The following is a 225602-nucleotide window of genomic DNA, read 5'->3' as shown; positions in this document are numbered from 1 at the left end:
GGCGAGGTGAAGCAGCGCATCAGCGACGCCATCCTCAATTCGGGCATCCGCGCCGAAAAGGCCGAATGGGACGAGTACCGTTACTATCCCGACCAGTTCTTCGAGCCCTATCTCAGCCGGCGTCGCGCCAACGGTTTCGGCCTCTACGGCGCGATCGGCATCGGCCGGCGCGAAGTCGACAGGATGCGGGCGCAGCACGACCGCAACTTCGTCTTCTTCGACGCGCCCGTCGGCCTGATCTTCACGGTCGACCGGCGGCTCAACAAGGGCTCGTGGATCGACTACGGCATGTTTCTGCAGAACATCATGGTCGCGGCACGGGGCAGGGGCCTGCATACCTGCCCGCAGGCGGCTTTCGCGCCCTATCACCGGCAGATCCGCCCGGTGCTCGACATACCAGACGAGGAGATCGTGGTCTGCGGTATGGCGCTTGGCTATGAGGACACGTCCAAGCCCGAGAACGAATTCCGCACCGACCGCGCGCCGCTCGAAGACTGGGTGACGTTCGCGAAGTAGCTCTCCGGCGCGGATCGCAGCCCGATAGGCTAATCCGTGCTGATATGCCCGCCATGGCCGCTGACATGGGCACCGTCCTGCGGGGTGAGCCTGAAATAGGCGAGCAGCGCGCAAAGCGTGATCAAGCCTTCGACAACGAACAGGAGCCGGTAGTCGTTGACGCTCGCCTGGCCACCGCCGGCGAGCAGCGAGAGCATCGCAGCGGCCAGACCGACGCTGATCGCCACCGCCAGCTGCCAAAGGATGTAGTACAGGGCGCTGAAGCGCGAGAGCTGCTCGGGCGCGATGTCCGAGTAGGCGAGGTTGCCGGTCGAGGCCCACTGCACCGAACGGAAAAGGCCGAAGGCGAAGATGTAGGCAAGCACGATCCAGGTAGGCGTGCTTTCCTGCATCAAGGCAAAACCGGCGACCAGCAGGGCGGCGATCGGCGTGTTGACGATCAGAACCCGCTTGAAGCCGAAGCGGTTCAAGATGCGCGGCATGAAGAAGCGCATCAGCAGCGAGCCGATCGCCGCGACGAAGGTCAGCGATCCGGCCTGCACCGCGCTCATGCCGAAGCCGAGCTGGAACATCAGCGGCAGCAGGAAGCCAACGGAGCTTAGCCCTATCGTGTCGAGCCCGCCGCCGGTCAGAAAGCTGATGCGGAAGGTGCGGATACGCAGCAGATTGAGGTCGAGCAAAGGGTTTCGGGCCCGCAGACAATAGAAGGCGGCGACGGTGAGGATGGCGATTGCCAGGCCAAGCTCGACGCCGATGATGCTGGCGGCGGCGTCCTTCGCGGCAAGCGAATCCATGCCGAAGACGAGCAGCGCCATGCCGCCGCCGACTAGCAGGAAGCCGGGAAAATCGAAGGGCGTGCGGACCGACTTGGTGGTCGTGGGGAACAGCGAGGCCGCGAGCAACGCGGCCGTCAGCGCGATCGGTATGTTGATGTAGAAGATCCACCGCCACGAGACGTAAGTGGTCAGCGCGCCACCGACGAGGGGCCCGACCAGCGGGCCGGACTGGCCGGCGAGCGAAATATACATGTTGATCCTGAGCGTGCGGTCGCGCGGAAAGCTCGACAGGATTACGACCTGGCCGAGGGTGCCCATCAGCGCACCGCCGAAGCCCTGCAGCGCGCGCGAGCCGACCAGCATCCAGATGTTTTCCGACAGGCCGCAGAGGGCCGAGGCGCTGGCGAAGACCAGCAGCGCAAAGCAATAGACGTTGCGCAGGCCGAAGCGGTCGGCCAGCCAGCCGCCGAGCGGCATCGTGACGATGAGGCTCGCGACATAGACGGTGATCAAAAGCCCGAGCTGGCTCGGCGGGCGGCCCAGGCTTTCGCCGATGCCGGGCAGCGCGGTCACAATGACATTCTGGTCGAGGCTGGTCATGAACACGCCGCAGGCGACGGTCGCCGGCAACAGCAGCGACGGGTCACCCGCCGGAGCAAAGCGGGTCGTGGCTGTCGCCGTAGTCTCTGCGGTCATGGAAGGATGTTGTCGAACCGGTTGGCTGAGGGCTCCGAGAGCCGCGTTCCTTATCTATCGTCTTCGCTGGCCCAAGGCTCAAGCGGCAGTTGTGGCAGTCGATAGTGCCACGCGCCGGCTGAACCAATCCCCGAGTGCTGCCTGCTCAGAGGCAAATTCGGCACGGAAAACCGCCGCGCAGTTTCCTGGAATTGCGCTTAGTGCACCTCGTAGCCGACTTCCTCGCTCGCGTGGCACAAGGACTTCCAAAAGGAGCGCGCGAAGGAGCGGAACACATAGATGTCGAATTGGTCGCCACCGGTGCGCTGGATCTGTGCAAAGACATCGTGGTGGTTGGTCGAGCGGCCGGCGCCGAGCGGGAAGGCCGGCAAGGCGAAGTCGATAGCGAAGAATTTCGCCATCACCCACTCCGCTTTCGGCCCGGCGATGCGAATCGCGGTGCGGCCATGCGAGAGATCGGTAATCGTGCCGATGGACGGCGTGATCAGGCCGGTGAACGCGGAAGCCAGGCCCTCGGCCTCGTCAACCACGGTGAATTTGCCCGGCGCGAATCCGAACGCGGCTTTCGCGCCGTTGACGACGCCGCCGCCGGCTCCATCCGGCAGGGCAAGGCCTGTCACCTTGTATATGCCGGACATCAGCCGCTTCTCCTCGCCCGGCCATGCTGCGAGCTGCAGGATCGAGCCCGGCCGCGTTTCGGACAGGATGACGTCAACGCCATGCTCGAAATTGCCGTGCGAGCCTGGATGATAGACCGGTTCAAGCGGCGACAGGCGCTCAGGCAATTGCCGCTCGGGAAGTTGTCGTTCAACCATGCATGCGGCTCCCGTCCGGATCGTAGAAATGGTTGGAGACGATCTCGACCGGCCCGAACCGGTTGCGCAGCGGATCGGAGACGAAGGCGCGCGTGCCGTGGCGCGCCTTGCCGCCTTTGACAAGCGCAAGCGCTATGTATTTGCCGAGCGCCGGCGAATAGCAGCAGGCGGTGATATGGCCGATCGAATCGTGCGGGTTCGCTTCGTCGAGTTCCTCGACGATATGTCCGCCACCGTTGAGCGCGCGGTTGTCGAGAGCGATCAAGCCGACAAGTTCCAGCCGGTCCGGGGCGATCAGGCCTTCGCGATCCATCATGGCGGAACCGATGAAGGGCTTCTTCTTCGACAGCATCCAGTCGAGATGCAGGTCGCGCGCCGTGGTGCGGCCGTCGATCTCCGCGCCGGTGACGTGGCCCTTCTCGATGCGCATGGTGCCAAGCGCCTCGAGCCCGTAGGCGACCAGGCCGAAAGGCTTGCCGGCCTCGATGAGAGCCTCCCAAACGCGCGTTCCATAGCCGGCGCCGGAATAGACCTCGAAAGCCATCTCGCCGGAGAAGGAGAGGCGGCAGATCATCACCGGCACGCCGGCGATCTCACCGTGCACAATGCCCATGAAGGGAAGCGCGGCGTTGTCGACGGCCGTGCCCTTCACGCAGGCAGCGAGGATCGCCCTGGCTTTCGGTCCGCCGATCGCGGCCCCCGCCCACTCGTCGGTGACGGAGGTGACGGTGACCTTCAGTTCCGGCCAGATCACGTCGAGGAAATACTCCAGATGCTGCATCACCTTGCCGGCATTGGCGGTGGTGGTGGTCATCAGGAAATCCTGTTCGCCAAGCCGCCATGTGGTGCCGTCGTCGAAGGCAAGCCCATCCTCGCGCAGCATCAGACCGTAGCGGGCCTTGCCGACCGCGAGGGTGGAAAACATGTTCGTGTAAACGCGGTCGAGGAATTCCGCCGCATCCGGGCCCTGAACGGCGATCTTCCCAAGCGTCGAGACATCGACGATGCCGGCGCTCTCACGCGTTGCCGCGGCCTCGCGGACATAGGCCTGCTCGACCGTCTCGCCGGCGAGACCGTAGATCATCGGGCGGTACCAGAGACCGGCCGCATACATGGTCGCGCCGTTGTCGATGTGCCAGTCGTGCATCGGCGTCAGCCGCTCGGGCTTCAGGTCGCCGAAGCGCTCGGCCGCCAGCGAGCCGATCGACACGGCCGTGTAGGGCGGCCGGAACCGCGTCGTACCGACTTCGGGGATCGGCTTGCCCAGCGCCTCGGCCATGATGGCGAGGCCCGGCACGTTGGAGTTTTTGCCCTGGTCGGTCGCCATGCCGAGCGTGGTGTAGCGCTTCAGATGCTCGACCGAGACGAAGCCCTCGCGGTGCGCGAGCCGCACATCCTCGGCGGTCACGTCGTGCTGGAAATCGACGAAGCTTTTGCCCTTGGCCTTGATCTCGAAGACCGGTGCCGGATCCGGTTCGCCGGGGACGGCCTCCACGACGAGTAGCGGAGCGGAGGACGCGCTTCCGCCGGCGGCCTGAAGGCCAGCCGCGCGGCCTTCGGCAATGGCTTCCGCGGTCGTGAAACTGCCGGTGAAGGCGCCGGCGCCGATCCAGCGCTGCGTCGGCTGCGGCGGCAGGAAGGCCTGCCTGGCAGGGTTCCATATGGCCCTGGCTCCAGCCTGGCTGGCGAGATGGATCGTCGGTGACCAGCCGCCCGACATCAACAGGCAGTCGGCATGGATGCTGCGCTCATCGCCGCTCAGCGCGCCGTTCATCAATTCGAAGCGCCGCACCTTGAGACCGGTGAGCGCCTTGCCGCCTTCGGTCGCAACCACGGCATGGCCGGCAAGCAGCTCTGCTTCGGCCTGGCTCGCCAGCCTGCTCATCTCGTTCGACACGTCGCTGCGGACATCGACGATGGCGACGACGGCGGCCCCGGCCTTCTTCAGTGCAACGGCGGAACGATAGGCGCTGTCATTGTTGGTGAACAGTGCGATGCGTTCACCGGGCAGCACGCCATATTCATTGGCGTAGCGTTCGGCCGCATGCGCCAGCATGACGCCCGGACGATCGTTGCCGGGGAATACCAGCGGACGCTCGAAGGAGCCGGTGGCGAGAACCACCGTTTTGGCGCGGATCGCCCAGTAGCGCTGGCGCGGCTCGCCCTTGGCCGGAACTTCCTTGTGGTCCGTCACCCGTTCGAGCGCGGCCAGCGTGTTGCCGTCGTAATAGCCCCACACCGTCGTGCGCGGCAGAAGGCGGACATTGTCATTGCCTTCGAGCTGGCCGACGATGCGCGCCGCCCAGTCGGCTGCCGACGCCCCGTCGATGGTTTCGCCCGACCAGTTGGCGGAGCCGCCGAACTTTGCTTCGAGCTCGGCCAGGATCACGCGGGCGCCCTGGTCGGCCGCGGCCTTCGCCGCCATCAGCCCGGCCGGGCCGGAACCGACGACCAGCACGTCGCAGAAGGCGTTCATGCGCTCGTAGCGCGAGGTATCGGGCGCGGTGCCGGCTCTGCCGAGGCCGGCGGCGCGGCGGATGAAATGCTCGCAGAACATCCAGAAGCGCGTGCCTTTCAACGGACCGATCACCGGTCCCATGAAGGTCTTGTAATAGAAGCCGGCCGACAGGAGCTTGCCGCCGAGCTGGTTGAGCGCGCCGATATCCCAGGCGAGCGAGGGGGAGCGGTTCTGGCTGACCGCGACCAGCCCGTCATAGATCTCGACCATGGTGACGGGAATGTTGGGCTCGCGCACCTCGCCGCGCAGCACCGTCACCAGAGCGTTCGGTTCCTCGACGCCGGCGGCGAGCAGGCCGCGCGGGCGATGGTATTTGAACGAACGGCCGAACAGCGTCACGCCATTGGCGAGCAGCGCCGAAGCGAGCGTGTCGCCGGCGTGTCCGGTATAGCGCGCGCCGTCGAAGGTGAAGCGGATGGTGCGCAGCCGGTCGATGCGGCCGCCGGTTTCTGTGCGGCGAGGGCTCACTGGTGGCCTCCCGCTTTGTGGCCCGCGGACTTGTGTCCGCCACGGGCAAAGGCAGTGCTCAAGATTTCATGGGTTAAGGTGTTTCGCACCACCCGCAGATGCGCGCGGCAGCCGCCGGAATGCTGCCAGATCTCATTGTGGTCGCCGGCCGGGTTCAGCCGGTCGTAGACATAGGCATTCCAGGCGTCGAGATCCTGCGAGGCAGGCTGCGGCCGCTCGCGGTTGCCGTCGCCCTGGTAGGTGAACTCAATGACATCGCGCGGGCCGCAATAGGGACAAGTGATCAGCATATGATTCGAAACCTAATGCAGCCGCGGCGTCGCGCCCTGGCCTTTGTCGTCGATGATGAGGCCGCGATAGAAACGGTCGAGCGTGAAGGGCGCGTTGAACTCGTGCGGCTCGTCCTTGGCGATGGTCCAGGCAAAGCACCATCCTGAGGCTGGCGTTGCCTTGAAGCCGCCATAACACCAGCCGCAATTGAGATACATGCCGGGCAGCGGGCCGGTGGTGATGATCGGCGAACCGTCCATCGTCATGTCACAAAGCCCGCCCCAGGAGCGCAGCATGCGCACCCGCGCCAGGCCCGGGAAGAGTGCCAGCATCTCGCTCATCACCTCGTCGACGACGGGCAGGCTGCCGCGCTGGGCATAGCTGTTGTAGCCGTCGAGGTCCCCGCCATAGACGAGGCCGCCCTTGTCGGATTGCGAGATGTAGAAGTGGCCCATGCCGAAGGTGAGAACGGTGCCGATGATCGGCTTCAGCGATTCCGAGACGAAGGCCTGCAGAACGTGGCTTTCGATCGGCATATGCGAAATGCCGGCAAGCTGCATGACTTGGCCAGTGCTGCCGGCCACCGCAAGCGCCACCTTCTTGGCGCGGATATCGCCGCGCGTCGTCGTCACACCGGTGATGCGGTCGCCGTCGCGCAGGAAGCCGGTGACCTCGCAATTCTCGATGATGTCGACGCCGCGCCGGTCGGCGCCGCGCGCATAGCCCCAGGCGACGGCGTCGTGGCGCGCGGTTCCGGCACGCGGCTGCATCAGCCCGCCAAGGATTGGAAATCGCGCCGAGCCCGAAACGTCCAGGGCCGGAACAAGGCGCTTGATCTCTTTGACGCTCATCAGTTCGGCGTCGACGCCGAGATGACGCATGGCATTGCCGCGCCTTGCGTAGTCGTCGAGCTGAGCCGGCGTGTGCGCGAGGTTCAGGCAGCCCCGCTGGGAGAACATGACGTTGTAGTTGAGGTCATGCGACAGGTTCTCCCACAGCTTCATCGAATGTTCGTAGAAGCGGGTGTTCTGCGGCAAAAGATAGTTGGAGCGCACCGCCGTGGTGTTGCGCCCGACATTGCCCGAGCCCAGCCAGCCTTTTTCCAGCACCGCGACATTGGTGATGCCGTGCTCCTTGGCGAGGTAATAGGCGGTCGAGAGCCCATGGCCGCCGCCACCGATGACGATCACATCATAGGACGCCTTGGGGTCCGGCTTGCGCCAGGCCGGTTTCCAGTCCTGGTTGCCGTTGAGCGCGTTCTTGAGCAGCGAAAAGGCTGAGTATTCCGCCATTCTTCCTGTCGTCCTTTTGGTGCGAGCCGGCAGACTATAGAGCAGGCGAGAAGCGCAAAGCCAAGATTGCGCCATCGCTTTTCGACAGGCCGACTTCGATCCGCGCCGAGGCCCGCGGATGGAGACGTCTTGCCGCCTGATAGGCCGGTCTTTATCAAGGGCAGGATTTTCGAAGATTTTTCGGCCGTGAGTCGCCCGTCACGTCATGATTTTCCGACTGCTCCGCCTGATCCTGATCGCCATTGTCGCCGTCGCGGCGCAGCCCTCGCCCGGCGCGATGGCGCAGGCGATCGGCCAGGGCTCCACGCAGCTCATCGCCGACCAGACCAAGGCCATCCAGGATCTGACGGCCAAGACCGACGGACTGGAGAAGAAGTTAAGCGCCCCAGACCAGGACGATGCCGGCCTTGTCGATATCCGCTTGCAGCTCGAGGATATTTCACGGGCAGCGCTGAACAGCGCGCTCGCGTTCCGATCGCGCCTCAACGACATCAATGCGCGCATCCAGGTATTGGGGCCGCCGCCGGCCCAGGGGCAGCCGCCGGAGCCGGCGATCGTCGCCAACGAGCGCGCGGCGCTTACGGCCGAGAAGGCCGAGATCAACGCCGTGGTCGCCGGCGCGCAGAACCTGTCCATCCGCATCAGCGGGCTGGTCGACAGGATCGCCACGCTACGCAGTCAGCTTTTCCGCAGCGTTCTGACGAAACGCTACGAGTTGAGCGATGCGCTGAGCCCGCAGGCCTTTTCCGACGCGCACGACCAGTTCACCGGCCTCTACAAGGCGGTGGCGTCCTGGCTCACCTTCGCATTGAAGTTCAAGTTCCAGGCGATGCTTGCGGCGACGCTGATGGCGCTGGCGCTGGCGGCCGTGCTGCTGATCGGGGGCAGGCGTCTCTTCGGCCGCATCTTCGAGGCCGATGCTTCGGTCGAAGAGCCGTCGTACCTGAGCCGGCTTTCGGTGGCGTTCTGGTCGACGCTGCTGCCGACCGTGGCGCTCGGCGCGTTCCTCGCCTCGACCGTGTTCTTCTTCAACTATTACAACGTCCTGCGCGGCGACATCGGCGAATTCCTCAACGCGCTGCTCTCGGTCGTCGCGGTGGCGTTCTGCGTCAACCGGCTGACCAATGCCGCCCTAGAGCCGCGGCTGCCGAACTGGCGGCTTATTCCAGTCGCAACCGGACCGGCGCGTTGGCTGGTGCGGCTGGCCACCGCCATGGCCGTGGTCCTCGGCTTCAACTACTTCCTGTCCGTCGTCAACGAGAAGATGGGCTCGCCGCTGTCGCTGACGATCGCCAGGAGCTTCGTTGCCACCGTCATCGTGGGCGTCATCCTGATCCTGATGGGTGTGCTGAAGCCTTTCAGGGCGAAGGACGGCTCGTGGCGTCCGTGGCCGGCTTGGCTTCGCTTCATTGCCATCGGGCTCGGCGTCTCCACAATCGCCGCGGCACTGCTCGGCTATATCGGTCTTGCGCTTTTCGTCTCTATTCAGGTCGTCGTCACCGGCACCACGCTGATCACCGCCTATATCGGCTTCCTGTCGGCGCGGGCGATCGGCGAGGAGGGCGGCTTCGCCGACACTTCGGTCGGGCGCTGGCTGTCAGCCAATTCCAGCTATGAGGACACCGCGCTCGACCAGCTCGGCCTGGTGGTCAGCATCGCCATCAACCTGATGATCGTGCTGGTGTTCCTGCCGCTGATCCTCTTGATGTGGGGCTTCCAGCCCGGCGATATCGAAACCTGGGCCTTTAAGCTCGCAACGGGCGTGACCATCGGGTCGGTGACCATCTCGGTGCTCGGCATCCTCACCGGCATCGTCGTTTTCGCCATCGGCTATTTTCTCACGCGTTGGTTCCAGGGTTGGCTCGACGGCTCGGTCATGGCGCGCGGCAAGGTCGACACCGGCGTGCGCAATTCGATCCGGCTGGCGGTTGGCTATGCCGGCGTCGCGCTTGCAGCGCTGGTCGGCATATCGGCGGCGGGCATCGATCTTTCCAATCTGGCGCTGGTCGCCGGCGCACTTTCGCTGGGTATCGGCTTCGGCTTGCAGAACGTCGTCTCGAACTTCGTCTCCGGGCTGATCCTGCTTGCCGAGCGACCGTTCAAGGTCGGGGACTGGATCGTCGCCGGCGACATCAGCGGCACGGTCAGAAAGATAAGCGTGCGCGCCACCGAGATCGAGACGTTCCAGCGCCAGTCGGTGATCCTGCCGAACTCGAACCTCATCAACAATGCGGTCGGCAACTGGACGCACCGCAACAAGCTTGGCCGCGTCGACATCAAGGTGGGCGTCGCCTATGGCAGCGACGTCAAGCGCGTCCACGCCGTCCTGCTCGGTATTTGCCGCGCCCATCCGATGGTGCTCAAGAACCCCGAGCCCTTTGTGCTGTTTGCCAATTTCGGCCCGGCTGCACTGGAATTCGAGATCCGCGTGTTCGTCGCCGACGTGTTGAACGGCAGCATCGTCCAGAACGACATCCGTTTCGCGATCTTCGACATCTTCGAAGACGAGCACATCGAGATCCCGTCGGCGCCCCGCGCCGTGGTCGAGAGCAAGAAGCGTGAGTCATGGCCGATCGACGACGACAAGATCGAGGCCGAATTCGCCGAACGCGAGCGGCTGGAAGCGGAGGCCGCGGCCGAGCAGGCGCGTCTGGCTAAAACCAAGAGAAGAGGCCGCAAGCCCGACCCCGACTAGCTTTGGCGGCCGCCGAAGCCGATTGTGGCATGAATGCGGCATTCAGTTGCGGTTCACGTTACATCTCATATAAGCTCTCACGCCAAGGGCGAGAATGCCTTGCGAAATTGAACAGAGGCGGTGTGGAAACACCGGAATTGCAATGTGGAAGTCTGTCGTTGCCGCCGTCGCTTTCCTGGCCCTTAGCGGTTCGGCTTTTGCCGCCAGCGCGGTCAACAAGGACGCCCAGACGCGGACGTTGATCGTGACCGAAGGCGGCGGCAAGACCGAGCTGGCGCTGGCCGCCGGCGAGACGGTGGAGTTCTGCCCGAATGGCTGCTTCGTCACTCTGCCCAATGGTGATCTCGAAGCGCTGACCGGTTCGGAAACGGTCGAGATCTCCGGCGGCGTCGCGCGGATCAAGTAAGAACTCCTTGAATATGATCGGCAAGGCCGGGCGTTTGTCCGGCCTTTTATCGTTCCGGTAGCCGCTGCTTAACGATAACGCCGGAAGTGTTCCCGTCGTGGTTAAGCTCAAGACTGCCAGCTGCCAGGTCGGCTTCCAGGCCGAGGACTTCGGGGTTTTCGCCTGAGCGAAATCGCATGTGGAGCCGAGCCGGCGCGGCGGGTCGCGCGGCATCCGCGATGTGTCGCAAACAGGCGGTAGCTCAATCTGCGTCCTCTGCATATTCTGGCGCAATTCGAACGGGCGCCGGCGCGCCCGCTTTAGCACTTTGGAGTCGCGGGCATGGCAGAGTTTCCGAAAAAGGCGAAGGTCGTCATCGTCGGTCTTGGCGGTATTGTCGGCGCGTCGGTCGCCCATCACCTGATCGAGCGCGGTTGGGACGACATCGTGGGCATCGACAAGTCGGGCATCCCGACCGATGTCGGCTCGACCGCGCATGCCTCGGACTTCTGCTACACGACCAGCCACGATTTTCTCTCCTGCTGGACGACGCTCTATTCCATCGATTTCTACGAGAAGATAGGGCATTACGCGCGCATCGGCGGCCTCGAAGTCGCGCGCGTCGGCGACGATGGCCGCATGGACGAGATCAAGCGCAAGATTGCTTCCGCCAAGGCATTCGGCACCCGCGCGCGCCTGATCGAGCCGGCCGAGATCAAGCAGAAGTTCCCGCTGATCGAGGAGCATCTTGTGCAGGGCGGGTTGTGGGACCCCGACGCCGGTCTCGTCATCCCGCGCTCGCAGACGGTGGCCGGCAAGCTCGTCGACCAGGGTGTCGCTTCCGGCAAACTCCGGGCTTTCGCCAACACCTCGGCCAAGGACCTGATCGTCGAGAACGGCCGCATCAAGGGCGTCGTGACCGAGCGCGGCACGATCGAAGCCGATTATGTGATCGTCTGCACCGGCATTTGGGGCCGGCTGACCGCGGCACTGGTCGGCGAAGACCTGCCGGTCATGCCGATCGACCACCCGCTGACCTTCTTCGGCCCGTATAACGAGTTCGCCGGCACCGGCAAGGAGATCGGCTGGCCGCTGCTGCGCGACCAGGGCAACTCGGCCTATATGCGCGACACCGGGGATCCCAAGACCGCGGAGGGCGGGCAGATCGAATGGGGCTATTACGAGGAGACCAATCCGCGCCTTTGCCATCCGCGCGACCTGCTGGAAAAAGACCAGGCGCGGCTCTCGCCCTCGCAGCGCGACCTCGACATGGAGCAGATCATGGCGCCGCTGGAGCGCGCCATGGAACTGACGCCGATCCTCGGCGAGCTCGGCTACAATGAAGGCCATTCCTTCAACGGGCTGCTGCAGGTGACGACCGATGGCGGGCCTTCGATGGGCGAAAGCCAGAAGGTCAGGGGCCTCTGGTACGCCGTCGCCATCTGGGTCAAGGACGGCCCGGGTATGGGCAAGCTGATCGCCGACTGGATGACCGACGGCCGCACCGCGATCGATCATCACGCCATCGACTATGCGCGCTTCTACCCGCACCAGACGAAAGAAGAGTTCATCTGGGATCGCTGCACCGAGACGGCGATGAAGGTCTACAATCCGGCGGTGCATCCGCGCGAGCCGTTCTCCAAGGGCCGCAACATCCGCCGCTCGCCGTTCTGGGAGCGCGAGAAGGAACTCGGCGGCTACTTCATGGAGCTGGGCGGCTGGGAGCGCGCCCATGGCTATGCCGCCAACGAGCATCTCCTGGAAAAATACGCCAACCGCGTCCCGGTGCGCGAGAATGAGTGGGACAACCGCCATTTCTGGCGCGTCTCCAATGCCGAGCATCTGGCGATGAGCGAGGATTGCGGCATCGTCAACCTCTCGCATTTTTCGATGTACGACGTGGAAGGGCCGGACCATGTCGCGCTGCTGGAATGGCTGTGCGCGGCCAAGATCGGCGGCGACAACAATATTGGCAAGGGCATCTACACCCACTTCCTCGACGAGGAAGGCATGGTGCGCGCCGACTTCACCGTGATCCGCATGGCCGATCGCTGCCGCGTGATCGACGGCGCCGACGCCGGGCCGCGCGACTTCCGCTACATGCAGCGCACCGCGCAGGACAAAGGTTTCGATGTCACTGTCACCGACGTCACCGAAAAATACGTCACCATCGGCATCTGGGGGCCGAATGCGCGCACGACCCTGCAGAAGGTGGTCGAGGACCCGAACGGGCTGACGCCGGAGAATTTCCCGTTCGCGGCGATCAAGCCGATCAGGATCGGCGGCAAGGACGTCACCGCCTTCCGCATCTCCTATGTCGGCGAGCAGGGCTGGGAACTGCATATGCGCTATGAGGACGGGCTCGCCGTCTGGGACGCGCTGCGCTCGACCGGTGTCATGCCGTTCGGCGTCGAGACCTACGCCAACACGCGCCGCATGGAGAAGAGCCTGCGGCTGCAGAACGCCGACCTCTTGACCGAATACAATCTGCTCGAGGCAGATCTTGCCCGCCCGAAGGTCAAGGAGAACGACTTCTGCGGCAAGGCCAAGCACCTGGAATATCGCGCCCGCGAGCATCAGCCGGCTATGCTCTGCACGCTGGTGATGACCGAGAACACCGATTCCAAGGGCGTCGCGCGCTATCCGGTCGGCATCATGCCAGTGCAGGATCCCGCGACCGGCGAGACGCTGGTCGACGAGCTCGGCCGGCGCTCCTTCACCACGTCGGTCGCCTACGGCCCGACCATCGGCAAGAACATCGCGCTCGCCTATCTGCCCTGGGCCTGCTGCCAGGAAGGTCGCAAGCTGCAGGTGGAGTATTTCGGCGAGACCTATCCGGTCGAGGTGGCCGGCGTCGGCTACAAGCCGCTTTACGACCCGGAGAATCTCAAGCCGCGCAGCTAAGCGAGCGCGCGTTCGTCCGGATTGGTGGAAGGCCCGGTCGACGCCGGGCCTTTTTGCTTTGTTCATGCGCGATGATCGCTTACCGTTGCGTCATGTCCGCTTTGGGCCGAACAAGGCATTGGCTTTCCGGCGCCGCCGCGCTGGCGCTGCTCCTCGGCCCGCCCACGCGATCGAGTGCGATAGAGCCGGTAGATGTCGAGCTGGTGCTCGCAGTCGATGTTTCGCTCTCCATGTCGCCGGCCGAACTCGAGATCCAGCGCCGTGGCTATGCGGCGGCACTGACGGATGACAACGTGCTCAAGGCCATCGCCGACGGCGTCCACGGCAAGATCGCGGTCACCTATGTCGAGTGGGCCGGCACCAGATGGCAGCGGGTCGTCGTACCGTGGACAGCGATTGCCAATCGCGCCGACGCCGAACGGATCGTTGCGCAGATGAACGCACGTCCGCCGGACAGCGCGCGACGTACTTCGATCTCCGGCGCGCTGGCCTTCGGCAGCGACCTTTTCGCCGAAAGCGGCTTTCAGGGGACCAAGCGCGTCATCGACGTTTCGGGCGACGGACCCAACAACCAGGGCGCGCCGGTCGACATCACGCGCGACGAGGTGGTGAGGCAGGGCATCACCATCAATGGACTGCCGCTGATGACAAGGGGCGGGTACGGCGGCGCCTTCGACGTCGCCAATCTCGACCGCTACTACAGCGACTGCGTGATCGGCGGGCCGGGCGCCTTCATGATCCCGGTCAACGACTGGACGCAATTCCCTGAAGCGATCCGCCGCAAGCTGGTGCTCGAGCTCGCCGGCCCGGCCTCGCGGCAATGGGCGGCAGAAGAGGCGGCTCACCCGCCGGTCGTGCTTGCCGACGACAGGCCGGCCGCCGATTGCCTGGCCGGTGAGAAGATGTGGCGCAACCGCGGCTGGATGATGGATAGCCGGTGACGGTCGGCAAGCTCCGCCGGAGCGGGGTTCGGACTTGCTTCCTCGTGTAGCACAATGGCAAAATGTGATCGGGCCCGCGCCATCGCGCAACGCGATGAAATGAGGAAATATTGCATGAAACGTTTGGTCATCCTAGCGGCGCTTGCGTCGACAATATTTGCCGGAAGCGCCAGCGCCCAATTTTACGGCGAGGCCGCCTGCGTGCTGTTCGAGAATGCGAACTTCCGCGGGCGCTCGCTTGCAATGGGTCCTGACGACGCCGTCAATTTCCGGGGCGGCTTCTGGAACGACCGCGTTTCCTCGGTGCTGGTGCGGCGGGGCTGCACGCTTGTCGCCTATGAGAATGCAGGAAGGCGCGGCCGCTCGATCGAGCTCAATCGCAGGGTCCGCGATTTCGGAGGTTCCGGCTGGAACGACCGCATCTCGTCCGCGGAGTGCTATTGCGACCGATATTGAGGTCGTCAAACCGGCGAGCGGTCATAACGCCAGGCTGAAAACCAGCCCGGAATTCTCGGCGCTGAAGGCGCAGTTGACCGAAGACATCCGCATTGAGGCGATACGGACCGCGCAGCCGCCGTAGGTTTTCGTAGCCTTGTCGCTTAGGCGGCCAGCAACTGCTTGCGGTCGACGCGCTCCTGCTGCGGCGAGCGGGCATAGAGCTCGCGGTAGCATTTGGAGAAGTGCGAGGCCGAGACGAAACCGCAGGCGACAGCCACTTCCACCACGGGCAGCGACGACTGGATGAGCAAATGCCTGGCGCGGTCGAGCCGGATCTCGAGATAATAGCGGGCAGGCGAGCGGCCCATCTCGGTGCGGAAGAGGCGCTCGATCTGCCGGCGCGACAGATCGACATGGTCGGCGATCTCGATCAGCGACAGCGGCTCGGAGAGGTTCGCCTCCATCAATTCAATGATGGTCAGCACCTTGGAATTCTGCACACCGAGACGGGCGCGCAGCGGCAGGCGCTGGCGATCCGTCGGGCTGCGCACGCGGTCGGTCAGCACCTGCTCGCAGACGCGGTTGACGAGGCTTTCGTCAAAGTCGTCGCCGATCAGCTTCAGCATCATGTCCAGCGCCGCGGTGCCGCCTGCGCAGGTGTAGACATTCTGGTCGATCTCGAAGAGGTCGGCGAAGACATTGGCCTTGGGAAAGGCCTCCGAGAAGCCGGGCAGGTTTTCCCAATGGATGGCGCAGCGCTTGTTGGAGAGCAGGCCCGCGGCCGCCAGGATGTGCGCGCCGGTGCACAGGCCGCCCACGGCGACGCCGCGGTTGTATTCCTCGCGCAGCCAGGCGAAGGCCGACTTGTTATGATAGCGCTCGACATTCATGCCGCTGCAAACGATCGCCATGTTCGGGCGGTCCGGCCCGGCCATCTTCCTGCGCTCTTCCTCGAGCGAGGTATTGACGGCGCATTCGACGCCGTTCGACGCGCGCACGGGCTTGCCGTCGATACTGGCCAGGCGCCAGCTATAGGCCTCGTAGCCGAGCATCCGGTTGGCCGAGCGGAGCGGGTCGAGCGCCGTTGCGAAGGCGATCATGGTGAAGTCGGGGATGAGGAAGAACACAAACGATCTCTTGATCGGGTGCTTGACGGCATTCACGGGAAACCTCACGCGGCCATGACGCGAACAGAATGTCGCTAATAGCATAGCGACATCAGGAAAAATCATTCCTGTCAATCGGCTAGACGGCTAAGCGACGATTAAATTTGCGACACGGGTCGCAAACGGGCAATCGTCGATGGCGCGAGACTGAAGGTTGCTACTTCAGGTTCCAACGAATGCGCCGTCAGAAGAAAAACGCCGCCACGGCGGAGCCGGGCGACGTTGAATTTCACTCAGCGCGACGGCAACCAGGTGCCGTTCGAAACTGCTGTGTCAGGCAACGAAGCCGAGGCGAGCGGCAGCCATGGCGCCGGTCTGGCCGGGCATGGTCTTGGCAAGACGCTGACGCTCAAGAGCGGTCGTCAGGTTCATTTCGCGACGGGGGAACAGGCGGGCAAAGAGCTTCATCATCATCTCCATTTGGTTGCTCAGACGGGTCGCCTTCGCTTGATGGAGTGGGGCAGCTCGTTTTTGCTGGCGGTGATATAGGCCTGCTCCAGCCAAAACTAAATCGCAAAAACGAAGCGCTTGTTATGAAAAGCGACATCCCATGCGACTTTTTTGAGCTCTGCGCTCGAAATTTACTATTAGTTACAGCGCTTTAATTCGAAACGGACGTCGCTATGCGAGTGCTTCATATGCGTCATGCGACGGCCGCATGGCTGGAAAAGTCATTTGAGTACAAACAAAAGGGCCTGCCGGTCTGACACGCGGCAGGCCCTTAGCACGTGATGCACACTTATTTACTTGGCTCCGGCCCAGGTTCCCACGCCGTAGCGCAATCCAGTCTTGGCATCGGCGGCTTCCGGCCAGCCGATATCCTTCTGCAGTTCGATCGGCAGCGCATGGATTGCGCGTTCGGTCTGGTAGCGAGCGCGGGCGGCACTGAATTCGGTCGCGAGCCGACCGATAGACGACAGGATAGACATTTTATTTCTCCTCGATTCGGGCAGGGAGGCGCCCGGCAATTGGTTACGTCAGGTCTGTTTCAGCTTCATTTCATGTCGAGTGCAGGCCTGTATCATGGTCGTTCGATGGCTGCTTTTGGCAGCACCCTGCATCGATCGAGTTGACTATGCGCTCGAAGTGATGTTCAATCAAACGAAATGGAATGATCATTTGCATCAGAAAAATTGAAGGCAAGCTCCGATGAACGCCCCACTCAACCATCCTTTGCCGCTGCTCGATCTCGACGTGCTGCGCACCTTCGTGGCGATCGCCGAGACCGGCAGCTTCACCACCGCCGCCAATGCGGTGTTCCGCACCCCCTCGGCCGTCTCCATGCAGATCAAGAAGCTCGAAGACATTCTCGGCCGTTCCGTCTTCGCGCGCGACGCGCGCTCGGTGACGCTGACCACGGACGGCGAGATGCTTCTCGGCTATGCCCGGCGGCTTTTGTCGATCAACCGCGAAGTGGTGTCGAAGTTCATCATTCCCGACATTGTCGGTGTGGTCAGGCTTGGCTCTCCGGACGACTATGGCGAGCGCGTGCTGCCCCACGTGTTGAAGCGCTTCGCGCAATCGCATCCGTCGATCGCCGTCGACGTCACCATCGACCAGAGCGTCAATCTGCGCCGCCGCATGGACGACCGTGCGCTCGACATCACGTTGCTCACCAATTCCTACAAGACCAGCGCGGTCGGCGCCGAGGTGCTGCTAACCGAACCGATCGTCTGGGCCGGCGCCAAGGGCGGTTGCGCGCACCTGCGCGAACCGCTGCCGGTTTCGCTTTGGGAAGAAGGCTGCGCCTGGCGGGCCGGCGCCCTGGAAGCGCTCGGCCGGGAAGGTCGCAACTACCGCATCGCCTATATGAGCGCTCATACCGCCGGCCAGCGCGCCGCCATCATGGCCGACCTTGCCGTCGCGCCGCTGCCGAAGTCCTTCCTCGGTGACGAGATGGTTTCGCTAGGCGCCAAGGACGGCATGCCCGATATCGGCACCTACAATCTCGCCATGGTGGTGGCACCCGATGCCAGCGCGCCGGTGAAGGCGGTTGCCGACCACATCCGCGCGACCTTCGAACTGTTCCGGGAAACCGGCAAGTTCTGAGCTATTCGGCCGCCGGCGCAGGTCGCGCCGCATAAGTGGTTCGGCGCGATGCATGGGCTCGCTGCGGTACGATCTCGGCTGTGAGGAAGTCGACGATGCTGTCACGTGCGCGCCGCGCTTCAGGCATATCGATCAGCGGCCAGACATGGAACATGCCTTCCTCGTAGACGACATCGACCTCGACGCCTGCGGCGCGCGCCCTTTCGGCGAAGATCAGATTGTCGGGGCTGAGCAGGTCGCGCGAGCCGGTGAGCAGCAGCGTCTTCGGCAGCACCGAGAGATCGCCGTAGAGCGGGCTGATGTGCCAGTCGGAGCGGTCGATGCCGGCGCTGTAGAGCCGGATCGCCTCGAGCCCGCCGGGGATGCCCAGCCAGGGGTCGTTGCGTTCGGCTTCGAACACTTCCGGATTGGACAAGGACATATCGAGGCCGGGCGAGATCAGCACGTGGCGCGCCGGCGAGGGCAGGCCTTCCTCGGCGGCCATCATGGTGAGCACGACTGCCATGTTGCCGCCGGCGGAATCGCCCATGAAGACGATGTTCTCGGCATCGGTCTCTAGCAGCATGCGCCGGTAGACGTCGCCGACCATGCCGAACATGTCATGGAAATTGTACTCCGGCGCGATCGGATAGATCGGCACGGTGATGCCGAAGCCCAGCCGCTCCGCCATCTCGGCAATCAGCACCCAGTGATAGGACGTGATCTGAAAGACGAAGGCGCCGCCATGCAAATAGAGGATACGCCGGCGCTCGCCCGATTTCGGTGCGATCTCATAGACGGGGAAACCATCGACGCTGGTCTCGGCGATATCCAGCCGCGCCTTCAGAAGAGCCGGCGGATGATAGTCTTCGGTCTTGCGGGCGTAGGCGATCCAGCGCTGCAGATTCTCGGGACTGGAAAAGGCCTTCTTGCGGCTGTGCCTGAGAATGAACGAAACGACGTGGCTTTTCAAACTGGGCATACGGAACACGGATCGGTCGAGCCGACTAAGAGAAATTCCCCCTGCTATGCGAAGATTGTAGTTAGGTTGAAAATGTCAAGGTTCGCAGCGGGCACATCGGCGTGATGCGACGGCGGTCGCGTCAACGGCGCCCTGGCAGCAGCGCGGCGCGCAACTTGTTGTCGTCGATCGCCGAGGCCGCTTGCCGGCCTCGGCGCTTGCCGAGCAGCTTACATTTGTCGGCGAAGGTCATCAGCGGGCGGTTCCCAGGAGCAGCGCGTGCAGGGCTGCCTGCGGGTCGCTCGGCGGCGAAGCCGGCCAGCCGATATCCTTCTGCACATGCACGGGCAGGTCGTTGAGCGCGCGGATCGCCTTGCTCCGGGCATGAGCCTGCCTGATGGTCACGCCGAAGCGGCCGAGGTTATCGAACATCGACATAGTGGGTTCCTCCGGAAGGTCGCGCCGGCTCGAAGACATTTCGCGCCAGCCCTTCGCTGGCGGGCTAAATGCGCCCGGCATGTTTCCGGCGGATTTCACGAAAACAGCGTTCCGGTTTCCGGATAGATGGATCCGGAAACATTTGCATGCATACGAACTAAAGAGAGGCGTCGGGCGAAGGGGACCCTATTCGCGCCCACGCCGCGCCGCCCGTTCCTCGCGCGAGCGCCGGCGCGGGGTGGCGTCGCCTGCGGTGCCGTCCTCGCCGACCGTCTTGCGCGGCGGCAGCTTCACTGCGGCCGCGAGCTTCGGGAAAGGGTCGACCTTGTTCGGCAGGGCCATGGCGTAGACGAAGTGCTCCTGGAATTTTGGTTCCAGCGCGGTTTCGATCTTTTCGATCCTGCTCACCGTCTCCTCGATCTCACGGCGGTAGCCGCGATTGAGGAGCGCCATGCGCGCGCCGGCGCCGGCGGCGTTGCCGACGGCCGAGACCTTGTCGAGATCGCAATCGGGAATGAGCCCCAGCACCATGGCGTATTTCGGGTCGATGAAAGAACCGAAGGCACCGGCGAAATGGATGCGGTCGACATGGTCGGTGTGCTGCTTTTCCATCAACAGCTTGGTGCCGGCGTAGAGCGCCGCCTTGGCGAGCTGGATGGCGCGCACGTCGTTCTGGGTGATGGTGATCTTCGGCTCGCCGTCCTTCAGCACATAGGAGAAGGTGCGGCCGTTGGCGACGATGCGCGGCGAGCGCGCGCCAAGCGATCCGTCGACGACGCCGTCCTCGGAGATGATACCGGCGAGATACATCTCGGCCACCACTTCGATGATGCCGGAGCCGCAAATGCCGGTGACGCCGGTCGCCTGCACGCTTTCGGCAAAGCCCGGCTGATCCGACCAGAGCTCCGAACCGATGACCCGGTAGCGCGGCTCAAGCGTGTCGGGATCGATGCGCACGCGCTCGATGGCGCCGGGCGCCGCGCGCTGGCCGCCGGAAATCTCGGCGCCCTCGAAGGCCGGGCCGGTGGGAGAGGAGGCCGCAACGACGCGCGTGCTGTTGCCGAGCACGATCTCGGCATTGGTGCCAACGTCGACGATCAGCATCATCTCGTCCTGGCGGTGCGGACCCTCGGAGAGCGTGACCGCGGCTGCGTCGGCGCCGACATGGCCGGCGATACAAGGGAGCATATAAAGGCGCGCGCCCTGGTTCAGTTTCAAGCCGAGTTCGGAGGCCTTGATGCGCACGGCGCCGGAAATGGCGAGCGCGAACGGCGCGCCGCCGAGCTCGGTCGGATCGATGCCGAGAAACAGATGATGCATGATCGGATTGCCGACGAACACCGCGTCGAGGATGTCGTTGCGCTGGACATTGCCTTCCGCACAGACCTTGTCGACCAGTCCGGAAACGGCCTCGCGCACGGCGACCGTCATGCCCTCGCGGCCGTCCGGGTTCATCATCACGTAGGAGACGCGGCTCATCAGATCCTCGCCGAAGCGGATCTGCGGATTGGAGGTGCCGGAAGACGCGGCGACGCGGCCCGACAGCAGCGACACGAGATGCATGGCGATGGTCGTCGAGCCGATGTCGCAGGCGAGCCCGTAGGCCTCGTTCTTCAGGCCTGGCCACAGCGCGATGACGCGCGCGATGTCGCTGTCCGCATCCTTGTGGATGGCGGCGGTGGCGGTCCAATTGCCCTTGCGCAGAATGCCCTGCACTTGCGGCATGAGATAGAAGTCGAACTCGACGTTCTTGAAACCCCAGTCCTTCATCAAGGCGATCTTGAGTCGGTCGAGGTCGCCGAGCGGCTTGTGCATGTCGGGCTCTTCAATCTCGACATAGCACATGCGGATTGCCGTATCGCGAGCGATAACCCTGGTGTCGGCTGCCTTGCGGATGGTCTGGGCGTTGATGACCGTGTCCTGCGGCACGTCAATGACGAGGTCGCCGAGAATCTGCGCCGAGCAGGAGAGGCGGCGGCGCTCGGGCAGGCCGCGCACGCGCTCGTAGCGCTCTTCCTTGGCGCCCTTGGGCGAGATGTGGTCGTTGGCAGAGACGATCTTGTGCTTGGCGAAATTGCCTTCCTGCACCTCGATCTGGCAGCGCCCGCAAGTGGCGCGGCCGCCGCACACGCTCTCGACATAGACGCCGAGCTGGCGCGCGGCGTCCAGCACCGGCGTGCCAACGGGAAACCGCCCGCGCTTGCCTGACGGCATGAACAGCACAAGCGGATCGGTGATGTTGGGCGGGGGATTCATGCTGGCACGCGTCTCGATGGCAATTGCCGATACCGTTTAACGGATCGTTTTACTGTTGGGTGGAGTGTACGTTGGTCCAGGGGCCAAACATGTCGGATATTCTGCTGCCCGCCATCTTCACCGCTTTCACCATGGTGCGCGTGCTCAAAGGCCCATGGCTGCGCAATCCGCAATATCTGGCCTCCGGAATTCTCGGCGCGATCGTCGGAGCGCTCCTGCTCCACGCATTCTGGCCCGCCTACGACGATGATGTCATCGTCGGCGGCGGCACAGGCATCTTCGGATCCTGGGCTGGAATGGCCTTGTTCGACGCCATATTGGGCGTCGCCTGACCGCAAAGCAGACTTCTCCGACCGCATCGACGATGCGACCGGATCAGGGCTGTTTGCAATGCGGCTCACGATTGCGCGCTTACCCCCTGGCCATGCGGGCTTCACGACCGCCGCGGCGACGCCCGCCGGCAGCGGCGGCGCCATCGCCAGGGGCGGTGACCGCGACCGGAGCCGCGACCGCATGGCCGCCTTCGGCCGGCTTGTAGTCCTTGTAGGTGCGGATCCAGTTGGTGCAGTTCTCGTCGGTGCCGTTGAGCACGTTGGCGCCGCGCACGGCCTCCATCTCCTGCGGGCGGACCGGGTTCATGATGGCGCTCGTCATGCCGGCGCCGATCACCATCGGGATGAAGGCGGCGTTGATGCCGTGGCGATGCGGCAAGCCGAACGAGATGTTGGAAAGGCCGCACGTGGTGTTGACCTTGAGCTCCTCGCGCAGCCGGCGCAGCAATGCGAACACCTGGCGGCCGGCATCGCCCAGCGCGCCGATCGGCATCACCAGCGGATCGACGACGACGTCATGCGCGGGAATGCCGTGATCGGCGCAGCGCTCAACGATCTTCTTGGCGACCGCGAAGCGGACGTCCGGATCCATCGAGATGCCGGTCTCGTCATTTGAGATGGCGACGACCGGAACGTTGTATTTCTTGACCAGCGGCAGGATGGCTTCGAGCTTCTCTTCCTCGCCGGTGACGGAGTTGACCAGCGGGCGGCCCTTGGCGACCTTCAGCGCCGCCTCGATCGCGGCGGTCACCGAAGAGTCGATCGACAGCGGCAGATCGACCAGGTTCTGCACGATCTCCAGCGTCTGCACCAAAAGCGCCGGCTCGGTCGCATTGGGGTCGACGGCGGTGACGCCGGCATTGACGTCGAGCATGGTGGCGCCGCAGGCGGCCTGTTCCAGCGCATCCTTGATGACGGTCTCGAAGTTGCCGGCCACCATCTCGGCGGCCAGCTTCTTGCGGCCGGTCGGGTTGATGCGCTCGCCGATCACGCAGAAGGGCTGATCGAAGCCGATGACGATTTCTCGGGTCGCCGAGGCGACGATGGTGCGGGTCATGCAATCTCTCCGTCGGGATATAAAGAGTTCTTTATATCGTTATCTGGTCTTGTTCAAGCGGACGGGTGCCGGCCGCGCCTTGGACTTTAAGTTCATTTATGTCGTTGCCCCAAACCGGTTCTCACTTTTGGGCGACATACATCAATGCGCGGTCTTCACCATGTCGACCTGGGTTTCGGTAATCTCGTCGTGCAGTATGTGGTCGAGCCGCTCCGCGACGATCTGGTCGTCGCGGCGGATCTCCCGTTTCCAGGGCTGGCGGCCTTTCAGCACGCCGGATTCATCGACGATCTCGGCGACATACTCTTCCTGGCGGTAGGCCATCACATGGACGCCGGCGACGCCCGGAATTTCCTTCACCTCGTTGATGATGTCGATGCAGAGCTGCTTGCCTTCCTTCTTCTGGTCCTGCGCGCCTTCGAGCCGCTTGATCACCGCATCGGGGATATGGATGCCCGGCACGTTGGAGCGGATCCATTTGGCGGTCTTGGCAGAGGCGAGCGGCCCGACGCCGCACAGGATGAAGACTTTTTCGGTGTGGCCGAGGTCGCGCGCCTTTTGCATGAAGTTTCGGAACATCGGCACATCGAAGCAATATTGCGTCTGCACGAATTGCGCGCCGGCGGCAATCTTCTTGCCGAGATGGATGGGACGGAAATCGTAAGGCGGCGCGAAGGGGTTTACGGCAGCACCGAGGAAGACCTGCGGCGGCGTCGTCAGCTTGCGGCCGGACAGGAACTTGCCGTTGTCGCGCATGATGCGGATGGTTTCGAGCAGCGACATGGAATCGAGGTCGAAGACCGGCTTGGCGCCCGGCTGATCGCCGGCCTGCACGCCGTCGCCGGTGAGGCAGAGCATGTTGGCGACGCCCATTGCCGCCCCGCCCAGCACGTCGCCCTGAATGGCGATGCGGTTCTTGTCGCGGCACGCGATCTGCATGATCGGGGCGTAGCCCATGCGGGTCAAAAGCGCGCAGATGCCGACCGAAGACATGTGGCAGTTGGCGCCGGAGGCGTCGACCGCGTTGATGGCGTCGACCCAACCGTCGAAGATCTTGGCGCGGTTGTAGACGTCTTCCGGGTCGGCGCTGTCGGGCGGGTTGAGCTCGGTCGTCACCGCGAACTCGCCGCGGCGCAGCACGCGCTCCAACCGACCGCGCGACGAATGGCCGGGCAGGTGATCGAGCGGCAGGTGAACGCCGGCCGGGTTCTCGTCGCGCTGGTGGCGGATGCTCATGCTGAAGCTCCGGGGTTCTGCGGGTTCTGGGCGGCTTCACGCGCCGCGGCCGCCTGCGCGGTCACCCTGAGCCAGGCCGAGGTTTCGCGCAGCGACTGATCGACCGGCTTCTGCACGGTGAGGATCTTGTCGCCATGCTTCATGTTGCGGGAGCCTTCCCAGGCCTTGACCCAGACGCAGGGCATGTCCGGCTCGACCTCGCAATTGCCGTTGGCGCGCACGCCGCCGCACGGGCCGTTGCGCAGCTGCTTCGGGCAGTTCATCGGGCACGACATGCCAGTGGAGGAGAGCACGCACTGGCCGCACATGCGGCAGTCGAACATGAAGCCCTTGACGCGTTTCTCGACGAATTTCACCGGCGCTTCGACGCGGCCGTAGCCGATGCCCTTCCACAAAGGATGCAAGAGCAGGAAGACATCGGCGAACCTGCCATAAAACCATTCGAGCAGTCGCGAATGGCGGATGGACCACAACCTCACGGCAAAAGTGCGCTGAACGCGGCGTTGCGGCGACACGTCCGCAGGCTTGTAGTCGGACTTCGGCGCCGCCTTCTTGACCAGGGTCGCCTGGGTGACCGCCGGCTGCTTCTCAGACATTTTCTTTCCCGCCAGCCTTGACCAGAGCGACCAGCCGCTCGCGGTCATATTTCGTATCGAGTTCCTGGTAGGCCTTCTCGACCTCGGCTTCGATGTCGTCGCCGACCGGAACCGGATCGGCCTTACGCCATTCGGCGAGGTAATCGTCGGTGCCGCCGGCGCCCGTGCGCATGGCGCACATGTCGATCGCCTCGGTGAAGCGCAGCGGCAACTCGCGCTTGGCGTTCTGCCGGCCTTTCTTGACGATGACCTGCGCAGGGATATCGCGCCAATAGACGACGATCAGATCGGCCATGAATTCTCAACTCCTCGATGTTGGGAGCATTGCCGCATGCGCCCTTGTGCCGCTTGTTATGGGACGACGCGCGCGCCTTCAAAAGCGACGCTGGCGATGACGCAAAGCGAGTGCTGAATTTCCGACGCCGGCAGATTACCAGACGCGCTTCGTCAGGCCGGTCCAGAGGTAGGACCAAATCGTCGGGTGAAACCACTGTTTCGAGGGCAGGCCGGGATCGATCGTCGTAAGTTTTCCCGCCAGCGCCTCGGCCACTGCCTGGACGCAGATGTCGCGGGAAAATGCCGCCTGCCGCAGCGCGTAGCTGGCGATGGTGTCGCCGCGTTTCGACTTGCCGCGCGCCTGCTTCAGCACTCCGCCGGTGTCGACGCCGGCATCGACCAGATGCACAGTGGTGCCGAAATTCCCTCGATCACCGGAGGCCAGCGCCCAGTAGCCGCCATTCATGCCACGATATTTCGGGGCAATGCCGGCGTGATAGTTGAGCACCGGGCAAGGCATCTTCGCGAGCATATTCCTCGACAGCAGCCGGCAGCCGGCGAGGAGCACGACGCCCGGCCCGATCTTCTCAATCGCCTGAAGGCATTCCGGACCGTTGGCGGAAGGCACATGGATGATCGTCTGGGTCGGGCGAGGTTCTGTCTCGAGCTTTTCCTCGGCAATCAGCCGTGCAGCATGGCCGGCCAAGAACCGCTTGCCAAGCCTGGTCAGCACCATCGTGCCGAGCTGGCCGATGGCCGAGATCCAGCCCTGGCGGCGGGCGCGGCCGAGCAGCAAACGCTTTTTTGATTCAGGGGTTTCGAGGATGACACTCACAGGGCCGACGCGATCGGCGATGGCGTTAACGATTGCCCAGATATGCGGACCGCCTTCGGTGACGACAACAGTCCGCCGCGGACCGGATTCCGACGTTGCCATGGCAAGCACCCGCTCTCAAAGTCGGGCGCATGCTAGGGAGAGCGGGTTAACCCTTAGTGAGCCAATGGTCGCGCATGATCCTGGTCCGAAAACTCTGCAACTTTTCGGGCTCAGTCAGCGCTTGAATTCCATGATGTCGAGCTTCGATTCATAATAGGGCGCGGGGAATTCGATGCGCCACTCGGTGGCACTGTTGCGGAAGGCATAGCCCACTTGGTCGCTTTCGGCGCCGCTGCCATAGGGCTTGGCCTTTTCGTCATTGACCGAAAACGAGCCGAGATAGATGGCGCGCTTCTCACCGTCGTCGAAGAAGCGACCGGTGGTGCGCTGCGAGCCGCTGATCTTCTGCAGCCGCCAACCCGAGCCGTCCCCGGTGACCTTACACTTGAACCAGCCATAGATAACTAGCGGGCTCAAGCCGCCGGCCTTGATGGTGCGACATTTCCAGTTGCCGGTCAGATCCTTGTCGGAGAAAGCGACCAGCGGCTTGGCGAGCAGCGCATCGAGTTGCTTGACCTCAGCCGGATCGCCGGCCTTTGCCTCTTCGAGAGCCGCCTTGCGCGTTTCGCCATATTTATCCAGTCGCGCCTTGTCTGCGGCGGTGATCAGCTTCTGCAACTCGCCGTCGGCATAGGCGGGCAGGGCGAAGCCGATAAGGCAAAGGGCGGCAAGCAGCAGGCGAGGGATCATGGGCGTTTCCCGAATCGGTGGCTGGAATAGCTGTTTGGTCTGCTTGGGGCACAACTTACCCGTTCGCAGGCCGCTGTCATCCGGCTTGCCAGCGGAGGCGAGGGGGCTTCGTCTGCAAGCCGATCGTCCGTTCCGCTGGCCGCCGTTGAAGCAGCCCTGCTCGATCCTCAAGCGTTGGCTGCCGCCCGCGCCAGTTCGCTCGTCAGATCGCCATAGCCGGTCGAGCGGCGCTCGTAGGCGAGGCCGAGCATGGCGGCGGCTTTCTCGGCAACCTTGTCGAGATCCGGATCGTCGGTTTGCGCGAGATAGATCAGCTTCTCGTAATTGCCGAAATAGTCCTTGATAAGCTCGGGATGCCTGTCGAGCCCGAGCGGCTTGATGAAGAAGGCGTCGAATTGGCGACAGAGGAAGTCGGTCATGTAGAACGACATCATGTCGCCGTCGGCGACCTTCGCATAGGCGTCCATGCCCTGGTAGAAGGCGAAGCAATGCGGGCCGGCCATGCGCTCCACGCCATGCTTCTCGATCACGTGGTCGAGCATGCCGCCGGTGCCGCAATCGGCATAGCCGACGAAGATGTGGTTGTAGCCTTCCGCTTTGGCCTTTTCGATGGCCTTGTCCATGGCCGGCGCGATGCGGTCCGGATAGAAGTGGAACTCGGCCGGCAGGCAGGTCAACTCAAGGTGATCGAGCTTTAGCTGTTGCTTGACGGCCAAAACTTCGCGCGCAATCATCCCGCAGGCGATGACGAGCAGCCTGTCTGTTTGATTCGGTTTCGTTTTTTGCGTTTTGACCATGAACCAGTCGAGCCGGTTTTCGCTGCGGGGCTAATTATCTGTTGAGGGAGACACCCATGAAACTGCTACGCATCGCGCCGATTGCCATCCTTGCCTGCGCGCTTGCACTCACCGCCTGCGCCAACACCATTCGAGGCGTCGGCAAGGACGTCAAATCGACGGCGAGGGCGGTCAAAGACACTGTCGCCAACTGATCGTTCAGCCTCATCATCATCTGGGAACAAAAAAGCCGCGCTGCAAGGCGCGGCTTTTTTCGATCCATCCTGATGCCCTGGGATCAGGCGGAAGCGCGAACGTTGTGCTTGCGCTTCATGAAGTCCTTGGCGGTCTCGACCGCCACCGCGGCATCGCGGCAATAAGCGTCGGCGCCGACGGCCTTGCCGAATTCCTCGTTGAGCGGCGCACCGCCGACCAGCACGACGTAATCGTCGCGAATGCCCTTTTCCTTCATCGTGTCGATGACGACCTTCATATAGGGCATGGTCGTGGTGAGCAGCGCCGACATGCCGATGATGTCAGGCTGATGCTGCTCGATCGCTTCCAGATATTTCTCGACCGCATTGTTGATGCCGAGGTCGATGACATCGAAGCCGGCGCCTTCCATCATCATGCCGACGAGGTTCTTGCCGATGTCGTGGATGTCGCCCTTGACGGTGCCGATCACCATCTTGCCCTGCTTGGGCGCGCCGGTGGCGGCAAGCAGCGGGCGCAGGATGGCCATGCCGGCCTTCATGGCATTGGCCGAGAGCAGCACTTCCGGCACGAACAGGATGCCGTCGCGGAAATCTTCGCCGACGATGCGCATGCCTTCGACCAGCGCCTCGGTCAGCACCGTGTAGGGCTGCCAGCCGCGCTCAAGAAGGATATGCGTGCCTTCCTCGATCTCTTCCTTCAGCCCGTCATAAAGGTCGTCATGCATCTGCTGCACGAGTTCCTCGTCGGAAAGCTCGGAAAGGATGATCTCGTCGTCGGACATTTTTTCCTCGGGCTCCTTGCTGCTCGGAATGCTTGCTGCAGCTCAAAAATCGATGCGCCAATACCTAACCCGCGAGGGCAAGGTAGCCATAGCTGATTTGCGACTTCCCGCAAAAGGAAAGCGACTGAAAAGTTGGCGGTTTTCTTGTCGATTTTGCGACAGGCGTTGGCGCTGGCGGGCCGTTTCCAATAGGGTGCATGGCTACGATCCGGAAAGAAGCGGCGGCGAACCGGCCGCCAGCCAATTCAGGCCCAAATCTAAAATCTATAGGAAGAACGATCATGAGCGATAACGCGGCAGTCGAGCAGGAAGCGTCGGGCGGACGACGCGGACGCGGCGCCAGCGGCGGCGCGGCGGCCAGGCGCGCGGCGCGCGCAGGCGGCGGTCCGGGCACCCAGCTCACCTATATCAAGCGCAAGATCAACGTCTACGAGGTCCTCGACGAGGAAGGCCTGGCGCTGATCGAGAAGAACACAGACACGGTGCTGGAAGAGATCGGCATCATCTTCCGCGACGACGCCGAGGCGCTCGCGCTGTGGAAAGAGGCCGGCGCCGATGTGAAAGGCGAGCGCGTGCATTTTCCCAAGGGGCTTTGCCGCTCGCTGCTCAAGACCGCGCCTTCGATCTACACCCAGCATGCGCGCAATCCGGAGCGTTCGGTGCAGATCGGGGGCAAGGGAACGGTGTTCGCGCCGGTCTACGGCCCGCCCTTCGTGCGCGACCTCGACGGCAACCGCCGCTACGCAACGCTTGAGGATTTCCAGAATTTCGTGAAGCTCGCCTATATGGCGCCGTCGATCCACCATTCGGGCGGCACGGTATGCGAGCCGGTCGACGTGCCGGTCAATAAGCGCCATCTGGACATGATCTATTCGCATATCCGCTATTCGGACAAACCGTTCATGGGCTCGGTGACGGCGCCGGAGCGGGCCGAGGACACGGTGGCGATGGCCAAGATCGTGTTCGGCGAGGATTTCGTCGAGAACAACACGGTGCTGACCAGCCTGATCAACGCCAACTCGCCGATGGTGTTCGACGAGACCATGCTCGGTGCGCTGAAAGTCTATTCGCGCCACAACCAGGCCTGCATTGTCACGCCGTTCATCCTGGCCGGCGCGATGAGCCCGGTGACGGTTGCCGGAACGCTGACGCAGATCCTGGCCGAGGTGCTTGCCGGCGCCTCGTTCACGCAGCTGATCAGGCCCGGCGCGCCGGTGCTGTTCGGCACTTTCGCTTCGTCGATCTCGATGCAGTCGGGCGCGCCGACTTTCGGCACGCCGGAACCGTCGCTGGTCTCCTATGGCGCAGCGCAGCTCGCTCGCCGGCTAGGCCTGCCGTTCCGCACCGGCGGCTCGCTCTGCGCCTCGAAGGTCCCGGATGCGCAGGCGGCCTATGAGAGCGCCAACACGCTGAACTCGACCATCCTTGCCGGCACCAACTTCGTGCTGCATTCGGCCGGCTGGCTCGAGGGCGGACTGGCGTCCTGCTACGAGAAATTCATGATGGACATCGACCAGCTCGGCATGACTCAGAAATTCGCCGAGGGCGTCGACCTGTCGGAGAACGGCCAGGCGATGGACGCCATCCGCCAGGTCGGTCCGGGCAGCCACTATCTCGGCTGCGACCACACGCAGGCGAATTTCCAGACCGCCTTCTACCGCTCCAACATCGCCGACAACAATTCTTACGAGCAGTGGCTGGCCGAAGGCGAAAAGACAGCGCCGCAGCGCGCCAACGAGCTCGCCCGCCGCTGGCTGGAAAGCTACGAAGCACCGCATCTCGATCCGGCGATCGACGAGGCACTGAAGGATTTCATCGACAGGAAGAAGGCCTCGATGGCCGACGCCTTCACTTGAAAGGAGCCCGAGTCAGGCCGGGCTAAAGTCGCCAACATCATCCATAAGGAAGTCTGGCGGAGCGCGTTCTCCGACCCGGACAAGAAGGGATGATCTTTTCGCGCGGCACGATCGAAGGGACCGCGGCCGCGCTTGCCGCCCACGGCCTGATCCTTCGGGGCGGCTTTCGCTTCGCCAGTGATGAAACGGCGCCTGCGGGGCTTTCAGGCGCGCCTGCCAAGTCCGCCCTCCTGGTCGGGCAGGCCGGCGTCGCACTCTGGCCGCACTTCCAGCGCTGGCTTGGGCAGCGGGCCAGCGGGATCGTCAACCCGCTCGACACCTGGTCGCGGGAGGTGATCGGCGCGGTGGCGCAAGCGTTCGGCGCTCGCGCCGTGTCGCCCTCCGACAGGCCCTATCTGCCGTTCCAGCAATGGGCGATGCGGGCGGAAGGGTTGAAGCCGTCGCCGCTCGGCATCCTCATGCATCCGCAGTATGGGCTCTGGCATGCCTATCGCGGCGCGCTGCTGTTCGAGGAAGAGATTTTCCTCCCCGAACCTCAAGAACCGATTCATCTCTGCGACACATGCGTCGAAAAACCCTGCATGAAATCCTGCCCGATCGATGCCTATTCCGAACAGGGTTTTGCCCATGAAGCCTGTCTTGGGCATGTGCGCGGCCCCGGAGGCGGCCTGTGCCGCACGAGCGGCTGCCTCGACCGAAATGCATGTCCCTACGGGGCGGACTATCGCTATCCGCCAGAGGTGCAGGCCTTTCATATGGCGGCCTTTGTTCGGCTGTAAGATGAAGGCCAACCGCACGAAATCTTGAACGCCAGGCTCCGGGATTGTCTTGCCGGGCCGCTCCAGCCGGATATCTATCGCGCGGACAGACGACGGAGAGCAGCATGGCCAAGCAAGAGATCGAGATTGAAACCCGGGACGGGAAGGCCAAGGCCGGGCTGTTCCGACCGGCGGCGGCGGCCAGGGCCGGCGTCATCCTCTACATGGATATTTTTGGCCCGCGGCCGACGCTCGACCAGATGGCCGAACGCCTCGCAGGGCATGGCTACGCCGTGTTGGTGCCCGATCTGTTCTATCGCAGCGTGCCCTATGGACCGTTCGACCCGAAGACTGCGTTTGCTGAGGATAGGACCAGGGCTCAACTGACGGCGCTGAGCGGTGGCACCACGCAAGAGATGACCATCCGCGACAGCGCGGCCTTCCTCGATGCGCTCACTGCCGAAGGCCTGGACGGGCCGGTCGGCGTCGTCGGCTATTGCATGGGCGGCGCGCGGGCTCTCAATGCCGCCGCGGCCTATCCCGACCGCATTGCTGCCGCCGCCAGCTTCCACGGCGGCAATCTGGCAAGCGACGCGCCCGACAGCCCGCACCGGAAGGCGGCGTCGATCAAGGCACGCATCTACGTCGGGATCGCCGGCGTGGACCGTAGCTTTCCGCCGGAGCAATCAGCCCGGCTGGCAGAGGCGCTCAGGGTCGCCGAAGTCGACCACACGATCGAGAACTATGTCGGCGTCGGTCATGGCTGGTGCGTGAAGGACCACAGCGTCTATGACGAAGCGGGCGGCGAGCGCCATTGGAAGCGGCTGATCACGCTGTTCGCCGAAACCTTGGGGTAGGGTGCGGAGGCTGCCGCAAAAAAATCTTTCCATCGCCCCAAGGAATCGCCATTAGCCTTCGTCCAACAGGCAAATGACGGCGATGATGCTGGACGACAGCGAAGCCTCCGATGCCGAATTGATCGGGCGGGCGAGGGGCGGAGACCGGGGGGCTTTCGGCAAACTGCTCGAAAGGCACTATGGCTTCGTCTATCGCGCCGCCTATCGCTGGTGCGGCCGCAAGGCCGATGCCGAAGACATCGCCCAGGATGTCTGCGTGCGGCTCGGCCGGGCAATCCGCGACTATCAGGGCAATGGCGCGTTCACGACCTGGCTCTACGCCATGACACTGAACGCTTCGCGCGACATGATGCGCAAGCGCGCCCGCGACAGCGCCAAGACCGAGGCCTTCGGCACGTATGCGCTGATCGCGGGGGAGGGCTCGGCGGAAGCCCAGGACCCGGCCGAGGCGCTGTGGGCGGCGGTGCGCATGCTGCCGGACAAGCAGCGCGACGCGGTGCTGCTCGTCTATGGCGAAGGGTTGAGCCACGCGGCTGCGGCCGAGGTGATGGCGATCTCGGAGGCGACGGTTTCCTGGCACATCCATGAAGCGAAGAAACGGCTGAAGCTGCTCATGCGCTCAGCCGGGGAAGTGTGACCATGGTCGACGACAACGAACTCGAAAGGCTGCGCAATCTGGCAGTTCCGGCGCCGGACAGCGAAGCGCAAACGCGTGCGTTGGCCGCCGCGATGCACGCCTTCGACTTGAACGAAAAAATTTCGATCGCCCCCCAAGGATCGCCGGCAGGTCTTCGTCTCACGGAGCGAGCACAAAGGCTCTGGAGAGAGATCATGCAACGGAAACTCATTGCCACCCCGGCCCTGACCGCGCTGGTCGCGCTGCCTATCGCCGGCTATGCCGCTTTTGAGATGCTGAGGGAGCAGCCGCCCGTTATTTCAAACGGGAAGGTCACCGAAACGGTGGCCGACAAGCCGGTTGCGCAGAAGCCGATACCGAACCAGCCCGCGATCAGCGAGCCGCTGGCGGCCGCGCCTGCCAAGGAGAAGAAGACTGGCGCCGACAGCGAGAGGCGTGTCGAAGACGAGGCGCAGGTCGCACCGGCATCGCCGCCGAAAACTGAATTGAGCCGATCCGATAATCGGACCAGGCAGGAATACGGGGCGTTGAAGGACTTTGCCAAGCAAGTACCACAGGCGCTGCCTGCGCCGCCGCCTGCACCTGCGGAGGTTGACCAGCTGGCCGCCGGCGGACGCGCGAATGCCCAGGCGCCGGCAACCGCCATGCAGCCTGCAGAGATGCCGGCTGGCGCCGTCGCTGGTTTCGGGCCGATGGTTCAGCCGGCGCCCATGCCGGCCGATCAAATGCAGCCGCAAGAGCAAAACCGCGACCGCATCGAGACCTTCAAGACCAATCCGGTGCACCAAGCTGCCCAGGATCCGGTGTCGACCTTCTCGATCGATGTCGACACGGCGTCCTATTCCTTCGTCCGCCGCTCGCTGAAGGAAGGTATTCTGCCCGACCCAGGCACGGTCCGGGTCGAAGAGATGATCAACTACTTCCCTTATGACTGGAAGGGGCCAGACTCGGCCGCGACGCCGTTCAATTCGACTGTCACCGTCATGCCGACGCCCTGGAACGAGCGCACCAAGCTGATGCATGTTGCGATCAAGGGTTTTGACGTGAAGCCGGTCGAGGCGCCGAAGGCAAACCTGGTGTTCCTGATCGATGTTTCGGGTTCGATGGACGAGCCGGACAAGCTGCCGCTCTTGAAGTCGGCGTTCCGGTTGCTGGTCAGCAAGCTCAAGGCCGACGACACCGTCTCCATCGTCACCTATGCCGGCAATGCCGGCACGGTGCTGATGCCGACAAAGGCCGCGGAAAGGCAGAAGATTCTTGCAGCGATAGACAATCTGGAGCCAGGCGGTTCGACCGCCGGCGAGGCAGGCATCAAGGAAGCCTACAAACTTGCGCAGCAGTCTTTCGTCAAGGACGGCATCAACCGCGTGATGCTTGCCACCGACGGCGATTTCAACGTCGGCCAGACCGATGACGACGACCTCAAACGGTTGATCGAGAAGGAGCGCAAGACCGGCGTGTTTCTCTCGGTGTTCGGCTTCGGCCGCGGAAATCTCAACGACCAGATGATGCAGACCATCGCCCAGAACGGCAATGGCACGGCCGCCTATATCGACACGCTTGCCGAGGCCGAGAAGGTGCTGGTCGAGGACGCGTCCTCGACGCTGTTCACCATTGCCAAGGATGTGAAAATCCAAGTCGAGTTCAACCCGGCCAAGGTCTCGGAATACCGGCTGGTCGGCTATGAGACGCGGGCGCTCAAGCGCGAGGATTTCAACAATGACCGCGTCGACGCCGGCGATATCGGTTCCGGCCATTCGGTGACGGCGATCTACGAGGTCACGCCCAAGGGAAGCGGCGCCGAGCAGGTCGATCCGTTGCGCTATGGCGAGGCGAAGGTCGACAATGGCGGCGTTGCCAATGCGGGCGAATATGCCTTCGTAAAAATCCGCTACAAGCTGCCGAACGAGAATGTCTCGAAACTGATCACGACACCGGTGACCGCGGCCAACGAGGTGCCGTCCTTCGATGAAGCCGGCGTCGACCAGCGCTTTTCGGTCGCGGTCGCGGCTTTCGGGCAGAAGCTGCGCGACGCGGGTCAGACGGCGAATTTCGGCTACGACCGGATCCTGGAGATCGCCAACGCCGCGCGCGGCGCTGATCCGTTCGGCTACAGGGCGGAATTCCTGTCGCTGGTGCGGCTAGCCTCGTCGCTGGGCACCAACAGATAGGGCGGGTGCCGTCCATGGAACAAAAAGCCGGCGGAGGACCTGCCGGCTTTTGCTGATCGTTAAATTGCGCGGCTTTTCCGGAACTTGATCGCAATGCCCTCCTGTTAGTCAAAGCTGATAGAAGTGAGGGGCTGGAATTGCATATCACCGGGAACGTGACGCCGACTGCGGGCAATCTTCAGACGCGAGCACCGTCCGCTCCGTCGGCGGAATCCGCGCGGATCAGGAATAATGTCGATGCCGCCCGCGACACGGCGCTCTCTGCGCTCAACAACGACCGCTTTCGCGTGATGCTGGAGCAGATCAGCGACCCGCGCGCGTCCGGCGCGTTGATGACGATGGGCGCAGACAGCAAGAACAGCGCCGCCACCGATCTCGGTACGGCGCTGTCGCGCTACGCTGAAAACAGCGAATAGAACAGGCCAACTTCAGGCCCGGCTGCGCCGGCGTTCGCGACGGCCTTCGCCTGCCTCGGCAGCGCTCGCTATCTTGTTGCGCATCGGCCCGATGCGCTCGACGATGCTCTCGACCGTCGGACGCGCCGACTTGGCGTGCGCGTCGAGCGCCTTGCGCATGGCGGCAAGGTGAGCGAACGAGGTGCCGCAGCAGCCGCCGACGATTTTGGCGCCGGCATCGACTGCCAGCCGGACATAGTCGGCCATCAGTTCCGGCGTGCCGGAATAGTGGATTTCGCTGCCGCGGAATTCCGGAATGCCGCAATTGCCCTTGACGATCACGGTGGCTTCCGGCTTCGCGTCGGTCATGTCGAGCAGCGAGGCCAGGATGTCGGCTGCGCCGACGCCGCAATTGGCGCCCACCCCAAGTGGAGCCTGCGATAGTCCATCCGCAACGCCGTGGATATCCTTGGGCAACAGCCCCATCATGGTGCGGCCGGCCGTATCGAAGGAACCGGTATAGGTGTAGGGCAGGCCGACACGGATCGCGGCTTCGGCCGCGGCGCGGATCTCATCCGGCGCCGACATGGTCTCGATCCAGGCGACTTCGGCTCCGCCGGCCTTCAAGCCCTCGATCTGCTCGGCGAAGGCATCCACCGCTTCCTCATAGGACATAGCGCCGAGCGGCACCAAAAGCTCGCCGGTCGGGCCGACGGAGCCGGCAACGATCACCTTGCGGCCTGCCTTGTCGGACACCGAACGGGCAATTTCGGCGGCGCGCTTGTTCAAGTCATGCACGCGGTCCTGAGCGTGATGCAGCTTCAGCCGATGACGGGTGCCGCCGAAGGAATTGGTCAGGATGATGTCGGCGCCGGCATCGACGAAATTCTGATGCAGCGCGGCGATGGTGTCGGGCGCCGTCTCGTTGAGCAGCTCGGGGGCTTCGCCGGCCTCAAGTCCCATCGCGAATAAATTGGTCCCGGTGGCGCCGTCGGCCAGCAGCACGCCTTTTTCGGCAAGCAATGCGTCGATCGGATTGGTGGCGGTCATGGCTCTGGCTTTCGTATCCTGAATTCAAATAACGATATAAAGAAGTCTTTATATCTAGTCAACGAATATGAGGCCCGCTCTTGCGTGAGTTTCCTAAAACGACGGTCGGCCAGGTTGGTCGCCGCATGCCAGCATTGCGATAGCGGCCGCGTTCAGACAGAGCCTGAGGTGAAGGAGATGCCGGCCAGTTTCTGCGTGAAGCTCGCAGCCTCATGCGCGTTGACATCGGCGGCTCGGATCAGATTGTCGAAGTGGCTGGTCAGGGTACGGACCGGCTGGGTGGCGTTCAACACCAGATACATATCGCCGACATAGATTGCGGCGCGGTACGGCCCGAAGATCGTATAAGGGATCGAATAGCGCATGCGGCCGTCATAGAGGAACAGGCGGAAGGTCGGGTAAAGGTCGTCGAGGAGCGTTGCCATGTGCAGCAATTGCCGGCGGCGCTCGGCTTCCGGGAACCGGTCCCAGACGCCGAGCCCGCGTGCGAAAATCTCCAGCGTATGGCGCGGCATGCAGACCTCCATGTCGGTCTCGGGCCGCCTGTTGTAGTCGATGCGGTATTGCGTTTCGCCGGCCTGCGCCTCGCGGCTCTTGTTGGTAATGCCGGCCTCGTATTCGACAAGGGCCTCGGTGCGCAGGAGGTCCGGAATGCCCGCCGGCACGTAGCGGATCTTGGTGCCGACCGCCTCGGCGTGCCATTTGGCAAGTAGCGTGCGGTCAAAGCCGTCCGGCGCCTCCTCGATCTCGAGGCTTTCGCGAATCTCGCCGGTGACGCCTTCGTCCTGGCTAAGGCCCAGCAGCCAGTCGAGCGATACCTTGAACTCGGCGGCAATGTTGAGAAGCGTCTCGGCGCGGGGCAGGCGCGTCGAGGCGCCCGACAGGAGTTGCGACAGCGCCGAACGATCGATGCCGACGGCGCTCGCGAAGGCCGACTGGTTCAAGTCCGAGCGTGTCAAGAGCAATTTCAGGCGCTCTCGGAAGACCGTCGACAGATCACGCTTGTCCATCACGCCGCTCCTTTCCAGTGGAGGAAAAATTGCGCCCAGGCCTGCTGGTTAGGTGCTCAGGCGCAAATGAATCCCCAAATCTGTTTACAATATATAACATCTGCAGCTAAAAATGCGCATTCGCAACAGATTGTTCACTTTGTCGCGTTGCGACAACGACAGGCTCCTGACACAATGCTGTCAGGAATCAAAGTGGTTCCGGCGACTGGAAGGCAGTGGTCGATAGCATGACTGGCATACGCAAGAGACATAGCAGCACACCGGCCGTGGAATGGCCGACAGTATTCCTCACACTGTTCTGTTATGGCGCCTGGCTTGCCACCGGCTTCCTGCTTTGGCCTTCCTATCCGCTGCTGGCCCTTGTCGCCTTGGCCTTGATACTGGCCCTGCAATCCTCGCTGATGCACGAAGTGCTGCATGGCCATCCGACCCGCAACGCCAACATCAACGAGGCCTTCGTCATCCTGCCGATCGGGCTGGTCTGGCCGTTCCGCCGTTTCAAGGCGATCCATCTTCGCCACCACGCCGACGAGCGGCTGACCGACCCGCTCGACGATCCGGAAAGCTATTACCAGGGGCTCTGGATGCATGCGGAAATGCCGCCAGCGATGAAGGTCCTGCTCAAGATCAACAACACAATGGTCGGCCGCTTCGTTCTCGGACCTTGGCTGTCGTCGATCGGCTTCTTCCTCGAAGACGCCAGACAGATGGCCGCCGGCGACAAGGCGATCCGCAAAGCCTGGCTGCTGCATGCGGTCGGACTTGCAGTGGTCGTGCCGATCGTGACCTTCGGCTTCGGCATCCCGCTCTGGCTCTACATACTGGGGCCGGTGTGGCTCGGCCAGTCCCTGATTTCGGTGCGCACCTATGCCGAGCATCAGTGGTCGGAACACCCGGAGGGCCGCACGATCATCGTCGAGCGGTCGCCGCTCTCCTTCCTGTTCCTCAACAACAACCTGCATTTCGTGCACCACAAGAGCCCGACCGTCGCCTGGTACAGACTGCCGAAGATGTTTCGCGATCGCCGCGAAGAATGGCTGCGGATGAACAACGGCTACGTCTATCCGAATTATTTCGCGCTGATCAAATCATTTGCCTTCAAGGCCAAGGAGCCGGTGGTGCATCCGGTGCTGCGCCGCGCGCCCGAACCCGGCCGTGCCTTCAAGCCGCGCATCAGAGCGCGTAATGTGAGTGGACTTGGCACGGCTCCGGTGCCGGCTGAGCCGCCGAAAGAGTAATTTCGAACTTTCGCGACTGCTTTATCGCCGCGGAATTCAGGCGCCGATGACCGCCTGTTTTGAAAGCTGTTCGTCATGAGCAAGTTGATTGCGGCTCTGCCGATGTATGACTGGCCGGAAGTTCGCGGCGAGATCGACGCGCAATGGGCGCAGCTCCGCGACGCTTTTCGACGGAGGGGTATCGACGCGCCGGAAAGAATGGCGCGCAGCAATCGCGACCTGCCGCCGGTGTCCGGCGGCATCCAAGACGGCGCCGGGAAGCTGATAGCGCCCGACCCCGCGACATTGCCCCCGGACGAGTTCGATTTTCACCAGCTCTGGCTGAGCCCGGCGCTGCTTTTCGGACAGACCTGCTGGGGGCCGATGGAGCTCGGCCTTGCCAGGCATGTGCAGGTGGTCGCTCAGCCAGACTATGACGCCTTCGAGGGGGGGCAGGGCGAGCTCTATTCCAGCGCGCTGGTGATGCCGGCTGATGGCGGGACGTCGGTTGGCTCGCCCGAGGATGGCAAGGCCGTCATCCCGCTCGATCTCATCCGCGGCAAGCGCTTCATCTTCAACAATCCGGATTCGATGTCCGGGCTGCTCGGGCTGACGCGCGACCTGGAGGCGATCGGCGAAAGTCTGGGCGTCTTCGCCTCGTGCGGCGAAAGCGGCGGCCACCGGTCGTCGATCGTCGCCATCGCCGAGGGCAGGGCCGATATCGCCGCCATCGACTGCCAGAGCTGGGCATTGGCGCAGCGATTCGAGCCGGCGGCGCGGCGCGTGAAAGTGGTCGGCTGGACGACCAGGCGGAAGGGATTGCCGTTTATCTCGGCCAGGGCCACATCGGCGGACGTCGTTGCGTCCATGCGCGAGGCCATCGCCGAGCTTGGCTTGGACGGGTCAGTTTCCAAGCAGCTTTTCGTCGAGCGGGTAGGCTGAGAGTTTTTCGTTGCCGGTCTCGGTGATGAGGATCTGCTCCTCGATCTTGACGCCCTCGCGGCCGCCGAGCCTGCCGATATAGCTTTCCACGCACAGCACCATACCGGGTTCCAGGACGCCATCCGGCGTGTCGTCCGTCCAGTCGCTGGCATGCGGCAGGGTCGGATATTCGTCCGCCAGACCGACGCCGTGGTAGAGCACGCCGTAGCGCGCCGGAAAGCAGTCTCCCGGCGGCACGGCGGAGCGTTCGACGAGATCGCGAAAGGAAATGCCCGGCCGCATCAATACCGTGTTGTGGGCGATCTGGTCGGCGGCGATGCGGAACAGGTCATGCTGCTCGTCGGACGGCCGGCCATCGCCGCAGAGCCAGGTGCGCGAGAGGTCGGCGCAAAATCCATAGGGACCGATGAGGTCGGTGTCGAAGGCGACGAGATCGCCGTCCTCGACGATGCGCGACGAGCATTCCTGGAACCAGGGGTTGGTGCGCGGCCCGGACGACAGAAGCCGGGTCTCGATCCATTCGCCCCCGCGCGCGATGTTGCCGCGATGCAGTTCCGCCCAGAGCTCGTTCTCGGAAATGCCAGGCTTCAGCGCCCCTTCCATCTCGCCCATCGCCGCCTCGCAGGCGACAATGGCGCGGCGCATGGCGAGGATCTCGTCGGGCGACTTTATGAGGCGCGCATTCTCCATCACCGCCTCGCCATTGCCGACCGTGATGCCGCGGCGGGCAAGCTCTTCGACACCTTCCGGATTAATGTGGTCGACGGCGATCCGCCTACTGCCGCCGCCGTGCTCGGCAAGGAGCTCGGCGATGCCGGCTGCCCAGCGACGGACCTTCTTGTCGGTCAGCTCGCCGCTATAAAGATACATCCACGACACCGCCGGTCGCACCTCGTCGACGACGCCGGCGTGTTCCGACAAATGCTCGCAGGAGAAATAGTCGAACAGCACCACAGGGCCTTCTGTGGCGACGAAACAGTGGCGGGTCGGGTTGTGCGCGACCCAGAGCTGCATGTTGGTCGAATCCGTCGCGTAGCGGATGTTGACCGGGTCGTAGAGCAGGGCGCCGGCATAGTCGCGGCGCCTGAGCTCGGCGCGGATGCGCTCGAGCCGATAGCTTCGCATGGCAGGCAGGTCTGGAGCGGCGATGCCTGCCGCCGCCCATTCGGCTTCGGCTACCGCGCCATAGCCCAGAGCGTGCTGGTTGAGCGCGGCAGCCTTCTCGCGGGAGGCGGCGCGCAGCGCCTCGACGGAGCCGGGTTCGAACGGCATGATCTTGCGGTGGCGGCCGAAACGTTGTGTGTCCATGCGGTCCCCCTGGCTGTCTATTGCGGCGTCATCTTGTGCAGCCTGGTGATCGTGACCTGGCGCGGGGCGTTCCCCAACTGCGGCACCGCGATGCGCCGATGGACGGTGTCCATCACATAGCCGGCCTCGGTGATCCTCTTGAAGATGACGGAAGCCGGCTCCTCGTCATCCGCGAGCACAAGCACCGCGGGCTCGCGGATCGATTTGGCGAAATCGGGTATCTCGTCGTCGAGCACGATGAGATCGGGATCGACGAGGCGGAGATTGCCGATCCAGAACCAGCTTGAGACCACAGTGCCGACCGGTCCGTCGACTGTCAGCTGACGATGGAGCGAAGCGTAGTCCATGCGCACGATGCTGCCGCGGTTGTCGCCGCCGTGGACCTGCATGTACCAGCTTACCGGAAGCACCAGGATGGCCATCACGGCGCCGACGAAGACGATTGTAGCCTGCGTCTTCCTGCCCCTTTCCCCCATCGCGTCCAGCCGCATGGCAATGGCGACCGGCAACAGCACGAATACGGGCAGTATCCAGCGATCGCGAAACTGTGTGATGCCTCCCGCCAGCACCACCACGAGCGTGATCAGCAAGGCGAAGCCTATCGCTCGCCAGACCAGCGTCTCTGGCCACGGTGCGGCCTCGGGCGGTGGTGCGGATTGCTTGCGCGCCAGGAAAAACGCGACAGCAAAGATCGTGGCCGGCAGCCCGGCGAAATTGAGTATCGCATTGCCCAAGCCGCGGATGCCGCGAGACAGGGTCTTTGCCGCGCTGCCCCCCTCGGCGACGCCCAGGCCACCGCTGTGCGCCAGCAGGTCTCCCAGATGCGTGAGGCTCCAGTAGAATGTGGGCAGGCAGGCGAGGATCGCCACAACCACACTGATCAGGAAACGGCGATCGAAGATCGCCTCACGTGTTTCGCGGACGGACAGCGCCGCAAGGAACAGCGCAGCGAGAAAGATCACCTCATTGTATTTCGACAGCATTGCGGCGGCGGTCGCCAAGCCAAGCAGCACATACGCGGTAGTCGAGCGCCGTTTCTGCAACTCGGCGACTGCCAGGAGCAGCAGCGATGAAAAGCAAAAAACCGCGACCGAGTGGGTGAGGGCATGCTGCATCTCCCATACGATCTGTGGAAACAGCAGCAGGCCGAACATGGCGGCGGTCGCCGCGCGGGCTGAGTAGCCCAGGCGGCGCACTGTGGCGAAGGACGCGACCAATCCACCGGCCAGCAGCGTGTATTTGACGATCTTGAGCGCGAGAATGCTGGTTCCAACCAGCGAGGCCGTGAGGATGCCGAACCAGGTGTATAAAGGCGGCTGCGAGCCGCCATAGCCGGCCGCGAGGAAGCGCATCGCCATCAACTGTTCGGCGTCGTCGACGCCGACGCCGGTGCCCACGAAATGGGACGAGAGCGGCATAACCACGATCTGGACCAGGCAATAGGCAAGTGCAAACGCGATTGCGGCACTGAAAGGGCCGACCCGTTCATCGCAGAGCCAGTCGGTCCATTTCTCCAGCTGCCGCAAGGGTCGTCTTCTCATCTGATGCGTTGGTGGCCGGTTGGTATATAGCCGGCCACCAACACGATCCGAAAGCGGTACATTGCGGCTTCCTGGAATCAGGTGCGCATCTTCTCGCCGCTCGGGTCGAAGGGCGGTTCGACGTTGATGCGGGCCGGGCGGCGGTGGCCGAGGATCTCGATCTCGAACAGGCCGGCGCTCTCGTCCTCGGCAAGGGCCGCCGGCACATAGCCCTGCGCCATCGACTTTTGCACGTAGTGCGCATAGCCGCCCGAGGTCACCCAGCCGACAACGCGCCACTCGCCATCGACGATGCCGCGCACGGCCGAAGCGCCTTCGGCGGCTTCGGAGCCGCGCACTTCCTTGCCCGTCTCGTCGAAGCGCGGCGCGCCGTAGCCATGCGGTTTCTCCACCGTGCCATAATCCTTGCTGACCTTGGCCCAGATCGGCTCGTCGCCCATCACGTCGGCGTCCGCAGCATCGACGATGAAGGAGACGCGGCGCAGCTTCGGCCCTTGCGCCTGCTCCCTGGCAGCCGCCTCGCGGCCAATGAAGTCGTTCTTCTCCAGCTTGATGAAGCGGTCCATCGAGCCTTCGAACGGCCCGTAGATCGGACGCAACTCGCGGAACCAGGTTGGGAAGTTCTTTTCGAGACGCATCGACAGCAGCGCGCGCATGCCGAAATCGACGAGGCCGAATTCCTCGCCTGCTTCCTTGATCGCCTTGTAGACGAGGCGCTGATAGGCGGGGGCCATCCAGATCTCGTAGCCGAGGTCGCCGGTATAGGTGATGCGGTTGACCATGCAGGGCGCGCAGCCGACCGCCATCTCGCGGAAGTCCATGAAGCGGAAGGCCTTGGTCGAGACGTCGACGTCCACGAGTTTCTGCAGCAAATCCCGCGAGCTCGGTCCGGCGATGGACAGGCCGACCAGCGTCTGGTCGAAGCGGTGGATGCGCACAGAACCATCCTTGGGCAGGTGCTTCTCGAACCAGCGCATATGGTATTTCTGCGCGGCCGAAGAGCTCCAGATCATGAAACGGTCCTCACCGGTCTTGGCGATGGTGAAGTCGCCGATCAGCCTGCCGAACTCGTTGACCATCGGGGTGAGCACAATGCGGCCGGTCTTCGGCATCCGGTTGGTCATCAGCCGGTTGAGGAAATCCTCGGCGCCCGGCCCGGAAACTTCGTACTTGGCAAAGTTGGCGATCTCGGTGACGCCGACCCGTTCGCGCGTCGCGCGAACTTCCTCGCCGATCGGGCCGAAATCGTTGGAGCGGTGGAAGGAGACGATGTCCTTTGGCTCGGTGCCCTTTGGCGCGAACCAGAGCGGGGTTTCCAGTCCCCACGAGTCGCCCATGACCGCATTGTTGGCGAGCATCGTGTCGTAGAGCGGCGTCGTCTGCGCCGGCCGGGCGGCCGGCAGTTCCTCGTTCGGGAAGCGGATCGAGAAGCGCCGCGAATAATTCTCGCGCACCTTGGCGTTGGTGTAGCGCAGCGTCGCCCATTCGCCGAAGCGGGCGACATCCATGCCCCAGACGTCGAAGCCCGGATCGCCGTGCACCATCCAGTTGGACAGCGCCAGGCCAACGCCGCCGCCCTGGCTGAAGCCGGCCATGACGGCGCAGGCACACCAGAAGTTGGTCAGGCCCTGGACTGGGCCGACCAGCGGGTTGCCGTCGAGCGCGAAGGTGAAGGGGCCGTTGATGATCTGTTTGATGCCGGCCTTCTCGATGCCGGGGAAATGCTTGAAGCCGATCTCCAGCGACGGCGCGATGCGGTCGATGTCGGGTGGCAAGAGTTCATGACCGAAATCCCAGGGCGTGTTGACCGGCGACCATGGCTTGCAGGCTTTTTCATAGGTGCCGAGCAGGATGCCGTTGCGCTCCTGGCGGGTGTAAATCTCGCCCTTGAAGTCGAGCACGCCGATCATCTCGCGGCCGGTCGATCTGTTGAATTCCTCGACCTCCGGCATCGGCTCGGTGAGCAGGTACATGTGCTCCATCGCCAGCACCGGCAGCTCGACGCCGACCATGCGGCCGATCTCGCGCGCCCACAGCCCGCCGCAATTGACGACATGCTCGGCTTTCACCGTGCCTTGCTCGGTGACGACGTTCCAGGTGCCGTCGGCTTCCTGCGTCAGCTCGACGACGCGGTTGCGCAGCACGATCTCAGCGCCGAGTTTTCGCGCGGCCTTGGCGTAGGCGTGGGTCGTGCCGGAGGGGTCGAGATGGCCTTCGACGGGATCCCACATGGCGCCGACGAAATTCTTCTCGTCCATCAGCGGGAACATCGCCTTGGCTTCGGACGGCGTAATCAGCTCGGTATCCATGCCGAGATAGCGGCCCTTGGCGTGGGCGAGCCGCAGGAAATCCATGCGCTCGGGGGTATCGGCCATCATCACGCCGCCGGTCAGATGCAGCGAGCAGGACTGGCCGGAAAGCTCCTCGATCTCCTTGTAGAGCTGGACGGTATAAGCCTGCAGCTTGGCGACGTTCGGGTCGCCGTTCAGGGTGTGGAAGCCGCCCGCCGCGTGCCAGGACGAGCCGGAGGTCAGGTCTGAGCGCTCGATCAGCATGATGTCGGTCCAGCCGGCCTTGGCGAGGTGGTAGAGCACCGAGCAGCCGACGACACCGCCGCCGATGACAACCGCTTTAACATGGGATTTCATGAAGATAGGTCCGTTTTTGCAGAGACTGAATCGAGTGAGCGGGGCGTGAAAGATCAAAAATCGGTCGGCGCGCCGCCTTCGGCGCGGCGCTTCTCGACGAAGTCGTTGAGTTCCTCGCGGATGGCAGGGTCCATATAGGGCTCTTCGTATGCCGCGAGGCGCTCCTTCCACACCTTGTTGGTGCGTTCCAGCGCCGTCGGCGAGCCCGCCTCGGTCCAGGTCTCGAAATTGCGCCAGTCGGAGACGATCGGCGAGTAGAAGGCTGTCTTGTAGCGCTCCTGCGTGTGCTGGGTGCCGAAGAAATGGCCGCCCGGGCCGACCGACTGGATGGCGTCGAAGCCGAGCGCGTCTTCGGAGAGATCGAGCGGGGTGAGAAATTCGGCCACCATCTGCAGGAGGTCGATGTCGAGGATGGTCTTTTCGTAGGAGCAGCGCAGGCCGCCTTCCAGCCAGCCGGCGCCGTGCATCATCAGATTGCCGCCGCCCTGGATGGCGCCCCAGAGCGAAAAGACGCTTTCATAGGCAGCCTGAGCGTCGACCGTGTTGGCGGCGCAGGTGTTGGAGGTCCGGTAGGGGATATTGTAACGGCGGGCAAGCTGGCCGCCGGCGAGCTGCGCCTTCATGTATTCGGGCGTGCCGAAGGCCGGTGCGCCCGACTTCATGTCGACATTGGAGGTGAAGCCGCCATAGCCGACCGGCGCGCCCTTCTTCACCATCTGGGCAAAGGCGATGCCGGAGAGCGCCTCGGCATTCTGCTGCACCAGCGCGCCGGCGATGGTGACGGGCGCCATGGCGCCGGAGAGCGTGAACGGCGTGACGATCACCGCCTGGCCCATGCTGGCCATCTGGATGATGCCTTCCATCATCGGCACGTCGAGCTTGAGCGGCGAATTGGTGTTGATGATGGTGAAGACCGACGGCTCCTCCATCAGCTGCTCGCGGCTGACGCCGCGCGCGATGCGGGCGATCTCGATGCCGTCGACATTGCGTTCCTTGCCGAGCGAATAGATGTGGAAGACCTTGTCGGTCAGCGTGGCGAGGTCGCGGATGCATTCGAGATGCCGGACCGAGGGATGGATGTCGATCGGCTCGACCGGATAGCCGCCGGTGCACTGCAGGATGTTGTGCATCTGCGCCAGGCGCAGGAAATTGCGGTAGTCGACCTGGTTGCCGGGGCGGCGGCCGCGGTCGAGGTCGGAGCAGTTCGGCGCCGAGGCCATCATCGACAGGATGACGTTGTTGCCGCCGAAGCGCAGATTGTGCGCCGGGTTGCGGGCGTGCAGCGTGAACTCCGGCGGACAGTACGCGATGAGCTCGAGGATCATGTCGCTTTCGAAGCGCACGCGCTCGCTGCCTTCGCGAACGTCGGCGCCATGCGCCTTCATGATGCGGCGGGCTTCCTCATGCAGCACGTCGACGCCGATCTCCTTCAAAACGCGCAGTGAGGCGAGGTGGATCGATTCCAGTTCGTCGTCGGACACCAGCCTCGTGGGCACCAGCGGGTTCTTAAGCTGCCGGAACGGCGGCTGCTCGAAGGCTGCCGATCCGCCGGCGCGTTTGCCAGCACGGCCGCCGCGGCGGGCGCGATCTGTTGCCAATGCCGGTTCGGCGGGATGAAGGGCGGCAGTCATGAGAGGCCTCGTGGGGATGCGAAAGTGGTCGGCATAATGGACCGGCGGCAATGCTGCCGGTAAGGAGGCGGCGACCACTAGGGCGAGGGAAGCGACATGACGGAAGGGCAGATTGGCCCGCCGAATTGCCGCCGCCAAAGCATTCCCTGCCGGCGTTCCTGACAAGGATTGGCTGGAACATGCGCCCTTGCCGTCAGTTGGCCCTTACGGCTGTCGCCGGCAGCGGCTAAGCCTCCGTTGAATGGAGCAGGAATGATGGCTCTGGCGAAATCAGAGACCGGCGAGACGGTGCAGTGGGCGGCGATTACCGGCGTGATCGCGACCGTGTCGGTGTTCGCCATCGCGCAGGGGCTTTCCTATCCGCTGTTGAGCTTCATCCTGCAGCGTCAGGGCGTGTCGCCGGCGGTGATCGGCCTGTCGGCCGCGATGACGCCGGTCGGCTTCATCCTGTCCTCGCCACTGATTCCGGGGCTGGCGCGCCGGTTCGGAGCAGGGCGCACTGCGCTCACGTGCGCCGGGCTCTCGGCACTGGTGCTGGCGCTGATCGGCTGGACGCAGGACGTCTATTTGTGGTTCCCACTGCGCTTCCTGGTCGGCGTGGTCACCAACCCGCTTTATGTGCTCAGCGAAATCTGGGTGATCGCGCTGGCGCCGCCGTCGCGGCGCGGGCGCGTCATGGGGGTCTATTCGACCATCATCTCGGCTGGGTTCGCGGCCGGGCCGCTCTGCCTGCTGGCGGTCGGCACGGACGGTTGGCCGCCTTTTCTGGTCGGCATCTTTGCTTTTCTTTTCTGCGGCGCCTGCCTGGCGGTCGTGGTGAAACGTCTGCCCAGGGTCGACGAGGCAGGTGAAAAAGTTTCGGTGCTGGGCTTCATGCCGCTCGCCTGGCTGCTCCTGTCGGCGGTCGTCGCTGCCGCCGGTTCGAGCAGTCGGTGCTGGCGCTGCTTCCCGTCTATGGCACCCACTTCGACATTCCCGAGACGTGCATGTCGGCGCTGCTGTCGACGATGATCGCCGGCAACATCGCCATGCAGGTGCCGCTCGGCCTGCTCGCCGAAAGACTGACAGCGCGCCTCGTGCGCTTCGGCTGTGTCTCGGTGACGGTTCTTGGCTGCGCGCTCTTGCCGGCGCTCATCGAGACGCCGCTGATCTGGCCTTGCGTCTTCATCTGGGGCGCGGTGTCCTACGGGATCTACACGATGTCGATCATCGAGCTCGGCGAGCGTTTTACCGGCTCGGCGCTGGTCGCGGGCAATGCCGCCTTCTCCTTGATGTGGGGCGTCGGTGGCATCCTCGTGCCGCCGCTGACCGGCGGCGTGATGGACCTGATCGGCGCCGCGGGGCTTCCGGTGACGCTCGGCACGATCTGCGCGGCGCTGGCTGTCGCCACCATCATTCGCCGGCAGGTGGTGTAGGGCCGGCTGGCTGAGCGCAGGCAGCGCTGCCCTTGAATGTTGGCGCGGCGAACGCGATGTAGGCAGGACCGCGAGACCCGGAGACCCGCATGACCAGCCCGATGACCCAAACCCAGCCTGAATTGCCGGTCGAGGATCCTTTCCTGTGGCTGGAGGATCGCAACGGCAAGGAAGCGCTCGACTGGGTCCATCGCCAGAATGCGACGACTGTCGCCGAACTGCAGGGCGATTCATCCTATCAGGCGGCATTCGAGACCGCGCTCGACCTGATGACGGCCGAGGACAATATCCCGGTCGGTTCGGCGCTCGCCGGTTACGTCTACAATTTTTGGCAGGACAAGACCAACGCGCTGGGCTTGTGGCGCCGCACGACAGTCGCCTCCTACAAGACCGACAAGCCGGAATGGGAAACGATTCTCGATTTCGATCAGCTCTCGGCCAAGGAAGGCGTGAAATGGGTGTTCGGCGGCGCGAGCCGGCTCTATCCCGATTTCGACCGCTGCCTGCTGTTCATGTCGCCGGACGGCGGCGACGCCAGCGAGATGCGCGAGTTCGACATTGCGACCAAATCCTTCGTCGAGGACGGGTTCCGGGCACCGGCTTCGAAGTCGGGCTTTTCCTGGCTGGACAGGGATACGGTGATCGTCTCGGCGGCTTTCGAGGACGAGGACAAAACTCAGTCAGGCTATCCGCGGGTGATCAAGCTCTGGCGGCGCGGCACGAAGCTGGAGAAGGCAACGTCGATCTTCGAGGGCGAAAAAAATCATCTCGCGGTCGGCGGCGGCGTGGAGTTCGATGGCGACAAGAAACATGTCATGCTCGGCAAGACCATCGACTTCTTCACCTCGCACAGTTTTCTGCGGATGGCTTCGGGCGAGAACCGGCGCATCCCGCTGCCCGACGACGCGACCGACACGGCGATCTTCAAGGGACAGCTCGTCTTTGGCGTCCGCAGTCCGTGGACGGCGCCGGACGGCACGCGCTGCCTGCCGGATGGGCTCTATTCCGTGGATTTCGACCGCTGGATTGAAACCGGTTCGTTCGAACCGGTCGAGACGCTGCTCAAACCGGAGCCCCGCGTTTCAATCGCAGGTCTCGCGAGGACGCAGGACCGGCTGTTCATCAACCTGATGGACAATGTGCGCGGCAAGGTCCTCGTTTGCGACCGCACCGGCAATGGCTGGTCGGTGAAGCCGGTCGACCTGCCCGACAACGGCAATGTCGGCATCAGCCATGCCGAGCATTTCGGCTCCAGCGTCTCCTTCTCCTTCACCGATTTCCTGACGCCGAGCTCGATCATTTGGTCAGACGACAATGGCGACTCGCTTCAAACCGTGAAATCGCAGCCGCCGCGCTTCGATGCGTCGCCCTATGTTTCGGAGCAGTTCGAGGCGCGCTCGAAGGACGGCACGATGATCCCGTATTTCGTCGTCAGGCGGCGCGACCAGACGGGACCGGTGCCGGCTCTGCTCTATGGCTATGGCGGCTTCGAAGTGCCGCTCTTGCCCGGCTATGCCGGGATCCGCGGCAGGCTCTGGCTGGACAAGGGCAATGCCTATGTGCAGGCCAATATCCGCGGCGGCGGCGAGTTCGGCCCGGCGTGGCATCAGGCGGCGCTCAAGGGTAAGCGCCAGAAGGCGTTCGATGATTTTGCCGCGGTCGCCGAGGATGTGGTCAGGCGCGGCATTACCACGGCGGCACAACTCGGCATTCAGGGCGGCTCGAATGGCGGCCTGCTGACCGGCGTCTCGCTGACGCAGCGTCCGGAGCTGTTCGGCGCCGTCCTCATCGACGTGCCGCTGCTCGACATGCTGCGCTACACCGAACTGCCGCCCGGTGCCTCGTGGATGGCGGAATATGGCGATCCGTCAAAGCCGGAGGAGGCGGCATGGCTCGCCGCCTATTCGCCCTATCAGCGTGTGGCGACCGGTGCCGTCTATCCGCCGGTGCTGCTGATGACCTCGACCGCGGACGACCGCGTCCATCCGGGGCATGCGCGCAAGATGGCGGCGCGGCTGCAGGCCGCCGGTCACGGCAAGACGCTGTTCTTCGAAGAGACCGAAGGCGGCCATGGCGGGCGCGGCGATCGCCGGCCCCAGGCCGCGCAGACGGCGATGCGCTACGTCTTTCTGCAGCGCACGCTTGCCGGTCCAGCTTGAATTGGTGGCCGTTGGCGGCTTAATGTGCCGCCATGGTCCGCATCAGCACATCAGGCGCCTTCGGGGTCGCGGTGACGCCGTCACCGCGCACGCTGCGCGCCGAGCTTTTGCGGCTGTGCGCCCGCATCGGCTATTCGCCGCCCCGTTTCCTCTGACGAATCCGCCCCGGCCACCGCCGGATTGATTCAAGAGGAAAGACAAACCCATGACTTATCAGAACTATTCGCTGAAGCAGCTTCAGCAGATCGATGCCGCGCATCACCTCCATCCCTTCACCGACCATAAGGAACTGCGTGAAGCGGGCTCTCGCATCATCACCCACGCCAAAGGGCCGTTCATCTATGATTCCGACGGAACGGAAATCCTCGACGGCATGGCGGGCCTCTGGTGCGTCAATGTCGGCTACGGCCGCGACGAACTGGCGGAGGCCGCCTACGCCCAGATGAAGGAGCTGCCCTACTACAACTCCTTCTTCAAGTGTTCGACGCCTACACCGGTGCTGCTGTCGGAGAAGCTGGCGGAACTGGCGCCGGAGCATGTCGGTCAGGTCTTCTACGGCTCGTCCGGCTCCGAGGCCAACGACACAGCGCTGCGGCTCGTGCGCCACTATTGGGCGCTCGAAGGCAAGCCTGAGAAGAACCGGATCATCTCGCGCAAGATGGCCTATCACGGCTCGACGATCGCCGGCACCTCGCTCGGCGGCATGGAGCCCATGCACAAGCAGCTCGGCGGCGCGGTGCCGAACATCGTCCATGTGATGATGCCCTATGCCTATGAGCTCGCGCTGGCCGGCGAAAGCGACCACGATTTCGGCCTGCGCGCCGCCAAGGCCGTCGAGGACGCCATCCTCCAAGCCGGCGCCGACAAGGTCGCCGCCTTTATCGGCGAGCCGGTGATGGGTGCGGGCGGTGTGAAAATCCCGCCGATCAGCTACTGGCCGGAGGTGCAGCGCATCTGCCGCAAATACGATGTGCTCTTGATGCTCGACGAGGTGATTACCGGCTATGGCCGCACCGGCGAATGGTTCGCGGCGCAGACCTTTGACGTCCAGCCCGACACCATCACCACCGCCAAGGCGCTGACCTCCGGCTACCAGCCGCTGTCGGCGCTCCTGGTCGGCGACCGCATCAGCAGGACGCTCGTCGAAAAGGGCGGCGAGTTCTACCACGGCTACACCTATTCCGGTCACCCGGTCGCGTGCGCGGTGGCCCTGAAGAACCTCGAGATCATTGAACGGGAAGGTCTGGTCGAGCGCGTCAGGACCGACACCGGTCCCTATTTCGCGCAGGCGCTGCAGGAGCGCATCGCCGGCCACAGGCTGGTCGGCGAGGTGCGCTCGATCGGTCTTATGGGTGCGATAGAGATCGTCAAGGACAAGGCGACCAAGGAACGATACCTGCCGTCGGGAAGTGCGGCGGTCGTCGTGCGCGATCACGCGATCTCGCAGGGCATGATGCTGCGCGCCACCGGCGACACGATGATACTGTCGCCGCCGCTGATCTGGACGCGCGACACCATCGACATGGCCTGCGAGCGCATCGCCAAGGCGCTCGACCTTGCCGAGGCGGATTTGCGAAAGCGCTGAGAAAACACAGCCGGGCGCCCTTGCTGGAGGGTGCCCGGCGACCCGAATCTGCAGCGAAGCCTTGCCCAGACGCAAAAACCGCGTCCCAGAAGGGAACGCGGCTTTGCCAGATAAGCATGGCGTTTCGCTACTCGAGACCTGCGAAACTTACGGGCTCCGGTACGCGAGACCTGATCCGGAGCGCCGGGCGGTTGCGATGTCCGCCTCGCAGTCCGTTTTAAAGGCACATCGTTACCGGTGAGTTAGCGAGACCTTAAGCAAATCTAAATTTGCCGGATTTCTGTCGAAAAAATTTGGCTAATAACCCTTTGCAAGCAGCTGCTTAGGTTTGATCGCCGCGCAGGAAATTTATGATGCCGGAAAAGTCGGCGCCTGCGTTGCCCTGCGCATTGAACAGAGCGTAGAGCTGCGTCGCCTCGGCGCCCAGGGGCGTCACGGCGCCGGCGCTATGCGCGGCTTCCTGCGACAATTTCAGGTCCTTGAGCATGAGGGCGGCAGCAAAACCCGGCTTGTAGTCGCGGTTGGCGGGCGACGCCGGAACAGGGCCGGGCACCGGGCAGTAAGTGGTCAGTGACCAGCACTGGCCGGAGGAGGTGGAGGCGACGTCGAACAGCGCCTGGTGCGACAGGCCGAGTTTCTCGGCGAGCACAAAGGCTTCGGCGACGCCGATCATCGAAATGCCGAGAATCATGTTGTTGCAGATCTTGGCGGCCTGGCCGGCGCCGTCACCGCCGCAATGAACGATGCGGCCGGCCATCGGCTTCAGGATCGGCTCGGCAGAGGCGAATGCTGCATCCGACCCGCCGGCCATGAAAGTGAGCGTGCCGGCGGTGGCGCCGCCGGTGCCGCCGGACACAGGCGCGTCGATCGAAGGCAAGCCGTGCCTGGCGGCAATGGCGTGAGCCTTGCGTGCCGATTCGACATCGATGGTCGAGGAATCGATCAGCAAGGCGCCTTTCTTCGCCTTGGGCGCGATGTCCTCGTAGACCGACAACACATGCTTGCCGGCGGGAAGCATGGTGATCACCACGTCGGCGTCCTTCACCGCGGCGACGGCATTGGCCATGACGGTGACGCCATGCTCTTTTGCGATCGTGAGGTTCTCCGGCACGAGGTCGAAGCCTTGCACCGCATACCCCGCCTTTACGAGGTTGGCAGCCATTGGGTTGCCCATATTGCCAAGGCCGATGAAGGCGATCGTTGCCATCGTTGTCTCCCGAAATTTGCTGCTTCAGCGGCCGATCAGCGTTCGCGCGATGATGACGCGCATGATCTCGTTGGTGCCTTCGAGGATCTGGTGGACGCGCAGATCACGCACCAGCTTCTCGATGCCGTAATCGTGCAGATAGCCGTAACCGCCATGCAACTGCAGCGCCTCGTTGGCGATGTCGAAGCCGATGTCGGTGACGAAGCGCTTGGCCATCGCCGACCATTTGCCGGCATCCGGCGCCTTGCGATCGAGCTTCGAGGCGGCGGCATAGAGGAAGATGCGGGCCGCCTGCAGCTCCGTCTCCATGTCGGCCAGCCTGAACTGCAGGGCCTGGAACTGGTTGATCTTCGATCCGAAGGCCTTGCGCTCGCTCGTGTAGGCGAGCGCCTTGTCGAGCGCCGACTGCGCGCCGCCCAGCGAGCAGGCGGCGATGTTGAGCCGGCCGCCGTCGAGCCCGGCCATGGCGATGCCGAAGCCCGCGCCTTCGGTGGCAAGCAGGTTCTCGGCCGGCACCTTGCAATCCTCGAAGATGACCTGGCGGGTCGACTGCATATGCCAACCCATCTTGTGCTCATTGGCGCCGAAGGAGAGGCCGGGCGCATCCTTGGGCACCACCAGGGTCGAAATGCCTTTGGGCCCGTCGCCGCCGGTGCGCGCCATGACGACATAGAGGTCGCTGTCGCCAGCGCCCGAGATGAACTGCTTGGCGCCGTTCAAGACATAGTCGCCGCCGCTCCTCACCGCTCTCGTCTTCAAGGCGGCGGCATCGGAGCCGGAGCCGGGCTCGGTCAGGCAATAGCTCGCCAGCCATTCCATGGAGGTCAGCTTCGGCAGGAAGCGCCGGCGTTGCTCGTCGCTGCCGAAGCGGTCGATCATCGACGCCGCCATGTTGTGGATGGAGATGAAGGAGGAGAAGGCCGGATCGGCATGCGCCAGCGCCTCGAAGATCAGCACCGCATCCAGCCGACCGAGCGCCGAGCCGCCGACATCGTCGCGGACATAGATGCCGCCCAGGCCGAGCGGCCCGGTCTCGCGGATCACGTCGGCCGGAAAGTGCTTTGCCCGGTCCCAGTCGAGCGCGTTCGGCGCGACCCGATCGGCCGCGAAGGCCTCAGCCATCTCCTTCATGGCGCGCTGTTGCTCGGTGAGTTCGAATTGGCCAGTGCCCGCATCGACTGCCGCGTCCATGGCGTGCTCCCTGTCGTTTCAGGCCTTGTGGCCTGTCGTTTTTGGCTTTGCGCAGCGATCAATCTAGACCAATGATGCCGCCGCGCAACCCAGCCCGCCGTGGACCGGCTGTGCATGGATTGATCAACGGAGTCTTGCGTGCCGACAATTTTCGATCAGCTGCTGGACCGGTTCCACTTCTATCTCGCCGGCATCGACAGCGATCTGGTTGCGGACGCCGTCGCGCGCATCGATTGGCACATGCCCTCTCGTTCGCGCGAACCACGTGCGCTTCGTTGCCTTCGCCATCTCGATCGGATTGCGGAGCTTGCGCCGCGGGACGCCGGGCCGCTGACGCGGTTCATCGCGGACCATCGCAATGAGCTGTGCTGGGGCCAGACTTATACCGCTGCCGATTTCGGACAGCTCTTCATCGACAATTACGGCTGGCTGGAGGTGTTCGGCACGCGGGGGCATTTCGCCAATGACGAGGTCGCGGGCGGCCTGCTGATCCTCGGGCCCGACAGTGTCTACCCAGACCACCACCACACCGCCGAGGAGATCTACATTCCGCTGACCGGCGGCACCGAGTGGCGCATGGGCGAGCGCGGCTTTCGCGTTCGCGCAGCGGGCGAGATCATCCACCACGCGTCCAACGTCAATCACGCCATGCGTACCTGCAAGGAGCCATTGATGGCGCTCTATATGTGGCGAGGTGGACCGCTCGCGCAGAAATCTATCGTCGCCTCGGAGGGCAGGGGCTGATGGCGAGGGCGATCATGCTGCAAGGCACCGGCTCGGATGTCGGCAAGACGGTGCTGGTGGCGGGGCTCTGCCGGGCAGCAAAAAAACGCGGACTGAAGGTCAGGCCGTTCAAGCCGCAGAACATGTCCAACAACGCCGCCGTCGCCGACATCCCCGGCAACAACAAGACCGGCAGCGGTGAGATCGGCCGCGGGCAGTGGCTGCAGGCGCTGGCCTGCGGGGTGAGGCCGACCGTGCACATGAACCCGGTGCTGCTCAAGCCGCAAAGCGACATCGGCTCGCAAGTGGTGGTGCAGGGCAAGGTTTTTGGCGAGGCGCGGGCGCGCGACTATCAGGCGATGAAGGCCAGGCTGATGGATGCGGTGCTCGATTCCTGGGCGAAGGTCGGCGAGGACGCCGACCTCGTCATCGTCGAGGGCGCCGGCTCGCCGGCCGAGATCAACCTTAGAAGCCGCGACATCGCCAATATGGGCTTTGCCACGCGTACCAACGTCCCGGTGGTGCTTATCGGCGACATCGACCGCGGCGGCGTCATTGCTTCCGTCGCCGGCACGCATCTGATCCTGCCGGAGGAAGACCGGCGCATGATCGCCGGCTATCTCATTAACAAGTTCCGCGGCGATGTCTCGCTGTTCGACGATGGGGTCAGCGCCATCGGCAAGTTTACCGGCTGGCGCTGTTTCGGCATCGTGCCCTGGCTGAAGTCCGCGGCAAGGCTGCCGTCCGAAGATTCGGTTGTGCTCGAGCGCCTTGCCTCGGGCGAAAGGCGGGCGCTGAAGGTGGCGGTGCCCATGCTGGCGCGGATCGCCAACTTCGACGATCTCGATCCGCTCAAGGCCGAGCCGCAGGTCGAGGTGGTGTTCGTGCCGCCGGGAAAGCCGCTCCCGGAAGATGCCGGGCTGGTGGTCATTCCGGGCTCGAAATCGACCATCGGCGATCTGATAAAATTCCGCGAGAATGGCTGGGATCGCGACCTTGCCGCGCATCGCAAACGCGGCGGCCATGTCGTCGGCATCTGCGGCGGCTATCAGATGCTCGGCCGCAAGGTGCGCGACCCGGAGGGCATCGAAGGCAGGGTCATCGAGACGGATGGCTTTGGCCTGCTCGACATCGAGACGGTGATGGAACCGGAAAAGACGGTGCGCAATTCGAGCGCTCATTCGGTGCAGTTCGGCCTGCCGCTCGAAGGCTACGAGATCCATCTCGGCCGCACCACCGGCCCGGACACGGCGCGGCCTTCGGCGATCATCAACGGCCTCGAGGACGGCGCGGTCTCCGCCGACGGCAAGGTTATCGGCACCTATCTGCATGGGCTGTTTGCAGCGGACGCTTTTCGCGCGGCCTACCTTGCGAGCCTCGGGGTCAAGGATGGGGGCATCGACTATCGCGCCGAGGTCGAGAAGGCGCTGGACGATGTCGCGGCCGAGCTGGAGAAGCATCTCGACTGCGATGCGATTTTCGGGCTGGCGCGGTAGGTCCTCCCGTCGATGCGCATGCGCTTGCCATTAGCGAAAGCTTCCGTCGCATCGTCATCCACGGGCGGAGCAAGGAGCGAAGCGACGCGGCGCAGACCCGAGGATCCATTCCGTGACGGTAAGGCGTTGCTACCGTGCAGAATTCTGCTCCTCTGCGCCCTTCCATCGAGGTCACGGAATGGATCCTCGGGTCTTCGCGTCCGCTTCGCTCCCGCTCCGCCCGTGGATGACGAGGTTCAGGCGTTTTCGCCAGCCGCAAATGCCGGCGCGGATAGCAACGACGCCTTCTCGCCCGCCTTCGGCCAGTAGGTGCCGAAGGACCAGACATTGCCTTCGGGGTCGAGGCAGATGAACTCGCGACTGCCATAGTCGCGGTCGACCAGTTCCTGGGTGATCCTGGCGCCGGCCTTTTTCGCCTTGGCATAGGCGGCATCGGCATCATCGACGGCGATGTAGATGGACTTGCCGCCGCCACCGCCGGGCTCGCCGACCATCTTGCCGTAATCGTCGTCGCGCGCGGTGCCCAGCATGATCATCGAGGACCGAAAGGTCAGTTCCGCGTGGTGAACGATGTCGCCATCGCCATAACGGGCGCGCAGTTCGAAGCCGAAGGCCTCGCTGAGCCAGTCGATCATCCTAGCGGCGTTCCTGTATCGCAGGGCTGGATAGAGACGGGGTGCTTCGTTTGTTGCTGGCATGACAATATCCCTGTGCTGGTTGAATGGATGCCAGTCTGTGCGAAGGCGGTTTCCACGTCTTGAAGAAATGTTACCTCGCCTGAAGCTTAGATCCACGTGGCGAGCCCGGATGGCGTTTCGCCGGCAAGCTGACGGAATTCGCGCACCAGATGCGCCTGGTCGGCGTAGCCGCAATCGGCGGCAATGCCGGCCCAGTTGTCGTCCTGCCGCTTCGACAGCGACAGCGCGCGGTTGAAGCGCACGATGCGTGACAATGTCTTCGGGCCGATGCCGGTCGCGTCGGTGAATTTCGCCGCCAGATGCTTGCGGCTCCAGCCGATCTCGCTGGCGAGCGCCGAAATGCGGGTGCGGCCGCCCGATGCGATGACCGTCCGGTAGGCCCAGGCGATTTCGGGCGAAAGCGCATGCGCGTCCGCGAGTCGGCCTGCGATGAAACCCTCGGCAATGTCGAAGCGCTTGTCCCAATCCGACGCTTCGCCGAGCTGTTCGCGCAGCGCGATGCCATCAAAGCCCATCGCATCGTCCAACCCGACCATGCGGTCGCGCAACTCACTCATCGGCAGGCCGAAGAATTGCCTGGCGCCAAGCGGCGTGAAATTGACCTGGACACAGCAGGCGGCGCCGAAGGATTCGATCATGACCGGGCCGGCATAGAGACCGGCGGCGAAGCTGGCGTAGCGATCGTTGTCGCCCGGGCTGCGGCCGAGCCCGATGGCGAAGGCTTCGGCGAAGCTGATCACCAGGGGTACGGTCAGCGAGGCATATTCGACCATGCGGAAATGGCCGGGCAATATTTCCCGATAGCCGCAGATATCCGTGACGATGCCTGCGAGCGGGGCGGCGGGTTTGCGCCGCACCATCTCGGAATGGAGGGCGGGAGAGCGAGTATCCTCCCGATGGCGCTCCGTCTCGTCGGACATGCCGCGAGCCTAGCAGAACACGCTCGCAAAAATCAAAAGCGCCCGGCAGGGCCGGGCGCTCCGAGTTGCTCCACACTTTTCCTGGATTGCTTTAGGCGCCGCGCATCAGGCAGCCGCCGGCGAGCACGACATAGGCGATGAGCATGATCCACACCGACGCGAGAGGAATGAACGCAAGAAGGCCGAGAGCGGCGAGAAGGCCGATGGCGGCGATGACCAACGAAATAATGAACACGATCTGCGTGGGCGCACTAAGATTCATGTCTGGTCCCTCCAACATGATTCGCAACACCCGAATTCTACCAGCAGGACAGTCACACACCAATGAGTTGGCGTAGGGGATTGGCCGGGGCGGCAAGCAGCTTCACCGCCAGCGCTACACACACGATCACCAGCAGCGGCTTGATCAGTCTTGCGCCGATTTTGATGGCGAGGCCTGCGCCGAGGCGGGCGCCCAGAAACTGGGCGACACCCATCATCAGACCGATCTTCCAGTCGATGACGCCGACGGCGGCGAAGACGACGAAGCCGCCGATGTTGGAGGCGAAATTGAGCAGCTTGGTGTGCGCGGTCGCCTTGAGCAGACCATAGCCGGCAAGGCTGACGAAGGCGAGCATAAGGAACGAGCCCGTGCCTGGGCCGAACAGACCGTCGTACAAGCCGATGGCAGGCACAACCGTTAGGCCGAATAGGAGCGGTGACAGACGCTCTGCGCGGTCAACGTCGTTCATGTTGGGTTTGAACGCGAAGTAGAGGGCGATCGCGATCAAGAGAACCGGCAAAAGGGCACGCAGGAAGTCGCCGGGCACGATCGTCGCCAGCAGGGCGCCGATGGCGCCGCCAACAAGGGCCAGCAGCGCGGAAGGCAATTGTCGGCGCAAATCGACCTGGCCGTTCGCGGCATAGTGGATCGTGGCCGAGCCGGACCCGAACATGCCCTGCAGCTTGTTGGTGCCGAGCGCTGCCACCGGAGAGAAGCCCGCCAGGAGCAGCGCCGGGATGGTGATCAGGCCGCCACCGCCGGCGATCGAATCGACGAAGCCCGCCGCGAAAGCGGCAGCGGTGAGCATGAAGACAGTCTGCAAGGTAAGGTCGATCATCGGGCTGTGGGTCAAGGCGGGGGACGGCTGCTTCCATCATGCTTAGACAGTTTGCGCAAGACCGATTCCACGCTAACAATTTCAACGGAATCGCAAGGGGAGGCTTACGGCGATGGCGCTGCTCGACCAGATACGTTCGATCTTCGACGGCGACCCGGGCGTGCGCAAGGTAGCGGACGATCCGGTGCTGTCGGCCGAGCTTCTGATGCTGTTCCGGATGATCCTGGCCGACGGCGCGGTGTCGGAGAGCGAGATGGTCGCCTTCCGGCACATCTGCAAGGAAGCCTTCGGCATTCCCGAAGCCTCGATCGACAGCGTCGTCGAATATCTCAACGACTACGGCTACGAGACCAACGGCTCACAAGCGATCGCGCTGTTCCGCGACCTCGATGTCGAGCGGCGAAAGCTGCTTGCGCGCCACATGGCCGAGATCGCGAAGGCGGATTCCAAGCTTGCCGAGAGCGAGGTGAAGCTGCTGCGTCGCACGCTCGACCTGCTCGACATCAGCCCGGTGGATTTGGTCAAACCGGAGGGCTGAGCGCGGGCTCGCCGCTTACCCTTGTTCCTGCATGCGTCGCGCGATCGCACGGTGAAGGTCCGGCGCCGCCGCGACCAGCGCCTGCGCGGCTTCCGAGCGCGGGCTGTCGAGCACATCGGCCGTCCTGCCGCGCTCGACTATCTTGCCCTCATGCATGACCAGCACCTCGTCCGACATGGCGCGGGCAACCGTCAGGTCATGGGTGATGAACAGATAGGCGATGCCGAGCTTCTGGTTAAGCTCGGCGAAGAGGTCGAGGATCTGGGCGCGGATCGACACATCCAGCGCCGAGACCGGCTCGTCGGCGACGACCAGTTTCGGGCGGGTGATGATGGCGCGGGCGATCGACAGGCGCTGGCGCTGGCCGCCCGAGAATTCATGCGGGTATTTGTCCATGTCGCGCGGGCCGAGTCCGACCTCATGCAGCGCATGCGCGACCATCTCGCGCCGCTCGGCTTTCAACGGCTGGGTCTCCAGGAGATGCAACGGCTCGGCGACCAGCTTCTCGACCTTCTGGCGTCGATCGAAGGAGCCGTAAGGGTCCTGGAAGACCACCTGCATGTCGCGCCTGGCCGGCTTCAGCTCGGCCTCTGATTTGCCGGTGATGGTCTGGCCGCGAAAGCGGATTGAGCCCGCCGTCGACTTGTCCAATGCCAGGATCATGCGGGCGAGCGTGGATTTGCCGCAGCCGGAACGGCCAACGAGGGCTACCGACTGGGCCGGCTCGATGGTTAGCGATACATCGTCGACGGCGCGGATCGGCTCTGCCGCCCGGAACAGGGATTTGCGCCGACCCGGATAGTCGCGGCTCAGGCCTTCGACTTCGAGCAGCGGCTTTGCCGAACCGGCAAGGTGTTTTTTGGGCCGCGCCGGCACATGCATGGAAGCCAGCGCCAGCTCGCGCGTGTAGGGGTGGTGTTGTGCCGACAGCGTGCGCGCGGTGTCGCCGGCTTCCATCACTTCGCCACCGCGCAGGATGGTCAGGCGGTCGGCCATCTCGGTCACTACCGCAAGGTCGTGCGAGATGAGCAGCAGGCCCATGCGGTTTTCGCTGACCAGATCGCGCAGCAGGTCGAGGATCTGCGCCTGCAGCACCACATCGAGCGCCGTGGTCGGCTCGTCGGCAATCAGCAATTTTGGCTTCAGCGCGCAGGCGATGGCGATGACGACGCGCTGGCGCTGCCCGCCGGAGAGCTCATGCGGGTAGCGCGACAGTGGGAACTTGGCTTCCGGCAGACCGACACGGTCGAGCATTTTTCGCGCGCGATCCTCGGCCTCGGCGCGGCCCGCCCTGGTGTGCCAGCGAATGCCCTCGGCCACCTGCTCGCCGATGGTCTTGACTGGATTGAGCGCCGTCATCGGCTCCTGGAAAACCATGCCGATGTCGTCGCCGCGCAGCGCGCACATCTGGTCCTCGCTCGCTGCAAGGAGGTCGATGCCGTCGAAAGTGACGCGTCCGCTGGTTTGAGCTAGATGCGGCAGCAGGCTCATGATCGTCAGCGCCGTCATCGATTTCCCGGAACCGGATTCGCCGACCAGGCCGACCACCTCGCCAGGCGCAATCGCAAGCTCGACCTGCTTCAGGATCCGCGTTCCGCCGATGACAAGCGACAGGTTCTCGATCTGGAGCAGGCTCATCGCCGCCGCCGCGATTTCGGATCGAGGATGTCGGCGATGCCGTCGCCGAGCAGGTTGAGCCCAAGCACGGTCACGATGATCGCCATGCCGGGAAAGATTGCCATCCACGGCGCCGTCACCATCCGCGTCTGCGCGTCGAACAGCATGCGGCCCCAGCTCGGCATTGGCGGCTGCGCGCCCAGGCCCACATAGGAAAGCCCCGCTTCGGCGAGGATGCCCAGCGCAAACTGGATCGTGCCCTGTACCAGCAGCAGCGTCGCGATGTTGGGCAGGATGTGCTCGACAGAAATCTGCGTCATGCCCTTGCCGGCAGCGCGCGCGGCGAGGATGAATTCGCGCGGCCAGATCGCCAAGGCGCCGGCGCGGGCGACGCGCGCGAAGACCGGGATGTTGAAGATGCCAATGGCGATGATGGCGTTGACGGCGCCCGGCCCGAAGATGGCGGTGATCATGATCGCCGACAGTAGTGCCGGGAAGGCGAAGACGAGATCGTTGATGCGCATCAGCGCCTCGTCGGCAAGGCCGCCCCGCGCCGCCGCGAAGGCGCCGAGCGGCACGCCGATGCCCATGCCGATGCCGACCGCCACCAGCGCTACCGCGATCGAGTTGCGTGCGCCGACCATGATCATCGAAAGGATGTCGCGACCGAAATGGTCGGTGCCGAACCAATGCGTCCACGAGGGCGCCTGCGTCTTGTCTGCGATGACCAGCTTGGTGACGTCGTAGGGCGTCCATACAAAGGAGAGCAGCGCAATCGCGGCCACCAGCAGCGTGATGGCGAAGCCGATCAGAAAAGAGCGGTTGCCGAAGGCTTTGGCCAGAACCCCGGCAAGCGTTTCCTCGGGCAGGTCGACGCGCATTATCATTGCCGGCCCCTGAGCCGCGGATCGACAACGGCGTAGGAGAAGTCGACCAGCAGATTGACGGCGATCACGGCGGCGACCAGCAGCATGACGACGCTCTCGACGACGATCAGGTCGCGCTGGGTGATGGCTTGGAAAACCAGCCGTCCAAGCCCCGGCAGATAGAAGACATTCTCGATGATGATGGTGCCGGCAAGCAGGAACGCGAATTGCAGGCCGAGAATGGTGAGCACCGGGATCATGGCGTTGCGCAGCGCGTGGCGCCAGAGCACGGCGCGGTAGGGCAGGCCTTTGGCGCGGGCGGTGCGGATATAGTCTTCGTTGAGCACCTCGATCAGCGCCGAGCGGGCGACGCGCGCCAGGATCGCCGCCTGCGGCAGCGCCAGCGCGATGGCCGGTAGCAGCAGCGATTTCACGGCCGGCCAGATCCCGGCGTCCCAGCCAGGAAATCCACCCGCCGGCACCAGCCGCAGCCATACGGCGAAGAGATAAATCAGCATCAGCGCGAACCAGAAATTCGGCACGGCAACGCCGAGTTGGGCAGCGCCCATGGCGAATGTGTCGCCGGCCCGGCCCTGGCGGCCGGCGGAAAACACCCCGACCGGAATGGCTATGACGGTCGACAGCGCCAGCGCGATTAGCGCCAGCGGCAGGGAAACGACGACGCGCTCACCCACGAGGTCGATGACGGGAACCGAATAGGTGTAGGAGCGACCGAAATCGAGGCTGAGCAACCCGCCCGCCCAGTGCAGGTAGCGCAGGACAAGCGGCGCGTTCAGGCCCATCTGGTTGCGCAACAGCTCGACCTGGTCGGCGCTGGCGTTGAAGCCCAGCATCAGGCGCGCCGGGTCGCCAGGCAGGATTTCCATCACCGCAAACACCACCATCGAGGCCAGCACCAGCGTGATGGTCGCGATGATGAGGCGCTTGAGGAGATAGGTGGCCATGGGAGGCGATCAGGCGACCGCGCCGGCGTCAATCCGTCCACTTCACCTTGGTAAGGTCATTGGCCTGAATCGGTGCATTCTCCCACAGGCCCTGCAGCTTCGCGTCCCAGACCCCGACCTTCGGCAGCTCGTAAAGGAAGCCGACCACGGCGTCGTCGGCGAGGATCTTCTGCGCCTCTGCCAGCAGCTCCTTCCGCTTCGCCTCGTCCGAGGTCAGGTTGAGCTTGGCGATGATGGCATCGAAGGCCGGGTTGTCGTAGTTGAAGTAATAGTCCTTGCGCGAATAGATATCGATGTCGTTCGGCTCGGTGTGGGAGACGATGGTGAGGTCGTAGTCCTTCTTGGTGAAGACCTGATCCAGCCATTGCGCCCATTCGACGGGGATGATCTCCAGATCGATGCCGACATCGCGCAGCTCGGACGCGATGATCTCGCCGCCAAGCCGCGCATAGGACGGCGGCGGCAGCTTCAGCGTCGCCTTGAAGCCTTTTTCTAGGCCGGCTTCCTTCAGCAGTTCCTTGGCCTTGTCGACATTGTGCGGATAGAGGCCGGTGAGGTCGACATAGTCTTTGTTGGCGGGCGACATATGCGAGCCGATCGGCACTCCCAGGCCCGCCGAGGCGCCGTCGATGATCGCCTTGCGGTCGAGCGCGAAGGAGATGGCCTGGCGCACCTGGAGCTTGTCGAAGGGCGGCTTCTTGTTGTTGATCGAAAGAATCGTCTCGCCTTCGGTGGAGCCGATCACCACTTTGAAACGCGGATCGTCCTTGACCTGAGAGACGCTGTCGGGATCGAAGAAGGGGAAGGCCTGGATGTCGCCCGAAAGCAGCGCCGGCACGGCGGCGGCGGCGTCGGGTACGATGCGGAACTCGACCTTGTCGAGCACAACCGGGGCACCCCAGTAATTATCCGACTTCACAAGCGTGATCGACGAGCCCTTGGCCCAGTTCTGGAACTTGAAGGGGCCGGTGCCGACCGGCTTTTCCTTGTTGGTGTCGGCCGATTTCGGCGACACCATCACCGCGTCGCCCCAGCCCATATTGTACAGGAAGGAGCCTTGCGGGTTTTTCAGCGTGACCTTCACCGTCGCCGGATCGACGACATCGACCTTGTCGATCTGCGCGAACAGCCCCTTTTGGGCGTTGACCGAATTGTCGGCCCGGGCACGGTCGAGAGAGAATTTCACGTCGTCGGCGCTGAAATCGCTGCCGTCGTGGAATTTCACGCCGGTGTGCAGCTTGAAAGTGTAGATCTTGCCGTCATCCGAGATGGTCCAGCTTTCGGCAAGGTCGGGGATCACCTCGCCGTTCGGACCGATGCGGGTGAGACCTTCGAAGACATTGGCGTAGAGCACCTCGTCGATGGCGGCGGCGGCGCCCGCGGTCGGATCGAGATGCGGGGGTTCGAGCGGAATGCCGATGACGAGGTCGGTACGGGCCGAAAATGCCGACGTGGCGGCCGCGAAAGTAAGCACAGCGGCGGCCAAAATGGTCTTCCACAATCTCATTGCCGAACTCCCATGCGGTCAAACGGACAAGCCCAGCGGATAGAAGCGTGATTTGGCCTGTGAGTAAATTGCGTTTCGTGCTGCCGGGTGGCGCCAAGCGAAATGTTTTTCCCGATCAGCCGGTCGTACCGCGCAGCAGCACGTCGAGGCCGATCGCCATCACCTTGGCCGCGTCCACCATGTCGGCGATGCCCACCCATTCGTCCGGCCGATGCGCGAGATCGAGGATGCCGGGGCCATAAGCGATGCAGTCGTAGATCTGGCCAATGCGGGCAACATGCTTCTGGTCGTAGGTACCGGGCGAAATGACGTATTCCGGCTCGCGGTCGAAGATTTCCATGATGCCCTTGGCGACGGCTTTCACCACCGGCGCGTCGCGCTCGGTCATCAGCGGCAGCACCTCCATCAGGTCGCGGATCTCGTAGTCGAACTTTTCTCGCTCGCGCTTCAGCCGGTCGAGGATGCCGGTGACTTCACCCTTGACGGTGGTGAGGTCTTCCTCGAGCAGGAAGCGGCGGTCGATGGTCAGCCGGCAGGAATCCGGCACGTTGGGCGAGGGCAGTCCCGGCCGGAAATCCTCGGTCTGGCCGCCATGGACGGAATTGATGTTCATGGTCGAGCGCCGGGCGCCCTCGGGCACCACCGGCATGCGCGTCACCTTGCGGTCGAGCGCCGGGAAAAGCTCGTCCTCGAAGGCCTGCACGACGGCACCCATATGGCGCACCGCGTTGTCGCCGAGGAACGGCATCGAGCCATGCGCGATCTCGCCCTTGGTCTCGATCTCGGCCCACCAGACCCCGCGATGGCCAAGGCAGATGCGGTCCTTGTTCAGCGGCTCGGGGATGATGACGTGGTCGACCTTCGGCTTCGAGAAATAGCCGAGCTTCGCCAGATGGGCGACGCCGCCGAACCCGCCGGATTCCTCGTCGACCGTGCCGGATATCTCTATGGCGCCGGGAAAGTCGGGATAGACCTCCATGAAGGCTTCGGCGGCAATGACAGAAGCCGCCAGCCCGCCTTTCATGTCGCAGGCGCCGCGGCCGTAGACCCTACCTTCCTTCACCAGGCCGGCGAAAGGATCGACGGTCCAGCCTTCGCCGGCCTCGACCACGTCGATATGCGAGTTGAAATGGACGCAGGCACCGGGCGAGCGGCCGTCGAAGCGGGCGACGACATTGACGCGCGGGTAGCGGTCGGTGTCGCCGGGCGTGCCTTCTGCGCGAATGAATTCGGTTTCGAAGCCGAGCTTCTTGAGGCGTGCGCCAAGATACTCGGCACATGGCCGGTAGGCCTCGCCGGGCGGATTGACGGTCGGAAAGCGGATGAGCTCGGCGGTCAGCGCGATCAGGTCGTCGACCCGGTCATCGACGGCCCGGAGGAGTCGTTCATTCATCCTGCTGATTGAAGAAGCAACGCGGCGCTTTTGCAAGCTGCCTTTCGCGGTTGCCGGACAATGATTGAGGGCAGGCTCGCGCTTAAACCGTTGAGAGTGGGTGGCGGCCCAGCAACTATGACGGGAAATCATTCAAATTCGCGAAATCGAATTGGCGAATTTGTCAAGGAGTGTGTGGTACTTAACGCACCTGCCGGCGAAAATGATGGAAAAGAGACCACGTGATGGCAGGGGGCAATCGAAGGGGTTCATCGCATGAAAAAATCCAGCCTCATGGCGGCCGTGCTGGCAACCACGTTGCTCGGCACGTCGATCGCAAGCCGGGCGGCTTCGCTGGTCGCCAATATCGACGTCTCGACGCAGACAATGACCGTCAGCAGATACGGCCAGGTGCTGTATCGCTGGAATGTATCGACGGCCCGAAGGGGCTACTTCACACCGCGCGGCAGCTACCGGCCGCAATGGACCGCGCGGATGTGGTACTCGCGCAAGTATGACAATTCGCCGATGCCGTATTCGGTGTTCTTCCGCGGCGGCTACGCCATTCACGGCACCGGCGCCGTGAAATATCTCGGGCGTCCGGCCTCGCATGGCTGCGTGCGCCTGCATACGGCCAATGCCGCGACTTTCTATTCGATGGTGAAGGAAGCCGGCTACGGCAACACGCGAATCGTCGTCACCGATTGAAACGGGCCGGAGAGGGCTGCCTAGGCCGCAGGCAGCATTTGATGGCTGCGCCTGCTCGGAGCGTTGCAGCAATGCCGCACATGCTTCAAAAACAAGCAGCTTATACTAGCGTGAGCATCGCCGGAGCTGGTTTGCATGACGGCGCAGTGGTAAGTACGGAGCGTTGTTCTGGCTGCTTGGGGACTTTAATGTATCGATTTCTATTGAGCGCTGCGATCGCGGCAACCGCAACCTCGGCTTTTGCTGCCGATGCACCCGTTCTTCTGGACCAGGAACTCGCGCAGCCGCATATATCAGGTTATGGCGAAATCTATCTCGGAGGTCTCTATTTCGCGACCCCCGGGGACGACACGGATGGCACGACTGCCGGCGGCGCCGTTCGGGTGAATTTCCCGATCGACGCCCGCTGGAACATCCAGACTGACGGGGTGATCGATTCGCTTTGGGTCGAAGGCACGAACATCTACAGCTACGGCGGTGCGATCCACGGTTACTGGCGCGATCCGAGCTCATATGCGCTGGGTGGATTTGCGACGATAAACGGATTTGGCGGCGATAACGGCATCGGTGACTTAGACCTTTATACCTTCACCGTCGGTCCAGAGGCTCAGGCCTATTTCGGCAACGTGACGATCTACGGGCAGGCCTACTACGGGCAGTTGCGGGCCAGCGGCGAGTCCGAACATTTCGACAATTGGGGCGGCCGGGGTGTCGTGCGGTATTTCGCGCAAGACAATCTCCGCTTCGACGGTGAACTCGGCTTCTCGCGGCTGTCCGGTTTTGGCGGACATTTCGATACGGTAACGGCGGCCTTGCAGGCTACTTATCGGTTCTCAGGGACCCCTTGGTCGGTATTTGGCCGCTATCAGCTGGATCACCTGACCTTCTCGGAAGCTTCAGGCACCGTGAACATCCACAAATACGTGGTCGGCCTGCGGGCAAGCTTCGGCTCGGACACACTGCTTTCCGAGGATCGCAACGGTGCCACGATGGATACGTTCCGGCCGAACTTCACCATCCCCGCTCCGCTTTGAGACAGCTGAACCTGGAGCCGCGTGGACTTGGTCCTCGCGGCTTTGCGTTGCGCATTGGACGCAACACGCCTAGCAGCAGGCTATTTCAAAGCGGTTCCGCGTTTGATCCAGACGAAAGCGATCTGAACGTTCTCGGCCGCTTTAGCTGACCTTGGCCTGCTAACGCCGCTTACGTCGGCGGCCGCTCATCTCCCAGCGCTTGTGGAACCACATCCACTGTCCGGGATCCTCGCGCACCCAGCGCTCGACGATGTCGGCAAGCAGCTGCGTGGTGGCGTGAACATCGACGCTGCCGGTTTCGGTGCGCGGCAAACCGAGCTTGTCTTCGATTTCCAATCGGAAACGGTTTCCCGGCAGCCTGACGCAGCGCGCCGGATAGACATCGCAATCATAGTGGCGGGCGAGCATGCCCAGCACCGGATTGCTCTGGCAGGGGCGGCCAAAGAAGGTCGTCTCGACGCCGTTCGTGAATTTCTGATCGACCAGCACGCCGATATTGCCGCCGTTTTCCAGGATGGCGGCGAGGGCAAACGATGCGCCGGTCGAGGACGGCAGCAGGCCTCCCATGCTCGAACGGCGTGTCGAGTGGATGTAGTCGGCAAGGTAGGGATTGTTGGGCGGGCGGAACAGCGCCGTGATGTTCATGCCGAAGGTGGCGGCGGCGACCGGCAAAAGCTCGAAATTGCCGAGATGGCCGGTGAACAGGATATGCGGCTTCTTTTCACCTGCGATTTCGACGAAATGCTCGATGCCGCTGACCTCGACCCGGCCCGGCTTGGCGGCATTCGGGTCGAAATCGAAGAGGGCATCGAGGAAGATGTATTCGGCGGCAAGCCGGGCCATGTTGCCCCACATGTCGGACGCGATGGCCTCGATTTCGGCATCGCTCTTTTGCGGATAGGCAAGGCGCAGATTGTTGACGGCCACCCGGTGCCGTCCGACCATTGGCCCGATGCCGCGGGCGACGCGGTCGGCGAAGTTGAGCGCGCTGTCAGGCGGCAAAAGGCGCAGCAGGCCGATGACCGCCATGGCAAGCCGCGCCACCAGCCAGTGCTCCATTTGGCGTAGCCGCCGGCCATAGCGGAACATGAAGTCCCGGCGGGCTTTCTTGAGCACCTTGCCGACCATCTTGTCTTAGGAAACGCGAAGAATGATCTTGCCGAAGACGTCGCGGCCTTCCATGCGCTTCAGCGCGGCGTCGATGTCGTCGAAGCCGACTTCGGTGTCGATCACGGGCGCGACGAGACCGGCCGCCATTTTCTGCATGGCATCGGCCATGTTCTTCATGCGGCAGCCGAAGGAGCCGAGCAGCTTCAACTGTTGCTGGAAAAGCTGCATCAGGTTGACCTGCGTCGAGACGCCGGAGGTCGAGCCGCAGGTGACGAGGCGGCCGCCGCGCCTCAGGCATAGCATCGAACCTGCAAAAGTGTCGGCGCCGACATGTTCGAACACGACATCGACGCCCTTTTTCTTCGTCAGCTTGCGCACCACGCCTTCGAAGCGATCCTCGCGATAGTTGATGACATGGTCGGCGCCAAGCGCCTTCGCCTTGTCGATCTTGTCGTTCGAGCCGACCGTAGTGATGACCGTGCAGCCCATGCGCTTCGCCAATTGGATGGCTGCGGTGCCGATGCCGGAGCCGCCGGCATGGACGAGGATGGTTTCACCGGGCTCCAGTTTCGCGTTGTCGAACAGCATATGCTCGACCGTGCCGAAGGTGACGGGTGCGACGGCAGCGCCGATCTCTGAGACACCGGGCGGCGCAGGCACCAGGAGACGGGCAGGCAGGTTGATCTTTTCCTGCGCGAAGCCGTCGAGATGAAAACCGTGGACGCCGGAGACGTGCTCGCAAAGATTGTCGCGGCCCTCGCGGCAGGCACGGCAGAGCCCGCAGGTTCGCGCGCCGTAGATCGACACCAGTTGCCCCGGCAGGAGGGTGGAGACGCCTGGCCCGACAGCCTCGACCTCGCCCGAGGCTTCGGCGCCGACGACCAGCGGCAGCTTGCGCTTGGCGAAGGCCATGCCGCGCCAGCCCCAGACGTCGATATGGTTGAGCGCCACCGCCTTGATGCGGAGCGTCACTTCACCTTGCGAAGGCGGCGGGGGAGGCGGAAGGTCCACCGTTTCAAGGCGGCGGTCCTCGATAAGTTGCAATGCGCGCATTTGGCCTGTCGGTACTTTGGAAGCGGGAAAACGTCCGCTTAGACCGGTTCCCGCGCCATGACAAGGCAGGTGTTCTGGCCGCCGAAGCCGAAGGAATTCGACAGAACCGTGCCGACCTCTGCGTTGCGCTTCTTGTTTGGCACCACGTCGAGCACGATTGCCGGATCAGGATTGTCGTAATTGATGGTCGGCGGGATGACGCTTTCGCGCATGGTCATCAGCGAGAACGCGGCCTCGACCGCGCCGGCAGCGGACAGCGTGTGGCCGATCATCGACTTGTTCGACGAGATCGGCATCGAGCCGATCCGCTCGCCGAACACGGTCGACAGCGACAGATGCTCCATCTTGTCGTTTTCCGGCGTCGAGGTGCCGTGCGCGTTGACGTAGTCGATCTCGTCCTCGCTCAAGCCGGCATCCGCAAGGGCGGCGCGTACCGCGGCGATGGCCGGCGAACCGTCAGGCTTGGAGCGGGTGCGGTGGAAGTCGTCGGCGCGCTCGCCGCAGCCGCGCATGATGCCGAGGATGGTGGCTCCCCGGGTAAGTGCCGCCTCCAGCGATTCCAGCACCAGCGCGCCGGAACCTTCGGCAAGGACAAAACCGTCGCGGTCCTTGGAGAAGGGTTTCGAGGCCTTTTCGGGAATGTCGTTGTGGGTGGAAAGCGCCGAGAGCAGCGAGAAGCGGATCAGGGCTTCGGCCGTGGCGGAGCCGTCGGCGCCGATCGACAGCGCCTTGTCGCATTCGCCGCGACGGATCGCCTCGACACCGAGCTGGATGGCGGTGGCGCCTGACGCGCAGGCTGTCGACAGCGTGATCGGCAGGCCGCGCGTGCCAAAACGATCGGCCAGGCGATCGGCGATCGAGCCGAACTGGGTGGTCTCGAAAATGCCGAGCTCCTTCAGTCCGCGCGCCACGCGCAGCAATCTCTCGGAACCGCTTTCCTTCTTGTCGGAATTGTAGAGCGAGAAGCGGTCGGCCCAATCGAGCTCGACCGGCGGCGAGGCGAGAAAGAGCGGGCCGCCGAAATCGCCGGAATCGAGGCCGGCCTCCGACACCGCTTCCTGGGCGGCCGTCTCGGCCAGCTCGTAGGTGAGGGGACTGGCACCCTTGGAGCTCGACGGCAGGAAATCGACCATGCCGGAGATGCGGGTGTTCAGATGATCGACGGGAAAACGGGTGATCGGATGGATGCCGGATTTGCCTGAGGTCAGCGCCGCCCAGTTGTCGGCCTTGCCGACGCCAAGCGAAGTCACCACGCCGATGCCGGTCACGGCGACGATAGGCCTGCCCATGTGATCGCGGAGATTGGCCATCTTCTGTCTGTCTCGCTCTAAGCGGCCTTGATCAGCCCCAGGCCCTCGAATTGGTGATAGCCGATCGCCGTTGCAAGGACGGAGCTGGGGACGCCTACGAATGGCTGCTCCACTGTGGCATCGAAGACAGGGTAGGGGGCCTTGCGGTCGACGGCGAGCGCGGCAAGCGCCACGGCGAAGGGGAACTGGGCTTCCTTCATGTGGCCGGTGAGCGTCGAGAAGGCGCGCACTGCAAGCGCCGGGTCGGCATCGAGTGCCGCCTTTTCGGCCGCCGTGGCGGCATGGGCGCCGGAGGCACCGGAAATCGTCAGCAATTCGCCGGCGGGCAGTGCCGCCTGCTTCAGCAAAGCGGCGATGTCGGCATTCAGCTCGCCGCGCCGGCGCCTCGCCCGGCCGGAAATCACAGGACCGAGCTCAGCATAGATCTTGCGACCCCGGCTCTGCGCATGCTCGCGCTGTTCGAGCACCAAGAAAGCGCCGCCCGAGCCCGTCACCACGCCGCCGCCTTCCGCGCCCTGTCTTTGCCAGACCGGCCTCCACGGGCCGCGATGCAGATAGCCGGCGAGTTCATAGCCGAGCAGCATGTCTGAGTGCTCGGTCTGGAACGCGCCGCCGACCAGCACATGGGTCGACTGGCCCGAGCGGATGCGCGCGGCGGCCGTCTCAACAGCCGAGACGCCGGCGCCTTCCTCGCCCATGAAGGTGCGAGACGAGCCGGTGACCTTGTGCACGATGGAGATGTTGCCGGCGAGCAGATTGGAAAGCTGGGCGAGGAACAGCGTCGGCCGCAATTCCGTGGTCAGCTTCTCGTTGAGCAGCACGTCGCGGTCGTTGCGGCTCTCGGACGCCGCCAGGATCGCGCTGTCCACGGCCTCGTCGCGCTCGCCGCCGCCGGCCGCCACAACCATGTCCATGGTCGCGCAAAGCTCGTCATTGCCCTTGATGCCGGCGTCGTCCAGCGCCAGGCCGGCGACATAGGTGCCGAGCCGCTGCCAGGTCTCCATCTGGCGCTGGTCGCCGCGCTTGGCGATCTGCAGGTTCCAGTCGATCTCGGGCAGGGGATGAATTGTGTAGGGCGCAAAGCGCGTCGCATCGAGCACCGGCTCAACGCCCGGCCGGGTCAGCTTCTGCCAATGCGCGTCCGGTCCTTCTCCCAGCGAAGAGACAAGGCCGATGCCGGTGATGACGACGTCGCGCGGGCTGCTCATGAGCGGCTTTGCTGGTCAGGCTGGAGGCGGGGCAAGGTCGCGCTCTTCAGGCGGCCTTGGCCGCGACCAGCGCGTCGATCTTGGCGCACAGGTTCTGCATGACGAAGTAGTCGTCGGTCGAAGCCTTGCCGTCATTGACCTCTTGCGTCCACTTCTCGAGCGGCACCTTGATGCCGAATTCCTTGTCGATGGCAAAGACGATGTCGAGGAAATCGAGGCTGTCGATGCCGAGATCGTCGATGGTATGGCTTTCGGGCGTGATGGTGTCGATATCGATCTCGCTGGTGTCGGCAATGATCTTGGCGACTTTCTCGAACGTGGTGGACAAGGGCTCTTCCTTCGGTTGCGGGCGGAATCTGTCCGCATCTTGTTTTGGCGCTGTCTAATCGGTTTTTCCGGGCAGGAAAAGGCCTGACACGCCGGGCGCAGATGGGATGCCGGCTTTGTGGACGCAAGAAGGGCCGCCGGGCAACCGGCGACCCTTCCCATTTTACGTGGCGTAAGCTCAGCCTTCGCGGAGCTTGACCAGATCGTTGAGCAGCCCGCCCGTCCCGTTGTGGACAGTCAGGCGCTCGACCTTGCCGGCAATGGCCTCGAGAGCCTCGAGCTCCTTCAGCCGCAGCATCACCGGGTTCTCGGCCATCACCTTGGCCGTGTTGAGCAGCGAACGCGTGGCATTCGTCTCCTCGCGGCGGCGGATGACGTTGGCCTCGGCCTGCTTCTCGGCCGAAACCACCTGGTTGAGGATCTCGCGCATCTCGCCCGGCAGGATCACATCCTTGAGCGCGATATCGCTGACCTCGAGGCCGATCGCGGTCATGTCGGAACGCACCTTGGCGGCTGCCTCCTCATCGACCGTGATCTTCTTGTCGAGGATCTGGTCGAGGGTGAGCGCGCCGAGCGTCTTGCGGAAGGCGTACTGCAGGGCGCGGTAGAGGGCTTCCGAGAAGTCCTTCACCGTGCTCACCGCCGTCACCGGATCGACGACCCGGTATTCGGCGGCGATGTTGACGCGGATCGTCACGCGATCCTTGGTCAGCACTTCCTGCCCGGCGACATCAAGCGACTGCCGCTTGAGGTCGACGACCTTCACCTGGACCGTGCGCCCGACATTCCAGAAGGCGTGCACACCCGCGGCAAGCGTGCGGGTGTAGACGCCGTCCACGAACAGCAGACCGACCTGACCGTCCACGACCGGATGCAGGAACATGTGTTCCGTCTTTCGGGCCTGGCCGATCCAGCGCATCAAGGCCGGATCGACGGCCAGATCGGCCGCCGTGTCGACGGAGGTCACCGCCCACGGGCCGGCATCCGTCCACAGCACGAGCTTGCGATCCGGAGCGAGAACGGCATGAAGGGCGCCGTCGCGCTCGATCACGGCAATGTCGGTGCGCCCGGTGCGAGCCACGGTGAAGTGACGCGCGGCCACATCCGGGAGCTTGTCGAACAATGCCTTCTCGTAGGCCGAAACGAATTCCGGGTTCTTCAGGTCGTGCCTGGAGATTTCCAGGTTTCCGCGCCGGTTGTCGAGCCAATGTTCGCCCGGCATCAGGACAGCCTGGATCTCGCCCTTGTAGAGGGCGACGGCACGTTCATTTTCCTTCACGAGGACGCGCTGGCGTCCCAGAACCTTTTCGAGAATGGTCTTCATTGTCTTTACTCCTGTCGGGCATGGCCCCATGCGAGGCGTCACGTCATGCGTCGATCGTCCTTTCATTTCTCGTTTCGTTTCCCGGCACGAATGATCCGGAGACCGGTGGCATCGCCAGGCGGCGGGCCTTCGGGAGCGGATCGCGGGGCGGCAAGGCGGGCGCCGGCGCCCGAAGGCTCCTTTGCCGGCATTGCCGCGCCTTGATCGTCACCGCGAGCCTGGCCGCGAGCCGATGGCATCGGACCGTTCGATACGGCCTCGGCCCGAAGGCTTAGCCGTCCGCCAGGTCTTCTGCATTCCGGTCCCCGGACCGTTTTGGATAACACCACCCAAAGGTGTCGGCTTAACAGGCCGTTGGAGAAGGAATCGAACCTTCGACAATCAGATTATGAGTCTGACGCTCTAACCAAACTGAGCTATCCGTGGTGCTGATGAAGGGACTCGAACCCCTGACCTCCGGACCCAAATCCGGCGCTCTTCCTCTGAGCTACATCGGCGATCCCAACACTCCGAAACGGCGCCGTACACAGCGCGGCAAAGCTGGCTGCGCGGGCGGAGACGAAAGCTCCAACCGTTGTGCTCGCTTCGGTTTTCGTGACCGGGAGCGCGCCTATAGACCCTGCGACGGCTTGTCGCAAGCGGCATTATCGCGGGGGCTTGCGGCTTCTTGCGGCTGTGGCATTTTGGACACAGTGCTGAGCTGGGCAGACCTATGCCGTCAGAAGGTGACGCGGCCGAGCACTTTGAGGCCGTCTCCATTAGGCGCCACGACCACGGCCTCGCCCTCGCGCGGCGAGACGCCGGTGAGCGCCTGGATGTTTTCCAGATGCGTGACCAGCACCAGATTGTCAGAGCCGGAATAGCCCCGGATCTCCTTCATCACCGCCTCCATCTGAGCGGCCTTCTCAGCCGAATCGGTCTTGAGCAAGTCGAGCGGCGCAAATGGTTTCGGTTCGGCCTCGAAAGCGATGCGGGCGGTATCAAGGCAGCGGCAGTAGCGGCTGGAGAGCACACGCTCGATGGGCGCCGCGCGCGCCGCAAACAGCGCCCCGATGCGGCTTGACTGCTGCTTGCCGCGCTCGGATAGGTTGAGCTGGGTGGCGCAATTGCCGATGTCGAAATTCGCCGGATCGGTGGTCCCGGTGACGAAGGCATGCCTAAGCAGGACGATATGGCCGCCATCGCGCAGCAGCGCCCAGCCGGCGTCGGTTGCGTGGGCGAGGGTGGGAACGGCAAGCAGGAAAAGCGCCAGGGCAAGTCGCAGCATGTGAAGTCCTTATGGCGGCCGGAGAGGCCGGGGCCATCTTCGGCATATAGGGACCGCAAAGCCGGCTGAAAAACAAGCAGAGGACCAACGGTCGGCCGGAGAACGGCCGATTGCACGGCGCTCGAGGCTTGCCTATCACGGTAAAGATGTCTCCGCCCGAACAATGACGCCGCTCACCGAAACCGTCCTGTTCGTCTTCAGTCTCGTTGCGCTCGGCTATCTCGCCGGCCTTACCGGCTATCTGAAGCCGGCAAGTGGTGAGGGCATATCCGAATTCGCCGTCAACGTGGCTATGCCGCTGCTCTTGTTCCAGACGATGGTGAACTCCGATTTCCATGGCGTGGCGCCATGGTCGCTGGGGAGCGCCTATTTTGCGGCGGTTGCCGTCACCTGGTCCGCCGGGCACTTGGTCATGACGCGCCTCTTCGGCCGCGATGCCCGCGCCGGCATCGTCGGCGGCGTGTCCTCGGCCTATTCCAATGTCGTGCTGCTTGGCGCGCCCTTCATCCTCGGCATATTCGGCACCAGCGGCTTCGAGGTGCTGTCGCTGCTGGTCTCGATCCACCTGCCTGTCATGATGATGGCGTCAATCGTGCTGTTCGAGATGTTCGGCCGTCAAGACGAAGAGTCCGTGCATCCGCTGCGCGTCATCCGGAATTTCCTCAGGCGGCTGTTCGTCAACCCGCTCATCATTGGCATTCTCGCGGGGCTCGCCTGGCGCTTCACCGGCGCGCCGCTGCCGCCGCTGATCGAGCGGCTGGTCGACGCGCTGGCCGATACGGCCGGGCCGGTGGCGCTGTTTGCGATGGGGCTCAGCCTGCGCCGCTTCGGCATTTCCGGGAACGTGCGCCCAGCGCTCGCGCTGTCGGCGCTGAAACTTTTCCTGATGCCGGCCTTGGTGCTGCTCGCGGTCTGGCTGCTCGGCCTGCCGCCGCTGACGGCAAAGGTCGCCGTGGTCGTGGCGGCGCTGCCAACACCGGCCAGGCGCTGGCGTCCAACCAGATGACGATCGCCACGGCCAGCGCGGTGCTCACCACATCCTTCTGGCTGACGGTGGTCCTGCACGTGTTCGGCTAGCGCTCGTTTTTACTGGCCCAACCCCTATATGCCATCTTGTGATTGCTTGCCGGGCTTTCCCTAGGTAAGAGCAATGCGCCAGCGTGCAGCCTTGCACGCCCCCGAATATCCAGAAAAACGGCCGATCAGCGCGCCGAACGGAGGCCAGACCATGCTTCAGAAAACCAGTCATTTCATGCGCCAGGCCAATCTCATCAACGGCGAATGGGTGCAGGCCGACAGCGGCCAGACCATCGACGTCAACAATCCGGCGACCGGCCTGAAGATCGGGACCGTGCCGAAGGCCGGCAAGGCCGAAACCCGCCGCGCCATCGAGGCCGCCGATGAAGCATTCAAGAACTGGCGCAAGACCACCGCGCTCGAGCGCTCGAAGCTTCTGCGCAAGCTGCACGACGCAATGATGGACAATCAGGACGTGCTAGCCGAGTTGCTCACCATCGAGCAGGGCAAGTCGCTGTTCGAATCCAAGGGCGAGATCGGCTCGGCCGCGAGCTATATCCTCTGGTTCGCCGAGGAAGGCCGCCGCACCTATGGCGACATCGTGCCGTCGCCCTGGGGCGACCGCCGCATCCTGGTGACGAAGGAGCCGGTCGGCGTCATTGCCGCCATCACGCCATGGAACTTCCCGTCCTCGATGCTCGCCCGCAAGCTCGGACCGGCGCTGGCCGCGGGCTGCACGGCCGTGGTCAAACCGGCCTCGCAGACGCCTTATTCGGGCCTCGCCTGGGGCGCGCTCGCCGAAGAGGTCGGCTTCCCCAAGGGCGTCATCAACATCCTGACCGGTTCGGCCGGCGAGATCGGCGACGAGATCTGCGCCAACCCGCTGGTCAAGAAGATCACTTTCACCGGCTCGACCGAGGTCGGCAAGATCCTGATTCAGAAGTCGTCGACGACGGTCAAGAAAGTGTCGATGGAACTCGGCGGCAATGCGCCGTTCCTGGTCTTCGACGATGCCGACATCGATCGCGCCGTCACCGGCGCCATCACCGCGAAGTACCGCAATTCTGGCCAGACCTGCGTCTGCACCAACCGCTTCCTCGTCCAGGCGGGTATCTATGACAAGTTCGTCGAGAAGCTCGCCGCTGCCAGCAACAGTCTGAAGGTCGGCTCCGGCCTGGAAGAAGGCGTGCAGCAGGGGCCGCTGATCGACGAGAAAGCGGTCGAGAAGGTCGAGGAACTGATCGCCGATGCCACCTCGAAGGGCGGCAAGGTCGTTGCCGGCGGCAATCGCCATGCGCTCGGCGGCTCGTTCTTCCAGCCTACGGTCATCGCCGACGCCACGCCCAAGATGCGCTTCATGAAGGAAGAGATCTTCGGGCCGGTCGCCCCGGTGTTCAGGTTCGAGACCGAGGAAGAAGCGATCGCATTGGCCAACGACACCGAGTTCGGCCTCGCCTGCTATTTCTACACCGGCGATCTCGGCCGCGCCTTCCGCGTCATGGAAGGGCTGAAATACGGCATGGTCGGCGTCAATGAAGGCCTGATCACCACGCCCGAGGCGCCGTTCGGCGGCGTCAAGGAATCGGGCCTCGGCAAGGAAGGCGGACATCAGGGCATCGAGGACTATCTCGACACCAAATATGTCTGCCTCGGTGGCCTCGGCCTCTGACAACGCTTGACTGGCGGGGCAGGCATCAGGCCTGCCCTTGCCGGAGATGGCCGGCGTAGTCCACAGATCAATGAACTGACGTTTTCGGGCACAGCGATGAAGGACGGCGAGGTCTTCGGCACGACGCAGGCGGGCGAGGCCGTTCGCCGCTTCACCATCGGTGGCGGTGGTCTCACGGCCAACATCATCGGGCTTGGCGCGATCATCCAGGATCTGCGGCTCGCCGGCCATGATGCGCCGCTGGTGATGGGCTACGACCAGTTCGAGCCCTATGAGACCGACCGCGCCTATTTCGGCGCCGTCGTCGGCCGCTTCGCCAATCGCATTCGCGACGGCCGCTTCACCATCGCCGGCAAGCGCTACCAGACCGAGCGCAATTTTCTAGGGAAACACACGCTGCATGGCGGCTCGGAGGGCTATTTCCACCGTCCATGGTCGGTCTCGCTGCACGGGCGCGATTTCGTGACGCTGACACTGCACGATCCCGATGGCACGATGGGCTTTCCAGGCGCGCTGGACGTCACCTGCACCTACCGGCTGAAGATCCCCGGCACGCTCAGCATGGAACTGACCGCCACATGCGAGGAGCCGACGCTCTGTAATCTTGCGCAGCACTCCTACTTCAATCTCGACGACGGGGGCGCGGGCGACATTCTCGACCACCGGCTGATGCTCAATGCCGGCGCTTATACGCCCGTCGACGCAGAGATGATCCCGACCGGCGCGGTGAAGCCCGTCGACGGCACGCCCTATGACTTCCGCCAGGCGCGGCCGCTGCGCATGGAATCGGAAGGCGAGCAGCTTCCCTACGATCTGAATTACTGCCTCGCCTCCAGCCGTGGACCGCTGCACCAGGCAGCCTGGGTGCAGGGCGCCAGTTCCGGCGTCGAAATGGAAGTCTGGACCACCGAGCCCGGCCTGCAGCTCTATATCGGCCAGTATGTCGCGCCGTCCTCCCCTGGGCTGGACGGGCGCGGCTACAAAGCCTTTTCAGGCTTCTGCCTCGAAGCTCAGACCTGGCCCGACGCGCCGAACCGGCCCTATTTCCCACAGGCCACGCTTTGGCCGGGCCAGATCTACCATCAGGTGACGGAATACAGGTTCCGGCTCCCTAGCTAGATCCCAAAGGCTGTTCTTAGAATCTCGAACGGCGCGAGCGCGCCGCGCACCTGTACGACGGCCGCAGCCACCCGATGCGCGCGCCGAACCGCGTCGACTGGGGCGTGACCGGCAAGCCGGGCGGCGAGATAGCCGCCGTTGAAGGAATCGCCGGCGCCGGTTGTATCGACAGGCGAGGCGACATGCACTGCCTCGATTGTTTCCGAGGCGCCGTCCATGGCAATCAATGCCGGCTGCTCGCCGTTCTTGACGACAACCTCGCCGACCACTCCTCCGAGACGCCTGGCAGTTGTTTCCGGCGCCTCATCGCCAAACAGCATCTGCTCATCCGGAAAAGTGGGCAATGCGATATCCGCGACGGCGAGCGCTTCCAAGGTCGCAGCCTGCGCGGTTTCACGGCTCGGCCACAGCCTGGGACGGTAATTCGGGTCAAAGGCGACCAGCGAACCCGCCGCGCGTGCTGTCGCGACGGCCGAAAGCAGGGTTTTGCGCGCGGCATCATCCAGAATTGCCAAAGTGATTCCGGAAAAATAGACAAGCGCCTGGTTTTCAAGACTTTTCGCCAGTGCCGCTGCATCGGAGGCAAGCTGGCGCGCGGCAGCATCGCTTCGCCAGTAAGTGAAGGCGCGCTCGGCTCCAGTGAGCGTGATGGCGTAAAGGCCCGGTCTTGCGCCGGCAATGACCGGGCTGCTGCCGATACCGATGCCGTTCTGGGCTAAGAACGCGATCTGATCGCGGGAAAAAGGGTCGTCGCCGAAGGCCGAGACATAGGTCGCGGGCCGGCCGGGGCTGAGCGCATGCAGCGCCCATAGCGTATTGAAGGTGTCGCCGGCAAAGCCCATACGCCAGTTCGGTCCTGCCTGGCCCGACAGTTCGAGCATGCATTCGCCGATCGACGCGACACCATTGGCTTCCATATGACTTGTCCTCCTAAAGCTTTGGTGCTGTAGCTTTTTGCAGCCGGCAGCGCCATGCTTGGCGCAGGCCGATTTTTGCGCCAGAAGCGATTTCCCACAGGCGGGAGGGATGCTGCGCGCAGCCCGTGACGTTATCAGCCGAAGAGGAGCCGGTTTGGCATCGATATGGCGTTACATTCTTGCGGGTCTCGGTCTTGCTGCCCTGCTGGTCGGCATTCTGACTGTCGTGTACCTGACGGCGCCGCATTCGGCACCGGGTCCCGATACGTCGCGTTCGAAAAAGACGGCGAGCGGCCTGTTCGTTGCGAGCTTCGAGCCGGAGCGCGGCGTCATCCGGCAGGGCGAGCTGCAATCCTGGCTGCTGACACTGAAGACCTCCGCCGGCGCTCCGGTGGAGGGCGCCGCGATCACCGTTTCCGGCGGCATGCCGCAGCACAATCACGGCCTGCCGACCAGCCCGCAGGCGACCGACTATATGGGGGCGGGACGCTACCGCATCGACGGCGTGAAATTCACCATGAGCGGCTGGTGGCAATTGCGCTTCGCGATCTCCGCGGCGGCGGGTTCCGATTCCGTCGTCTTCAACATCGTGTTGTGAGCGGCCGATGAAGCGTCTTCTCCGCCTCGCAAGCCTGTCCGCTCTGGCTGCGCTCGCTTGGCTTGGCGGTTGCGGCGAGCCCGAGCTCAGCGACGCCGAGAAGAAGACCATCGCCTCGCTGGCGTTGAACACGCTGCCGGCTCTCAAAGCGGACACGACGAACCAGTATGCCGATGTGCCGGCCGCTGCGGCGCTCGGATCGACGCTGTTCTTCGATGTCGGCATGAGCCGCGGCGGCACCGTGTCCTGCTCGACCTGCCACAAGATCGACCGTCAGTTCCAGGACGACCTGCCGCGGGCGGTCGGCGTCGGCCACACCAATCGCCGAACCATGCCGCTGGCCGGCGTGGCGCGCGATCCTTGGTTCTTCTGGGACGGACGCCGCGACAGTTTGTGGGCGCAAGCGCTGACGCCGCTCGAAAACCCGCTGGAGCAGGCCGGCAACCGCGCGGCCTTCGCGCATTACATCAAGGAGCGGTTCGGCGAGCGCTATGAGCGCATTTTCGGGCCGCTGCCCGATCTTTCCACCGTGCCGGCCAATGCCAGCCCGCTCGGCACCGAGGCCGAAAAGGCGGCATGGAACGCCATGCCCGCCAGGCAGGCCGAAGACGTCAACCGCGTCTTTGCCAATATCGGCAAGGCAATCGCGGCCTTCGAGCGCTCGATCGAACCTGGGCAGACGCGTTTCGACCGCTTCGCGATCGACCTCGCGACCGGCACCAAGCCGCAAGGCGATGCTGCCTTCTCGCCGGAAGAGATCCTCGGGCTGAAGCTGTTCATCGGCAAGGCCAATTGCGTGACCTGCCATAACGGGCCGCGCTTCACCGACAAATCGTTCCACAACACCGGCGTGCCGCCGGTCAAGGATCTGCCGCCCGACCGCGGCCGGGTCGATGCCGTGGCTCAAGTGCAGGCGGACCCGTTCAACTGCTTCGGCAAGTTCCGCGACGGCGATGAAAGCGCCTGCCGCGAATTGCGCTTCATGGTGAAGGACGGGCAGCAACTCGTGCGCGCCTACAAGACGCCGTCGCTCAGGGGGGCAGCTACGCGTGCGCCCTACATGCATGCCGGGCAGTTCTCGACCCTCGACGAGGTAGTGGCGCATTATTCGAAAGCGGCGTCCAGCGTTGAAGGCGTTTCGGAGATCCACCCGCTCGAGCTCTCCGATCGCGAGCGCGCCGCTCTGGTGGCGTTTCTGAAGACTCTGTCGGAGTAAAGTCTTAATTTTGTGCAATTCCGGACGGAAAACGGCTGCGCACTTTTCCTGGAACTGCGCTAGCGATCCTTCACCGTTTCCATCGCCACGAAGGTGGAAGTCTGTGCCACGTGGGGAAGGGCCGAAATGCGCTCGCCGAGCACGCGGCGGTAGGCGGCGATATCGGTGGTGCGGACCTTCAGGAGATAGTCGAAGCTCGACGCCATCATATGGCACTGCTCGATCTCCGGCACGCCCTGCACCGCGCGGTTGAACGCGTCGAGCGCCGCCGAGCGCGTATCCGACAGCTTCACCTGGACGAAGGCGACATGTCCTTCGCCCATGCGCTCCCGGTCGATAATCGCGCGATAGCCTCTGATGTAGCCCTCCTTCTCAAGACGCTTCACACGGGCCTGCACCGGGGTCTTCGACAGCCCGACCTTCAAAGCCAGCTCGGACATTGAAAGCCGGCCGTCGCGCCCGAGCGCGGCCAGGATGTTGCGGTCAATGCGGTCCAATTGGTCTTCGCTCATCGGTCTTACGGTCAAAATGGCGGGAGCTAAGCCTATACGATAGCTCGAATGGACTGTCTCGTCGATTTCTTTGGACCGACCTGGGTTCCCAGCTGTGCTAGCTTGCGCCAATCGGTCCGGCGACCGCCAGACCTGCTCGCTAACGCTTGCTCTCATGGATCCGACATGCCGCTCGATGCCATCCGCCAGCAGATCCGCGCCAACTATTTGCCCGACGAAGACGAGGCGGTGAGGCGGCTGTCCGCGGCTGCCGGGCTTTCGGCGGAAGAGCGCAAGGCGATCTCGGCGCGTGCGGCCGATCTGGTGCGCGCGGTGCGCGGCTCGACCGACCCTCGGCTGATGGAGGTTTTTCTTTCGGCCTATGGCCTGTCGACCAAGGAAGGCGTGGCGCTGATGTGTCTCGCCGAGGCGCTGCTGCGCGTTCCCGATGCCGAGACGATGGACGATCTCATCGCCGACAAGATCGCGCCGCACGACTGGTCGGCGCATTCGGGCAGCTCGAGTTCCATTTTCGTCAACGCCTCGACCTGGGCGCTGATGCTGACCGGCCGCGTGCTCGATGAAGGCGAGGGCGGCATCGAAGGCACGCTGCGCGCCATGGTGCGCAGGCTCGGCGAGCCGGTCATCCGCAAGGCCGTGGCGGCGGCGATGCGCGAAATGGGCGAGCAGTTCGTGCTCGGCCGCACCATCGCCGAGGCGGTCAAGCGCGGCCGTCCGATGACGCAGAAGGGCTATCTCTATTCCTTCGACATGCTGGGTGAGGCGGCCCGCACCGAGGCTGATGCGTTGCGCTATCACCGCGCCTATGCGGATGCGATTTCCTCGCTCGACGCGGGGTCCAATGGCCCGGACATTCGCTACAACCACGGCATTTCGGTCAAGCTTTCGGCACTGCATCCACGCTATGAGGTGGCGCAGAAGGAGAAGATGCTGCCGGTAATGGCCGAGCGGCTGTTGTCGCTGGCGCTTGCCGCGCGGCATTCGCGCATGGGCCTCAACATCGATGCCGAAGAGGCCGACCGGCTCGATTTGTCGCTCGACGTCATCGAACGCGTGCTCGCCGAACCGGAGCTTGCCGGCTGGGATGGTTTCGGCGTCGTCGTCCAGGCCTATGGCCCGCGCGCGGCCTTCGTCATCGACTGGCTCTATGCGCTTGCCAAAAAATACGACCGCAAGATCATGGTGCGGCTGGTGAAGGGCGCCTATTGGGACACCGAGATCAAGCGGGCACAGACGCTTGGGCTTGCCGGCTATCCGGTCTTCACCCGCAAGACCAACACCGACGTCTCGTATGTGGCCTGCGCGCGAAAACTGCTGTCGATGACCGACCGCATCTATCCGCAATTCGCCAGCCACAACGCGCACACGGTGGCTGCCATCCTGTCGATGGCGAAGGATCGCGACTCCTTCGAATTCCAGCGTCTGCACGGTATGGGCGAATCGCTGCACGAGACGGTGCGCAAGGCCGAAAGGACGCGCTGCCGCATCTACGCGCCGGTCGGTGCGCATTCCGACCTGCTCGCCTATCTGGTGCGGCGGCTCTTGGAAAACGGCGCCAACTCCTCTTTCGTCCACCAGTTGACTGACGAGGAGGTCGAGCCGGAAGAAATCGCCCGCGACCCGCTGGAGGCTGTAGAGAAACAAGGCCCCGCCGCCAATCCGGCGATCGCGCGGCCCGCCGCGATCTTCGGCGCCCACCGGCGCAATTCAAAAGGGTTCGACATCAGTGATGCGGTGACTCTTGCAGCCATCGACAGGGCGCGGGCGGAATTCGCGGGAGCGGATCGCTGGCATGCCAAGCCGATCACGCGCGCCGCCGGCTACGGCAAGCCGCGCCAGATCGTCAACCCGGCCAAGCCCGATGAGGTCGTCGGCACCGTGCATGAGGCGGCGGCCAAGCAGGTCGCGACGGCCGTTCGCATCGCTGTGGAGGCGCAGCCGGCCTGGGCAAAACGCCCGGTTGCCGAGCGCGCCGCGATCCTCAACCGCGCCGCCGACCTCTACGAGGCCAATGCCGCCGAGTTCTTCGCTTTGGCCACTCGAGAGGCCGGCAAGTCTTTGGCCGACGGCATCGCCGAAGTGCGCGAGGCGGTCGATTTCCTGCGTTACTATGCGGCCGAGGCGGCGAATGCCGAAGCGGGCACTGAAGCCCGTGGCGCGATCGTCTGCATCTCGCCGTGGAATTTCCCGCTGGCCATCTTCACCGGCCAGATCGCGGCGGCGCTCGTCACCGGCAATTCGGTGATCGCGAAGCCCGCCGAGCAGACGCCGCTGATCGCCTTCCGCGCCGTCGAGATGCTGCGCGAGGCCGGCGTGCCGGAGGATATCATCCAGCTCCTGCCGGGTGACGGTGCGTCGGTCGGAGCGCCGCTCACCGCCGACCCGCGCATCGCAGGTGTCTGCTTTACCGGCTCGACCGAGGTCGCCAAGCTGATCGAAAAACAGCTGGCCGAAACGGCGGCGCCCGATGCCATGCTGATTGCCGAGACGGGTGGGCTGAACGCCATGATCGTCGATTCCACGGCGCTTCCCGAGCAGGCGGTGCGCGACATCCTCGCCTCCGCCTTCCAGAGCGCCGGGCAGCGCTGCTCGGCGCTGCGCGTGCTCTACGTGCAGAAGGATGTCGAGAAGAAGATGCTGGCCATGCTGAAGGGCGCGATGGAAGCCCTCAATGTCGGCGATCCGTGGCTGATCTCGACCGATGTCGGCCCGGTCATCGACGATGAGGCGCAGGCCTCGATCGGCGACTACTGCAAGAAAAAGGGGCTGGAGGGGCGCCTCATCGCCAAGCTCGAAGCGCCGGCTGCCGGCCGCTTCGTCGCGCCGCATGTCTTTCGGGTCAAAGGCATCGAGGAGATGGAGCGCGAAGTGTTCGGTCCGGTGCTGCATGTCGCCACCTTCGACGCCGACGACATCGACGCGGTGATTGCCGGCATCAACCGCAAGGGCTACGGCCTGACCTTCGGCCTGCACACCCGCATCGAGGGCCGCGTCCAGCATTTCGTCGACGGCATCCATGCCGGCAACATCTATGTCAACCGAAACCAGATCGGCGCCGTCGTCGGCTCGCAGCCCTTCGGCGGCGAGGGTCTGTCCGGCACCGGGCCGAAGGCCGGCGGGCCACATTATCTGCGCCGCTTCCGCAAGGGCCCGCAAGCCGGAACGGAAGTCGGCGACGGCCACAAGGTGACGGCGACGGAACTCGCGGACAATCTGCCGGACCCGACGCTTGGCGGTTGGTCGACGCGACCCGATCGCGTGGCGATTCTGAGAAAACATCTGCGCGGCAAGGGGGCTGCGGCCATCGCCGCCGCAGCGGGCCTCGATTTCGGGCAGGTCGACCTGCCGGGCCCGACCGGCGAGGCCAACACGCTGTCGCTGGCGCCGCGCGGACGGGTGCTCTGCCTCGGGCCGGATGCCGAGACGCTGCTTGCGCAGACAATCCAGGCTTTAGCCGCCGGCAATGCCGTTCTGGCAGTGGCGCCAGGCGCGCCGGCGGCGCTGTCGGCGCTGACCGGCAGGGGCCTGCCACTGGCGGCGATCGACGGTCGGCCGGACCCGGTCGAGGCGCGCTCGCTGCGCGTCGACGTCGTTGCCTTCTCCGGCACGCCGGAAGCGGCGCGCATCGTGCGCAAGGTGGTTGCCGAGCGCGCCGGGCCGATCGTGCCGCTGGTCAGCGAAGTGCTTAATCCGGCGGCTTATGCGCATGAGCGCGCGGTCTGCGTTGACACGACGGCGGCCGGCGGCAATGCCAGCCTGCTCGCGGCAGCCTAATCAGGTGCGGGAAGGCCGCCGCGTTAGCGGCGGTCAGGCGCCCTCGACGACCAAAAACCCTTCGAACTCGGGGTGGCCAAGATAATGCACCTTGGCGGTGCCGGCGTTGCGATGGGCGGCGCGGAAGTTCTCCGACTTCGTCCAGGCGATGAAATCGCGGAGGCTTTAAAAAGGGCCGATCCGCGCCTTGAACACCCAACTTGATTTGCCGGTCTCGGGTGGAATGGGAGGGAACGGGGCTTGCTTGCGCACCAGCGTCAAAGCGAACTGATCGAGCTCGGCGGACCCTGAACTTTCAGTGAGCTGCAGGTCGCTGACGCTGCCGTCGGCCGCGACGACGAAAACCACCCTGGCGTTGTTGCGAGCCTTGGCCTGGATCGATTTCGAAACGCGACGGTTGGCGCGCGCAAGTTTCTTCTGGATTTCACCGCTGTAGTGGGATTCCAGGGCATTGCCGGCAGCGACCTGTTTCTTGCCTTTGCTGGCGGCAACAGGCGCGTCGCGTGTATCGCCATCCGCCGTGCCGCCGGTTGCATTGGTCTGGTCTGCCGCTGCCGATGGGGCTGGGCCGCTCGATGTCGCACTGGGGACCGGTGGCTGTTGAGGCTCGGCAAGGGGCGCTTCAGCGCTTTGCAGTTCGGTCGCGGGCGTAGGTTTGCTGTCGTCGGGGACAGTCTGGTCATCCTGGCGTGGGCTGGTGGCCGCCACGATATCCGGCGCGGAAGCGGCTTCCTTGACGGCTTGCGGCGGAAGCTGAGGCGTCGAGGGTTCGCTTGCTGGTTCCTGCGCTTCGACCGGCGGTGCGGGCTGCGCGGCCTGGCGTTTCACCGGCTGCAGTTCGGGCACCAAGGTGACATCCACGGCGCCGGACGACTGGTCGTCCAGGGCGCTGCCGGTGACGTTGGCGCCGGACTGATCTGTGCCCTCGGCCCGAATCGCGTCCATGGAGTCGAATATTCCGGCAGGCGCGAACAGGAACGCGGCCGCCGCAGCGCCATGGAGCAGGCCGGAAGCGATGATCGCCACCGGCCATTTGCGATGCCCGGCCGAGTGCCGCGGCTGCATGAGCGGCTCGGCCGGCGTGATCGCCGGTTCGCTGCCTGCATCGGAGGAGTGATTGATGTCCTGCATGTCTCGCGCCGAGACCTGCTGTACGCGATAAGAAATTGTCAAATCAAGATCGGTTGCCGCCTATGGCCCACGCCATGGCGTCTCCTGGCGGGCCGGATGCAATCCCCACCTCTATACGCCGAAGGCGATGGCGGTTTTAGTCGAGGTCTTCAGGTCGCGCATGCAGGCCGTCGGCTCGACGCCGGTTCCAGCGCATTCCGTCGCGCTGTTGATCAGCACGCGGCCGAGCTTGCCGCAGTCGGCGCCCGCGAGATCGAAGCGCGTGACTTTCGTCTTGCCGACCGGCAGGTCCTTGAAATCGAGCACGGTGAGGCGGTCGACAACGCCGGACTCATTGAACAGCGCGATTTCGAAAGCGGACTTCGACAGGTCGGCGCCGAGCGCGTTGTTGACGACGAAGGTCAGCCGGCAGCCCTTGTCCGAAGGCTGCACGGCGTTGAGTTCGAGATTAAGGGCCGGCGCTGGCGCGGACTGGCCGCGCGCCGGCACCGGGCCGAGCGACATCGCCAGCGCCGAGGTCAAGAGACAGAGCGATGTCGTCAAGTTCATGGTTCTCAGCCTCCAAAGCGCATGGTTGCCGCAAGCTTCAGCGTGACGCCCGGTTCATAGAGGACGGCAGTCGTGCTTGCGTTGAGCGGATTGGTGTATTTGACATCGAACAGATTGTCGGCGCGGACGTCGAGCTTGAGGTTGTCGGTCGCCTGGTAACTGGCAAAGGCATTGACCAGCGTATAGTCCTTGGCCACCGGATTGCCCTTGGGCTTGCCGTTATATTGCACTTCACCGCCGACGGTGAGCCTGTCCTCGAGGAAGCGAAGGCCGAGCTGCGCCGTCACCTGCGAGGAGGGAATGGTGGCAAGGTCGGCCCGCTCGCCCTCATACGAGATGGTGTGGCCGTTGATGATCGAGGCCGAGAAGCCCGCATAGCCCCAGCCGGCGTCATAGACGCTTTCCAGTTCAAAACCGTTGATCTTGGCCTTGGCGAAGTTCTGATACTGGAAGCAGATCGGGATGCCGGGGCCGAACGGGCAGCCGCTGGTCGGGTCGAAGGCCGACAGCGTGACGCCGTCGATATAGTCTTCGACATTGTTGTTGAAATAGGCGGCCTTGAGCCGCAGAGCGTCGCCGCCTTCGAAAATGTCGTTCTGCTTGTAGTTGACGCCGAACTCGACGGTCTTGCCGGTCTCAGGCTTGAGATTTGGATTGGGCAGGAAGGGGAAGGTGACGCCGGCCGGATGGTTACCGCTGATCAGCGTCTCCGTCAGCGAGGGTGAGCGGTAGCCTTCCGCATAGGTGCCGTAAAACTGCAGGCCGGCGAGGTCAGCGCTTTCGAAGGGCGATACGCCGACGGTGATGCGCGGCGACAGCCGGTCGCCTGATGTCTCGTGCTCGGAGTCCTTCAGGCTGTACCTGTCGTAGCGCAGGCCGGTGATGACCTCCAGCCATTCCCAGGTCAGCTTGTCCTGGACATAGGCGCCGGAGACGTTGCGCTTACCTGACGGCGTGTAGAAGCTGTCGCCGCCGGCTGTGCCCCCGGTTTCGACGTCGTCGCCGACCCAGTCACCGCCGTAAGTCAACTCATGCGCAATGCCGGCGGTCTCGAATCGCGACGTGTTCCATATGTCGATGCCGGTCGTCCCGACATCGAAAGTCGAGAGCGACCCGGCGGGCAGCACCACGGGCAGGCCGGTCGTCGGATCGAAACGGTTCTGCGGGACGAGCGTCGTCAGATCGAGAAGCGTCTTGTTGTAAGAGGCTTTGATGTGGAGATCGAGCCAGCTTTTGGCATCGTCGGTGATGTTGTAGCGGGCGGTGAAGGTATTCGATTTCAGGTCGACATCGTTGGCCGGAACGCCGCCACTGGTCTCCGTCCACCCGTCCTTCGCGCCGACCCAGCCGAGCTTCAACTCGCTGTTCTCGGTCGGGCGAATGGTGGTCTTGAGCAGGCCGCTCAGCACGTCGAAGCCGGTGCCGGCAACGGTGTCGCCGCCACCGTTCTTGTAGTCGCCGTAGTCGCGGTAGACGATGTTACCCAAAACGTCCCAGTTCTCGTTGAAGCGATAGGCGCCGCTAGCGCTGGTGGTCCAGCCCTTGCCATTCGTTTCATAGCGACCGGTGGCGGAAGCCGCCCAGCTTTCCTCCGGCTTGAGGAAATCTCCGGCGTCCTTCGTTTCGAAGAACACCACTCCGCCGATGGCGCCGGAGCCATAGGTGTTGGCGACCGGGCCGCGGATCACGTCGACGGATTTGATGAGCTCGGGATCGACATAGAAGGTCGACTGCGTGCCGTGGTCGGAGCGCTGGAAATCCTGCCTGGCGCCGTCGACGATCACCGCCACGCGGCCGAAATCCTGCAGGCCGCGGATGTTGATGCTGGAGCTGACGCGTCGCGCGTCGGCCTGCACTGCAACTCCCGGCACGCCAAGCAGCATCTCGTTCGGCGTCGTCGCCATGCGGCGCTCAAGCTGTTCCTTGTCGACATGGCTGGCCGAGGCCAGCGACTGGATCGCCGTCTCGCCGGTGCGGCTAATGACGAGGATCTTGTCGAGCAGCGTCGAGTCGCCTGCACTTTTCTGGTCAGTCTTCTTTGTCTGGTCGCTCTGCTGGTCAGCCGCCGGCTGGGTGGCCTGTTGCGCTTTGGCCGCCGGCATACAGAGCGCGATTGCCGCCGCGCCAGCCAGCAAGGCCGCCATTTCCTTCGCCATCGGCCGATCTGTCGGCCGTCCCCAATTCACCAACCCCATGCCCCAACTCCAGATTCTCAGGCTCGATGCTGGCTGGCGCGGGGCTCGCTCGCATTTTTGATCGCGTCCGGCGTCTTAAATGTTGACTCATTTAGTCCGGTAATGCACGACTATTAAACATGAGAAATCGAGTCAAGAATTTAATCGGCATTTGACGAGGCGACCGGCCCGGTGGCCGGCACAGGAAAAAGGGACCGAATGAGATGAACAGCCATAATCCAAGCGACTTTCGCTACCGCGGCCGCCGCTCCGACGACGTGCCCGCGCGTTTTGACCGCGTGGCGATGTCAGTGCGCACGCTCTCCAGCAACGCGCTGTTCCAGGGCGAGCATGAGATCGGCATCGAACATCATGGTGCTCTCTACCGTCTGAAGATCACCCGCCAGGGCAAGCTGATCCTCAACAAGTAAGCACGATCGGCAGACGAACAGGGCAGACAAAAAGTGGGCAGGTGGACGATATGGACCAACGCGTGAAGCCGTCGCCGGACGAGATCCGGGGTTCGCGGGAAGACAATCCGAAGATGCGCGAGCGCGATTTGGCGGCCCAACTCGGCATTTCGGAAGCAGAGCTGGTCGCGGCACATTGCGGCCATGGCGCCGTGCGCGTCGAGCCGCGCGTCAATGACTTGCTGAGCGGCCTCGAAGCGGTCGGCGAAGTGATGGCGCTGACCCGCAACGAAAGCGCCGTGCACGAAAAGATCGGCGTCTACGACAAGGTCGTCACTGGCAATCACAACGCCATGGTGCTCGGCGAGAACATCGACCTGCGCATCTTCCCGAAAGTGTGGGCACATGGCTTTGCCGTCGAGAAACGCGACGGGGGCGAGATCCGCCGCAGCCTGCAGTTCTTCGATGCGGCCGGCGAGGCCGTTCACAAGGTGCATCTGCGGGCAGCCTCGAACCTCTATGCTTACCAGAAGCTGATGGCGAGCCTTGAATCGTCGAACCAGGAGCCGACGATCGCAATCGCCTCAAACGCGCCGGAGGACGAAGTGGAGGTGCAAGCCTCGGTAGCCAGCATCGACGACCTCCGCGACCGCTGGAGCCGGATGACCGACGTGCATCAGTTCTTCGGCATGCTGAAGACGCTGAAGCTCAGCCGCCGTGAGGCGGTGCGCATGGTGGGCCAGGACTATGCATGGCTGCTCGACAATGATGCCGTCAGCGCCATGTTCCACCACGCGGCGGAAGGCGAGATGCCGATCATGTGCTTCGTCGGCAACCGCGGCTGCATCCAGATCCACTCCGGCCCGATCACGTCGGTCAAGCCGATGGGACCGTGGATCAACGTGCTCGACGAGACCTTCCACCTGCATCTGAGGACCGATCACATCCATGAAGTCTGGGCGGTGCGCAAACCGACCAAGGATGGCCATGTCACGTCGCTCGAGGCTTATGACGCGAAGGGGGGCATGATCATCCAGTTCTTCGGCAAGCGCCATGAAGGCGAGGGCGAGCGCGAAGACTGGCGCTTCCTGGCCGAGAACCTGCCCCGTATCCCCAGCCCGACCGCTGCATGAGGCGAGACTCGATGCGTGTCGTTCACCGTTTCCGCTCTACGCTTGCGCCGCTGATCGGCGTTCTGCTTGCCGCCGCCGCTCTGCCTGCCGGAGCCGATGAAGGTAGGGCCGTCTTCTCCGACACCTCGCGGATTGCCTCCATCGGCGGCTCGATCACCGAGATCGTCTATGCGCTCGGCGAGGAAGGTCATCTCGTCGCCCGTGATTCGACCAGCTCTTTCCCGCAAGCCGCGCAGAAATTGCCTGATGTTGGCTATATGCGCGCGCTGTCGCCGGAGGGCGTTCTGTCGGTCAATCCATCGGGGATTCTAGCCCTGCATGGCAGCGGCCCGAAGGAAACCGTCGACGTGTTGAAGAAATCGAGCGTGCCCTTTATCGAGGTGCCAGAGCGCTACAGCCATGAAGGCATCCTCGAAAAGATCCGCACCGTCGGGAGGGCGCTGGGGGTCGAGGCTAAGGCGGAGCAGCTCGCTGCGGAGACGGACGCGAAGCTGAAGTCGGCCGAAAAGCAGACGGCCGCGATCAAGGAGCGCAAGCGCGTGCTGTTCGTGCTGTCGATGCAGGGCGGCAAGATCCTGGCCGCGGGCAGCGATACGGCCGGCGACGGCATCATCAGGCTTGCCGGCGCCGTCAACGCGGTCGAGGGTTTTTCGGGCTACAAGCAGCTGTCCGACGAGGCGATCGTCACCGCAAGGCCGGATGTGCTCCTGACCATGAAAAACGCCGGTCCACCGATCTCGGAAGATGAGCTGTTCGCCAATCCATCGATCGCTTCGACGCCCGCGGGAGCTGCCCGCAAGCTGATCAGCATGGATGGCGGCTACCTGCTGGGCTTCGGGCCGCGCACGGCCGCGGCCATCCACGACCTCGCCGTCTCGCTTTACGGCAATCAGGTCACGGACTGAGCGGTGATGGCTGAACAGTCGATTGCGGGGCCGACGGGCAGGGTGAGGGCATCCGATGGCGACCGCTCGGCGCGGGCAAGGATCGTCATCCTGCTTTTGTCTGTCGCGCTTGCGCTGTCCATATTCCTGTCGCTGACCTCGGGCGCTTCGGACGCGTCCGCCGTTCGCGTCATCCGCGACTGGCTGACCGGAGGCGTGCCGGCCGATACGGCGCTCGCCGCGCGCCACCGGCTGATCGTCTATGACATCCGCATGCCGCGCGTGCTGCTCGGCGTGCTGATCGGCGCCGCGCTCGCCGTCTCCGGCGCGGTGATGCAAGGACTGTTCCGCAACCCGCTCGCCGATCCCGGCCTGATCGGCGTCTCGGCCGGCTCGAGCCTTGGCGCGGTGGCAATCATCGTGCTCGGCACAACCTGGCTTGCGCCTGTCACGCTCGCCCTTGGCACGCTCGCCCTGCCGCTGGCAGCCTTCCTCGGCGGCCTGGCGGTGACGCTGCTGCTCTATGCCATTGCGACGCGCCACGGCCGGACGTCAGTCGCCACGATGCTGCTCGCCGGCCTGGCGATCGCCGCCCTTGCCATGGCGCTCACCGGCATACTGGTCTTCGTGGCCGACGACAGCCAATTGCGCGACCTCACCTTCTGGCAACTCGGCTCGCTTGGCGGCGCCACTTGGCCGAAAATCGGCACTGTCGGGCCGGTGATCTTGCTGGCATTGGCGACGATGCCGTTCCTGTCGCGCGGCCTCGATGCGCTGGCGCTCGGCGAGGCGACCGCCGGCCATCTCGGCATTCCGGTCCAGCGGCTGAAATATACGGCCATCGTCGGCGTGTCGGCGGCGGTCGGTGCGTCGGTCGCCGTCAGCGGAGGCATCGGCTTCATCGGCATCGTCGTGCCGCATCTGTTGCGCCTCGCGATCGGTCCGGATAACCGCTACCTACTGCCGGCCTCGGCCTTGCTCGGCGCCTCGCTGCTTCTGCTTGCCGACGCGGTCGCCCGTACCGTCGTCGCGCCCGCCGAACTGCCGATCGGCATCGTCACGGCAGTGGCCGGCGCGCCGTTCTTCCTGTGGATCCTGCTGCGCAAGCGCGGCGTCATTGATCTGTGAGCAGCCGATGATCGAAGCCCGGGACATCTCCGTAGCGATCGGCTCCAGGCGCATCGTGTCGCATGTCGATTTCACGGCGCGGCCGGGCGAGGTAACGGCAATCGTCGGGCCCAATGGCTCGGGCAAGACGACGCTGCTCAAGGCGCTGACGGGCGAGCTCTCCTATACCGGCACTGTCATCCTCAATGGCCGAGACCTGGTTTCCATGAAGCCGGTGGAGGCAGCGACGCATCGCGCCGTGCTGCCGCAGTCCACCACGCTGTCCTTTCCCTTCACGGTGCTAGAGATCGTTCGTCTCGGCCTGATCGGCGGGCGTTCCGGGGTGCTGCCCGGCGAGGATGCGCGCTTGCCCGAGCGGGCGCTGGCGCGTGTCGATCTCGACGGCTTTGCCGGCCGCTTCTACCAGGAGCTTTCAGGCGGCGAGCAGCAGCGCGTCCAGCTTGCCCGTGTACTTTGCCAGGTCTGGGCGCCGGTTCTCGAGGGCAGGCCGCGCTACCTTTTCCTCGACGAGCCTGTCTCCAGCCTCGACGTCAAGCACCAACTGATCATCATGAATATTGCGGGCGATTTCGCGCGGCGCGGCGGCGGCGTGGTGGCGATCCTGCACGACCTCAATCTGACGGCCATGTATGCCGACCGGATTTTCGTGCTCTCTCGTGGCCAACTGGCTGCCGCCGGCTCACCTCAAGAGGTGCTCAATGACGAGCTGATCGAAAAGGTGTTCGACTGCCGGCTCAAGGTCGGCGCACTGCCTGCTGGAAGCGTTCCGTTCGTGTTGCCGCAATCGGCAGCTTAGGCAGCCGGGGCGCGCTGCTCCAGGAGATCGATGCCAAGCAGGTGGCGCACATTCGGGCGCGCGGCGACGAGGTCGGCGATCGTGTAGCGGGAGAGCACGGCGAAGAAGGCATTGAGCGCTTCGCGCAGTGCCGAATTCAAGGCGCAGCTGTCGACCAGCGGGCATTCGGCGGCGTCGTTCTCGAAGCACTCGGCCATGGCGAAGCTCTCTTCGGTGACGCGCACGACGTCGAACAGGCTGATCTGCTCCGCCGGGCGGCCGAGCCTGACGCCGCCATTGCGGCCGCGCACCGTCTCGACCAGGCCGGCCTCGACCAGCGGCTGCAGGATCTTGAACAAAAACAGCTCCGAAACCGAATAGGCGGTGGCGATCTCGGGGATGCGGCTCAGGCGGTCGCTGTTCGCGGCGCAATACATCAGTATGCGCATCGCATAGTTCGTCTGGCGCGTGAGCCGCATGGTATCCTCGCGAAATGAGCTTGGGCCGAATATGGCCCATAGTTTGGAACAATTCCAGACTGGACCGCTACATAGCTGAATAAACTTATCAACTTTTTGTGCGTGTCCGCCGCATCGCGCCGCAATGCGCTTTGAGCGAGCGTTTCCCCGGCGCAGGCCCTAGATAAGTCCGGGTGCAATAGGGAAGGCCTTTCCATGTCACAATCAGCTCAGGCCCTCGCGCCGGTTCGATTCGACGCCGATGCGCAGGCAAAGCTCTCGGCATTGCGGCGGACCAAGTTCGTCGCCGCCGCAGCGCTTGGCCTGTGCATCCTTGTCTTCGCGCTCGCCAAGTCTTTAGAGATCACCCATCCGTGGCTCGGCTTTGTTGCCGCGTTCGCCGAGGCGGCGATCATTGGCGGGCTGGCCGACTGGTATGCGGTCGTGGCGTTGTTCAGGCGCCCGCTCGGCCTGCCGATCCCGCACACGGCCATCATTCCTGAGAACCAGCACCGCATCGCCGACAATCTCGGCCGGTTCATCGAGGCCAATTTCCTTGCGCCGGAGCCCGTGCGGGAAAAGCTCGCCGAGGTCGACTTTGCCGCCCTCGTCGCCGACTGGCTGGCCGACGCCGAACGCGCCGCCGACCTGTCGCGATTCGTCGCCCGCCTGGTGCCGCAGACGCTGACCGCCGTGGAGCAGTCCGGGCTGCGCGACTTCGTCACCAGCCGCTTGCTGGAGCAGATCGAAAAAGTGCCGCTAGCGCCTTTAGCCGCGGAGCTGTTGTCGGCGCTCACCGACGACCGGCGCCACCAGAAACTGTTCGACGAGTTCACCAGGGTGGTCGGGCGCTTCCTGAACGACGAGAAGGCGCTGGCGACGATGCGCGAAAAGATCCGTGAGGAACTGCCGTCGCTGTTCAACCTGTTTCGCGCCGACGCCTATCTGCTCAAGAAGATTGTCGCTTCCGCCGGGTTGCTGCTGGAGGAGGTGCGGGCCGATCCCGATCATCCGGCGCGCGCCGAGTTCGACCGTTTCGTACTTGGCTTCGTCGAGCGGCTCAGGACCTCGAAGCAATATGCAAGACGCGCCGAAAGGCTGAAGCGCGATTTCCTGGGCCGTCCGGAAGTCAGGGCTCTCGCCGGCGAGACTTGGGCAAGCCTGCGCTTGTTCATCGAGCAGGACGCCAACGCGGCCAATTCGACGATCCGCGAGCACCTCGCCAACCTGTTCGTCGAGGTCGGCCGGCATTTGGCCGACGATGCCCAGATCAGGGCCGACATGAACCAGGGTTTTGTTGTGGCGCTCGCCTCCTTCGTCGAAAGCCAGAAGAGCGGCGTGTCGAAATTCATCGCCGATCAGGTCAAGCGCTGGGATCTGGCCCAGCTGACGCGGCTGATCGAGATCAATATCGGCAAGGACCTGCAGTATATCCGCTTCAACGGCATGGTAATCGGCGGTCTGGCCGGCTTGGCACTCTATACGGCGGAGCGGCTGCTTCTCCTCAATTGACGCGGACCGGGCGCGCACTATTCTCCCTAGTGGGCGCTGTAAGAGCGGCAGATCGGGAGGCGACGACATGGCAAGACAACCGGAATCCGACTCTTTTCTGGACATCTTCAGCAGGTTCGGCCGCGACTTGAAGCTGCCGAAGGTCGACATCCAGGCGATCCTCGATCACCACCGCAGGAATCTCGAGGCTCTGGAGAAGTCGGCCCGGGCAAGCGCCGCCGGCGCGTCATCCATTCTGTCGAGACAGCACGAAATGGTGCAGGAGGCGCTCGGCGAAATTACCCGGATGGCACGCAACTACCAGCCTCCGGGCAATCCGCAGGAGTTGATGACGAAGCAGGTGGATTTCGCCAGGAAATCCTTCGAGACAACGCTGAAGAATGCCGGCGAGGTCGCCGACCTGGTTCGGAAATCCGGCACCGAATCGGTCGAAATCCTGCGCGACAGGATCAAGGACGCGATGGCGGAAATCCGGGCCGGCTACGACGGGAAGTGAGCAATCCAGGGCGCCTATTCGGGTTTTCCGGATCGGGTTCAGGCGGCTGAGCAATCGGCGCGTGCGGCTGCGCGTTCGCGGCTTGCCGTAAAACCGTCAAGTCTGAGGGTGAAATCGAGGCGCCGCGAATTGACAGGAGCCGCCGGTTCATGGTCGGGAGATTGGCAGAAGCCAGCAGGAAAGCAGGAATGACGGAAAATCGGCCGAGGACGCCGCCGACCTTTGAACAGTTGCGGACAATGGCCGGCCAGGAGATCGGCGTGTCGGACTGGACGACGGTCGACCAGCAGCGCATCGACCAGTTCGCCCAATGCACGGGCGACCACCAGTGGATACATGTCGATCCGGAGCGCGCGAAGCGGCAGAGTCCGTTCCGCACTACGATCGCGCATGGCTATCTGACGCTGTCGATCATCGGCGCGCTGGCGCTGGAAATGGGCATCGTGCCGGAAAACACGCAAGCCGCCTTCAACTATGGCTTCGACAAAGTGCGCTTCCTGGCGCCGGTGAAGTCCGGCGCACGTATCCGGCTGCGCACGACGCTGCTCACCATGGAAGACCGAGGCCCCGGCCAATATCTGATGAAGGCCGCGAACACCGTCGAGATCGAGGGCGAGCAGAAGCCGGCGCTGACTGCCGAGACGCTGGTGATGATGTATGAGCGCCGCAAGCGGGCAGGCGCCTAAGCTCTGCCGCTGCCGGGCTGCCACGCGCCTTTGCGGCGGGACGCGGCCATTGCCCTTTCAAGCACTCTGAAGTTGCGCTTATCGGCGCATTGGGCGACGTTGAAACGCATGAAGCGGCCGGCGGAGTGCGACAGGCTGAAGGCGTTGCCGGGCGCCAGCACGACATTATCCGCCAGCGCATGGCGGGCGACATCGGCGGCGTCGATGGCGTCGGGCAGGCGGCACCACAGGAACATACCGGCCCCCTGATCGATCCAGGGCATAACGTCCATTGCTTTCAGCCTGCCGGCTGTTTCGGCCATTGCGCGCGACAGGCGGGTGCGCAACTGCTCGACATGCTTGCGGTAGCTTCCGTCCTTCAGCAGAGTCAGCACCAGTTCCGAGGAGAGCCTCCCGCCGCCGAAAGTCGTGGCGATCTTGAGGTCAATCAGCCGTTCCATCCAGTCGCGGGGCGCGGCGATGAAGCCGCATCGCACCGAAGCCGACAGCGTCTTGGAGAAGGAACCGATCTGGACGACGCGGCCGAGGCCATCGAAGGCCGCCAGCCGCGGCGCCGGCGCGTGCTCGAAATCGGCGAAGATGTCATCCTCGACGATGGCGAGATCCGATTGATCGGCAAGCTTGAGCAGCCGGTGCGCTATAACCGGCGAGAGCACCGCGCCGGTTGGGTTGTGAAGCGCGGAATTGGTGATGTAGAGGCGCGGCTTGTGCTCGGCGAGCGCTTGCGCGAAGAGGTCGATATCGGGCCCCGAGGGTGTCATCGCGACACCGACCACTTTGGCGCGATGCGCGCGCAGCAGCGCATGGAAGTTGAAATAGCAGGGATCGTCGACCAGCACCGCATCGCCCGGCTCGAGGAGCAAGCGGCACAGCAGGTCGATCGCCTGCGTCCCGGACTCGGTGAGCATGATCTGATCCGGCGAAGCCTCGACGCCGTGCGCCGACAGGCGGCGGGCAAGCAGCTGCCGCAGTGCCGGCAGGCCGAGCGGCGTGCCGTAGTCGGCAAGCGTCGCATCGTCGGCTCGGGCGGCGCCGCGCAGTGCTTGCCGCAACGCGGCCTGAGGCATCCAGGAAGCCGGCAGCCAGCCGCAGCCCGGTTTCAGCATATCGTCGCCTGCCTCCAGCGCTTGCCGCGAGACCCAGAGCGGGTCGACGGCGCGGTCGAGCCGCGGGCCGATCTCGGCCAGCGACAGCGGCGCAAGCGGGCCGGCGGCAAAGAAGCCGGAGCCCGGCCGCGAGCGGATCGTGCCTTCCGCCGCAAGCCGCTCATAGGCCTCGACCACGGTAGATTTTGACACCTGCATCGTGCCGGCGAAGGCGCGGATCGAAGGCAAGCGCGCGCCCGGCGTCAGGATGCGCGCGGCGATCCGCTGCCGGATTGCCGACATGACGGCTTCGACGAGCGTTCCGGCATTCGTGGCTTTCGGGTCGGGCGTGTCCATCTGTACTTCCCTGTCGACCAATACAGTTTTACGGAATTGTACCCGATTGTCTCTGGCAATGCCATGCGCTCTGCCGGTACAGAAGCGCAAACGGAGCGGATGATGGATAAGAGTTTCAACGGCTGGCTCAACGGCTTCATCGGCGTGCTGATCTTCAGCGGCTCGCTGCCAGCGACGCGCGTGGCCGTGGTCGATTTCGACCCGACCTTCCTGACGTCGGCCCGTGCGGCGATCGCCGGTTTGCTCGGCATCGCGGTGCTGTTCCTGTTCCGCGAGAAGCGCCCGGATCGCGGCGATCTGGTCTCGCTGGTCGTCGTTGCGCTAGGCGTCGTGGTCGGCTTTCCCCTGCTGACGGCGCTGGCGCTCAAACATGTCACGGCGGCGCATTCCATCATCTTTGTCGGCCTGCTGCCGCTGGCGACGGCGATCTCCGGTGTGCTGCGCGGCGGCGACCGTCCGCGCCCGGCCTTCTGGCTGTTTTCCTGCCTGGGCAGCACGCTCGTCGCGGGTTTCGCGCTGTCGCAAGGCGTGACCGCCTCACCGGTCGGCGACGGCTTGATGCTCGCCGCCATCATCGCTTGCGGGCTGGGCTATGCGGAAGGTGCGGCGCTGTCGCGCAAGCTCGGCGGCTGGCAGGTGATCTGCTGGGCCTTGGCGCTGTCGCTGCCGGTCATGTTAGCGCTGAGCTTTGCGACCCTGCCGCCGTCTTTTGCCGCTGTCGGCTCCGGCGCATGGATCGGCCTCGGCTATGTCTCGCTGTTCAGCATGCTGATCGGCTTCGTGTTCTGGTATCGCGGCCTGGCGCAGGGCGGCATCGCCGCGGTCGGGCAATTGCAACTGCTGCAGCCCTTCTTCGGCCTGGCGCTCGCGGCGACTCTGCTGCACGAGCAGGTCAGCCCGCTGATGGTGGTGGTCACGCTCGGCGTGGTGGCCTGCGTGTTCGGGGCGAAGAAGTTCGCCAGGTAGGGAGCCTACTCAAAACTTCGTCACCACGCCGATGCCGATGCCCTCGAAGCCGCCCATCGCCATCAATGCGGCTGGCGCCTCATCGAGGCTGATCCTTTTGCCGACCAACAGTTCGGGCTTCAGCTTGCCGGTGCGAATCATGTCCATCATGGCGGAATAGCGGTAGGCCTGCATGCCGTGGCTGCCGAGGATTTCGAGCTCGAAGGCGATGACCTTGTCCATCGGCACTTGCGGGCGGGCATGGTCGCCCAGCATCAGCCCGACCTGAACATGGCGACCGCGCCGGCGCAGATTGGCGATCGAGTTGAAGCACGTGGTTGGATGGCCGAGCGCGTCCATCGACATATGCGCGCCGCCGTTGGTGATCTGCTTGACGGCCTTGACGACATTGGGCGTGGTCGAAGCGTTGATGGTCGCGACCGCCCCGATCCTTTTCGCAAACTCCAGCTTCTCGTCGGTGAGGTCGATGGCGATGACATTGGCGCCCATGGCGCTGGCGATCATGATCGCCGAGAGACCGACACCGCCGCAGCCATGCACCGCCACCCACTCGCCGGGCGTCACCCGGCCCTGGTCGACGATGGCGCGGAAGGAGGTGACGAAGCGGCAGCCGAGGCTGGCGGCAGTGGCGAACTCCATCTCGTCCGGCAGGCGTACGAGATTGGTGTCGGCATGCTCGATGCCGACATATTCGGCGAACGAGCCCCAGCCCGTGAAGCCAGGTTGGGTCTGGTGCTCGCAGACCTGATGGTTGCCGGAGTTGCATTCGAAGCAGCGGCCGCAGCCGACGGCGAAAGGCACGGTGACGCGGTCGCCGGCCTTCCAGCGGCTCACCTGCTTGCCGGCGGCGACGACGACGCCCGCCAGTTCATGGCCGGGGACATGCGGCAGCGTGATGCCGTCGTCATGACCCATCCAGCCATGCCAGTCGCTGCGGCAAAGACCGGTCGCCTCGACCTTGATGACGACGCCATCCCCCGCCGGCTTGGGGTCAGGCACGGTCTGGATCGTGGGAGCTTCGCCGAATTTTTCGAAGACGACAGCTTTCATGGGAGTGCTTTCTATCCAGTTCAAAGGGCAGGGCGATTTTGGGTAATAGGTCCCAAGCTAAGTCGGCAATGGTGGTTGGTCGAGCAATGGTTGCCGCTTGCAAAACCACTCGCCGGCTTCGGCATCCCATGGCCAAACACCGGAGGTTGTCGGAAAGATAAGCTGCAGAATCCCGAAAACGGGCCCGTTGTAAAACCATAGGTCCCAACCGAAATATTCAGGGTAGTGGTCGGGATGGACCGCACCGAATTGACAGTCGAAGCCACCTCGCAGGAAACCCGGCGCCCGCTCTCCAACCTTGAACCTCTCGCCGCTGCGCACTCGTCGGCAATACTCGTTGCGGATGGTCTGCGAAAGCTCCGGCTTGAGCCCGATGACGACCAGCTCAGGGGCTTTGAAATTGTACTCTATCCCCACCGAGTAAGCGAATGGCGGGTGGTCGTCGTCCTCCAGCACGCAGAGAATATGACAGCCATACTCCTCCATATCGGCGAGCGTCTTAGCCTCGTCGGGATCCCTGGCTTCCCTACTCGGCATCGATCTGGTTCTGCGGCGCAGCCTTCTGGAACGCCGGCAGCGCCATGCAGGCGGCGTGGATGCGCGAGATCACCGGATAGGCCGCCATGTCGACGCCGAAGCGGGCATTGTTGGTGACCTGCGCGGCGAGGCAGATATCGGCGAGCCCCGGTGTATCGCCATGGCAGAACCTGCCGGTCTCGGGCGAGGCGGCCAGAATCTTTTCAAGCGGCTGGAAACCTTCATTCACCCAATGCCGGAACCAGTTGACGACATCCTCGTCGCCGGCGCCGAACAAGGTGCGCAGCGAGGTGAGCACGCGCAGATTGTTCACCGGATGGATGTCGCAGGCGATCATCTGCGCCAGCATCCGGACCCTGGCGCGTCCCAGCGCATCCTTGGGCAACAACGGCGGCTCGGGCTCGATCTCGTCGAGATATTCGATGATCGCCAGCGACTGGGTTAAAAGCGTTCCGTCGTCGAGCACCAGCGCCGGCACCAACCCTTGCGGATTGACCGCGAGATAGGCGGGCTCGAGATGCTCGCCATGGCGCAGATGGTGGGGCACATAGGTGTAGGCACGCCCCTTCATCTCCAGCGCGATCCGCACCCGGTATGAGGTGGAGGATCGATAATAGTTATGGAGGATGAGGTCGCTCATCGCCTCGGCTGCCCGATGGTGACCTCGACGGCGCCGATGCCGTCGACGCCACCAGTGATCTTGTCGCCCGCCTGAACCGCGCCAACGCCGGCCGGCGTGCCGGTGAAGATCAGGTCGCCGGGCCGGAGCTCGACCGACTCGCTGCAGATCGAGACGACATCGGCGACGGGCCAGATCAGCTCGGCGAGGTCGCCGTCCTGTTTTACGTCACCGTTTACAGCGAGCCAGATGCGACCCGTTTCGGGATGGCCAGACCTTGCGACCGGAAGCAGCGGGCCGCAAGGCGCGGAGAAGTCGAAGGCCTTCGACCAGTCCCAGGGGCGGGCCGCTTTCTTCGCTTGGTCCTGCAGGTCGCGGCGAGTGAGGTCCACGCCGACGCCATAGCCCCAGACATGCGCGAGCGCCTCGGTGCGAGGGATGCGGAAGCCGGCCTTGCCGATCGCCACGACCAGCTCGATCTCGTGGTGGAGATTGCCAGTCAGCGGCGGGTAGGGGATCTCGGCGCCGCTGTCGACCACGGCGTCGGCCGGCTTGGTGAAGAAGAAGGGCGGATCGCGCTCGTCATTGCCGAGTTCTCGCGCATGCGCCGCGTAGTTGCGGCCAACGCAGAAGATGCGGCGCACGGCAAACCGTTCCGCCGAGCCGGTCACCGCGACCGAAGCGATCGCGGGCGGAGGGAGGACGAAGTCTGCCATAGGCGGTCTCTGCGTTGGAAATGAATCGATCCGCACATTCGGCCGATTTCGGCAGGCGGGCAAGGCATGAGGCCACGAAACATTGCCGACCATGGCGGGTTCACCAAGCGGCGGCAGGACCCGCCGCGGCCCCTTTTTCTTTTGTGTTCGCAATCGGTTGGCAGGAACTGCCTGTGAATTCGCTGCTTCGCACTTGCACAAGATTATCCCGCACTGCAAAATAACTGCGGCGGGGAAAACGAAGCGGTTCCAGGCACGGCTATGCCGGGACCTCGAGTTGCGAGGGACGGGCATGACCGACATCTCCGCGACGGCCGGCGTCCTGCCGCGGGCCGCAGCCGACAAGGCGGCACGGGCAAGGCTGGCCTATCTCGACGGCTGGCGCGGCCTGTCGATCGCCTTCGTGCTGATCGGCCATCTCTTTCCGATTCGCGGCATCAATCTCGGCGTGCTCGGCGTCGAGTTCTTCTTCGTGCTGAGCGGCCGGCTGATGGGGGAAATCCTGTTCGTCGAGCGCTTTCCGCTGAAGAAGTTCTTCAAGCGCCGGTTCGCCCGCGTCTATCCAGCCCTGCTGGTGTTCGTGGTTGCCGTCATGATCGGGCTCTCCGGCACCTTCATTGCCTTCAAATGGAAGGCGGCGCTTACCGCGCTGACATTCACCTACAACTATGCCGGCATTCTCATCAATCGCGCGGGCGCGCTCGACCATATCTGGTCGCTTGCCATCGAGGAGCATTCTTATGTCATCCTGGCGCTGATCAGCGTGGCGGTTTCCAGGCGCGCGAATGTCGTGCGCCTGCTTGTCATGCTGTCGCTGCTCGCTATGGCCAACGGCGCTATTTCCTACTGGGTCTTCGGCATGGACTACGAAACCAGCTATTGGCGAACCGACGTGCATATCGCCTCGATCCTGCTGTCGGCGGCGATCTGCCTGCTCAAGGCCGATGGACACCTGCCGGCATTCCTCAGGAGCCGGCATCTGGCGCTGGCGGCCGCGGTCGGGGGAATCTTGCTGTTCCTCGATCCGGTGCCGACGCCCTTGCACTATCTGCTGGGCGTGCCGCTGCTGGCGCTCGCCGTCAACACGCTCGACTTCGCCGGCGGCTATCTGACCGGCCTACTGTCATCGCGGCCGATGGTGATGCTGGGGCTGTGGTCCTACTCGCTCTATCTGTGGCAGCAGCCCTTCTACAAATTCGTCCATGACCGCGACGTGGCGCCGATCCCGATGCTGGGCGCGGTCTTCGCCTGCGCCCTGGCGAGCTACTACATCGTCGAGAAACCGGCGCGCGGCTGGCTCAACCGCAATTGGTGAGGAGGTCAGGCCTTGCCGGTTTTTTGTGCGGCGAGATAGCGCCGAAGCCCGGCTTCGCCGCGAGGTGTGGTCCAGCGGTGATTCCACGCGAAAGCCGGTCTGAGCAAGGGTGCCAGGAGTTTGAGGATCGGCCTCTCCACGATGACCTGCCAGGTGAGCTTCACATGCGTTCCGCTTCCGGCTGGCGACAGCTCAGCCCGCCACAGGCCGTCGAAATCGCCGAAGGTCTTCACCACCACCAGCCGGCCAGGCTCGAGCTCCGCGGCCTCGATGATGAAGTTCAGCTCGTAGGGCAGGGCGCCTCGCGCCCTGGCTCTTGCCCGTGACCCGACGACGGCCTTGCCTTTCTTGTCGAGCGGCTCGACTTCCTTGTAGGCGTCGCCCCACCAGAGCGGCAGCAACTCGGCGTCGGACAGAACGTCCCACACTTCCTGCGGCGTGGCATCGGGAATGTTCCAACTCTCGTCGAAGCGGAAGACGTTGCTTGGCATGATGTCACGCCCCCGGCACGCGAAGACGATACATTAGCTGCAGCTTCTGTTTGTGGCCAGTGCGGCGGCCGCATGAGACCTTGTTTGGCTCATGGTTGAAAGCCTCTGGCTTCCAGGGCCATGCGCTAGTCGATCGGCTTGGCGTAGTAGCGCACCGACTTCGTGCCGCCGTGGATCACGGCATCGCCGACCTCGGCAAAGCTGAGCGCGCCGTGAAAGGCATCCGATGTGGGGTTCGGGGGATCGGCATTGACCTCGCAGGTTACGATCGTGTGGCCTGCGCGCCTGACATGCGCGAACAGATCCTCGTAGAGACGGCGGGCATGGCCACGGCCGCGCGGTTCGGCCGCGACCACCACCCGGTCGACATAGACGAAGCGGGGGTAGCGCTCACGAAACCAGAGGAAGTTCGGGCTTTCGTAGCTGGCATCCTGATCGAAGCACATGATGAAGGCTTCGAGCGCCCCGATGCGGCGCGTGTAGAAAGCCTGCCCGATCAGGAATGACAGGCGCTCCGGCTCCAGCCAGGACAACTCGGCGGCATGCTCGTTGTTGAGAGCGAGAATGGCGGCCTCGTCGGCAGGCGAAACGCGTTCGATCGGCGAGCGATCTTTCGACATCGTCACTTCCCGCATCAGACCCTCGCGGCCGCGATCGTTGCCGCCGCCAAGTCCTGGTCGGTCACCGTGTTGCGGTACTCGCGATCGAGATCGGTGCCGCCCATGCCGACATGCGGGTTGCGGTAGCGCATGGCGCTCGGCACGTCGGCAAGCGCGGCGAAATGCATCTCGGTCAGTCCGGTTTGCCGGCGAACCTCGCCGATATTGTCGGGCGCCAGCCCGCCGCAGCCGAGGATGATGATGCGTGCGCCGGCCTGGCGAACCAAGCGCGCGAGCAGATCGACGCCCTCCAGCGCCGTGTCGCGGTGCCCGCTGGTCAGCACGCGGCCGACCTTGCAGCGGATCAGCGCTTCGAGCGCCTCGGCCGGGTCACGCGTCATGTCGAAGGCGCGGTGGCAGGTGACATTGAGGGGACCGGCGGCGCGCACCAGTTCGCTCATTCTCGCTTCATCGATTGCGCCGTCAGCGGTCAGGCAGCCGACGACGATGCCGGCCACGCCGAGATCGCGCAGCGCGCCGATATCGGCCAGCATCGATTGGTATTCCGCCTCGCTGTAGAGAAAATCGCCGCCGCGCGGGCGCACGATAACATGAAACGGGATGGTCGCACGTTCGAGGGCTACGCGCACCGTGCCGAGGCTCGGCGTAATGCCGCCTTCGACGAGGCTGGCGCAAAGCTCGACCCGGTCGGCGCCGGCGGCCTGCGCGGCAAGCAGCCCGTCAATGCCTTCGACGCAGAGTTCGATCAGGGGCCTTTGAGTGTCGGTCACCATCATCTATCCATGTTGAAGAGAAAGCGCAGCCCTAGCATTGGGGCGATCGAGGCGAAAGCCGCATCAATCGGTCCAGCAAGCGAAGCGGTCACTTTGCGCTTCCGGTTTTGTTCGGCGCGCAGTTATTGATTGCTCAAGCCTTGGAGCGCCCGCCCTACCGCGGAACAGCTGAGCCCCGTTGCCTCGCTACTGCTTCAGGATTGTGTTCTTGGCGCCTTGTTCGACCTGGTCGATCACCAGCAGCTTCACCGGATCGCTGCCGATATTGGTCGCCTGATGCCACTGGCCGATCATCTCGACGATGAAATCGCCGGTCTTGTAAGTGTTGCTGCTGCCGGTCTCGACATTGGTGACCTTGAGGGTGCCTGCCTCGACATAGGCATAGCGCGGGAAGGGATGTTTGTGCACCGGCAGCGTCGCGCCGGGCGCGATCTGATAGGCCGAGACCTGGACCTCGACATTCTTCTGGGGCAGCTTGATCGGCTGGCCGGATGCCGTCGTCGTCTTGGACGCCAATGGCGTCACGACAACAGGTGTGGCCGAACTGTCCAGAGCGTCGGCGGTGGTTGCATAAAAAGCGGCCGCCAGCAGCAGCGCCGATGCCGGAATGTTTCGCACGATTTCCTCCCGAAATGATCGGCAAAATCGCCTAAGCGCTGTCGACTCGCAAGGAGAAAGGATTTGGGCTTCCCGGGCTGTATGAACTATCAGCTGCCAGGTCCTTCAAATCTGCCCCGCACTTGGGTGCTGCCGCACCCAGTCCCTTGATAGACCGGAATCATCCCCTAGTTAGTTTACCTGGCGTAGTCGCGAGTTGCCTGGAGGGTACTGCGCCGTTCTGACGGCATGCGGCGGAAGGACGGCTGGCCGAAGCGCCTTTGGAGGGTGCCGTGCGTCAATATCTGGGATCCAGCTTGGTCCGTTTCGCGTTCGCGTGCTCTGTCGCGATAGCTTGCGCGGGAGCCGCGGCCGCCGGCGAGCGCGGCCAAGGTCGTAACGCTGGTGGCGATCACGGGAATAACGGAGGTCATGGCGCTGGCAGCAACAACGGTCAGCACAACGGAACTAGCGGCGATCCCGGTGGCTCCGGCGGCAGTCCGCCGTCTGACCCACCGTCCCCACCGTCTAACGATGACGGAAGCAGCCCCACCACAACCGGGTCAGTGACGTCAAGGGCGGGCGTAGCCGGCAACGGCGGAAGGTCGCTCGACCTTCCGCCCGCCCTGCTGCCCTTCGAAGACAGCGCCATTCCACTGGCAGTCCATCCAATCGAAGTGCTGCCGGGTGTCCCGGACAACATCGTTCGTGCCTGCCGTGAGGCAATCGAGCAGGCCGCAGCTCAGTTTGGCGCGACCAGTGTGCGCGTCAGCAGTGCAGGTTCCGTACGGCGGTTGAGCCGACAGAGGATATCGGCTCCCGTCCAGGTCAGCATCGACTACGGATATCAAGGCGGCGTCGAGACGCGCCAGGCGCCGGTCGGCTGCGAATTGAACGCGAAAGGCAGCGTGATCGGGCTGACATAGCGCACAGTGGGAGCCCTCGCCGTAGACGTCGAGTTCAGGCTGCCCAGCCCCGATTTTCCAGGGCAGTCGTTCCAGCTCAGTCCAACGTCGAATGGCTTGGCCGGAGGGAAAACGGAAGCGTGATGGCACGCACACGGATTTCGCGCGACGGTTTGCGAACCTTGCTGGACGTAGTCTTCTTTTGGCTGACAGCTTTCGTCTGGCCTGCGCCGGCCGATGCGCGGCCAGTGCGCGGCTTCAGCGGCGGCTCTATCTGATCGTCGCGGCGCTGAGCCCGAAGCTTATCATTATCGGCACGCGCGGCGGCCAGCTCGCGGGCGAAAGAAACCGTCGCTTCACGTTGCTTGTCCAGAGCCTCCTTCAGCCTCATGGCGGCCTGTCCCAAAAGTTGGCGGGCTGTGTCACGCTCGAGGCGGGCTTTGTTGAGGTTCTCTCCGACCGACACTGCTGAAGCGCGTTCTCGTTGCAGAGCCTGCGCCGTCTCGGCAGCACTCTGCTCCGCGCGCTCTTTCGCTGCGACCGCCTTGGTGCGCTCCTGTAACGCCGCGTCGCGCTCCAACCGGGCCTTGTCAAGGTCCTCCCGGGTCGCGACTGCCGAAGCGCGTTCGCGCTCCAGCGCCTGCGCCGTCTCGCTAGCAGTCTGCTCCGCACGTTCTCTCGCCGCGACAGCCCTGTCTCGCTCCTGCAACGCCGCGTCGCGCTCCAGCCGGGCTTTGTCGAGGTCCTCACGGGCCGCGACTGCCGAAGCGCGTTCGCGCTCCAGCGCCTGCGCTGTTTCAGTGGCAGCCTGCTCGGCATGCACTTTCGCCGAGACAGCCTTCGCTCGCTCCTGCTCAGCCGCGTCGCGCTCGAGGCGGGCTCTGGTGACGTCCTCTTGGGCCGATATTGCTGAAGCGCGTTCGCGTTCCAGAGCCTGCGCCGTCTCGGCGGCAGTCCGCTCGGCACGCTCTTTTGCTAAGACGGCCTTGGCTCGCTCCTGTTCGGCCGCGTCGCGCTCGAGCCGGGCTTTGTCGAGGTCCGCACGGTTCGCGACTGCTGAAGCCTGTTCCCGCGCCAATGCCTGCGCCGTCTCGGCAGCAGTCTGCTCAACCCTCGCTCGCGTCGCGGCGGCACCGGTCCGTTCCCGCTCAGCCGTGTCCGCGATCGCGGCCTCGGACTGCTCCATTTCAGCGATGTCGCCACGAAGGTCCTCCGACTTCCGGCGCTCCTCGTCAAGCATCCCGCTCGCTTGTGCCAGCGAAGCCTCGGCTTTGGCGCGATCCCCGGCGGCTTTGGCTTCCAGCTGTTCAATTTGCGCTCGCGCTTGCGCTAGGTCGCGCGCCATCTGTTCGGTTCGCTCCCGTTCGAGGCGAGCAGCGGGCATCTGTATAAAGACATGGTCGATGGTTTCGCTGATCCGCGCGCGGACATCTTGCGCAATCCACCGTAATGCCTCGAGCGTGCGGGCTGCCACAAGTTCGTTGCGCAAACGCTCCTCGCTGGCGTCGTCGGCGGCTGCCATGCTTGTCTTCAGCACCTCGATCTGCTTGCGCGTCTCAGCGAGCGCACTCTCCAGAGAGGCACTCCTGGCGCGCTCCTCCTCCATCGCTCGGTGCTCCTGGCCAGCCAATTCCGTTGCAGCTGCTGCCTGAGCACGAGCTGCCTCGACCTGTGCTTCGGCAGCGGTGAGATCCGGTTTGGGCAATTCGCCGTTCGTGGGTGCGTCGGTTGATGCCGTGCTGGCAGGAATCTCCAAGCGGTGTGAAAGATCGGGAAGGGAGTAGCTATCGGCCCGCGAAACAGCGGGGGCGCTTTCGACCGGCTTTTGTCTCGTCAACGCATAGCCAAGCGGCACGGCCAGACAAATTGCGGCGACGCTCAAGCGTAACAAGGGGCTCGTCGGCCTGCGAACACGGGGAGGTAAGGCCATGGCGAAGCTTGTCGCCAGAGCGAAAGCATCGGGCAGGTCCTCGCGCGAGTTCTCGCCCGCTTCGGGCGTCGTGTTGAGATAATCCTTTCGCACCCCGGACTTACCGGAGTTTAGACCCTGAACATCCGGGGCCGGGGCCACGGCGGCCCGGGAAGAAGCCGCCTTGGCTGCAAGATTGCGTGGGCGATCCCAGGCCCAAGAAGCCTCATCGAGGGGAATAGGCGTGCTTTCGCTCAGGTAGCCATACTGGTGACGCCGTCTCGCTGCGATGAGGATACGCCGGACCACAAGGAAGAAGCCTACCAATACAAATATTGTCATCCCGCCCAGGAGAGCGAGACCTGTGTCGTCTGCGTAAAACCCGGCAAGATCTGACATCGCCGTACCTGCGCGGTTTCCGATGTAACTTTAAGCTCGTGAAGTGGTGTGTGGCTCCTCGCCCTGGCTAACTTTGCTGCCTGCCTTCGAAGCTGTCACCGCTTCGGCCCCAGTACTGGGGGAATGTTGTCGATGCATGGCTGGGCGCCGGTCGAAAGCCAGCTCGCGCCTCTCCATCTTCAACGTCCCGGGGAGTTCTCCCACGGTGCACGCCATGCCACCATTTCGGAGTCTGGACGCTCCATCGTAAAGTTTAAGCTAGGTCACAGACCTCGGTGGTCAACCATCTGGGCGACAGTTCGGCCATGCAAAATGGCCATCGCGGTGCCCGGCACGAGCGCCAAGACTCCCGCGGCTACCTCATCAAGCTCGACGAACTGCTGACGATGCCGAAATCGGCAGGCCATTTGGTCCTGCTGCCGAGAGAGGATCTGGCACTTGGCGGATCTCAGTAGATCGTCATGAGGATCGGGAGGTAACTGCCTGCTCGCAATTGTTCGATTGCTTCGATGGCGGGATAGGCTGCGGGGAAGTACAGTCCATCCTGGAAGTTGCGCTTGAGCGCTTTCGGGGAGAAGACAACTTCGGCAGAGTCCGTATATTGGGACAGTTTCGGCCAGAACAGCGGCGTACAGCGCGCATAGGAATCGTATTGCGAGCCGAAGATCGTCTTCAGGTGTTCGGCCTCCTTGGCTGCCGTGATGACCAAGATCCAATAGCTGAAAAATCCCAGCGCCAGAGCGACGGCGATCGATCCATGGATCAATCCGATTCCAGCTGCTCCAAGCGTAGAAAAGAGATAGAGCGGGTTTCTGGTCAACGAGTAGGGGCCGGAGGTAATCAACTCCAGATTCTTCTTTGAACCGATATAGAGAATGCTCCACATCCTGCCCACGAAGCAGGTGAGGACCAGGCCGAGACCCGCCATCTGGATCAGTTCATGTACGCCCCCACCCAATCCGGGGTGCGAAAACAGGATAACGGTTGCAGCAACCAGCCCCGCTGCCCGAGCGGCGTTTATCCGCATCCTTTGATTGACTGACTGAACTCTCATCGAGGCCCCCGGGAATGAAGGGGCCGCGTTTCTGGGCTCCGCATTTTGACGGCACCCCCCGATATGCGGCTCGCTTGCGCTTGCCAGGCTTTGCTGGCCGTGCGGTTGAACAGGAGGGGTATCGATCATTGGATCGTCTCCTCGGTAAGCTGAAGGAAGACGTCCTGGAGCCGCCCGCTCTCGGGTTCGAAGGCGAGGATCGGCATCTCGGCGCGGATCAGGACGTTCGGGATTTCGTTGTTGAGCTGGCGGCTTGGAGGTGTTTTCGTCGGATCAAGAAGCTCGACGCGCAGCCAGCCCGCGTCTCCATTGACAAAATGTCCCGTGATAGGCTGCAGAATGGTCGTCAGGATGCGGATGGAGGTCGCTTCTGTGTCGATCGTTCCCCCTGCGCGCCGGCCGGGTTCTTGGCTTGCTCGACCCAAACGGCGCTGCAGGCAAAACGCCTTTCGTGACCCATAGGACTTGTTAGGGTCTTCGGGCGCGAAGACGTGAGCAGATGAGCCGGGCGCTACGGCGACACTTCCGCGAGACATTCAGTGCAGGCTCCCTCGTGCCTGCCAGCACGCTTTCAGGTTGACGCGCCTATTTATCGCTGCAGTCGTTAGGCTCTACGATTCGGCAGTTGAGCTGACTCGCTTGCGAAGGGATTACCCCTTTTTGCGAAGGGGCCTCGTCCGTGATGTCCGACATCAACGCCAGAGTGGGCTTAACCGACAGCGGGATTTCGGCTCATTGTAGCGCTTGAAGGAAGTCGTCGCCGAGCAGGCGCTGGAGCTGCGGCTGCAAAAAGGCATGATCGCGACGGGAGCGACGACGGTCCCCGGAACGGCGCCACCTCCCGCTGGGGGCGTCCGGAACTTCGCATGAGCCGCTACGGCTTTCGGTTAGGCCGGCAAAGCCGTTTTGGGCTATCGGTCCGCCGGCGCGCTTTGTCCTATCTTGGGTTTCCAACGTCGGGCAACGGTCGCACTGGCTCCCTTAGCCAGCCTACGCTCCGCTGGCGCGGCGGGTCGGTTGCGCAACACTTGTCAACTTGATGGGTCGCAGTGCTGCAGGCGAAGCTCGCGCAAATACGTACAAACCGCACACCGCCAGCAGAGCCATAAGCGAGGAGTACGCGAACTCGGCGCCGCGGCAGAGGCGGCAAAGCGGCACTGCGTGCTTGTCTGGTCGAGGCCAGTGTTGGTGCTCCGAAAGCCGATGAGATCATATGAAGGAGGTCCCTCATGAAACCTGTTCGTTACTGCCTGGCGCCCGGCGCGTTCGTCCTCGTGCTTGCCGGGGCGACCGGCGCGTCGGCCGCGGAACAGCCGATCGCCTGCAAGAAGGTGCCGTTGGTGGTGCGGGACAGGTTCCACAAGGATTTTCCCGTCGCTAAGGTCAAGGCATGCGCCCGCGAGGTCGAGAACGGAGAACTGGTTTTCGAGATAGCAAGCGTCGAGGGCGCAATGACGCGCGATGTGCTCTACCATCAAGACGGTAAGATCATCGTCGTCGAGGAATCAATTCCGATGGAAGCGGTGCCTCAATCGGTGCGTGCGGCCGTTGATACGAAATTCGCAGGTGGAAAGATCAAGCTTGCGGAGAAGCTGATGCGCGACGGCAAGGTGAGTTACGAGTTCCAGATAAGCTTCAAGGGCAAGAACGTGCAGCCCGTCTTCGATCCGGATGGAAAGGAAGTGAAGGGCTGATGGACGCAACTTTTGTGCTGAAGGGCCGCTGAAATAGCTTCAATCAGCCTGAGGGAAGGAACAAGTTCGGCGCATGCAGACGGGCTTGCGGACCTCATTCGAGTTCAGCAGAAGGCAGCTGTCAACAAGCGTCGGACATCCGGACGATCGAGCCTACTTGCCTAACTTCACGTGTCCACCGAATTGGAGCGTCGCGCGCACACTGAAGGTGTGCGTTCTCTCGTCCTCAGCATTCTCCGCGAATGTGTAGCCGGCGCCGAGGTTCCATTTCGCCGCGCCGGACGGCGCGTCTTCTTCCCCGGACGCATAAATCACTTCGAAATCCGCCAATTGCTCGCGGGTGTCCGGACCGTCGGCGACAAAGTTCCGCTGCTGCGTGTAGGTGGCTATGTAGGTCATAGGTTGCACTTCCAGCGCGACAGAGCCGGTGAGAAGCAGAGCGTCGTCCGGACCGCCGTCGAAATGCTTGAGGTAGGCCGATTCGCCGAGAAGCCTCAGTGTGTTCCCGTTAAGGTCGAAGCTTCCAGTGGCGGCAGCAAGGTAGGCCAATTCATTGCCGGTCCCCGGCAGCGGTTCCTCTTCTTCTTCCTCCTCCTCCCCTGTGTCGGCGGATAGCCCGGGCTTCTGGTATCGGATGCCAAGGCGATAGCCGAATTCACCGTCCTTGTAACAATCGCCCTTTTCCGCCCCTTTGCAGCCATCAAGGGTAACCGAGAATGAGGATAAACCGGTGGTGTTGCCGGCACCGCCATCCGCCAGCGTGGTCCGTCCACGGTTGGTAAAGAGCGACTCGCTGAGGAACGTCCGGTCGGTCGTGAATACCGTCGCGGCCAAGGCATTGTTCAGCCCAAAGCCCTCGAAGCCAACAACAGCTTCGCCACCCAGACGTTCGTCAGCGTCAAAAACAGACGCCAGATCCGGGGCGTGTATCCCCGGCAGGGCTTCGCTGGCCAGGCTGAACACCGTGTCGAACTTTCCGACCCTCACGGTCAGGGGATCGACCTTCGCGAGGGCGTAGAGCTCACCGACATAGGTGCCGATCCCTTGAAAGGCCGCATTCTCCCCGGGTTCCGGGTCGACCACGGGCTCGGTAATGATGGCACTCACGAACCGAAGATAATCCGTCGGCGCGTAAAAAAGATCGAGCTCGAACTTCGGAAACAGCACATTGGATCTCAGGAAAGACGGATGTGCCCCAAATATCCAGTCGTTCTGCAGCTCCGCGGTAGCCTCGTACCCCGCGCAGGGCGCAGCGCATTCTTCGGCCAGAGCCGGTATCGTCTCTTCGGCCAGAGCCCGCTCGTGCTCCTCCGCCAGTGCCGAAGCCGAAGAGTACAGCAGCCCTATGCCACTAAGCGCTAAGATAAAAAGGCGAATGACCGGCGAGCCCCCATGAGATGCACCACGCGTCGATGATAGCCGATGATTCCACTGCGGCAACTGCGATTTCGTCATTTTGTCCCTTACAAACGCGACTTGTCCCATACAAACGCAAACGTGTCGCATCTCTACAACACTTCTTCGCCATTCCGCGCCCGGTACGCTCGCCGAGGACCGCCGGCGCAGCAAATTGGCGGTCCCGCTTCGCCTTCCTCGTTCGCATGGCACTCCCGGACCGAAGCAAACTGCGCCACGGCACGCCCAGCCTTTTGCTGGAGGCGCACTCCCATGCAACCGACGCGAGCACTCACGCGTGAGTCGCGATCATAATAAATTTGTATGAACTATTTCTCTACTCCGAAAGTTAGAGGCCGCCGGATATACGGTAAAAGCGCCTTGCAATATTGATTAATTATGCGGCGCCCTCCCGCATGATACGCTTCGGGACTGTCTCTGATCTGTCGCAGGCGCGCTTTCGTGCGCCCGCGGAATCGTGGGGGATTGCCGTGCTGCAAACGCTCGTCAAGCTGAGTCTCGAATTTCGGCATCTGGTCATAGCCGCCGCGATACTTCTGGTAGCGGCGGGTGCCGTTCTTCTTCCCAAAGCCAAAACCGATGCTCTTCCCGAGTTCGGGGCGCCGGTCGTGGAGGTGCAGACCGAGGCGCTCGGCTTGTCGACAGGCGAAGTAGAAAGCCTGGTGACCATCAATCTCGAAGAGATTCTGACCGCGACGCCCTTCCTCAAATCAATTCATTCCAAGTCGGTGCCGGGGATGGCTTCGGTGTTGCTCACCTTCGAGCCCGGCATGGATCCAATGAAAGCCCGACAAATGGTGCAGGAGCGTCTTACGATGGCTTGGGCCCTGCCCAATGTCTCGAAGCCGCCCACCATGCTGCAGCCGAAGTCGGCGGCAGGCCGCGCCATGATCGTCGGACTATCGTCCAAGACCGTGTCGCTGATCGACATGTCGGTGCTGGCCCGGTGGACGATGACGCCGAAGCTGCTCAGCGTGCCGGGCGTCGCCAACGTCGCGATCTGGGGCCAGCGCGCTCGCCAGCTTCAGGTGCAAATCGAACCTCAGCGCCTCGAATCGGCAGGCGTCTCGCTCGATGAAGCCGTAGAGAGCGCCGGGGATTCGCTCTGGGTCTCGCCGCTCAGTTATCTGGAAGCGTCAGTACTCGGAAGCGGAGGCTGGATCGACACGCCGAACCAGAGGCTCGGCATCCAGCATGTGCAACCGATCAGCAAGGCCAGCGACCTGACGAAGGTTGCTGTCCCGTCTTCCGCGCTCAGGCTAGGAGACGTGGCCGAGGTCGTCGAAGGCCATCCGCCGCTGATCGGCGATGCGATGATCAACGGACAGCCTGGCCTCATCCTCGTCGTCGAGAAGCTTCCCAACGTCGACACCAAAGCGGTCGTAGCGGGGGTCGAAGCTGCGCTCGCGGAGTTGAGCCAAGGCATGCCGGGCATCGACATCGACGCCTCCCTCTACCGCGCCTCCGACTATGTCGACAGCGCCTTGGCCAATCTGGTCCGGATGGTGATCGCCGCCATGGTGGTCGTGTCCGTAGCCCTCTTCCTGTCCTTGACGCCGGTCGGCACGGCGAGCGTCGCCGTCGTCGCGATCGTCCTGTCGTATGTCGCGGCACTTGTCGCTCTCTATTTCAGCAGCCCGATCTTCAACCTGATCCACCTGGCCGGCCTCGCGGCCGCGCTTTCCCTCGTGGTCGACACTGCGGTAGTGGCTGCCGAGGCCCTCGGGCGACGCCTTCGCGCCGGTGGCGGCCGTCCGCTCGCCGCGCCTCTATTCGATGCGATCGGCGAAATCGGCAAGCCAATGATCTATGCAGCGGTGATCGGTCTGCTGGCGGTCGCTCCGATACTCGGACTCGACGGCGAAACCGCGGCATTCTTCCGGCCGCTGGCTCAGGCCTATGGCGTCACGGTGGCCGCTGCCATGGTCGTCGTGCTCTTGGCGGCGCCCGCCCTCGCGATGGTTTTTTTTCGTTCGGGCAGCGCAGCAGGAAACAGGTCCGAACCTGTGGTGGCGCGGCTGTTCGGTGCGGCCTATGGGCGGCTGCTGGGGAGGTTCTCGGCGACGACCGGTCCTGCCTATGCGATCGTGGGTCTCGGAGCGTTGGCGCTACTCGCGGCGACGCCCGCCCTGAAGTGGTCGCCGTCGCCGTCCTTTGACGAAGGCACCGTCCGCGTTTCGTTCAAGGCCGCGCCGGGTGCATCCTTGCCCGCCATGATCCGCACGATGGCGCGACTGGAATCCGAAGTCCGCGCAATCGATGGAGTCAGCTCTGTCGCTGGCCATCTCGGCAGGGCCATCACGGGCGACCAGGTCACCGGCATCGAATCCGGGCAGCTCTGGATTGGACTCGACGAGCGGGGGAACCGAGCCGCCGCACTGTCGCAAATTCGCGACACGATGGAAGGCTTCGCGGACCTCGAGGTGAAGGTTGAAGGCTATCTGGCCAGTACGGCCGGGCGGATCTTCGCCGACGCCGGCGAACCAGTGGTGGTCCGCATCGAAGGGGCCGAGACGGCCGTGCTTGAAGAGCAGGCAAAGCTCGTCGCGGCGAGAATCGCCGCCGTTGACGGCATCAACTCCGTACGCATCGACAAGAACGCTTTCTCGCCCGAAATCGAGGTCAAGGTCGACGTTGCGGAGGCTGCCGCACGTGGACTGAAACCGGGAGACATCCGGCGCGCGGCAGCGACGGTCTTCGCCGGGCTCGAGGTTGGCAATCTGTTCGAGCAGCAAAAGGTCTTCGAAGTGGTCGTTTGGGGGGCTCCCAACGCACGAAGCAGCATCGCCGACGTCGAGAATCTTCTGATCGAAACGCCTGATCGCCCGCATACACGCCTTGGCGATATCGCCGAGGTGCGGATGGTGCCGCAGTTGAGCACCATCGAGCGTGACGGCGTCACGCGCAGCATGGACGTTCACGCCAGCGTCGCAGGCCGCAGCGTCACGGCAGTGGCGGAAGATGTGGCGGCAGAGCTCAAGAAGGTGCAGCTCCCCTTCGAATACCATGCCTACGTTCGGGGCGAGTATGCCGAGAGCCGTGCAGCCATGCTGCAGGTGACGCTCTTCGCAGCGTCGGCGGCAATCCTGATCTTTTTCCTGCTGCAGGCGGCGCTGCAAAGCTGGCGACTGGCGATCGGCATGTTCCTTTCGCTGGTGGCAGTGTCGGGTGGCGTCGCGGCGATCCTCGTGGCGGTAACGGGCACCGTTTCGGTTGGGGCGCTTGCCGGACTTCTCGCCGTCCTCGGGCTTGCACTCCGCAACGGTCTGGTTCTGGCCAGCCGCGTCGATCAGACCGGGGAGGGTGACGAATCCTGGCCGGACCGTGTCGCGGCGGCCGCGCGCGAGCGCTTCGCGCCCATGCTGACGAGCACGCTGGTCACCTGCCTCGCCTTCGTTCCCGCAGTGGTCATGGGCAGCGCCGCCGGTCTGGAGATTTTGCATCCAATGGGATGGGTCGTGATCGCAGGCGCAGTCATTTCAGTCCTGATCAATCTGTTCGTCCTACCGGCCATGATGCTCCATTCCGGCCCGGTTTCACGACGCCTTGGAGGAGTTGCACATGCTTCGCAATAGGCTTTTTCTTAAGTCATCCCTCGTCGCCGGTGTGGCTTTCGTCGTGGTTGCCACGGGACCCCTCGCGGCCGCGGAGTCGCCCGCAGGCGCGCCTGCCAAGCTGGTAGAGGTCGCAGGTTCCCCATTTCCACGCGTGGTTCTGACCGAACAGGCTGCCAAACGACTGAGCATCCAGACCGAAGCGCTGCGGGAGGAGACGGCCAAGCGGTGGATGATGATGAACGCCCAGGTCGAGATTGCGAGCGGTGAACCGTCGGTGAATGCAATTACGGAGACGGCTTCCATCGCGCCGGCCGGTGAAAGCGGCCAAGCACGGCAATCCCTGATCAAGGTGCCTGTGGACGCGGCGAGCCAGATGTTGATCGCGGTTGTCGACGACGAGGATGACGAGGACGAGACCGGCGACCACGACGAGTTTGCCGAGATTTTCGGCGTCGCCAACCCGGCGGACGAGGATAAGGACGGTCTAGTGGTCGTGCTGCTGACCGGCCAAGGCCGCTCCGGTAAATATTACACGGCGCGGCCGGTGGCGGTGAAGGACCGGGACGACGGGCGGTTCTTTGAATTCCTCGAGGCAAGCAGCGGCGTCAAGCCAGGCGATCATGCGTTCGTGGCGATGAAGGCGCCGGAGAGCGGCAGCATGGCGAAGATCGTGCCCTACTCGTCGGTTGTCTATGACGAGCACGGGGACAGCTGGCTCTACTCCAATCCGGAGCCGCTCGTCTTCGTCCGCCAAAAAGTGGCTGTCGAGCGCGTCCTTGGCGACATAGCAGTGCTGTCGGACGGACCAGCGCGCGGTACGCCGGTCGTGTCGGTCGGCGCGGTCGAGCTGATGGGGGTTGAATTGAAGTTTGGCGGCCACTGAGCGGGCGTGAAAGACATTCCGTCGCTTGCGAACGCCTGAGTTAGCCGGCCTCCAATCATCCGAACAAAGGACAGGGCCATGTTCCGCTGGATCATCGGCACGAATCTGAAATACCGGTATCTGGTACTGGCCGCGGCAGCGCTGATGGTGCTGCTGGGTCTGGACGTGTTCCGCAAGATGCCCGTGGACGTCTTCCCCGAATTCTCCCCGCCGCTGGTGGAGATTCAGACCGAGGGTATCGGCATGTCGACCGCCGAGGTCGAGGAGCTGATCACCATTCCCCTCGAGGATGCACTGCGCGGCACACCGGAACTCGACGTCATCCGCTCGAAGAGCGTGATGTCGCTGTCCTCCATTGTCATGATCTTCAAGCGGGGAACCGACATCATGCACGCCCGGCAGCTCGTCCAGGAGCGCGTGCAGCTTGCGTCGGCAAGACTGCCGTTCGGCTCGAGCCCGCCCGTCATGCTGCAGCCCTTGTCGTCGACCAGCAGGACCATGAAGATCGGCCTTTCGTCGAAGGAGCTCACTCAGCTCGACCTGTCGATGACCGCCTATTGGAAGATCCGCTTCCGCCTGCTGCGCGTGCCCGGCGTCGCCAACGTGGCGATGTGGGGCGAAAAGCTCAAACAGCTGCAGATCCAGGTCGATCCCGCACGCATGTTGAAACACGGCGTGACGCTGAACGAGGTCATGGAGGCTTCGGCCGATGCGCTGGACTTCGGCCTGCTGCCGATGTCGAGCTCAGCCAAGAGCCAGACCGTAGGCTTCATCGACACCGACAACCAGCGGTTGTATGTCGGCGCCGACATAGCGTCCAGCGTGAAGCTGGAGGACGTCAAGAGAATTCCGGTCGAGTCAAAAGCCGGCGAGCGACTGGTACTGGCGGACTTTGCCGACGTCACCTGGGGGGAACCGCTGCCGATCGGCGACGCTGTGATCAATGACGGTCCCGGCATGATGCTGATCGTCGAGAAGTTCCCGTGGGCGAATACGCTGGAGGTCACGCGCGGCGTCGAGGCCGCCTTCGCCGAAATGAGGGACGGCCTCAAGGGCATCGACGTCGACCTGCAGATCTTCCGCCCGGCGACGTTCATCGAGCTCTCGATCCATAATCTGACAATGGCCTTGCTGGTGGGATCGGTCCTGGTGGTCTGCGTTCTCGGCGCCTTCCTTTTCGAGTGGCGGGTGGCGCTCATCAGCCTGCTGGCGATTCCGCTCTCCCTGGTCGCGGCGGGACTTGTTCTCTACTGGCTCGGAACGACCATCAACACGATGGTGCTGGCCGGCTTCGTCGTGGCGGTGGGATCGGTGGTGGACGACGCTATCATCGACGTTGAAAACATCACGCGGCGATTGCGCGAGAATCGCCGCAGCGGCGCTGGCAAATCGGTGGCATCAGTCATCCTGGAAGCATCGCTCGAGATCCGCAGCCCGATCGTCGCCGCGACCCTCATCATCGTCATCTCGGTCGTCCCTGTGTTCTTCATGGGTGGTCTGTCGGGCACTTTCTTCGTACCGCTGGCGACGTCCTATTCCATCGCGCTCCTCGCTTCGATGGCCGTGGCGCTGACGGTGACGCCGGCACTCTGCCTTATCCTGCTTCAAGGATCGCCGATCGAGCGCGTCTCGCCGCTTGTCGGGCGGTTGCAGCGAGGCTATGCCGCCATGCTGTCGCGGATCATCGCGGCTCCTCGCACGATCTTTGGGATCACCGCGTTCGTCGTGGTCGCGGGATTGGGCGTTTGGCCGCTGCTCGGAACCTCGCTCCTGCCCTCCTTCAAGGAACGTGACTTCCTCATGCACTGGCTGACGCCGCCCGGGACATCGCATGCAGAGATGTACCGGATGACGGTGGCTGCCAGCAAAGAACTGAGATCCATTCCCGGGGTGCGCAACTTCGGCGCTCACATCGGCCGGGCGCTGGTGGCCGACGAGGTGGTGGGCATCGACTTCACGGAGAACTGGATCAGCGTCGATCCGAAGGTCGATTATGACGAGACCCTGAAAGCGGTTCAGGACACGGTCGGCGGCTATCCCGGTATCTATCGCGACGTCCAGACCTACCTTCGCGAGCGCGTGAAGGAAGTGCTCACCGGGTCGGGCGAGTCGATAGTGGTTCGGATTTTCGGGCCTGACGCGGCGATGTTGCGCGAGCAGGCGGTGAGGGTCCGCGACGCCCTGACCGGCATCGAGGGCCTGATTGACCTACACGAGGAGCCGCAGAAGACGGTACCGCAAATTCAGGTCACCGTGGATATCGCCAAGGCGGCTTCCAGGGGTCTCAAGCCCGGCGATGTTCGTCGCGCTGCTGCCGTGATCTTCGCCGGTCACGAGGTGAGCGACGTTCATCGCATCGGAAAGGTGTATGACGTCATGGTATGGTCGACGCCCAAATCGCGGCGCGGCCTTGACGACGTACAGAACGTTCTCCTGGATACCCCCGACGGCGGTCAGGTCCGCCTCGGCGACGTTGCCGAAGTCAAGATTGCCCCGGTGGCCAGCACCATAAAACGTGAGAACGCCTCGCGCCGCCATGACGTGCATGCCAACGTGCGCGACCGCGACCTGGGCTCGGTCGTCCATGAGGTTGAGGAGCGCCTGGCCAAGTTCGAGTTTCCGCTCGGCTATCATGCCCAGCTGCTGGGCGAGGCGGCGGAACGCAGGGCTGCGCAAAGCAGGCTCGTCTATGCCTCTGTCGTCGCCGCGGTCGTAATCTTCATGCTGCTGCAGGCCTCCTTGAGAAGCTGGAGGCTCGCTGCCCTGGTTTTCCTGTCACTGCCGGCCGCTATGGTCGGCGGGGTCATCGCCGCGTATCTGGGCGACGGCATCATCTCGCTAGGCGGCCTCGTGGGGTTCCTGACGGTGTTGGGCATCGCGGCCCGCAACGGGGTGCTTCTGATCCACCATTTCCTGCATCTGGAGCGCGAGGAGGGCGAGCCCTTCGGACCGGAACTTGTCCTGCGCGGCGCGCGTGAACGCCTTTCGCCCATTCTCATGACGACGCTGGCGACCGGTCTTGCGCTCGTCCCCCTGGTTGTCACCGGCAACATTCCCGGGCAGGAAATCGAACATCCGATGGCCATCATCATTCTGGGCGGGCTGATCACGTCAACGCTTCTGAACCTCTTCGTCGTGCCTGCCATCTATCTCAGACTCGGTTCGCTGCAGGCGCGATCGCCGGCGCGGGCCACAGGTCTCGGCCTGGAACCATCTCTCCTTTGATGCAAAGCCCGAGATCTAGACCAGAACGTTCGTGACTCTACCGCATCCAATCCACCGGCTATACCGTTGGCGATCTCGATCGCGCAGCGAAACAGCATGACAACTTACAAAACTCGGAGGACTTGGAGCAGCAAGGAACGGATCCGTGATTTCGTCTTCCCAAAGCGGGCAGGCCAACAGGGCTGGGCCTAGCCGGCGGGCCTAGGAAACGAAATACGGCACCGGCTATACGCTCCTGCCGCTATGATGGGGCACGCATCCATAAGTGAAGCAACGTCGCTAATTCCCGCGCGGTCTGGGTTTTGGTCCTGGAAGGCTTTCGCACGGATTTGCGGCCAATCTGGCGATTCGCGGATCTCTTAGCCAGACAGTCTTCTTTCTTCTTTCCAGAATCTCGTTGCGGCCCACATCGACGGCCGATTGGCCTTTCGCGGCAAGGGCATAGTCGGCTCGGTTCGTTCGATAGTCTTCCTTTTGGATGGACATCTTTTTCCTCCCGGTCCGCGGTCTTCCCTCCACTAGCCTGGACGGGAGAACACTAGCTGCCGATGCATGGCAGGAGTCTACAAATTGAGGATTGTATTAAAATGATACACTCCACCCGTTCGTCTCACGCGCGCGCCACCCAGCATTGCCCTGAACCGGCCTGTATGCCGCGCGCCTATTATCCTCGTCCTCGCTTTCGGGATGCTGTTCCGGACCGCATCATCTGCCTGCTCCTCAACGCACGCTTGGCAGCCTTCGTCGAACGATTGGCTATCACCATCGCAATCTCGCTCATCGGCGATAGCGCCCCTTGCCGCTCAATCATAGCCGGCCTCGTGGCCCGAGCAGTCATCCGTGCAATCATAGCCGTGGAAAGTCTCTTGTGCAGTTGCCGAGGCGGCAACAAGGCCTGTCCGTGCAAGATGCTCACGCCACAGTACCGGCTCCCAGGCGGGCAAGCAGGGCGAGTTATGCTATATACGTCGCGTTCTTGGTCGGATACGAGCCGATGGATCAGGAAAGACTTCTGGCCGCAGTCCTCCTAGCTGATGTCGTGGGCAGCACGCCGCTCTATGAGCGCATCGGCGACGATGCAGCTCTGCAGCAGATCTCGGATTGCCTCGACGCGATACGCGAGATCGTCGCCCGGCACGGCGGTGACTTCATTTACTCGAAGGGCGATGACGTGCTCAGCCTGTTCGACAGTTCGGAGGCGGCGCTGAGGGCCGTCTTCCAAATCAGCAGCGAACTGACGAAAGGGCCGTTGCACGCCCGGATCGGATTGCATTTCGGGGCGGTCATTCGCGCGCGGGGCGCGGTATTCGGAGACGTTATCAATGTCACCGCAAGGTTATCCACCACGGCCAACCCCGGGGAGGTGCTGATCAGCCAGAGCTTCTTCGAAGCCCTTTGCGCGGATAGCCGCAGTGCCCTGCGGCTCCTCGACAAAATGGCTTTCAAGGGAAAGCAAGAACTCTTCGATGTCTATACCCTGGGGAGCGAGGATCGGGCCCTCAGTACGCAAATCGTCAGCCGGGGCACGGTTATCGAGAGACGCTCCGCCCCGCCGCGGCAGATCAATCTGGTCATCCGCTATGGAGATCAGTTGCGATCCTGCCGAAACAACGAGTTGGTGACGATCGGCCGATCCCCGGAATGCAACATCGTCATCCAGCGGCCCTGGGTCTCAAGGCACCACGCGACCTTCACCATTTCGAATGGCAAGGCCGTGCTTATCGAGCGAAGCTCGTCGGGCACCTTTGTGTCGATGGGACCCGACCATGAGGTATTCGTGCGCCGCGAAGATATTCTTCTCTTCGGCTCCGGCGTCATCTCGCCTGGACGGAGATCGTCCCTCGGCGACGCCCAAATCCTTCACTACGAAATTATCTCAGACTGACCCGGCCGGGCTTGACCGTTGCCGCATGCTGCCGGATCCAGCGCCGCGCGCTTGTAGAATCGGAAGTTTATTCAGTGAAATTCAATGGCGATTGGCTCCCCGGGCCGGATTCGAACCAGCGACCAACCGGTTAACAGCCGGTTGCTCTACCACTGAGCTACCGGGGAACGGAGGCTCTGACGTGAGTGGCGCAGCCTATAGCAAACACCTTTCGGCTTTGCAAAGCAGCAATTCGCAATTTTTCTGCAGTTTTTCGTGCGGCGATTTGTGGCATCGCTTCGGCGTGCCCACATATGAGCGGCTTGACACCGGCATGGAACAATGCGGCTGGTCGTCCTTTGGTATTTATGACATCGGCCGCGCAGATGGGATCTGGCTTTGAATGACGGCAACTGACGACGATAACCCACCGGCGCGCAAGATCACGGTCTTCGGCCGCGACTTCTCCATGCCGCGCTCGCGGGGATTGCGGATCGCGATCGGCGTGCTGCTCACAATCGGCGGGATTCTGGGCTTTCTGCCGATTCTCGGTTTCTGGATGGTTCCGATCGGCCTGCTGGTCCTGTCCTACGAATTCGCACTGGTGCGTCGTCACAGGCGCCGCTTCGTGGTCTGGTGGGAACGCCGCCGCCGGCCGGATTGAGAGCTTTGCAGGGAGAACGTCCGGCAGGTGCCGCCGACACCATCGGGATCGGCCGCAAGCAATCGGCAACCACTGCCTTCGATGAGGAATGGGAAAGCATCGGGAATGACTTGCCGGTGCTTGACGACCTTTCACCGCCAACATATTGAGTTGCCCCGGAACGCCGGGAGCATGGAAGGCCTCGTGGCGGAGTGGTTACGCAGAGGACTGCAAATCCTTGCACCCCGGTTCGATTCCGGGCGAGGCCTCCAATGCCCGGGCTCCGGCGCTATCGCGCCGGGGCGCTAGGTTCCGGTCGAATTGGCCCGCGTCATTTGCCTGGAAATCGGATCGGGCGCGGGCAGCGAATTGGGCGCGGGAAGCGGGTTGGTTGGGACATGAACGCTGATTTCTCCGAACGCCGCGTGAAGATGGTCGATGGCCAGATCCGCACCACCGATGTGACCAGCGCGCCGCTGATCGAAGCGATGCTTTCCGTGCCGCGCGAGGCTTTTGTCGGCGCCGGGCAGCGGGACCTTGCCTATATCGACGAGGACATCCGTATCACCGATGGCGTCAGTGGCGGCGGTGCCCGCTATCTGATGGAACCGTCACCGCTCGCCAAGCTTTTGCAATTGGCCGAAATCAGCGACACCGATTCGGTGCTCGATGTCGGCTGCGGCACCGGCTATTCGGCCGCGCTGCTTTCCCGAATCGCAAAATCGGTGGTTGCGCTCGAAAGCGACCCGGCGCTTGCCGAAGCCGCGAAGTCGACCCTTTCCGCACTGGATTGCCAGAACACCACCGTAGTGATCGGGCCGTTACCGCAGGGTCATGCCGCCGCGGCGCCCTATGACGTCATCTTCATCGGCGGCAGCGTCGAGGAGGTGCCCGCGGCATTGCTCGGCCAGCTCGCCGAGGACGGACGGCTGGTTGTGGTCGAGGGGCAGGGCAACTCCGGCGTTGCGCGTCTTTTTGTCAAGGCCGGGGGGGTTGTATCCGGCAGACGCGCATTTAATGCGGCAATTAAGCCACTACCGGGGTTCGAACGTGCTCATGCGTTCGAATTTTGAGCGGTTTTGCCTTGCAGCGAAGGCGCTGACATGATCGCTTGCGCTTGAACAATCGTTGCTGATTTGCTTCACGTGCATTTTCGGGGGCTGTCAGCGGGGGACGATAAACACGCGGCGCTAGCTGATCCGGAAGGAAAAGGTGCGCGGCGTGGTTCCCATGCAAACGAATGAGGGATAATACGTGCCGCCCCTACACAAGACTTTTCTATCAGCCATACTTGTTTCGGCGACCGCGCTTTCGCCGCTGGCAGCATCCGCCGAAACCATCACCGGCGCGCTCGCCAAAGCCTATCAATACAATTCCCAGCTGAATTCCGCCCGCGCGGGCACCCGTGTCACCGACGAGGGCGTGGCCATCGCCAAGTCCGGCTACCGCCCGACGATCAGGGGATCGGCTAGCATCGACTACACGAGCAGCCGCAACAACAACCTTGGTCAAACCTTAAATATCACTACGGGCAATTTCGGGGTTGAGATCGACCAGACGCTGTTCGACGGCTTTCAAACCAAGAACAATGTCGCCGCCGCCGAAGCGCAGGTCAGGGCCTCGCAAGAAAGTCTCCGCAACACCGAAGAGAACATCCTGTTCAACGCGGCAAGCGCCTACATGGATGTGATCCGCGATCGCCAGATCGCGGTCCTGACCGCACAGAACCTGCAATTCCTGACCGAGCAGGCGCGCGCCGCGCGGTCGCGCTTCGAGGTCGGAGAGGGCACCCGCACCGACGTCGCACAGGCCGATGCCTCGCGGGCGACCGCGGTGGCGCAACTCGCCAGCGCTCGCGCGACGGCGCTGGCAAGCGCTGCGACCTACCACCAGATCATCGGCGACGAGCCGGGCAAGCTCAAGGCGGCCGCGCCGGTTGGAAAGCTGCTGCCGGGAAGCCTCGATTCGGCCTTCGCCATCGCCGCCGCGGAGCATCCGGCCATCCTTGCCACCGAGCATCTCGTCGACGCCGCGGCCTTTTCGGTTAAGTCGGCCGAAGGGGCGCTATTGCCGCAGCTTTCCGCCAGCGCCGGGATTTCGAGCCAGTATCGCAACACCTCGCCCGGCGTTTTTGCATCGGCGGGTTCCGAAGGAACGACCAATTCGGCCAATATCGGTGCAACGCTTACCGTGCCGATCTATTCGGGCGGGCGCACCTCTGCGCTGGTCCGCCAGTCGAAGGAATCGCTCAGCCAGGCCCGCATCGAGGTCGACGTCAGCCGCGACCAGGTGCGCCAGGCCGTGGCTTCGGCGTGGACGCAATACACCGCCGCGCGCGAAAGCGTGGATGCCAACAGGCAGGTGATCGCCGCCGCGCAACTGGCGCTCAACGGCGTCATCGAGGAACGCAATGTCGGCCAGCGCACCACGCTCGACGTGCTCAACGCGCAGAACGCCGTCATCACCGCCAAGATCAACCAGGCGAGCTCCGAGCGCGATGTCGTCGTGGCGAGCTACGCCATCCTGTCGGCGATCGGCCGCCTGTCCGCCGGCCAACTCGGCCTGGCGGTCACGAAATACAACCCGGAAGAGCACTACAACGCCGTCAAGGACAAGTGGATCGGGCTGCGCACGCCGGACGGCCGCTGAACCTTTGGCATTTCCAAAAGCGCCGCGTGTCCAATGGATCCGCGGCGCTTTTGCATTGGAAACCAGACGGTCGGCTGCCGGCGGCGTAGCGAGCTAATCTGTTGAAATCCAACGTCTCCTCAGATTGGGGATTCTCGGATGACGATCGGTCGGTTACGCTGTTCGCATTGATTCGAATTCCGGTCTTGCCGGAATGGAAATCTTGAACAAGTCACAAAGGCGGCGGATGTGACGATGGCGACAGCGAGCAGCGCGCAGCGCGAACCTTCCATGGAAGAGATACTTGCTTCCATCCGAAGGATCATCGAGGACAGCGATACCGGCCGCAAGCAACCGGCGGCGGACAACGGTGACGTTCGCCAGGACCTCCGGCCGACGCCGGCGGCGCAGACGGCCGACCTTGATGCCTTCCGTTCCGAGCTCAACGTCGGATCCGCTCCCAGCAAGCCGGTGAGTCTGGCGGAAATACAGGCCCAGCTTGCGGCGTCCGATCCGACGATCGCCGAGACGAGCCCTGAACCGGTGAAGACCGCGCCTGCTCCCTCCACCCTGGCGGAAGTCGGGGCCAGGGTAGCCGCGGAGCCGGACACCCCGGCGGTTGCGGGGAGCGCGGCGAGCGTGCCGCAAAGTGCCGATACCATCGTCGCCGATTGGCGGCGGGAGATCGCCGCCGTTGGCGGAAGTTCCGTCAAGGCGAAGGTAGCAACTCCGGAAGTGGCGCCCGAAGTCGAGATCGACGAGGAGGATCTTGCGGCGCCAACGGCCGAAACCGCGGCGCCTGGCAACGTTCCGGCACCATCCTCGTCCGACCTGCCGCCAGCCCGGCCGGCAATCCTGTCCGAGCATGCGGGCCGTCAGGTCGCGGCGGCCTTCGGCGAGCTTTCCGATGCCTTCGCCAGCCGCAGCAAGAAGAGCTTCGACGAGATGGCCGAGGAGATGCTGCGACCGATGCTGCAGGACTGGCTCGACAACAACCTGCCGACACTGGTCGAACGGCTGGTGCGCGAGGAAATCGAGCGCGTGGCGCGCGGCGCGCAGTGATTTCGTCTGAGCTTTCAGTGTAAAAGGGGCCGCCGTCGGGCGGTGCTTTTTATTTCCGCGAAAATGCGGCCGCGCGATTTGTCTTGCGATGAGTAATGGGCTTGCCGCTGATCGCCGCAAGCCTATCTGGGCAAGGCGGGCTCATCCTTCTCGCGGTTGACTCGACCAAGAGCTTCCGATTTACACCGGACGCTTGTTCCCGACAGTTCGGACTTCCTCCATGCTTGATAAAACCTACGACGCCAAGACCGTCGAGCCGAAGATCGCCAAAATCTGGGAAGAGGCCGATGCGTTCCGCGCCGGCGCCGGCGCGGAGGAAGGGGCGGAAGCCTTCACCATCGTCATCCCGCCGCCGAACGTTACGGGCTCGCTGCATATGGGGCACGCGCTCAACAACACGCTGCAGGATATCCTGGTGCGGTTCGAGCGCATGCGTGGCAAGAATGTGCTGTGGCAGCCGGGCATGGATCATGCCGGCATCGCCACGCAGATGGTGGTCGAGCGGCAGCTGATGGAGAGGCAGATCCATCGCCGCGACCTGTCGCGCGAGGAGTTCATCGAAAAGGTCTGGGAGTGGAAAGCCGAATCCGGCGGCGCCATCTTCAATCAACTGAGGCGGCTCGGTGCCTCGGCCGACTGGAGCCGAGAGCGCTTCACCATGGACGAGGGTCTGTCCAAGGCGGTGCTGGAGGTGTTCGTCACCCTCTACAAACAGGGGCTGATCTACAAGGACAAGCGCCTTGTGAACTGGGATCCGAAGCTGTTGACGGCTATTTCCGACCTCGAGGTCGAACAGCATGAGGTCAACGGCAATCTCTGGCATTTCCGCTACCCGGTCGAAGGCCTCGCGTTCGATCCCGAGAATCCGAAGACGTTCATCACCGTCGCCACGACACGCCCGGAAACCATGCTGGGCGACACGGCGGTGGCGGTTCACCCCGACGACGAGCGGTTTCGCGACCTGGTCGGCAGGAACGTCATCCTGCCGATCGTCGGCCGCAGGATACCCGTTGTTGCGGATGAGTATTCGGATCCGGAAAAGGGTTCCGGCGCGGTCAAGATCACCCCGGCGCATGACTTCAACGACTTTGAGGTCGGCAAGCGCCACAAGCTGCCGGCGATCAACATCCTGACCGTCGAAGCCTACATCAAGCTCAAGGATAACGAGGAGTTCCTTGCAGGTCTTGAAGTGACGCCGCAGCGCCAGGCCGTCTGGGATGAGCTCGACGGGCTGGATCGCTTCGTGGCGCGCAAGAAGATCGTCGAGCTGATGGAAGCGGGCGGCTTCCTGGAAAAGGTCGAGCCGCATCGCCACACCGTGCCGCATGGCGATCGCGGCGGCGTGCCGATCGAGCCGTTCCTCACCGACCAGTGGTACGTCAACGCGGCGGAGCTCGCCAAGCCGGCCATTGCCTCTGTGCGCGAGGGCCGCACGAACTTCGTGCCGAAGAACTGGGAGAAGACCTATTACGACTGGATGGAGAACATCCAGCCCTGGTGCATCTCGCGGCAGCTGTGGTGGGGGCACCAGATTCCGGCCTGGTACGGGCCGGACGGACGCGTCTTCGTCGAGAAGACCGAAGAGGAGGCGCTGGCTGCGGCGGTCGAATATTATTTGGCACTGGAAGGACCGTGGAAGGCCTGGGTCGAGGACAAGCTTGAGAATTTCAAGCCGGGCGAGATCCTGACGCGCGACGAGGACGTTCTCGACACCTGGTTCTCCTCGGCGCTGTGGCCGTTCTCGACGCTCGGCTGGCCTGACCAGACGCCGGAGCTGAAGACCTACTACCAGACCGACGTGCTGGTGACCGGCTTCGACATCATCTTCTTCTGGGTGGCCCGGATGATGATGATGGGCCTGCATTTCATGAACGAGGAGCCGTTCCACACGGTCTATGTTCATGCGCTGGTGCGCGACAAGAACGGGCAGAAGATGTCGAAGTCGAAAGGCAACGTCATCGACCCGCTCGACCTGATCGACGAGTATGGCGCCGACGCGCTGCGCTTCACCTTGACCGTGATGGCAGCGCAGGGGCGCGACGTGAAGCTCGACCCGGCGCGTATCGCCGGATACCGCAATTTCGGGACCAAGCTCTGGAACGCCACGCGCTTCGCCGAAATGAACGAGGTCGCCAGGAACGACGATTTCTGGCTGCACGACGCCACGCTCGCGGTCAACCGCTGGATCCTGACCGAGCTGACGCGGGCGGCGCGGGCGATCACGGAGGGCATCACCACCTACCGCTTCAACGAGGCGGCGGGCGCCGCCTATCGCTTCGTCTGGAACTTGTTCTGCGACTGGTATCTGGAACTGCTCAAGCCGGTGTTCATGGGCACGGACGAGGCGGCCAAGGCGGAGAGCCGGGCCTGTGTCGCCTTCGTGCTGGACGAGATCTACAAGCTGCTGCACCCGATGATGCCGTTCATGACCGAGGAGCTGTGGGCGCAGACCGCGGGCGAGGGGAAGGTACGCACCTCCCTGCTTTGCCACGCCGCCTGGCCCGCGCCCGATTTCGAGGATGACGAGGCTGCCGCCGACATCAACTGGCTGGTCGAGCTCGTCTCCGGCATTCGCTCGGTGCGCTCGGAAATGAACGTGCCGCCGGCGGCGATCGCGCCGCTGGTGGTGATCGGCGCCAATGCCATCACGCAGGAAAGGCTGGATCGCCACGCCCAGGCCATCAAGCGGCTGGCGCGCGTCGGCGACATCGCGCTGGTCGATGCGCCTCCGAAAGGCTCGGCCCAGATCGTTCTCAACGAAGCGACCGTCTGTCTGCCGCTCGGCAGCCTGATCGACCTTCAGGCCGAAGCAACGCGGCTGCAGAAGGAACTGGCCAAGGTGACCGAGGAGATCGCGCGCCTGCACAAGAAGCTTTCCAACGAGAAGTTCGTCGCCAACGCGCCGCAGGAGGTGGTCGAGGCAGAGCGCGAAAAGCTCGCCGAATATCGCGAGGCTCAAGAGAGGCTTTCAGTCGCCCTGACCAGGGTCCGAGACGCCGGGTGACCGGCAAGATTCGGCTTCACTGGAGGGCGCTTTACGAAGCGTCACCACGCTCGGATACGGGCCTGCCGTTGGGTTAATTTTGACGTAAACGGAAAGTTTTGGCCCCATTGTTGCCGTAATGTAACAATGGGGCCTATTCCGTTCCAAATGGCCCGTTTTTGAGCTGTTTCGGACCTTTTTTGCAATTTTTTCTCTCGCTCCGATGCCGAGTGGGCCGCTTTTAGGGCTCAATGGGCGGTCGGTGACCATGGCGAAAATACGAGCTGTCAAAGTGTACATGTACAGCTCACGAATTCGTTGTTGCGCCGTTAACCTGAATTGGTTCTAGCTTGCCCACTTCGTGTTTCGGGGAGGGATTTCCATGAACGTTTTGCGGCTCAAAGCACTGCTGGGGGCAGGGTGCTTTTCGTTGGCTTTGATCGGATCGGCGATGCACCCGGCGCATGCCGGCGGGCTCGAGCGCGGCGGCTACGACATCGACCTGCTGTTCGACCCGGCGCCGTTCGCGACGGAAGCGGAAGCTACCTATGTGATGCCGGATCGCAAGTACAAGAATGCGACTGGTCTGAATGGGACATTCAATTTTCTCAGTTCCACGGCGGATGGCGCCGAGGGTTATTGGGTGCCGCGCATCGGGGGCAAGGTTCAGGTTGTGCCGGGCGTCGACTGTATGATCGACTATTCACAGCCGTGGGGCGCTCACACCGCCCCTGGCGCGTCGTGGAATGGCGCTTTTTCCAACGTTGAAACGGATATCAAGAGCAATAACTACGCCGGTACCTGTTCATACAAGTTCGATGTCGGTAAGGGCCAGCTCCGTTTTATCGGCGGCGCGTTCTACCAGGATATTTCAGGCTTCAAGGAAAGCTTAGTGGGTTTCAATCCATTTGGGCCGTCACCGATTGGCCGCGTCGACCTGGAGGCCAGCGGCTGGGGCTGGCGCGCTGGCGTTGCCTACGAAATCCCTGAGATCGCACTCCGCGCCAGCTTGGTCTATAATTCGCAGGTCAAGCTCGACAACATCTCCGGCACACTGACGTCACCGACATTACCCACGGGCTCTGCGCCGATCTACGGCAGCACCCAGTACATGCCGGACTCCGTGGAGTTGAAATTGCAGTCCGGCATCGCGCCAGGCTGGCTTGCTTTCGGTTCGATCAAATGGGTGAACTGGAGCGTGCTGCAGAGCGTTCCCATTTGTATTGTCGGGACTCCCACCGCCGCATGTTTTACGGGCAATGATGCTTCCGGCTCTCTTCAGGCCACCTCGCTGGACCTGATGTATCGCGACGGTTGGACGGTGTCGGGCGGCATAGGCCATAAGTTCAACGATCAGTGGAGCGCCGCCGGTCAGCTCACCTGGGATCGCGGCACTTCGCACGGCTATGGCGCGCAGACCGATACTTGGACGCTCGGGGGCGGCGTCGCCTACACGCCGCGGCCGAATATCGAGGTTCGGTTGGCTGGTGCATTCGGTGTGCTGACCAGCGGGCATTCCGGCATAGTGACCGGAGACAACGGTTATCAGGCCGGCACCGACGCCAGTTACGACTTCGGCAACGATCTGGTCACGGCGATCTCGGGTGGCATAAAGATCAAGTTCTAAGCCGCTCCCGCATTTCCGCGAAGAAGGCCGGGCACCGCCCGGCCTTTTTCTATTGGGCATTCAACGGCCTGGGCTGGTTGGCCGATCCTGTGTTGCAAATTAGCTGCACAGCCGGCGCTTCAGACGATTGTGACGTTTCAGCAACAGTTTATGAACAACCCCGAAGCTAAAAGGCTAGCCGAGGGAACTGCCCATTTCCCGCCATAAACCCGGCGCAACTCGAATAGGTCTCGGGATGCGTGCCAGGTTGGCTCGGCGATGGGACCGGCCGCGGGGTGTGCGGCAAGGACGACGATGGACGCCAAGGCAATCTCCAAGGCCAAGCTGCCCAGCCGCTACGTGACCGAAGGTCCGGCGCGCGCACCACATCGTTCATACCTTTACGCCATGGGACTGTCGGCGGCCGAGATCGCGCAGCCGCTGGTCGGCGTCGCCAGCTGCTGGAACGAGGCCGCTCCCTGCAACATCTCGCTGATGCGCCAGGCGCAGGTGGTGAAGAAGGGCGTCGCGGCCGCCAATGGCACGCCGCGCGAATTCTGCACCATCACCGTCACGGACGGTATCGCCATGGGCCACCAGGGCATGAAGTCGTCCCTGGTGTCGCGCGAGGTGATCGCCGATTCAGTCGAGCTCACCATGCGCGGCCATTGCTATGACGCGCTGGTCGGGCTTGCCGGCTGCGACAAATCGCTGCCCGGCATGATGATGGCGATGGTGCGGCTCAACGTGCCGTCGATCTTCATTTATGGCGGTTCGATCCTGCCCGGCAGCTACCGCGGAAGGCAGATCACCGTGCAGGATGTGTTCGAGGCGGTCGGGCAGCATTCGGTCGGCACGATCTCCGATGCCGAGCTGCTCGAGATCGAGCAGGCAGCCTGTCCGTCGGCAGGGTCGTGCGGCGCCCAGTTCACCGCCAACACCATGGCGACGGTCGCCGAGGCGATCGGGCTGGCCTTGCCCTATTCCTGCGGCGCGCCGGCGCCCTACGAAATGCGCGACCGGTTCAATTTCGCCTCCGGCGAAAAGGTCATGGAGCTGATCGCGAAAAACATCCGGCCGCGCGACATCGTTACCCGCAAGGCGTTGGAGAATGCCGCGACGGTCGTGTCGGCCACCGGCGGCTCGACCAACGCGGCACTGCATCTGCCGGCGATCGCGCATGAGGCGGGTCTCAAGTTCGACCTCTTCGACGTGGCGGCGATCTTCGAAAAGACGCCTTATATCGCCGACCTCAAGCCCGGCGGCAAATATGTCGCCAAGGACATGTTCGAGGCCGGCGGCATTCCGCTCTTGATGAAGACGCTGCTCGACCACGGCTATCTTCACGGCGACTGCATGACGGTCACTGGCCGCACTTTGGCCGAAAACATGGAGCACGTTGCCTGGAATGAGAGCCAGGATGTTGTGCGTCCCGCCAATCGGCCAATCACCAAGACAGGCGGCGTTGTGGGCTTGAAGGGCAACCTCGCCCCCGAAGGCGCGATCGTGAAGATCGCCGGCATGTCGGAGCTGAAATTCTCAGGCCCGGCGCGCTGCTTCGATTCGGAAGAGGAGTGCTTCGAAGCGGTCACGCAGCGCAATTACCGGGAGGGCGAGGTTCTCGTCATCCGCTACGAGGGGCCGCGCGGCGGTCCGGGCATGCGCGAGATGCTGTCGACGACGGCAGCGCTCTACGGCCAGGGCATGGGCGGCAAAGTGGCGCTGATCACCGACGGCCGTTTTTCCGGTGCTACACGTGGTTTCTGCATCGGCCATGTCGGGCCGGAGGCGGCGGTCGGCGGGCCGATCGGGCTCATCAAGAATGGCGACGTGATCTCTATCGATGCCGTTAATGGCACGATCGAGGTGGCGCTGTCGGATGCCGAACTGGCGGCCCGGGCCAAGAAATGGAAGGCGCGCAAGACCGACTATCAGTCCGGCGCGATCTGGAAATATGCGCAGACCGTAGGGTCGGCCCGCGACGGCGCGGTCACCCATCCGGGCGGCGCAAAAGAAACACACTGCTATGCGGACATTTGAGGTGTTGAGGTCATTTGTCTTGCCGGCACTGGTCGCGGTGGCGACCTTGGGCGCCGTCGGGCAGGCCATGGCCTTCGATGACAAGGTGTTCGACGACAAGACCGGGGTCAAGCCGCAGTCGAGTCCGTGGGCGGTGTTCCAGTTCGGCTTCTCCGCCTACAAGAACGGCCACAAGGACCAAGCGGTCGAGGCCTATAAATATGCCGCCGAGAACGGCCAGATCGGGGCCACCTGGAAACTTGCGCGCATGTATGCCCAGGGCGACGGCGTGGCCCGCGACGACTATGCCGCCTTCAAGTTCTTCTCGGAGATCGTCGACCAGGATGTCGAGCCCGGCTCGCCCGAGGAAAGCTATGTCTCCGACGCGCTTGTCGCGCTCGGCGACTATCTGCGCAAAGGTATCCCCGGCAGCCCGGTCGAGGAGAACGAGGTTGCGGCGCAGGAATACTACATGCGCGCCGCCGCCAACTACCGCAACCCGAACGCCCAGTTCGAGATCGGTCAGATGTTCCTCAAAGGCGAGGGCGGCGTGAAGGCCAGCGTCAAACAGGCTGGGCGCTGGCTGCAACTCGCGGCCGAAAAAGGCCATGCCGGTGCGCAGGCGACGCTCGGCAACCTGTTGTTCCAGAGCGGCAAGATCGTGCGCGGCCTGGCGATGATGACGGCTGCCTTGGAGCGTGCCCCGCCGGCGGATCAGCCCTGGATCCGCAGCATGCAGGAAGAGGCCTTCGCCGCGGCTGGCGAAGCCGACCGTCGCACGGCGATTTCGCTCGCCGACGACATCCTGACCAAGGGCAACAACGGCGACCAGTAGGCCGCAGCTTCGGCTTCAATTTTCGGTAGGTTCCGTCGGCGCCGTGATCGAGGTCGGGTGCAGTTTCGGCGCCTGATTCTCGCCGGGGCAGTCGTCCTGGACCTTCGTCCAGGACGTGTTGTTGAGAACCATGTCGCAGCGGGCGAGGTGACTTTCGCCGGCAATCGTCAGGCAGGCCGTCTCACCGATCTTGAACGATTTGCCGTTGGCAAGACACTCCGGCGCCGCGAGCGCCGGCGCGGCAAACGCCAGCGCAAGGCCGACCGGGCAAAGAACAAATCGGATCGCCATCGAACCCCCGCAACAATCCAGCATCAGACGCGCGATTTGTGGCGACATCAGGGTTCGGCAAGAGCCCGCAAGCAGCGCCTTCAGGCCGGCTGCAAGCGCAGATCGATGGCCACCGGCACGTGGTCGGAAGGTTTTTCCCAGGCGCGGACGTGCTTTTCCACCGAGGCCGACGAGAAGCGGTTGGCGGCTTCGGGAGACAGCAATAGATGGTCGATGCGGATGCCGTTGTTCTTCTGCCAGGCCCCGGCCTGATAGTCCCAGAAAGTATAGACATCGGGCGAATCGGTCACGGCGCGCACGGCCTCCGTGAAGCCGAGATTCTTCAGGCGCCGGAAGGCCTGCCGCGTCTGAGGCTGGAATAGCGCGTCACTACGCCAGTTTTCGGGGAACCTGGCGTCGGCGGGCTCGGGGATGACGTTGTAGTCCCCGGCCAGCACCAGCGCTTCCTCGAGCCTCAGCCGCTCTTCCGCCCAGCGCTCTAGCCTCGCCATCCATGACAGCTTGTAGGAAAACTTCCGCTCGTCCTCGACTGGGTTGCCGTTTGGCAGATAGAGGGAGGCGACCCGCAGCGCGCCCTTATCGGTCGAGAAGACGCCTTCGATGAAGCGCGCGTGGTCGTCGGCATCGTCGCCAGGCAAACCGCGATTGACCTCGTCGAAGGGCAGCTTCGACAGGAGAGCGACGCCGTTGAAGCTCTTCTGCCCGTTGGTCTCGACATTATAGCCCAGCGCCTCGATCTCGGCGCGCGGGAACTGGTCGTCGACCGTCTTGATCTCCTGCAGGCACACGATGTCCGGCGCGCTCTCGGTCAGCCAGTGGGTGAGGTTGCCGATGCGGGCGCGAACGCCGTTGATATTCCAGGTGACGATCTTCATGCGGACCTCAATGTTCTTCCGGCGCAAGGCGCTCGACGAGGCCGATCGTATTGCCTGCCGGATCCTTTAGAAAGGCCATCCATTCGCTTTCCCCCGCCGGACCGAACCGGCCCTCGGTGTCGCGATGGACCAGCGCCGGCGACGCGGTGAAAGGAACACCGGCGGCTTTCGCCTCGGCATGGAAGGCCTCGAGGCCGGCAATATCGAGATAGACGGTGCCGGGGGGCACGCCGTCGCCAAAAAACAGCCGCACGCCGCCCGCGATGATGAAGGCGATGCCCGGCGGATCGTAGCGCGCATGCACGCTCATGCCGAGCACATCGTGCCAGAAAGCCAGCGTTCTATCGAGATCGCGCCCGGCCGACGGCGCGACCTGACGGACCGCGCCGACCGTGGGCATTGGCGGCCCGCTAGACGGAGAAGCTGGTGCCGCAGCCGCAGGAGGCGACGGCGTTCGGGTTTCGGATCTGGAAAGACTGACCCATAAGGTCATCGACGAAATCGATCACCGAGCCGCCCATATAGACCAGCGAGAGGTCGTCGATGAGGATCGTGGCGCCATCCTTCTCGATGGCTACGTCGTCGTCGTTGCGACTATCGACGAGATCGAACTTGTAGGAGAAGCCGGAGCAGCCGCCGCCTTCGACGGAAACGCGCAAGGCATTCTTGCCCGGCTCGCCGGCCAGAATCCTGGCGATCCGCTTCGCGGCCGCTTCGGTCATTTCGACCTTCATGGCAGTCTTGGCATCCGCGCCCATCGGCGTCACCTTGCTTTCGGTTTCCCATGATAGGTATGAAGCGGACGGGGGCAAGTCAACTGGTGGGCGAATGGGCAAGGATGCTCTCGGTGAGATCGGTTTCGGCTACCGGCCGCGCGCCGTTTACGCGAGCGATCCGGCGCGCTCGCGCGGCCGCCTGTTCGATGAGCCGGAAAGTCCGACCCGGACGCCATTCCAGCGTGACCGTGATCGCATCATCCATTCCACCGCCTTCCGCCGGCTGAAGCACAAGACGCAGGTGTTCATTGCGCATGAGGGCGATCACTACCGCACCCGGCTGACGCATTCGATCGAGGTGGCGCAGATTGCCCGCGCCCTGGCACGCGCGCTGCGCGGCGACGAGGATCTGGCGGAGGCAGTGGCCTTGGTGCACGATTTCGGTCACACGCCTTTCGGCCATACCGGCGAGGAGGCGCTGAACGAAAAGATGGCCGGCTGGGGCGGCTTCGATCACAACGCGCAGTCGCTGCGCGTCGTCACCCGGCTCGAGCGGCGCTACGCCGAGTTCGACGGGTTGAACCTCAGCTGGGAGACGCTGGAAGGGCTGGTCAAGCATAACGGGCCGCTTACCGATGCAAGCGGGAAGGGGCGCAAGGGCCCCGTGCCGCAGGCGATCCGCGACTATTCCGCGCTGCACGACCTCGAGCTCGACCGCTTCGCCGGCATCGAGGCGCAGTGCGCCGCGATCGCCGACGATATCGCCTACAACACGCATGACATCGACGACGGCCTGCGTGCCGGCCTGCTGACGCTGGACATGCTGGAAGGCATCGGCCTGCCGGGCTCGATCCTGAGTGGCGTGCGCGCCCGCTACCCGCAACTCGACGACGTTCGCACCGGCCACGAGCTGATGCGGCGGCAGATCACGCTGATGGTGGAGGATGTCATTGCTGCCGCTGCCGCCAATATCGAACGCCTCAAGCCGGACAGCGCCGATGCGGTGAGGGCGGCGGGTGAGACGATGGTCACCTTCTCGGCCGAAATGGCGGCAGCCGAAAAGGAGCTGAAGGCCTTTCTTTACAAGCATCTCTACCGGCATGCCGAAGTGATGCGCGTGCGGGCCGACGCCGAGCAGATCGTCCGCGACCTGTTCGATGTCTATTTCGCCGACCCGCGCGCCATGCCGGACGGCTGGCGCGAAGGGCTCGACAGGGCGCAGGATCGCATCAAGGCGCGCAGCGTCGCCGATTTCCTGGCCGGAATGACCGATACCTATGCGCTCAAGGAGCACAGGCGATTGTTTGACCATACGCCGGATTTGGGCTAGGGCGAGCCACGATTTTGTCGGCCAAGCAGCCGGTCCCTCTTAAAGCCCAGAGCATACCCGATGAATATCTTCGCCGATTTCAACGCGCGGATCGTAAAAGCCGTCGAAGCCCTTGATCTGAAGAACAAGGATGGCGGAGCGCTGGATCTGTCGCGCATCGCGGTCGAGCCGCCGCGCGACGCCAGTCATGGCGACCTTGCCACCAATGCGGCGATGGTGCTGGCAAAGCCCACCGGCCAGAACCCGCGCGCGCTGGCCGAGCAGCTGACCGCAGCGCTGCGCAGCGATGCCGACATCGCTTCCGCCGATGTTGCCGGCCCGGGCTTCGTCAATCTCCGGCTGAAGGACGGCTTCTGGCAGGCGCATTTGGCAGTGCTGCTCGGCGAGGGCCGCAACTATGGCCGCTCCAAAATCGGCGGCGGCCGCAAGGCCAACGTCGAGTATGTCTCGGCCAATCCGACCGGCCCGATGCATGTCGGCCATTGCCGGGGCGCCGTCGTCGGCGACACTTTAGCCAACCTGATGGCCTTCGCCGGCTACGACGTGACCAAGGAATATGTCATCAACGATGCCGGCTCGCAGATCGACGTGCTTGGACGTTCGGCCATGCTGCGCTATCGCGAGGCGCTCGGCGAAGCAGTCGGCGAGATTCCGCCAGGCCTTTATCCAGGCGACTATCTGATACCCGTCGGGCAGGCGCTGGCCGAACAGTTCGGCCTCGGCCTGCTGGAGATGCCGGAAGACGAGGCGCTGGCGATCGTCAAGGATCGCACGGTCGACGCGATGATGGCGATGATCCGCGAGGATCTGGCGCTGCTCAACGTGCATCACGACGTGTTCTTCTCCGAACGCACGCTGCATGCCGACAACGCAAAGAAGATCCGCGCGGCAATCGCCGACCTGACGCTGAAGGGTCATATCTACAAGGGCAAGCTGCCGCCGCCGAAGGGCGAGAAGCCGGACGACTGGGAAGACCGCGAGCAGACGCTGTTCCGCTCGACCGCGGTCGGCGACGACATGGACCGGGCGCTGGTGAAGTCAGATGGCTCGTTCACCTATTTCGCCGCCGACGTCGCCTATCTCAAGGACAAGGTCGAGCGCGGCTTCGTCGATCTCATCTATGTACTCGGCGCCGACCATGGCGGTTACGTCAAGCGGCTCGAAGCGCTGGCGCGCGCGGTCGCCGGCGACACGGTCAAGCTCACGGTGCTGCTCTGCCAACTGGTGAAGCTGTTCCGCGACGGCGAGCCGGTCCGGATGTCGAAGCGGTCAGGGGATTTCGTCACGCTGCGCGACGTGGTGGAGGAGGTCGGCCGCGACCCGATCCGCTTCATGATGCTCTACCGCAAGAATGATGCGCCGCTCGATTTCGACTTCGCCAAGGTCACCGAGCAGTCCAAGGACAATCCGGTGTTCTACGTGCAATACGCTTCCGCGCGCTGCCACTCGGTGTTCCGGCAGGCGAGCGAGCAATTGGGCGAAGCGAATTTCGACCGCGACCGGCTTGTGGCCTCGGTTGCGTCGCTGACGGACGAGGGCGAAATCGGCCTGATCCGGAAACTCGCTGAATATCCACGGCTAATCGAATCCGCGGCGCTTGCGCTGGAGCCGCACCGGCTGGCATTCTACCTCTACGATCTGGCGTCGAGCTTCCACGCACACTGGAATCGGGGCACCGACAACCCAGACTTACGTTTTGTTAAGGTTAACGACCCACAATTGACGTATGCCAGACTGGGGCTGGTGCAGGCTGTTTCGGATGTTTTGACCTCCGGCCTGACGCTGATAGGAGCTGATGCGCCTACCGAAATGCGTTAGGTTTGACTAAAAAGCCTGTCACCTTTTGCCCACATTGCGCTGGTAAGGGCCAACCCTGCGCGACGTCCATGGCGTCCGACTGTGTGCGAGTTCGGGAACAATAATGGCAGACAGAACCCAGCTGAAAGTAGCCGCAAGCAATCACATCGCCGACGACGATCCGTTCGCCGAACTGACCCGCATCATGGGTTTCGATCCGCGTCAGCCGGTCAGGCCGCAGTCGCCGGCGGCCGCAAAGGCTGCGTCCGCGAACCAGGCTGCCGATGGGGCCGACTTCGACATCGACCTCGAAAAGGAGCTGATGGGCGACTTCGACATTGCCGAGGAAAGCGAGCCGGTGGCGCAGCAGGCTGCCCAGGCTGCGCCGGCTTACTGGGCTGCCACTCTCAGCGACGACGAGCTCGCCGCTTCTCTCGAACGGGATTTCGTCTTTGACGATGCGGCGGATCACGCCCATTTTGCCACGCCCGCTGTTGCCACGCCCCCTGCGCCGGAGCCGGCCGCCGACACGGCATTCGACGATGATTTCGACAAGGCGGTCGCGCGTTCGTTGGAAGTCTCGCCCGTGCAGGACGACCTTTCCGTCGACCAGGAAATGGCGGCCTCGCTGGATGAGGGCTTCTGGATCGACGACCAGCCTGACACGGACGAGAGCGCCGCCGCGGCCGCCGAGCCTGCGGCTGTCGAGCCTGCTGTCCTTGAGCCTGCGGACGAGACGGCGTTCGACGCCGATTTCGACACTGCGGTCCAGATGTCGCTCGAGGACGAGTTGGCCTTCGATGACCGTGATATTGAGCCCGAAGGCGCCGACGTGCAGCCGATCGAGGCTCACGCCGCTGTCGACCAGCCGATCGCCGCTGAAGACTACGAGAGTGGGTCCGATCAGGCCGAATTCGTTCGGGCCGCAGTTGATCAGGCCCATTTCGATCAGGCCCAATCTGATCAGGCCCAATTTGAGCAGGCGACGGCTGATATCGCCATGGATATCGATCAGCCGCAGCACCTGATCCTGGAGCAGGAACTGTCGGTCGATGACGAGCCATCGCCGGCCCTCGAGGCGCCTGTTGAGGCCGAGCATTTCGCCGCCGATCCCGAGCCCGCCTTCGATCCCCAACCCGATCACGGAGCTGTAGCCGATCAGGTCTTCGAAGACGATTTCGAGCTCAGCTTCCGTGACGCGCTTGCCGAGGAGCCGGAAGGCCCGGCTGTCGATCCTGAACCGGTCGCCGGTCACGAGGCTGCGGCTGAAGAGGTCTTCGGAGACGATTTCGAACTCAATTTCGACAACGTGCCGTCTGGGGAATCGGAAGCGCCGGCTGCCGAGCCCGTCGCCGCGGCGGAGCCGCCATTTGCCGAGCCTGCTCCTTCTGCATCGGCACCGGTTCCGCCGGTTGCGGCAGTCGACCCGGCTAAGCCGGCCGCAGGCGAGCGCAGCCTGGAAGACGAACTCAATGCGCTGCTTGGCGCCATGACGGCGCGGCCAATTCCGGTTGCGCCGGTCCCGGTTGCTCCTGTTCCGGCCGCCGCATCGGCACCGCGGTCGGTCGTTCAGCCGGCTGGCGACACCGACCAGAAGGCTGGCGTGGCCGATGAGCTCGATTGGGATCTCGACGCACGCAACGAGCCCGCCTACGGCACGCAGATCGCCCAGTCCGCCGATGCCGATCTCGATAGGCTGCTCGCCGGCGAACTCGACCGGCAGGGCTTCGAAGGCGCGGCTTCCGAACAGGATGCCGAACCCAGCATAGATTTCGATGACGAGGCTTTCGACGCCGCCTTCGCCAAGGGCATCGAGATGGACGCGCCTGTCGCGCCTGCCGAACCGCCAAAGTCGTGGAGCCGCGTGACCCCGGTCGCAGCGCCGGTGCACGCCTCTTATGCCACGCAGCCTGCGGCTACGGCGCCGCAAACCGCGGCCCCTGCCTACGAACCGGTGAAGGATTATTCCGCATACGCCAAGCCGGCGCCGCAGATGCCGACGCCTGCCTATCGTGCGGAGCCGGCGAAGGACTATGCCGGTTACGCCACGCCGGCCCCGGCGCCGCAGATGTCGGCTCCTGCCGATCGTGAGGAGCCGGCGAAGGACTATGCCGGTTACGCCACGCCGGCCCCGGCGCCGCAGATGTCGGCGCCTGCCTATCGTGAGGAGCCGGCGAGGGACTATTCCGCTTACGCCAAGCCAGCCGCGGCGCCGCAGTCTCGCCAGCAGGAGGAAATGCCCGATGTCGAGACGGTCGACGTGCCGGAGCGCGTGGTGGCGTTGGCCGACGACCTCGACATTCCGGAGCTCAGCTTCGAGGAGGATCAGCCTGCGGCGCCTGCCTATGACGATCTCGATGCCGAGTTTGCCGGCCTGCTTAGCGAGATGAACGCAACCGAGATCGCTCAGGCGCCTGTGCAGAGCCGGGGCTATGAGGACGACTCCCACAATGCCGGACTCAAGACCGGCTACGACCGCCGCGAGTTGCGGGCCGAGACGGCCGCTGCACCGGCGACCCTGTCCTATGCCGCAGCTGCAAGCCAATTCGATGCAGACGATTTGCCCGGCAGCCGGCCGGTCTCGCAGGCGGACGACTTCGCCGTCGACGAACTTGACTACGATCCTGAGCTCGACGAAGCGATGACTGTGCCCGGCTTTGCCGAGCGCGAAGCCGCGAAGCCGCGAAGCCGTGGCATGATGCTTGCCGCGCTCGTCGGCGCCGTTGTGGTCGCGGGCGGTCTCGGCGCTCTCGCCTTCTCCTTTGGCGGCAAGGGCGGCAGCGAAGCGCCCGTGATCGTGAAGGCGGACAATTCCCCGATCAAGGTCAAGCCGCAAAACCCGGGCGGCACCGTGGTGCCGAACCAGGACAACAAAGTCTATGACGCCGTGGCCAAGGGTGGGGCGGCCAAGCCCGCCGAACCGGCGCAGCAGAAACTGGTGACCAACACCGAGGAACCTATCGACGTGGCGTCGAAGGAACCGGCGCAGAGCCGGATCGTCGACCTTTCGCCTGACGACACCGACGCCGCGCCTGGCACCAACTCAGCCGGCAATGCGGCCGCGGCAGCGCCCGCGCCGGACACAGCAGCTCCGGCCGCAGCCGCGCCGGCACCGGCCGAAGCAGCGCCGGCTCCGGAAGCCGCAGCGCCGGCTCCGGAGGCCGCAGCGCGGGCACCGGACGCCGCAGCGCCCGCACCGGACGCAGCAGCGCCGGCTGACGCCCAGGCCGCCGCCCCCGCAACCCCACAGCAGGCCGCTCCGGCGCCGAAATCGGAAGACCGCATCGCCCAGGTTCTGCAGGAGGCAGACAAGGGGACCAACAACGATGTCGTCGCCGTGGCGCCGCGCAAGGTGAAGACCATGATGGTGAAGCCTGACGGCTCGCTGGTTCCGCGCGAGGATCCGGCTCCCGCGCCGCAGGTCGCGGCAACCGAACCGACCGATCCGGCGCCGCAGCACGTCGCTTCCGCCGGGCAGGGCGATGCCCAGCCGACAGGCGCCGTCACGCCGGCAACCGATCAGGCTGCCGACCAGGGCGGTGATGACCAAAGCGCTGCCGCCGCGGTGAAGCCAGCCGCCGCGGCGAAGACCGAAGCCAGGGTCCAGTCCGCCAACACGCCGGCGAAGGTGCCGGTGGCGCCGCCGCGTCCGTCCGATCAGCCGGTCGATATCGTCGGCGAGGTCAAGCCCGACCAGGTCGCCTCCATCGATCCGGCGGCGGCAGGCGGCGGCTCGTGGTCGATGCAGATCGCTTCGCAGCCGACGGTTGAAAGCGCCCAGTCCACCTACCAGGACCTGCAGCGCCGTTACGGAAGTGTGCTCGCCGGACGCACAGCCAACATCGTCAAGGCGCAGATCGCCGGCAAGGGCACTTTCTACCGAGTCCGGGTCCCGGCCCAGTCGCGCAACGACGCGATCAATCTGTGCACCAACTACAAGGCGGCCGGCGGCACCTGCTTCGTGTCGCGCTGATCATTTACCACCGTTCAGAGCCGGCGTCGCCGCGAGGCCGCGCCGGCTTTTTCGTTGTGGACGGCTGTCGTCATTCATGCGGCACCGGTCAGGGGTGATTCCCCTTTGGTTCGCAAAATCTTAGAGCGGTTCAGCGCCGGCAGAATCACCGAACCCGCATAACTCCTTGTTTTTACGGAATTCCGGACGCAAAACCGTTACACACTTTTCCTGGAATTGCTCTAAGCTTCGATCCATGACCGAATCAAAATCCATGATCCTCGGCTGCGCCGGGAAATCCCTCACTGAAGATGAAATCCGCTTCTACGGCGACGAACGTCCTTGGGGCTTCATCCTGTTCGCGCGCAATGTCGGCGAGACCGAGCAGATCCGCGACCTGGTCGCCTCGATGCGCGAGAGCGTCGGACGCCCGGATGCCCCGGTCTTCATCGACCAGGAGGGCGGCAGGGTGCAGCGCCTGCGACCGCCGCTGGCGCCGAACTATCCTGCAGGCGGAGCGCTCGGCGCGCTTTGGCGCGAGGATCGCGAGGCCGGCCGCCGTGCCGCGTGGCTGCTCGCGCGGCTTCACGCCTTCGATCTGCTGCGCCACGGCATCACCGCCGACTGCCTGCCGGTGCTCGACGTGCCCATTGCGGGCGCCAGCGATGTCATCGGCGCGCGCGCCTATGGTATGGAACCAAATGCCGTGATCGAGCTTGGCCGGGCTTCGGCCGAGGGCCTGATGTCGGGTGGCGTCCTGCCGGTCATGAAGCATATTCCCGGCCACGGCCGCGCCTTTGCCGATACGCATTTCGCGCTGCCGACGGTCGACACGCCCCTCGCCGAGTTGCGGCAACATGATTTCGCCCCGTTCAAGGCGCTCAACCACCTGCCGATGGCGATGACGGCACATGTCGTCTACAGCGCGATCGACCCGGACAATCCGGCGACGACCTCGGCCAAGGTCGTCAACGAGGTGATCCGTGGCGAGATCGGCTTCGACGGGCTCCTGATGAGCGACGACACCTCGATGAAGGCACTTTCTGGGGATTTCCCGACAAAGGCGGCCGCGATCCTTGCGGCGGGCTGCGATCTCGTCCTTCACTGCAACGGCGTTTTCGAGGAAATGGCGGGGATCGCGTCGCGTACGACGGTACTCGAAGGCAAGTCCTTGGCGAGAGCGGAGCGGGCGCTGGCCTATATAAAGGACCGCGACGTCGCGGACGAAAGCACCATACGCGCGGAATTCGCCACCTATTTCGACGCGGTGGCCTGAACCGAAGGGTAAGCAAGGCAAGTGGCGGAAACATTGGACAGCAAGGCGGCGAAGGCCGCACCGATGGACCGTCTGTGGGCCGAGAACGACGAGTCACGTCTGACCGGCGATCCGTCGCTGGTGGTCGATGTCGCCGGCTTCGAGGGCCCGCTCGATCTTCTGCTGCATCTGGCGCGCAACCAGAAGGTCGATCTCGCCCGCATCTCGATCCTGGCGCTCGCCGAGCAATATCTGGCCTTCATCGAGAAGGTGAGGGCGCTGAGATTGGAGCTCGCGGCCGACTATCTGGTCATGGCGGCATGGCTTGCCTTCCTCAAGTCGAAGCTGTTGATCCCGAAACAGCCGGGCGAAGAGGGCGAGAGCGGCGAGGAACTGGCGGCGGTGCTGCAGTTCCGGCTGAAGCGGCTGGAGGCGATGCGTGATGCCGCTGCGCGGCTGGTCAACCGCAACCGGCTCGGCCGCGACGTCTTCGCGCGCGGCATGCCGGAAATGGTGATCGTCGAGAAGCGCAATGCCTATTCGGCCTCGCTCTACGATCTGCTGACCGCCTATGCGCAGCAGCGCCAGCGGCAGGCGATCAGCAACGTGACGATCGCCAGGCGCGCCGTATGGTCGCTGAAGGACGCACGCGACGTGCTGGCACGGCTGGTCGGAACAATTGGCGACTGGACGGCGCTCGACAGCTTCCTGATCCAGTATCTGGCCGCGCCGGAAGAAAGGCGCACGGCAGTCGCCAGTTCGTTCGCCGCGACACTCGAAATGGTGCGCGAGGGCAGGCTGGAAGTGCGGCAGGATCAGGTCTTCGCGCCGATCTATCTGCGCGGCCGCGCACAAGGGGTCAAGGCATTCGAGGTGGCATCATGAGTGAACGCGCCAACGCTTCGGTCATCCCGTTCAAGGTCGAGGACGAACCGGAAGACGAGATGGCCGAACAGGGTTCTATCGAGAACCCCGCCGAGCGGCTGCAATTGTCGGAAGCCGTCCGCATGGCCGAGGCGATCATCTTCGCCAGCGCCGAGCCGGTCAGTGACAGGCAACTGGCGGCGCGCCTGCCCGAGGGCGTCAACATTGCGGCCGCAATGGCCGATCTGCAGGAAATCTACGCCAAGCGGGGGGTCAACCTGGTGCGGGTCGGCGGCGCCTGGGCGTTCCGCACCGCCGGCGACCTGGCTTTCCTGATGAGCCGGGACTCGGTCCAGCAGAGAAAGCTCTCACGCGCGGCGCTCGAAGTTCTGGCGATCATCGCCTATCACCAGCCGGTCACCCGCGCCGAGATCGAGGATATCAGGGGGGTCGAGACCTCGAAGGGCACGCTGGACACGCTGCTGGAGACGGAGTGGGTCAGGATGCGCGGCCGGCGCCGCACGCCCGGCCGTCCCGTGACCTACGGCACGACTGACGCTTTCCTCGATCATTTCGCGCTGGAGGAGATCCGCGACCTGCCCGGCATGGAAGAGCTGAAGGGCGCCGGATTGCTTTCGACGCGCATGCCGTCCAATTTCTCGATGCCGGTGCCGCCGGCCGATCCGGACGCGTTGGCCGAGGACGAGGATGCGCTGACCGATATCGACCTCGAGGAGCTCGGATTGCTCACGCCGCGCGTTACCGAAGAGTGAGTGCGAAACCGACGCGAATGGTCTATTAGCAGGGGCTGCGCGGATTCGTAGCAAGGCGCTCACGCCGAAAGTGCGTGACATCCGCTAGCCATTTTACCAACTTCATTGCGGTTGTGTTTGAATCCCCGAGCGAAAACGCATAGATCATCGCCGAGGGAAAACATTCGAGAGAGATTGTTATGGGTTCACTATCGATATGGCACTGGCTGATCGTTCTGGTCATCGTGCTGCTCCTGTTCGGCCGCGGCAAGCTGCCGGAGCTGATGGGCGACATGGCCAAGGGCATCAAGAGCTTCAAGAAGGGCATGGCTGAGGACGATACCGACGACAAGCGGACCGTCGAGCACCGCGCCGACGAGACCGTATCGCCGGGCAAGGAAAAGGTCAGCAAGAGCTGAGTCCGGTTGTTGCTTTGAGCATATCGTTGTCCCAGATCCGTTTCGTGTTTTTGGGCGGCAGGCTCTCGTTGGAATAGATTGCCATGTTCGAAGTCGGCTGGAGCGAGCTGCTGGTGATCGCGGTCGTCATGATCGTGGTCGTCGGGCCGAAGGATTTGCCCAACATGCTGCGCACGTTTGGCCGCACCGCGGCCAAATTGCGCGCCATGGCGGGCGACTTCCAGAAGCAGTTCAACGACGCCCTGAAGGAAGCCGAGCTTGACGATGTCAAGAACTCGGTCGACAGCCTTCGTGGGCTCAGCCCGATGAACGAAATCCGCAAGCAGCTCAATCCGTTCGAGCAGGCGGCGGCAGACGTGCGAGCCGGCGTCGATACGATGATGAAGCCCAAGCCGGCTTCCGATCAGGCGCCCTCGGATGCAACGACGCCGCAGCCTGCCGAGCCGCTGAAGAACGGCGCGACGGAGATCCCGGGCATCAACGGAACCGACGTCGCCCCGGCTGTGCCAATCTCCCCGCCAGCTGCGCCGATCTCCCCGGCCATGACTGAGGCCTCCGTGACCACGCCCATTGCGGAGACCGCCGCGTCCACCCAGCCGGCGAAAAAAGTGGCCGCGTCGAAGACGAAAGCCGCCGGTGCAGCGGCGAAAGCGGCATCGGCCAAGGCTCCGGCGCCTAAAGTCCCGGCAAAATCTGCGCCGGCGGCGGCAAAGGCCGCAGCGCCTGCTAAGAAGGCGGCACCCAAGGTTGAGGCCAACCCCGCGGCGAAGAAGCCGGCCGTGAAAAAGGCCGCCGATGCCAAGAAGACGGCAGGAGCCGCCAAGTGAGCGTCTCGGACAAGGAGAGGGAAGAGATCGAAAAATCCTCGGCGCCGCTGATCGAGCACCTTGTCGAGCTGCGCCGGCGGCTGATCTGGTCGCTGGGCGGCTTCTTCATCGCCTTCCTCGCCTGCTTCTTCTTCGCCAAGCGCCTGTTCAACCTTCTGGTCGTCCCGTTCAAATGGGCGACGCAATGGGCTGGGCTCGACCCGCACAAGGTCGAGCTGATCTACACGGCGCCGCAGGAGTTCTTTTTCACCCAAGTGAAGCTCGCCATGTTCGGCGGCATGGTCATCGCTTTCCCGCTGATCGCCACGCAGATCTATAAATTCATCGCGCCGGGTCTCTACAAGAACGAACGCAGCGCCTTCCTGCCGTTCCTGATTGCGTCGCCCATCCTGTTCCTGATGGGCGCCTCGCTGGTCTATTTCTTCTTCACCCCAATGGTGATGTGGTTCTTCCTCGCCATGCAGCAGGTCGGCACCAACGACCAAGTGCAGATCTCCTTGCTGCCGAAGGTGTCGGAATATCTCAGCCTGATCATGACGCTGATCTTCTCCTTCGGCCTGGTGTTCCAACTGCCGGTGGTGACCAGCCTGCTGACGCGCGTTGGCCTTCTGTCGTCGCAAGCGCTGGCCGAGAAGCGCAAATGGGCGATCGTCATTGCCTTCGTCGTCGCCGCGGTGTTGACCCCGCCAGATCCGATGAGCCAGATCGGCCTCGCTCTTCCGACCATCGTGCTCTACGAGGTCGCGATCTTCACTTCGCGCCTGATCGAGCGCAGCCGGGAGCGCGACCGTCTGGCGCGCGACAGGCAAGAAGAGGCAGACAGCACTGTCGCCGGAAAGACGCCGGACGCGCCGTCAACCTAGCGCTAAACCTGGTCCCAGGCCTGAAAAACACGGCTGCCGGCTGCTGCTGTCTTGCATCGATCAGGGATGCGGTTTACGCCCTCGAACCTTACTCGAGGACGGAAAGCCATGCTTGACATCAAATGGATTCGCGACAACCCGAAGGCCCTTATCGAAGCGCTGGTGAAGCGCTCGTGGTCGGCTGAAGACGCCCAGTCCGCCGTCGAGGATCTGATCGCCAGGGACGAGGAGCGCCGCACCCATCTCAGCGAATTGCAGGTCAAGCAGGAGCGCCGCAATGCCGCTTCGAAGGAAATCGGCAATGCCATGCGCTCGGGCGAGGCCGTACTTGCTGAAAAGCTCAAGGCCGAGGTCGGCGAGATCAAGGCGTTCATCCAGAACGGCGAGGCGCGCGAGCGCGAGCTCGACCAGGCGCTGAACGACGCGCTTGCGGTCCTGCCCAACGTGCCGCTCGACGACGTGCCGGTCGGCAAGGACGAGCACGACAATGTTGTCAAGCGCGTCGTCGGCGATGTGCCGACCCGCCCGAACTGGGTGAAGGAGCATTTCGAGATCGGCGAAGCGCTCGGCATGATGGATTTCGAGCGTGCGGCGAAGCTGTCCGGCTCGCGCTTCACGGTGCTGAAGAGCCAACTGGCGCGCATGGAGCGCGCGCTCGGCCAGTTCATGATAGACCTGCACACGACAGAGCACGGCTATGAGGAGATCCAGCCGCCGCTGATGGTGCGCGACGAGGTTCTCTTCGGCACCAACCAGCTGCCGAAATTCGAACTGGACCTGTTCTTCACCCCGCATGGGGACGGACGGCTGGGCCTGATCCCTACGGCGGAAGTGCCGCTCACCAACCTGGTGCGCGAGGAGATCACGCCGCATGAGAAGCTGCCGCTGCGCTACACGGCGCTGACGCCGTGCTTCCGCTCGGAAGCGGGCTCGGCCGGCCGCGACACACGCGGCATGCTGCGCCAGCACCAGTTCTACAAGGTCGAGCTGGTGTCGATCACCGACCAGGAAAGCTCGCTCGCCGAGCATGAGCGCATGACGCAATGCGCCGAGGAGGTGCTGAAGCGGCTCGGCCTGCCGTTCCGCACGGTGACGCTCTGCACCGGCGACATGGGCTTTGGCGCACGCAAGACCTACGACATCGAGGTCTGGCTGCCGGGCCAGAACGCCTATCGCGAAATCTCGTCGTGCTCGGTCTGCGGCGACTTCCAGGCGAGGCGCATGGATGCCCGCTACAAGGACAAGGACGGCAAGGGCAACCGATTCGTGCACACGTTGAACGGCTCCGGCACCGCGGTCGGCCGCGCTCTCATCGCCGTCATCGAAAACTACCAGAATGAGGACGGCAGCGTAACCATTCCTGAAGTGCTGCGGCCTTACATGGGTGGTCTCGCCAAGATCGAATCGAAATGAGTTCATGCGCATCCTGCTGACCAATGATGACGGCATCCACGCCGAAGGCCTTGCGTCGCTCGAGCGCATCGCCCGAACGCTCTCGGATGACGTCTGGGTGGTGGCGCCCGAGCAGGACCAGTCCGGCTACGCGCATTCGCTTTCGATTTCGGAACCGCTCAGGCTGAGGAAGGTCGGCGACAAGCATTTCGCCGTGCGCGGCACGCCGACCGACTGCGTCATCATGGGCACGAAAAAGATCCTCCCCGGGCCGCCTGACCTCATCCTTTCGGGGGTCAATTCCGGCGCCAACATCGCCGACGACGTTACTTATTCGGGCACGGTCGCCGGCGCCATGGAGGGGGCGTTGCTCGGAATCCGCTCGATCGCGGTCAGCCAGGCCTATTCCTATCTGGGCGAGGACCGCGTCGTCCCTTACGAGACGACCGAAGCGCTGGCACCGGCGCTGCTCGAAAGGCTGATCGCAACGCCGCTGCCGGAAGGCGTGCTGCTCAATGTCAATTTCCCGAACTGCGCACCCGACGAAATCGAGGGCACGGTCGTCACCGCGCAGGGCAAGCTCGTGCACAGCCTTTGGGTCGACGAGCGCCGCGACGGTCGCGGTCTGCCTTACTACTGGCTGCGCTTCGGCCGAGAGCCGGTCGAAGGCAAAAAGGGCACCGATCTTTACGCGCTGCGCAACCGGCTGGTGTCGGTGACGCCGCTGCAGCTCGACCTGACCGCCCATGAACTCCGCGACCAGCTGACCAAGGCGCTGTCATGACCATGGCTATCGACGACCGTGAAGGTTTCGCCGCTTTCCTGCTGCGGCTGCGCGGCAGGGGCACGGCGCCGAAGGCGCTGGTCGCCGCCTTCGAGGCGACTCCGCGGCGCGGCTTCCTATCCGCACAGTTCCATTCGATGGCCTGGTCGGAAGGCATGCTGCCGATCGAATGCGGCGAGGCGATCGAGGGCGCAGACCTGCAGGCGGCGGTGGTTGCGGCTTTGGCCATCGAGCCGGGCAACCGCGTGCTCGAGATCGGCACCGGGTCTGGCTATACGGCAGCCGTGATGTCCAGGCTCGCCGCGCGCGTCGTCAGCGTCGACCGCTACAAGACCTTGACCGAGCAGGCAAAGCAGCGTTTCGAGGCGCTCGGCATCAGCAACGTTATCGTACGCCAGGCCGACGGCTCCAACGGCCTGCCCAACGAAGGGCCGTTCGACCGCATCATCGCCTGGGCGGCCTTCGACAGCCTGCCGCGCTTCCTGCTCGATCAATTGTCGAGCGGTGGCGTCGTCATCGCGCCGATCGGCCCGGAGGAGGGCGAGCAGGTGCTGGCCAAGCTCACCAAGGTCGGCAGCCGTTTCGAACGCGAGGACATCGGTATGGTCAGGCTGCAGCCGGTCCTGCGCAGCGTTGCCGCGGTGATCTAGCGCGCCAGCCCTGCGATCGACGGCTAACCACGCCGAACGCGCCTGCAGACCATCACTCCAGTCAGCCGCCCCAGCGGTAGTTCAGGCGCAAACCAACGAGATCGACATCCTGATCGATGCGCTCGGTGCTGAAGAGGCCTCCCGGCGCGCCAACGACCGTGAAGGTGGTGATCTTGTCGGGCATGAACAGGTGATCGTATTCGATCGCGAGTGACCAATTCGGAGCAAAGCCATATTTAAGACCGGCACCCAAGGCACCGCCCCAGCGGGTCTGATCGTCTGTCTCGCCGGCGGGCGTGTCGGGGGAAAAGAGAACATCGAAACGGTCGTGAGTCACGGCCGCGCCTCCCTTGACGTAGAAGAGGGCGTTGTCGACGCTGTACCTGACTTGGGCGGTCAGCAAGCCAAACCAAGCGAAGGCGTGGTCGAGTGAGGTGGTGCCGCTGCTCGCCCGGTCTCATTTCGTGCGATTCGCCGGTTCCCGAGACGTCCGTCTCGTCTCGGCCGGCACGATCTGTCCGGACTTCGTCGCGCCTGTCGAAAAATGTTTTAAGAAAATTTTCGGCGGATTCTAATGGGTTAACCGGCCAGTAACATTAACGCGCTTTAATCATGACCAGTTTGTACCGGGTCTGTGCGGGTTAGTGCGATGCAATTCAATGGTTTGAAGGCAAACGGACGCAATCTGGCGCGCGGCTGCGCCGTCCTCATGATCGCCGGTGCCGCGGCAGGCTGCAGCTCCCAGGCGATGCGCTTCAATGGTGTCGACGACGTCTTCACATCGTCCACCAACAATCAGCGCGCCATCATCAACAAGCAGAATGTCGACCAGCCCTATCCGGGCGATACGGTCGCGCCGGCCCCAGTCGACGGCAGTCACACCCAGTCGGTGAGCCGCTCCAGTCTCGAACCGGTGACGTCCCAGCAATTGCCGCCGCCCTCGGCGCCGGCCGCCGCCAAGCCGATACGCACCGCCTCGGCCCCGGCACTTGCGCCGGCTCCTGCCGCGCCGCATCTCGACAGGACGGCCACCAACACAGTCGCGCCGGCCAAGCCGTTCAAGACCGCCGAGCCCGACGCGGTGCGCAACGCAAGCGCGGCGCCACACGCGACCGAGATCGTGGTGAGGGAAGGCGAGACGATTTCCGGTCTCGCTCGGCAATATCATGTGCCGGCCGATGCGATCATCAAGGTCAACGGGCTCGATGCCAACAAGGGCATCAGAACCGGCCAGAAGATCGTCATTCCGGCCTATGCCTATTCGAGCAAGGGCGGGCCGAAGGTTGCCGACAGCACCAAGCCCGCCAACACACCGAAGCAGCCCGCCGGCGCGCCGGAGAAGGTTGCCGTGCTGCCGCAGCAGCCAAAACTCAAGGACGGCAAATCCGCCGCGCAGGTCGATGCATCGGCGGCGGCCAGCGGTTCGAAGAGCGCCACGCCCGCCCAGATGGCCGAGGCAAAGCCGGCCGGCGCCGGCGGTACCTACACCGTTCAGCAGGGCGATTCCCTGTCTTCGATCGCCCGCAAGACCGGCGTCGGCGTCACGGCGCTCAAGCAGGCCAACGGCATGAAGGACGGCCTCTTGAAGATCGGCCAGACGCTCAAGGTTCCGGCCGGCGGCACCGTTGCCGTCGCTGCCGCGAAGCCTGTCGCGACCAAGCCGACCGTCGATCCGGTGACGACGGCAACCACGCAGCCGCCGGCAAAGACCACACCGTCGGAGACGCTCGCCTCCTACACGCCGCCGAAGAAGGACGCCAAGGTCATCCAGCAGGCCGAGGACGACGATGCAGTGGCGCCGGATGCGACCGGCATCGGCAAGATGCGCTGGCCGGTGCGCGGCCGCGTCATCTCCGGCTTCGGCTCCGGCAAGGACGGCGTCGACATCGCGGTGCCGGAAGGGACGCCGATCAAGGCGGCCGAAAACGGTGTCGTCATCTATGCCGGCGACGGCCTCAAGGAGTTCGGCAACACGGTGCTGGTGCGCCACGAGAACGGCCTGGTCACCGTCTACGGCCACGCCAGCTCGATCGAGGTGCAGCGCGGCCAGAAGGTCAAGCGCGGCCAGGAGATCGCGCTGTCCGGCATGAGCGGCACCACGGACTCGCCGAAGCTGCACTTCGAGGTGCGCAAGAACTCTGCCCCGGTCGATCCGAGCGGCTATCTCGAATAGAACAAGAACAAATTGCGGGCCGCCTGACCTCCAGTCCGGCCCGCCGGCTTCAGCCCGCTCCGCCAGGAGCGGGCTTTTTCAGTGCAGCCGGTGATATGGGCTATCAGTCCTTGAGCGGCTTGCCGAGCCGTCCGGCAAGATCCTGGGTGAACTGCCAGGCGACGCGGCCGGAGCGGCTGCCGCGCGTCGTTGCCCATTCCAAGGCTTCCGCGCGCAACGTCTCGGGATCAATCGCGAGGGCATGGTAACGGACATAGCCGTCGATCATGTCGAGATATTCGTCCTGCGAGCATTTGTGGAAGCCGAGCCACAGGCCGAAGCGGTCGGAGAGCGAGACTTTTTCCTCCACCGCTTCCGACGGGTTGATCGCGGTCGAGCGCTCATTGTCGATCATATCGCGCGGCAGCAGGTGCCGCCGGTTCGACGTGGCGTAGAAGATGACATTGGCCGGGCGGCCCTCGACGCCGCCTTCGAGCGCTGCCTTGAGCGACTTGTAGGAAGTGTCGTCATGGTCGAAGGAAAGGTCGTCGCAAAACAGGATGAAGCGGTAGGGCGCCGCCTTCAACAAGCTCATCAGCTTGGGCAGGGTGTCGATGTCCTCGCGATGGATCTCGATCAGCTTCAGCGGCCGGTCGAGCTTGTCCGAGGCGTTGACCTTGGCGTGCACGGCCTTGACCAGCGACGACTTGCCCATGCCGCGCGCGCCCCAGAGCAACACATTGTTGGCGGCGAAGCCGGACGCAAAGCGCTCGGTGTTGTCGAGCAGGATGTCGCGGACCCGGTCGACTCCGCGGATCAGGCCGATGTCGACGCGATTGACCTTATGGACCGGCTCCAGGTAGCCGGGATCGGCCTGCCAGACGAAGCAATCGGCCACGCCGAGGTCGGTCTCGGGAACCGGTGGCGGCCCGAGACGGGAGACCGCGTCGATCAGGCGGTCGAGCTTTTTGTTCAGGGCATCCAGGCTATCGGTCATTTCCGGTCTTTTTAACTTGGCAATCACGGAACGTGAAACGGATCCGCGGCTGCGCACCAAGAACCAACTGCAAGCTTCTGTTGTAGCACGATCTTTTCGGCCGGCTCCAACCGGCTTCCGGCTGCGACGCTCTAGCACGCGCCAAACGGCTGGAAAAGCAACGGATTCGGCGGGTCGCGCAGTTGCATTGGCAACTTTACCGACTATATTCCGGCCAAAATTTCGCGGGGCCGTCCCGGCGGTATTTCACCATCCAGGAGTTTCTTGATGTTCGTCACACCGGCATACGCCCAAGGCGTCGGCACCTCGCCCGATATGTTCATCAGCATTTTGCCGTTTGTCCTGATTTTCGTGATCATGTATTTTCTGATCATCAGGCCGCAGCGCACGCAGTTGAAGAAGCGCCAGGAAATGCTGGCCGCAGTGCGCCGCGGCGATACGGTGGTGACCGGCGGCGGTTTCGTCGGCAAGGTGACCAAGGTGATCGACGACAATGAACTGGAGATCGACCTTGGCGGCGGGACCAAGGTGACGGCGCTGCGCTCGACGATCTCCGACGTGCGCGTCAAGGGCGAGCCGGTGGCGAACCAGAACGCCAAGAAGTAATCACCACCTCGATGGCGGAACGCTGCCGCTTGTACGCCTGAACGGATAAGAACTAATGCTTTATTTCTCGCGCCTGAAGATGATCCTGATCTGGCTGGCCGTGGCCGTGACAGTGGTCCTCGCCGCGCCCAACCTGTTTCCGGCAAGCATGCTGGCGCAACTGCCGAGCTGGGTGCCGAAGCGGCAGATGACGCTCGGCCTCGACCTTCAGGGCGGCTCGCACATCCTGCTTGAAATGAATCAGAACGATCTGATCAAGGATAGGATGGAGACGACGCGCGACGAGATCAGGACGCTGCTGCGCGAGGCCAATCCCAAGATCAACTACACCGGCCTTTCCGGTTCCGGCCGCACCGTGCAGGTTCGCATCACGGACCAGGCTCAACTCGACCAGGCCAAGAAGGTCCTGAAACCGCTGACCGATCCGGTGGCGGCGGGACTGTTCAGCGGCGGCTCCATCCAGGAAATGTCGCTGGATGACTCCGAGCCCGGCCTGCTCAAATTCACGGTCACCGACGCCGGCCTGAAATACCGCACCTCGACGGCTCTGTCGCAGTCGATCGAAGTGGTCGAGCGGCGCGTCAACGAGCTCGGCACGACCGAGCCGATCGTGCAGCGGCAGGGCGACGACCGCATCCTTGTCCAGGTGCCGGGCCTGCAGGATCCGCAGCGGCTGAAGGAGATCCTCGGGCAGACCGCCAAGCTGACCTTCCAGATGGTCGACCAGTCGATGCCTGTGCAGGATGCGCTGAAGGGCCGTCCGCCCGCAGGCTCTTCCGTCCTTTACTCGCAAGACGATCCGCCGGTCCCGTATCTCATCGAAAACCGCGTCATCGTTTCCGGCGAAAATCTGGTCGACGCGCAGGCGACCTACAATTCGCAGACCAACGAGCCGGTGGTTTCGTTCCGTTTCGATTCCAAGGGCGCGACACGGTTCGGCCAGGCGACGGCGCAGAATGTCGGCAAGCTGTTCGCCATCGTCCTCGACAACCAGGTGATTTCGGCGCCGCAGATCCGTGAGCCGATCCTGGGCGGTACCGGGCAGATTTCCGGGAATTTCACCCCGCAGAGCGCCAATGACCTTGCCGTGCTGCTGCGCGCCGGCGCGTTGCCGGCAACGCTGACGGTCATCGAAGAGCGAACGGTCGGTCCAGGCCTCGGCCAGGATTCCATCCATGCCGGCAAGGTGGCGGGCGTGATCGGTTCGATCCTCGTCGTCGCCTTCATGTTCGTCGCATACGGCTTCCTCGGCTTCCTCGCCAACATCGCGCTGGCCGTCCACGTGGCGATGATCGTTGCGCTGCTGTCGCTGCTGGGCGCCACGCTCACTTTGCCCGGCATCGCCGGCATCGTGCTCACCATCGGCATGGCGGTGGACTCCAACGTTCTGATCTATGAACGCATTCGAGAGGAGCGGCGACTTGGCCGCTCGGTGATCCAGTCGATCGACACCGGCTTCGCCAAGGCGCTGGCAACGATCGTCGACTCCAATGTCACGTCGCTGATTGCCACCGTGGTGCTGTTCTGGCTGGGCACAGGACCGGTCAAGGGTTTCGCCATCACCTATGCGATCGGCATTCTGACCACCGTTTTCACCGCCTTCACCTTCACCCGCATGCTGGTGTCGATCTGGCTGCGCCGCGCCCGTCCGAAGGAATTGCCGCGCGCGCCGGTCACCTTCATTCCGCCCGGCACCAGGATCCCGTTCATGGGTATCCGCCGCTGGACGTTCGCTTTGTCCAGCATCTTGTCGATCCTGTCAGTTGTCGGGTTCCTCACCATCGACATCAATTACGGCATCGACTTCAAGGGCGGCTCGATGATCGAGGTGCAGTCCAAGCAGGGCGACGCCGATCTCGGTGACATCCGCAACAGGCTCTCCGAGCTCAACATCGGCGAGATCCAGGTGCAGCAGTTCGGCGCGCCGAACGACGTTCTGATCCGCGTCGGCACGCAGGACGCCGGCGAGAATGCCGAGCAGACCGTCATCGACAAGGTGCGCGGCGAACTGCAGGACCAGTATGACTTCCGCCGCGTGGAGGTGGTCGGACCGACGGTCTCCGGCGAGCTCGCCAAGCAAGGCACGATCGCCATGCTCATCGCGCTGGTCGGCATCCTGCTCTATGTGTGGTTCCGCTTCGAGTGGCAGTTCGCCGTCGGCGCCATCATCGCCACGGTGCACGATGTGGTGATGACCATCGGCTTCTTCGTCATAACCGGACTGGAATTCAACCAGTCGTCGCTCGCGGCGATCCTGACCATCATCGGCTACTCACTCAACGACACCATCGTCGTCTATGACCGCGTCCGCGAAGACTTAAGAAAATACAAGAAGATGCCGTTGCCGCAACTGTTGAACAACGCCATCAACGAGACGCTGTCCAGAACCACGCTGACCTCGGTGACCACCATCCTTGCGCTGTTGGCACTGGTGCTGTTCGGCGGCGAGGTGATCCGCTCCTTCACGCTGGCGATGCTGTTCGGCGTGGTGTTCGGCACCTATTCGTCGATCTTCATCGCCGCGCCGCTGCTGATCCTCTTCAAGCTCAGGCCGCAGGCCGCAGCCGCCGAAGAGACCAAGCCGGCGAACGGCAAGGCCGTGGCGACCTGAAGCCGTCAGAGCCGGATGATCTCAGGTCGAGTCGAACTGAGATCTGAATCCGCTCTAAATCAAAGAGATAGAGCATAATGTCGTCCGAAAACCGCTCCACCCTTTTCGGCATCATGCTCTAGCCCCATGGCCAAAGGCATCGTCATCCGAGAGGCGCATTTCCCGGGCAGGGCGCCGGTCGAGGCCTATGGCAATGGCGGGTTCCGCTTTGCCGACATGTCGCATCGAGGCTCGCTGCTGTGCCTGCCGTCCGGTATCCATGGCTGGGAGCCGGCCGATCCGCTGGCGCTAAAAGCTTCGGACTTCGACAAGCTGTTCGCCCAGGCCGACAAGGTAGAAATCCTGCTGGTCGGCACCGGCAAGGATCTGCGGCCGCTGCCGGCTGCACTCCGCTCCGCGCTGAAAGAGGCCGGCATTTCGGCCGACCCGATGTCGACGGGCGCGGCCGTGCGCACCTACAACGTGCTGCTGGCCGAGGACCGTGCCGTGGCCGCAGCGCTCATTGCCGTCGATTGATGGCCGACATGTCCAACATCGTCATGGATGCGGTGCGTGCCGCAGACCATGATCGCTATCTGTCCGCGCTTTACGCGCCCGCCGAGAGGCGTGACGCGTTGCTTGCGCTCTATGCCTTCAATGCCGAGGTCGCCAGCGTTCGCGACCGCATCCAGGAGCCGCTGCCGGGCGAGGTCCGGCTGCAATGGTGGCGCGATGTCATCTTAGCCGAGGGCGAGGCGGAGACAGGTCATCCGACCGCCGACGCGCTGAGGGCGGCGATTGCCGCCAACCATCTGCCGAAGGCCGCTTTCGAGAACATGCTCGAAGCGCGTATCTTCGATCTCTACAACGATCCGATGCCGTCGCGGACCGACCTTGAGGGTTATTGCGGCGAGACGGCCGCGGCGATCATCCAGCTTGCGGCCATGGTGCTCGATCCGAATGCCGCGCCACGCTTTGCCGAACTGGCGGGCAGGGCGGGCTGCGCGCAGGCCATCACCGGCTTGCTGCTTTTGTTGCCGCTGCACCGTCGCCGTGGACAGTGCTTTATCCCCTCCGATATCCTGGCAGCCGCCGGCACCTCGCCGGAAGAGTTCGTCAAGGGCGACGGCGATGCTGCCGCGGAGCGCGCGGTCGGGGCGATGATCGCGCTGGCGCGAGAGCATCTCGGCGCTTTCGAGAAGGGCGCGTCGGCTCTCCCCGCGTCGCTGCGCCCCGCCTTCCTGCCGCTGGCGCTCACACATGCCTATCTCGACAGGATGGAAAAGCCGGGTCGGTCTCCACTCGGGGGCACTTCGACCCTCTCAACCCTGCGCCGGCACTGGCTGCTCTTGCGTCATGCCATGCATGGCTGACGCCCCTTTGACGTAAACGTCAACCATGCTAGGGGTTCTGCGCGTGGACTCGCATCAGAGAAATGCGAGCCAGCGGAGGACCGCCTTTCCATGAGCCTGCCAGTTTTGGTCGTCCTTGTCGTGTTCGGCATCGCGCTGTCGGTGGCGGCCGTGCATTTCACCGGCGGTACGGCGACCGCGACGCTTGCCGGGGCTGAACACGCGCTCGCACGTTTTGCCGAAGACTTTCCAGACGAAAAGCCTGGGGCGGTCAGGCTGACATCGGACAGGCAAGCCGCCATCCTGGAACTCGACCCGCAGCGCTGCGGCATCGTCCAGAGCATCGGCGACTGTTTCCTAACCCGCATCGTCACGCCGCGGGATGTGCTCGCCCTGGTGCGGGAAGGTAATGTCTTGTCGCTGAAAATGGATGATTTCACCTGGAAAGGCGGGCGGTTTGCCCTCGCCGACGAGGCAGACGCGCTGACCGTGGCGGCGGTGCTGCTGAGGCACGATCAGATCCGAGAGGCGGCGTGATGGACGATTACAATTTCCCGCAGGTCACCCAGCTTGCCATCCCGTTCTTCGTCACGGCGATCCTGATCGAGCTCTGGCTGGTACGCACCGGCCGCGCCAAGGGATCGTTCGAGACGCGCGACACGCTGGCCAGCCTGATGATGGGGACGGGCAATGTCGTCGCCGGCCTGCTGCTCGGTGTCGTATCCTACTGGGCGCTGCTGTGGCTCTGGCAGTTCCGTTTCTTCAATCTCGGCCTGTCGATCTGGGTGTTTGTCGCCGCCTTCCTGCTCGATGATTTGCGTTACTATGTCTACCACCGCATCGCGCATCGGGTGCGCTGGGTTTGGGCCGAGCACGTCAACCATCATTCCAGCCAGCATTACAATCTCTCGACGGCGCTCCGGCAAAGCTGGACCGGTCTCTTCACCTTCATGTTCGTGCTGCAGGCGCCGCTGGTGCTGCTCGGCTTCCATCCGGCCGTCATTGCGTTCGTCTTCGGCTTCAACCTCGTCTGGCAGTTCTGGATCCACACCGAAACGATCGGCAAGATGTGGGGCTGGTTCGAATTCGTCTTCAACACGCCCTCGCACCACCGCGTCCACCACGCCACCAATCCGCGCTATCTGGACGCCAACTATGCCGGCACGCTGATCATCTGGGACCGCATGTTCGGCACTTTCGTTGCGGAACTGGACGAGGACCGGCCGCGCTACGGCATTGTCAAGAACATCGGCACCTTCAACCCGCTGAAGGTCGCCTTCCATGAATGGATCGGCATGTTCAAGGATGCGATGATGCCGGGACTGACGCTCGGCCAGCGTCTCAGCTATCTGATCCGGCCGCCAGGCTGGAGCCATGACGGCTCGCGCGATACGTCGGAGACGTTGAAGGCGGCCTATGTGCGGAGGAATCCGTCCGAAGCAGGAAAGCCGGGATTGCCGGCGGCGAGTGCCGAGCCGGCGGAGTAGCTATTCCGCTGCCTGCGCCTGCGAAGGCAGGCCCAGCCACACGCGACAATCGGCCAATGCGCGCGCCGTGATCGCGCGGCGCTTGGCAACGGTCTTGTCCTTGCCGCGCAGGCGCTTGCCTTCGGACTTTGGAGCCTCGATCGGCGGGAACAGGCCGAAATTGACGTTCATCGGCTGGAAGGAGCGCTTGCCCGGCTCGTCGTCGGAGACGATGTGGCCGCCGGTAATATGGTTGAGCAGCGCGCCGAAGGCCGTGGTCGACGGCGGCAGTGAGGCCGCCCGGCCGAGCCGTTCGGCCGCGGCGAAGCGGCCGGCGAGCAGGCCGATCGCGGCGCTTTCGACATAGCCTTCGCACCCGGTGATCTGGCCGGCAAAACGCAGGCCGGGGCGCGCCTTCAGCTGCAGCGACGGATCGAGCAGCGTCGGCGAGTTGATATAAGTGTTGCGGTGCAGGCCGCCGAGGCGGGCGAATTCGGCATTCTCCAGTCCGGGAATGGTGCGGAAGATGCGGACCTGCTCGGCATGCTTCAGCTTGGTCTGGAAACCGACCATGTTGTAGAGCGTGCCCAGCGCATTGTCCTGGCGAAGCTGCACCACTGCATAGGCTTTGACCGACGGATTGTGGACGTTGGTCAGCCCCATCGGCTTCATCGGCCCGTAGCGCAGCGTCTCGACGCCGCGCTCGGCCATCACCTCGATCGGAAGGCAGCCGTCGAAATAGGGCGTGCCTTCCCACTGCTTGAACTCGGTCTTTTGGCCCTCCAGCAACGCCGCCACGAAGTCGAGATATTGCTCCTTGTCCATCGGGCAGTTGATGTAGTCCTTACCGGTGCCGCCGGGGCCAACTTTGTCGTAGCGCGACTGGTACCAGCAGGTGTTCATGTCGATGGTGTCGAAATGCACGATCGGCGCGATGGCGTCGAAAAAGGCGAGCGCATCGGCGCCGGTTGCTTCGGCAATCGACTGCGCAAGCGAAGGCGCGGTCAGCGGACCGGTGGCGATGATCGCCTGGTCCCAATCCGCCGGCGGAAGTCCAGGCACTTCCTCGCGCTGGATGGTAATCAGCGGATGCGCTTCGATTTTTGCGGTTACTGCGTCGGAAAAACCGTCGCGGTCGACGGCTAAAGCGCCGCCGGCCGGGACTTGGTGCGCGTCGCCGGCGCTCATGATCAGCGAGCCGGCGAGCCGCATTTCGGCATGGAGCAAGCCAACTGCATTGGTCTCGGCGTCGTCCGAGCGGAACGAGTTGGAGCAGACGAGCTCGGCGAGCCCGTCGGTCTTGTGCGCGTCGGTGCCGCGCACCGGGCGCATCTCGTGCAGCACGACCGGCACGCCGGCTTCTGCGATCTGCCATGCGGCTTCGGAGCCGGCGAGGCCGCCGCCGATGACGTGAACGGGATCTTTGCTCATGAGCGCCGAGATAGTCGCTTGGCGCGGCGAATGCAATTAGGCTTCGACGGGCCGACTACCTCCAAAACAACAACACCCGCCGGGGGAGGAGGTCCGGCGGGTGTCGTTTTGGGGGTCGATCCTCGGGAGGAGGTGAAGATCGACCATATTCGTCATTGCCGGGGAGGAGGTCGGCCCTGACGAAATTCCTTCCGCCAATTGAAGGGGCGGATCCTTTCGGAGAACAACGCCCGCCGGGGGAGGAGGTCCGGCGGGCGCCGTTTCGGTGGTCAACCTTCGGGAGGAGGTAAAGGCTGACCGTATCCGTCAGGGTCGGGGAGGAGGTCGACCCTGGCGAGATTCCTTGTCAAACCGCCTTGCGGGCGATCATCTTGATCTCGTCGCGAACGATGCCGAGATCATTGAGCTGGCGGTTCGAAAGCCGACCCAGCTCAGAAACCGTCTCGCGATAAACGCGCCAGTTACGGTAGCTGCGGATCAGGTTCATTGTCTTGCTCTTCTCAAAAACTGGTTCGGACCATTCGCGGTCCGAAGCGGATTAGACCGCCTTGCGAGCGACGTAGTGGATGTCGCTGCGGCTGATGCCGAGGTCGGTCAGTTCACGGTTCGACAGGCGGCTCAGCTCGGAAACGGTGTCCCGGTAGCGGCGCCAGTTGCGGTAGTTGCGGATCAGGTTCATGGTAGTGCTCGTTTCGTCTTTGGTTCGGATCATTCCGTTTGTGTACGAACGGAAAATAGGCAGGGTCATATCGGTTTAAAAGTGCCATTGGTGCATGGCAGCAATGCAAATTGTGCAATGCAACATTAACGGCGATTCACGCTTGCGACATAAGGAAGACCGAATCGGAAAATGCCGTTGCGTCAACGATTTGCGGCGCACGATTGTAAAAATGGCCAAGCTCGGGGGGAACGGATGGCGGGCTATGCGACTAAGGTGAGGGCCGATATCGCCCGCTGGCGGGCGGCGGGCCTGATCGACGCGCCGACGGCGGACGCATTGACGCGTGACGTTGCCGCCAACGATCGCGCCTCGCTGAGCTTCGGCTCGATCCTGGCAATGATGGCGGCGTTGCTGTTCGGTGCCGCGATCCTGATCTTCGTCGCCGCCAACTGGGAAGCCATTCCGCGCCTGGCGCGCGTGACGGCGTTGTTTGCTGTCATCCTCGGCGGTTATGTCGCTGGCGCCGTTCTGAAGACACGCGACCATGCGGCGATCGGCGAGGCGCTATGGATCGTCGCCGCCGCGGCCTTTGGCGGGTCAATCGCGCTGATCGGTCAGATGTATCATCTGTCGGGCGACGAGGCTTCGGCATTGCTGACGTGGTGCGCCGGCACGGCGCTGGCGGCGGTCGCATTGCGCTCGAACCCGCTCACTGTCGCCTCCGTCGGCATCGCCGATGTCTGGCTGTTCCTTAAATGGGGAGGATTTTTCCGCCGGGCCGAGTTCCCGCATCTCTTCGCCGCTATCGTGCTGGTGCTGTTCGCGATTTCATTCTGGACACGCAGCCAGGTGGCGCGGCACGTCATCATCCTTTCGATCGTATTCTATCTCCTGCTGCTGGCGATCGACCACAACACGCTCCAGGTCGCCATTCCGCTCGTGCTCGTCTCGGCACTGCTGTTCGCGGCAGCGATCTTTGTCGCCGAACCCGTCGACAGCGTCGTGCAGCTCGGCGGCAGGCTGCCCTTGCATGCGCTCATCGGCTTTCTCGCCGGCCTCGCAATGGTCCAGTTCGAACTGGCCGATGAGGCGAGCTACAACAGCGGCTTTGCCATTGCCTCGGCAGCCGCGCTTGCCGGCATCGTCGCGGCGATCATGCTCGGCGGCCGTGAAAGCAGAGGCTTGCGCTGGGTGGCGTATGCCGGCTTTGCCTTCGAGCTCGCCATTATCTATGTGGTGATGTTGCAGTCGATGCTCGACACGGCGGGCTTCTTCCTGTCCGCGGCCGTGCTGCTGGGAATACTGGCGCTGGTCATCATCCGCGTTGAAAAACGAATGAAGACGCCCGCCGGAGGAGCAGCGGCATGAGCGGCAAAAGACTGATCATCGCGGCGCTGGTGACGGCTCTTGTCCAAATCGGCTTGCTGGGCTGGATCATCGCCGGACGCGCGGCGATCCTGCGCAACGGCAAGGAGGTCCTGCTCAAGGTTGAGCCCGTTGACCCGCGCGATCTTCTGCGCGGCGATTATATCTCGCTTGGCTATGACATCTCGCGCATCCCGGTGAAGCTTATCGCCAACATTCCGCCGGGCAAGTTCACCAGCAACGACTCCGAGATCGTGGTCAGGTTGCAGAAGGCTGTGGACGGCTACTGGCAGCCGAGCGCGGCATGGTTCGATCAGGCGCCGGCGCCTGCCGCTTCCGATGAGGCCGACATTGTCGGGCATGTAGCGGATGGCTGGGATCTGCGCTCACCCGAGATGACGATCACGCCGGAATACGGGATCGAGCGTTTCTACCTGCCGGAGGGCAAGGGGATGGCGATCCAGAACGACATGCGCGTGCGGCCGTTCGGCGTCAAGCTGGCGCTCTCCGCCAATGGCAAGGCGCAGATCAAGGCGCTCATGGACGGCGACAAGACGCTGTTCGAGGAGCCGCTTTATTAGTGTGTTCGGGCCTGGGCGTCAGCGCGACGGTCCGCGTTAACGACGGTCCTGGTTATGGCCGGACATCGCCCGTCTCGGCGATGATTTTGGGATAGGGACCGATCGATATCGTATAGCTGAAGTCCGCTACGCCTTTCTCCTGCTTGTGTGTCGAGGGGCTGCGCACAATCCAGTCGTAGATGCCTGAGACCTTGCAGCGATCGTTGGCGCAGCTGACCGCAAGGCTGTCATTGCGGAGGCTGTATCCGCGTTCAGGCCATCGCTGGTAATAGCTCCTCTTGTCCTCAATGATCGAACTTAGGTTCGTCAACTTGCCATGATAGTCGACCGTGGGAGCGTAGGCCGCCTGAGCCTGAGCAAGAGCGAAATCGTTGTTATCGCCATGATGCTCGATGAGGTCCCTGACGAAGGTGACCGCAACGCCTTCCGGCTGTTGCCTGGCGTCGGGCGCAGGAGCGGACACGGACGCAGGATCCGGCGTCGTTGATACCTGCAATGCATCCGCTGGCGACTGGTTCGCTGCGGCATTGGTCACACGCAACTCTGCCATTTCGCTGGCCGACAGGTACCGTATGTCATGCTTGTCATAGCTCGAAGCCAATTCCATCAGCTTGGGATCCGCTCCCATCTCGACCACATAGGATATGATTGCGGCCGTGCCGAACTGGAAACGGGCCTCCGCGTCTTCATTTGACATCCCGTCGGCCGGTTTGAGGGACGGCCGATGAACGCCGATGGAACCTGGTTCGGCAACGCGGTGGACGCCGCCCAGGAAGGCCAGTGAGCAGGCTGAAGCGCACTGCAATTGGCGAAGCTGAAAAGTATCCAACCCCGCCGCGCGGATCAGTCGCCCCAAGCGAATCGCACTGCCGACGTTGCCGCCGCGGGAGTTGAATACGATCATCCTGGCACTGCTGCTCGCAACCGCGTTGCTGAAGGCGTTCAGGGGTTCATTGGCGCCAAACTCACCGGATACAAGAAGCATTGGCTGCTGGCCCGGAGAGGAAACCGAAGTGTACTCCAAGGCCTCAACGTGACATGTCGCTGCCGCGACAGCCGACCCAACCGCCAGAACCAGAGAAACTAGGCGCACAACCTGACAGAGCCCCAACCTGCCTGTTGCTGCGACTAAGAACCTGTTGACGCGCTATTTCAAGGGAATTGCACACGAAAAAGCGGATTGTCTGCTCGAGCCTTGCGTGCGCCGCCAGAAGTTGATGGCTCCGGTCCTTCCTTGCAAAGGTTCGGGGACACGCTTCGCTCTGACGACCATAGGGTGACCTACACCAGAAGCTCGCCAAGGCGAAGGGTGGTGCGGATGAAGGGACTCGAACCCCCACGCCTTTCGGCACTGGAACCTAAATCCAGGGCGTCTACCAATTCCGCCACATCCGCGTTCCCCGGCAATCCCATGTAGCCATCATTCTGTCAATGTCGGGGTCCAAGTCACCGTCATTCTCGTAATCGCGAAGATGGTTGAAAATTAGCCTAGCCTGTGACAAAAGGCGTGTCGAATGTGACGGGACGCGACTATCCGCTTCTGCCGAATGTAAGAAGAAGTAGGAAAAACAAAGACTTCTTCACATTTTGGAAGCGCAGTTCAGGAGAGTTTGAGCCGCATTGGCGGTCAAATCACCAGGTTCCGTACCAAAGCCATTTCCGGCAAGAATATACCGGCAGGCTGTAAACGGCTAAGGACCGTTTGGCAGCCTCGTTGGTGAAAACAAAGGTTTTAGGATGCAGGTCACCGAAACGCTCAACTCCGGTCTCAAGCGCGAGATCAAGATCACCGTGCCGGCCGGTGACATGGAAGCCAAGCTGATGGCGCGGCTGAACGACGCCCGCGGCAAGGTGCGGATCAACGGTTTCCGCCCGGGCAAGGTGCCGGTGCAGCACCTGCGCAAGATGTACGGCAAGTCGTTCATGGCCGAGGTGGTCAACGAGATCCTCAACGACTCGACCCGCTCGATCATCTCGGGCCGCGGCGAAAAGGCCGCCATGCAGCCTGAAGTCATCATGACCGAGGACGAGAAGGAGGCGGAGAAGATCCTGGCCGGCGGCGCCGACTTCGAGTTCCGCCTCAATTACGAGGTCATCCCGGCCATCGAGGTCAAGGATTTCTCCGACATCAAGGTGACGCGTCAGGTTTACGACGTGCCGGAATCGGAGGTCGACGACCAGGTGAAGCGGGTCGCTGAATCGGCTCGCAGCTACGAGCCCAAGGAGGGCAAGGCCGCCGAAGGCGATCGCGTGAGCATCGATTATGTCGGCAAGATCGGCGGCGAGGCGTTCGCCGGCGGCGCCGGCACCGACCAGCCGCTGGTCCTGGGCTCGAAAGAGTTCATCCCGGGCTTCGAGGACCAACTGGTCGGCACCAAGGCGGGCGATGAGAAGCAGGTCACGGTGACCTTCCCGGAGAACTACCAGGCAGCGCATCTGGCCGGCAAGGAAGCCACCTTCGACGTCACAGTCAAGGAAGTGGCCAAGCCGGGCGCGCTCGAGATCAATGACGAGACGGCCAAGAACCTTGGCCTGGAATCGCTGGAGCGCCTGCGCGAGATCGTGCGCGGCCAGATCGAGAACCAGTTCGGTTCCATGACCCGTCAGAAGGTGAAGCGCCAGCTCCTCGACCAGCTCGATGCCGCCTATTCCTTCGAGGCGCCGTCGAAGCTCGTCGAGGCCGAGTTCAACAACATCTGGGCGCAGGTCAACCGCGACCTCGAAGCCGCCGGCCGTACCTTTGCCGACGAAGAAACGACGGAGGAAGAGGCGCGCGCCGAATATATGCGCCTGGCCGAACGTCGCGTGCGTCTCGGCTTGGTTCTTGCCGAGATCGGCGAGAAGGCCGGGGTCACCGTGTCGGACGATGAACTGCAGCGCGGCCTGTTCGAGCAGGTTCGCCGCTTCCCGGCCAACCAGCAGCAGGAAGCTTTCGAGTTCTACCGCAGCAACCCCGAGGCGATCAATTCGCTCCGCGCGCCGATGTTCGAGGAAAAGGTCGTCGACTATTTGCTGGGCCAGATTTCGGTCGAGGACGTGAAGGTCAGCAAGGAAGAGCTGATGGCGGACGACGAGGAGGCCGAGAGCGCCAGCAAGGCGAAGCCGGCGAAGAAGGCTTCCTCCAAGAAAGCCGAGGCCAAGGCCGGCGAAGCAGCCGGTGAGGCGGAAGAGCCCAAGAAGAAGGCCGCGCCGAAGAAGAAGGCCGCCAAGGACGCCGAGTAAACCCGGCGATAAGCTGATTTCGAAAGGCCGCCCACGAGGCGGCCTTTTTCGTTCATGTTCTCTGTTGTTGCTGCGGGGCAACACCACCCGCTTCAGATGAATGCACGCTGCTGGCGATACCGAACATTGATGATTACCTGCTCGATATCACATTGCGCAGGGTCGTTTGGAGGCGTCGGTGGGTGTGGCATTCACGATGAGGGGCGTGGTCGTTGCCGCGGCGCTCTTGCTTGCCGCGGCCGGTGTGGCAGAGGCCGGACCCGATCTCGGCAACTGGCGCGTCGACGCCGGCAACGACGGCCAGGTCACTGCGTCGCTATACGCCACCAACAAGCTGATCACCGGCGGCGGCGCGCTGGGCTACAGTCCGGTGCTGACGCTGGCTTGTCGACCGGGCGGCGAACCGCGTTGGAGCGAATGGCTGCAACTCAACGATTCAGTCTCCGCCAGCCGCAAGATCACCATGTCGGTCATGGTCGATGGCGGCGGCAAGTTCGATGAAAGCTGGTCTGTCGGCCCACGCGGTAAAATGCTGGTCAGGGACGGAGCAGATGGCATCAAGCGGCTGGTTTCGGCGAGCCGGCTGTTGCTGTCATGGCGTTTCGGCCTGCTGTCCGGACGCGGCGAGGCCGACTTCGAACTCGCCGGACTGTCCGAGGCGATCGGACAGATGGCTGCAAGCTGCAATACCGATCCGCCGTGACTCTCAGCACACGGCCTAAGGCGCGTCGCGAGGAGCCGGACTCAGGCGACGCGCTTTAGGTCCGTGTTTTGATGCATGTCGTTCTGCCAGAACCGCTGCGCAGCTTGGGCGACGTGCACCTTCGCACAAATTGCCGTTTCTACCCATTGGATTGATACTGTGGTATGTAGATGCCGCAATTCCATTGGTGGGACCACGGATATTCCGCTGTACCGTGCAGGCCGCCCCAGCGCAGCTGGCGTGGTGCGCATCGTCCGGCGCAGATGACGATCGATCAGGGAGGAATGCCATGCGCGCAATCGCACTTTTCATCGCCTCGGCGGCCACGATCTTCATTGCAAGCCCTTCGCGGGCGCAGGATGCAGCCGCAGGCGAGAAGGTCTTCACCAAGTGCAAGGTCTGCCACATTGCAGACCAGGACCAGAACAAGGTCGGCCCGTCTCTGCACGGCGTCATCGGGCGCACGGCGGGCACGCATCCCGGTTTCACTTTTTCCCCTGCTATGATCGAGGCCGGAAAATCCGGCATCAAATGGGATGAGCCCACGCTGACGAAGTATCTTCAAGACCCCAGGGGCATGATCAAAGGGACGAAGATGGTGTTTCCCGGCCTCAAGAACGATCAGGACGTAGCCAACGTCATCGCTTACCTGAAACAGTTTTCGAAGTAAGCGGGCCCTTCCAGGCCCCTTTCGGTGGCGCCGGCTCGCCCCGACCGAAGGCGGCCGGCATGACGCTGCTGAAGTGTGGCCGCCGGCGCCGTCATGCAGGCAGCGCAAAAAATCCCAGCACCAACAGAATGGCTATGCCAAGGCCGAGTATGAGAAGCGTTCGCGTGTCCATGACGTTCGCCTTCGACCAGGCGCATGACCCGGAAATCGGGAAAGGATCACGGGCCAATCAAAGTGATCCAGCCTCCTTTGCGCGTACCGGAGGCACTGCGTTGTAGTTGTATAAGAATACCGCAAAAAAGCCTCTCGAACCAGCGTGGAGCTCTGGCCGGCCACCGCACCCTCGTTCCAATGAAAAGAGACAAATCGGGCGCAATGGAGTATGTTGGCTGCCGGTGCAGGTCGCGGTTTTGCGTGGCCAACCATGCAGAGCGGTAGCACCGCGAATCCGCGACCTTACCGGACCCTGGTCTGGAGGAATGGTCATGGCAAGCTTTCACGTCATTGCAGGCGCTAGCGAAACGCTCGAGCATACCAGAGTGAGAAAGATCGGCCTTTCCGATCTTTTCGACGCGCTCAGGCGCGGTGTCGACGATTTCATGGTGAAACCCTCGCATATCGTGTTTCTGTGCATGATCTATCCGCTCGTCGGCGTGGTGCTTGCTACCTGGACATCGGGAGCGAACGCGCTGCCACTGCTGTTTCCGCTGGTGTCCGGTTTTGCGCTGATCGGCCCATTCGCGGCGATCGGTCTTTACGAGATCAGCCGCAGACGGGAAGCCGGGCTCGATGCATCCTGGCGCCATGCCTTCGAGGTCAGGAACTCCCCGGCGCTGCCGGCCATCGCCGCGGTCGGGATCATGCTGTTCGCGATCTTCATAGCGTGGCTTTTGACCGCCAAAATCTTCTACGAGCAGCTGTTCGGTCCCGCGCCCCCGGCATCGCTGTCCAGCTTCATCGCTGAGATATTCGCCACCGGGCGCGGTTGGACCCTGATCGTGCTGGGTCACGCCATCGGATTCGTCTTCGCCGTGGTCGTGTTGTGCACCACCGTGGTGGCTTTTCCGCTGCTGCTTGATCGCGATGTCGGCGCCTACGAAGCCATTCACACTTCGGTACGCGTAGTGCTGGCGAACCCCATCGTAATGGCCGTCTGGGGACTGATCGTCGCCGTTGGGCTGATCGTCGGTTCGCTGCCGGTGTTCGCGGGGCTGGCGGTTGTGCTGCCAGTCCTCGGCCATGCCACCTGGCACGTGTATCGTAAGGTCGTGGAAGCGCCGGCCGCCGCCCCAAGACCGGCGAACTAGCAAACCCTGTCGAGCACGGGCTGGAGTGCCGGTGCTCTCACAGGGCCGGGTGGCTGAAGCGTGCCCGACGCGCGCCTGTGGTCAGGTCGCGGAAATCCTTGCCGCTGACATGCACAAGGGTCTTGTGGTCGCCGCCCTCGAAGTAGATATCGGCGGCGTCGCCGAGGCTTTCGTCCAAAATGACCGGCACGTCATAGGCCGCGCCGATCGGCGGTACGGCGCCGATATCGCAATCGTCGAAGAGCGAGACCACCTCGTCCTCGGAAGCGAGCCCGAGGCGCTTGTCCATGACGTCCTGGAGCTTGGCGAGTTCGATCCTGTGGGTGCTTGGGACCACGGCCAGCGCATAGCCGAGCTCGTGGTGAACGACCACGGACTTGGCCATCATGCTGCCGGGCACGTGGGCGGCAATGGCGGCCTGCCTGCTGGTTGCAGTCCGATGATGCGCGACGGTGTCGTACGGGATTCCCTTGCCGTCTATGAAATTCCTCAGTCTGTTCGCTATCGTCATTTTCCGCGTCCTTTGCTTGAGTTCACGACGCATATCAAAACCAAACCGCCGGTTGTTTCGAGGCACCGGCCATTTCGGGCTGATTAGGCTGCGGTTTATCCAAACCGCGCGTCAGGGGCCGGGCCCGAAAAACGCGATGCGGGTCAGCAGCGTATAGTCGGCCTCGAAGACCATCATCGCCACGAAGACCAGCACCAATATCGGCGGCAGGATGATCGCATACATCATCGCCAACCGTTCCCAGGCCATGTGCATGAAGACGGCCACGATCAGTCCTGCCTTGAGCATCATGAAGATCAGGATCAGCGACCATCTGAGATAGCCGTGCAGGCCGAAATAGTCGACCATATAGGAGCAGGCGCTGAGTATGAACAGCCACACCCAGACCACCAGATAGAGCCTGATCGGGTGTTCCTGATGCGTGTCCGACTTGCCGGCGGTCGCCGCATCGTGGGTGGAGTGCAGCGCCTGTTGTCCGAGACCGTTTGCGGTTGCTTCAGCCATTTCGTCCTCTCAGCAAAGCCTGCCTCTCACCAAAGATAGAAGAAGGCGAAGATGAACACCCAGACCAGGTCGACGAAGTGCCAGTAGAGTCCCATGATCTCGACATTCTCGTAGTGGCCCCGGCGACTGGTGAAAAACCCTGGACGCCCGATGTCGTAATCGCCGCGCCAGACTTTTCGCGCCACGATGATCAGGAAGATGACTCCGATGGTGACGTGCGTGCCGTGGAAGCCGGTGATCATGAAAAAGCATGAGCCGAATTGCGCGGCTCCCCAGGGATTGCCCCAGGGCCGCACTCCTTCGGTGATGAGCTTGGTCCATTCGAAGGCCTGCATCCCGACGAAGGTTGCGCCGAGCGCGGCGGTCAAAAGCATCAGGATCGCGGTTTTGCGGCGATCGCGGCGGTAGCCGAAATTGACCGCCATGGCCATGGTGCCGCTGCTGGAGATCAGCACGAAGGTCATGATGGCGATCAGGATCAGCGGGACCTCCGACCCGCCGATGTGCAGCGCGAAGACCTTGCTTGGGTTGGGCCACGGCACGCGCGTCGACATGCGGGCGGTCATGTAGGAGAGCAGGAAGCAGCCGAAGATGAAGGTGTCGCTGAGCAGGAAGATCCACATCATGGCCTTGCCCCAGGACACGTTCTTGAACGCGCGCTGATCCGAGGCCCAGTCGGCGGCAATCCCGCGCCAGCCCTGGGGGCGATCCAACTGGCTGCTATCCGTCAGTGTCGTCTCGGCCATCGCCAGTCTCCTAGGTCAGCAGCCGTTGGCAAATGCTCACGAATGTCGCCGCCCAGCCGGCCAGGACGGCGAAAATGCCGAGCCAGACGAAAAGCAGGAAATGCCAGTACATCGCGCAGAGCTCGATCCCGAGGCGAAGCCGCTGCGGCCGGGGGCCCGTCCAGGCGCCGATGCTCGTCCTGCCAAGGCCGACCAGCCCGCCCAGTATGTGCAGGCCGTGCATGGCGGTGATCAGATAGAAGAAGCTGTTGGCCGGGTTGGAGTCCAGCAGGTAGCCGTCATCGGTCAGCTGCCGCCACGCGATCAGTTGGCCGATCAGGAAGGCGAGGGCGGTCAGCCCGGCCGTCGCAAGACCGAGCCTGACCATGTCCGTCTGGCCTCTGCGCGCCGCGATCACGGCGCATTGCAGCGCAACGCTGCTCAGCACCAGCACGCCGGTGTTCAGCCAGAGCAGGCGCGGCAGCGGCAGAGGCCGCCAGTCCGGCAGACCCATGCGCATGAAATAGGCGCTGGTGAACAGCGAAAACAGACAGCCGACGACCGCGAGGAAGACACCGAGGCCGATCTTGGCGGTGGGCAGGGCCGATCGCTCGAGGCCGACGAAATCCCCGGCCAAGCCTTGCTCGAGCCACGGCTTCGCGGTCAGCCGCTGGTGCGAAAGCCACCATCCGGCAAAGCCGGCGATCACCAGCAGGAAGACCAGGATGACGCTCATGCCGGCTCCCTCGATGGGATGAAGGAGCCCGGCACGTTCTGCGGAATGAAATCCTCCTTCGCGCCCGGCACGCTGTAGTCATAGGCCCAACGATAGACGATCGGCAGTTCCTTGCCGAAATTGCCGTGCGCCGGCGGCGTCTGCGGCGTCTGCCACTCGAGCGTCGTTGCCCGCCACGGATTGCCGCCGGCCTCACGGCCGTGACGGATGCTCCAGATCAGGTTGAACAGGAACACCATCTGGGCGAAGCCGACCAAGAAGGCCATGATGCTGATGAACGAATTCAGATGATGGGCCGACTCCGTCATGATCGTCATGTCGGTCAGTTCGGCGTAGCGGCGCGGTACACCAATCAGGCCGATATAGTGCATGGGGAAGAAGATCAGGTAGGCGCCGAGGAAGGTGACCCAGAAGTGAAACTGGCCGAGCGCCTCGTCCAGCATCCGTCCGGTGACCTTCGGATACCAGTGATAGATCGCGCCGAAGATCACCAGGATCGGGGCGACACCCATCACCATGTGGAAATGGGCAACGACGAACATCGTGTCCGACAGGGGAACGTCGACGACGACATTGCCGAGGAACAGCCCCGTCAAACCGCCATTGACGAAGGTGACGATGAAGGCGAGCGCGAAAAGCATTGGTATCGAGAGATGGATGTCGCCGCGCCACAGGGTCAGCACCCAGTTATAGACCTTGATGGCGGTCGGAACGGCTATGATCAACGTCGTCGTGGCGAAGAAGAAGCCGAAATAGGGGTGCATGCCGCTGACATACATGTGGTGCGCCCAGACCACGAAGCTCAGCGCGCCGATGGCGATGATCGCCCAGACCATCATTCGGTAGCCGAAGATGTTCTTGCGCGCGTGCGTGCTGATGAGGTCGGACACGATGCCGAAGGCCGGCAGGGCCACGATGTAGACTTCCGGATGGCCGAAGAACCAGAACAGATGCTGAAACAGGATCGGGCTGCCGCCACTGTGCTGCAACTGTTGGCCCATCTCGACGATCGCCGGCATGAAGAAGGAGGTGCCGAGCGCGCGGTCGAGCAGCATCATCACACAAGCAACGAACAGCGCCGGGAAGGCGAGCAGAGCCATGACGGTGGCGGTGAAGATGCCCCATACGGTGAGCGGCAGGCGCATCAAGGTCATACCCCGCGTGCGGCCCTGCAGCACCGTCACAACATAGTTCAAGCCACCCATGGTGAAGCCGATGATGAACAGGATGAGCGAAGAGAGCATCAGGATGATGCCCCAGTCCTGGCCACCCGGCGTGCCGGTCATGATCGCCTGCGGCGGGTAGAGCGTCCAGCCGGCGCCGGTCGGTCCGCCGGGCGCAAAGAAGCTTGCGACGAGAACGAGCACCGCCAACAGGTAGACCCAGTAGCTCAGCATGTTGACATAGGGGAAGACCATGTCGCGGGCGCCGACCATCAGCGGGATGAGATAGTTGCCGAAGCCGCCGAGGAAGAGTGCGGTGAGCAGGTAGATCACCATGATCATGCCGTGCATGGTGATGAACTGGTAGTAGGCCTCCGGAGTAATGAAATCGAACGTGCCGGGGAAGCCGAGCTGCAGGCGCATCAGCCAGGACAGGAACAGCGCTACAAAGCCGATCGCCGTTGCCGTTGCCGAATACTGGATCGCTATGACCTTGGCGTCCTGCGAGAAGACGTATTTCGTCCACCAACTGTGCGGATGGTACAGTTCCATTTCCCCGACTTCGGCGGGGGGAACGGCATCTGCGGGTGTGACGTCGACCATGGGAGCACCTCCCTGTTCAGCGGGCCTCGACAGTTTCGACTTTTGCCCCGACGTCCAAAGCGGACGCCATTGTCTTTCCTGGCAGCGGGTTCGCCGAGCCCGTTTGCTGAGGCGCCGACAGTTGCGCAAAAGTCTGCTGCTGCCCGAGCCAGGTCAGGTAATCCTGCTCGGTGTCGACCATCACCATGCCATGCATCAGCGGATGTCCCTGGCCGCAGAGCTCGGCGCACAGGACCTGGAAGGTTCCGGTCCTTGTTGGAGTGAACCAGAAATAGGTGACCGATCCCGGGATCATGTCCATCTTGGCGCGGAATTCCGGGATGTAGAAATCATGCAGCACGTCGATCGAACGCAGCAGCATCTTGACCGGTTTGCCGACCGGCAAGTGCAGGTCCGCCGCCTCGACCACGACGTCGTCCTGGCCGTTGGGATCCTTTGGGGCGATGCCTAGCGGGTTCTCAGCGGCTACTTCACGGGTGTCCGAAGTGCCGAGCTTGCCGTCCTTGCCTGGCAGGCGATAGCTCCACTGCCATTGCTGAGCAACGACCTCGATTTCGGTCGCATCGCTCGGCACGTTGACGAAGCGGCTCCAGACGAACAGGCCGGGAACGAGCAAGGCGGTGACGCCGATCGCAGTGACGATCGTCAACCACCATTCGAGACGCTTGTTCTCCGGTTCGTATACCGCGCGATTGCCTTCGCGATGGCGAAAGCGGAACACGCAATACGCCATGAAGAGCACAACGGCGGCAAAAACGACGCCGGTGATCCAGAAGCTGATGATGATGGTGTGGTCGATATAGTCCCAGTTCGAGGCAATCGGCGTCCACCACCATGGGCTCAGGAAGTGGAACAACACCGAGCCCACGACGATCAAAACGAGTACAAGCGCGATGGCCATGTCCCGTCCTCCGGTATTCCATGGGAGCGCGAAGCATCCAACGCCAATACCAAGCCGCATCATGCTCGATTTCCGGTTGAAATTCCAGAGCCGACTAGCTGATGTGCAAAACGTTGCTGCGCGCCCGGACCTTTTGGGGCGGGGGGCCTTGGCGCAGCGGGCCCTTCGTCGAAGCATTGCCCTTACGGACGATGTGCAGAGGGCTGAATTGCCGGCTTGATGCCGCTGGCGGGTAGATCAACTAGTTCATTTTAGGCGTGCGGACGGCTGCCCTGGCTTTTTGCCGGCGAGATTTGACCGCCTCCAGCAGTTCGCGTTCGCCGGTGTGAGCATTTCGAAAGATGGCCACAACCAGTACCGCTAGAATTTCGGCGTCCGGGTGCAAAGGATCGAGCTGTTCATCCGCGCAGACTTGATTGAACACGCGTTCGCAAACGGCCAGATCGAGAGGGCTAAGGCAGGTGCGATTGAAACGCCGACGCAGCATTTGAGCGAACCTTTCAGCGCCCGCCGCCCGTGCTTTGCGGCGGGGCCTTGTCACCGAGGCTTGAAAAAATGTTGTCCCCAGCTTCTAGTAACGTTACTCCATGCTCGGCGATTGTGTTGTCAATAATCCCAAAATCTGTGCGCAGTCCCGAGATCTATATTGGCCGACCCGCATGAGCTGGTAATAGTCTTGCCGTTTGTTGTCGGGTATACGGAAGCCGCGTCGAAAGTCAGCCGCCTCTTTCGGGGCGCGAGTGCAGCCAAGTTTGCTGGCGCTGACTTTCAAACTCGCCAGTGAGCATCCGAGCTTTGCCGCAATGTCTTTTAATGGCTCGTTGTTGACATATCCATCAAGAATTATCTTGCGGCGAGCTTCTCCTTTGACTTTTTCATTCATTACCTGGTCTCCTCAACGTCGCTTTCACGATGTCGGAATCTATAGGCGCCGGTCTGAAGTGTGTCGTTAGCCTCGTATCCAGAAACTTATCTCGGGATGCATTTCTTATTGTAACCCAGCGTGATCGACGATGCGGTCCACAGGCTTGCCAGATCCCGGGATACACCACATGATTGCGGGGGCATGGGCATACCGGAATCGGATATGGCACCACGCGCGATGGACGCTAAGGAGCAAGACGAGGCGCATACCGGGCCTGTACCGGAGCGCGAGCGACGGCGTTGGCCTCGCGACGTTCAACCCGACAATGAGGCGGCTCGGCCAATCGCGCCGGCACTGGAACCGCTGTCCTTTTCAACGCTCGAACTGGCAGCAGAGGATCAATTCCCCGCTTGGCAAGCGCATGTGGCACCGCTTGTCGAGGTCAGGCTGCCGGATGACAAATCGCTGGACGACGGCTTCCCCGCAGCGCACAAGGCTTGGAATCTCGGCGGCATGCTGATCGTCGAACAGCGGACGCCGGCGCACAGTTACATCCGTTCCGCCGCAAAGCTTCGGTCCAGCTCGATCGATCATTGGTATGTCGTCTTGCCACATACCGGCCGGTCGTGGACGGAGGTCAATCGCCGTGTCGCGGAGGGCCAGCCGGGCAAACTTGAGATCAGGTCGCTAGGCTACCCGTTTCGCGGGAGGATGACCGAATCCGAAAGTCTCGTTCTATATTTGCCGCGTGATTTGTTCGCCGACGCGGCGGCAACCCTCGACGCAAACAACAACTCAATTCTTTCCGGCAATTTTGCAAACCTTTTGATCGACTATGTCGACGGCATGGTAACAAGACTGCGCAGCCTCACCGCTGACGACCTGCCTCGCATCGTACACGCAACCCGCAGCATGATCATTGCGTGCCTAGCGCCGCCGGCCGAACATGCGGCTGCGGCCGAACAACTGGCGAGTGTCGCGCTGATGGAGCGGGCCCGTCGATACGTCCAAAACAACCTGGAAGCGGCTCATCTGACGCCGGATTCAATGTGCCGGGCGCTCGGTGTTTCGCGATCTCGTCTCTACCAGCTGTTCGAACCGAGCGGTGGGGTGCTCCATTACATTCAAAGTCGCCGACTTCTAGCGGCCCATGTTGCGCTCAGCGATCCGGCGGACAGCCGGCGCATCGTTCAAATTGCGGAGGCCTTCGGGTTCAGTTCAGCGGCAAATTTCAGCCGGGCGTTCAGCAAGGAGTTCGGTTACAGCCCCCGCGAAGGGCGCAGGACGACGGTGTTGCCGCGCCCCGCCCACTCTGTTTCGCTTGGCGAGCACGAGAAGACCTCCTCGTTTGAAGGATGGCTCAAGGCACTTGGAAGCTGATCATAGCATCCGCGGCGGACGTTTCATCAGTATGCCCGGAGTGATACTGGATCCGGCGACAATCCTTGCCGGGCAAGCGATCCTTGGCTGGCGGTACCCCATTGGCAAAATCCCTGGCGAGAGATGCCGTGCCGATCGAGATATGTACGCCCGGATAAGTATCTGGATGCGCAGCTAACGACAGCGCGGCCATATTCGTAGATGTTCGCTGTGACTTAGCGGGGGCTCGGCACAGGCGGCAGGTTCCAAGTTGGGGGGTATATCGCACCGCCTGTGCCGACCGCGCCGCCGCAAACCGTCAAAGGCGTAAGTGAGTCAGCGTGCCAAGGCCGAGGCGGCCGGTTGGTGTTCATTCCGCCGCAGAATGGCTTAGTGGGGGCTCGATGGCTTAGTGGGGGCTCGGCACAGGCGGCAGATGTCCAAGTTGGGGGACATCGGATCGCCTGTGCCGCTCGCGCTACCGCTATCCGTCGAAGGTGTGGCGTAATTGAGTAAGCGTGCCAATGGCCGGGGGGCGGCTGGCCGGTGTTCATTCCGTCGCAGAATGGCTTAGTGGGGGCAAGGCACAGGCGGCAGGTGTCCAAATGGATACCAGATCGCCGGTGCCGCTCGCGCCACCGCTATCCGGCAAAGATGGTGGCGTAGTTGAGTCAGCGTGACAAGGTCGACGACGAACGGCTGGAGTTCATTCCGCCGCAGATACCAACTCTTGTCGAGCGGCCGCCCGAAGATGAAGGGTGGGTCCACGAGGCCAAATTCGACGGCTACCGCACGCAAATCATCATTGATAAGAACGGCGCGCGTCTTTACAACAAGAACGGGCGCGACTGGACGACTAAATACTGGCCCATCGCGCTAGCTGTCGACCTGCCATGCCGGGCTGCCATTCTCGACGGCGAGGTGATTGTCTCAGGCGGGCGTGGCTCGCCCGGTTCTCCTGAGCTGGAAGCCGCGATCTGGAACGAGCCGAGCCGGCTGGTGTTCGTCGCTTTCGACATCCTCCATCTCGACGGTCGCAATCTTATCCCCTTACCCCTGCTGCAACGCAAGCAAGCGCTGTGGCGACTGGTTGAGCCTGGCCTCGGCAAGATCCAATACAGCGAGCATTTTGAGGGCGACGCGCTCGCGATCTTTCGCGCCACCGAGAAAACCGAGCTCGACGGCGTCATCTCGAAACGCGCCGATAGCCCCTACCAGAGCGGACCGTCGAAAACGTGGCTGAAAACCAAATTTTTGAGAAAGCCGATCTCGAAACACTAGGTCTGTGATCGAGCCCAGGCCGCGAATTCCGCTCTGTCCTGTGGATCGCAATATTTCGAATCACGCCGGGCGCGACGCCGATTATCTGTCGATTCGCGATTTATTAACAATGAATGAACGTCCATCGTGGAATAACCTGCCCGCCAATCACAGCGGAGGATCCATTGCAATTACAGCGCATGCACCGCTTGTTGAAATAGCGAGTTGAAAGTTTGCCAAGCTTGTTACTTATGCTATTTCTAAACTGGGGGACGCTAATTTTCACCGCCTACGGAGGTGGCTTTTGCGTTCAGAGGCATCAGGCGTCGGCACGCAGAATGAGGAGTCGTCCTCAAGCGATGGTTCACGTGCCGGCGAAGCGCTTCTCGCTAACCTGTTGGCGAATACGACCGAACTTCTATCGTTCTATGATAGCGACTTCCGCCTAACTCACTACGCCGCCAGGCTTAAACGTCTGTACGGAGGTGCGGTTGTGCCAGGCGCAGCCATTTGGGAGATCTATCCAAGCTTCCTCGATACGAGGTGCCGCGACGAATTTCTTCGGGTGTTCCAGGGCGGCTCTGCGGCAAGCATTGACCTGCCGCGATCATCGGGCGAAGCGCCCCGCTCCGTTTTCGTCTTCGGCACTGCAGATGGTGTGGGAATCATCGAATCCCGGGAGCAGGGGGAGCGCAGCGCGGCGCAGGAGCAGGAGCATATGATTCTGCTCCATCAAGCGACGCACGACGTGCTGACCGGACTGCAGAATCGGCGGCGATTCGGCGAGCGGCTGCAGCAAGCGCTGGCGGCCATCGGCGGATCTCAGCCAAAAGCCGCCCTGCTGCAAATCGATCTTGACGATTTCAAAGCGGTCAACGACACGCTCGGCCATGGGGCAGGCGACACGCTTCTGCAACTCGCGGCAGGTCGAATCCGCGACGCGCTGGAGGACGGCGAATCTGCGTACCGGTATGCCGGCGACGAGTTCGCCGTCATCCAATTGGGCAAGGAGCAGCCCGCGGAAGCCGAGCGCCTCGCAACATCGCTGGTCAACGCGTTCAAGGACCCTTTCGTCATCAACGGCATTCCCGTCTTCGTCGGTTCAAGTATCGGAATCGCTTTCGGGCCGGAGCACGGGACCGATGGCGAGCAGCTGATGAAAGCCGCAGATATTGCTCTTTACGCAGCCAAGACGGATGGTCGCGGCTGCGCTCGAACGTTCAATCGCTCGATGCTGTTGTTGCTCGAGCAACGCGAAAATCTGAGGCGCAGCCTTCGAACCGCGCTGGAGCGGGGCGAGCTTTACCTGGACTATCAGCCGCTCATCAGGCCTCCTTCGTCGGTGATTGGTTTCGAAGCGCTGCTGCGGTGGCGGCACCCCGAGATAGGAATCATTCCGCCCGGCGTGTTCATTCCGATCGCCGAAGCGGACGGTCTGATGGACGAAATTGGACGATGGGTGCTCGAGCAAGCTTGTCGCCAGGCATTGGCGTGGCCTTCCGCGCTGACAGTCGCAGTCAACCTGTCGCCGGCTCAGTTCCTAAGCGGTTCGCTGACGGACACGGTCGCTCAGATCATCGACGAAGTTGGAATCCGAGCTGAAAGGCTTGAACTCGAGATAACCGAAACGGTTCTTCTTGAGAAGACTATCGACAATATAGATACTTTGAATACGTTGAACGTCCTGGGAATACGAATCTCGCTCGACGATTTTGGAACATACTATTCGTCCTTGAGCTACCTTAAGAATTTTCCGTTTGATACCTTGAAGATAGATCAATACTTCATCGCGGACCTGGAGACGGATCTGAAGAGTCAAACGATTGTGCGATCGATCATAAGTCTGGCGCACGGCCTGGGAATAAGCGTCACCGCCGAGGGGGTCGAGACGGCGGCGCAGGCACGGTGGCTGATCAAGGAAAATTGCGATTACCTGCAAGGCAATTTCATGGGACGGCCGCTCGGATCCGAGGCAACCGGCGATTTAATCAGGCGGTCGCCGGCGAAGGGGCTGGAAGCGATGGAGGAATCAAATCGGGCGCGCTAGCCACTTGCACCGTTTGTAAATCGGAGGGCTGTAAAAAACGATCGAGCTAGATGCCGCGCAATGCGGGACTGGCTCATCACGGAGTTCATCGCGTCACCTGGGCTCAAATACGGATGGAATAGGAGAGGATGCGGATGGGATCTGTTCATCATGACCCGGTTGGCGAACCGACTTTTGAGCCGATGATCCAGATCGACATGGAAATCAAGACTTTTGTCTCCGCTTGGAAACACTGCGATTATGTCTCGACGTACATCGCCCGGATGATCAGTCAAAACAGATCAGACTCGGTGCGGCATTCGAATCTCTTTTCCTCTGCCTTCAACGAATTACTGGAAGTCGCCTTTCGTACCCGCCACGCCGACGGCGAACTGGCATGCAGGGTGTCTCGCTATGGCGCGACGGACAGGATCGAACTGACATTTCCCTGCATGCCGGAGGAGCGCCAATTCTACGAAGAAGCCGTTTCGCAAGTCGCGGGATTTGAGGCCAAGGAGCGATATCTCAATTCTGTGTCTGGGGATCTGGCGCCCAGCCGGGAGGTGGTACTCCTGGAACTGGCTGTCGACTACAACGCGGCACTCAGGGTCGAGGAAGCCGACGGCGATGCGATCACGCTCGTCGTGGATCTTCCGCTTGAGGGCCTGCAACATTGAGCCCTTACAACCTGCACGCGCGCTTCAAGGCGCAGTACGATGCGAACAACCAGGAGTTCTCAATATCTGGGGTGGTCCGGCCTCAGGCGATCGATGAGCTTGGGCCTAGCCTGGCATTGCTTCGCGATGCGATCGGCCGAGTGCGCGGCGTTCTCTACGTCAATGTCAGGCGCTTGGCGCAGATGAACAACGCTGCATTTTACGCCTTTTCGAGAATCATCATCGATGCCTGTCGCGCTCGACCCGATCTCAAATTTGTTGTCATCACGTCGAGCGTCGTCGGATGGACCTCGCGAAAATTCGGTCGGCTGAGCGGAATCGAACCGAACATCACGGTCGAGGAGTATGACAGCGAATTCTATCCAGGGCAGGGCTTCCTCGAGGAAGGCGGGTTCGTTCCAATCCTGCGCACGCAGACAAAGATGACCTGGCGCCACGAGCGTGCAATCCTGCCGCGGCATGGCATGAGACCCGGGATCGTTATGGCCGACATCTGTTGCGGGATCGGTGATTTCGCCGTGCTCGTGCAGAAAGAGTTCCAGCCGTCGCGGATTGTCGCCCTCGACCACTCCATATCAAGCCTAGACTACGCCCGACGCGTGATGCGGGAGTTCGATATCCGGGGCATCGAATATACTTATGGCGATGCCTCGGAAATGCTGCTCGACGAGGAGCAGTTCGACTTGGTCACCTGCCGACATTCGCTTCAAATCTTCAATCGACCGGAACTCATCCTCAAGGAACTCTACCGCATATGCAAGCCAGGCGGGCGGGTCTACATCACCAACGAGAAGAATTCGCATTGCCTCGGCGAGCCGCGCGCCGAAAGCATCCGTTGGACATACAATGAAGTGGCGAAGCTGTTCGCGCATTTCGAAATGGACGTCGAGCTCGGGCCCAAGAGTCGGCGATATCTGATCGAAGCCGGATTCGACGACATACGTGTCGAGACCTTCACCGTCACCAACTTGGACGGAGATCCGCAGGACTTCGCCGATGTCATTGTCGCCTGGGCCGATGTCTATGCCGGCGAGATGGCCATCAAACGCGGCGACGGGCCGGAGTTCGTTGCACGGTTCCGGCAGGGCTTCCAGGATCACATATTCGCTGCGCTACACCCCAAGGGTTATGCGGGTTGGCCGATCTGGGTCGCATCGGGGCGAAGGCCGCAATGAAAGCCGACGATCAGCCTACACCGCGCTTCGGCCTGCGCTCCTTCCGGGCGAAATTCGTATTGGTCGTTGGCGGCGCCGTGCTGTTCGATCTCTTGCTGAGCGGCGGCCTGGCGCTCTGGAACGTGCAAAAGCTGTCGCGCGACGCAACGTCGGAAGTCGGTGAGGGCCTGACCACCGCAAACCAGGAATACATTCGCTCCTACGCCGATTCGACGGCGTTAAGCGTCGACCTCCTGCTCGATCGAGTTCATGGGGACGTGAAGGCGCTGGCCGGCGTTCTGCAGGCCCAGACCGACGATCCGAGCCGGCAGCGACAGGTCGGAGCAACCCTTTCGCATGAAGCACCCGGCTCGGTGAAGGTCGTCTACGACGCGAAGGGCGATTGGGCGCAGAACCTGCCGGGCGCGCCTTCGGTGATTAGCGTCTGGGGCTACCTGCTGGGCGCCGACCACACGCCGCTGCCAAGCGTTGAGCGGGAAATCGAAGACAGTACCGTTCTGGATCTCGTCGCGCCGACCCTTATGGCCAGCGGATCGCCAAAACTGCAGATGTACTATATTGGTCCGAAGGAACGGCCGATCTTCAGGACGGTACCGTATACGGACCAGGCACAGACCTTCGACCGGCTCTATCCAGGCCACAACAAGGCGGAGTTCTGGGAGTTCTTCTTTCCGGGGATCTATGGGTCATGGCAGCAATGGGCGAAGGATCCAGCCTCACGTCCAGTCCCCGACGATATCACTCAGACAGCGCCCTACACCGATGCGATCACGGGAAAGCTGATCGTCAGTTTTTTCCACCCGCTGTGGACGCGCGACCGTACCGGTATCGCCGGTGTAGCGGGTGCAGACATCACTCTCGATCAACTCGCGGAAGTCGTCGAGCGCGTCAAGATAGCCGAAACCGGGTTCGGCTTCCTCACGATGTCGACCGGCAATGTAGTGGCGATCAATCCATCGGGCGAGGCGATCATCGGCCTGACTTCATCCAACGATGCGGGCACGCAGGGCGTCACCGGCCTGGAGAGGTCCCTGCGGGGAAGCACGCAGCCGGCCATCGCGTCGCTGCCGCTCGACCAGAACAATGACGGTGTCATTCAGCATATCATGCTCGACAACAAGGGCGAACACGTACCCTACATAGTTGTCCTCAAAAGATTGAAGCCGACCAATCTGTGGAGCTCGGGACCGATCAAGTCTGAAACGATGTCGGTCGGAATCGTCGTTCCAGAACGCGAAATCTATGCGTCCCTGGTCGCCGCGCAAAAGAGTATTTCTCGCGCGACCAATCGTATTCTGCTCTTTCAGGTCGCCGCCATCGTCGTTTCGCTTCTGATTGTATTTGCGGCAGTGCTCGGCATCTCGAAGCGGATCACGGCCGGCCTCAGGGCGCTTGCCAGCGCCGCCCAGAGGCTACAGTCCAAAGACTATTCGGTCCGTGTTCGCGTTCCAACGCGCGACGAGGTTGGAGCGGTCGGGGTCGCCTTCAACCGCATGGCCGAGCAGATCAGCTTTCACACAGAAAACCTCGAGCAACTCGTCGACGAACGCACCAGGGAACTCGGCGACGCAAATCAGGAGATTTCCGCGCTCAACGAAAAGCTGCGGGACGAGAACGTCCGTCTCGGCGCCGAACTCGCGGTCGCCAGGCAAATCCAGATGATGGTCCTGCCGAAACCGTTCGAACTCGAAGCGATTCCGGGGCTGGAGATCGCGGCCTACATGCGGCCGGCCGACGAGGTGGGCGGGGACTACTACGACGTCCTCCAGAACGGATCACGGGTCAAGATCGGCATCGGCGACGTGACCGGTCATGGTCTCGAGAGCGGCGTGCTGATGCTGATGGTCCAATCCGTTGCACGCGCGCTGCAGGAGGCCAACGAAGGCGATCCGCATCAGTTTCTGGTTCGTCTGAACAGGGCCATCTACAAGAACATCGAGCGGACGAACACCGACAAGCATCTCTCGCTGGCCTTTCTTGACTTTGAGGACGGGCGGGTAACGCTATCCGGCCAGCACGAGGACATTCTCGTCGTGCGTGCGGATGGGGACGTCGAACGTATCGACACGCTTGATCTGGGTCTGCCCGTTGGCCTGGAGAACGACATCTCGCAGTTTGTTGACACGCGAGACATCGTGTTCGGGAGCGGCGACGTAATCGTGTTGCACACCGACGGTGTGACCGAGGCGGAAGATGAAGACAGAAGACTGTTCGGGTTCGATCGCCTCTGCAAGAGCGTGCAAAAGCGCCATGGCAGGAGCGCCGAGGACATCAAGACCGGGATCATCGAGGATTTGATGGCTCATATCGGAATCCAGAAGATCCACGACGACATCACACTCGTGATCATAAGGCATACGTAGGATGACAGCGCTGTTCGGTACGCCTGACATTGCAATAGGGATGAAGGGGAGCGTCAGTCGCGTGCGGCTGTTCGACGGACCTCTCGACTTGAGTTGGCGTCATTGCGCCACGACCTCGGACTTCATTGCCGATCTTTTCGCGTTGCGCTTTCAGTCGTCGCGCAATGACTACATGGAGGTGCGGCATAGCATCGGATATCTGGTCAACGAACTCATCGAAAACGCCGTCAAGTTCCGCGCACCAGGCGAAATCGTGGTTGAGGCGTCGATGGATTCCGAGTGCTTCAAGCTCAAGGTGTCGAATGACGTCGATGGTGAAATCGCGTCCGAGTTCCAAAGCCTGCTGGCGGACATCACGGTTGGCGACCCAAAGGACCTGCTGATACAGCGGATTGAGGCGAATGCCGCGAACCCCGACGTGGGGAGCTCCGGGCTTGGATTGCTGACGTTGATGAGCGACTATGGCGCACGTCTGGCCTGGATATTCAGCCCGGCCGATGAAAACGACCGTATTTGCCTGGAAACATATGCCTCCATTCCGATCTCGCAAACTCACAACTAGATGAAACGAAGCCAGATATGGAAATCAAGACAGACGACTACCGCGTGTGGACTGAGGGAAGCGATATCTTTTTCGACGGTGCAATGCGGCTTGCCAGTTCCGAGGCGGGTGCGCCGATCACGGCTTTGGCGACCAGTGTTCTTGCCTCAAATCCCGCTTCCATCACACTCAATTTGAAGGACCTTCACTTTCTCAACTCTTCCGGCATCAACCTGCTGGCGAAATTTACCATCGAGGTGCGCAAGCATCCCGATGTTCGACTTGTCGTGCGCGGAACGCCCGACATACCCTGGCAATCGAAATCACTGCCGAACCTGAAGAAGCTGCATCCCGCTCTGGTGCTTTTGATGAACTAACGTCAACGCGTCTCGATCGAGCCATTGCCCGCGAGGTGCCCGCCGTCGGATGATTTCCAGCTGATATTCGGGACTGTCAGATCAGCAGCAGGCCCTTCATCGAGGCATTGCCCTTGCGGCCGATGATGATGTGGTCGTGCACGGCGATGCCGAGCGGCTTGGCCGTCTCGATGATCTGCTTGGTCATGTCGATGTCGGCGCGCGAGGGCGTCGGGTCGCCGGACGGGTGGTTATGCACCAGAATGATCGCGCTGGCGGAAAGTTCGAGCGCGCGCTTGACCACCTCGCGCGGATAGACCGGCGTATGGTCGACCGTGCCGGTCTGCTGCACCTCGTCGGCGATCAGCCCGTTCTTCTTGTCGAGGAAGAGAATGCGGAACTGCTCGCGGGCCTCGAAGGCCATGGCCGAGCGGCAATAGTCGAGAAGCTGCGTCCAGTTCGACAGAACCTCGCGGCCGCGCACTTCGCCGCGCGCCATGCGCTGCGCCGTGGCGGCGATGACTTTTAGATCGGTCGCCACCATCGGCCCGATGCCCTTCACTTCCTCGAGCAGGGACGCCGGCGCGCCGAGCACTTCGGCAAGCGAACCAAAGCGCGCGATCAGCGCCTTGGCGATCGGCTTGGTGTCGACGCGCGGGATCAGCCGGAAGAGAAGCAGCTCAAGCAGTTCATAGTCGGGCAGGGCGTCCGGACCACCGGCCAAAAAGCGTTCGCGCAGACGATCACGATGGCCGTGGTAATGCGGCTTCTCAACAGGCGCCACCTCTTTCTTCGGCGGCTCTACCCAGGCTTCAGAGAAAAACGCCCGCTCGTCCTCGACTTTTCCCATCGCCCGCCCGCATCGCTGATCGAAAGAAGACCTTTGCCGGAGAGTAGAGCATGATTGTGAAACGCGAAACGGTTCTCGATCATTTCAAGAAAGTAGCCGGGAGCGTTGCTGGGACATATCAAGACGCCGTGACGATGAGGGCTGCATCGCCTATTGGCGAGCGTTAAACATGAGCACCCTCGGCAGCCTGCTTCTTCACTGTTCTTGCCCCGCTGACCGAAACAGCGATGCCGAGGACGACAAGGGCGGTTCCGAGAATGTGGATCGGCGTGATGGTCTCACCGAGAAGAAGAAACGAGAGCGCGAGTGCCGCGACCGGCAGCACTGCCATGAACACGCCAGCCTCTCCGCCGCTGGCGCGCGCGGCTCCTGAATACCAGAGCCAGAAGCCGATCACGGTGGGAAAAATGCTGATATAGACTGTCGCCAATAGGGCGGCAGGTGCTGCTGCAACGGTGCTAAACGCGACAAGGGCAGCGGCGAGCGGCAAGGTCAGCACCAGTGAAATGCTGCTCATCAGCGCCGCGAGATAGAGCGGCGCCAGCGGCTTGCTGATTCTCTTGTTCAGGATAGCAAACAGTGCTTCGCCGGAAACAGCGAGGACCACCAGCAGGTTACCCGCCAGCAGCTTCAGATCGAGGCCAAAGCCCTTGGCAGAGGCGACATTGACAAGAAGTGCGCCTGCCGTGACAGCGCCGATGGCGATCCATAGCTTGGCGCCAAGCCTCTCCTTCAAGGCCAGCGTTGCAACGAGGGCAGCCAATACAGGCAAAAGGCCGTGGATGACGCTGGCATTGGCACTCGTCGTCAAGGTCAAGGCGAGGATCATTAGAATGCTATAGCCGGCGCTGCCCGCGGCCGCCTGAATCATCACAATCATATATTCCTTTGCCAAGAGCCGCGACCGCGGCGTGCTTGTCAGGAAGACGAGTCCCCAGAGGATCGGCGTCGAAATCAGGAAACGCAGGGGAACGGCGAGGAAAGGGTGCATGCCGCCGGCAATGATTTTCGAGGCCACCACGCCGGATCCGACCAGCGTCATGGCTATGGTCATGAGGGCGCCTGCAATGATGCGTTGCGAATCCATGTGTTAGCCTACGGTATAGGGGGCGCGCGAACGCGCCTCCTTCAGCGCAAGAGCCCACCACTTGAGTTGGTGGAGCATGGTTTTGACAGCGCCGGAGCTGCGCTTCGGATCGAGCGGGCCCGCACCATCAGCAAAATGCTCCCACACCCCGTGAAAGCTTACTGCGTCCCGGACGGTGACGGCGTGGAGCTCGGCAAATACCTGCCGAAGATGTTCGACGGCCCTCAACCCGCCGGAAACGCCACCGTATGAAACGAAGCCGACCGGCTTGGCGTGCCACTCTTCAGTAGCCTGGTCGATAGCGTGCTTAAGATGACCGGGCATGCTGTGATTGTATTCGGGGGTGACGACAACGAAGGCGTCTGCCTTGGCGAGCTTACTCGTGAATGCCTTCATCGCCGGTGTCGGCTCCGCCAAGTGCCGGCTGGGCAGATCAATGTCTGCAACATCGATGAGGGAAAGCTCGAAATCGTCCAGTCTCTGCGCCTCTTGGGCAAACCAGTTTCCGACCTTGTCTCCATAGCGTCGTTCCCGCGTGCTGCCGATCAGCGCTGCGAGCTTGAGCCGTTCAGTCACTTCGCTCTCCTGTCTCAGGTCAGGAAACCGATGACACACCGGGGCGATCGATGGGATTGCTAAAAGTTGGCGTTTTCTGATCTAATTGATCGATCATGCTCGACGCGCTCACTCTCGATCAGATGCGGATGTTCCTGGCCGTGGCGGACGCGGGTAGCTTTCGCCTGGCCTCCATGCGGCTCGGTCGCGCCCAGTCGGCGGTAAGCCACGCGATTGCCAATCTGGAGACCGAACTCAAGACGGTCCTGTTCGACCGGTCGACTCGTCGGCCGACCTTGACCTCGGACGGACGGGCCCTGCTGGACGACTGTCGCTCGCTGGTTCTACGCGCCGATCTGCTGCGCGCGAAGGCGCAGGGTATGGGCAGCGGCATTGAAATCGAGCTTGCGCTGATGGTGGACACGCTTGTTCCATTGCCGGCCGTCGGCAGGGCTCTTGAAGCCCTCCACGCCACCTATCCGACGGTTGGCGTCCGGTTGCAGATAGGTACCCTTGGGGAACCGATCGATTGCCTCCTGCAGGGCACGGTCGACCTCGCGATAACGGTGGGCGAAGACCTGCGCGATCCGCGCCTGGAATTCGATTCCCTCGCGCCGCTGTCGATGGCGGCGGTCGTCGGTGCTGGGCACGCTCTGGCCTTGATAGCGAAGAAAGGCCGGGTGAGTACGCCAGAGCTGGCCGATCACATCCAGATCGTGCTGATGGACGCTTCTCCTCGCTCCCATGGCCGCGACTATGGCGTGCTCTCCCAGCGCAAGTGGCGGGTGGGTAGCCAAGAGGCGAAACTGGCGTTGATCAGAGCAGGCATCGGTTGGGGGCGGCTTCCACTTTGGTTGATCGCGCAGGATCTTGTCGAAGAGCGGCTCGTGCAGCTTTCAGCCGCTGCGCTTGGTGAAAATGGGACAACGAAGAGCTGGGTCTATCTTGCCCGACGGCTCGACAAACCCTTGTTGCCGGCAGCCATGTGCCTCAGGTCCGCACTTCTAGCCGGAGCCGGGCTTGGTGATACTGCCGGGCTTCCAGCCTAGGCGCGCCTCGCCAATTGTTATGGACATTAGACCGTGCCGATGCCGTGCCTGCGGCAGACTAATCCGGCAAGCCGGGGCGGTCGAGCTTCTTTGGCGACAGCGTGAAGATCTCGCAGCCGCTATCGGTGACGCCGATCGTATGCTCGTACTGTGCCGACAGTGAACGGTCGCGCGTCACCGCCGTCCAGCCGTCAGAGAGCACCTTCACATGCGGGCGGCCGAGATTGATCATAGGTTCGACGGTGAAGATCATGCCGGGCCGCATCTCGACGCCTTCGCCGGCGGTGCCGTAATGCAGGATGTTCGGCGCGTCATGGAAAAGCTGGCCGACGCCGTGGCCACAGAAGTCGCGCACCACCGAGCAGCGCTCGGCCTCGGCATAGGTTTGGATAGCGGCACCGATCGCGCCGGTGCGAGCGCCCGGCCTGATTGCGGCGATGCCGCGCATCAGGCATTCGTAAGTCACCTCGAGCAGGCGCTCGGCGGCGCGCTTGATCGTGCCGACCGGATACATGCGCGAGGAATCGCCGTGCCAGCCGTCGAGGATGTAGGTGACGTCGATGTTGACGATGTCGCCGTCCTTGAGCGGCTTGTTGTCGGGAATGCCGTGGCAGACCACGTGATTGATCGAAGTGCAGGACGATTTGGTGTAGCCGCGATAGTTGAGCGTGGCCGGCAATGCGCCGTGATCCATGCCGAACTCGAAGACGAAACGGTCGATGGTCTCGGTGGTGACGCCGGGCTTCACCATCGACACAAGCTCGTCGAGACAGCGCGCGGTGAGATCGCAGGCCTTGCGCATGCCCGCAAACCCTTCCTCGCCATAGAGGCGGATCTGGCCGGTGTTTCTCAAGGGGGCCGTTGCGGCGTCGAGATAGGTAACCATTCTTGTCCGTTCGCGGGTTGGCTCCTGACGCGAGCCGGTGCGGAAATTTTCTCCAGATTTGGCACTGGAAGCCGCAAGGTTCAAGGACGAAGTGCCTGCAACCGGTTTGCCGAGGGAATATTCGCTGGGCGGGCGCATCTGGGTGTCGCGAAGCTTTCCTTGCACCATCCTTGCGGTAGCCGGGTCAGGATTCAGGAGATTTACGCCCGTTGACGGCACCGGAACGCGCAAGATCGACGCTGCTGCCAAGCAGGACCGCGTGCTCGGCCCTGATGGCGCTGCTTGCGCTTGCGCTGGTGAGCTTCGCCAGGCCGAGGTCTCCGCCTCGACAGCGTCTGCCCCGGGCGGCGCCGGCATCAGCGCGATGCGGCAGGGCGAAACGCTTGCCTGGCTGAGGATCGCCGGCAAGGCGCAGGCCCTCGTGCTCGGCGTCATCTTCGCCGTGCCGTCCGCCTATCTGCTGGTGGCGGTCTCGCGCATGGCCTACGAGGCGGAGAGGGAGCCGGCGAACCAGTAGACGCGACCTCGACAGGGCGATGCCGGTTGCATCGCCCGGTCGAACGATGTGGCCAGGGCGCCGATCTGCCGCGGCAGTCGCCGGGCCCGCACCGCACTGAGGTCACATTCCTGCGTCAAAAACCGGTCAAAGAACTTTTCAGAACGAACGGCGTTGCTCCGACTTCGCCAGTTCGGGAGACAGGGAATGGACAGACTGCAATTCGAGGTGCCGGTGCGCATCACGCCCGCGCCCGGCCTGCCGGTCGAGGAAATCTACAGCGTCGAGCAGGCGCTCGATTTCCTGCAGAACTGGCCGAAGCGCCGGCAGGGCAAGGTTTATGACGCCGCGTTTAACGCCTGCTTCGGCGCGACAGTCGATGTGGCAAGCGCCGAGGAAGCGTGCCGGGCCTTCATGGCCTTCTGCCGCGTCAGCGGTTTGCTCGCAAGGGACATGATGTTGCCGCTGAAGCGCGGCGGCAGCGCAAGAGGGTTTCGCGAAGCGAGAGCGTGACGCTTTAACCGGCGAAAGATACCCCTCTGTAGTGCATTCCCACCTGCACGCCGCGAACGATCAACCTGGACAGGATCTCCATGTCCAGCGGCATATCCGGGCGCCACACATCAAGCAACAAGGCGATACGCGCCTGATCGGCGCTGTTCATGACCTCGTGCTCGAAAGTGTCGTCCCACAGCAGGCATTCGCCGTCGGCGATCCGCTTTTCCTGATGGTTGATCATCATGATCGTTGCCGGGCGGCCGTCCGCCAGTTTCGGAATGACAAGGCCGAGATGAAACCTCATGATGCCGCGAAAGGGGCCGCGGTGGGGCGGGATGTGCTTGCGCGGCGCCAGGAATGAAACAGCCGCCGATTTGACCTCGGGGCATTCCGACAGCAACTGGCTGAGGGTAGGCATCTTCCCAAGGTTTTCCGGGATCGTCATGTCGTAGGCCTTGAGCACGAACATGCGCCAATCGAGGCCGTCATTGGCCGAAATCTCGGCCTGTTCCGGCATGATGTCGTGAAAACGCGGAACCCGGTTCAACTGCACCGACAGCGCTTCATCGCGAATACTCTGCCAGACGGCTGCGAACTTCGTCGCGTTGGGAAAATGCGTGGAGGCATCAAGAATCGCCGGTGCATCTATGCGTTTTTCATAGATACGACGCACCAGATCGGTTCCAAGATCGTAGACGTTCGACATCGCATCGCCTCGACCATGTTATAATATAGTGCACGATTGCTTTCAGCTATGGGTCACGGAGATTTGTTCCGAGGCGTCAGGCAGAGGTTCGGTTTTGTATCACTGCGTCTTGGATGTCATCTGCGGGACCAGTCGTGACGCCTCGATGACTTCGGGCGTCGTGCTGTCGATCGTGCCGTCTCAACCGCCTGCGGCTGGTCGGCTGCATGCGCTGTCGTGCAACTCAGGACACTGGGGGCGATTGGGCCGCGACGTGCTGTGTCAAAAAAATTGCCAGAACGCACAAAGCCACGCCGGCAACTTGCCAGCGAGGCATTTGTTGGAACCCGATCGTCAATCAGTGGCGATCGTGTCCGCGGCCGCCGCTCTGGTGGCCGTTGTTTGCGGCACCCAGGCACTGGTTCCAGTAGCCATCGTGATTGCTGCAAGAAGTGATAATCTGCTGCTGAGCATAAGCCGCACCGGCCAAGCTGAAAACCGCGACAGTAGCCAGAATTGCATTACGAATGATGTTGGTCATTTGAGTTTCCCTTTGCTCTCATTTCCGGCAGTGCCGGTCGAGGCCGTTTTTGCAGCGATCATGTTTCGATCTGATGGTGTGCAATTTCGGCTTTGTTTCGAGGAGGCAACGGCACACGCTCCCTGTGCGTGGGATGCCTCGGACAACTCCGATCACCTCAAAACCTTCTGACCAGCTTGGTTGTGTGCGAGCGTTTCAGGGGCAACTGTTTGGTTACAGCCGGTGAGCTTGCGTGCGACGCGTCGGAAACAATCATCGACCATCTAGTACCGATCGAAAGCAGCCGAAGATCGTTCGCGGGACGGCTTCGGCACATGGAAGGATGATGAGCCATGCCGATCTTAAAAACGCTCAACCGCATGGGAGCGGCCCTGAAATATGCGCATGATGCCCAAAAAACGACGCGGATGCTGAACGGCCCGCCACGCGAAATGCAAATGGATTTTGGCTGGGCAGTTATGCCGACCACCAAGTATCTTTCTTCCAACACTTGGGACGGTATCTGACGAAATTTCAGCGTAGAGGCGGCTCAAGCCGCCTGTTGGGCAGGAAGGACAAATCCGCAGCGTGCCGATGCCATCGCCGACCGAGCCGCAGAGGTCAAGGCGAAGCTGGCCCAAGTCGATCTTGCTGCGCGATTCCTAGCCCACCCGATAGAAACCCTGCACGGCGATCCCTACCGGATTGATATCGACCACTCCACTGCTTCGTCTTGGCTCGGGAGGAGAATGTTTGGCGGCGGAAATAGACGGGCTGCTGATCGATACTCTTCGGACCAGGCTCGGCTGCTTAGGTGGCCCGGCTATTCCTTGTGCGGAACAATATACCTGACAACGCTCTCGCCGCGCGTAATCGTAACTGTCGTATAGCCGGCTGGCAAAGAGCCCGTGATGGTCGGATCGACCACCTGGCATCGGCCGACCATTCTTCCGCTAGGAGCGCCGGCGAGTTCATCTGCCAATGAGGCACGGCATTCGTTGAGGGAGGCGAAAACCCGAGGCGCCGTATTAAGCGGTTTGCAGATCGAAGCCTCGCCTGGGCTGCACAAAAGCAAAACCATCACCGCTGCCGTAGCCGGGTCCATCGTCGAAGCTCCTTTGTGGAGCTTTAAACGCTCGCGAAATCCCTTTGTTTCAGATGTTGCTAAAATACGAGGCAATTCCCGGCGACCTCGGTGGCCGGGCCTGTCGATCCTCGGGAACAAGACGCGTTAGTTCGCTGTTATTATTAGCAGAGGCTAATACGATGCCTTTTTGCGTCACCAGTGCGACTTCGGATGCTGTTCTCGAAGCCAGGAACACTGACGCTGAGATCCTTGGAGTCGTCGACCTCGCCAACAAGACTGATGCCAAGATCGGCACCATGCGCCTGGGGGAAGCTATCCAGTTCGTTGCGAATGCATCCGTGCTTGGATACGGAGTTCGCGGAGCGATGGTGTTTTACGGAAAAGCAGGAACACCGAGCCTCAGGGCGAGAGAATGTGAGCAGTTGTGGGCGCTATATGGTTTCGCACTGCTTGAGCCATAATGTCTGACTCGAGGAGCGCTGGAAGGCGTTCACGTTATGAAAAGCGCCACCGGATGACACGAGCCGCTACGGATTCGCAGAGCGGGCCTATTTCGCGGTCACCGTTGGCCGAAATACGCAGTCGCTATTTGACGTTATTGGATGATTTGCCGGGAGAGGGTGCTAAGTCGCTGACATCTGCTGGTACGCCCAAGGGGAATCGAACCCCTGTTACCGCCGTGAAAGGGCGGTGTCCTAACCGCTAGACGATGGGCGCGCTCAGACGAAGCGGCTTATAATTGCGTTGCTCGCAACCGGCAACCCATCTGCCGCCACATGCGACAACTTTTTTCGCGAGCCTGCAAAACGCATGTTTGGCAACCGGAAAACAATTCGATTGAAGGCAGGTAAGCCGCTCAGTTGTCGCCACCGCCGCCGCGCCGGCGGCAGCGCCAGTTCCAGTCGCGCTCGGGGCCGACGTCGACATGGACGGATTCGGTGTGGCAGTAGGTCCCGACGCCGCCGCGGCCGGGCATCGAACGCACATAGCTCGCCAGCTCCCACTTGGAGACGCCGGGCACCTGGATGTCGGCGGCAGCGCAATACATGTGCAGCGAGTTCTTGGCGCCGTTGGCGCGGCGGTTGCGGGCAGGGTCCCGATAGCCGGAGGTGACGATCATCTTGCGGCCGAAATGACCCTCGATCGTCTTCAGCACGCGCACCAGCGAAGGCTTCAGGCAGGCGACGTCGACACTTTCGTTCTGTCTCAAGAGCCCGTTGGGCGCGAGCCTTGCCATGCCGGCGGCCGACGCCACCTGGTAGGAGCCGCCGCCTTCGTCCTCGTTGAGATCGACGTCGCTCTCGTCGTCGATGCCGGACTTGCGCTTGATCTCGAACAGCGCCGTCTGGCGCACGCCGGGCAAGGCATCGGCGCCGGTGATGTGGTTGCTGCTGTCGTCACCGAGGGAAGCCAGTTGCACCGGCTTGTCGCCCGGGGTCGCGGAGGCGAGGGTGACGATCGGCTTTGTCGCCGGCGACGTGGTCTTGGCCTGGGCGGCGGGCTGGTCGCTGGAGCGCGTGTTGATCAGCGGGGCAGGCGCGGCCGAGGCCGGCGTGGTGCTGAACAGAGAAGCAAACAGCCCCTTCTTCGGCGCGGCGATCGGCTGCTGCTGGGGCTCGCCCGCTGTCGCGTAGACGCCTTTGCTCATCGCCTGCACGGTCGCCTGCGCTTGCGATGCGACCGCGGCGGCATCGCCGGCAGCGACCTTGGTGGCGGCCGCTTTCGTCTCCTCTGCCGTCTGCGGCGGCTGTACCAGCGGTTGCGGCGTGTTGCCGGCGATCGAGCCGGCGTCAGCAGGAACCGCTACCGCGGGGAAGGCTGCTCCGGGCCGGGTTTCCGGCACATAGGCAACTTTTTCCGGCAACGGTTTGTCGTCTTCGCCCATCACGGTCGATGCCGCCTCTGGGGATGCCGGGGAGGTCGACGCCGCCTGCGAGGTCGAATCGGCCGACGCCTCGGACTGGGCGCTGGAAGCCGCGCTCATCTCTGTGGCGGTTGAATTGTAGGCGGGCGTGACGACCGACATCGTCGGGTCGCCGGTCGAGGTGCAGGAGGCCAGAAGCACGGATAAAAGCGCTGCCACGATGCTGCGGCTTTCCCTTCGTGCGAGGCGCCAACCTGCTGATTTCAAAATAAAATTCCCCCTCGGCATCCGGTCCGTACTTCGTCGCCGCAGCACTCCAGTGCCTCTGGCGGCGACCTCCTGTTCCCGAACCGGAAACGGGATCTGTATCGATCTGCAAAGCCTCGGATTTATTGTTTGTCTGCAGGCGAGCTGAGGCTACGAAAACGATTAACATCACCATTTCGCCCTGTTTGGGCGGCCCGTCAACTCACCAGACATTACAGCCGGTTACACACGCACCTTGACATAGGTGCCCGGCGCGTCCCCCAAGGTTTTCATACGCTTGCCCGGTTTGCGGGCGGGCACATGGATGTTGTCCTGGCTTTCGATCCAGTGCTGCCAGTGCGTCCACCATGAGCCGGCATGCTCGTGCGCGCCGGCGAACCAGGTGCTGAAATCCCCCACCGGCTTGCCGCCGGTCCAGTACTGGTACTTGTGCGCCGCCGGCGGATTGACGACGCCGGCGATGTGGCCGGAGCCTGCCATGACATATTCGACGTCGCCACCGAAATAGCGCGAGCCGAGGAACACCGAAAGCGCCGGCGCGATGTGGTCTTCCTTCGTGGCGAGGTTGTAGACAGGGATCGTGATGTCGGCCAGCGAGACGGTGTGACCGGCAAGCTCCATCGTGCCGCGGGAGAGATTGTTCTCGAGATAGCAATTGCGCAGATAGAAGGAATGGTTGGCCGCCGCCATGCGGGTCGAATCGGCATTCCAGTAGAGCAGGTCGAAGGGCAGGGGATCCTTGCCGCGCATATAGTTGTTGATGACATAGGGCCAGATCAGGTCGCCCGAGCGCAGCATGTTGAAGGCGGTCGCCATCTTGGTGCCGTCGAGATAGCCCTTTTCGCTCATCGAGCGCTCCACCGCGGCAACCTGGTCCTCGTCGACGAAGACCTTGAGATCGCCGGCATAGGTGAAGTCGACCTGAGTGGTGAAGAAGGTCGCCGACCTGATGCGGTGGTCGCCTTCCTGCGCCAGCAGCGCGAGCGCCGCGGCCAATAGAGTGCCGCCGACGCAATAGCCGATGGCGTTGACCTCCTTCTCGCCGGTCGCCTTCTCGACCATGTCGAGGCCATATTGCAGGCCCTCGCGGATATAGGCCTCCCAGCCTTTGGCGCCGTGGCGCTCGTCCGGGTTGATCCAGGAGATGACGAAGACCGTGTGGCCCTGCTCGATGGCCCAGCGGATGAAGGATTTCTGCGGGTTGAGGTCGAGGATATAGTATTTATTGATCCACGGCGGGCAAATGAGCAGGGGGCGCTTCAGCACCGTCTCCGTCGTCGGATCGTATTGGATGATCTCGGCGACATCGCTGCGGCCGATGACCTTGCCGGGTGTCGTGGCGATGTTCTTGCCGATCTCGAACGGCGCGTAGTCCGCCTGGCGCAGCTTCAGGTCGCCCCTGCCGGCGGCGATGTCCTCGGCCAGCATTTTCATGCCGCGCACCAAATTCTCTCCGTTGGAGGCGACGGTCTCGCGGAACAGCTCGGGATTGGTCAGAATGAAATTCGACGGCGCGATGGCGTTGGACACTTGCTTGACGTAGAAGCTCGCCTTGTGGCGGGTGTGCTCGTCCAGGCCCTCGGCATGATCGACGAGATCGGAGGCCCAGCGCGAGGTCACGAGATAGGCCTGTTTCAGGAAGTCGAAGAAGGCATTGCGGCCCCATTCCGGATCCTGGAAGCGCTTGTCGCCGCGCTCGGGCTTGACCGCGTCCTCGGGGGCTTCGGCGTTGGGGCTGGGGCTGACCTTCTGGATGGCGTTCGCCCAGACCGTCATGTAGCCGGCGAACAGCCGCGTCTGCGCTTCAAGCGCGCGCTGCGGGTCGGCCAGCCAGTACTCCGAGAGCTTGGAGAAGGTCTTGACCATGTCGACCACGGGTTCGGCGACGTGGTCGCGCACCTCACCCTTTTCGCGCGGCTCGGCCCAGGCGGAGGCCGCCTTGCCGGCCTGCTCGATCATGCGCGCCATGTTCAACGCGAAGCGTTCGGGATCTTTCACCAGATATTGCTCGACGGTCGAAGGTCCGCCATTTTCCGCTTTGTCCGAATCGGGCGCTTTGGACATGGTTCGCGGGGTTCCTCCCGGAGCGTTTTCTTGACATATTACCATGGGACATCTGACCGGGTCCAACACGCTCTAACCCGGCTGCCAGGAAAACAATATGACGATTAATGTTGGCGGGACTTATTTTCTCGGCGCCGGTTCGATTTGCCGCATCGCCGCCGCAGCCGCGGTGCTATGCACGCCGTTGCTTGCGGGCGGCTGCGAGACCAGCAGCAACACCAACAATGCGAGGCCGACCGCGGTGACCGAGGGGCCGAAGGACACCGGCTCCTATCCGAACCTCAACATTCCGCCGCCGGTAGCCGCCAAGCAGCTGACGAAGGAAGAGACTGCCGCCAAGCTTGCCCAGCTCAAGGCCGAGCAGCAGGCGCAGCTCGCCAAGGGCGGCCGCGCGAAGCCAGCCGCCAATACGGCGGCGCTGAACACGCTCGCCAGGACGCATGGCGACGACGCGCTGAAGCAGATCGAAGGCAAATGCGATCCTGCCCTCGACCCTAACTGCAATTAGGTCTATATCGCGCGCCGAAAAGCGCCCCCTTTGATCGTCTGGAACTCCAATGGAAGAATTTCACAAGGTCCGCCGGCTTCCGCCTTACGTGTTCGAGCAGGTGAATCGGCTGAAGGCCAGCGCCCGCTCGCGCGGTGCCGACATCATCGACCTTGGCATGGGCAATCCGGACCTGCCGACGCCGAAGGCCATCGTCGACAAATTATGCGAAGTGGTGCGCGATCCGCGCACGCATCGCTATTCGTCCTCGCGCGGCATTCCGGGCCTGCGCCGGGCCCAGGCGAACTACTATGCCCGCCGCTTCGGCGTGAAGCTCAATCCCGACACGCAAGTGGTGGCGACGCTCGGCTCGAAGGAGGGCTTTGCCAACATGGCGCAGGCGATCACCGCGCCCGGCGACGTCATCCTGTGCCCCAATCCGACCTATCCGATCCACGCCTTCGGCTTCATCATGTCGGGCGGCGTCATCCGGTCGCTGCAGGTGGAACCGGATGACGGCTTCATCCCGGCGGTCGAGCGCGGCATCCGCCACTCGATTCCGAGGCCGCTGGCGCTGATCCTCAACTATCCGTCGAACCCGACGGCGCTTGTCGCCTCGCTCGATTTCTACAAGGACGTGGTCGCCTTCGCGAAGAAGAACGACATCATCATCCTGTCGGACCTTGCCTATTCCGAGATCTATTTCGACGGCAATCCGCCGCCTTCGGTGCTCCAGGTTCCAGGGGCGATGGATGTCTGCGTCGAGTTCACCTCGATGTCGAAGACTTTTTCCATGCCCGGCTGGCGCATGGGCTTCGCGGTCGGCAACGAGCGGCTGATCGCGGCGCTGACGCGCGTCAAATCCTATCTCGACTACGGCGCCTTCACGCCGATCCAGGTGGCGGCGGCGCATGCGCTCAACGGCGACGGTGCCGACATCGCCGAGGTGCGCGAGGTCTATCACAAGCGGCGCGATGTGATGGTCGATTCCTTCGGCCGTGCCGGCTGGACCATTCCGGCGCCGGCGGCCTCGATGTTCGCCTGGGCGCCGATCCCGGAACAGTTCCGCCAGCTCGGCTCGCTCGAATTCTCCAAGCTGCTCATCGAGCACGCCGACGTGGCGGTGGCGCCGGGCATCGGCTTCGGTGAGCACGGCGACGATTTCGTTCGTGTGGCGCTGGTCGAGAACGAGCACCGGATCCGCCAGGCGGCGCGCAACATCAAGCGCTTCCTGGCCTCGACCGCCAAGCAGCCCAACAATGTTGTGCCGCTCACCGCGCGCCGCTGAATTCACCGCACATCACACCGACCAATCTTTGAGGGGCGTCGCCGGACATGGCTGAAGCGTTGCGTGTTGGAATTGCCGGCCTTGGCACGGTGGGCGCCTCGGTGGCGCGCGTGCTCAACGACAAGGCCGCCGAGCTCACCCGCCAGTGCGGTCGCGACATTGTCGTCACAGCGGTTTCGGCGCGCGATCCGAAGCGGGACCGCGGTGTCGATCTGGGCGACACCAAATGGTTCGACGATGCCGCGAAGATGGCCGAGAAGGCCGACATTGATGTCTTCGTCGAGCTGATCGGCGGCGACGAAGGGCCAGCGCGTGCATCGGTGAAGGCGGCGCTCGAGGCCGGCCGCCATGTCGTGACGGCCAACAAGGCGCTGTTGGCCAAGCACGGCGTGCAACTCGCCGAGATCGCCGAGAAGAAGGGCGTGCTGCTCAACTACGAGGCTGCGGTGGCCGGCGGCATCCCGGTCATCAAGACGATGCGCGAGGCGATGGCCGGCAACCAGGTCACCCGCGTCTTCGGTATCCTCAACGGCACCTGCAACTACATTCTGACCCGCATGGAGGCCGAAGGCATCTCTTTCGATGCCTGCCTCAAGGACGCGCAGCGCCTCGGCTATGCCGAAGCGGACCCGACCTTCGACATCGAAGGCCATGACACGGCGCACAAGCTGTCGATCCTGACCAGCCTTGCGTTCGGCACGAAGATCGCCGCCAACGACATTTACATGGAGGGCATCTCCAACATCACCCAGGCCGACATTCGCGCCGCAGCCGAGCTCGGCTATCGCATCAAGCTGCTCGGCGTCGCGCAGCGCACCGACAGCGGCATCGAGCAGCGCGTGCATCCGACCATGGTGCCGACGGCCTCGGTCATCGCGCAGGTGCATGGCGTCACCAATGCCGTGGCGATCGAGACCGACATCCTGGGCGAGCTTTTGCTCTCCGGCCCCGGCGCCGGCGGCAATGCCACCGCCTCGGCGGTGGTCGGCGACATTGCCGATATCGCCAAGAGCCGGCCGGGCTTCCAGCACGGGCCGGTCTTCGGCTGGCCGGCGAAGGAATTGAAGCCCTACAGGAAAGCGCAGATGCGCAGCCATGCCGGCGGCTATTTCATCCGGCTGACCGTGCACGACCGCATCGGCGTCTTCGCGGCGATCGCCAAGCGCATGGCCGACAACGATATTTCACTGGAATCGATCGTCCAGCAGGCCGCCGGGCCGGCTACCGAAGCGCAGAAGACCGTCATCCTCGTCACCCACGAGACAACGGAAGCGGCGGTGCGCAAGGCGGTCGAAGGCGTCACCAAGGACGGCCATCTCACCGACAAGCCGCAGGTGATCCGTATCGAGCGGGCGGAATAGTTCGAGTGATACTTCACCTTTAATCGATTGATATTGCTGCCATTTCAAAAATTGAAATGGCAAGTCTTGCCGTTGTCATGGAGCTTTGCCAGAAGAAGCGCGCTTCTGGCGGGAGGCAAAGCGCAGTTTCAACGAGGAATGCCCATCCATGAACATGGCCCAAAACATCGCAGCCGGCCTCGATCGTATCCTAACCATGGAAGTGGTGCGTGTGACCGAAAGGGCCGCGGTCGCCGCTGCCAGGCTGCGCGGTCGCGGCGATGAGAAGGCGGCCGACCAGGTCGCGGTCGATGCGATGCGCCAGGAACTCAACCGGTTGGCCATCAAGGGTACCGTGGTCATCGGCGAGGGCGAGCGCGACGAGGCGCCGATGCTCTATATCGGCGAAGAGGTCGGCACCGGCAAAGGCCCGGCGGTCGACATCGCGCTCGATCCGCTCGAAGGCACGACGATCTGTGCCAAGAACCTTCCCAACGCGCTTGCCGTCATCGCCATCGCGGAAAAGGGCAGCCTGCTGTTCGCGCCCGACGTCTACATGGACAAGATCGCCATCGGGCCGGGATACCCGGACAGCCTGATCGACATCGACGCGCCGCCGGCCGAGAACATCGCCAATCTCGCCAAGGCCAAGGGCGTGGCGGTGCCCGACATCACCGCCTGCATCCTCGACCGGCCGCGCCATGCCAAGCTGATCGACGCGGTGCGGGCCACGGGCGCCGCCATCCGGCTGATCGGCGACGGCGACGTCGCCGGCGTCATCCACACCACCGATTCGGAAGAGACCGGCATCGACATCTATCTCGGCACCGGCGGCGCGCCGGAAGGGGTGCTGGCCGCGGCGGCGCTTCGCTGCACGGGCGGACAGATGCAGGGCCGGCTGATCCTCGACACACCGGAGAAGATTGCACGGGCCGAAAAGATGGGCATTTCGGATCCGAAGCGGGTCTATCGCGCGCAGGACATGGCGCGCGGCGACGTGCTGTTCGCGGCGACCGGCGTCACCGACGGCAATCTGCTCGGCGGGGTGAAGTTCGGGCGCACCTTCATCACCACTCACACCATCGTGCTGCGCTCGTCCTCGCGCACAGTGCGCGAGATCAAGGCGCGCCACCAGGATCTGGAAAAGTTCTGATTTCGTCCTTGTAGACACTTTCGCGCAATTACGGTCGGAGCGCCCTTCCACAGTTTTCCGGGGTGGTTCGCTTTCCCGGAATTGCTAGGGCTGTCGCATCTTGATATCTGCCGAAGGATGGTGTGCAGACGGCGCGTCTCATGATGGGCGAGAGACGCTTCTTCCTCGATGTCAGGCAGTCGGCGACCGGTGTTTCCTGGGAGCACCGGCTGACCGAGCGGCAGGACATGGCCGCTTTGGCCATCGCGCAGGGTCATGGCGTGCCGGACATCGTCGCAAGGGTGCTGGCTGGGCGCGGCGTGACGGTCGAGCAGACCGAGCGCTTCCTCGATCCGACGATTCGCGAGCTTTTGCCGAACCCGGCCTCGCTGACCGACATGGAGAAGGCGGCGGCGCGCATCGCGGATGCGGTCGTGGCCGGCGAGAGGGTGGCGATCTTCGGCGACTACGATGTCGACGGCGCCGCGTCGTCGGCGCTGCTGAAGCGCTTTCTGGCGCATTTTTCGGTGCCTTCCGAGATCTATATCCCCGACCGCATCTTCGAAGGCTACGGCCCGAATCCGGAAGCTATGCGCGAGCTGATCTCGCGCGGCGCGAAGCTGATCGTCACCGTCGACTGCGGCACCAACAGCGCCGTGTCGATCGAGGCAGCGAAAGAAGCCGGCGCGGATGTCGTGGTGCTCGACCATCACCAGGTCGGCGGACCGCTGCCGGCGGCGGATGCGGTGGTCAATCCGAACCGGGAGGACGACCTTTCGGGGCAGGGGCATCTCTGCGCCGCCGGTGTGGTCTTCCTGTGCCTGGTGCAGACGGCGAAGGTGCTTCGCGAACGGTTACCAAACGTCGCGCCGGTCGATCTGCTTTCGCTGCTCGACCTCGCCGCGCTGGCGACCGTTTGCGACGTGGTGCCGCTCACCGGCGTCAACCGCGCTTTCGTAGTCAAGGGCCTGCAGGTGGCGCGCCAGCAGAAGAATGAGGGGCTGGCGGCGCTTGCGCGGGTCTCGCGCATCGGCGAGCCGATAAATACCTTCCATCTCGCCTATCTGATCGGGCCGCGCATCAATGCCGGCGGGCGCATCGGCGATGCCGCGCTCGGCAGCAGGCTGCTTGCCACCGAGGATCCCGTTGAAGCCGCAAGCATTGCCGAGACGCTCGACCGGCTGAACCAGGAACGGCAGCAGATGGAACTGGAGATGTTGGCGCAGGCGCGCGCCGAGGCCGACGCGGAGCTTGCCGGCGGCACCGGCCCTGGCATCGTCGTGACCGCCAGCAACAGCTGGCATCCCGGCATCGTCGGGCTGCTGGCCTCGCGGCTCAAGGAACATGCGCGCCGTCCCGCTTTCGCCATCGCCTTCAATGCCAATGGGATCGGCACCGGCTCGGGGCGCTCGGTCTCCGGTTTCGATCTCGGCCGGCTGGTGCGCGAGGCGGCGCAGGCCGGCCTGATCGCCAAGGGCGGCGGTCACGGCATGGCGGCAGGCATCACCGTGGAACGTTCCAAGCTCGGCGCGCTTCGGGCTTTCTTCGAGGAGCGCGCTGCGGCGGATGTGTTCCGGCTGCAGAGCGAGGAAAGCCTGGCGATTGACGGCGCCTTAGCCGCCGAGGGCGCGACGCTGGCGCTTCTCGACGAGCTGGAGAAAGCCGGCCCGTTCGGCGCCGGTCACATCGCGCCGGTGTTTGTGCTGCCGCGCCACAGACTTATCGATGCGCGGCCGATCGGCACCAACCACATCCGCGCCGACCTGCAGTCGCAAAGCGGCGGCAACCTCCAGGCGATCGCGTTCCGCGCCGTCGACACCGCGCTCGGCGAATTCCTGTTCAAGAACAGGGGCAAGACCGTGCACATAGCCGGTTCGCTGTCGGGCAATTATTGGAACGGCAACCGCTCAGTGCAATTCCGCATCACAGATGCCGCGATTGCTTGACTGACGCTTCGGATCAGGCGAGCACCGTCTGCAGCCGCCGCAATTCGCTGATCTGGGACATGGTCGCCTGATAGCCGATGCGGATCGCCTCGTCGGCGCGGTGGAACTCGGTCAGTCCGATATGGCTGAGCTTCGGCTGCAGCGACATGTCGGGCGGATCGCCGGCGAGCCTGGCGCGCGAAATCCGGTCCTGGATGATGTTGAAGGCCTCGACCATGACGCCGGTGATGCCGAGGCGGGTCTGGTGCGGCGGGTGCTGGGGATTGACCTGACCGGGACGCGGCGCGTCGTTCTCGATGACGAGTTCGCCCGCGCTGTGCTTGATCACCGCGGCACGCCCAAACAGATCGTAGTGGAGGTTGACGGCAACGACCAGCGGCTGCTCGTAAGCACGGCAGACCGAGACCGGCACCGGATTGACCAGCGCGCCGTCGACCAGCACGCGCCCGTTGCAGTTCACGGGCTCGAAGACGCCGGGCAACGCGTAGGACGCGCGCATGGCGGTGATGAGCGAACCTTTCGACAGCCAGATTTCGTGGCCGGTGCGGATTTCGGAAGCGACGGCGACGAAGGGCTTCGACAGTTCCTCAAAACGGATACCGTCGACATGTTCGCGCAGCCGCGCATCGAGCTTCATGCCGCCGAACAGGCCGCTGCCGCGCAGATTGAGATCGAGCAGTCCGAAGAGGCGCCGCTTGGTCAGGCTTCTGGCGAACTCTTCCAGTTCGTCCAATTTGCCGGCAAGATAGCAGCCGCCGACCAGCGCGCCGATCGACGTGCCTGCGATCATCGAAACTTCGATGCCCGCTTCGTCCAGCGCGCGCAGCACGCCGATATGGGCCCAGCCACGCGCACAGCCGCCGCCGAGCGCCAGCGAGATGCCCATCTTCTTCGCCGATTTCGGATCGAGCACGCCGCCGGACGATGCAAGGCCGTTGGCCTCCTGAACGTCAGGTCTGCTGCGCAATGACGCCCATTCGAGCATCATGATCTCCCTTGTCCCGTGTCCCTTCTATCACAAGGATGTTTGAGAATAGTGAATATGAGTGGTTTGTGAATATCGAATGGTTCACACTGGCTTCCGATACGTTTCTTGCGCATCGAACAGCGGCTTGCTGCCATCGTCGGCAAGCACCGCCTTGCCGTCGCTGAGCCCCACCGTCCGATAAAAGCAGGAACGCCTACCGGTGTGACAAGTTGCGTCCTGGCCCAATACTTTGACGCGCAACCATATCGCGTCCTGGTCACAATCCGTGCGCATCTCGACGACGCATTGGACGTTGCCCGAGGTCTCGCCCTTTTTCCACAGCGCGTTGCGGGAACGCGACCAATAGTGGGCGATGCCGGTTTCGAGCGTCAGCGCCAGCGCCTCGGCATTCATATGCGCGACCATCAAAAGCATGCCGTCGCCGGCGTCGGTGACGACGACGGTCACGAGGCCGGCAGCATCGAAGCGCGGAGAAAGGACGGTGCCTTCCTCCAGCGCCTTCTTGTCTGCCGGGGCTTTGGGAAATTGCAGTGCCGACATTGCCGGTTCGTCTTTTTGTTGGACCATGATCTTATCCGAAAACCGGGTCCCACTTTTCGGGACCATGGTCTGAAGGCCGGCAGCAGCCGGCGATCAGGCACGCACCATGGTGACGAAACGCACCTGTTCTTCGGGCGTGTCCTTGAAGACGCCGGTGAAGGTAGAGGTGAGCGTGGTCGAGTCCTGCTTGCGGATGCCGCGCATGGCCATGCACATATGCTCGGCCTCGATCATGACGGCGACGCCGCGCGGGTTGAGCACGTCCTGGATGACGCCTGCGATTTGCGCCGTCATTGCTTCCTGCGTCTGCAGGCGATGGGCGAAGATGTCGACGACGCGCGCGATCTTGGACAGACCCACGACCTTGCCGTCCGGCAGGTAGCCGACATGCGCCTTGCCGATGATCGGCACCATGTGGTGCTCGCAATGGGAGTGGAACTTGATGTCCCTGACGATGACGAGATCGTCATAGCCGGCCACTTCCTCGAAAGTGCGGCCAAGCTCCTCGGCCGGGCACATGTCATAGCCGTTGAACATCTCGCGAAAAGCCTTGGTGACGCGCTTCGGCGTGTCGACAAGGCCCTCGCGATCAGGGTTGTCGCCGGTCCAGCGCAAAAGCGTGCGCACGGCGGCTTCGACCTCGGCCTCGCTTGGGCGATCGGTGACAGGCTTCTCCATATAGGAGGAAGGGGGCATGAGTTTCTTGATGACGGCATCCATAAAGGCGTCTCCCGTAGTCCCACTCAGAGGTGGGACGAGTTGAACGGACCACGACCTTTCGGGTGAAACTCGCCCGGTTTCCAGCCCGTAAGCGGCGTGAACAGATGAGCAATGACAATGGCTTGAGTTTGCCTTGTCGATGCCCGGCTGCCATCATTATATATGGTCGTGCACAGCGAAAGGAAGACGCAACAGCGGCAAAGCCTGTTCGCTTGGCGGCGACGGATTGGAAAAAAATGATCGACGACGTCTACAATGCGAAAATCCTGAGCTTCGCCGGAAACATCGCCAAGATCGGCCGGCTCGACCACCCCGATGCGACCGCCAGAGCGCATTCCAAACTGTGCGGCTCGACCGTTACCGTCGACCTCAAAATGAATGGCGACGTGGTGACCGATTTCGCTCATGACGTGAAGGCCTGCGCGCTTGGTCAGGCATCCTCCTCGATCATGGCCCAGCATGTCATCGGCGCGAATGCCGACGAGCTGCGCGCGGTGCGCGAAACCATGCTGAAGATGCTCAAGGAAAACGGCGCGCCGCCGGAAGGCCGGTTCGCCGATCTGAAATATCTGGAGCCGGTGCGCGACTACAAGGCACGTCACGCCTCGACCATGCTGACCTTCGATGCAGTGGTCGACGCGATCGGCCAGATCGAGAAGAAGCGCGCCAGCGAGGCGGCTTGAGGGCGATCTCCTGGCTGCTTGCCTGTTATGGCGAACTCGCTTGGTATCCCGGCGCCATGTCGAGTGGACCGACCGGCGTCCCGTCCGGCCTTCCCGGCGATGACCGATAAAAGGTCGTTGCGTTCCCGGCTCGAAACCCACATCTAACGCACAAGGAAGCTGGCTGCGGAGAAGTGCGGATGGGAGACCATCCAGGACATATCCATGGTGTCCGGCCGGTCCGGCATGGGCGAAACTGGCAGGGACCCTGGCGCAAGACGCCGGGCCGCGTCCTCGGCACGTCGCTCGTGCGCCTCTACCAGTTGACGCTTTCCGGCTTCGTCGGCAATAGCTGCCGGCATCTGCCGACCTGTTCCGAATACGCGCATGAGGCAATCGCCCGCCATGGATTGTGGACCGGGGGCTGGCTGGCGCTGTTCCGGGTCTCGCGCTGCGGGCCGTTCGGAACGCATGGCATCGACCGCGTGCCGGAGACTCTCGGGGCGCGCTATGTCTGGTTCATGCCGTGGCACTATTGGCAGATCGGCAGGAGGCGCGGCGACGCAGATGGCTGACTATGTAAGCGCTTCGCAGCCGGTGTTTACGATCCGGTAGGGTTAACGTCAGCCTGCACAAACACTGCCAATTTGAGACAAAATCGAGACAAGAGGCCTCGCTAAGCCGCTCCGCATAATCTCTTTCCCGGAGTGAGCTTCGATGCGCCAGATAGACCGCTATCCGTTCTTCATTGCCATTATTCTGTTCCTGCTGGCCTGGATGCTCGGCCTGCCGATGCGGGCGCAATCGGCGCCGCTCAAGGACATCCACTGCACTTTGGTCGAGGATTCGGCGAGTGGCGCGACGCCTTACCAGGAGGGCGTCTGCGACCAGCGCGCGAGCCCGGCTTCGATCTTGCCGAAGGGGCTCGCGACGCGGGCGGCTTTCCTGAAGGATCTTTCGGGGCTCATCAAATAGAACGGCTTGCGGCTTTACGGCGGCGGAAACTCCTCATAAAAGACTGCCGCCCGCCAGCGTCCAAGTGATTGGCGCCTCCGGCCAACCCTGCATGCTCCAGCACATTCCTGCGACATGCATCTACCACCCGCGCTCGTTTGCGGGACTGGATAGGACAACTCTGATGATGCTGAATTCCGTCTCCCTGACATTTCCCGATGGTTCCGTCCGCGAGTACGACGCCGCGATGACCGGCGCCGCCCTTGCCGAATCGATCTCCAAATCGCTGGCGAAAAAGGCTGTTGCCTATAGCCTCGACGGCACCGTCCGCGATCTTTCCGATCCGCTCGGCGGGTCCGGCAAGGTCGAGATCATCACCCGCGAGGATCCGCGCGCGCTGGAACTCGTCCGCCACGACGCGGCGCACGTGCTGGCCGAGGCGGTGCAGGAACTTTGGCCAGGAACGCAGGTGACCATCGGGCCGGTGATCGAGAACGGGTTCTATTACGACTTCGCGCGCAACGAGCCGTTCACCCCGGACGATTTCCCGGTGATCGAGAAGAAGATGCGCGAGATCATCGCCCGCAACAGGCCGTTCACCAAGGAAGTGTGGTCGCGCGAGAAGGCGAAGAAGGTCTTTGCCGACAAGGGCGAGCGCTACAAGGTCGAGCTGATCGACGCTATCCCCGAGGATCAGGATATCAAGATCTACGCGCAGGGCGACTGGTTCGATCTCTGCCGCGGTCCGCACATGGCTTCGACCGGGCAGATCGGCAACGCCTTCAAGTTGATGAAGGTGGCGGGCGCCTATTGGCGCGGCGATTCCAACAACCCTATGCTGACGCGCATCTACGGTACCGCCTTTGCCGACCAGGCGCAGCTCGAGGCATACCAGATGCTGCTGGCGGAAGCCGAGAAGCGCGATCATCGCAAGCTCGGCCGCGAGATGGATTTGTTCCATTTTCAGGAGGAGGGACCGGGCGTCGTCTTCTGGCACGCCAAGGGCTGGAAGATGTTCCAGAACCTGGTCAACTACATGCGCCGCCGCCTCGACGAGCACGGCTACCAGGAAGTCAACGCGCCGCAGGTGCTGGACAAGAGCCTGTGGGAGACGTCCGGCCACTGGGGCTGGTATCGCGACGCGATGTTCAAGGTGACGGTTGCCGGTGACGACACCGACGACGACCGCGTCTTCGCGCTGAAGCCGATGAACTGCCCCGGCCATGTCCAGATCTTCAAGCATGGGTTGAAGTCTTACCGTGAACTGCCCGTAAAGCTTGCGGAGTTCGGCAATGTGCACCGCTACGAACCGTCGGGCGCGCTGCATGGGCTGATGCGTGTGCGCGGCTTCACTCAGGACGATGCGCATATCTTCTGCACCGAGGAGCAACTCGCCGCGGAATGCCTGCGCATCAACGATCTAATCTTGTCGACCTATGCCGATTTCGGCTTCGACGAGGTCGCGGTGAAGCTGTCGACGCGGCCCGACAAGCGCGTCGGCACAGACGAGGCCTGGGATCATGCCGAGGCGATCATGAGCAATGTGCTGGAGACGATCCGCACGCGCTCCGGCAATCGCATCAAGACCTCGGTCAATCCGGGCGAGGGTGCCTTCTACGGGCCGAAGTTCGAATATGTGCTGAAGGACGCCATCGGCCGCGAATGGCAGTGCGGCACCACCCAGGTCGACTTCAACCTGCCGGAACGCTTCGGCGCCTTCTATATCGGCTCGGATTCGGAGAAGAAGCAGCCGGTCATGGTGCATCGCGCGGTGTGCGGCTCGATGGAACGCTTCCTCGGCATCCTGATCGAGAACTATTCCGGCCATTTCCCTCTGTGGTTCGCGCCGCTGCAGGTGGTGGTGGCGACGATCACCTCCGACGCGGATGAGTATGCCACGAAAGTGGTCGAGCGGCTGAAGGCTGCGGGGCTGCTCGCCGAAACCGATCTGCGCAACGAGAAGATCAACTACAAGGTGCGCGAGCACAGCCTGGCCAAGGTTCCGGTCATTCTCGTTTGCGGCAAGCGGGAGGCGGAAGAGGAAACCGTCAATGTCCGCCGTCTCGGCTCCCGCGACCAGGAATCGCTGAAGCTCGGCGACGCCGTGAAATTGCTGGCGGACGAGGCCGTCTCTCCGGACCGCAAGCGCCGCGCGGCCTAAAATCGTTAATCTCCAATCGCTTCTCGAATGGCGGTGGCACATAGTCCACCGCCATCTTCACACGCCTGTCACGCCAACCTTGTAACCGAGCCGCCATGCTCAAGCTGAAACCGCGGGGAAGGCCGTTTCCCGAGCTCTCCTACGCCAACCGGCATCAGCCGGCGCTGACGCGGTGGTTCATCCATTCCGTCGAAGGCCTGTCGGGCCGCGACCGCTTTGCCGTGCTCTACGACTTGTGGCGGCGCCAGGTCGCTCCAACGGGCGAACGTGTGTTCAGCCGCATGCTGGACTTGATCGACGTCAGGGTGCACCACGCCGGCCGTTGGCCGCCGGCAAATGTGCCGGCTAGTCCGCTGGTGATCGTCGCCAACCATCCCTTCGGCATCGGCGACGGCATTGCAGTGCTGTCGCTCGCCGAGCAGCTCGGCCGTCCGTTCCGGGTCATGATCCACAAGGACCTGCTCAGGATCCGCGAGATGGAAGCCTATTCGCTGCCGATCGATTTTTCCGAGACCAAGGAAGCGCTGAAGAACAACATGGCCGTGCGCCACGAGGCGGTGCGGCTGTTGAAGGCAGGCGTCACCATCGTCGTTTTTCCGGCCGGCGGCGTCGCCACGGCGCCGAAGGGGTTCGGCCGGGCGATCGACCTGCCGTGGAAGATGTTTCCGGCCAAGCTCATCCAGGAGGCCAAGGCCTCGGTCATCCCTTTGCATTTCTCCGGCCAGAACGGCCGTCTGTTCCATCTCGTCAGTGGGCCGATGAACATGGCCGAGCGCGACAACCGCGTGGCGAAATTCGTCGGCAAGGCGTCGCTGACGCTGCGCACCTCCCTATTAATCCGCGAATTCGCCCGGCTGTCGGGCAAGGCGATCGAGGTGCGCATCGGCGATGTGCTGAAGTGGAGCGAGCTCGAACCGTTGCGCGACCGCAAGGCGCTGCTCGACAGGCTCTACCAAGCGGTTTTCGATCTCGCTCCGGCGGCGGCGCGGCGCGGACGCACGCCGTTTCTAACCAAGCGGATGCGCAAAGCCGCCTGAGCAGCTTAGTCCGCGCCCTCCTCGGGATCGATGGCGGACGATTCGTTGGCCACGACCTCGATTTCCTGGTTCTGGCCGGCCACGACGGTGAAATCCTTCTGGTAGATGCGGTCGCGGTTCTTGGCGATGATGGTGTATTGGCCTTCGGCCAGCACCATCGAGGCGAAGGCGCCGACGGCTTCCTTGATCGGATCGCCGGATTCATTGAGCAGCGACCAGGAGGTGTCGGCAATGGCTTCGCCGCCGGGCTCGCGCACCAGCTTCATCGTCATCTCGGCCGCGCGGTGCTCGACGGTGGCCTCGGTCAGCTTGCCGGCCTCGACGCGGATATCGGAGCGGATCACGGCGTTGACCGCGCCATAGGTGGAGACGACATGGTAGGTGCCTGCATTCAGCCGCACCACCGTGTTCGGCTCGACATCGGGGGCGATCAGCGCGCGGTCGCCATTGGTCTCGGCCTGGCCCTCATAGATCGCGAAGCGGAGCTTCTTTGGCGCGATGTGCGCGCCGCCGGACGTCACCGCATCGAGCTTCAAGCCGCCGGCATCGAGAACGAGGCTCTCTCGCTTTGCGTCCTTGCCGACGGTGATGCGCTTGGTGGCGCCGGCCCGTCCGTAAGAGGCGTGGACCAGGTAGCTGCCGGGGTCGAGCTGGAACACCGCCGTGCCGCCATGCGCGGACGCGACCATCGGCAGCTTGCCGTCGCTGGCCGGTTCCGGCTTGAAGACGCGCCAGACGATGCCGCGGGTGATGTCGGCGCCCTTGTCGGTCAGTTGCGCAGAAAGGGTGATCGCTCCGCCGCTGCCAAGCGCCAGCGACCGCTCGCTCTTCGGCGTCGCATAGCTCGAAATGCCCGGCAACTTGATATTGCCGACATCGTTGGCGTTCTGGGCCAGCGCGAACGAAACCGGCACCGCAAGCAACGCGGCGATGAGCCCGACCACGAAAAGGCGCAGAGTCCCCTCAAACATGCCTTGCGTTGAAGCCCAAGGCGGTGGCAATTTCAAGGCTCAAGAGCCTGCCGCCCTCCGCCAGGGCTCTTTATCCGGCGTATAATTGCGCCATTGCCCGAGCCGCCCGATCTCCCGATGGCGCGCTTCAGCTCAAAATCGAATGCTAGGAGACTTGCGCCCATGGCGTCGCCGATCATCGACTTCCTGCTGACCCGCAGTTCAGCGCCGATTCCGGACCTCAAGGAGCCGGCGCCGAGCGATGCGGAAATCGCCACGATGATCGCCGCGGCATCGCGGGTACCAGACCATGGCCGCCTCGAGCCCTGGCGGTTTATCGTCTACCGCGGCGAGGCGCGGGTCGAGATCGGCAAGAAGCTCGCGGCGCTTGCCGAGCAGCGCGAAGGACCGTTGCCGGAGGGGCGCCGCAACCAGGAACTGGCGCGCTTCTCGCGCGCCCCGCTGGTGATCGGCGTAGTCTCCGTGCCGCGGGAGAACCCAAAGATCCCGCAATGGGAGATGTTCCTGTCGGGTGGAATGGCGGCTATGAATCTGATGATCGCGGCCAACGCGCTGGGCTATGGCACCAACATGATCAGCAACTGGTATTCCGACGTTGCGGAGGGCAGGGCGATCCTCGGGCTGTCGCCGCAGGAGCGCGTCATCGGCTTCGTCCATATCGGCTCGTACCAGGGACCGGCGCCGGAGCGGCCCCGACCCGATCCGGCGAAGCTCTATGCCGATTATGCCGGGCCGTGGGCCGGCTGAGATGTTCTACGAGCCATCCAAGGGGCACGGCCTGCCGCACGATCCGTCGAAGGCGATCGTTGCACCCCGCCCGATCGGATGGATCTCGACATTGAACAAGGCCGGTGAGATCAACCTGGCGCCCTATTCCTTCTTCAATGCCTTTTCGACGCGGCCTTTCATCGTCTGGTTCTCATCCGAAGGCGCGAAGGACAGCGCCACCTTCGCTGAAGAAACCGGCGAATTCGTCGCCAATCTCGTCAGCCGCGAGCTTGCCGAGAAGATGAACCGCACCGCCGTCGATGCGCCGCGCGGCGTCAGCGAGTTCGCCTATGCCGATCTCGCCATGGCGCCGTCGCGCCTCGTCGCGCCGCCGCGCGTGGCGGAAGCGCCCGCCGCCCTCGAATGCAAGGTGACCGAGATATTTCGGCCGCGGGCACTGGATGGCGCCGAGACCAGCGCCATCGTCGTCGCCGGCGAGGTCGTCGGGGTCCACATCGACGATGCTTATCTCAGGGACGGCCTGTTCGACATCGTCAGGGCCGGCAATGTCGCCCGGCTCGGCTATATGGACTATGCCAGCGTGAACGAGATTTTCTCGATGCGGCGGCCGCGCTGGAGCAAGGATTAACCGAAAGGGCTACACGGCTCACGTCCGCTACAAACTGATCCCCATGGTCTGGCAATTGGCGGTTCAGGCTGAAAGTCCCGCCGCTCTCGCGCGTGCCAGCAGCCGCTCCGCAAGCCGTAGGTGCGGCCGATCATACATCTTGCCGTCGATGCCGACGACGCCCGGATTTCCCGCCGCCGCGAAGGCGTCGACGATCGCCCGCGATCGTTCGACCGCTTCCGGCGAGGGCGTGAAGGCGGTGTTGATGACCGGCACCTGCGCTGGATGGATCGCCATCTTGCCGGTAAAGCCGTCGCGCTCGGCCTCTCTGCATTCGGCTTCGAAACCGGCCATGTCGCGGAAATCCGGAAAGACGGTATCGATCGCGGCGATTTCCGCCGCTCCGGCCGCCAGGATGGTCGTCGCGCGCGCCAGGCGGAAGACGTCGGTGTAGCGGCCGCTCTCGTCGCGCGCCGAACGCGCGCCGATTGCGGCTGACAGATCTTCTGCGCCCCAGGTAAGTCCGGCAAGCCGGCTGCTCGCTCCGGCGTAGCTCGCGGCAGCCAGCAGGCCGGATGCGGTTTCGGTGATGATCGGCAGGATCGTTATGCCGCCATCCGGCAAGCCGCTTTCGGCCTCGTGCACCCGAAGCTTGGCCGCGAGCTGCTGGACATCCTGTCCGCTGTTCGACTTCGGCAGCATGATGCCGTCGGGTTTCACCGGGACGAGCGCCGCAAGATCATCGTCGGTCAGGCCGGTCGACAGATCGTTGACGCGTGCGTAGATGGCGGAGTTGGTCTGCCGTCGGTGGCCGGCGATGAAGTTCGCCGCGACTTTGCGGGCGGCCGCCTTGTTGCCGGCAGCGACCGAATCCTCAAGGTCGACGATGACCACGTCGGCGCCGGCGCCAAAGCCCTTTTCCAGCTTGCGCTCGGAATCGCCCGGCACGAAGAGCAGCGAGCGCATCAGGACGCCTTCTTCATCATCATCGCCTGCCTCGTGCATTTGGCGACAAGAACATCGTTCTGATTATAGGCGCGGTGCTCGAATTCGACGATGCCGCGATCGGGCTTCGACCTGGACTCGCGCACCGAAACGACCGTCGTCTCGACGCGAATGGTGTCGCCGTGGAAAACCGGGTGCGGGAAGACGGTCTCCTTCATGCCGAGATTGGCGACAGTGGTGCCGACGGTGATATCGTTCACCGAGATGCCGATCATCAGGCCGAGCGTGAACAGCGAATTGACCAAGGGCTTGCCCCATTCGCTCTTCGCGGCGAAGTCGAAGTCGATGTGGAGCGGCTGCGGGTTCAGCGTCATCACCGAGAACAGCATGTTGTCGCTTTCGGTGACGGTCTTGCGCAGCGTGTGCCGGAAGACGCGGCCGACGACGAACTCCTCCAGATAAAGCCCGGCCATGGTCGATCTCCTCCGCTATTCCTGTTTGATAGGCGTTGGTTGCAAAGCCATCAAGCCGGTTAAGAAACATGGTGAACCGTTCGTAAACCATTTCCAGCTTACCGTTCCCAACGGGGCCGAAACGTTTCGGCAAGGGCGTAGCTGATCGGCATGGTTGTTTCGCATTTTCTAAAGTGGATCGATAAGGCAAGGGTTTCCGAGCGCGCCGCCGCCGCGAGCGCGCTGGCCCGCGCCTACATCAATTCCGACCTGCCGTTCGAGGATCGCTGCGCCGCCGAGGCGGCGCTCACGCTGCTGCTCGACGACGTTTCCGCCAAGGTCCGGCAGGCGCTCGCCGAAGCGCTGTCGATGAGCCATCACGCCCCGCCGCAGGTGATCGCAGCACTCGCTTCCGACCAGCCGGAAGTGGCGGCGCTGGTGCTGGCGCGTTCGCCTTTGCTTACCGATGCCGATCTCATCGACCGCGTCGCCTGCGGCCAGAAGGCCACCCAAAAGCTGATAGCCAACCGTCCCGTCGTCTCGATGTCGCTGGCGGCAGCCATCGCCGAGATCGGCGAGCCGGAAGCCTGCGCCACGCTGATCGCCAACAGCGGCGCCGATATTGCATCGCTGAGTTTCCGCCGGATGGCCGAACGGCACGGCCACCTGCCGCTGGTGCGCGAGGCGCTGATCGCCGACGCGCGGCTTCCCGCGGACTGCCGGCACATGCTTCTGGTCAAGCTCGGCGAGACGCTGAAGGGATCGCCGCTGGTACTGGCACTGATGGGAGCGGCACGGGCAGACCGCGTGATGCGCGACGCCTGCGTGAAGGCTTCGGTGACGCTGATCGAGGGCACCCGCGCCGAGGAGCACGCCGCGCTGATCGAGCATCTCAGACTGCGCGGCGATCTCACCGCGAGCTTCATCATCCGCACCGTCGCGCATGGCAAGGTCGACTTCTTCGGCTCGGCCCTGGTGGCGCTTGCCCAACAATCCGAGCAGCGGGTGAGGGCGTTGCTGGCCGGCGGGCACGACGTTGCGCTGCAGGCGCTGTTCCGCAGCGCAGGCCTCGCCGCCGCCACGCACGGCATCATCCTGCGCGCGCTGAAGATCTGGCGCGAGGTCGCCAACGGCAAGCGTGTCGCCGGCGTGCAGGAGGTGAGCTGGCTGATGCTGAAGGAACTCGGCGGGCAATCGGCCGAGGGCGATCTCGCCGGACTGGTGAAGTCGATCCATCTCGACGCGCTGCGCGAGAACGCGCGCGGGCATGCGCTGGCAATTGCCGCCGCCTAGCGCACGTCGGTGCCAGGTGTGGCCGGCCTGGCGGCTTCCTGCTCGATGCTCACGTATCCCGGCCCGGCCCGTCTAAGGGTGCCCCTTCGCGAAAAAATCCGGATAATCCTGCATCGCGGCAGCGATGATGCGCAGTGAGGCCGCAACCTGAAGCATTTCCGGCCGGTCGCTGCGACCGGCGATGCTCGCCGCATATTCCCGCGCCACGGCGATGGTCGAGGTCTGCGGCTCGCCATGCCTCCTGAACAGCAATTCCCGCGCCAGGCCGCGCAGGAAGTTGCCGATCGACTCCACCGTCTCGCGTGGCACGGCAGAGTTCAGTTGCGCCTGGCGCAGCCGGAGCACTTCGAGGCCGACGGTCACGGCGGCAATGCTGCCGCCAAGAATAGGGTCGCCTTTCCTCCCGGTCTGCTGCAGTTGCGGCATCAACTGGTTGATCCGGTCATAGGCCAAGCTTTCGAAGGCCGAACGCCTGGGGACGCGCTCATGCAGGCAAAGGCGCGCCAGGTCCTCGCGCATCGCCTTCGAGATGCGCTCAACAGTGGCCCAGGGATTGGCCGGCAGAACGACGATGAAGACGCCGATGGCGATCAGGATGCCGACCAGGATCGATGCCGATCCGGCGAAGAACGGGCCGGGATCATAGGTCATCATCTGGTGCGGGCTGAGGAAAGCCAGGAAATTGATGGCGAAGGCGGTCGCCACGCCGACATGCCGCGGATTGGCCATGCCGAGCGCTGCCGGCACCAGGATCGGCACGACAAAGAGGGTGAACCAGCCGAAGCCGGGCAGCGCCGGCATTGCGATCTGGCCGACGAGGAAAGCGAAAGGCAAAGCGAGGAGCGTTCCGGTGAAGAAGCCCCAGGCCGACTGAACCGGATCGGGACGTGCCGCGAACAGGCTGGAGACGACGGCGACGAGAATGACGGTGCCCGCCGCCTCCGACCATTTGGTGGTCAGCCAGAAGGCGGCCACCAGAAGCGTGGCGAGCGCGGCGCGCACCGCATTGCGCCAGGCCGCATGATAGTCGCGGTGCACGACCAGGGCCGGCTGCTGCCGCTCACGAGACGTTCGGGAAACCGGCGAGCGAAGCGCATCCAAGCCGCGCATCACCTGCTTCAGCGCCTCCGCGAAATCGGCGGCAATGGTGAGGCGGGTGATGGTGCCGACCTTGTCTTCACCGGGATCGGTGGCCACCGGCGCCGTTTCTCTTGCCCTGATCGCGATTGCCTCGAGCCGGGCCACCCATGGGCCGGTGTCGTCCAACGCGTCGCGCGTCGTAGCGAGTTCCCCGACGATTGCCTTCAATTCGCTGCGAACAGGGATGAGCGTCGCATTCTCCGGCGCGGCATGGGTATGCAGCGCGCGGGCCGCCGAGAGCGCCCACAGGAGCTGTCCGATCGTGCGCCGGACCGGATGGGCGCGCGTGGCGAAGCTCGGCGCTTCGAGGCGCGCATAGGTGCGCATTTCGGCAAGTGTCTGGGCATCGGTGATCAGCTTGCGCTGGAGAGCGGCAAGACCGGCCGGATCGCCGTCGGAAAAGGCGCCTGAGGCGTAGTCGGCGAGATCGAGAATGCTGCGTTTCAGCCTGGAGATGATGGCGTCCGCCGCGAGCTTCGGCAGGATCAGCCGGCTGGTGACGCCGGCGCAGACGATGCCGAGGACAATTTCGGCGCAGCGCGCGACAGCGAGATCGACGACGAGATGCGCCTGCCCGAATGCCGGCAGGCTGATGATCATCGCTGTATAGCCGGCAAGGGCGGCGCCATAGGCTTCCGGATTGCGCAGCAGCGAGGAAACGAGGGTGCTGACGCCGATCCATAGTGCCAGCACCGTCACCAAGAGCCAGGGATTGGTGCCGAACAGCGATGTGATGCCGATCGCCGCCAGGCCGCCGGCCAGCGTACCGAGCAGGCGGTAGAAGCCTTTCGCCAGCACCATGCCGGCGACCGGCTGCGCGCCGATGAACACGGTCATCATCGCCCACTGCGGATGATCGAGCTTTAAGGCGTAGGCGGCAAGCAGCGCGATCAGCCCGGCAGAAACCGTGCGCAGGGCGAAGATCCAGTCCGAGCGCGTCGGCTGGGTCAGCTCACTTAACGGTGTCCCGGCTAGATCCTTCAGCCGCGTCCAGGTCACATGCAAGTCTCCGTCCCGGAGCCTGTTATGGACCAGTCCGCGTTCAGATATCCAGCACGTCGGCCTCGGCGAATTCGGCGCGTTCCTGGATGAAGCGGAAGCGGGCCTCGGGCTTGGTGCCCATCAGCGCGTCGACGGCGTCCTTGGTCGCCTGCTCGGCATCGATCACGTCGACCCTGAGAAGCGTGCGCTTCCTCGGGTCCATCGTGGTTTCCTTGAGCTGCGAGGCCATCATCTCGCCAAGGCCCTTGAAGCGGCCGATCTCGACCTTGCCGCGCCCGGTGAATTCGGTGCGAAGCAATTCGTCCTTGTGCGCGTCGTCACGTGCATAGGCCACCTTACCGCCCTGACGGATCGAATAGAGCGGCGGCACGGCCATATAGAGATGGCCACCGCGGATCAGGTTAGGCATCTCCTGGTAGAAGAAGGTGATCAAAAGCGAAGCGATATGCGCGCCGTCGACGTCGGCGTCGGTCATGATGATAACGCGGTCGTAGCGCAGGTCCTCGTCGCGATATTTCGAGCGCGTGCCGCAGCCGAGCGCCTGGATCAGGTCGGAAATCTGCTGGTTGGCGGCAAGCTTGTCGTTGCCGGCGCTGGCGACGTTGAGGATCTTGCCGCGCAGCGGCAGCACCGCCTGGCTGGCGCGGTCGCGTGCCTGCTTGGCCGAGCCTCCGGCCGAGTCGCCCTCGACGATGAAGATCTCGGCGCCGGCCGCGGCGTTCTGCGTGCAGTCGGCGAGCTTGCCCGGCAGGCGCAGCTTGCGTACCGCGCTCTTGCGCGAGACTTCCTTTTCCTGGCGCCGGCGCACACGCTCGTCGGCGCGCGCGATCACCCATTCGAGAAGCTTCGAGGCTTCCTGCGGGTTGTCGGCCAGCCAGTGGTCGAACGGGTCGCGGATGGCGGTTTCGACGATGCGCATCGCCTCGATGGTGGCCAGCCTGTCCTTGGTCTGGCCGACGAATTCCGGCTCTCGGATGAATACCGACAGCATGCCGGCGGCCGAGATCATGACGTCCTCGGTCGTGACGATCGAGGCGCGCTTGTTGCCGATGAGGTCGGCATAAGCGCGAAGCCCGCGCGTCAGCACGTTGCGGAAGCCCGCCTCATGCGTGCCGCCCTCGGGAGTGGGAATCGTATTGCAGTAGGAGTTGAGGAAGCCGTCGCCGCCGAACCAGGTCACCGCCCATTCCAGCGAGCCGTGGCCGCCCTGCTTGTCGCTTTTGCCCGCGAAGACTTCGCGCGTGACCTGGAATTCGTCGCCGAGGGTGGCCTTGAGGTAGTCTTTCAGGCCGCCCGGGAAATGGAACTCGGCTTTGGCCGGAGTTTGATCCTTTTCCTTGATCAGCGAGGGATCGCAGGTCCAGCGGATCTCGACGCCGCCGAACAGATAGGCCTTCGAGCGCGTCATGCGGTAGAGCCGGGCCGGCTCGAAGGCGGCGCCTTTGCCGAAGATCTGCTCGTCGGGATGGAAGCGGGTCCTGGTGCCGCGGCGGTTGTGCACCTCGCCGAGGTGCTCCAGCCCGCTCACCGGAACGCCGCGCGAGAAGCGCTGGCGATAGAGCTGGCGTCCGCGCGCGACCTCGACCTCGAGGTGGTCGGACAGCGCGTTGACTACGGATACGCCGACGCCGTGCAGACCGCCGGAGGTCTCGTAGACCTTGGAGTCGAACTTGCCGCCCGAATGCAGCGTCGTCATGATGACTTCGAGCGCCGGCTTCTTGAACTTCGGATGCGGGTCGATCGGAATGCCGCGGCCATTGTCGGTGACGGTAAGAAATCCGTCCGCCGAAAGCTCGACGTCGATGAAGGTCGCGTGGCCGGCCACCGCCTCGTCCATCGAATTGTCGATCACCTCGGCGAAGAGGTGATGCATCGCCTTGTCGTCGGTGCCGCCGATATACATGCCTGGGCGGCGGCGCACCGGCTCCAGCCCCTCAAGCACCTCGATGTCGGCGGCGCTGTAGCTCTCGCTGCCGTCGCGGGCGGCGGCCGAGCGCTTCGCGGCCTGCACCAGCGGATCGGCCGGCCGCGAGGGCGCGCGTACTTGCTGGGGCTGCTTTTCCGGGTTGCCGAAAAGATCGCTGGTGTCGTCCATGCTAGCCATTGTGTCCGGTACTGCGAATCACTCCTCGATACTGCCACGCTTTTGGCGGGCGAACGAGTTCCTGTTCCGTTCAGGGATCAAACTGTCTCTTATTCCAAAACCATTCGATAACCAAGCCGCCGGAAATAGGGCGGGCTCCACCCCTTCGGATTCCTGATTCTTTAACATTAACGCCTAGCGTGAGCCTCAACGGCAAAAGACCACGGGGCGTCAGGGGTTCGTTGTGAAGGGCAGGGCCATAACCATGATCGGCATCGCAGCCGTTTTCGGCGCGATCTCGATCTTTGCCGCGGACTTCTGGGTCAAAAGCCAGGCGAGGGCCCAGTCCGAGCAGAAGACGGCATCGATCGTGGTGCCGCACGAGCCCAAAGTCGAGTTCAAGACCATCGTCGTGGCGAATGCGCCGCTGCGCTACGGCATGCAGCTCGACCGGTCGCAACTCACCGAAATTCCGTGGCCGCAGGATTCTCTGCCGCAAGGCGCCTTCCCGACCGTCGACAAGCTGCTGGCCGAAGGCAGCCGCGTCGTGCTGTCGCCGATCGAGGTCAACGAGCCGGTGCTGCTCGCCAAGCTGTCGGGACCGAATGGCCGCGCCACACTTTCCAACATGCTGTCGCCGGGCATGCGGGCAGTCACCATCCGCACCGACGAGATCGCCGGCGTCGGCGGCTTCATCACGCCGGGCGACCGGGTCGACGTCGTGCTGACGCGCGATGCCGGCGAAATCCAGGAAGTGTCCAAGAACGCGCAAGGGGCAGCCGGCTCGACGGTCACGTCCGAAATCGTCGTCTCCGACGCCAAGGTGCTTTCGGTCGGGCAGGGCGCGGACGAGCGCAAGACCGAGCCGCAGGTCGCCAATTCCGTCACCCTCGAGGTCACGAACGAAGGGGCGCAGAAGGTAGCGCTCGCCCGCACCGTCGGCTCCTTGTCGCTGTCTTTGCGGTCCGCCGCCGATGCCAGCGCCAGCGGCAACGGGCTTACCACCATCTCTTCCTTCGGCGGTTCGGTTGCCGCGAGCGCCGAGGCAAGCGCCGCCTCGCTGGTCAAGGCGGTGGCGAAGGATCCGGAGGAGCCAAAATTCAAGACGGTGATCGTGTCCCGTGGCACGAAGGTGGAGGAATACAAGGTTCCCTCCAAGCCCGCCGAGGGAGACGTCGTTCCTTCCAAGGAACAAGAACAATAGCCGGTGGGGACCGGCGGGAACGGGACAATGCATGTGTTGAACAAAGAACGGACGACGAGAGGGCTGCGCCTTCTGCGTGCAATGGCGGCGGGCGCCTTTCTGGCAGCCGCCGGAATGCTGGCCTTTGGGGCGCCGGCCCAGGCAAACAACGACGTCGTATACGTCTCGGCGACCAAGAACGCCTCGATCAAAGTCGCCAAGGGCAAGCCCAAGACGATCATGACGAACGCGGCCTTCTATCAGATCGTCATCGGCGATCCGGAGATCGCCAACGTCAATCCGCTGACCGACAAGTCCTTCTATGTGTTGGGCAACAATCTCGGCACCACCGGCATCGCGCTGTTCGATCAGAACAAGCAGCTCGTCGGCACCATCGACATCGAGGTGACGCTGGACACCGACCAACTGGCCAACACCATCCGCGCCAGCGTGCCGGATGCCAAGATCAAGGTCGGTTCGGCCAACGGCCGCGTGGTGCTTTCGGGCGAGGCGGAAGACGCGGTCGCGGCCGACAAGGCGAGCAAGATCGCGTCGCGCTTCTCCGGCAATGAGGAAGTGATCAACTCGGTCAACATCTCGTCCTCGCAGCAGGTTCAGCTCAATGTCCGTTTCGTCGAGATCAACCGGCAGGCGGGACAGGATCTCGGTGCCAAATACGGGGCCAACTTTGCCTTCGGCGTCGGCGGTCGCGACGTCATCATCGACCCGGGCACCGTGCCGACCGCCGGGACCGGCGAGATCATCGGCCGGTTGCTTTCCAACGGGGTTTCGATCGACATCGCCATCAAGGCGCTGGAAGAGCGCGGTCTCGCCCGGCGGCTGGCCGAGCCGAACCTGATCGCCCGCTCTGGCCAGACGGCGAGCTTCCTTGCCGGCGGCGAGTTCCCGATCCCGGTGTCCGAGGACAACGGCAAGATCAGCGTCAGCTATAAGAAATACGGCGTCGGTCTGGATTTCACGCCGACAGTGCTCAAGGGTGGACTGGTCAGCCTCGATATCGCGCCGGAAGTTTCGTCGATCGATCCCTCTGCGTCGATCGAAGTCAGCAGCGGCATTTCCATTCCTGCCTTCATCGTGCGTCGCGCCAAGACGTCGGTCGACTTGAAAAACGGCCAGAGCTTCATGATCGCGGGCCTTCTGCAGTCGCAGAACGACATCACCACCTCGCGCCTGCCGGGGCTCGGCAAGCTGCCGGTTCTCGGTCCGCTGTTCTCCTCGAAATCCTATCAGCGGCGCGAGACCGATCTGGTGATCATCGTCACGCCCTACCTGGTCAAGCCGGTCGACCCGTCGAAGAAGATGGTCGAACCCACCGACGGAACGCGCCCGCCAAGCAATGCCGACTACTTCCTGAACAACACCGAGGAAGTCGACGCTTCCGCTCCCAAGCGCCCCTTGGCGCTGGCCGACGGCAGCGGGGCCCGTCCGGTGGCGGCGACCACGTCGGGCCATTTCCTCGATCTGCCGAAGGACTGAAGCCATGCGTCTGGCTCCTTGCATCGCTCTGCTGCTCGCCGGCGCGCTCTCCGGCTGCACCAGCGACGACTATGTGCGCACCGAAGGCGTGTCTCCGGCCGCCGGCAACGCCCAGGCGTCCAACACAGCCATGCAGATGGTCGACCCCTGGCAGTACGGCGTCCAGAACACCAGGCTCCTGGTGCCGGCTCCGAGCACGAGCTCCACGGCCAATGCCGCGGGCGCGAAGGCCGGCGCGGCGCCGGCTTCGACGACATCGGTATCAACGACAGCAGACTGATGAGCTGACGACCATGGCATCGGGCACCAAGACCAAGAAGATCCTGCTCGTTTCGACCGATCGGGCGTTTTCGCAGGACACGCGGACGGCTTTCGCTGCATCCGAGGTCATCGAGCTTTTGACGGTCGAGAAAAGCGTCAACGAACTGCGCGGCGAGGTCCAGGAGACCGATTTCGGCGCCGTCATTGTCGACATGGACGCGGCCAAGCTCGAAGAGATCGAGTCGCTGCAGCGCATCATGCGCAGGATCGAAGGCCGCGTGCCCGTGGTCGTCGTCACGCAGGAATTCAATGCGGCGGCGGTGCGCATCCTGGTTCAGCTCCAAGTCGCCGACTTCCTGGTGAAGCCGATCACCACCGCCGATCTGGTGCGTTCCGTCATTCGCGCGCTGCAGGGGCCGGGGCGGGAGGAAAACTCCGAATCGCAAATCTACACCTTCATGCCGGCGGCCGGCGGTGTCGGCACCACCACGCTTGCCCTGCAGACCGCCTTCCAGCTGCACCATTCGGTGACGCGCGGCGCCTCGACCTGCGTGGTCGACCTCAATTTCCAGCAAGGCGCCTGCGCCGAATATCTCGACCTCGAACCACGCTTCGACATCACCGAAATCGAGAACCAGCCCGAGCGCCTCGACCGGCAGCTGCTGGACGTCATGCTGTCCAAGCATGCAAGCGGCCTCTGCGTGCTGGCGGCGCCGACGCGCCCTTCCGAAATGCGCTCGTTCAAGACCGATGTCGTGGTGCGCATGCTCGACCTCGTCTCGGCCTATTTCGACAATGTCGTCATCGACATGCCGCGCACCTGGTTCCCGTGGACCGAGACGGTGCTGCTCGGCTCCAACAAGCTCTATATCGTGGCCGAGATGACGGTGCCTTGCCTGCGCCACACGCAGCGTCTCATCCAGGCCATCTACGAGACGGCCGGCAAGGAAGTGAAGCCGAACGTCATCGTCAACCGTTTCGAGCAGAAGATGTTCGACAGCGGCATCAAGCAGGCCGACGTCCAGGATATCCTCGGCGAGCACTTCGTCGGCGGCATCTCCAACAACTACCGGCTGGTGCGCGAGGCCGTCGACCGCGGCGTGCCGCTGCACGACATCGATCCGAACGCCAATGTCGTCAATGACCTGAAGAAAATCATCCTGCCCGAGGAGGCGGTGGCAACGACGGCAAAGTCGAAGTCGCTGTTCGGCTTCGGCAAGGGCCTCCTGAAGAGGAAAGCAGGATGAGCAGCCGCTTCTCCAACCTGCAGAATCGCGATGTCCGTCCGCTGCGGGCGCCCGAACCCGCGCCCGTTGCGCATCACGCCGTGGTCATTCCGACGACCCGCAAGCCGGCGCCGCCGAAGCCGGAAGCAGCACCCGCAAAGAGCGCCAACAAGGTGCTCGACGCGCGCGTGCGCATCCACCGCATGCTGCTCGAAGAAATCAACCTCGTCGCGCTGGAGCGGCTGCCCAAAGACGAAATGCGCCGCCA

General features: G+C 63.3%; 208 protein-coding genes, 6 tRNA genes and 4 pseudogenes (2 of these 218 running past the window's edge). 119 read left to right on the top strand and 99 right to left on the bottom strand.

Features of this window, described 5'->3' with window-relative positions:
- A protein-coding gene (locus tag P9254_RS03835) for a nitroreductase (RefSeq protein WP_278053681.1) crosses the window boundary here: on the top strand, positions 1-516 show its 3' portion. The gene continues 189 nt to the left of window position 1, outside the view; only the last 516 of its 705 coding nucleotides appear in the window; its start codon lies beyond the left edge, outside the window; it ends in the stop codon at positions 514-516.
- Between the two features lie 29 nt (positions 517-545).
- Here P9254_RS03835 and P9254_RS03830 read toward each other — a convergent pair whose 3' ends face one another.
- The 5 genes from P9254_RS03830 to P9254_RS03810 all read right to left on the bottom strand — a co-directional run bounded on the left by P9254_RS03830 (position 546) and on the right by P9254_RS03810 (position 7351).
- Complete coding sequence (locus P9254_RS03830; RefSeq protein ID WP_278053682.1) at positions 546-1988, bottom strand: MFS transporter; 1443 nt, start codon at positions 1986-1988, stop codon at positions 546-548.
- A 197-nt stretch (positions 1989-2185) separates the two neighbouring features.
- Positions 2186-2773, bottom strand: coding sequence for a sarcosine oxidase subunit gamma family protein (gene soxG, locus P9254_RS03825; protein ID WP_127239524.1), 588 nt, complete (start codon positions 2771-2773; stop codon positions 2186-2188).
- Between the two features lie 22 nt (positions 2774-2795).
- A complete protein-coding gene (locus P9254_RS03820; RefSeq protein WP_127239516.1) occupies positions 2796-5789 on the bottom strand; it encodes a sarcosine oxidase subunit alpha in 2994 nt (997 codons plus the stop codon).
- Positions 5786-6079, bottom strand: coding sequence for a sarcosine oxidase subunit delta (locus tag P9254_RS03815; protein WP_067329272.1), 294 nt, complete (start codon positions 6077-6079; stop codon positions 5786-5788). Before P9254_RS03815 ends, P9254_RS03820 begins: the two co-directional genes overlap by 4 nt.
- A 12-nt stretch (positions 6080-6091) precedes the next feature.
- A complete protein-coding gene (locus P9254_RS03810; RefSeq protein ID WP_095780816.1) occupies positions 6092-7351 on the bottom strand; it encodes a sarcosine oxidase subunit beta in 1260 nt (419 codons plus the stop codon).
- A gap of 205 nt (positions 7352-7556) precedes the next feature.
- On the opposite strand from P9254_RS03810, the gene P9254_RS03805 reads away from it, so the two are divergent.
- The 5 genes from P9254_RS03805 to P9254_RS03785 all read left to right on the top strand — a co-directional run bounded on the left by P9254_RS03805 (position 7557) and on the right by P9254_RS03785 (position 14732).
- Complete coding sequence (locus P9254_RS03805; RefSeq protein WP_127243163.1) at positions 7557-10046, top strand: mechanosensitive ion channel family protein; 2490 nt, start codon at positions 7557-7559, stop codon at positions 10044-10046.
- 142 nt (positions 10047-10188) lie between these two features.
- The gene (locus P9254_RS03800) at positions 10189-10452 is read left to right on the top strand and encodes a hypothetical protein (RefSeq protein WP_066999629.1); all 264 of its coding nucleotides are present in this window, start codon (positions 10189-10191) and stop codon (positions 10450-10452) included.
- Positions 10453-10773: 321 nt separating this feature from the next.
- Complete coding sequence (locus tag P9254_RS03795) at positions 10774-13335, top strand: GcvT family protein (protein WP_278053683.1); 2562 nt, start codon at positions 10774-10776, stop codon at positions 13333-13335.
- A gap of 92 nt (positions 13336-13427) precedes the next feature.
- Positions 13428-14276, top strand: coding sequence for a DUF1194 domain-containing protein (locus P9254_RS03790; protein ID WP_095825683.1), 849 nt, complete (start codon positions 13428-13430; stop codon positions 14274-14276).
- 114 nt (positions 14277-14390) lie between these two features.
- Entirely contained in the window at positions 14391-14732 is a 342-nt protein-coding gene (locus tag P9254_RS03785) for a peptidase inhibitor family I36 protein (RefSeq protein ID WP_067000849.1), read from the top strand.
- Between the two features lie 143 nt (positions 14733-14875).
- Here P9254_RS03785 and P9254_RS03780 read toward each other — a convergent pair whose 3' ends face one another.
- Entirely contained in the window at positions 14876-15814 is a 939-nt protein-coding gene (locus P9254_RS03780; protein WP_348626470.1) for a GlxA family transcriptional regulator, read from the bottom strand.
- Between the two features lie 288 nt (positions 15815-16102).
- On the opposite strand from P9254_RS03780, the gene P9254_RS03775 reads away from it, so the two are divergent.
- The gene (locus P9254_RS03775; RefSeq protein WP_164747539.1) at positions 16103-16369 is read left to right on the top strand and encodes a hypothetical protein; all 267 of its coding nucleotides are present in this window, start codon (positions 16103-16105) and stop codon (positions 16367-16369) included.
- A 254-nt stretch (positions 16370-16623) separates the two neighbouring features.
- On the opposite strand, the gene P9254_RS03770 is transcribed toward P9254_RS03775, so the two are convergent.
- Positions 16624-16809, bottom strand: a complete 186-nt coding sequence (locus P9254_RS03770) for a hypothetical protein (protein WP_066999640.1) — start codon at positions 16807-16809, stop codon at positions 16624-16626.
- Between the two features lie 220 nt (positions 16810-17029).
- Between P9254_RS03770 and P9254_RS03765 the strand changes: the two genes are divergently transcribed.
- A complete protein-coding gene (locus tag P9254_RS03765) occupies positions 17030-17929 on the top strand; it encodes a LysR substrate-binding domain-containing protein (RefSeq protein WP_066999645.1) in 900 nt (299 codons plus the stop codon).
- A gap of 1 nt (position 17930) precedes the next feature.
- On the opposite strand, the gene P9254_RS03760 is transcribed toward P9254_RS03765, so the two are convergent.
- The 3 genes from P9254_RS03760 to P9254_RS03750 all read right to left on the bottom strand — a co-directional run bounded on the left by P9254_RS03760 (position 17931) and on the right by P9254_RS03750 (position 21563).
- Positions 17931-18890 carry an alpha/beta hydrolase gene (locus P9254_RS03760; RefSeq protein WP_278053684.1) on the bottom strand — a complete coding sequence of 320 codons (960 nt, stop codon included), beginning with the start codon at positions 18888-18890 and terminating at the stop codon, positions 17931-17933.
- 231 nt (positions 18891-19121) lie between these two features.
- Entirely contained in the window at positions 19122-19307 is a 186-nt protein-coding gene (locus tag P9254_RS03755) for a hypothetical protein (RefSeq protein ID WP_067329623.1), read from the bottom strand.
- A gap of 186 nt (positions 19308-19493) precedes the next feature.
- Positions 19494-21563 carry an ASKHA domain-containing protein gene (locus tag P9254_RS03750; protein ID WP_278053685.1) on the bottom strand — a complete coding sequence of 690 codons (2070 nt, stop codon included), beginning with the start codon at positions 21561-21563 and terminating at the stop codon, positions 19494-19496.
- An 89-nt stretch (positions 21564-21652) separates the two neighbouring features.
- Between P9254_RS03750 and P9254_RS03745 the strand changes: the two genes are divergently transcribed.
- Positions 21653-21895, top strand: a complete 243-nt coding sequence (locus P9254_RS03745; RefSeq protein ID WP_245299687.1) for a hypothetical protein — start codon at positions 21653-21655, stop codon at positions 21893-21895.
- A gap of 79 nt (positions 21896-21974) precedes the next feature.
- Here the strand turns inward: P9254_RS03745 and P9254_RS03740 are convergent, their stop codons facing one another.
- From P9254_RS03740 to P9254_RS03710, 7 genes are all read right to left on the bottom strand, one after another.
- Positions 21975-22952, bottom strand: a complete 978-nt coding sequence (locus P9254_RS03740) for a methyltetrahydrofolate cobalamin methyltransferase (RefSeq protein ID WP_095778498.1) — start codon at positions 22950-22952, stop codon at positions 21975-21977.
- A gap of 141 nt (positions 22953-23093) precedes the next feature.
- Positions 23094-24188 (bottom strand): methylenetetrahydrofolate reductase, encoded by a 1095-nt coding sequence (locus tag P9254_RS03735; RefSeq protein WP_278053686.1) that lies wholly within the window; start codon positions 24186-24188, stop codon positions 23094-23096.
- Positions 24185-24784, bottom strand: a complete 600-nt coding sequence (locus P9254_RS03730) for a methylenetetrahydrofolate reductase C-terminal domain-containing protein (protein WP_066999668.1) — start codon at positions 24782-24784, stop codon at positions 24185-24187. The genes P9254_RS03735 and P9254_RS03730 overlap by 4 nt, the downstream gene beginning before the upstream one ends.
- Positions 24777-25079 (bottom strand): virulence factor, encoded by a 303-nt coding sequence (locus tag P9254_RS03725; protein WP_066999671.1) that lies wholly within the window; start codon positions 25077-25079, stop codon positions 24777-24779. Before P9254_RS03725 ends, P9254_RS03730 begins: the two co-directional genes overlap by 8 nt.
- 135 nt (positions 25080-25214) lie before the next feature.
- Positions 25215-25997: a formyl transferase gene (locus P9254_RS03720; RefSeq protein ID WP_278053687.1), complete on the bottom strand. Its 783-nt coding sequence runs from the start codon at positions 25995-25997 to the stop codon at positions 25215-25217.
- A gap of 114 nt (positions 25998-26111) precedes the next feature.
- Entirely contained in the window at positions 26112-26687 is a 576-nt protein-coding gene (locus P9254_RS03715; protein ID WP_095829808.1) for a DUF4893 domain-containing protein, read from the bottom strand.
- Between the two features lie 167 nt (positions 26688-26854).
- Positions 26855-27484 carry a DUF1638 domain-containing protein gene (locus tag P9254_RS03710; protein ID WP_095825677.1) on the bottom strand — a complete coding sequence of 210 codons (630 nt, stop codon included), beginning with the start codon at positions 27482-27484 and terminating at the stop codon, positions 26855-26857.
- Between the two features lie 56 nt (positions 27485-27540).
- Here P9254_RS03710 and P9254_RS03705 point away from each other — a divergent pair, with 56 nt between their 5' ends.
- Positions 27541-27678, top strand: coding sequence for an entericidin A/B family lipoprotein (locus tag P9254_RS03705; RefSeq protein ID WP_019858698.1), 138 nt, complete (start codon positions 27541-27543; stop codon positions 27676-27678).
- An 83-nt stretch (positions 27679-27761) separates the two neighbouring features.
- Here P9254_RS03705 and P9254_RS03700 read toward each other — a convergent pair whose 3' ends face one another.
- Positions 27762-28460 carry a corrinoid protein gene (locus P9254_RS03700; RefSeq protein WP_066999684.1) on the bottom strand — a complete coding sequence of 233 codons (699 nt, stop codon included), beginning with the start codon at positions 28458-28460 and terminating at the stop codon, positions 27762-27764.
- A 281-nt stretch (positions 28461-28741) separates the two neighbouring features.
- Here P9254_RS03700 and P9254_RS03695 point away from each other — a divergent pair, with 281 nt between their 5' ends.
- From P9254_RS03695 to P9254_RS03670, 6 genes are all read left to right on the top strand, one after another.
- The gene (locus P9254_RS03695; protein ID WP_067329317.1) at positions 28742-30316 is read left to right on the top strand and encodes a trimethylamine methyltransferase family protein; all 1575 of its coding nucleotides are present in this window, start codon (positions 28742-28744) and stop codon (positions 30314-30316) included.
- Between the two features lie 89 nt (positions 30317-30405).
- The gene (locus P9254_RS03690) at positions 30406-31095 is read left to right on the top strand and encodes a hypothetical protein (RefSeq protein WP_067329320.1); all 690 of its coding nucleotides are present in this window, start codon (positions 30406-30408) and stop codon (positions 31093-31095) included.
- Positions 31096-31199: 104 nt separating this feature from the next.
- On the top strand, positions 31200-31931 hold the full coding sequence (locus P9254_RS03685) for a dienelactone hydrolase family protein (RefSeq protein ID WP_278053688.1): 732 nt from the start codon (positions 31200-31202) through the stop codon (positions 31929-31931).
- A 73-nt stretch (positions 31932-32004) separates the two neighbouring features.
- A complete protein-coding gene (locus P9254_RS03680; RefSeq protein ID WP_067329326.1) occupies positions 32005-32568 on the top strand; it encodes an RNA polymerase sigma factor in 564 nt (187 codons plus the stop codon).
- Between the two features lie 2 nt (positions 32569-32570).
- The gene (locus P9254_RS03675) at positions 32571-34739 is read left to right on the top strand and encodes a vWA domain-containing protein (RefSeq protein ID WP_278053689.1); all 2169 of its coding nucleotides are present in this window, start codon (positions 32571-32573) and stop codon (positions 34737-34739) included.
- Between the two features lie 137 nt (positions 34740-34876).
- Positions 34877-35155, top strand: a complete 279-nt coding sequence (locus P9254_RS03670; RefSeq protein ID WP_278053690.1) for a hypothetical protein — start codon at positions 34877-34879, stop codon at positions 35153-35155.
- A 12-nt stretch (positions 35156-35167) separates the two neighbouring features.
- On the opposite strand, the gene bmt is transcribed toward P9254_RS03670, so the two are convergent.
- Positions 35168-36184, bottom strand: coding sequence for a betaine--homocysteine S-methyltransferase (gene bmt / locus P9254_RS03665; protein ID WP_278053691.1), 1017 nt, complete (start codon positions 36182-36184; stop codon positions 35168-35170).
- 152 nt (positions 36185-36336) lie between these two features.
- Positions 36337-37194, bottom strand: a complete 858-nt coding sequence (locus P9254_RS03660) for a helix-turn-helix domain-containing protein (protein WP_095778490.1) — start codon at positions 37192-37194, stop codon at positions 36337-36339.
- A 227-nt stretch (positions 37195-37421) separates the two neighbouring features.
- On the opposite strand from P9254_RS03660, the gene P9254_RS03655 reads away from it, so the two are divergent.
- Together P9254_RS03655 and P9254_RS03650 are read left to right on the top strand one after the other, a co-directional pair.
- Positions 37422-38432, top strand: a complete 1011-nt coding sequence (locus P9254_RS03655) for a fatty acid desaturase (protein WP_278053692.1) — start codon at positions 37422-37424, stop codon at positions 38430-38432.
- A 75-nt stretch (positions 38433-38507) separates the two neighbouring features.
- Positions 38508-39353, top strand: coding sequence for a phosphate/phosphite/phosphonate ABC transporter substrate-binding protein (locus tag P9254_RS03650; RefSeq protein ID WP_278053693.1), 846 nt, complete (start codon positions 38508-38510; stop codon positions 39351-39353).
- Here P9254_RS03650 and P9254_RS03645 read toward each other — a convergent pair.
- The 4 genes from P9254_RS03645 to P9254_RS03630 form a co-directional block, all read right to left on the bottom strand.
- Positions 39315-40661, bottom strand: coding sequence for a M24 family metallopeptidase (locus P9254_RS03645; RefSeq protein ID WP_278053694.1), 1347 nt, complete (start codon positions 40659-40661; stop codon positions 39315-39317). The two genes, P9254_RS03650 and P9254_RS03645, sit on opposite strands and share 39 nt — an antisense overlap.
- A 17-nt stretch (positions 40662-40678) precedes the next feature.
- Positions 40679-42187 (bottom strand): ArnT family glycosyltransferase, encoded by a 1509-nt coding sequence (locus P9254_RS03640; protein ID WP_278053695.1) that lies wholly within the window; start codon positions 42185-42187, stop codon positions 40679-40681.
- A 92-nt stretch (positions 42188-42279) separates the two neighbouring features.
- Positions 42280-44850: a GcvT family protein gene (locus tag P9254_RS03635; protein WP_278053696.1), complete on the bottom strand. Its 2571-nt coding sequence runs from the start codon at positions 44848-44850 to the stop codon at positions 42280-42282.
- Between the two features lie 53 nt (positions 44851-44903).
- Positions 44904-46481: a trimethylamine methyltransferase family protein gene (locus P9254_RS03630; RefSeq protein WP_095801932.1), complete on the bottom strand. Its 1578-nt coding sequence runs from the start codon at positions 46479-46481 to the stop codon at positions 44904-44906.
- A 255-nt stretch (positions 46482-46736) separates the two neighbouring features.
- Here P9254_RS03630 and P9254_RS03625 point away from each other — a divergent pair.
- The 4 genes and pseudogenes from P9254_RS03625 to P9254_RS03610 all read left to right on the top strand — a co-directional run bounded on the left by P9254_RS03625 (position 46737) and on the right by P9254_RS03610 (position 51640).
- A pseudogene (locus P9254_RS03625) lies at positions 46737-47896 on the top strand (MFS transporter).
- 89 nt (positions 47897-47985) lie between these two features.
- Complete coding sequence (locus P9254_RS03620) at positions 47986-50055, top strand: prolyl oligopeptidase family serine peptidase (RefSeq protein ID WP_278053698.1); 2070 nt, start codon at positions 47986-47988, stop codon at positions 50053-50055.
- 32 nt (positions 50056-50087) lie between these two features.
- Positions 50088-50210 (top strand): capsid protein, encoded by a 123-nt coding sequence (locus P9254_RS03615; protein ID WP_066999731.1) that lies wholly within the window; start codon positions 50088-50090, stop codon positions 50208-50210.
- Between the two features lie 50 nt (positions 50211-50260).
- Positions 50261-51640: an aspartate aminotransferase family protein gene (locus tag P9254_RS03610; RefSeq protein ID WP_278053701.1), complete on the top strand. Its 1380-nt coding sequence runs from the start codon at positions 50261-50263 to the stop codon at positions 51638-51640.
- Positions 51641-51962: 322 nt separating this feature from the next.
- On the opposite strand, the gene mmsB is transcribed toward P9254_RS03610, so the two are convergent.
- Both mmsB and P9254_RS03600 read right to left on the bottom strand, forming a co-directional pair.
- On the bottom strand, positions 51963-52847 hold the full coding sequence (gene mmsB, locus P9254_RS03605) for a 3-hydroxyisobutyrate dehydrogenase (RefSeq protein WP_278053702.1): 885 nt from the start codon (positions 52845-52847) through the stop codon (positions 51963-51965).
- 24 nt (positions 52848-52871) lie between these two features.
- On the bottom strand, positions 52872-54038 hold the full coding sequence (locus P9254_RS03600) for an isobutyryl-CoA dehydrogenase (protein WP_127245701.1): 1167 nt from the start codon (positions 54036-54038) through the stop codon (positions 52872-52874).
- A 138-nt stretch (positions 54039-54176) separates the two neighbouring features.
- Here P9254_RS03600 and P9254_RS03595 point away from each other — a divergent pair, with 138 nt between their 5' ends.
- Both P9254_RS03595 and P9254_RS03590 read left to right on the top strand, forming a co-directional pair.
- Complete coding sequence (locus P9254_RS03595; protein WP_278053703.1) at positions 54177-54782, top strand: dimethylsulfonioproprionate lyase family protein; 606 nt, start codon at positions 54177-54179, stop codon at positions 54780-54782.
- On the top strand, positions 54782-56257 hold the full coding sequence (locus P9254_RS03590) for a cobyric acid synthase (protein ID WP_278053705.1): 1476 nt from the start codon (positions 54782-54784) through the stop codon (positions 56255-56257). Before P9254_RS03595 ends, P9254_RS03590 begins: the two co-directional genes overlap by 1 nt.
- Positions 56258-56493: 236 nt before the next feature.
- Here P9254_RS03590 and P9254_RS03585 read toward each other — a convergent pair whose 3' ends face one another.
- The 4 genes from P9254_RS03585 to P9254_RS03570 form a co-directional block, all read right to left on the bottom strand.
- Positions 56494-56955, bottom strand: coding sequence for a VOC family protein (locus P9254_RS03585; protein WP_278053707.1), 462 nt, complete (start codon positions 56953-56955; stop codon positions 56494-56496).
- A gap of 86 nt (positions 56956-57041) precedes the next feature.
- Positions 57042-57875, bottom strand: coding sequence for a helix-turn-helix transcriptional regulator (locus P9254_RS03580; protein WP_095825658.1), 834 nt, complete (start codon positions 57873-57875; stop codon positions 57042-57044).
- A gap of 91 nt (positions 57876-57966) precedes the next feature.
- Entirely contained in the window at positions 57967-58137 is a 171-nt protein-coding gene (locus tag P9254_RS03575) for a hypothetical protein (RefSeq protein ID WP_082954093.1), read from the bottom strand.
- 52 nt (positions 58138-58189) lie between these two features.
- Positions 58190-58975 carry a TSUP family transporter gene (locus tag P9254_RS03570; protein WP_278054209.1) on the bottom strand — a complete coding sequence of 262 codons (786 nt, stop codon included), beginning with the start codon at positions 58973-58975 and terminating at the stop codon, positions 58190-58192.
- A gap of 112 nt (positions 58976-59087) precedes the next feature.
- On the opposite strand from P9254_RS03570, the gene P9254_RS03565 reads away from it, so the two are divergent.
- Positions 59088-59513: a TerB family tellurite resistance protein gene (locus P9254_RS03565; RefSeq protein WP_066999766.1), complete on the top strand. Its 426-nt coding sequence runs from the start codon at positions 59088-59090 to the stop codon at positions 59511-59513.
- Between the two features lie 15 nt (positions 59514-59528).
- On the opposite strand, the gene P9254_RS03560 is transcribed toward P9254_RS03565, so the two are convergent.
- From P9254_RS03560 to P9254_RS03540, 5 genes are all read right to left on the bottom strand, one after another.
- The gene (locus tag P9254_RS03560; protein ID WP_278053709.1) at positions 59529-61151 is read right to left on the bottom strand and encodes an ABC transporter ATP-binding protein; all 1623 of its coding nucleotides are present in this window, start codon (positions 61149-61151) and stop codon (positions 59529-59531) included.
- Complete coding sequence (locus P9254_RS03555; RefSeq protein WP_067329386.1) at positions 61148-62017, bottom strand: ABC transporter permease; 870 nt, start codon at positions 62015-62017, stop codon at positions 61148-61150. Before P9254_RS03555 ends, P9254_RS03560 begins: the two co-directional genes overlap by 4 nt.
- Positions 62014-62961, bottom strand: a complete 948-nt coding sequence (locus P9254_RS03550) for an ABC transporter permease (RefSeq protein WP_067329389.1) — start codon at positions 62959-62961, stop codon at positions 62014-62016. The genes P9254_RS03555 and P9254_RS03550 overlap by 4 nt, the downstream gene beginning before the upstream one ends.
- A gap of 28 nt (positions 62962-62989) precedes the next feature.
- A complete protein-coding gene (locus P9254_RS03545) occupies positions 62990-64468 on the bottom strand; it encodes an ABC transporter substrate-binding protein (RefSeq protein ID WP_278053711.1) in 1479 nt (492 codons plus the stop codon).
- Positions 64469-64583: 115 nt separating this feature from the next.
- Entirely contained in the window at positions 64584-65861 is a 1278-nt protein-coding gene (locus tag P9254_RS03540; protein WP_095830143.1) for an acetylornithine deacetylase/succinyl-diaminopimelate desuccinylase family protein, read from the bottom strand.
- Positions 65862-66116: 255 nt separating this feature from the next.
- Between P9254_RS03540 and P9254_RS03535 the strand changes: the two genes are divergently transcribed.
- Both P9254_RS03535 and P9254_RS03530 read left to right on the top strand, forming a co-directional pair.
- Positions 66117-66548 carry a L,D-transpeptidase gene (locus tag P9254_RS03535; protein ID WP_066999783.1) on the top strand — a complete coding sequence of 144 codons (432 nt, stop codon included), beginning with the start codon at positions 66117-66119 and terminating at the stop codon, positions 66546-66548.
- 188 nt (positions 66549-66736) lie between these two features.
- On the top strand, positions 66737-67582 hold the full coding sequence (locus P9254_RS03530) for a hypothetical protein (protein WP_278053715.1): 846 nt from the start codon (positions 66737-66739) through the stop codon (positions 67580-67582).
- A gap of 159 nt (positions 67583-67741) precedes the next feature.
- Here the strand turns inward: P9254_RS03530 and P9254_RS03525 are convergent, their stop codons facing one another.
- The 9 genes from P9254_RS03525 to P9254_RS03485 form a co-directional block, all read right to left on the bottom strand.
- Positions 67742-68710: a lipid A biosynthesis lauroyl acyltransferase gene (locus P9254_RS03525; protein WP_278053717.1), complete on the bottom strand. Its 969-nt coding sequence runs from the start codon at positions 68708-68710 to the stop codon at positions 67742-67744.
- Positions 68711-68716: 6 nt separating this feature from the next.
- Positions 68717-69745 carry a zinc-binding dehydrogenase gene (locus P9254_RS03520; RefSeq protein WP_067329404.1) on the bottom strand — a complete coding sequence of 343 codons (1029 nt, stop codon included), beginning with the start codon at positions 69743-69745 and terminating at the stop codon, positions 68717-68719.
- A gap of 38 nt (positions 69746-69783) precedes the next feature.
- Positions 69784-71055, bottom strand: a complete 1272-nt coding sequence (locus P9254_RS03515) for a beta-ketoacyl-ACP synthase (protein ID WP_066999795.1) — start codon at positions 71053-71055, stop codon at positions 69784-69786.
- Between the two features lie 17 nt (positions 71056-71072).
- Positions 71073-72263 (bottom strand): beta-ketoacyl-ACP synthase, encoded by a 1191-nt coding sequence (locus P9254_RS03510; protein WP_278053719.1) that lies wholly within the window; start codon positions 72261-72263, stop codon positions 71073-71075.
- 46 nt (positions 72264-72309) lie between these two features.
- Positions 72310-72591 carry an acyl carrier protein gene (locus P9254_RS03505; protein WP_066999801.1) on the bottom strand — a complete coding sequence of 94 codons (282 nt, stop codon included), beginning with the start codon at positions 72589-72591 and terminating at the stop codon, positions 72310-72312.
- A gap of 177 nt (positions 72592-72768) precedes the next feature.
- On the bottom strand, positions 72769-73914 hold the full coding sequence (locus P9254_RS03500) for a slipin family protein (protein WP_278053722.1): 1146 nt from the start codon (positions 73912-73914) through the stop codon (positions 72769-72771).
- A gap of 354 nt (positions 73915-74268) precedes the next feature.
- Positions 74269-74337: transfer RNA gene (locus tag P9254_RS03495), tRNA-Met, on the bottom strand.
- Positions 74338-74411: transfer RNA gene (locus tag P9254_RS03490), tRNA-OTHER, on the bottom strand.
- 221 nt (positions 74412-74632) lie between these two features.
- A complete protein-coding gene (locus P9254_RS03485; protein ID WP_066999807.1) occupies positions 74633-75181 on the bottom strand; it encodes a histidine phosphatase family protein in 549 nt (182 codons plus the stop codon).
- 163 nt (positions 75182-75344) lie between these two features.
- On the opposite strand from P9254_RS03485, the pseudogene P9254_RS03480 reads away from it, so the two are divergent.
- The 3 genes and pseudogenes from P9254_RS03480 (at position 75345) to P9254_RS03470 (ending at position 78986) form a co-directional block, all read left to right on the top strand.
- Positions 75345-76258: pseudogene (locus P9254_RS03480) on the top strand (AEC family transporter).
- A gap of 151 nt (positions 76259-76409) precedes the next feature.
- The gene (locus P9254_RS03475) at positions 76410-77867 is read left to right on the top strand and encodes an NAD-dependent succinate-semialdehyde dehydrogenase (protein ID WP_127325282.1); all 1458 of its coding nucleotides are present in this window, start codon (positions 76410-76412) and stop codon (positions 77865-77867) included.
- 96 nt (positions 77868-77963) lie between these two features.
- Positions 77964-78986 (top strand): aldose epimerase family protein, encoded by a 1023-nt coding sequence (locus P9254_RS03470; RefSeq protein ID WP_278053725.1) that lies wholly within the window; start codon positions 77964-77966, stop codon positions 78984-78986.
- On the opposite strand, the gene P9254_RS03465 is transcribed toward P9254_RS03470, so the two are convergent.
- Positions 78983-79903 (bottom strand): sugar kinase, encoded by a 921-nt coding sequence (locus P9254_RS03465; protein ID WP_278053727.1) that lies wholly within the window; start codon positions 79901-79903, stop codon positions 78983-78985. The genes P9254_RS03470 and P9254_RS03465 overlap by 4 nt on opposite strands.
- A gap of 154 nt (positions 79904-80057) precedes the next feature.
- Between P9254_RS03465 and P9254_RS03460 the strand changes: the two genes are divergently transcribed.
- Positions 80058-80501 (top strand): FixH family protein, encoded by a 444-nt coding sequence (locus P9254_RS03460; RefSeq protein ID WP_095802017.1) that lies wholly within the window; start codon positions 80058-80060, stop codon positions 80499-80501.
- A 7-nt stretch (positions 80502-80508) separates the two neighbouring features.
- Entirely contained in the window at positions 80509-81717 is a 1209-nt protein-coding gene (locus P9254_RS03455; RefSeq protein ID WP_278053729.1) for a cytochrome-c peroxidase, read from the top strand.
- Positions 81718-81776: 59 nt separating this feature from the next.
- Here the strand turns inward: P9254_RS03455 and P9254_RS03450 are convergent, their stop codons facing one another.
- Positions 81777-82229, bottom strand: a complete 453-nt coding sequence (locus P9254_RS03450; RefSeq protein WP_095778463.1) for an Lrp/AsnC family transcriptional regulator — start codon at positions 82227-82229, stop codon at positions 81777-81779.
- A 165-nt stretch (positions 82230-82394) separates the two neighbouring features.
- Between P9254_RS03450 and putA the strand changes: the two genes are divergently transcribed.
- Positions 82395-86003, top strand: coding sequence for a bifunctional proline dehydrogenase/L-glutamate gamma-semialdehyde dehydrogenase PutA (putA, locus tag P9254_RS03445; protein WP_278053731.1), 3609 nt, complete (start codon positions 82395-82397; stop codon positions 86001-86003).
- A gap of 33 nt (positions 86004-86036) precedes the next feature.
- Here putA and P9254_RS03440 read toward each other — a convergent pair.
- The 4 genes and pseudogenes from P9254_RS03440 to P9254_RS03425 all read right to left on the bottom strand — a co-directional run.
- Positions 86037-86156 (bottom strand): annotated as a pseudogene (locus P9254_RS03440) (antibiotic biosynthesis monooxygenase); the annotation flags it as partial.
- Between the two features lie 12 nt (positions 86157-86168).
- Positions 86169-87029 carry an energy transducer TonB family protein gene (locus P9254_RS03435; RefSeq protein WP_245458968.1) on the bottom strand — a complete coding sequence of 287 codons (861 nt, stop codon included), beginning with the start codon at positions 87027-87029 and terminating at the stop codon, positions 86169-86171.
- 216 nt (positions 87030-87245) lie between these two features.
- The gene (locus P9254_RS03430) at positions 87246-87683 is read right to left on the bottom strand and encodes a hypothetical protein (RefSeq protein ID WP_127326061.1); all 438 of its coding nucleotides are present in this window, start codon (positions 87681-87683) and stop codon (positions 87246-87248) included.
- A 5-nt stretch (positions 87684-87688) separates the two neighbouring features.
- On the bottom strand, positions 87689-89878 hold the full coding sequence (locus P9254_RS03425; protein WP_278053734.1) for a TonB-dependent hemoglobin/transferrin/lactoferrin family receptor: 2190 nt from the start codon (positions 89876-89878) through the stop codon (positions 87689-87691).
- Between the two features lie 203 nt (positions 89879-90081).
- On the opposite strand from P9254_RS03425, the gene hemP reads away from it, so the two are divergent.
- Genes hemP through P9254_RS03400 form a run of 5 tightly spaced genes read left to right on the top strand, consistent with a single transcriptional unit; the run spans position 90082 to position 94208 of the window.
- Positions 90082-90288 carry a hemin uptake protein HemP gene (hemP, locus tag P9254_RS03420; RefSeq protein ID WP_066999851.1) on the top strand — a complete coding sequence of 69 codons (207 nt, stop codon included), beginning with the start codon at positions 90082-90084 and terminating at the stop codon, positions 90286-90288.
- A gap of 50 nt (positions 90289-90338) precedes the next feature.
- On the top strand, positions 90339-91400 hold the full coding sequence (locus tag P9254_RS03415; RefSeq protein ID WP_278053736.1) for a hemin-degrading factor: 1062 nt from the start codon (positions 90339-90341) through the stop codon (positions 91398-91400).
- An 11-nt stretch (positions 91401-91411) separates the two neighbouring features.
- Positions 91412-92305 carry a heme/hemin ABC transporter substrate-binding protein gene (locus tag P9254_RS03410; RefSeq protein WP_067329448.1) on the top strand — a complete coding sequence of 298 codons (894 nt, stop codon included), beginning with the start codon at positions 91412-91414 and terminating at the stop codon, positions 92303-92305.
- Positions 92306-92311: 6 nt separating this feature from the next.
- Positions 92312-93412 carry a FecCD family ABC transporter permease gene (locus P9254_RS03405; RefSeq protein WP_278053737.1) on the top strand — a complete coding sequence of 367 codons (1101 nt, stop codon included), beginning with the start codon at positions 92312-92314 and terminating at the stop codon, positions 93410-93412.
- A 7-nt stretch (positions 93413-93419) separates the two neighbouring features.
- Positions 93420-94208, top strand: a complete 789-nt coding sequence (locus tag P9254_RS03400; RefSeq protein WP_067329454.1) for a heme ABC transporter ATP-binding protein — start codon at positions 93420-93422, stop codon at positions 94206-94208.
- Here the strand turns inward: P9254_RS03400 and rirA are convergent.
- On the bottom strand, positions 94205-94666 hold the full coding sequence (gene rirA, locus P9254_RS03395; protein ID WP_066999863.1) for an iron-responsive transcriptional regulator RirA: 462 nt from the start codon (positions 94664-94666) through the stop codon (positions 94205-94207). The genes P9254_RS03400 and rirA overlap by 4 nt on opposite strands.
- 195 nt (positions 94667-94861) lie before the next feature.
- Between rirA and P9254_RS03390 the strand changes: the two genes are divergently transcribed.
- The 3 genes from P9254_RS03390 to P9254_RS03380 all read left to right on the top strand — a co-directional run bounded on the left by P9254_RS03390 (position 94862) and on the right by P9254_RS03380 (position 97339).
- Positions 94862-96157, top strand: coding sequence for a DUF445 domain-containing protein (locus P9254_RS03390; RefSeq protein WP_067329456.1), 1296 nt, complete (start codon positions 94862-94864; stop codon positions 96155-96157).
- A gap of 67 nt (positions 96158-96224) precedes the next feature.
- Positions 96225-96653, top strand: a complete 429-nt coding sequence (locus P9254_RS03385) for a phasin family protein (protein WP_066999869.1) — start codon at positions 96225-96227, stop codon at positions 96651-96653.
- A 188-nt stretch (positions 96654-96841) separates the two neighbouring features.
- On the top strand, positions 96842-97339 hold the full coding sequence (locus P9254_RS03380; RefSeq protein ID WP_066999871.1) for a MaoC family dehydratase: 498 nt from the start codon (positions 96842-96844) through the stop codon (positions 97337-97339).
- On the opposite strand, the gene P9254_RS03375 is transcribed toward P9254_RS03380, so the two are convergent.
- Complete coding sequence (locus tag P9254_RS03375; RefSeq protein ID WP_278053739.1) at positions 97336-98781, bottom strand: aminotransferase-like domain-containing protein; 1446 nt, start codon at positions 98779-98781, stop codon at positions 97336-97338. The two genes, P9254_RS03380 and P9254_RS03375, sit on opposite strands and share 4 nt — an antisense overlap.
- Before the next feature lie 102 nt (positions 98782-98883).
- Between P9254_RS03375 and P9254_RS03370 the strand changes: the two genes are divergently transcribed.
- Entirely contained in the window at positions 98884-99747 is an 864-nt protein-coding gene (locus tag P9254_RS03370) for a DMT family transporter (RefSeq protein WP_278053740.1), read from the top strand.
- Between the two features lie 9 nt (positions 99748-99756).
- Here the strand turns inward: P9254_RS03370 and P9254_RS03365 are convergent, their stop codons facing one another.
- From P9254_RS03365 to P9254_RS03350, 4 genes are read right to left on the bottom strand one after another with little or no spacing between them, the layout of a single operon-like run.
- Positions 99757-100797: a zinc-dependent alcohol dehydrogenase family protein gene (locus P9254_RS03365; protein WP_067329463.1), complete on the bottom strand. Its 1041-nt coding sequence runs from the start codon at positions 100795-100797 to the stop codon at positions 99757-99759.
- A 57-nt stretch (positions 100798-100854) separates the two neighbouring features.
- Positions 100855-101334: a DUF4262 domain-containing protein gene (locus P9254_RS03360; RefSeq protein ID WP_278053743.1), complete on the bottom strand. Its 480-nt coding sequence runs from the start codon at positions 101332-101334 to the stop codon at positions 100855-100857.
- Entirely contained in the window at positions 101324-101974 is a 651-nt protein-coding gene (gene maiA / locus P9254_RS03355) for a maleylacetoacetate isomerase (protein ID WP_127404049.1), read from the bottom strand. Before maiA ends, P9254_RS03360 begins: the two co-directional genes overlap by 11 nt.
- The gene (locus tag P9254_RS03350; RefSeq protein ID WP_278053744.1) at positions 101971-102669 is read right to left on the bottom strand and encodes a fumarylacetoacetate hydrolase family protein; all 699 of its coding nucleotides are present in this window, start codon (positions 102667-102669) and stop codon (positions 101971-101973) included. The genes maiA and P9254_RS03350 overlap by 4 nt, the downstream gene beginning before the upstream one ends.
- Positions 102670-102961: 292 nt before the next feature.
- Here P9254_RS03350 and P9254_RS03345 point away from each other — a divergent pair, with 292 nt between their 5' ends.
- A complete protein-coding gene (locus P9254_RS03345) occupies positions 102962-103984 on the top strand; it encodes an acyltransferase family protein (RefSeq protein ID WP_278053745.1) in 1023 nt (340 codons plus the stop codon).
- A gap of 5 nt (positions 103985-103989) precedes the next feature.
- Here P9254_RS03345 and P9254_RS03340 read toward each other — a convergent pair whose 3' ends face one another.
- The 4 genes from P9254_RS03340 to P9254_RS03325 all read right to left on the bottom strand — a co-directional run bounded on the left by P9254_RS03340 (position 103990) and on the right by P9254_RS03325 (position 106486).
- Positions 103990-104475: an SRPBCC family protein gene (locus tag P9254_RS03340; RefSeq protein WP_095778449.1), complete on the bottom strand. Its 486-nt coding sequence runs from the start codon at positions 104473-104475 to the stop codon at positions 103990-103992.
- 125 nt (positions 104476-104600) lie between these two features.
- Complete coding sequence (locus P9254_RS03335) at positions 104601-105095, bottom strand: GNAT family N-acetyltransferase (protein WP_278053747.1); 495 nt, start codon at positions 105093-105095, stop codon at positions 104601-104603.
- Between the two features lie 14 nt (positions 105096-105109).
- Positions 105110-105871 (bottom strand): copper homeostasis protein CutC, encoded by a 762-nt coding sequence (locus P9254_RS03330; protein ID WP_442920292.1) that lies wholly within the window; start codon positions 105869-105871, stop codon positions 105110-105112.
- Between the two features lie 183 nt (positions 105872-106054).
- The gene (locus P9254_RS03325) at positions 106055-106486 is read right to left on the bottom strand and encodes a cupin domain-containing protein (protein ID WP_067329481.1); all 432 of its coding nucleotides are present in this window, start codon (positions 106484-106486) and stop codon (positions 106055-106057) included.
- 545 nt (positions 106487-107031) lie between these two features.
- Here P9254_RS03325 and P9254_RS03320 point away from each other — a divergent pair.
- Positions 107032-107391, top strand: coding sequence for a hypothetical protein (locus P9254_RS03320; protein WP_067329484.1), 360 nt, complete (start codon positions 107032-107034; stop codon positions 107389-107391).
- 76 nt (positions 107392-107467) lie between these two features.
- On the opposite strand, the gene P9254_RS03315 is transcribed toward P9254_RS03320, so the two are convergent.
- The gene (locus P9254_RS03315) at positions 107468-109678 is read right to left on the bottom strand and encodes a hypothetical protein (RefSeq protein ID WP_278103870.1); all 2211 of its coding nucleotides are present in this window, start codon (positions 109676-109678) and stop codon (positions 107468-107470) included.
- A gap of 275 nt (positions 109679-109953) precedes the next feature.
- Between P9254_RS03315 and P9254_RS03310 the strand changes: the two genes are divergently transcribed.
- Complete coding sequence (locus tag P9254_RS03310; RefSeq protein WP_127240287.1) at positions 109954-110133, top strand: hypothetical protein; 180 nt, start codon at positions 109954-109956, stop codon at positions 110131-110133.
- On the opposite strand, the gene P9254_RS03305 is transcribed toward P9254_RS03310, so the two are convergent.
- The gene (locus P9254_RS03305) at positions 110127-110861 is read right to left on the bottom strand and encodes a methyltransferase family protein (protein ID WP_245475174.1); all 735 of its coding nucleotides are present in this window, start codon (positions 110859-110861) and stop codon (positions 110127-110129) included. The genes P9254_RS03310 and P9254_RS03305 overlap by 7 nt on opposite strands.
- On the opposite strand from P9254_RS03305, the gene P9254_RS03300 reads away from it, so the two are divergent.
- Together P9254_RS03300 and P9254_RS03295 are read left to right on the top strand one after the other, a co-directional pair.
- Entirely contained in the window at positions 110861-111187 is a 327-nt protein-coding gene (locus P9254_RS03300) for a hypothetical protein (protein ID WP_127245668.1), read from the top strand. The two genes, P9254_RS03305 and P9254_RS03300, sit on opposite strands and share 1 nt — an antisense overlap.
- A 774-nt stretch (positions 111188-111961) precedes the next feature.
- On the top strand, positions 111962-112426 hold the full coding sequence (locus P9254_RS03295) for a hypothetical protein (RefSeq protein ID WP_067329496.1): 465 nt from the start codon (positions 111962-111964) through the stop codon (positions 112424-112426).
- Between the two features lie 153 nt (positions 112427-112579).
- Here P9254_RS03295 and P9254_RS03290 read toward each other — a convergent pair whose 3' ends face one another.
- Positions 112580-113881, bottom strand: a complete 1302-nt coding sequence (locus tag P9254_RS03290; RefSeq protein WP_278053757.1) for a hypothetical protein — start codon at positions 113879-113881, stop codon at positions 112580-112582.
- 356 nt (positions 113882-114237) lie between these two features.
- Here P9254_RS03290 and P9254_RS03285 point away from each other — a divergent pair, with 356 nt between their 5' ends.
- The 4 genes from P9254_RS03285 (at position 114238) to P9254_RS03270 (ending at position 123392) form a co-directional block, all read left to right on the top strand.
- Positions 114238-117417, top strand: coding sequence for an efflux RND transporter permease subunit (locus P9254_RS03285; protein ID WP_278052971.1), 3180 nt, complete (start codon positions 114238-114240; stop codon positions 117415-117417).
- A complete protein-coding gene (locus tag P9254_RS03280) occupies positions 117404-118282 on the top strand; it encodes a hypothetical protein (protein WP_127245666.1) in 879 nt (292 codons plus the stop codon). Before P9254_RS03285 ends, P9254_RS03280 begins: the two co-directional genes overlap by 14 nt.
- 78 nt (positions 118283-118360) lie before the next feature.
- Positions 118361-121507 (top strand): efflux RND transporter permease subunit, encoded by a 3147-nt coding sequence (locus tag P9254_RS03275; RefSeq protein ID WP_278053758.1) that lies wholly within the window; start codon positions 118361-118363, stop codon positions 121505-121507.
- 994 nt (positions 121508-122501) lie between these two features.
- Positions 122502-123392, top strand: a complete 891-nt coding sequence (locus P9254_RS03270) for an adenylate/guanylate cyclase domain-containing protein (protein ID WP_127214974.1) — start codon at positions 122502-122504, stop codon at positions 123390-123392.
- 92 nt (positions 123393-123484) lie between these two features.
- On the opposite strand, the gene P9254_RS03265 is transcribed toward P9254_RS03270, so the two are convergent.
- Positions 123485-123559 (bottom strand) — tRNA-Asn (locus tag P9254_RS03265).
- A 14-nt stretch (positions 123560-123573) separates the two neighbouring features.
- Here P9254_RS03265 and P9254_RS03260 point away from each other — a divergent pair.
- The 10 genes from P9254_RS03260 to P9254_RS03215 all read left to right on the top strand — a co-directional run bounded on the left by P9254_RS03260 (position 123574) and on the right by P9254_RS03215 (position 135147).
- On the top strand, positions 123574-123774 hold the full coding sequence (locus tag P9254_RS03260) for a hypothetical protein (protein ID WP_095780750.1): 201 nt from the start codon (positions 123574-123576) through the stop codon (positions 123772-123774).
- Positions 123775-124035: a hypothetical protein gene (locus P9254_RS03255; RefSeq protein WP_066999931.1), complete on the top strand. Its 261-nt coding sequence runs from the start codon at positions 123775-123777 to the stop codon at positions 124033-124035.
- 177 nt (positions 124036-124212) lie between these two features.
- Positions 124213-124286, top strand: a tRNA-Cys gene (locus P9254_RS03250).
- A 126-nt stretch (positions 124287-124412) separates the two neighbouring features.
- Positions 124413-125087, top strand: coding sequence for a protein-L-isoaspartate O-methyltransferase family protein (locus tag P9254_RS03245; protein ID WP_278053761.1), 675 nt, complete (start codon positions 124413-124415; stop codon positions 125085-125087).
- A gap of 181 nt (positions 125088-125268) precedes the next feature.
- Positions 125269-126663: a TolC family outer membrane protein gene (locus tag P9254_RS03240; RefSeq protein WP_067329516.1), complete on the top strand. Its 1395-nt coding sequence runs from the start codon at positions 125269-125271 to the stop codon at positions 126661-126663.
- 234 nt (positions 126664-126897) lie between these two features.
- Complete coding sequence (locus P9254_RS03235; protein ID WP_127404197.1) at positions 126898-127704, top strand: PopZ family protein; 807 nt, start codon at positions 126898-126900, stop codon at positions 127702-127704.
- Positions 127705-127924: 220 nt separating this feature from the next.
- Entirely contained in the window at positions 127925-130708 is a 2784-nt protein-coding gene (locus tag P9254_RS03230) for a valine--tRNA ligase (RefSeq protein WP_278053762.1), read from the top strand.
- 361 nt (positions 130709-131069) lie between these two features.
- Positions 131070-132314 carry an OmpP1/FadL family transporter gene (locus tag P9254_RS03225; RefSeq protein ID WP_095825617.1) on the top strand — a complete coding sequence of 415 codons (1245 nt, stop codon included), beginning with the start codon at positions 131070-131072 and terminating at the stop codon, positions 132312-132314.
- 294 nt (positions 132315-132608) lie between these two features.
- The gene (gene ilvD / locus P9254_RS03220) at positions 132609-134333 is read left to right on the top strand and encodes a dihydroxy-acid dehydratase (RefSeq protein ID WP_066999948.1); all 1725 of its coding nucleotides are present in this window, start codon (positions 132609-132611) and stop codon (positions 134331-134333) included.
- On the top strand, positions 134320-135147 hold the full coding sequence (locus P9254_RS03215) for a tetratricopeptide repeat protein (RefSeq protein ID WP_278052967.1): 828 nt from the start codon (positions 134320-134322) through the stop codon (positions 135145-135147). Before ilvD ends, P9254_RS03215 begins: the two co-directional genes overlap by 14 nt.
- A gap of 15 nt (positions 135148-135162) precedes the next feature.
- Here P9254_RS03215 and P9254_RS03210 read toward each other — a convergent pair whose 3' ends face one another.
- From P9254_RS03210 to erpA, 4 genes are all read right to left on the bottom strand, one after another.
- The gene (locus P9254_RS03210) at positions 135163-135438 is read right to left on the bottom strand and encodes a hypothetical protein (RefSeq protein WP_278052966.1); all 276 of its coding nucleotides are present in this window, start codon (positions 135436-135438) and stop codon (positions 135163-135165) included.
- An 80-nt stretch (positions 135439-135518) separates the two neighbouring features.
- Positions 135519-136313, bottom strand: coding sequence for an exodeoxyribonuclease III (gene xth, locus P9254_RS03205; protein ID WP_095825616.1), 795 nt, complete (start codon positions 136311-136313; stop codon positions 135519-135521).
- Between the two features lie 7 nt (positions 136314-136320).
- The gene (locus tag P9254_RS03200) at positions 136321-136713 is read right to left on the bottom strand and encodes a VOC family protein (RefSeq protein ID WP_278053765.1); all 393 of its coding nucleotides are present in this window, start codon (positions 136711-136713) and stop codon (positions 136321-136323) included.
- A 10-nt stretch (positions 136714-136723) separates the two neighbouring features.
- Positions 136724-137071 (bottom strand): iron-sulfur cluster insertion protein ErpA, encoded by a 348-nt coding sequence (gene erpA / locus P9254_RS03195; RefSeq protein ID WP_066999964.1) that lies wholly within the window; start codon positions 137069-137071, stop codon positions 136724-136726.
- 70 nt (positions 137072-137141) lie between these two features.
- Between erpA and P9254_RS03190 the strand changes: the two genes are divergently transcribed.
- The 12 genes from P9254_RS03190 (at position 137142) to P9254_RS03135 (ending at position 151914) form a co-directional block, all read left to right on the top strand.
- Entirely contained in the window at positions 137142-138359 is a 1218-nt protein-coding gene (locus tag P9254_RS03190) for a deoxyguanosinetriphosphate triphosphohydrolase (protein ID WP_278053766.1), read from the top strand.
- 60 nt (positions 138360-138419) lie between these two features.
- Positions 138420-140177: an arginine--tRNA ligase gene (argS, locus tag P9254_RS03185; protein WP_278053767.1), complete on the top strand. Its 1758-nt coding sequence runs from the start codon at positions 138420-138422 to the stop codon at positions 140175-140177.
- Positions 140178-140280: 103 nt separating this feature from the next.
- Complete coding sequence (locus P9254_RS03180) at positions 140281-144129, top strand: SPOR domain-containing protein (RefSeq protein WP_278053768.1); 3849 nt, start codon at positions 140281-140283, stop codon at positions 144127-144129.
- A gap of 235 nt (positions 144130-144364) precedes the next feature.
- A complete protein-coding gene (nagZ, locus tag P9254_RS03175) occupies positions 144365-145384 on the top strand; it encodes a beta-N-acetylhexosaminidase (protein WP_127241972.1) in 1020 nt (339 codons plus the stop codon).
- A 63-nt stretch (positions 145385-145447) separates the two neighbouring features.
- Positions 145448-146248, top strand: coding sequence for a segregation and condensation protein A (locus P9254_RS03170; RefSeq protein WP_278054212.1), 801 nt, complete (start codon positions 145448-145450; stop codon positions 146246-146248).
- Positions 146245-147000: an SMC-Scp complex subunit ScpB gene (gene scpB, locus P9254_RS03165; RefSeq protein WP_278053771.1), complete on the top strand. Its 756-nt coding sequence runs from the start codon at positions 146245-146247 to the stop codon at positions 146998-147000. Before P9254_RS03170 ends, scpB begins: the two co-directional genes overlap by 4 nt.
- Positions 147001-147179: 179 nt before the next feature.
- Positions 147180-147398 carry a twin-arginine translocase TatA/TatE family subunit gene (locus tag P9254_RS03160; protein WP_066999984.1) on the top strand — a complete coding sequence of 73 codons (219 nt, stop codon included), beginning with the start codon at positions 147180-147182 and terminating at the stop codon, positions 147396-147398.
- An 83-nt stretch (positions 147399-147481) separates the two neighbouring features.
- A complete protein-coding gene (tatB, locus tag P9254_RS03155) occupies positions 147482-148225 on the top strand; it encodes a Sec-independent protein translocase protein TatB (RefSeq protein ID WP_278053773.1) in 744 nt (247 codons plus the stop codon).
- Positions 148222-149088 carry a twin-arginine translocase subunit TatC gene (gene tatC, locus P9254_RS03150; RefSeq protein ID WP_095801862.1) on the top strand — a complete coding sequence of 289 codons (867 nt, stop codon included), beginning with the start codon at positions 148222-148224 and terminating at the stop codon, positions 149086-149088. The genes tatB and tatC overlap by 4 nt, the downstream gene beginning before the upstream one ends.
- A 108-nt stretch (positions 149089-149196) precedes the next feature.
- Entirely contained in the window at positions 149197-150501 is a 1305-nt protein-coding gene (serS, locus tag P9254_RS03145) for a serine--tRNA ligase (RefSeq protein WP_127216658.1), read from the top strand.
- 4 nt (positions 150502-150505) lie between these two features.
- Complete coding sequence (gene surE, locus P9254_RS03140) at positions 150506-151264, top strand: 5'/3'-nucleotidase SurE (protein ID WP_278053774.1); 759 nt, start codon at positions 150506-150508, stop codon at positions 151262-151264.
- Entirely contained in the window at positions 151261-151914 is a 654-nt protein-coding gene (locus P9254_RS03135; protein WP_095780736.1) for a protein-L-isoaspartate(D-aspartate) O-methyltransferase, read from the top strand. The genes surE and P9254_RS03135 overlap by 4 nt, the downstream gene beginning before the upstream one ends.
- Positions 151915-151975: 61 nt before the next feature.
- On the opposite strand, the gene P9254_RS03130 is transcribed toward P9254_RS03135, so the two are convergent.
- Positions 151976-152317, bottom strand: a complete 342-nt coding sequence (locus tag P9254_RS03130) for an outer membrane protein (RefSeq protein ID WP_278053777.1) — start codon at positions 152315-152317, stop codon at positions 151976-151978.
- Here P9254_RS03130 and P9254_RS03125 point away from each other — a divergent pair.
- Both P9254_RS03125 and P9254_RS03120 read left to right on the top strand, forming a co-directional pair.
- Positions 152283-152489: a hypothetical protein gene (locus P9254_RS03125; protein ID WP_278054235.1), complete on the top strand. Its 207-nt coding sequence runs from the start codon at positions 152283-152285 to the stop codon at positions 152487-152489. The genes P9254_RS03130 and P9254_RS03125 overlap by 35 nt on opposite strands.
- Before the next feature lie 74 nt (positions 152490-152563).
- The gene (locus P9254_RS03120; protein WP_067329568.1) at positions 152564-154087 is read left to right on the top strand and encodes a LysM peptidoglycan-binding domain-containing M23 family metallopeptidase; all 1524 of its coding nucleotides are present in this window, start codon (positions 152564-152566) and stop codon (positions 154085-154087) included.
- 103 nt (positions 154088-154190) lie between these two features.
- Here the strand turns inward: P9254_RS03120 and P9254_RS03115 are convergent, their stop codons facing one another.
- A complete protein-coding gene (locus P9254_RS03115) occupies positions 154191-155063 on the bottom strand; it encodes an ATP-binding protein (RefSeq protein WP_095778420.1) in 873 nt (290 codons plus the stop codon).
- 267 nt (positions 155064-155330) lie between these two features.
- On the opposite strand from P9254_RS03115, the gene yajC reads away from it, so the two are divergent.
- From yajC to P9254_RS03085, 6 genes are all read left to right on the top strand, one after another.
- Positions 155331-155669 (top strand): preprotein translocase subunit YajC, encoded by a 339-nt coding sequence (yajC, locus tag P9254_RS03110; RefSeq protein ID WP_067000009.1) that lies wholly within the window; start codon positions 155331-155333, stop codon positions 155667-155669.
- A 55-nt stretch (positions 155670-155724) separates the two neighbouring features.
- Entirely contained in the window at positions 155725-158280 is a 2556-nt protein-coding gene (secDF, locus tag P9254_RS03105; protein WP_095801856.1) for a protein translocase subunit SecDF, read from the top strand.
- Positions 158281-158406: 126 nt separating this feature from the next.
- Positions 158407-158796: an Mth938-like domain-containing protein gene (locus P9254_RS03100; protein ID WP_067329577.1), complete on the top strand. Its 390-nt coding sequence runs from the start codon at positions 158407-158409 to the stop codon at positions 158794-158796.
- Positions 158796-159632, top strand: coding sequence for a phytoene/squalene synthase family protein (locus P9254_RS03095; RefSeq protein ID WP_278053781.1), 837 nt, complete (start codon positions 158796-158798; stop codon positions 159630-159632). The genes P9254_RS03100 and P9254_RS03095 overlap by 1 nt, the downstream gene beginning before the upstream one ends.
- A 90-nt stretch (positions 159633-159722) precedes the next feature.
- Positions 159723-160148 carry a hypothetical protein gene (locus tag P9254_RS03090; RefSeq protein WP_067329583.1) on the top strand — a complete coding sequence of 142 codons (426 nt, stop codon included), beginning with the start codon at positions 159723-159725 and terminating at the stop codon, positions 160146-160148.
- Complete coding sequence (locus P9254_RS03085; RefSeq protein WP_176477710.1) at positions 160148-161098, top strand: sterol desaturase family protein; 951 nt, start codon at positions 160148-160150, stop codon at positions 161096-161098. Before P9254_RS03090 ends, P9254_RS03085 begins: the two co-directional genes overlap by 1 nt.
- Here P9254_RS03085 and trmFO read toward each other — a convergent pair whose 3' ends face one another.
- The 3 genes from trmFO to P9254_RS03070 form a co-directional block, all read right to left on the bottom strand.
- Positions 161099-162508: a methylenetetrahydrofolate--tRNA-(uracil(54)-C(5))-methyltransferase (FADH(2)-oxidizing) TrmFO gene (gene trmFO / locus P9254_RS03080; protein ID WP_278053783.1), complete on the bottom strand. Its 1410-nt coding sequence runs from the start codon at positions 162506-162508 to the stop codon at positions 161099-161101.
- Positions 162509-162854: 346 nt separating this feature from the next.
- Positions 162855-162995 (bottom strand): DUF1127 domain-containing protein, encoded by a 141-nt coding sequence (locus tag P9254_RS03075; RefSeq protein ID WP_067000031.1) that lies wholly within the window; start codon positions 162993-162995, stop codon positions 162855-162857.
- Positions 162996-163046: 51 nt separating this feature from the next.
- Positions 163047-163187: a DUF1127 domain-containing protein gene (locus tag P9254_RS03070; RefSeq protein WP_006335194.1), complete on the bottom strand. Its 141-nt coding sequence runs from the start codon at positions 163185-163187 to the stop codon at positions 163047-163049.
- Positions 163188-163421: 234 nt separating this feature from the next.
- On the opposite strand from P9254_RS03070, the gene P9254_RS03065 reads away from it, so the two are divergent.
- Both P9254_RS03065 and P9254_RS03060 read left to right on the top strand, forming a co-directional pair.
- Positions 163422-164537, top strand: coding sequence for a DUF2157 domain-containing protein (locus P9254_RS03065; protein WP_278053786.1), 1116 nt, complete (start codon positions 163422-163424; stop codon positions 164535-164537).
- Positions 164534-165115: a GDYXXLXY domain-containing protein gene (locus tag P9254_RS03060; RefSeq protein WP_278053788.1), complete on the top strand. Its 582-nt coding sequence runs from the start codon at positions 164534-164536 to the stop codon at positions 165113-165115. The genes P9254_RS03065 and P9254_RS03060 overlap by 4 nt, the downstream gene beginning before the upstream one ends.
- A 52-nt stretch (positions 165116-165167) precedes the next feature.
- Here P9254_RS03060 and P9254_RS03055 read toward each other — a convergent pair whose 3' ends face one another.
- Entirely contained in the window at positions 165168-166100 is a 933-nt protein-coding gene (locus P9254_RS03055) for a hypothetical protein (protein WP_278053790.1), read from the bottom strand.
- 325 nt (positions 166101-166425) lie between these two features.
- Positions 166426-166510 (bottom strand) — tRNA-Leu (locus P9254_RS03050).
- A 342-nt stretch (positions 166511-166852) separates the two neighbouring features.
- On the opposite strand from P9254_RS03050, the gene tig reads away from it, so the two are divergent.
- The 4 genes from tig to P9254_RS03030 all read left to right on the top strand — a co-directional run bounded on the left by tig (position 166853) and on the right by P9254_RS03030 (position 171017).
- On the top strand, positions 166853-168337 hold the full coding sequence (tig, locus tag P9254_RS03045; protein WP_067329599.1) for a trigger factor: 1485 nt from the start codon (positions 166853-166855) through the stop codon (positions 168335-168337).
- A gap of 178 nt (positions 168338-168515) precedes the next feature.
- A complete protein-coding gene (locus P9254_RS03040; protein WP_442920291.1) occupies positions 168516-169040 on the top strand; it encodes a hypothetical protein in 525 nt (174 codons plus the stop codon).
- A 289-nt stretch (positions 169041-169329) separates the two neighbouring features.
- Positions 169330-169710, top strand: a complete 381-nt coding sequence (locus P9254_RS03035; RefSeq protein WP_067000047.1) for a c-type cytochrome — start codon at positions 169330-169332, stop codon at positions 169708-169710.
- A gap of 485 nt (positions 169711-170195) precedes the next feature.
- Positions 170196-171017: a DUF2189 domain-containing protein gene (locus P9254_RS03030; protein ID WP_067325381.1), complete on the top strand. Its 822-nt coding sequence runs from the start codon at positions 170196-170198 to the stop codon at positions 171015-171017.
- Between the two features lie 37 nt (positions 171018-171054).
- Here the strand turns inward: P9254_RS03030 and P9254_RS03025 are convergent, their stop codons facing one another.
- From P9254_RS03025 to P9254_RS02990, 8 genes are all read right to left on the bottom strand, one after another.
- Positions 171055-171528 carry an aminoacyl-tRNA deacylase gene (locus P9254_RS03025; RefSeq protein WP_067325364.1) on the bottom strand — a complete coding sequence of 158 codons (474 nt, stop codon included), beginning with the start codon at positions 171526-171528 and terminating at the stop codon, positions 171055-171057.
- Between the two features lie 111 nt (positions 171529-171639).
- Positions 171640-172032, bottom strand: a complete 393-nt coding sequence (locus tag P9254_RS03020; protein WP_082953928.1) for a cytochrome C oxidase subunit IV family protein — start codon at positions 172030-172032, stop codon at positions 171640-171642.
- A gap of 26 nt (positions 172033-172058) precedes the next feature.
- Positions 172059-172778, bottom strand: a complete 720-nt coding sequence (locus P9254_RS03015) for a heme-copper oxidase subunit III family protein (RefSeq protein WP_067000053.1) — start codon at positions 172776-172778, stop codon at positions 172059-172061.
- A gap of 10 nt (positions 172779-172788) precedes the next feature.
- Positions 172789-173493 (bottom strand): cytochrome c oxidase subunit 3, encoded by a 705-nt coding sequence (locus tag P9254_RS03010; protein WP_278053797.1) that lies wholly within the window; start codon positions 173491-173493, stop codon positions 172789-172791.
- The gene (locus P9254_RS03005; protein ID WP_095801847.1) at positions 173490-175259 is read right to left on the bottom strand and encodes a cbb3-type cytochrome c oxidase subunit I; all 1770 of its coding nucleotides are present in this window, start codon (positions 175257-175259) and stop codon (positions 173490-173492) included. Before P9254_RS03005 ends, P9254_RS03010 begins: the two co-directional genes overlap by 4 nt.
- Before the next feature lie 16 nt (positions 175260-175275).
- Complete coding sequence (locus P9254_RS03000; RefSeq protein WP_067000063.1) at positions 175276-176160, bottom strand: cytochrome c oxidase subunit II; 885 nt, start codon at positions 176158-176160, stop codon at positions 175276-175278.
- Between the two features lie 241 nt (positions 176161-176401).
- On the bottom strand, positions 176402-176647 hold the full coding sequence (locus tag P9254_RS02995) for a hypothetical protein (protein ID WP_278053798.1): 246 nt from the start codon (positions 176645-176647) through the stop codon (positions 176402-176404).
- A gap of 93 nt (positions 176648-176740) precedes the next feature.
- A complete protein-coding gene (locus P9254_RS02990; RefSeq protein WP_127214219.1) occupies positions 176741-177043 on the bottom strand; it encodes a hypothetical protein in 303 nt (100 codons plus the stop codon).
- Positions 177044-177262: 219 nt separating this feature from the next.
- Here P9254_RS02990 and P9254_RS02985 point away from each other — a divergent pair, with 219 nt between their 5' ends.
- From P9254_RS02985 to P9254_RS02950, 8 genes are all read left to right on the top strand, one after another.
- On the top strand, positions 177263-178405 hold the full coding sequence (locus tag P9254_RS02985) for a helix-turn-helix domain-containing protein (protein ID WP_127248608.1): 1143 nt from the start codon (positions 177263-177265) through the stop codon (positions 178403-178405).
- Between the two features lie 645 nt (positions 178406-179050).
- Positions 179051-179665: an ATP-dependent DNA ligase gene (locus P9254_RS02980; RefSeq protein WP_067325352.1), complete on the top strand. Its 615-nt coding sequence runs from the start codon at positions 179051-179053 to the stop codon at positions 179663-179665.
- A 376-nt stretch (positions 179666-180041) separates the two neighbouring features.
- On the top strand, positions 180042-181691 hold the full coding sequence (locus P9254_RS02975; protein ID WP_095802975.1) for a putative bifunctional diguanylate cyclase/phosphodiesterase: 1650 nt from the start codon (positions 180042-180044) through the stop codon (positions 181689-181691).
- Between the two features lie 134 nt (positions 181692-181825).
- A complete protein-coding gene (locus tag P9254_RS02970) occupies positions 181826-182347 on the top strand; it encodes a ubiquinone biosynthesis methyltransferase UbiE (RefSeq protein ID WP_095829875.1) in 522 nt (173 codons plus the stop codon).
- Complete coding sequence (locus P9254_RS02965; protein WP_127214214.1) at positions 182344-183522, top strand: class I SAM-dependent methyltransferase; 1179 nt, start codon at positions 182344-182346, stop codon at positions 183520-183522. Before P9254_RS02970 ends, P9254_RS02965 begins: the two co-directional genes overlap by 4 nt.
- Positions 183519-185885, top strand: coding sequence for a SpoIIE family protein phosphatase (locus P9254_RS02960; protein WP_067325373.1), 2367 nt, complete (start codon positions 183519-183521; stop codon positions 185883-185885). Before P9254_RS02965 ends, P9254_RS02960 begins: the two co-directional genes overlap by 4 nt.
- A gap of 1 nt (position 185886) precedes the next feature.
- Positions 185887-186447, top strand: coding sequence for a slr1658 superfamily regulator (locus P9254_RS02955; RefSeq protein ID WP_170950193.1), 561 nt, complete (start codon positions 185887-185889; stop codon positions 186445-186447).
- 17 nt (positions 186448-186464) lie between these two features.
- The gene (locus P9254_RS02950) at positions 186465-186803 is read left to right on the top strand and encodes a slr1659 superfamily regulator (protein WP_067000080.1); all 339 of its coding nucleotides are present in this window, start codon (positions 186465-186467) and stop codon (positions 186801-186803) included.
- A gap of 76 nt (positions 186804-186879) precedes the next feature.
- Here the strand turns inward: P9254_RS02950 and radC are convergent, their stop codons facing one another.
- The 3 genes from radC to P9254_RS02935 all read right to left on the bottom strand — a co-directional run bounded on the left by radC (position 186880) and on the right by P9254_RS02935 (position 189295).
- Positions 186880-187632, bottom strand: a complete 753-nt coding sequence (gene radC / locus P9254_RS02945; protein WP_278053803.1) for a RadC family protein — start codon at positions 187630-187632, stop codon at positions 186880-186882.
- A 163-nt stretch (positions 187633-187795) separates the two neighbouring features.
- Entirely contained in the window at positions 187796-188719 is a 924-nt protein-coding gene (locus P9254_RS02940) for a DMT family transporter (protein WP_278053804.1), read from the bottom strand.
- A gap of 3 nt (positions 188720-188722) precedes the next feature.
- Entirely contained in the window at positions 188723-189295 is a 573-nt protein-coding gene (locus P9254_RS02935; RefSeq protein WP_128203027.1) for an NADPH-dependent FMN reductase, read from the bottom strand.
- 95 nt (positions 189296-189390) lie between these two features.
- Between P9254_RS02935 and P9254_RS02930 the strand changes: the two genes are divergently transcribed.
- Positions 189391-190323 carry a LysR family transcriptional regulator gene (locus P9254_RS02930; protein ID WP_278053806.1) on the top strand — a complete coding sequence of 311 codons (933 nt, stop codon included), beginning with the start codon at positions 189391-189393 and terminating at the stop codon, positions 190321-190323.
- Positions 190324-190381: 58 nt separating this feature from the next.
- Here the strand turns inward: P9254_RS02930 and map are convergent, their stop codons facing one another.
- Positions 190382-191209: a type I methionyl aminopeptidase gene (map, locus tag P9254_RS02925; protein WP_067000098.1), complete on the bottom strand. Its 828-nt coding sequence runs from the start codon at positions 191207-191209 to the stop codon at positions 190382-190384.
- 58 nt (positions 191210-191267) lie between these two features.
- On the opposite strand from map, the gene P9254_RS02920 reads away from it, so the two are divergent.
- Together P9254_RS02920 and P9254_RS02915 are read left to right on the top strand one after the other, a co-directional pair.
- The gene (locus P9254_RS02920) at positions 191268-191726 is read left to right on the top strand and encodes a hypothetical protein (protein ID WP_278053808.1); all 459 of its coding nucleotides are present in this window, start codon (positions 191268-191270) and stop codon (positions 191724-191726) included.
- A gap of 186 nt (positions 191727-191912) precedes the next feature.
- Positions 191913-192218: a DUF982 domain-containing protein gene (locus P9254_RS02915; RefSeq protein WP_095779214.1), complete on the top strand. Its 306-nt coding sequence runs from the start codon at positions 191913-191915 to the stop codon at positions 192216-192218.
- 4 nt (positions 192219-192222) lie between these two features.
- On the opposite strand, the gene P9254_RS02910 is transcribed toward P9254_RS02915, so the two are convergent.
- Positions 192223-192909, bottom strand: coding sequence for an aspartyl/asparaginyl beta-hydroxylase domain-containing protein (locus tag P9254_RS02910; protein WP_278053810.1), 687 nt, complete (start codon positions 192907-192909; stop codon positions 192223-192225).
- A 145-nt stretch (positions 192910-193054) separates the two neighbouring features.
- Between P9254_RS02910 and P9254_RS02905 the strand changes: the two genes are divergently transcribed.
- The 3 genes from P9254_RS02905 (at position 193055) to P9254_RS02895 (ending at position 194956) form a co-directional block, all read left to right on the top strand.
- Positions 193055-193600 carry a hypothetical protein gene (locus tag P9254_RS02905; RefSeq protein ID WP_141247123.1) on the top strand — a complete coding sequence of 182 codons (546 nt, stop codon included), beginning with the start codon at positions 193055-193057 and terminating at the stop codon, positions 193598-193600.
- A 161-nt stretch (positions 193601-193761) separates the two neighbouring features.
- On the top strand, positions 193762-193935 hold the full coding sequence (locus tag P9254_RS02900; protein WP_095802158.1) for a hypothetical protein: 174 nt from the start codon (positions 193762-193764) through the stop codon (positions 193933-193935).
- Between the two features lie 622 nt (positions 193936-194557).
- Complete coding sequence (locus P9254_RS02895) at positions 194558-194956, top strand: hypothetical protein (RefSeq protein WP_245322496.1); 399 nt, start codon at positions 194558-194560, stop codon at positions 194954-194956.
- A gap of 181 nt (positions 194957-195137) precedes the next feature.
- Here P9254_RS02895 and P9254_RS02890 read toward each other — a convergent pair.
- The 3 genes from P9254_RS02890 to phaC all read right to left on the bottom strand — a co-directional run bounded on the left by P9254_RS02890 (position 195138) and on the right by phaC (position 198690).
- Positions 195138-195212, bottom strand: a tRNA-Glu gene (locus tag P9254_RS02890).
- Positions 195213-195351: 139 nt separating this feature from the next.
- Positions 195352-196578, bottom strand: coding sequence for a YcbK family protein (locus P9254_RS02885; protein ID WP_278053811.1), 1227 nt, complete (start codon positions 196576-196578; stop codon positions 195352-195354).
- A 270-nt stretch (positions 196579-196848) separates the two neighbouring features.
- Entirely contained in the window at positions 196849-198690 is a 1842-nt protein-coding gene (gene phaC / locus P9254_RS02880) for a class I poly(R)-hydroxyalkanoic acid synthase (protein WP_278053813.1), read from the bottom strand.
- Positions 198691-198787: 97 nt separating this feature from the next.
- Here phaC and P9254_RS02875 point away from each other — a divergent pair, with 97 nt between their 5' ends.
- The 5 genes from P9254_RS02875 (at position 198788) to recJ (ending at position 204883) form a co-directional block, all read left to right on the top strand.
- A complete protein-coding gene (locus P9254_RS02875; protein ID WP_067328042.1) occupies positions 198788-199198 on the top strand; it encodes a hypothetical protein in 411 nt (136 codons plus the stop codon).
- Between the two features lie 49 nt (positions 199199-199247).
- Complete coding sequence (locus tag P9254_RS02870; RefSeq protein WP_067000132.1) at positions 199248-200465, top strand: LL-diaminopimelate aminotransferase; 1218 nt, start codon at positions 199248-199250, stop codon at positions 200463-200465.
- 47 nt (positions 200466-200512) lie between these two features.
- Positions 200513-201826, top strand: coding sequence for a homoserine dehydrogenase (locus P9254_RS02865; protein WP_095802163.1), 1314 nt, complete (start codon positions 200513-200515; stop codon positions 201824-201826).
- Between the two features lie 148 nt (positions 201827-201974).
- On the top strand, positions 201975-202958 hold the full coding sequence (gene glpX, locus P9254_RS02860; protein ID WP_095826122.1) for a class II fructose-bisphosphatase: 984 nt from the start codon (positions 201975-201977) through the stop codon (positions 202956-202958).
- A gap of 140 nt (positions 202959-203098) precedes the next feature.
- Positions 203099-204883, top strand: a complete 1785-nt coding sequence (gene recJ / locus P9254_RS02855) for a single-stranded-DNA-specific exonuclease RecJ (protein WP_278053816.1) — start codon at positions 203099-203101, stop codon at positions 204881-204883.
- A 13-nt stretch (positions 204884-204896) separates the two neighbouring features.
- Here recJ and P9254_RS02850 read toward each other — a convergent pair whose 3' ends face one another.
- The 3 genes from P9254_RS02850 to folE all read right to left on the bottom strand — a co-directional run bounded on the left by P9254_RS02850 (position 204897) and on the right by folE (position 207131).
- The gene (locus P9254_RS02850; protein WP_067000906.1) at positions 204897-205868 is read right to left on the bottom strand and encodes a patatin family protein; all 972 of its coding nucleotides are present in this window, start codon (positions 205866-205868) and stop codon (positions 204897-204899) included.
- A gap of 84 nt (positions 205869-205952) precedes the next feature.
- Complete coding sequence (gene hisI / locus P9254_RS02845) at positions 205953-206411, bottom strand: phosphoribosyl-AMP cyclohydrolase (RefSeq protein WP_127324134.1); 459 nt, start codon at positions 206409-206411, stop codon at positions 205953-205955.
- Positions 206412-206504: 93 nt separating this feature from the next.
- The gene (folE, locus tag P9254_RS02840) at positions 206505-207131 is read right to left on the bottom strand and encodes a GTP cyclohydrolase I FolE (protein WP_067328045.1); all 627 of its coding nucleotides are present in this window, start codon (positions 207129-207131) and stop codon (positions 206505-206507) included.
- 236 nt (positions 207132-207367) lie between these two features.
- On the opposite strand from folE, the gene P9254_RS02835 reads away from it, so the two are divergent.
- The 5 genes and pseudogenes from P9254_RS02835 to P9254_RS02815 all read left to right on the top strand — a co-directional run bounded on the left by P9254_RS02835 (position 207368) and on the right by P9254_RS02815 (position 211945).
- Positions 207368-207814, top strand: coding sequence for an iron-sulfur cluster assembly scaffold protein (locus tag P9254_RS02835; RefSeq protein WP_127324128.1), 447 nt, complete (start codon positions 207368-207370; stop codon positions 207812-207814).
- A gap of 179 nt (positions 207815-207993) precedes the next feature.
- On the top strand, positions 207994-208368 hold the full coding sequence (gene yidD / locus P9254_RS02830) for a membrane protein insertion efficiency factor YidD (protein ID WP_278053819.1): 375 nt from the start codon (positions 207994-207996) through the stop codon (positions 208366-208368).
- Between the two features lie 142 nt (positions 208369-208510).
- Positions 208511-208723 (top strand): annotated as a pseudogene (locus P9254_RS02825) (class D beta-lactamase); the annotation flags it as partial.
- Between the two features lie 211 nt (positions 208724-208934).
- Positions 208935-210908: a threonine--tRNA ligase gene (thrS, locus tag P9254_RS02820; protein ID WP_278054217.1), complete on the top strand. Its 1974-nt coding sequence runs from the start codon at positions 208935-208937 to the stop codon at positions 210906-210908.
- A 95-nt stretch (positions 210909-211003) separates the two neighbouring features.
- Positions 211004-211945 (top strand): lysophospholipid acyltransferase family protein, encoded by a 942-nt coding sequence (locus P9254_RS02815; RefSeq protein WP_067328050.1) that lies wholly within the window; start codon positions 211004-211006, stop codon positions 211943-211945.
- Between the two features lie 5 nt (positions 211946-211950).
- Here the strand turns inward: P9254_RS02815 and P9254_RS02810 are convergent, their stop codons facing one another.
- The gene (locus tag P9254_RS02810; RefSeq protein ID WP_067328051.1) at positions 211951-212916 is read right to left on the bottom strand and encodes a hypothetical protein; all 966 of its coding nucleotides are present in this window, start codon (positions 212914-212916) and stop codon (positions 211951-211953) included.
- 162 nt (positions 212917-213078) lie between these two features.
- On the opposite strand from P9254_RS02810, the gene P9254_RS02805 reads away from it, so the two are divergent.
- Together P9254_RS02805 and P9254_RS02800 are read left to right on the top strand one after the other, a co-directional pair.
- On the top strand, positions 213079-213663 hold the full coding sequence (locus P9254_RS02805; protein WP_095779230.1) for a nitroreductase family protein: 585 nt from the start codon (positions 213079-213081) through the stop codon (positions 213661-213663).
- A 1-nt stretch (position 213664) separates the two neighbouring features.
- Positions 213665-214273, top strand: coding sequence for a flavin reductase family protein (locus P9254_RS02800; RefSeq protein WP_067328053.1), 609 nt, complete (start codon positions 213665-213667; stop codon positions 214271-214273).
- A 63-nt stretch (positions 214274-214336) separates the two neighbouring features.
- On the opposite strand, the gene P9254_RS02795 is transcribed toward P9254_RS02800, so the two are convergent.
- On the bottom strand, positions 214337-215218 hold the full coding sequence (locus P9254_RS02795) for an HpcH/HpaI aldolase/citrate lyase family protein (RefSeq protein WP_278053821.1): 882 nt from the start codon (positions 215216-215218) through the stop codon (positions 214337-214339).
- Positions 215218-215670, bottom strand: a complete 453-nt coding sequence (locus P9254_RS02790; RefSeq protein WP_067000165.1) for a MaoC family dehydratase — start codon at positions 215668-215670, stop codon at positions 215218-215220. The genes P9254_RS02795 and P9254_RS02790 overlap by 1 nt, the downstream gene beginning before the upstream one ends.
- Positions 215671-215820: 150 nt before the next feature.
- Here P9254_RS02790 and P9254_RS02785 point away from each other — a divergent pair, with 150 nt between their 5' ends.
- On the top strand, positions 215821-216942 hold the full coding sequence (locus P9254_RS02785) for a DUF2336 domain-containing protein (RefSeq protein WP_067328054.1): 1122 nt from the start codon (positions 215821-215823) through the stop codon (positions 216940-216942).
- Between the two features lie 72 nt (positions 216943-217014).
- Here P9254_RS02785 and P9254_RS02780 read toward each other — a convergent pair whose 3' ends face one another.
- Positions 217015-219081: an FUSC family protein gene (locus tag P9254_RS02780; protein ID WP_278053822.1), complete on the bottom strand. Its 2067-nt coding sequence runs from the start codon at positions 219079-219081 to the stop codon at positions 217015-217017.
- A gap of 43 nt (positions 219082-219124) precedes the next feature.
- Complete coding sequence (gene parE / locus P9254_RS02775) at positions 219125-221179, bottom strand: DNA topoisomerase IV subunit B (protein ID WP_095811939.1); 2055 nt, start codon at positions 221177-221179, stop codon at positions 219125-219127.
- A 253-nt stretch (positions 221180-221432) separates the two neighbouring features.
- Here parE and cpaB point away from each other — a divergent pair, with 253 nt between their 5' ends.
- From cpaB to P9254_RS02750, 5 genes are all read left to right on the top strand, one after another.
- Positions 221433-222371, top strand: coding sequence for a Flp pilus assembly protein CpaB (gene cpaB, locus P9254_RS02770; protein ID WP_127404309.1), 939 nt, complete (start codon positions 221433-221435; stop codon positions 222369-222371).
- A gap of 81 nt (positions 222372-222452) precedes the next feature.
- Positions 222453-223847, top strand: a complete 1395-nt coding sequence (locus tag P9254_RS02765) for a type II and III secretion system protein family protein (protein ID WP_245322498.1) — start codon at positions 222453-222455, stop codon at positions 223845-223847.
- A gap of 4 nt (positions 223848-223851) precedes the next feature.
- Positions 223852-224127, top strand: a complete 276-nt coding sequence (locus P9254_RS02760; protein ID WP_067328063.1) for a hypothetical protein — start codon at positions 223852-223854, stop codon at positions 224125-224127.
- 13 nt (positions 224128-224140) lie between these two features.
- Complete coding sequence (locus P9254_RS02755; protein WP_278053827.1) at positions 224141-225355, top strand: AAA family ATPase; 1215 nt, start codon at positions 224141-224143, stop codon at positions 225353-225355.
- Positions 225352-225602, top strand: the 5' end (the start) of a protein-coding gene (locus P9254_RS02750; protein ID WP_067000192.1) for a CpaF family protein. The gene runs 1171 nt beyond the window's last position; only the first 251 of its 1422 coding nucleotides appear in the window; its start codon is at positions 225352-225354; the stop codon falls past the right edge of the window. Before P9254_RS02755 ends, P9254_RS02750 begins: the two co-directional genes overlap by 4 nt.

Source organism: Mesorhizobium sp. WSM4983 (genome assembly GCF_029625765.1).
In the GTDB taxonomy this organism is placed as follows: Bacteria; Pseudomonadota; Alphaproteobacteria; order Rhizobiales; family Rhizobiaceae; genus Mesorhizobium.
This window is presented reverse-complemented; position numbering and strand designations above follow the sequence as displayed.

Excerpts from the sequence above, each read along its gene's own strand:
- P9254_RS03830 (WP_278053682.1), bottom strand. The coding sequence starts at position 1,988 with ATGACCGCAGAGACTACGGCGACAGCCACGACCCGCTTTGCTCCGGCG.
- P9254_RS03815 (WP_067329272.1), bottom strand. The coding sequence starts at position 6,079 with ATGCTGATCACTTGTCCCTATTGCGGCCCGCGCGATGTCATTGAGTTC.
- P9254_RS03810 (WP_095780816.1), bottom strand. The coding sequence starts at position 7,351 with ATGGCGGAATACTCAGCCTTTTCGCTGCTCAAGAACGCGCTCAACGGC.
- P9254_RS03805 (WP_127243163.1), top strand. The coding sequence starts at position 7,557 with ATGATTTTCCGACTGCTCCGCCTGATCCTGATCGCCATTGTCGCCGTC.
- P9254_RS03800 (WP_066999629.1), top strand. The coding sequence starts at position 10,189 with ATGTGGAAGTCTGTCGTTGCCGCCGTCGCTTTCCTGGCCCTTAGCGGT.
- P9254_RS03795 (WP_278053683.1), top strand. The coding sequence starts at position 10,774 with ATGGCAGAGTTTCCGAAAAAGGCGAAGGTCGTCATCGTCGGTCTTGGC.
- P9254_RS03790 (WP_095825683.1), top strand. The coding sequence starts at position 13,428 with ATGTCCGCTTTGGGCCGAACAAGGCATTGGCTTTCCGGCGCCGCCGCG.
- P9254_RS03785 (WP_067000849.1), top strand. The coding sequence starts at position 14,391 with ATGAAACGTTTGGTCATCCTAGCGGCGCTTGCGTCGACAATATTTGCC.
- P9254_RS03780 (WP_348626470.1), bottom strand. The coding sequence starts at position 15,814 with ATGATCGCCTTCGCAACGGCGCTCGACCCGCTCCGCTCGGCCAACCGG.
- P9254_RS03770 (WP_066999640.1), bottom strand. The coding sequence starts at position 16,809 with ATGTCTATCCTGTCGTCTATCGGTCGGCTCGCGACCGAATTCAGTGCC.
- P9254_RS03765 (WP_066999645.1), top strand. The coding sequence starts at position 17,030 with ATGAACGCCCCACTCAACCATCCTTTGCCGCTGCTCGATCTCGACGTG.
- P9254_RS03760 (WP_278053684.1), bottom strand. The coding sequence starts at position 18,890 with ATGCCCAGTTTGAAAAGCCACGTCGTTTCGTTCATTCTCAGGCACAGC.
- P9254_RS03755 (WP_067329623.1), bottom strand. The coding sequence starts at position 19,307 with ATGTCGATGTTCGATAACCTCGGCCGCTTCGGCGTGACCATCAGGCAG.
- P9254_RS03750 (WP_278053685.1), bottom strand. The coding sequence starts at position 21,563 with ATGAATCCCCCGCCCAACATCACCGATCCGCTTGTGCTGTTCATGCCG.
- P9254_RS03745 (WP_245299687.1), top strand. The coding sequence starts at position 21,653 with ATGTCGGATATTCTGCTGCCCGCCATCTTCACCGCTTTCACCATGGTG.
- P9254_RS03740 (WP_095778498.1), bottom strand. The coding sequence starts at position 22,952 with ATGACCCGCACCATCGTCGCCTCGGCGACCCGAGAAATCGTCATCGGC.
- P9254_RS03735 (WP_278053686.1), bottom strand. The coding sequence starts at position 24,188 with ATGAGCATCCGCCACCAGCGCGACGAGAACCCGGCCGGCGTTCACCTG.
- P9254_RS03730 (WP_066999668.1), bottom strand. The coding sequence starts at position 24,784 with ATGTCTGAGAAGCAGCCGGCGGTCACCCAGGCGACCCTGGTCAAGAAG.
- P9254_RS03725 (WP_066999671.1), bottom strand. The coding sequence starts at position 25,079 with ATGGCCGATCTGATCGTCGTCTATTGGCGCGATATCCCTGCGCAGGTC.
- P9254_RS03720 (WP_278053687.1), bottom strand. The coding sequence starts at position 25,997 with ATGGCAACGTCGGAATCCGGTCCGCGGCGGACTGTTGTCGTCACCGAA.
- P9254_RS03715 (WP_095829808.1), bottom strand. The coding sequence starts at position 26,687 with ATGATCCCTCGCCTGCTGCTTGCCGCCCTTTGCCTTATCGGCTTCGCC.
- P9254_RS03710 (WP_095825677.1), bottom strand. The coding sequence starts at position 27,484 with ATGGTCAAAACGCAAAAAACGAAACCGAATCAAACAGACAGGCTGCTC.
- P9254_RS03705 (WP_019858698.1), top strand. The coding sequence starts at position 27,541 with ATGAAACTGCTACGCATCGCGCCGATTGCCATCCTTGCCTGCGCGCTT.
- P9254_RS03700 (WP_066999684.1), bottom strand. The coding sequence starts at position 28,460 with ATGTCCGACGACGAGATCATCCTTTCCGAGCTTTCCGACGAGGAACTC.
- P9254_RS03695 (WP_067329317.1), top strand. The coding sequence starts at position 28,742 with ATGAGCGATAACGCGGCAGTCGAGCAGGAAGCGTCGGGCGGACGACGC.
- P9254_RS03690 (WP_067329320.1), top strand. The coding sequence starts at position 30,406 with ATGATCTTTTCGCGCGGCACGATCGAAGGGACCGCGGCCGCGCTTGCC.
- P9254_RS03685 (WP_278053688.1), top strand. The coding sequence starts at position 31,200 with ATGGCCAAGCAAGAGATCGAGATTGAAACCCGGGACGGGAAGGCCAAG.
- P9254_RS03680 (WP_067329326.1), top strand. The coding sequence starts at position 32,005 with ATGACGGCGATGATGCTGGACGACAGCGAAGCCTCCGATGCCGAATTG.
- P9254_RS03675 (WP_278053689.1), top strand. The coding sequence starts at position 32,571 with ATGGTCGACGACAACGAACTCGAAAGGCTGCGCAATCTGGCAGTTCCG.
- bmt (WP_278053691.1), bottom strand. The coding sequence starts at position 36,184 with ATGACCGCCACCAATCCGATCGACGCATTGCTTGCCGAAAAAGGCGTG.
- P9254_RS03660 (WP_095778490.1), bottom strand. The coding sequence starts at position 37,194 with ATGGACAAGCGTGATCTGTCGACGGTCTTCCGAGAGCGCCTGAAATTG.
- P9254_RS03655 (WP_278053692.1), top strand. The coding sequence starts at position 37,422 with ATGACTGGCATACGCAAGAGACATAGCAGCACACCGGCCGTGGAATGG.
- P9254_RS03650 (WP_278053693.1), top strand. The coding sequence starts at position 38,508 with ATGAGCAAGTTGATTGCGGCTCTGCCGATGTATGACTGGCCGGAAGTT.
- P9254_RS03645 (WP_278053694.1), bottom strand. The coding sequence starts at position 40,661 with ATGGACACACAACGTTTCGGCCGCCACCGCAAGATCATGCCGTTCGAA.
- P9254_RS03635 (WP_278053696.1), bottom strand. The coding sequence starts at position 44,850 with ATGAAATCCCATGTTAAAGCGGTTGTCATCGGCGGCGGTGTCGTCGGC.
- P9254_RS03630 (WP_095801932.1), bottom strand. The coding sequence starts at position 46,481 with ATGACTGCCGCCCTTCATCCCGCCGAACCGGCATTGGCAACAGATCGC.
- P9254_RS03620 (WP_278053698.1), top strand. The coding sequence starts at position 47,986 with ATGACCAGCCCGATGACCCAAACCCAGCCTGAATTGCCGGTCGAGGAT.
- P9254_RS03615 (WP_066999731.1), top strand. The coding sequence starts at position 50,088 with ATGGTCCGCATCAGCACATCAGGCGCCTTCGGGGTCGCGGTGACGCCG.
- P9254_RS03610 (WP_278053701.1), top strand. The coding sequence starts at position 50,261 with ATGACTTATCAGAACTATTCGCTGAAGCAGCTTCAGCAGATCGATGCC.
- mmsB (WP_278053702.1), bottom strand. The coding sequence starts at position 52,847 with ATGGCAACGATCGCCTTCATCGGCCTTGGCAATATGGGCAACCCAATG.
- P9254_RS03600 (WP_127245701.1), bottom strand. The coding sequence starts at position 54,038 with ATGGACGCGGCAGTCGATGCGGGCACTGGCCAATTCGAACTCACCGAG.
- P9254_RS03590 (WP_278053705.1), top strand. The coding sequence starts at position 54,782 with ATGGCGAGGGCGATCATGCTGCAAGGCACCGGCTCGGATGTCGGCAAG.
- P9254_RS03585 (WP_278053707.1), bottom strand. The coding sequence starts at position 56,955 with ATGCCAGCAACAAACGAAGCACCCCGTCTCTATCCAGCCCTGCGATAC.
- P9254_RS03580 (WP_095825658.1), bottom strand. The coding sequence starts at position 57,875 with ATGTCCGACGAGACGGAGCGCCATCGGGAGGATACTCGCTCTCCCGCC.
- P9254_RS03575 (WP_082954093.1), bottom strand. The coding sequence starts at position 58,137 with ATGAATCTTAGTGCGCCCACGCAGATCGTGTTCATTATTTCGTTGGTC.
- P9254_RS03570 (WP_278054209.1), bottom strand. The coding sequence starts at position 58,975 with ATGATCGACCTTACCTTGCAGACTGTCTTCATGCTCACCGCTGCCGCT.
- P9254_RS03565 (WP_066999766.1), top strand. The coding sequence starts at position 59,088 with ATGGCGCTGCTCGACCAGATACGTTCGATCTTCGACGGCGACCCGGGC.
- P9254_RS03560 (WP_278053709.1), bottom strand. The coding sequence starts at position 61,151 with ATGAGCCTGCTCCAGATCGAGAACCTGTCGCTTGTCATCGGCGGAACG.
- P9254_RS03555 (WP_067329386.1), bottom strand. The coding sequence starts at position 62,017 with ATGATAATGCGCGTCGACCTGCCCGAGGAAACGCTTGCCGGGGTTCTG.
- P9254_RS03550 (WP_067329389.1), bottom strand. The coding sequence starts at position 62,961 with ATGGCCACCTATCTCCTCAAGCGCCTCATCATCGCGACCATCACGCTG.
- P9254_RS03545 (WP_278053711.1), bottom strand. The coding sequence starts at position 64,468 with ATGAGATTGTGGAAGACCATTTTGGCCGCCGCTGTGCTTACTTTCGCG.
- P9254_RS03540 (WP_095830143.1), bottom strand. The coding sequence starts at position 65,861 with ATGAATGAACGACTCCTCCGGGCCGTCGATGACCGGGTCGACGACCTG.
- P9254_RS03535 (WP_066999783.1), top strand. The coding sequence starts at position 66,117 with ATGAAAAAATCCAGCCTCATGGCGGCCGTGCTGGCAACCACGTTGCTC.
- P9254_RS03530 (WP_278053715.1), top strand. The coding sequence starts at position 66,737 with ATGTATCGATTTCTATTGAGCGCTGCGATCGCGGCAACCGCAACCTCG.
- P9254_RS03525 (WP_278053717.1), bottom strand. The coding sequence starts at position 68,710 with ATGGTCGGCAAGGTGCTCAAGAAAGCCCGCCGGGACTTCATGTTCCGC.
- P9254_RS03520 (WP_067329404.1), bottom strand. The coding sequence starts at position 69,745 with ATGCGCGCATTGCAACTTATCGAGGACCGCCGCCTTGAAACGGTGGAC.
- P9254_RS03515 (WP_066999795.1), bottom strand. The coding sequence starts at position 71,055 with ATGGCCAATCTCCGCGATCACATGGGCAGGCCTATCGTCGCCGTGACC.
- P9254_RS03510 (WP_278053719.1), bottom strand. The coding sequence starts at position 72,263 with ATGAGCAGCCCGCGCGACGTCGTCATCACCGGCATCGGCCTTGTCTCT.
- P9254_RS03500 (WP_278053722.1), bottom strand. The coding sequence starts at position 73,914 with ATGAAGACCATTCTCGAAAAGGTTCTGGGACGCCAGCGCGTCCTCGTG.
- P9254_RS03485 (WP_066999807.1), bottom strand. The coding sequence starts at position 75,181 with ATGCTGCGACTTGCCCTGGCGCTTTTCCTGCTTGCCGTTCCCACCCTC.
- P9254_RS03475 (WP_127325282.1), top strand. The coding sequence starts at position 76,410 with ATGCTTCAGAAAACCAGTCATTTCATGCGCCAGGCCAATCTCATCAAC.
- P9254_RS03470 (WP_278053725.1), top strand. The coding sequence starts at position 77,964 with ATGAAGGACGGCGAGGTCTTCGGCACGACGCAGGCGGGCGAGGCCGTT.
- P9254_RS03465 (WP_278053727.1), bottom strand. The coding sequence starts at position 79,903 with ATGGAAGCCAATGGTGTCGCGTCGATCGGCGAATGCATGCTCGAACTG.
- P9254_RS03455 (WP_278053729.1), top strand. The coding sequence starts at position 80,509 with ATGAAGCGTCTTCTCCGCCTCGCAAGCCTGTCCGCTCTGGCTGCGCTC.
- P9254_RS03450 (WP_095778463.1), bottom strand. The coding sequence starts at position 82,229 with ATGAGCGAAGACCAATTGGACCGCATTGACCGCAACATCCTGGCCGCG.
- putA (WP_278053731.1), top strand. The coding sequence starts at position 82,395 with ATGCCGCTCGATGCCATCCGCCAGCAGATCCGCGCCAACTATTTGCCC.
- P9254_RS03430 (WP_127326061.1), bottom strand. The coding sequence starts at position 87,683 with ATGAACTTGACGACATCGCTCTGTCTCTTGACCTCGGCGCTGGCGATG.
- P9254_RS03425 (WP_278053734.1), bottom strand. The coding sequence starts at position 89,878 with ATGGGGTTGGTGAATTGGGGACGGCCGACAGATCGGCCGATGGCGAAG.
- hemP (WP_066999851.1), top strand. The coding sequence starts at position 90,082 with ATGAACAGCCATAATCCAAGCGACTTTCGCTACCGCGGCCGCCGCTCC.
- P9254_RS03415 (WP_278053736.1), top strand. The coding sequence starts at position 90,339 with ATGGACCAACGCGTGAAGCCGTCGCCGGACGAGATCCGGGGTTCGCGG.
- P9254_RS03410 (WP_067329448.1), top strand. The coding sequence starts at position 91,412 with ATGCGTGTCGTTCACCGTTTCCGCTCTACGCTTGCGCCGCTGATCGGC.
- P9254_RS03405 (WP_278053737.1), top strand. The coding sequence starts at position 92,312 with ATGGCTGAACAGTCGATTGCGGGGCCGACGGGCAGGGTGAGGGCATCC.
- P9254_RS03400 (WP_067329454.1), top strand. The coding sequence starts at position 93,420 with ATGATCGAAGCCCGGGACATCTCCGTAGCGATCGGCTCCAGGCGCATC.
- rirA (WP_066999863.1), bottom strand. The coding sequence starts at position 94,666 with ATGCGGCTCACGCGCCAGACGAACTATGCGATGCGCATACTGATGTAT.
- P9254_RS03390 (WP_067329456.1), top strand. The coding sequence starts at position 94,862 with ATGTCACAATCAGCTCAGGCCCTCGCGCCGGTTCGATTCGACGCCGAT.
- P9254_RS03385 (WP_066999869.1), top strand. The coding sequence starts at position 96,225 with ATGGCAAGACAACCGGAATCCGACTCTTTTCTGGACATCTTCAGCAGG.
- P9254_RS03380 (WP_066999871.1), top strand. The coding sequence starts at position 96,842 with ATGACGGAAAATCGGCCGAGGACGCCGCCGACCTTTGAACAGTTGCGG.
- P9254_RS03375 (WP_278053739.1), bottom strand. The coding sequence starts at position 98,781 with ATGGACACGCCCGACCCGAAAGCCACGAATGCCGGAACGCTCGTCGAA.
- P9254_RS03370 (WP_278053740.1), top strand. The coding sequence starts at position 98,884 with ATGGATAAGAGTTTCAACGGCTGGCTCAACGGCTTCATCGGCGTGCTG.
- P9254_RS03365 (WP_067329463.1), bottom strand. The coding sequence starts at position 100,797 with ATGAAAGCTGTCGTCTTCGAAAAATTCGGCGAAGCTCCCACGATCCAG.
- P9254_RS03360 (WP_278053743.1), bottom strand. The coding sequence starts at position 101,334 with ATGCCGAGTAGGGAAGCCAGGGATCCCGACGAGGCTAAGACGCTCGCC.
- maiA (WP_127404049.1), bottom strand. The coding sequence starts at position 101,974 with ATGAGCGACCTCATCCTCCATAACTATTATCGATCCTCCACCTCATAC.
- P9254_RS03350 (WP_278053744.1), bottom strand. The coding sequence starts at position 102,669 with ATGGCAGACTTCGTCCTCCCTCCGCCCGCGATCGCTTCGGTCGCGGTG.
- P9254_RS03345 (WP_278053745.1), top strand. The coding sequence starts at position 102,962 with ATGACCGACATCTCCGCGACGGCCGGCGTCCTGCCGCGGGCCGCAGCC.
- P9254_RS03340 (WP_095778449.1), bottom strand. The coding sequence starts at position 104,475 with ATGCCAAGCAACGTCTTCCGCTTCGACGAGAGTTGGAACATTCCCGAT.
- P9254_RS03335 (WP_278053747.1), bottom strand. The coding sequence starts at position 105,095 with ATGTCGAAAGATCGCTCGCCGATCGAACGCGTTTCGCCTGCCGACGAG.
- P9254_RS03330 (WP_442920292.1), bottom strand. The coding sequence starts at position 105,871 with ATGATGGTGACCGACACTCAAAGGCCCCTGATCGAACTCTGCGTCGAA.
- P9254_RS03315 (WP_278103870.1), bottom strand. The coding sequence starts at position 109,678 with ATGTCAGATCTTGCCGGGTTTTACGCAGACGACACAGGTCTCGCTCTC.
- P9254_RS03305 (WP_245475174.1), bottom strand. The coding sequence starts at position 110,861 with ATGATCGATACCCCTCCTGTTCAACCGCACGGCCAGCAAAGCCTGGCA.
- P9254_RS03295 (WP_067329496.1), top strand. The coding sequence starts at position 111,962 with ATGAAACCTGTTCGTTACTGCCTGGCGCCCGGCGCGTTCGTCCTCGTG.
- P9254_RS03290 (WP_278053757.1), bottom strand. The coding sequence starts at position 113,881 with ATGACGAAATCGCAGTTGCCGCAGTGGAATCATCGGCTATCATCGACG.
- P9254_RS03285 (WP_278052971.1), top strand. The coding sequence starts at position 114,238 with ATGATACGCTTCGGGACTGTCTCTGATCTGTCGCAGGCGCGCTTTCGT.
- P9254_RS03280 (WP_127245666.1), top strand. The coding sequence starts at position 117,404 with ATGCTTCGCAATAGGCTTTTTCTTAAGTCATCCCTCGTCGCCGGTGTG.
- P9254_RS03275 (WP_278053758.1), top strand. The coding sequence starts at position 118,361 with ATGTTCCGCTGGATCATCGGCACGAATCTGAAATACCGGTATCTGGTA.
- P9254_RS03270 (WP_127214974.1), top strand. The coding sequence starts at position 122,502 with ATGGATCAGGAAAGACTTCTGGCCGCAGTCCTCCTAGCTGATGTCGTG.
- P9254_RS03255 (WP_066999931.1), top strand. The coding sequence starts at position 123,775 with ATGACGGCAACTGACGACGATAACCCACCGGCGCGCAAGATCACGGTC.
- P9254_RS03245 (WP_278053761.1), top strand. The coding sequence starts at position 124,413 with ATGAACGCTGATTTCTCCGAACGCCGCGTGAAGATGGTCGATGGCCAG.
- P9254_RS03235 (WP_127404197.1), top strand. The coding sequence starts at position 126,898 with ATGGCGACAGCGAGCAGCGCGCAGCGCGAACCTTCCATGGAAGAGATA.
- P9254_RS03230 (WP_278053762.1), top strand. The coding sequence starts at position 127,925 with ATGCTTGATAAAACCTACGACGCCAAGACCGTCGAGCCGAAGATCGCC.
- P9254_RS03225 (WP_095825617.1), top strand. The coding sequence starts at position 131,070 with ATGAACGTTTTGCGGCTCAAAGCACTGCTGGGGGCAGGGTGCTTTTCG.
- ilvD (WP_066999948.1), top strand. The coding sequence starts at position 132,609 with ATGGACGCCAAGGCAATCTCCAAGGCCAAGCTGCCCAGCCGCTACGTG.
- P9254_RS03215 (WP_278052967.1), top strand. The coding sequence starts at position 134,320 with ATGCGGACATTTGAGGTGTTGAGGTCATTTGTCTTGCCGGCACTGGTC.
- P9254_RS03210 (WP_278052966.1), bottom strand. The coding sequence starts at position 135,438 with ATGGCGATCCGATTTGTTCTTTGCCCGGTCGGCCTTGCGCTGGCGTTT.
- xth (WP_095825616.1), bottom strand. The coding sequence starts at position 136,313 with ATGAAGATCGTCACCTGGAATATCAACGGCGTTCGCGCCCGCATCGGC.
- P9254_RS03200 (WP_278053765.1), bottom strand. The coding sequence starts at position 136,713 with ATGCCCACGGTCGGCGCGGTCCGTCAGGTCGCGCCGTCGGCCGGGCGC.
- erpA (WP_066999964.1), bottom strand. The coding sequence starts at position 137,071 with ATGGGCGCGGATGCCAAGACTGCCATGAAGGTCGAAATGACCGAAGCG.
- P9254_RS03190 (WP_278053766.1), top strand. The coding sequence starts at position 137,142 with ATGGGCAAGGATGCTCTCGGTGAGATCGGTTTCGGCTACCGGCCGCGC.
- argS (WP_278053767.1), top strand. The coding sequence starts at position 138,420 with ATGAATATCTTCGCCGATTTCAACGCGCGGATCGTAAAAGCCGTCGAA.
- P9254_RS03180 (WP_278053768.1), top strand. The coding sequence starts at position 140,281 with ATGGCAGACAGAACCCAGCTGAAAGTAGCCGCAAGCAATCACATCGCC.
- nagZ (WP_127241972.1), top strand. The coding sequence starts at position 144,365 with ATGACCGAATCAAAATCCATGATCCTCGGCTGCGCCGGGAAATCCCTC.
- P9254_RS03170 (WP_278054212.1), top strand. The coding sequence starts at position 145,448 with ATGGACCGTCTGTGGGCCGAGAACGACGAGTCACGTCTGACCGGCGAT.
- scpB (WP_278053771.1), top strand. The coding sequence starts at position 146,245 with ATGAGTGAACGCGCCAACGCTTCGGTCATCCCGTTCAAGGTCGAGGAC.
- P9254_RS03160 (WP_066999984.1), top strand. The coding sequence starts at position 147,180 with ATGGGTTCACTATCGATATGGCACTGGCTGATCGTTCTGGTCATCGTG.
- tatB (WP_278053773.1), top strand. The coding sequence starts at position 147,482 with ATGTTCGAAGTCGGCTGGAGCGAGCTGCTGGTGATCGCGGTCGTCATG.
- serS (WP_127216658.1), top strand. The coding sequence starts at position 149,197 with ATGCTTGACATCAAATGGATTCGCGACAACCCGAAGGCCCTTATCGAA.
- surE (WP_278053774.1), top strand. The coding sequence starts at position 150,506 with ATGCGCATCCTGCTGACCAATGATGACGGCATCCACGCCGAAGGCCTT.
- P9254_RS03135 (WP_095780736.1), top strand. The coding sequence starts at position 151,261 with ATGACCATGGCTATCGACGACCGTGAAGGTTTCGCCGCTTTCCTGCTG.
- P9254_RS03120 (WP_067329568.1), top strand. The coding sequence starts at position 152,564 with ATGCAATTCAATGGTTTGAAGGCAAACGGACGCAATCTGGCGCGCGGC.
- P9254_RS03115 (WP_095778420.1), bottom strand. The coding sequence starts at position 155,063 with ATGACCGATAGCCTGGATGCCCTGAACAAAAAGCTCGACCGCCTGATC.
- yajC (WP_067000009.1), top strand. The coding sequence starts at position 155,331 with ATGTTCGTCACACCGGCATACGCCCAAGGCGTCGGCACCTCGCCCGAT.
- secDF (WP_095801856.1), top strand. The coding sequence starts at position 155,725 with ATGCTTTATTTCTCGCGCCTGAAGATGATCCTGATCTGGCTGGCCGTG.
- P9254_RS03100 (WP_067329577.1), top strand. The coding sequence starts at position 158,407 with ATGGCCAAAGGCATCGTCATCCGAGAGGCGCATTTCCCGGGCAGGGCG.
- P9254_RS03095 (WP_278053781.1), top strand. The coding sequence starts at position 158,796 with ATGGCCGACATGTCCAACATCGTCATGGATGCGGTGCGTGCCGCAGAC.
- P9254_RS03090 (WP_067329583.1), top strand. The coding sequence starts at position 159,723 with ATGAGCCTGCCAGTTTTGGTCGTCCTTGTCGTGTTCGGCATCGCGCTG.
- P9254_RS03085 (WP_176477710.1), top strand. The coding sequence starts at position 160,148 with ATGGACGATTACAATTTCCCGCAGGTCACCCAGCTTGCCATCCCGTTC.
- trmFO (WP_278053783.1), bottom strand. The coding sequence starts at position 162,508 with ATGAGCAAAGATCCCGTTCACGTCATCGGCGGCGGCCTCGCCGGCTCC.
- P9254_RS03075 (WP_067000031.1), bottom strand. The coding sequence starts at position 162,995 with ATGAACCTGATCCGCAGCTACCGTAACTGGCGCGTTTATCGCGAGACG.
- P9254_RS03070 (WP_006335194.1), bottom strand. The coding sequence starts at position 163,187 with ATGAACCTGATCCGCAACTACCGCAACTGGCGCCGCTACCGGGACACC.
- P9254_RS03065 (WP_278053786.1), top strand. The coding sequence starts at position 163,422 with ATGGCGGGCTATGCGACTAAGGTGAGGGCCGATATCGCCCGCTGGCGG.
- P9254_RS03060 (WP_278053788.1), top strand. The coding sequence starts at position 164,534 with ATGAGCGGCAAAAGACTGATCATCGCGGCGCTGGTGACGGCTCTTGTC.
- P9254_RS03055 (WP_278053790.1), bottom strand. The coding sequence starts at position 166,100 with ATGCTTCTTGTATCCGGTGAGTTTGGCGCCAATGAACCCCTGAACGCC.
- tig (WP_067329599.1), top strand. The coding sequence starts at position 166,853 with ATGCAGGTCACCGAAACGCTCAACTCCGGTCTCAAGCGCGAGATCAAG.
- P9254_RS03035 (WP_067000047.1), top strand. The coding sequence starts at position 169,330 with ATGCGCGCAATCGCACTTTTCATCGCCTCGGCGGCCACGATCTTCATT.
- P9254_RS03030 (WP_067325381.1), top strand. The coding sequence starts at position 170,196 with ATGGCAAGCTTTCACGTCATTGCAGGCGCTAGCGAAACGCTCGAGCAT.
- P9254_RS03025 (WP_067325364.1), bottom strand. The coding sequence starts at position 171,528 with ATGACGATAGCGAACAGACTGAGGAATTTCATAGACGGCAAGGGAATC.
- P9254_RS03020 (WP_082953928.1), bottom strand. The coding sequence starts at position 172,032 with ATGGCTGAAGCAACCGCAAACGGTCTCGGACAACAGGCGCTGCACTCC.
- P9254_RS03015 (WP_067000053.1), bottom strand. The coding sequence starts at position 172,778 with ATGGCCGAGACGACACTGACGGATAGCAGCCAGTTGGATCGCCCCCAG.
- P9254_RS03010 (WP_278053797.1), bottom strand. The coding sequence starts at position 173,493 with ATGAGCGTCATCCTGGTCTTCCTGCTGGTGATCGCCGGCTTTGCCGGA.
- P9254_RS03005 (WP_095801847.1), bottom strand. The coding sequence starts at position 175,259 with ATGGTCGACGTCACACCCGCAGATGCCGTTCCCCCCGCCGAAGTCGGG.
- P9254_RS03000 (WP_067000063.1), bottom strand. The coding sequence starts at position 176,160 with ATGGCCATCGCGCTTGTACTCGTTTTGATCGTCGTGGGCTCGGTGTTG.
- P9254_RS02995 (WP_278053798.1), bottom strand. The coding sequence starts at position 176,647 with ATGCTGCGTCGGCGTTTCAATCGCACCTGCCTTAGCCCTCTCGATCTG.
- P9254_RS02990 (WP_127214219.1), bottom strand. The coding sequence starts at position 177,043 with ATGAATGAAAAAGTCAAAGGAGAAGCTCGCCGCAAGATAATTCTTGAT.
- P9254_RS02985 (WP_127248608.1), top strand. The coding sequence starts at position 177,263 with ATGGACGCTAAGGAGCAAGACGAGGCGCATACCGGGCCTGTACCGGAG.
- P9254_RS02970 (WP_095829875.1), top strand. The coding sequence starts at position 181,826 with ATGGGATCTGTTCATCATGACCCGGTTGGCGAACCGACTTTTGAGCCG.
- P9254_RS02960 (WP_067325373.1), top strand. The coding sequence starts at position 183,519 with ATGAAAGCCGACGATCAGCCTACACCGCGCTTCGGCCTGCGCTCCTTC.
- P9254_RS02955 (WP_170950193.1), top strand. The coding sequence starts at position 185,887 with ATGACAGCGCTGTTCGGTACGCCTGACATTGCAATAGGGATGAAGGGG.
- P9254_RS02950 (WP_067000080.1), top strand. The coding sequence starts at position 186,465 with ATGGAAATCAAGACAGACGACTACCGCGTGTGGACTGAGGGAAGCGAT.
- radC (WP_278053803.1), bottom strand. The coding sequence starts at position 187,632 with ATGGGAAAAGTCGAGGACGAGCGGGCGTTTTTCTCTGAAGCCTGGGTA.
- P9254_RS02940 (WP_278053804.1), bottom strand. The coding sequence starts at position 188,719 with ATGGATTCGCAACGCATCATTGCAGGCGCCCTCATGACCATAGCCATG.
- P9254_RS02930 (WP_278053806.1), top strand. The coding sequence starts at position 189,391 with ATGCTCGACGCGCTCACTCTCGATCAGATGCGGATGTTCCTGGCCGTG.
- map (WP_067000098.1), bottom strand. The coding sequence starts at position 191,209 with ATGGTTACCTATCTCGACGCCGCAACGGCCCCCTTGAGAAACACCGGC.
- P9254_RS02915 (WP_095779214.1), top strand. The coding sequence starts at position 191,913 with ATGGACAGACTGCAATTCGAGGTGCCGGTGCGCATCACGCCCGCGCCC.
- P9254_RS02910 (WP_278053810.1), bottom strand. The coding sequence starts at position 192,909 with ATGTCGAACGTCTACGATCTTGGAACCGATCTGGTGCGTCGTATCTAT.
- P9254_RS02905 (WP_141247123.1), top strand. The coding sequence starts at position 193,055 with ATGACTTCGGGCGTCGTGCTGTCGATCGTGCCGTCTCAACCGCCTGCG.
- P9254_RS02900 (WP_095802158.1), top strand. The coding sequence starts at position 193,762 with ATGCCGATCTTAAAAACGCTCAACCGCATGGGAGCGGCCCTGAAATAT.
- phaC (WP_278053813.1), bottom strand. The coding sequence starts at position 198,690 with ATGTCCAAAGCGCCCGATTCGGACAAAGCGGAAAATGGCGGACCTTCG.
- P9254_RS02875 (WP_067328042.1), top strand. The coding sequence starts at position 198,788 with ATGACGATTAATGTTGGCGGGACTTATTTTCTCGGCGCCGGTTCGATT.
- P9254_RS02870 (WP_067000132.1), top strand. The coding sequence starts at position 199,248 with ATGGAAGAATTTCACAAGGTCCGCCGGCTTCCGCCTTACGTGTTCGAG.
- P9254_RS02865 (WP_095802163.1), top strand. The coding sequence starts at position 200,513 with ATGGCTGAAGCGTTGCGTGTTGGAATTGCCGGCCTTGGCACGGTGGGC.
- glpX (WP_095826122.1), top strand. The coding sequence starts at position 201,975 with ATGAACATGGCCCAAAACATCGCAGCCGGCCTCGATCGTATCCTAACC.
- recJ (WP_278053816.1), top strand. The coding sequence starts at position 203,099 with ATGATGGGCGAGAGACGCTTCTTCCTCGATGTCAGGCAGTCGGCGACC.
- P9254_RS02850 (WP_067000906.1), bottom strand. The coding sequence starts at position 205,868 with ATGCTCGAATGGGCGTCATTGCGCAGCAGACCTGACGTTCAGGAGGCC.
- hisI (WP_127324134.1), bottom strand. The coding sequence starts at position 206,411 with ATGTCGGCACTGCAATTTCCCAAAGCCCCGGCAGACAAGAAGGCGCTG.
- folE (WP_067328045.1), bottom strand. The coding sequence starts at position 207,131 with ATGGATGCCGTCATCAAGAAACTCATGCCCCCTTCCTCCTATATGGAG.
- P9254_RS02835 (WP_127324128.1), top strand. The coding sequence starts at position 207,368 with ATGATCGACGACGTCTACAATGCGAAAATCCTGAGCTTCGCCGGAAAC.
- yidD (WP_278053819.1), top strand. The coding sequence starts at position 207,994 with ATGGGAGACCATCCAGGACATATCCATGGTGTCCGGCCGGTCCGGCAT.
- thrS (WP_278054217.1), top strand. The coding sequence starts at position 208,935 with ATGCTGAATTCCGTCTCCCTGACATTTCCCGATGGTTCCGTCCGCGAG.
- P9254_RS02815 (WP_067328050.1), top strand. The coding sequence starts at position 211,004 with ATGCTCAAGCTGAAACCGCGGGGAAGGCCGTTTCCCGAGCTCTCCTAC.
- P9254_RS02810 (WP_067328051.1), bottom strand. The coding sequence starts at position 212,916 with ATGTTTGAGGGGACTCTGCGCCTTTTCGTGGTCGGGCTCATCGCCGCG.
- P9254_RS02805 (WP_095779230.1), top strand. The coding sequence starts at position 213,079 with ATGGCGTCGCCGATCATCGACTTCCTGCTGACCCGCAGTTCAGCGCCG.
- P9254_RS02800 (WP_067328053.1), top strand. The coding sequence starts at position 213,665 with ATGTTCTACGAGCCATCCAAGGGGCACGGCCTGCCGCACGATCCGTCG.
- P9254_RS02795 (WP_278053821.1), bottom strand. The coding sequence starts at position 215,218 with ATGCGCTCGCTGCTCTTCGTGCCGGGCGATTCCGAGCGCAAGCTGGAA.
- P9254_RS02790 (WP_067000165.1), bottom strand. The coding sequence starts at position 215,670 with ATGGCCGGGCTTTATCTGGAGGAGTTCGTCGTCGGCCGCGTCTTCCGG.
- P9254_RS02785 (WP_067328054.1), top strand. The coding sequence starts at position 215,821 with ATGGTTGTTTCGCATTTTCTAAAGTGGATCGATAAGGCAAGGGTTTCC.
- parE (WP_095811939.1), bottom strand. The coding sequence starts at position 221,179 with ATGGACGACACCAGCGATCTTTTCGGCAACCCGGAAAAGCAGCCCCAG.
- cpaB (WP_127404309.1), top strand. The coding sequence starts at position 221,433 with ATGATCGGCATCGCAGCCGTTTTCGGCGCGATCTCGATCTTTGCCGCG.
- P9254_RS02765 (WP_245322498.1), top strand. The coding sequence starts at position 222,453 with ATGGCGGCGGGCGCCTTTCTGGCAGCCGCCGGAATGCTGGCCTTTGGG.
- P9254_RS02760 (WP_067328063.1), top strand. The coding sequence starts at position 223,852 with ATGCGTCTGGCTCCTTGCATCGCTCTGCTGCTCGCCGGCGCGCTCTCC.
- P9254_RS02755 (WP_278053827.1), top strand. The coding sequence starts at position 224,141 with ATGGCATCGGGCACCAAGACCAAGAAGATCCTGCTCGTTTCGACCGAT.